The organism is Pseudoxanthomonas mexicana (assembly GCF_014397415.1).
GTDB classification, from domain to species: Bacteria; Pseudomonadota; Gammaproteobacteria; order Xanthomonadales; family Xanthomonadaceae; genus Pseudoxanthomonas_A; species Pseudoxanthomonas_A mexicana.
Map to the genome: position 1 here is coordinate 2,070,297 of NZ_CP060731.1, position 220,372 is coordinate 2,290,668.

227 protein-coding genes, 9 tRNA genes, 1 other RNA gene, 2 pseudogenes and 1 riboswitch (2 of these 240 only partly in view) are annotated in these 220,372 nt (G+C 68.0%); of the genes and pseudogenes, 133 read left to right on the forward strand and 106 right to left on the reverse strand.

Going from position 1 to position 220,372, the window contains the following annotated elements:
• From IAE60_RS09565 to IAE60_RS09575, 3 genes are all read left to right on the forward strand, one after another.
• On the forward strand, positions 1-732 hold the 3' portion of the coding sequence (locus IAE60_RS09565; protein WP_162109803.1) for an adenylosuccinate synthase. 561 nt of this gene lie to the left of the window's left edge; 732 of the gene's 1,293 nt are visible here — the last part of the coding sequence; the start codon falls outside the window, past its left edge; the stop codon is at positions 730-732.
• A gap of 176 nt (positions 733-908) precedes the next feature.
• On the forward strand, positions 909-1,229 hold the full coding sequence (locus tag IAE60_RS09570) for a hypothetical protein (protein ID WP_244966544.1): 321 nt from the start codon (positions 909-911) through the stop codon (positions 1,227-1,229).
• 210 nt (positions 1,230-1,439) lie between these two features.
• Complete coding sequence (locus IAE60_RS09575; protein WP_244966545.1) at positions 1,440-1,745, forward strand: hypothetical protein; 306 nt, start codon at positions 1,440-1,442, stop codon at positions 1,743-1,745.
• 93 nt (positions 1,746-1,838) lie between these two features.
• Here the strand turns inward: IAE60_RS09575 and IAE60_RS09580 are convergent, their stop codons facing one another.
• The 3 genes from IAE60_RS09580 to IAE60_RS09590 are packed head-to-tail and all read right to left on the reverse strand — an operon-like array spanning position 1,839 to position 5,165.
• Entirely contained in the window at positions 1,839-2,918 is a 1,080-nt protein-coding gene (locus IAE60_RS09580) for a GTP pyrophosphokinase (protein WP_187572079.1), read from the reverse strand.
• Between the two features lie 38 nt (positions 2,919-2,956).
• Positions 2,957-4,789 (reverse strand): DUF2075 domain-containing protein, encoded by a 1,833-nt coding sequence (locus IAE60_RS09585; RefSeq protein ID WP_187572080.1) that lies wholly within the window; start codon positions 4,787-4,789, stop codon positions 2,957-2,959.
• 25 nt (positions 4,790-4,814) lie between these two features.
• A complete protein-coding gene (locus IAE60_RS09590) occupies positions 4,815-5,165 on the reverse strand; it encodes a nucleotide pyrophosphohydrolase (RefSeq protein WP_187572081.1) in 351 nt (116 codons plus the stop codon).
• A 161-nt stretch (positions 5,166-5,326) separates the two neighbouring features.
• Between IAE60_RS09590 and IAE60_RS09595 the strand changes: the two genes are divergently transcribed.
• From IAE60_RS09595 to IAE60_RS09610, 4 genes are all read left to right on the forward strand, one after another.
• Positions 5,327-6,205: a GIY-YIG nuclease family protein gene (locus tag IAE60_RS09595; protein WP_187572082.1), complete on the forward strand. Its 879-nt coding sequence runs from the start codon at positions 5,327-5,329 to the stop codon at positions 6,203-6,205.
• A 495-nt stretch (positions 6,206-6,700) separates the two neighbouring features.
• Positions 6,701-7,183, forward strand: coding sequence for a hypothetical protein (locus IAE60_RS09600; RefSeq protein ID WP_187572083.1), 483 nt, complete (start codon positions 6,701-6,703; stop codon positions 7,181-7,183).
• A gap of 164 nt (positions 7,184-7,347) precedes the next feature.
• Entirely contained in the window at positions 7,348-8,739 is a 1,392-nt protein-coding gene (locus tag IAE60_RS19035) for a sensor histidine kinase (protein ID WP_187572084.1), read from the forward strand.
• Positions 8,736-9,104: a response regulator gene (locus IAE60_RS09610; protein WP_187572085.1), complete on the forward strand. Its 369-nt coding sequence runs from the start codon at positions 8,736-8,738 to the stop codon at positions 9,102-9,104. Before IAE60_RS19035 ends, IAE60_RS09610 begins: the two co-directional genes overlap by 4 nt.
• Before the next feature lie 23 nt (positions 9,105-9,127).
• Here the strand turns inward: IAE60_RS09610 and IAE60_RS09615 are convergent, their stop codons facing one another.
• Positions 9,128-9,352, reverse strand: coding sequence for a hypothetical protein (locus tag IAE60_RS09615; RefSeq protein ID WP_187572086.1), 225 nt, complete (start codon positions 9,350-9,352; stop codon positions 9,128-9,130).
• A 176-nt stretch (positions 9,353-9,528) separates the two neighbouring features.
• Here IAE60_RS09615 and IAE60_RS09620 point away from each other — a divergent pair, with 176 nt between their 5' ends.
• The 5 genes from IAE60_RS09620 to IAE60_RS09640 all read left to right on the forward strand — a co-directional run bounded on the left by IAE60_RS09620 (position 9,529) and on the right by IAE60_RS09640 (position 12,426).
• Positions 9,529-9,714 carry a hypothetical protein gene (locus IAE60_RS09620; protein ID WP_187572087.1) on the forward strand — a complete coding sequence of 62 codons (186 nt, stop codon included), beginning with the start codon at positions 9,529-9,531 and terminating at the stop codon, positions 9,712-9,714.
• A 9-nt stretch (positions 9,715-9,723) separates the two neighbouring features.
• Positions 9,724-9,918: a hypothetical protein gene (locus tag IAE60_RS09625; protein WP_162111329.1), complete on the forward strand. Its 195-nt coding sequence runs from the start codon at positions 9,724-9,726 to the stop codon at positions 9,916-9,918.
• A gap of 31 nt (positions 9,919-9,949) precedes the next feature.
• On the forward strand, positions 9,950-10,231 hold the full coding sequence (locus IAE60_RS09630; protein WP_187572088.1) for a hypothetical protein: 282 nt from the start codon (positions 9,950-9,952) through the stop codon (positions 10,229-10,231).
• A gap of 76 nt (positions 10,232-10,307) precedes the next feature.
• Positions 10,308-11,435: a sensor histidine kinase gene (locus tag IAE60_RS09635; protein WP_187572089.1), complete on the forward strand. Its 1,128-nt coding sequence runs from the start codon at positions 10,308-10,310 to the stop codon at positions 11,433-11,435.
• A 238-nt stretch (positions 11,436-11,673) separates the two neighbouring features.
• Complete coding sequence (locus IAE60_RS09640) at positions 11,674-12,426, forward strand: hypothetical protein (protein WP_185895610.1); 753 nt, start codon at positions 11,674-11,676, stop codon at positions 12,424-12,426.
• Between the two features lie 98 nt (positions 12,427-12,524).
• Here the strand turns inward: IAE60_RS09640 and IAE60_RS09645 are convergent, their stop codons facing one another.
• Both IAE60_RS09645 and IAE60_RS09650 read right to left on the reverse strand, forming a co-directional pair.
• Positions 12,525-12,701, reverse strand: a complete 177-nt coding sequence (locus IAE60_RS09645; protein WP_187572090.1) for a hypothetical protein — start codon at positions 12,699-12,701, stop codon at positions 12,525-12,527.
• Positions 12,702-12,812: 111 nt separating this feature from the next.
• Positions 12,813-13,172 (reverse strand): glycine zipper 2TM domain-containing protein, encoded by a 360-nt coding sequence (locus tag IAE60_RS09650; RefSeq protein WP_187572091.1) that lies wholly within the window; start codon positions 13,170-13,172, stop codon positions 12,813-12,815.
• Positions 13,173-13,382: 210 nt separating this feature from the next.
• Here IAE60_RS09650 and IAE60_RS09655 point away from each other — a divergent pair, with 210 nt between their 5' ends.
• The 3 genes from IAE60_RS09655 to IAE60_RS09665 all read left to right on the forward strand — a co-directional run bounded on the left by IAE60_RS09655 (position 13,383) and on the right by IAE60_RS09665 (position 14,556).
• Complete coding sequence (locus IAE60_RS09655; RefSeq protein WP_185895613.1) at positions 13,383-13,874, forward strand: pyridoxamine 5'-phosphate oxidase family protein; 492 nt, start codon at positions 13,383-13,385, stop codon at positions 13,872-13,874.
• 149 nt (positions 13,875-14,023) lie between these two features.
• Positions 14,024-14,344, forward strand: coding sequence for a hypothetical protein (locus IAE60_RS09660; protein WP_187572092.1), 321 nt, complete (start codon positions 14,024-14,026; stop codon positions 14,342-14,344).
• Positions 14,341-14,556, forward strand: a complete 216-nt coding sequence (locus tag IAE60_RS09665; protein ID WP_187572093.1) for a hypothetical protein — start codon at positions 14,341-14,343, stop codon at positions 14,554-14,556. The genes IAE60_RS09660 and IAE60_RS09665 overlap by 4 nt, the downstream gene beginning before the upstream one ends.
• Positions 14,557-15,500: 944 nt before the next feature.
• On the opposite strand, the gene IAE60_RS09670 is transcribed toward IAE60_RS09665, so the two are convergent.
• From IAE60_RS09670 to IAE60_RS09695, 6 genes are all read right to left on the reverse strand, one after another.
• A complete protein-coding gene (locus IAE60_RS09670; RefSeq protein ID WP_187572094.1) occupies positions 15,501-16,127 on the reverse strand; it encodes a hypothetical protein in 627 nt (208 codons plus the stop codon).
• A 12-nt stretch (positions 16,128-16,139) separates the two neighbouring features.
• A complete protein-coding gene (locus IAE60_RS09675) occupies positions 16,140-16,904 on the reverse strand; it encodes a DUF899 domain-containing protein (protein WP_187572095.1) in 765 nt (254 codons plus the stop codon).
• 111 nt (positions 16,905-17,015) lie between these two features.
• Positions 17,016-17,681, reverse strand: coding sequence for an NHL repeat-containing protein (locus IAE60_RS09680; protein ID WP_187572096.1), 666 nt, complete (start codon positions 17,679-17,681; stop codon positions 17,016-17,018).
• 31 nt (positions 17,682-17,712) lie between these two features.
• Entirely contained in the window at positions 17,713-18,933 is a 1,221-nt protein-coding gene (locus IAE60_RS09685) for a helix-turn-helix domain-containing protein (protein WP_187572097.1), read from the reverse strand.
• Between the two features lie 43 nt (positions 18,934-18,976).
• Positions 18,977-19,435 (reverse strand): hemerythrin domain-containing protein, encoded by a 459-nt coding sequence (locus IAE60_RS09690; protein ID WP_162109961.1) that lies wholly within the window; start codon positions 19,433-19,435, stop codon positions 18,977-18,979.
• Positions 19,436-19,474: 39 nt separating this feature from the next.
• Entirely contained in the window at positions 19,475-21,568 is a 2,094-nt protein-coding gene (locus tag IAE60_RS09695; RefSeq protein ID WP_187572098.1) for a catalase, read from the reverse strand.
• A 172-nt stretch (positions 21,569-21,740) separates the two neighbouring features.
• On the opposite strand from IAE60_RS09695, the gene IAE60_RS09700 reads away from it, so the two are divergent.
• The gene (locus IAE60_RS09700; protein WP_162109963.1) at positions 21,741-22,169 is read left to right on the forward strand and encodes a VOC family protein; all 429 of its coding nucleotides are present in this window, start codon (positions 21,741-21,743) and stop codon (positions 22,167-22,169) included.
• Between the two features lie 116 nt (positions 22,170-22,285).
• Here the strand turns inward: IAE60_RS09700 and IAE60_RS09705 are convergent, their stop codons facing one another.
• Both IAE60_RS09705 and gcvP read right to left on the reverse strand, forming a co-directional pair.
• The gene (locus IAE60_RS09705; RefSeq protein ID WP_187572099.1) at positions 22,286-23,590 is read right to left on the reverse strand and encodes an alpha/beta hydrolase family protein; all 1,305 of its coding nucleotides are present in this window, start codon (positions 23,588-23,590) and stop codon (positions 22,286-22,288) included.
• A 198-nt stretch (positions 23,591-23,788) separates the two neighbouring features.
• On the reverse strand, positions 23,789-26,692 hold the full coding sequence (gcvP, locus tag IAE60_RS09710; protein WP_187572100.1) for an aminomethyl-transferring glycine dehydrogenase: 2,904 nt from the start codon (positions 26,690-26,692) through the stop codon (positions 23,789-23,791).
• Positions 26,693-26,734: 42 nt separating this feature from the next.
• Positions 26,735-26,855, reverse strand: a riboswitch (glycine riboswitch).
• Positions 26,856-27,054: 199 nt separating this feature from the next.
• Between gcvP and IAE60_RS09715 the strand changes: the two genes are divergently transcribed.
• Together IAE60_RS09715 and IAE60_RS09720 are read left to right on the forward strand one after the other, a co-directional pair.
• The gene (locus IAE60_RS09715; RefSeq protein WP_162109966.1) at positions 27,055-28,308 is read left to right on the forward strand and encodes a multidrug effflux MFS transporter; all 1,254 of its coding nucleotides are present in this window, start codon (positions 27,055-27,057) and stop codon (positions 28,306-28,308) included.
• A 17-nt stretch (positions 28,309-28,325) separates the two neighbouring features.
• Positions 28,326-28,736 (forward strand): hypothetical protein, encoded by a 411-nt coding sequence (locus IAE60_RS09720; RefSeq protein ID WP_162109967.1) that lies wholly within the window; start codon positions 28,326-28,328, stop codon positions 28,734-28,736.
• Positions 28,737-28,835: 99 nt separating this feature from the next.
• Here the strand turns inward: IAE60_RS09720 and IAE60_RS09725 are convergent, their stop codons facing one another.
• The 8 genes from IAE60_RS09725 to IAE60_RS09760 all read right to left on the reverse strand — a co-directional run bounded on the left by IAE60_RS09725 (position 28,836) and on the right by IAE60_RS09760 (position 36,308).
• Entirely contained in the window at positions 28,836-29,399 is a 564-nt protein-coding gene (locus tag IAE60_RS09725) for a metal-dependent hydrolase (protein WP_162109968.1), read from the reverse strand.
• 124 nt (positions 29,400-29,523) lie between these two features.
• Complete coding sequence (locus IAE60_RS09730) at positions 29,524-31,083, reverse strand: trypsin-like serine peptidase (RefSeq protein WP_162109969.1); 1,560 nt, start codon at positions 31,081-31,083, stop codon at positions 29,524-29,526.
• Positions 31,084-31,154: 71 nt separating this feature from the next.
• Positions 31,155-33,131: a M2 family metallopeptidase gene (locus IAE60_RS09735; protein WP_187572101.1), complete on the reverse strand. Its 1,977-nt coding sequence runs from the start codon at positions 33,129-33,131 to the stop codon at positions 31,155-31,157.
• An 83-nt stretch (positions 33,132-33,214) separates the two neighbouring features.
• Positions 33,215-33,706 carry a hypothetical protein gene (locus IAE60_RS09740; RefSeq protein ID WP_187574721.1) on the reverse strand — a complete coding sequence of 164 codons (492 nt, stop codon included), beginning with the start codon at positions 33,704-33,706 and terminating at the stop codon, positions 33,215-33,217.
• 109 nt (positions 33,707-33,815) lie between these two features.
• A complete protein-coding gene (minE, locus tag IAE60_RS09745) occupies positions 33,816-34,070 on the reverse strand; it encodes a cell division topological specificity factor MinE (RefSeq protein ID WP_093296824.1) in 255 nt (84 codons plus the stop codon).
• Between the two features lie 2 nt (positions 34,071-34,072).
• The gene (minD, locus tag IAE60_RS09750; RefSeq protein WP_162109971.1) at positions 34,073-34,882 is read right to left on the reverse strand and encodes a septum site-determining protein MinD; all 810 of its coding nucleotides are present in this window, start codon (positions 34,880-34,882) and stop codon (positions 34,073-34,075) included.
• Between the two features lie 44 nt (positions 34,883-34,926).
• Positions 34,927-35,715: a septum site-determining protein MinC gene (gene minC / locus IAE60_RS09755; RefSeq protein WP_244966546.1), complete on the reverse strand. Its 789-nt coding sequence runs from the start codon at positions 35,713-35,715 to the stop codon at positions 34,927-34,929.
• Positions 35,712-36,308: a GNAT family N-acetyltransferase gene (locus IAE60_RS09760; RefSeq protein WP_187572102.1), complete on the reverse strand. Its 597-nt coding sequence runs from the start codon at positions 36,306-36,308 to the stop codon at positions 35,712-35,714. Before IAE60_RS09760 ends, minC begins: the two co-directional genes overlap by 4 nt.
• Positions 36,309-36,487: 179 nt before the next feature.
• On the opposite strand from IAE60_RS09760, the gene IAE60_RS09765 reads away from it, so the two are divergent.
• From IAE60_RS09765 to IAE60_RS09785, 5 genes are all read left to right on the forward strand, one after another.
• A complete protein-coding gene (locus IAE60_RS09765) occupies positions 36,488-37,723 on the forward strand; it encodes a sensor histidine kinase (protein ID WP_187572103.1) in 1,236 nt (411 codons plus the stop codon).
• Complete coding sequence (locus tag IAE60_RS09770) at positions 37,720-38,361, forward strand: response regulator (protein ID WP_162109974.1); 642 nt, start codon at positions 37,720-37,722, stop codon at positions 38,359-38,361. The genes IAE60_RS09765 and IAE60_RS09770 overlap by 4 nt, the downstream gene beginning before the upstream one ends.
• Positions 38,362-38,633: 272 nt before the next feature.
• Positions 38,634-39,794: a polyketide cyclase gene (locus IAE60_RS09775; RefSeq protein ID WP_185895633.1), complete on the forward strand. Its 1,161-nt coding sequence runs from the start codon at positions 38,634-38,636 to the stop codon at positions 39,792-39,794.
• A gap of 144 nt (positions 39,795-39,938) precedes the next feature.
• Entirely contained in the window at positions 39,939-40,307 is a 369-nt protein-coding gene (locus IAE60_RS09780) for a DUF423 domain-containing protein (RefSeq protein ID WP_185895634.1), read from the forward strand.
• A gap of 1 nt (position 40,308) precedes the next feature.
• A complete protein-coding gene (locus IAE60_RS09785; protein WP_187572104.1) occupies positions 40,309-40,983 on the forward strand; it encodes a DNA-3-methyladenine glycosylase family protein in 675 nt (224 codons plus the stop codon).
• Positions 40,984-40,998: 15 nt separating this feature from the next.
• On the opposite strand, the gene IAE60_RS09790 is transcribed toward IAE60_RS09785, so the two are convergent.
• From IAE60_RS09790 to IAE60_RS18930, 8 genes are read right to left on the reverse strand one after another with little or no spacing between them, the layout of a single operon-like run.
• The gene (locus IAE60_RS09790) at positions 40,999-41,721 is read right to left on the reverse strand and encodes a DUF4328 domain-containing protein (protein ID WP_187572105.1); all 723 of its coding nucleotides are present in this window, start codon (positions 41,719-41,721) and stop codon (positions 40,999-41,001) included.
• A 35-nt stretch (positions 41,722-41,756) separates the two neighbouring features.
• Positions 41,757-42,596 (reverse strand): M15 family metallopeptidase, encoded by an 840-nt coding sequence (locus tag IAE60_RS09795; protein WP_187572106.1) that lies wholly within the window; start codon positions 42,594-42,596, stop codon positions 41,757-41,759.
• 9 nt (positions 42,597-42,605) lie between these two features.
• Positions 42,606-43,151 (reverse strand): PH domain-containing protein, encoded by a 546-nt coding sequence (locus tag IAE60_RS09800; protein WP_187572107.1) that lies wholly within the window; start codon positions 43,149-43,151, stop codon positions 42,606-42,608.
• Between the two features lie 25 nt (positions 43,152-43,176).
• A complete protein-coding gene (locus IAE60_RS09805; protein WP_185895639.1) occupies positions 43,177-43,356 on the reverse strand; it encodes a DUF4177 domain-containing protein in 180 nt (59 codons plus the stop codon).
• On the reverse strand, positions 43,353-43,553 hold the full coding sequence (locus tag IAE60_RS09810; protein ID WP_187572108.1) for a type II toxin-antitoxin system antitoxin: 201 nt from the start codon (positions 43,551-43,553) through the stop codon (positions 43,353-43,355). The genes IAE60_RS09805 and IAE60_RS09810 overlap by 4 nt, the downstream gene beginning before the upstream one ends.
• The gene (locus tag IAE60_RS09815) at positions 43,550-43,825 is read right to left on the reverse strand and encodes a hypothetical protein (RefSeq protein WP_187572109.1); all 276 of its coding nucleotides are present in this window, start codon (positions 43,823-43,825) and stop codon (positions 43,550-43,552) included. Before IAE60_RS09815 ends, IAE60_RS09810 begins: the two co-directional genes overlap by 4 nt.
• A gap of 13 nt (positions 43,826-43,838) precedes the next feature.
• Positions 43,839-44,702 carry an SPFH domain-containing protein gene (locus IAE60_RS09820; RefSeq protein ID WP_187572110.1) on the reverse strand — a complete coding sequence of 288 codons (864 nt, stop codon included), beginning with the start codon at positions 44,700-44,702 and terminating at the stop codon, positions 43,839-43,841.
• Between the two features lie 21 nt (positions 44,703-44,723).
• A complete protein-coding gene (locus IAE60_RS18930; RefSeq protein ID WP_274382093.1) occupies positions 44,724-44,846 on the reverse strand; it encodes a hypothetical protein in 123 nt (40 codons plus the stop codon).
• Between the two features lie 123 nt (positions 44,847-44,969).
• On the opposite strand from IAE60_RS18930, the gene purT reads away from it, so the two are divergent.
• Both purT and IAE60_RS09830 read left to right on the forward strand, forming a co-directional pair.
• Positions 44,970-46,154 (forward strand): formate-dependent phosphoribosylglycinamide formyltransferase, encoded by a 1,185-nt coding sequence (purT, locus tag IAE60_RS09825; protein ID WP_185895643.1) that lies wholly within the window; start codon positions 44,970-44,972, stop codon positions 46,152-46,154.
• A 10-nt stretch (positions 46,155-46,164) separates the two neighbouring features.
• Positions 46,165-46,470 (forward strand): hypothetical protein, encoded by a 306-nt coding sequence (locus tag IAE60_RS09830; RefSeq protein WP_185895644.1) that lies wholly within the window; start codon positions 46,165-46,167, stop codon positions 46,468-46,470.
• Here IAE60_RS09830 and IAE60_RS09835 read toward each other — a convergent pair.
• The 3 genes from IAE60_RS09835 to IAE60_RS09845 are packed head-to-tail and all read right to left on the reverse strand — an operon-like array spanning position 46,460 to position 49,018.
• On the reverse strand, positions 46,460-47,665 hold the full coding sequence (locus tag IAE60_RS09835) for an endonuclease/exonuclease/phosphatase family protein (protein ID WP_187572111.1): 1,206 nt from the start codon (positions 47,663-47,665) through the stop codon (positions 46,460-46,462). The two genes, IAE60_RS09830 and IAE60_RS09835, sit on opposite strands and share 11 nt — an antisense overlap.
• A 46-nt stretch (positions 47,666-47,711) precedes the next feature.
• Positions 47,712-48,437 (reverse strand): arginyltransferase, encoded by a 726-nt coding sequence (locus tag IAE60_RS09840; RefSeq protein WP_187572112.1) that lies wholly within the window; start codon positions 48,435-48,437, stop codon positions 47,712-47,714.
• Positions 48,434-49,018 carry a phosphatase PAP2 family protein gene (locus IAE60_RS09845; protein ID WP_187572113.1) on the reverse strand — a complete coding sequence of 195 codons (585 nt, stop codon included), beginning with the start codon at positions 49,016-49,018 and terminating at the stop codon, positions 48,434-48,436. Before IAE60_RS09845 ends, IAE60_RS09840 begins: the two co-directional genes overlap by 4 nt.
• A 144-nt stretch (positions 49,019-49,162) precedes the next feature.
• On the opposite strand from IAE60_RS09845, the gene IAE60_RS09850 reads away from it, so the two are divergent.
• The gene (locus tag IAE60_RS09850; protein WP_187572114.1) at positions 49,163-49,885 is read left to right on the forward strand and encodes an EF-hand domain-containing protein; all 723 of its coding nucleotides are present in this window, start codon (positions 49,163-49,165) and stop codon (positions 49,883-49,885) included.
• Between the two features lie 47 nt (positions 49,886-49,932).
• Here the strand turns inward: IAE60_RS09850 and IAE60_RS18955 are convergent, their stop codons facing one another.
• The 5 genes from IAE60_RS18955 to IAE60_RS09875 form a co-directional block, all read right to left on the reverse strand.
• A complete protein-coding gene (locus IAE60_RS18955; protein ID WP_187572115.1) occupies positions 49,933-51,078 on the reverse strand; it encodes an RNA polymerase sigma factor in 1,146 nt (381 codons plus the stop codon).
• A 78-nt stretch (positions 51,079-51,156) separates the two neighbouring features.
• A complete protein-coding gene (locus IAE60_RS09860; RefSeq protein ID WP_187572116.1) occupies positions 51,157-52,371 on the reverse strand; it encodes an RNA polymerase sigma factor in 1,215 nt (404 codons plus the stop codon).
• Positions 52,372-52,449: 78 nt separating this feature from the next.
• The gene (locus IAE60_RS09865) at positions 52,450-52,947 is read right to left on the reverse strand and encodes a putative signal transducing protein (protein ID WP_187572117.1); all 498 of its coding nucleotides are present in this window, start codon (positions 52,945-52,947) and stop codon (positions 52,450-52,452) included.
• A 10-nt stretch (positions 52,948-52,957) separates the two neighbouring features.
• A complete protein-coding gene (gene tesB, locus IAE60_RS09870) occupies positions 52,958-53,872 on the reverse strand; it encodes an acyl-CoA thioesterase II (protein ID WP_187572118.1) in 915 nt (304 codons plus the stop codon).
• Between the two features lie 57 nt (positions 53,873-53,929).
• Complete coding sequence (locus tag IAE60_RS09875) at positions 53,930-54,502, reverse strand: N-acetylmuramoyl-L-alanine amidase (RefSeq protein WP_187572119.1); 573 nt, start codon at positions 54,500-54,502, stop codon at positions 53,930-53,932.
• A gap of 77 nt (positions 54,503-54,579) precedes the next feature.
• On the opposite strand from IAE60_RS09875, the gene IAE60_RS09880 reads away from it, so the two are divergent.
• Genes IAE60_RS09880 through rlmKL form a run of 3 tightly spaced genes read left to right on the forward strand, consistent with a single transcriptional unit; the run spans position 54,580 to position 57,782 of the window.
• Positions 54,580-55,071 carry an MOSC domain-containing protein gene (locus IAE60_RS09880; protein WP_187572120.1) on the forward strand — a complete coding sequence of 164 codons (492 nt, stop codon included), beginning with the start codon at positions 54,580-54,582 and terminating at the stop codon, positions 55,069-55,071.
• Entirely contained in the window at positions 55,068-55,595 is a 528-nt protein-coding gene (locus tag IAE60_RS09885; protein ID WP_187572121.1) for an alpha/beta hydrolase, read from the forward strand. Before IAE60_RS09880 ends, IAE60_RS09885 begins: the two co-directional genes overlap by 4 nt.
• Before the next feature lie 51 nt (positions 55,596-55,646).
• On the forward strand, positions 55,647-57,782 hold the full coding sequence (gene rlmKL, locus IAE60_RS09890) for a bifunctional 23S rRNA (guanine(2069)-N(7))-methyltransferase RlmK/23S rRNA (guanine(2445)-N(2))-methyltransferase RlmL (RefSeq protein ID WP_187572122.1): 2,136 nt from the start codon (positions 55,647-55,649) through the stop codon (positions 57,780-57,782).
• A gap of 10 nt (positions 57,783-57,792) precedes the next feature.
• On the opposite strand, the gene IAE60_RS09895 is transcribed toward rlmKL, so the two are convergent.
• The 6 genes from IAE60_RS09895 to aptA form a co-directional block, all read right to left on the reverse strand.
• A complete protein-coding gene (locus IAE60_RS09895) occupies positions 57,793-58,638 on the reverse strand; it encodes a cyclic di-GMP-binding domain-containing protein, MshE-related (RefSeq protein WP_187572123.1) in 846 nt (281 codons plus the stop codon).
• A 43-nt stretch (positions 58,639-58,681) separates the two neighbouring features.
• On the reverse strand, positions 58,682-59,050 hold the full coding sequence (locus tag IAE60_RS09900; protein ID WP_187572124.1) for a response regulator: 369 nt from the start codon (positions 59,048-59,050) through the stop codon (positions 58,682-58,684).
• A 103-nt stretch (positions 59,051-59,153) separates the two neighbouring features.
• A complete protein-coding gene (locus IAE60_RS09905; protein ID WP_222937107.1) occupies positions 59,154-60,371 on the reverse strand; it encodes a serine hydrolase domain-containing protein in 1,218 nt (405 codons plus the stop codon).
• A gap of 32 nt (positions 60,372-60,403) precedes the next feature.
• The gene (locus tag IAE60_RS09910) at positions 60,404-61,894 is read right to left on the reverse strand and encodes a CoA-acylating methylmalonate-semialdehyde dehydrogenase (RefSeq protein WP_187572125.1); all 1,491 of its coding nucleotides are present in this window, start codon (positions 61,892-61,894) and stop codon (positions 60,404-60,406) included.
• A gap of 218 nt (positions 61,895-62,112) precedes the next feature.
• Entirely contained in the window at positions 62,113-63,228 is a 1,116-nt protein-coding gene (gene ald / locus IAE60_RS09915; RefSeq protein WP_187572126.1) for an alanine dehydrogenase, read from the reverse strand.
• Between the two features lie 66 nt (positions 63,229-63,294).
• Positions 63,295-64,665, reverse strand: a complete 1,371-nt coding sequence (aptA, locus tag IAE60_RS09920; RefSeq protein ID WP_187572127.1) for an omega-aminotransferase AptA — start codon at positions 64,663-64,665, stop codon at positions 63,295-63,297.
• 209 nt (positions 64,666-64,874) lie between these two features.
• Between aptA and IAE60_RS09925 the strand changes: the two genes are divergently transcribed.
• From IAE60_RS09925 to IAE60_RS09935, 3 genes are all read left to right on the forward strand, one after another.
• Complete coding sequence (locus IAE60_RS09925) at positions 64,875-65,423, forward strand: cupin domain-containing protein (protein ID WP_185895661.1); 549 nt, start codon at positions 64,875-64,877, stop codon at positions 65,421-65,423.
• Positions 65,424-65,570: 147 nt separating this feature from the next.
• Complete coding sequence (locus tag IAE60_RS09930; protein ID WP_187572128.1) at positions 65,571-67,073, forward strand: aldehyde dehydrogenase; 1,503 nt, start codon at positions 65,571-65,573, stop codon at positions 67,071-67,073.
• Positions 67,074-67,295: 222 nt separating this feature from the next.
• Complete coding sequence (locus IAE60_RS09935) at positions 67,296-68,576, forward strand: MFS transporter (RefSeq protein WP_162110700.1); 1,281 nt, start codon at positions 67,296-67,298, stop codon at positions 68,574-68,576.
• 6 nt (positions 68,577-68,582) lie between these two features.
• Here the strand turns inward: IAE60_RS09935 and IAE60_RS09940 are convergent, their stop codons facing one another.
• The 4 genes from IAE60_RS09940 to IAE60_RS09955 form a co-directional block, all read right to left on the reverse strand.
• Entirely contained in the window at positions 68,583-69,044 is a 462-nt protein-coding gene (locus IAE60_RS09940) for a bacteriohemerythrin (protein ID WP_162110701.1), read from the reverse strand.
• 131 nt (positions 69,045-69,175) lie between these two features.
• Positions 69,176-70,480, reverse strand: coding sequence for a diguanylate cyclase (locus tag IAE60_RS09945; RefSeq protein WP_187572129.1), 1,305 nt, complete (start codon positions 70,478-70,480; stop codon positions 69,176-69,178).
• A 97-nt stretch (positions 70,481-70,577) separates the two neighbouring features.
• Complete coding sequence (locus IAE60_RS09950; protein ID WP_187572130.1) at positions 70,578-71,870, reverse strand: NAD(P)/FAD-dependent oxidoreductase; 1,293 nt, start codon at positions 71,868-71,870, stop codon at positions 70,578-70,580.
• A gap of 121 nt (positions 71,871-71,991) precedes the next feature.
• A complete protein-coding gene (locus IAE60_RS09955) occupies positions 71,992-73,374 on the reverse strand; it encodes a glutamine synthetase family protein (protein ID WP_187572131.1) in 1,383 nt (460 codons plus the stop codon).
• A gap of 209 nt (positions 73,375-73,583) precedes the next feature.
• On the opposite strand from IAE60_RS09955, the gene IAE60_RS09960 reads away from it, so the two are divergent.
• The 10 genes from IAE60_RS09960 (at position 73,584) to IAE60_RS10005 (ending at position 85,405) form a co-directional block, all read left to right on the forward strand.
• Entirely contained in the window at positions 73,584-74,339 is a 756-nt protein-coding gene (locus tag IAE60_RS09960) for a gamma-glutamyl-gamma-aminobutyrate hydrolase family protein (protein WP_187572132.1), read from the forward strand.
• Positions 74,340-74,438: 99 nt separating this feature from the next.
• On the forward strand, positions 74,439-75,833 hold the full coding sequence (locus tag IAE60_RS09965) for a glutamine synthetase family protein (protein ID WP_187572133.1): 1,395 nt from the start codon (positions 74,439-74,441) through the stop codon (positions 75,831-75,833).
• 154 nt (positions 75,834-75,987) lie between these two features.
• The gene (locus IAE60_RS09970) at positions 75,988-77,352 is read left to right on the forward strand and encodes an aspartate aminotransferase family protein (protein WP_187572134.1); all 1,365 of its coding nucleotides are present in this window, start codon (positions 75,988-75,990) and stop codon (positions 77,350-77,352) included.
• Positions 77,353-77,442: 90 nt separating this feature from the next.
• Positions 77,443-78,558 (forward strand): polyamine ABC transporter substrate-binding protein, encoded by a 1,116-nt coding sequence (locus IAE60_RS09975; RefSeq protein ID WP_187572135.1) that lies wholly within the window; start codon positions 77,443-77,445, stop codon positions 78,556-78,558.
• A gap of 202 nt (positions 78,559-78,760) precedes the next feature.
• Positions 78,761-79,888, forward strand: coding sequence for a polyamine ABC transporter substrate-binding protein (locus IAE60_RS09980; RefSeq protein WP_187572136.1), 1,128 nt, complete (start codon positions 78,761-78,763; stop codon positions 79,886-79,888).
• 100 nt (positions 79,889-79,988) lie between these two features.
• On the forward strand, positions 79,989-81,125 hold the full coding sequence (locus tag IAE60_RS09985) for an ABC transporter ATP-binding protein (RefSeq protein WP_162110710.1): 1,137 nt from the start codon (positions 79,989-79,991) through the stop codon (positions 81,123-81,125).
• Positions 81,122-82,036 (forward strand): ABC transporter permease subunit, encoded by a 915-nt coding sequence (locus IAE60_RS09990; RefSeq protein WP_187572137.1) that lies wholly within the window; start codon positions 81,122-81,124, stop codon positions 82,034-82,036. Before IAE60_RS09985 ends, IAE60_RS09990 begins: the two co-directional genes overlap by 4 nt.
• Positions 82,033-82,875, forward strand: coding sequence for an ABC transporter permease subunit (locus tag IAE60_RS09995; RefSeq protein WP_162110711.1), 843 nt, complete (start codon positions 82,033-82,035; stop codon positions 82,873-82,875). The genes IAE60_RS09990 and IAE60_RS09995 overlap by 4 nt, the downstream gene beginning before the upstream one ends.
• A gap of 177 nt (positions 82,876-83,052) precedes the next feature.
• Positions 83,053-84,414 (forward strand): NAD-dependent succinate-semialdehyde dehydrogenase, encoded by a 1,362-nt coding sequence (locus tag IAE60_RS10000; RefSeq protein WP_187572138.1) that lies wholly within the window; start codon positions 83,053-83,055, stop codon positions 84,412-84,414.
• Between the two features lie 130 nt (positions 84,415-84,544).
• A complete protein-coding gene (locus tag IAE60_RS10005) occupies positions 84,545-85,405 on the forward strand; it encodes a pirin family protein (protein ID WP_187572139.1) in 861 nt (286 codons plus the stop codon).
• Between the two features lie 37 nt (positions 85,406-85,442).
• Here the strand turns inward: IAE60_RS10005 and IAE60_RS10010 are convergent, their stop codons facing one another.
• From IAE60_RS10010 to IAE60_RS10030, 5 genes are all read right to left on the reverse strand, one after another.
• Entirely contained in the window at positions 85,443-85,901 is a 459-nt protein-coding gene (locus IAE60_RS10010; RefSeq protein WP_187572140.1) for a hypothetical protein, read from the reverse strand.
• Between the two features lie 237 nt (positions 85,902-86,138).
• Positions 86,139-86,864 (reverse strand): aquaporin Z, encoded by a 726-nt coding sequence (aqpZ, locus tag IAE60_RS10015; RefSeq protein WP_187572141.1) that lies wholly within the window; start codon positions 86,862-86,864, stop codon positions 86,139-86,141.
• Positions 86,865-87,010: 146 nt separating this feature from the next.
• Entirely contained in the window at positions 87,011-87,874 is an 864-nt protein-coding gene (locus IAE60_RS10020; RefSeq protein WP_185895675.1) for a pirin family protein, read from the reverse strand.
• Positions 87,875-87,984: 110 nt separating this feature from the next.
• Positions 87,985-88,650, reverse strand: coding sequence for a deoxyribonuclease V (gene nfi, locus IAE60_RS10025; protein WP_187572142.1), 666 nt, complete (start codon positions 88,648-88,650; stop codon positions 87,985-87,987).
• Positions 88,647-89,183, reverse strand: coding sequence for a SixA phosphatase family protein (locus tag IAE60_RS10030; protein ID WP_187572143.1), 537 nt, complete (start codon positions 89,181-89,183; stop codon positions 88,647-88,649). Before IAE60_RS10030 ends, nfi begins: the two co-directional genes overlap by 4 nt.
• Before the next feature lie 121 nt (positions 89,184-89,304).
• Here IAE60_RS10030 and IAE60_RS10035 point away from each other — a divergent pair, with 121 nt between their 5' ends.
• Entirely contained in the window at positions 89,305-90,855 is a 1,551-nt protein-coding gene (locus IAE60_RS10035; protein WP_187572144.1) for a phospholipase D family protein, read from the forward strand.
• 3 nt (positions 90,856-90,858) lie between these two features.
• On the opposite strand, the gene IAE60_RS10040 is transcribed toward IAE60_RS10035, so the two are convergent.
• The 6 genes from IAE60_RS10040 to IAE60_RS10065 all read right to left on the reverse strand — a co-directional run bounded on the left by IAE60_RS10040 (position 90,859) and on the right by IAE60_RS10065 (position 97,964).
• Positions 90,859-91,464, reverse strand: coding sequence for an HD-GYP domain-containing protein (locus IAE60_RS10040; RefSeq protein WP_244966547.1), 606 nt, complete (start codon positions 91,462-91,464; stop codon positions 90,859-90,861).
• A gap of 70 nt (positions 91,465-91,534) precedes the next feature.
• Positions 91,535-95,005, reverse strand: coding sequence for a transcription-repair coupling factor (mfd, locus tag IAE60_RS10045; protein ID WP_187572145.1), 3,471 nt, complete (start codon positions 95,003-95,005; stop codon positions 91,535-91,537).
• A 106-nt stretch (positions 95,006-95,111) separates the two neighbouring features.
• Positions 95,112-95,384 (reverse strand): DUF4242 domain-containing protein, encoded by a 273-nt coding sequence (locus tag IAE60_RS10050; RefSeq protein ID WP_187572146.1) that lies wholly within the window; start codon positions 95,382-95,384, stop codon positions 95,112-95,114.
• 90 nt (positions 95,385-95,474) lie between these two features.
• Entirely contained in the window at positions 95,475-96,023 is a 549-nt protein-coding gene (locus IAE60_RS10055) for a GNAT family N-acetyltransferase (RefSeq protein WP_162111152.1), read from the reverse strand.
• 55 nt (positions 96,024-96,078) lie between these two features.
• Entirely contained in the window at positions 96,079-97,029 is a 951-nt protein-coding gene (locus IAE60_RS10060) for a DUF808 domain-containing protein (protein WP_187572147.1), read from the reverse strand.
• Positions 97,030-97,106: 77 nt separating this feature from the next.
• Positions 97,107-97,964, reverse strand: a complete 858-nt coding sequence (locus tag IAE60_RS10065) for a 23S rRNA (adenine(2030)-N(6))-methyltransferase RlmJ (RefSeq protein WP_187572148.1) — start codon at positions 97,962-97,964, stop codon at positions 97,107-97,109.
• A 25-nt stretch (positions 97,965-97,989) separates the two neighbouring features.
• Between IAE60_RS10065 and creB the strand changes: the two genes are divergently transcribed.
• From creB to IAE60_RS10095, 6 genes are all read left to right on the forward strand, one after another.
• On the forward strand, positions 97,990-98,682 hold the full coding sequence (gene creB, locus IAE60_RS10070; RefSeq protein WP_185895683.1) for a two-component system response regulator CreB: 693 nt from the start codon (positions 97,990-97,992) through the stop codon (positions 98,680-98,682).
• A gap of 3 nt (positions 98,683-98,685) precedes the next feature.
• Positions 98,686-100,125, forward strand: a complete 1,440-nt coding sequence (gene creC, locus IAE60_RS10075; protein WP_187572149.1) for a two-component system sensor histidine kinase CreC — start codon at positions 98,686-98,688, stop codon at positions 100,123-100,125.
• Positions 100,126-100,215: 90 nt separating this feature from the next.
• The gene (gene creD, locus IAE60_RS10080; RefSeq protein ID WP_185895685.1) at positions 100,216-101,589 is read left to right on the forward strand and encodes a cell envelope integrity protein CreD; all 1,374 of its coding nucleotides are present in this window, start codon (positions 100,216-100,218) and stop codon (positions 101,587-101,589) included.
• 7 nt (positions 101,590-101,596) lie between these two features.
• Positions 101,597-102,022: a hypothetical protein gene (locus IAE60_RS10085; RefSeq protein ID WP_187572150.1), complete on the forward strand. Its 426-nt coding sequence runs from the start codon at positions 101,597-101,599 to the stop codon at positions 102,020-102,022.
• 58 nt (positions 102,023-102,080) lie between these two features.
• Positions 102,081-102,686 carry a GNAT family N-acetyltransferase gene (locus tag IAE60_RS10090; RefSeq protein WP_187572151.1) on the forward strand — a complete coding sequence of 202 codons (606 nt, stop codon included), beginning with the start codon at positions 102,081-102,083 and terminating at the stop codon, positions 102,684-102,686.
• Complete coding sequence (locus IAE60_RS10095) at positions 102,683-103,564, forward strand: carbon-nitrogen hydrolase family protein (protein ID WP_187572152.1); 882 nt, start codon at positions 102,683-102,685, stop codon at positions 103,562-103,564. The genes IAE60_RS10090 and IAE60_RS10095 overlap by 4 nt, the downstream gene beginning before the upstream one ends.
• A gap of 104 nt (positions 103,565-103,668) precedes the next feature.
• Here the strand turns inward: IAE60_RS10095 and IAE60_RS10100 are convergent, their stop codons facing one another.
• From IAE60_RS10100 to IAE60_RS10165, 14 genes are all read right to left on the reverse strand, one after another.
• Positions 103,669-104,220, reverse strand: coding sequence for a phosphatase PAP2 family protein (locus tag IAE60_RS10100; RefSeq protein WP_187572153.1), 552 nt, complete (start codon positions 104,218-104,220; stop codon positions 103,669-103,671).
• A complete protein-coding gene (locus IAE60_RS10105) occupies positions 104,198-105,343 on the reverse strand; it encodes a glycosyltransferase family 4 protein (protein ID WP_187572154.1) in 1,146 nt (381 codons plus the stop codon). The genes IAE60_RS10100 and IAE60_RS10105 overlap by 23 nt, the downstream gene beginning before the upstream one ends.
• 150 nt (positions 105,344-105,493) lie before the next feature.
• Positions 105,494-105,835, reverse strand: a complete 342-nt coding sequence (locus IAE60_RS10110; RefSeq protein ID WP_187572155.1) for an MmcQ/YjbR family DNA-binding protein — start codon at positions 105,833-105,835, stop codon at positions 105,494-105,496.
• Positions 105,836-105,870: 35 nt separating this feature from the next.
• Positions 105,871-106,293 carry a hypothetical protein gene (locus IAE60_RS10115; protein ID WP_187572156.1) on the reverse strand — a complete coding sequence of 141 codons (423 nt, stop codon included), beginning with the start codon at positions 106,291-106,293 and terminating at the stop codon, positions 105,871-105,873.
• Between the two features lie 105 nt (positions 106,294-106,398).
• Positions 106,399-106,830: a hypothetical protein gene (locus tag IAE60_RS10120; RefSeq protein WP_187572157.1), complete on the reverse strand. Its 432-nt coding sequence runs from the start codon at positions 106,828-106,830 to the stop codon at positions 106,399-106,401.
• A gap of 11 nt (positions 106,831-106,841) precedes the next feature.
• Positions 106,842-107,249 carry a YbjQ family protein gene (locus IAE60_RS10125; protein ID WP_187572158.1) on the reverse strand — a complete coding sequence of 136 codons (408 nt, stop codon included), beginning with the start codon at positions 107,247-107,249 and terminating at the stop codon, positions 106,842-106,844.
• Positions 107,250-107,289: 40 nt separating this feature from the next.
• Positions 107,290-107,655, reverse strand: a complete 366-nt coding sequence (locus tag IAE60_RS10130) for a cupin domain-containing protein (protein ID WP_187572159.1) — start codon at positions 107,653-107,655, stop codon at positions 107,290-107,292.
• 79 nt (positions 107,656-107,734) lie between these two features.
• A complete protein-coding gene (locus IAE60_RS10135; protein WP_187572160.1) occupies positions 107,735-108,703 on the reverse strand; it encodes an aldo/keto reductase in 969 nt (322 codons plus the stop codon).
• A 51-nt stretch (positions 108,704-108,754) separates the two neighbouring features.
• Positions 108,755-110,011 carry a sensor domain-containing phosphodiesterase gene (locus tag IAE60_RS10140; RefSeq protein WP_187572161.1) on the reverse strand — a complete coding sequence of 419 codons (1,257 nt, stop codon included), beginning with the start codon at positions 110,009-110,011 and terminating at the stop codon, positions 108,755-108,757.
• Positions 110,012-110,183: 172 nt separating this feature from the next.
• On the reverse strand, positions 110,184-111,704 hold the full coding sequence (ppx, locus tag IAE60_RS10145) for an exopolyphosphatase (RefSeq protein WP_187574725.1): 1,521 nt from the start codon (positions 111,702-111,704) through the stop codon (positions 110,184-110,186).
• A gap of 86 nt (positions 111,705-111,790) precedes the next feature.
• On the reverse strand, positions 111,791-113,878 hold the full coding sequence (gene ppk1, locus IAE60_RS10150) for a polyphosphate kinase 1 (protein ID WP_187572162.1): 2,088 nt from the start codon (positions 113,876-113,878) through the stop codon (positions 111,791-111,793).
• On the reverse strand, positions 113,875-115,212 hold the full coding sequence (gene phoR, locus IAE60_RS10155) for a phosphate regulon sensor histidine kinase PhoR (protein WP_187572163.1): 1,338 nt from the start codon (positions 115,210-115,212) through the stop codon (positions 113,875-113,877). The genes ppk1 and phoR overlap by 4 nt, the downstream gene beginning before the upstream one ends.
• A gap of 316 nt (positions 115,213-115,528) precedes the next feature.
• Entirely contained in the window at positions 115,529-116,218 is a 690-nt protein-coding gene (gene phoB / locus IAE60_RS10160; protein WP_185895703.1) for a phosphate regulon transcriptional regulator PhoB, read from the reverse strand.
• A 99-nt stretch (positions 116,219-116,317) separates the two neighbouring features.
• Entirely contained in the window at positions 116,318-117,958 is a 1,641-nt protein-coding gene (locus IAE60_RS10165) for a M48 family metalloprotease (RefSeq protein WP_187572164.1), read from the reverse strand.
• Positions 117,959-118,146: 188 nt separating this feature from the next.
• Here IAE60_RS10165 and grxC point away from each other — a divergent pair, with 188 nt between their 5' ends.
• The 4 genes from grxC (at position 118,147) to IAE60_RS10185 (ending at position 121,429) form a co-directional block, all read left to right on the forward strand.
• Positions 118,147-118,437, forward strand: a complete 291-nt coding sequence (grxC, locus tag IAE60_RS10170) for a glutaredoxin 3 (RefSeq protein WP_187572165.1) — start codon at positions 118,147-118,149, stop codon at positions 118,435-118,437.
• Complete coding sequence (locus IAE60_RS10175; protein ID WP_187572166.1) at positions 118,434-118,829, forward strand: carboxymuconolactone decarboxylase family protein; 396 nt, start codon at positions 118,434-118,436, stop codon at positions 118,827-118,829. Before grxC ends, IAE60_RS10175 begins: the two co-directional genes overlap by 4 nt.
• A 150-nt stretch (positions 118,830-118,979) precedes the next feature.
• Positions 118,980-119,987: an isocitrate dehydrogenase gene (locus IAE60_RS10180; RefSeq protein ID WP_187572167.1), complete on the forward strand. Its 1,008-nt coding sequence runs from the start codon at positions 118,980-118,982 to the stop codon at positions 119,985-119,987.
• Between the two features lie 134 nt (positions 119,988-120,121).
• Entirely contained in the window at positions 120,122-121,429 is a 1,308-nt protein-coding gene (locus IAE60_RS10185) for a Na+/H+ antiporter NhaC family protein (protein ID WP_187572168.1), read from the forward strand.
• A 70-nt stretch (positions 121,430-121,499) separates the two neighbouring features.
• Here IAE60_RS10185 and IAE60_RS10190 read toward each other — a convergent pair whose 3' ends face one another.
• Entirely contained in the window at positions 121,500-122,276 is a 777-nt protein-coding gene (locus IAE60_RS10190; RefSeq protein WP_276533394.1) for a Bax inhibitor-1/YccA family protein, read from the reverse strand.
• A 148-nt stretch (positions 122,277-122,424) separates the two neighbouring features.
• Between IAE60_RS10190 and IAE60_RS10195 the strand changes: the two genes are divergently transcribed.
• The 13 genes from IAE60_RS10195 to IAE60_RS10255 all read left to right on the forward strand — a co-directional run bounded on the left by IAE60_RS10195 (position 122,425) and on the right by IAE60_RS10255 (position 132,472).
• A tRNA-Pro gene (locus IAE60_RS10195) sits at positions 122,425-122,501 on the forward strand.
• Between the two features lie 58 nt (positions 122,502-122,559).
• Positions 122,560-122,636 (forward strand) — tRNA-Arg (locus tag IAE60_RS10200).
• Between the two features lie 35 nt (positions 122,637-122,671).
• A tRNA-His gene (locus IAE60_RS10205) sits at positions 122,672-122,748 on the forward strand.
• Between the two features lie 75 nt (positions 122,749-122,823).
• Positions 122,824-122,899 (forward strand) — tRNA-Lys (locus IAE60_RS10210).
• A gap of 132 nt (positions 122,900-123,031) precedes the next feature.
• Positions 123,032-123,117, forward strand: a tRNA-Leu gene (locus IAE60_RS10215).
• Positions 123,118-123,517: 400 nt separating this feature from the next.
• Positions 123,518-124,810 carry a trigger factor gene (gene tig, locus IAE60_RS10220; RefSeq protein WP_162111266.1) on the forward strand — a complete coding sequence of 431 codons (1,293 nt, stop codon included), beginning with the start codon at positions 123,518-123,520 and terminating at the stop codon, positions 124,808-124,810.
• 75 nt (positions 124,811-124,885) lie between these two features.
• Entirely contained in the window at positions 124,886-125,512 is a 627-nt protein-coding gene (gene clpP / locus IAE60_RS10225) for an ATP-dependent Clp endopeptidase proteolytic subunit ClpP (protein WP_162111267.1), read from the forward strand.
• 127 nt (positions 125,513-125,639) lie between these two features.
• Positions 125,640-126,923 carry an ATP-dependent Clp protease ATP-binding subunit ClpX gene (clpX, locus tag IAE60_RS10230; protein ID WP_162111268.1) on the forward strand — a complete coding sequence of 428 codons (1,284 nt, stop codon included), beginning with the start codon at positions 125,640-125,642 and terminating at the stop codon, positions 126,921-126,923.
• A 185-nt stretch (positions 126,924-127,108) separates the two neighbouring features.
• Positions 127,109-129,571: an endopeptidase La gene (gene lon / locus IAE60_RS10235; RefSeq protein WP_187572169.1), complete on the forward strand. Its 2,463-nt coding sequence runs from the start codon at positions 127,109-127,111 to the stop codon at positions 129,569-129,571.
• Between the two features lie 215 nt (positions 129,572-129,786).
• On the forward strand, positions 129,787-130,059 hold the full coding sequence (locus IAE60_RS10240) for an HU family DNA-binding protein (protein WP_055941990.1): 273 nt from the start codon (positions 129,787-129,789) through the stop codon (positions 130,057-130,059).
• Positions 130,060-130,093: 34 nt separating this feature from the next.
• Positions 130,094-130,168 (forward strand) — tRNA-Val (locus IAE60_RS10245).
• An 83-nt stretch (positions 130,169-130,251) separates the two neighbouring features.
• Positions 130,252-130,328, forward strand: a tRNA-Asp gene (locus tag IAE60_RS10250).
• A 167-nt stretch (positions 130,329-130,495) separates the two neighbouring features.
• Positions 130,496-132,472, forward strand: coding sequence for a SurA N-terminal domain-containing protein (locus IAE60_RS10255; RefSeq protein ID WP_187572170.1), 1,977 nt, complete (start codon positions 130,496-130,498; stop codon positions 132,470-132,472).
• An 81-nt stretch (positions 132,473-132,553) separates the two neighbouring features.
• Here IAE60_RS10255 and IAE60_RS10260 read toward each other — a convergent pair whose 3' ends face one another.
• Complete coding sequence (locus tag IAE60_RS10260) at positions 132,554-133,708, reverse strand: lytic transglycosylase domain-containing protein (protein WP_425504470.1); 1,155 nt, start codon at positions 133,706-133,708, stop codon at positions 132,554-132,556.
• A 14-nt stretch (positions 133,709-133,722) separates the two neighbouring features.
• Positions 133,723-134,502, reverse strand: coding sequence for a hydroxyacylglutathione hydrolase (gene gloB / locus IAE60_RS10265; RefSeq protein WP_185895711.1), 780 nt, complete (start codon positions 134,500-134,502; stop codon positions 133,723-133,725).
• Positions 134,503-134,560: 58 nt separating this feature from the next.
• On the opposite strand from gloB, the gene IAE60_RS10270 reads away from it, so the two are divergent.
• The 4 genes from IAE60_RS10270 to dnaQ are packed head-to-tail and all read left to right on the forward strand — an operon-like array spanning position 134,561 to position 136,977.
• Positions 134,561-135,223 (forward strand): class I SAM-dependent methyltransferase, encoded by a 663-nt coding sequence (locus IAE60_RS10270; protein ID WP_187572172.1) that lies wholly within the window; start codon positions 134,561-134,563, stop codon positions 135,221-135,223.
• Positions 135,224-135,242: 19 nt separating this feature from the next.
• The gene (gene rnhA, locus IAE60_RS10275) at positions 135,243-135,692 is read left to right on the forward strand and encodes a ribonuclease HI (protein ID WP_187572173.1); all 450 of its coding nucleotides are present in this window, start codon (positions 135,243-135,245) and stop codon (positions 135,690-135,692) included.
• Entirely contained in the window at positions 135,689-136,249 is a 561-nt protein-coding gene (locus IAE60_RS10280) for a GNAT family N-acetyltransferase (protein ID WP_244966548.1), read from the forward strand. The genes rnhA and IAE60_RS10280 overlap by 4 nt, the downstream gene beginning before the upstream one ends.
• Positions 136,249-136,977 (forward strand): DNA polymerase III subunit epsilon, encoded by a 729-nt coding sequence (dnaQ, locus tag IAE60_RS10285; RefSeq protein ID WP_187572174.1) that lies wholly within the window; start codon positions 136,249-136,251, stop codon positions 136,975-136,977. Before IAE60_RS10280 ends, dnaQ begins: the two co-directional genes overlap by 1 nt.
• Positions 136,978-136,983: 6 nt before the next feature.
• Here the strand turns inward: dnaQ and IAE60_RS10290 are convergent, their stop codons facing one another.
• Complete coding sequence (locus IAE60_RS10290; protein WP_055942014.1) at positions 136,984-137,688, reverse strand: PP2C family protein-serine/threonine phosphatase; 705 nt, start codon at positions 137,686-137,688, stop codon at positions 136,984-136,986.
• Positions 137,689-137,913: 225 nt separating this feature from the next.
• Between IAE60_RS10290 and IAE60_RS10295 the strand changes: the two genes are divergently transcribed.
• The 4 genes from IAE60_RS10295 to IAE60_RS10310 all read left to right on the forward strand — a co-directional run bounded on the left by IAE60_RS10295 (position 137,914) and on the right by IAE60_RS10310 (position 142,574).
• Positions 137,914-138,004: transfer RNA gene (locus tag IAE60_RS10295), tRNA-Ser, on the forward strand.
• Between the two features lie 272 nt (positions 138,005-138,276).
• Entirely contained in the window at positions 138,277-139,242 is a 966-nt protein-coding gene (locus tag IAE60_RS10300; protein WP_187572175.1) for an SOS response-associated peptidase family protein, read from the forward strand.
• Between the two features lie 16 nt (positions 139,243-139,258).
• A complete protein-coding gene (locus tag IAE60_RS10305; protein WP_187572176.1) occupies positions 139,259-140,617 on the forward strand; it encodes a hypothetical protein in 1,359 nt (452 codons plus the stop codon).
• A gap of 409 nt (positions 140,618-141,026) precedes the next feature.
• The gene (locus IAE60_RS10310; RefSeq protein WP_244966549.1) at positions 141,027-142,574 is read left to right on the forward strand and encodes a hypothetical protein; all 1,548 of its coding nucleotides are present in this window, start codon (positions 141,027-141,029) and stop codon (positions 142,572-142,574) included.
• A 568-nt stretch (positions 142,575-143,142) separates the two neighbouring features.
• On the opposite strand, the gene IAE60_RS10315 is transcribed toward IAE60_RS10310, so the two are convergent.
• The 5 genes from IAE60_RS10315 to IAE60_RS10335 form a co-directional block, all read right to left on the reverse strand.
• Positions 143,143-143,337, reverse strand: coding sequence for a hypothetical protein (locus IAE60_RS10315; protein WP_187572178.1), 195 nt, complete (start codon positions 143,335-143,337; stop codon positions 143,143-143,145).
• 26 nt (positions 143,338-143,363) lie between these two features.
• On the reverse strand, positions 143,364-143,780 hold the full coding sequence (locus IAE60_RS10320; RefSeq protein ID WP_187572179.1) for a hypothetical protein: 417 nt from the start codon (positions 143,778-143,780) through the stop codon (positions 143,364-143,366).
• Complete coding sequence (locus tag IAE60_RS10325) at positions 143,756-144,109, reverse strand: hypothetical protein (RefSeq protein WP_187572180.1); 354 nt, start codon at positions 144,107-144,109, stop codon at positions 143,756-143,758. Before IAE60_RS10325 ends, IAE60_RS10320 begins: the two co-directional genes overlap by 25 nt.
• Before the next feature lie 37 nt (positions 144,110-144,146).
• The gene (locus IAE60_RS10330; RefSeq protein ID WP_187572181.1) at positions 144,147-144,752 is read right to left on the reverse strand and encodes a hypothetical protein; all 606 of its coding nucleotides are present in this window, start codon (positions 144,750-144,752) and stop codon (positions 144,147-144,149) included.
• Positions 144,753-145,474: 722 nt separating this feature from the next.
• A complete protein-coding gene (locus IAE60_RS10335) occupies positions 145,475-146,701 on the reverse strand; it encodes a tyrosine-type recombinase/integrase (RefSeq protein ID WP_187572182.1) in 1,227 nt (408 codons plus the stop codon).
• 264 nt (positions 146,702-146,965) lie between these two features.
• Between IAE60_RS10335 and IAE60_RS10340 the strand changes: the two genes are divergently transcribed.
• A complete protein-coding gene (locus IAE60_RS10340; protein ID WP_185895715.1) occupies positions 146,966-147,373 on the forward strand; it encodes a DUF6165 family protein in 408 nt (135 codons plus the stop codon).
• A gap of 12 nt (positions 147,374-147,385) precedes the next feature.
• Here the strand turns inward: IAE60_RS10340 and IAE60_RS10345 are convergent, their stop codons facing one another.
• A complete protein-coding gene (locus IAE60_RS10345; RefSeq protein ID WP_187572183.1) occupies positions 147,386-148,432 on the reverse strand; it encodes a glycosyltransferase family 9 protein in 1,047 nt (348 codons plus the stop codon).
• Between the two features lie 19 nt (positions 148,433-148,451).
• Here IAE60_RS10345 and IAE60_RS10350 point away from each other — a divergent pair, with 19 nt between their 5' ends.
• Genes IAE60_RS10350 through IAE60_RS10380 form a run of 7 tightly spaced genes read left to right on the forward strand, consistent with a single transcriptional unit; the run spans position 148,452 to position 153,151 of the window.
• Complete coding sequence (locus IAE60_RS10350; protein WP_162109246.1) at positions 148,452-149,201, forward strand: 3-deoxy-D-manno-octulosonic acid kinase; 750 nt, start codon at positions 148,452-148,454, stop codon at positions 149,199-149,201.
• A 1-nt stretch (position 149,202) separates the two neighbouring features.
• On the forward strand, positions 149,203-149,955 hold the full coding sequence (locus IAE60_RS10355) for an MBL fold metallo-hydrolase (protein WP_187572184.1): 753 nt from the start codon (positions 149,203-149,205) through the stop codon (positions 149,953-149,955).
• Positions 149,952-150,965 carry a GTP 3',8-cyclase MoaA gene (moaA, locus tag IAE60_RS10360; protein WP_187572185.1) on the forward strand — a complete coding sequence of 338 codons (1,014 nt, stop codon included), beginning with the start codon at positions 149,952-149,954 and terminating at the stop codon, positions 150,963-150,965. The genes IAE60_RS10355 and moaA overlap by 4 nt, the downstream gene beginning before the upstream one ends.
• 16 nt (positions 150,966-150,981) lie before the next feature.
• Positions 150,982-151,464: a cyclic pyranopterin monophosphate synthase MoaC gene (moaC, locus tag IAE60_RS10365; protein ID WP_187572186.1), complete on the forward strand. Its 483-nt coding sequence runs from the start codon at positions 150,982-150,984 to the stop codon at positions 151,462-151,464.
• A complete protein-coding gene (gene moaD / locus IAE60_RS10370) occupies positions 151,461-151,706 on the forward strand; it encodes a molybdopterin converting factor subunit 1 (protein WP_162109250.1) in 246 nt (81 codons plus the stop codon). The genes moaC and moaD overlap by 4 nt, the downstream gene beginning before the upstream one ends.
• A gap of 3 nt (positions 151,707-151,709) precedes the next feature.
• Positions 151,710-152,138 carry a molybdenum cofactor biosynthesis protein MoaE gene (locus IAE60_RS10375; protein ID WP_187572187.1) on the forward strand — a complete coding sequence of 143 codons (429 nt, stop codon included), beginning with the start codon at positions 151,710-151,712 and terminating at the stop codon, positions 152,136-152,138.
• Positions 152,135-153,151 carry a beta-propeller fold lactonase family protein gene (locus IAE60_RS10380; RefSeq protein ID WP_244966550.1) on the forward strand — a complete coding sequence of 339 codons (1,017 nt, stop codon included), beginning with the start codon at positions 152,135-152,137 and terminating at the stop codon, positions 153,149-153,151. The genes IAE60_RS10375 and IAE60_RS10380 overlap by 4 nt, the downstream gene beginning before the upstream one ends.
• Positions 153,152-153,209: 58 nt before the next feature.
• Here IAE60_RS10380 and ffs read toward each other — a convergent pair.
• Together ffs and IAE60_RS10390 are read right to left on the reverse strand one after the other, a co-directional pair.
• Positions 153,210-153,306, reverse strand: an RNA gene (gene ffs, locus IAE60_RS10385) — signal recognition particle sRNA small type.
• Positions 153,307-153,377: 71 nt separating this feature from the next.
• A tRNA-Ser gene (locus tag IAE60_RS10390) sits at positions 153,378-153,470 on the reverse strand.
• 132 nt (positions 153,471-153,602) lie between these two features.
• Here IAE60_RS10390 and dnaX point away from each other — a divergent pair.
• The 4 genes from dnaX to IAE60_RS10410 all read left to right on the forward strand — a co-directional run bounded on the left by dnaX (position 153,603) and on the right by IAE60_RS10410 (position 156,749).
• A complete protein-coding gene (gene dnaX / locus IAE60_RS10395) occupies positions 153,603-155,363 on the forward strand; it encodes a DNA polymerase III subunit gamma/tau (protein WP_187572188.1) in 1,761 nt (586 codons plus the stop codon).
• Between the two features lie 7 nt (positions 155,364-155,370).
• The gene (locus IAE60_RS10400; RefSeq protein WP_162109253.1) at positions 155,371-155,691 is read left to right on the forward strand and encodes a YbaB/EbfC family nucleoid-associated protein; all 321 of its coding nucleotides are present in this window, start codon (positions 155,371-155,373) and stop codon (positions 155,689-155,691) included.
• Between the two features lie 85 nt (positions 155,692-155,776).
• A complete protein-coding gene (gene recR, locus IAE60_RS10405; RefSeq protein ID WP_185895760.1) occupies positions 155,777-156,370 on the forward strand; it encodes a recombination mediator RecR in 594 nt (197 codons plus the stop codon).
• A gap of 25 nt (positions 156,371-156,395) precedes the next feature.
• Positions 156,396-156,749, forward strand: coding sequence for a histidine triad nucleotide-binding protein (locus IAE60_RS10410; protein ID WP_187572189.1), 354 nt, complete (start codon positions 156,396-156,398; stop codon positions 156,747-156,749).
• A gap of 71 nt (positions 156,750-156,820) precedes the next feature.
• On the opposite strand, the gene IAE60_RS10415 is transcribed toward IAE60_RS10410, so the two are convergent.
• Genes IAE60_RS10415 through IAE60_RS10430 form a run of 4 tightly spaced genes read right to left on the reverse strand, consistent with a single transcriptional unit; the run spans position 156,821 to position 161,198 of the window.
• The gene (locus IAE60_RS10415) at positions 156,821-157,330 is read right to left on the reverse strand and encodes a Slp family lipoprotein (protein ID WP_162109269.1); all 510 of its coding nucleotides are present in this window, start codon (positions 157,328-157,330) and stop codon (positions 156,821-156,823) included.
• A gap of 16 nt (positions 157,331-157,346) precedes the next feature.
• Entirely contained in the window at positions 157,347-159,290 is a 1,944-nt protein-coding gene (locus IAE60_RS10420; protein WP_187574730.1) for a transglutaminase TgpA family protein, read from the reverse strand.
• Entirely contained in the window at positions 159,277-160,236 is a 960-nt protein-coding gene (locus IAE60_RS10425) for a DUF58 domain-containing protein (protein WP_187574729.1), read from the reverse strand. Before IAE60_RS10425 ends, IAE60_RS10420 begins: the two co-directional genes overlap by 14 nt.
• 8 nt (positions 160,237-160,244) lie before the next feature.
• Positions 160,245-161,198 carry an AAA family ATPase gene (locus IAE60_RS10430; protein ID WP_374501123.1) on the reverse strand — a complete coding sequence of 318 codons (954 nt, stop codon included), beginning with the start codon at positions 161,196-161,198 and terminating at the stop codon, positions 160,245-160,247.
• Between the two features lie 42 nt (positions 161,199-161,240).
• On the opposite strand from IAE60_RS10430, the gene IAE60_RS10435 reads away from it, so the two are divergent.
• Complete coding sequence (locus tag IAE60_RS10435; protein WP_187572190.1) at positions 161,241-163,082, forward strand: glycosyltransferase family 39 protein; 1,842 nt, start codon at positions 161,241-161,243, stop codon at positions 163,080-163,082.
• Positions 163,083-163,086: 4 nt separating this feature from the next.
• On the opposite strand, the gene IAE60_RS10440 is transcribed toward IAE60_RS10435, so the two are convergent.
• Complete coding sequence (locus tag IAE60_RS10440) at positions 163,087-163,656, reverse strand: Maf family protein (protein ID WP_185895765.1); 570 nt, start codon at positions 163,654-163,656, stop codon at positions 163,087-163,089.
• A gap of 122 nt (positions 163,657-163,778) precedes the next feature.
• Here IAE60_RS10440 and IAE60_RS10445 point away from each other — a divergent pair, with 122 nt between their 5' ends.
• The 15 genes from IAE60_RS10445 to ligD all read left to right on the forward strand — a co-directional run bounded on the left by IAE60_RS10445 (position 163,779) and on the right by ligD (position 178,238).
• Positions 163,779-164,285, forward strand: coding sequence for a YceD family protein (locus IAE60_RS10445; RefSeq protein ID WP_162110225.1), 507 nt, complete (start codon positions 163,779-163,781; stop codon positions 164,283-164,285).
• Positions 164,286-164,352: 67 nt separating this feature from the next.
• Positions 164,353-164,547 (forward strand): 50S ribosomal protein L32, encoded by a 195-nt coding sequence (rpmF, locus tag IAE60_RS10450; protein WP_056880637.1) that lies wholly within the window; start codon positions 164,353-164,355, stop codon positions 164,545-164,547.
• A gap of 92 nt (positions 164,548-164,639) precedes the next feature.
• Positions 164,640-165,635: a beta-ketoacyl-ACP synthase III gene (locus IAE60_RS10455; RefSeq protein WP_187572191.1), complete on the forward strand. Its 996-nt coding sequence runs from the start codon at positions 164,640-164,642 to the stop codon at positions 165,633-165,635.
• 206 nt (positions 165,636-165,841) lie between these two features.
• On the forward strand, positions 165,842-166,786 hold the full coding sequence (gene fabD / locus IAE60_RS10460; RefSeq protein WP_187572192.1) for an ACP S-malonyltransferase: 945 nt from the start codon (positions 165,842-165,844) through the stop codon (positions 166,784-166,786).
• A gap of 64 nt (positions 166,787-166,850) precedes the next feature.
• A complete protein-coding gene (gene fabG, locus IAE60_RS10465; RefSeq protein WP_187572193.1) occupies positions 166,851-167,594 on the forward strand; it encodes a 3-oxoacyl-ACP reductase FabG in 744 nt (247 codons plus the stop codon).
• Positions 167,595-167,736: 142 nt separating this feature from the next.
• The gene (gene acpP / locus IAE60_RS10470) at positions 167,737-167,976 is read left to right on the forward strand and encodes an acyl carrier protein (protein ID WP_014161144.1); all 240 of its coding nucleotides are present in this window, start codon (positions 167,737-167,739) and stop codon (positions 167,974-167,976) included.
• Between the two features lie 143 nt (positions 167,977-168,119).
• Positions 168,120-169,328 (forward strand): beta-ketoacyl-ACP synthase II, encoded by a 1,209-nt coding sequence (gene fabF / locus IAE60_RS10475; RefSeq protein WP_244966722.1) that lies wholly within the window; start codon positions 168,120-168,122, stop codon positions 169,326-169,328.
• A gap of 114 nt (positions 169,329-169,442) precedes the next feature.
• The gene (locus IAE60_RS10480) at positions 169,443-170,804 is read left to right on the forward strand and encodes an aminodeoxychorismate synthase component I (RefSeq protein ID WP_187572195.1); all 1,362 of its coding nucleotides are present in this window, start codon (positions 169,443-169,445) and stop codon (positions 170,802-170,804) included.
• 68 nt (positions 170,805-170,872) lie between these two features.
• The gene (mltG, locus tag IAE60_RS10485; RefSeq protein WP_187572196.1) at positions 170,873-171,940 is read left to right on the forward strand and encodes an endolytic transglycosylase MltG; all 1,068 of its coding nucleotides are present in this window, start codon (positions 170,873-170,875) and stop codon (positions 171,938-171,940) included.
• Positions 171,937-172,599 carry a dTMP kinase gene (tmk, locus tag IAE60_RS10490; RefSeq protein WP_162110218.1) on the forward strand — a complete coding sequence of 221 codons (663 nt, stop codon included), beginning with the start codon at positions 171,937-171,939 and terminating at the stop codon, positions 172,597-172,599. The genes mltG and tmk overlap by 4 nt, the downstream gene beginning before the upstream one ends.
• Positions 172,596-173,573 (forward strand): DNA polymerase III subunit delta', encoded by a 978-nt coding sequence (locus tag IAE60_RS10495; RefSeq protein ID WP_162110217.1) that lies wholly within the window; start codon positions 172,596-172,598, stop codon positions 173,571-173,573. The genes tmk and IAE60_RS10495 overlap by 4 nt, the downstream gene beginning before the upstream one ends.
• Before the next feature lie 22 nt (positions 173,574-173,595).
• Positions 173,596-173,949: a PilZ domain-containing protein gene (locus tag IAE60_RS10500; RefSeq protein WP_187572197.1), complete on the forward strand. Its 354-nt coding sequence runs from the start codon at positions 173,596-173,598 to the stop codon at positions 173,947-173,949.
• 94 nt (positions 173,950-174,043) lie between these two features.
• Positions 174,044-174,964 carry a non-homologous end joining protein Ku gene (ku, locus tag IAE60_RS10505; RefSeq protein ID WP_187572198.1) on the forward strand — a complete coding sequence of 307 codons (921 nt, stop codon included), beginning with the start codon at positions 174,044-174,046 and terminating at the stop codon, positions 174,962-174,964.
• A gap of 3 nt (positions 174,965-174,967) precedes the next feature.
• Positions 174,968-175,594: a GIY-YIG nuclease family protein gene (locus IAE60_RS10510; RefSeq protein ID WP_187572199.1), complete on the forward strand. Its 627-nt coding sequence runs from the start codon at positions 174,968-174,970 to the stop codon at positions 175,592-175,594.
• 76 nt (positions 175,595-175,670) lie between these two features.
• Complete coding sequence (ligD, locus tag IAE60_RS10515) at positions 175,671-178,238, forward strand: DNA ligase D (RefSeq protein WP_187572200.1); 2,568 nt, start codon at positions 175,671-175,673, stop codon at positions 178,236-178,238.
• On the opposite strand, the gene IAE60_RS10520 is transcribed toward ligD, so the two are convergent.
• Complete coding sequence (locus IAE60_RS10520) at positions 178,233-179,228, reverse strand: DNA topoisomerase IB (RefSeq protein WP_187572201.1); 996 nt, start codon at positions 179,226-179,228, stop codon at positions 178,233-178,235. The genes ligD and IAE60_RS10520 overlap by 6 nt on opposite strands.
• Before the next feature lie 6 nt (positions 179,229-179,234).
• Positions 179,235-179,522, reverse strand: coding sequence for a hypothetical protein (locus IAE60_RS10525; RefSeq protein WP_185895777.1), 288 nt, complete (start codon positions 179,520-179,522; stop codon positions 179,235-179,237).
• A 186-nt stretch (positions 179,523-179,708) separates the two neighbouring features.
• Here IAE60_RS10525 and IAE60_RS10530 point away from each other — a divergent pair, with 186 nt between their 5' ends.
• From IAE60_RS10530 to IAE60_RS10545, 4 genes are all read left to right on the forward strand, one after another.
• Positions 179,709-180,353 (forward strand): hypothetical protein, encoded by a 645-nt coding sequence (locus tag IAE60_RS10530; RefSeq protein WP_187572202.1) that lies wholly within the window; start codon positions 179,709-179,711, stop codon positions 180,351-180,353.
• Between the two features lie 309 nt (positions 180,354-180,662).
• Positions 180,663-180,938, forward strand: coding sequence for a hypothetical protein (locus tag IAE60_RS10535; protein ID WP_162110210.1), 276 nt, complete (start codon positions 180,663-180,665; stop codon positions 180,936-180,938).
• A 112-nt stretch (positions 180,939-181,050) separates the two neighbouring features.
• A complete protein-coding gene (locus IAE60_RS10540) occupies positions 181,051-181,776 on the forward strand; it encodes a hypothetical protein (RefSeq protein WP_425504471.1) in 726 nt (241 codons plus the stop codon).
• A 92-nt stretch (positions 181,777-181,868) separates the two neighbouring features.
• Complete coding sequence (locus IAE60_RS10545; protein WP_187572204.1) at positions 181,869-182,087, forward strand: polyprenyl synthetase; 219 nt, start codon at positions 181,869-181,871, stop codon at positions 182,085-182,087.
• A 29-nt stretch (positions 182,088-182,116) separates the two neighbouring features.
• Here the strand turns inward: IAE60_RS10545 and IAE60_RS10550 are convergent, their stop codons facing one another.
• Genes IAE60_RS10550 through IAE60_RS10560 form a run of 3 tightly spaced genes read right to left on the reverse strand, consistent with a single transcriptional unit; the run spans position 182,117 to position 183,242 of the window.
• Complete coding sequence (locus IAE60_RS10550; protein WP_187572205.1) at positions 182,117-182,353, reverse strand: hypothetical protein; 237 nt, start codon at positions 182,351-182,353, stop codon at positions 182,117-182,119.
• Complete coding sequence (locus tag IAE60_RS10555) at positions 182,350-182,769, reverse strand: VOC family protein (RefSeq protein WP_187572206.1); 420 nt, start codon at positions 182,767-182,769, stop codon at positions 182,350-182,352. Before IAE60_RS10555 ends, IAE60_RS10550 begins: the two co-directional genes overlap by 4 nt.
• Entirely contained in the window at positions 182,766-183,242 is a 477-nt protein-coding gene (locus IAE60_RS10560; RefSeq protein WP_187574731.1) for a helix-turn-helix transcriptional regulator, read from the reverse strand. Before IAE60_RS10560 ends, IAE60_RS10555 begins: the two co-directional genes overlap by 4 nt.
• A 111-nt stretch (positions 183,243-183,353) precedes the next feature.
• On the opposite strand from IAE60_RS10560, the gene IAE60_RS10565 reads away from it, so the two are divergent.
• On the forward strand, positions 183,354-184,247 hold the full coding sequence (locus IAE60_RS10565; protein WP_187572207.1) for an alpha/beta hydrolase: 894 nt from the start codon (positions 183,354-183,356) through the stop codon (positions 184,245-184,247).
• An 83-nt stretch (positions 184,248-184,330) separates the two neighbouring features.
• A complete protein-coding gene (locus IAE60_RS10570; protein WP_185895784.1) occupies positions 184,331-184,585 on the forward strand; it encodes a hypothetical protein in 255 nt (84 codons plus the stop codon).
• Positions 184,586-184,591: 6 nt separating this feature from the next.
• Here IAE60_RS10570 and IAE60_RS10575 read toward each other — a convergent pair whose 3' ends face one another.
• The gene (locus tag IAE60_RS10575) at positions 184,592-185,221 is read right to left on the reverse strand and encodes a hypothetical protein (RefSeq protein ID WP_187572208.1); all 630 of its coding nucleotides are present in this window, start codon (positions 185,219-185,221) and stop codon (positions 184,592-184,594) included.
• 122 nt (positions 185,222-185,343) lie between these two features.
• Here IAE60_RS10575 and IAE60_RS10580 point away from each other — a divergent pair, with 122 nt between their 5' ends.
• A complete protein-coding gene (locus tag IAE60_RS10580; RefSeq protein WP_162110203.1) occupies positions 185,344-185,871 on the forward strand; it encodes a GNAT family N-acetyltransferase in 528 nt (175 codons plus the stop codon).
• An 18-nt stretch (positions 185,872-185,889) separates the two neighbouring features.
• Here IAE60_RS10580 and IAE60_RS10585 read toward each other — a convergent pair whose 3' ends face one another.
• The gene (locus IAE60_RS10585; protein ID WP_187572209.1) at positions 185,890-186,288 is read right to left on the reverse strand and encodes a hypothetical protein; all 399 of its coding nucleotides are present in this window, start codon (positions 186,286-186,288) and stop codon (positions 185,890-185,892) included.
• A 15-nt stretch (positions 186,289-186,303) separates the two neighbouring features.
• Entirely contained in the window at positions 186,304-188,367 is a 2,064-nt protein-coding gene (locus IAE60_RS10590; protein ID WP_187572210.1) for a 3-hydroxyacyl-CoA dehydrogenase NAD-binding domain-containing protein, read from the reverse strand.
• 239 nt (positions 188,368-188,606) lie between these two features.
• Between IAE60_RS10590 and rpoE the strand changes: the two genes are divergently transcribed.
• From rpoE to recO, 9 genes are all read left to right on the forward strand, one after another.
• Positions 188,607-189,227 (forward strand): RNA polymerase sigma factor RpoE, encoded by a 621-nt coding sequence (rpoE, locus tag IAE60_RS10595; RefSeq protein WP_162110200.1) that lies wholly within the window; start codon positions 188,607-188,609, stop codon positions 189,225-189,227.
• Complete coding sequence (locus tag IAE60_RS10600) at positions 189,224-190,141, forward strand: sigma-E factor negative regulatory protein (RefSeq protein ID WP_187572211.1); 918 nt, start codon at positions 189,224-189,226, stop codon at positions 190,139-190,141. The genes rpoE and IAE60_RS10600 overlap by 4 nt, the downstream gene beginning before the upstream one ends.
• Before the next feature lie 72 nt (positions 190,142-190,213).
• The gene (locus tag IAE60_RS10605) at positions 190,214-191,719 is read left to right on the forward strand and encodes a DegQ family serine endoprotease (RefSeq protein WP_185895790.1); all 1,506 of its coding nucleotides are present in this window, start codon (positions 190,214-190,216) and stop codon (positions 191,717-191,719) included.
• 146 nt (positions 191,720-191,865) lie between these two features.
• Positions 191,866-193,674, forward strand: coding sequence for a translation elongation factor 4 (lepA, locus tag IAE60_RS10610; protein ID WP_238394956.1), 1,809 nt, complete (start codon positions 191,866-191,868; stop codon positions 193,672-193,674).
• Between the two features lie 75 nt (positions 193,675-193,749).
• Positions 193,750-194,550, forward strand: a complete 801-nt coding sequence (gene lepB / locus IAE60_RS10615) for a signal peptidase I (RefSeq protein WP_187572212.1) — start codon at positions 193,750-193,752, stop codon at positions 194,548-194,550.
• A 39-nt stretch (positions 194,551-194,589) separates the two neighbouring features.
• Complete coding sequence (locus IAE60_RS10620) at positions 194,590-194,967, forward strand: DUF4845 domain-containing protein (protein WP_187572213.1); 378 nt, start codon at positions 194,590-194,592, stop codon at positions 194,965-194,967.
• A 4-nt stretch (positions 194,968-194,971) separates the two neighbouring features.
• Positions 194,972-195,634: a ribonuclease III gene (gene rnc / locus IAE60_RS10625; RefSeq protein WP_187572214.1), complete on the forward strand. Its 663-nt coding sequence runs from the start codon at positions 194,972-194,974 to the stop codon at positions 195,632-195,634.
• Between the two features lie 10 nt (positions 195,635-195,644).
• Positions 195,645-196,583, forward strand: coding sequence for a GTPase Era (gene era, locus IAE60_RS10630; RefSeq protein ID WP_187572215.1), 939 nt, complete (start codon positions 195,645-195,647; stop codon positions 196,581-196,583).
• Positions 196,584-196,598: 15 nt separating this feature from the next.
• On the forward strand, positions 196,599-197,342 hold the full coding sequence (gene recO / locus IAE60_RS10635; RefSeq protein ID WP_187572216.1) for a DNA repair protein RecO: 744 nt from the start codon (positions 196,599-196,601) through the stop codon (positions 197,340-197,342).
• Positions 197,343-197,345: 3 nt separating this feature from the next.
• On the opposite strand, the gene IAE60_RS10640 is transcribed toward recO, so the two are convergent.
• On the reverse strand, positions 197,346-198,044 hold the full coding sequence (locus IAE60_RS10640) for a response regulator (RefSeq protein ID WP_187572217.1): 699 nt from the start codon (positions 198,042-198,044) through the stop codon (positions 197,346-197,348).
• Between the two features lie 100 nt (positions 198,045-198,144).
• Here IAE60_RS10640 and rlmD point away from each other — a divergent pair, with 100 nt between their 5' ends.
• From rlmD to IAE60_RS10695, 11 genes are all read left to right on the forward strand, one after another.
• Positions 198,145-199,488: a 23S rRNA (uracil(1939)-C(5))-methyltransferase RlmD gene (gene rlmD, locus IAE60_RS10645; RefSeq protein ID WP_187572218.1), complete on the forward strand. Its 1,344-nt coding sequence runs from the start codon at positions 198,145-198,147 to the stop codon at positions 199,486-199,488.
• Positions 199,488-199,979, forward strand: a complete 492-nt coding sequence (locus IAE60_RS10650) for a CYTH domain-containing protein (protein ID WP_187572219.1) — start codon at positions 199,488-199,490, stop codon at positions 199,977-199,979. The genes rlmD and IAE60_RS10650 overlap by 1 nt, the downstream gene beginning before the upstream one ends.
• A 72-nt stretch (positions 199,980-200,051) precedes the next feature.
• A complete protein-coding gene (locus tag IAE60_RS10655; RefSeq protein WP_187572220.1) occupies positions 200,052-200,195 on the forward strand; it encodes a DUF2256 domain-containing protein in 144 nt (47 codons plus the stop codon).
• Positions 200,192-201,757, forward strand: coding sequence for a cryptochrome/photolyase family protein (locus IAE60_RS10660; protein ID WP_187572221.1), 1,566 nt, complete (start codon positions 200,192-200,194; stop codon positions 201,755-201,757). The genes IAE60_RS10655 and IAE60_RS10660 overlap by 4 nt, the downstream gene beginning before the upstream one ends.
• Positions 201,758-201,866: 109 nt before the next feature.
• Positions 201,867-202,874 (forward strand): beta-N-acetylhexosaminidase, encoded by a 1,008-nt coding sequence (nagZ, locus tag IAE60_RS10665; RefSeq protein WP_187572222.1) that lies wholly within the window; start codon positions 201,867-201,869, stop codon positions 202,872-202,874.
• Complete coding sequence (locus tag IAE60_RS10670; RefSeq protein WP_187572223.1) at positions 202,874-203,443, forward strand: hypoxanthine-guanine phosphoribosyltransferase; 570 nt, start codon at positions 202,874-202,876, stop codon at positions 203,441-203,443. The genes nagZ and IAE60_RS10670 overlap by 1 nt, the downstream gene beginning before the upstream one ends.
• Before the next feature lie 3 nt (positions 203,444-203,446).
• The gene (locus IAE60_RS10675) at positions 203,447-204,193 is read left to right on the forward strand and encodes an S-methyl-5'-thioinosine phosphorylase (protein WP_187572224.1); all 747 of its coding nucleotides are present in this window, start codon (positions 203,447-203,449) and stop codon (positions 204,191-204,193) included.
• A 90-nt stretch (positions 204,194-204,283) separates the two neighbouring features.
• Complete coding sequence (locus IAE60_RS10680) at positions 204,284-204,490, forward strand: cold-shock protein (RefSeq protein ID WP_162110185.1); 207 nt, start codon at positions 204,284-204,286, stop codon at positions 204,488-204,490.
• A 92-nt stretch (positions 204,491-204,582) separates the two neighbouring features.
• On the forward strand, positions 204,583-205,830 hold the full coding sequence (locus IAE60_RS10685; RefSeq protein WP_244966551.1) for an FAD-dependent oxidoreductase: 1,248 nt from the start codon (positions 204,583-204,585) through the stop codon (positions 205,828-205,830).
• Positions 205,831-205,941: 111 nt separating this feature from the next.
• The gene (locus IAE60_RS10690; protein ID WP_187572225.1) at positions 205,942-207,567 is read left to right on the forward strand and encodes an acyl-CoA dehydrogenase family protein; all 1,626 of its coding nucleotides are present in this window, start codon (positions 205,942-205,944) and stop codon (positions 207,565-207,567) included.
• Positions 207,564-208,064 carry a L,D-transpeptidase family protein gene (locus IAE60_RS10695; RefSeq protein WP_185895804.1) on the forward strand — a complete coding sequence of 167 codons (501 nt, stop codon included), beginning with the start codon at positions 207,564-207,566 and terminating at the stop codon, positions 208,062-208,064. Before IAE60_RS10690 ends, IAE60_RS10695 begins: the two co-directional genes overlap by 4 nt.
• A 6-nt stretch (positions 208,065-208,070) precedes the next feature.
• Here the strand turns inward: IAE60_RS10695 and fabR are convergent, their stop codons facing one another.
• Positions 208,071-208,730: an HTH-type transcriptional repressor FabR gene (gene fabR / locus IAE60_RS10700; RefSeq protein ID WP_374501176.1), complete on the reverse strand. Its 660-nt coding sequence runs from the start codon at positions 208,728-208,730 to the stop codon at positions 208,071-208,073.
• Between the two features lie 99 nt (positions 208,731-208,829).
• Between fabR and IAE60_RS10705 the strand changes: the two genes are divergently transcribed.
• The 3 genes and pseudogenes from IAE60_RS10705 to IAE60_RS10710 form a co-directional block, all read left to right on the forward strand.
• Positions 208,830-209,933, forward strand: a complete 1,104-nt coding sequence (locus tag IAE60_RS10705; protein WP_187572226.1) for a ferredoxin reductase — start codon at positions 208,830-208,832, stop codon at positions 209,931-209,933.
• Positions 209,933-210,131 (forward strand): annotated as a pseudogene (locus tag IAE60_RS19040) (acyl-CoA desaturase); the annotation flags it as partial. The gene IAE60_RS10705 and the pseudogene IAE60_RS19040, both read left to right, overlap by 1 nt.
• Before the next feature lie 62 nt (positions 210,132-210,193).
• Positions 210,194-211,096 (forward strand): annotated as a pseudogene (locus IAE60_RS10710) (fatty acid desaturase family protein); the annotation flags it as partial.
• 19 nt (positions 211,097-211,115) lie between these two features.
• Here the strand turns inward: IAE60_RS10710 and IAE60_RS10715 are convergent.
• The 5 genes from IAE60_RS10715 to IAE60_RS10735 form a co-directional block, all read right to left on the reverse strand.
• Positions 211,116-211,493: a hypothetical protein gene (locus tag IAE60_RS10715; RefSeq protein WP_187572228.1), complete on the reverse strand. Its 378-nt coding sequence runs from the start codon at positions 211,491-211,493 to the stop codon at positions 211,116-211,118.
• 69 nt (positions 211,494-211,562) lie between these two features.
• Entirely contained in the window at positions 211,563-213,338 is a 1,776-nt protein-coding gene (locus IAE60_RS10720) for an ABC transporter transmembrane domain-containing protein (protein ID WP_187572229.1), read from the reverse strand.
• Between the two features lie 87 nt (positions 213,339-213,425).
• Positions 213,426-214,016, reverse strand: coding sequence for an IMPACT family protein (locus IAE60_RS10725; RefSeq protein WP_187572230.1), 591 nt, complete (start codon positions 214,014-214,016; stop codon positions 213,426-213,428).
• The gene (locus tag IAE60_RS10730; RefSeq protein ID WP_187572231.1) at positions 214,013-215,140 is read right to left on the reverse strand and encodes a hypothetical protein; all 1,128 of its coding nucleotides are present in this window, start codon (positions 215,138-215,140) and stop codon (positions 214,013-214,015) included. The genes IAE60_RS10725 and IAE60_RS10730 overlap by 4 nt, the downstream gene beginning before the upstream one ends.
• A complete protein-coding gene (locus IAE60_RS10735) occupies positions 215,137-215,655 on the reverse strand; it encodes an RNA polymerase sigma factor (protein ID WP_425504472.1) in 519 nt (172 codons plus the stop codon). The genes IAE60_RS10730 and IAE60_RS10735 overlap by 4 nt, the downstream gene beginning before the upstream one ends.
• A 285-nt stretch (positions 215,656-215,940) precedes the next feature.
• Between IAE60_RS10735 and IAE60_RS10740 the strand changes: the two genes are divergently transcribed.
• Positions 215,941-218,856, forward strand: a complete 2,916-nt coding sequence (locus IAE60_RS10740) for a bifunctional diguanylate cyclase/phosphodiesterase (RefSeq protein ID WP_187572233.1) — start codon at positions 215,941-215,943, stop codon at positions 218,854-218,856.
• A gap of 37 nt (positions 218,857-218,893) precedes the next feature.
• Here IAE60_RS10740 and IAE60_RS10745 read toward each other — a convergent pair whose 3' ends face one another.
• Positions 218,894-220,372: the 3' portion of a vWA domain-containing protein gene (locus IAE60_RS10745; RefSeq protein ID WP_187572234.1), read on the reverse strand. 279 nt of this gene lie beyond the right edge of the window; 1,479 of the gene's 1,758 nt are visible here — the last part of the coding sequence; its start codon lies beyond the right edge, outside the window; the stop codon is at positions 218,894-218,896.

Here is a 220,372-nt window from a genome sequence, read left to right on the forward strand (position 1 = left end):
TACGACGAAGCCCTGGCCTTCGGCGAATACGTGCAGCCCATGAAGTCCGACGTGGCCGGCATCCTGCACGACCTGCGCAAGCAGGGTAAGCGCGTGCTGTTCGAAGGCGCGCAGGGTGCGCTGCTGGACATCGACCACGGCACCTATCCCTACGTCACCAGCTCCAACACTACGGTCGGCGGCGCGTTCGCCGGCACCGGCGTGGGTGCGGACGCCATCGACTACGTGCTGGGCATCTGCAAGGCCTACGCCACGCGCGTGGGCGGCGGTCCGTTCCCGACCGAGCTGGACGATGAGGTGGGGCAGGGCATCCGCGACCGCGGCCAGGAATACGGCGCCTCTACCGGTCGTCCGCGCCGCTGCGGCTGGATGGACATCGTGGCGCTGAAGCGTGCGGTGGCCATCAACGGCATTTCCGGCCTGTGCATCACCAAGCTGGACGTGCTGGACGGCATGAAGACGCTGAAGATCTGCATCGCCTACGAGTACCGCGGCAAGCGCACCGAGTACGCGCCGCTGGATGCGGGCGGGTGGGAAGAGTGCACGCCTGTGTACCTGGAATTCCCGGGCTGGGACGAGAACACCCACGGCATCACCGAGTGGGACAAGCTGCCGCCGGCCGCGCGCGCCTACCTGCGCGCGCTGGAAGAGCTGTCCGGCTGCCCGCTGGCCATCGTCAGCACCGGCCCGGACCGCGACCACACCATGGTCCTGCAGGACCCGTTCGCGTAATCCGCCGTCATCCCGGCGAACGCCGGGACCCAGCGACTGAGAAAGCCCCGCCAATGCGGGGCTTTTTCATGGCCGACCCTCATTCCGGCACACGCCTTGCAGGGTCGTCGTCACCCTCAATAGCGGCCGTCCGTGGCCGTTAGAAGCACCGTGACACCGTACTGGTTGGAGCCTCCATGCACCGCAACGCCGCCCACGCTTCCGTCATCGCCGGCCCCTGGCAGCACCCCGCGCCCGCCGCGGCGGCGCCCCGCCGGCCCGAGCGCCGCAAGGCCGCGCCCGTGCACAGCGCCGATGCGTTGCGCGCCGGGCTGACGCCGGCGCAGCTGGTGACGCTGGAGGCGCTGGAAATCTTCCAGTGGCGCCTGGCCTTCGTGCGCCGTCCGCTGTTCCAGGCCCCCATCCCGGTACTGTTCGACCGCGACCACACGCGTCACGTGGTCATCCAGGAAGACGGCACCCTGGACGAAAGCCAGTCCCTCGTCCTGCGCGCCTGAGGCGCCGCTGTTCCTTCTCCCCGCGAGGCGGGGAGAAGGTGCCGAAGGCGGATGAGGGGTGAGCGCGATGCCAGCCGCTCGCCTGAACACATCCCCCACACCCCAACACCACCCTCACGTTTCCTTGAACCCGGCCGATACAAGGTAGGGCACCTGCCGTCATCGACGGTGGGCTGCTTTCGTTCCATGCCTTCAGGAGTCCCCCGCCGGATGACGGATCCGCACCGCCCGCGCGACACCCCCGGCCCGGACACGCCGGGCACCGCCCCCCGTACCCCCGAGCGCCGCAAGGGCGCGCCTAAGCTGGACGACGCCACGCTGTTGGCCGGCCTTACGCCGGAGCAGCAGGCCACCATCCACACCATGGAAACCTTCCACTGGCGCCTGAAGTTCGTCCGCCGCCCCCTCTTCAAGATCCCCATCCCCGTGCTGTTCAACCGCGAAGGCGACCGCTACGTGGTGGTCAACGAGGATGGGACGATCGATGAGAACCCGGTGTTGAAATTAAGGGATTAGATCGCTCAATCACCGCGGATCGGCGTGTGCATCGCAATTCGATGATGCGGCTTCCTATTTAGATCCAATGGGAAAACATGGGTTATTCAAAGGCTACGATCGCGTGACTGCATCCCGAATGGCCGAAACCGTACTTCCATCTGGATCGAAACTAGGGTTGTTCATGAGTTGGGCGAATATCTCCGCCAGCCGTTCGCCGCCGCCCTGTTCGAAAGCGCGCACCTGCCAAAGGTGGAATAGCGAAATTCCTCGCCTGATCATCTTTGATGATGGGCCGTCTTTTCCATCCATTCTCGACTTCCATTGGGTAAGAATGATCTGCCTAGACTCGTTCAGTGCTCTATCAAGCTCTTCGATCGAGCTAATCTTTGTCTCAAGTAGTGCTGAGGCTAGATTGGTGAACTTCTTATCTGATATGGCGCAGCCAATGTAGCTCGCCATCTCCTCGTCAAGATCATGGACGGCTCTATTCGTTTTAAGGAAGCTTGCGAGTGAAACGTCATCTAGCGCAACCGATGCGGGCTCAATCTCGATTTGTGTGGAAACATTGGACTCGTAAGCGGATAGATCATCTCGGAGACGTCGAAACTCATCGTCAGCTATCTCAAGAAGGCCGGCAAGACGAGAGAATCTCCTTCGAATGGTTTGCGGAATGGCAGAGCCGGCTTTGTATCCAAGGTCGTGTTCAATCTCCGCCCACGCGTGCTGAAGTATTGATCTTACTTGGATCTCAAATTTTAGTTCGCGAAATCGCCTATTCTCCGGCACGGAAGTTCTGGCATCGTTAAACTGACAAACGAAGTGCAGTGACAAGTATCCGAACCTATCCACATCTAAGGCCTGGCGCTTGTCTACCGAATTTGCTGCATCTACAGAGAATTCTCTAGAAATTATCTCGCCAACCTTATCCACTTCGTCTTCAATGTTTGTGATGACGCGAATTCCAACAATGTCTGTGATCTCGTCGATGGAATTGTAGCTATCCTTTTCGGCGCGGCCTATTTTCTCGATAAAGCTGTCTCTGGTTTTCGTTCTTGAGGTTACGGAGTGGACTTCAAGGCCCTCCAGCCTCAGTAGCTCCGTTATGGCATTGCTTGCCGATAGTCTGAAGTCGTTGTAAAGAGCTAGTCGACTCTCGAATTCCTCAATAAGTTTATTGACTCGGCTGTTCATGGCTGATCTCTAATAAAGCATTATGGGGCGGCTGCCGACTAAGAGCTTTGATGGATGTATACGTAACAACCTTTCAATCCGCGGGTCATAAGTGTTTTATAGGTGTTTCTAATGATCCTATCTACATGGTTCGCTGTTGATGCGTTGGCGGCAAGCCTGATCTTGTACCCGCGCACGGTTCGGTCTTGGCTGGATCGTTGTTTGACGTTCGATGTGAAGCGTCCATCGATCTGGACCAAGTCTGGTCCAACTATCACCCCGACATAGTCAAGTTCCAAACCCTGGCATGTATGGATGCAGCCAACTTGCTCAACTGAATCGGGGGCCATGATCCACAGGCTTCCGTCAATATCAAGATTCCATTGCGCTTGGTACCCGAACTCAGGCATCACGATGTCGTAGGCATCCGGATCCTTCTTGCTCTTCCAGTCCCAGCAATACCCCGCCACCACCCGTGACCGATTGTTGACCTTGTTCTTCTCCCGGATGAGGTCATGAAGCTCGACGGGTGAGTCCACGATCCTGAAGTCGAAACTGTCGCGATCGAAATCCGTGTTGGCGGTTTCGCGGATGCCCAGCCAGTTGTCCAGCCACGCGATGTAGCCATCGGATCCGCCGCAGCGGAACTGGGAACTCAGCTCCAGCGTAGTGATCTCCGCGCCGGCCGCATTCGCCCAGTGCATCAACTCCCGGGTATGCCCGATATCGGCGAGCGTCACGATCTGGTCGTCATCCACGAAGAAGATCGTGCACTTAGCACTGCGGATGAGTTCCATGACCTGGTTCTCACCGAGATTGCCGTAGAGCCCGCTCTTGGCATTCAAGCGATGTGCTTCATCGACGACAAGCGTGTCGAACACGTTGGGCTCCGCGTTATGGAAGCCGCCAGAGCCGGAGAACATGTTGCCCACTTCCGCTCTGCGTACCTGACCCGCCAGCTTCTTCGCATACACGGCGCGGGGCGCGGCGTTCTTGGAGACGTACTTGGTCACCTGTCCGCGTTTGGTCAGCGCCACCAGCAGATTGACCGCGACCACCGACTTTCCAGTGCCGGGGCCACCCTTGACGATGACCACCTGCTTGCGGGTTTCACTTGCCTGCTCGGCACGGGCCAGGCAGGTCTCGTAGACCACCTTCTGGTCGTCGACCAGGACGAACTCCTGATTGCCCTTGAGCATCTTGGCCAGACTGTCGGCCAGCATCTTGGAAGGGCGAATACGCCCGTTCTCCATCCTGTAGAGAAGTTCTCCCTTGTCCCCCTTCTTCACGTGCTTTTTGATGAAGTCGCGCAAGCGCTTCAGCTCGTCCTCGCCCTTCAGAAAGACCGGTGCCTTGTCCAGATAGGGGGTGTAACGCGCGTCGCGGATGATCCCGTCGTCCCGATAGTTGTGCAGGTAGGCACATGGCTGAAGGGCGGTGCCGGACTCGTAGACGGCTTCGTTGAAGCCGTTGAGCAGGGCGGCATAGGACCACGCCTGGTAGCTCGGGTGCGGGCCTTCGGTCTCTGTACGGCCGCCTCGGTTGGCGACAATCAGGCCGTCCCTGTCGCTGAGCTTGGCGGATGACCACTGCTTCAGCTCGACAATCACGACGTGGGGCGTACCGGTATCGTCCGTGCCCGAGAGGATGAAGTCGATGCGCTTGGCCGTCTGCGGGATGCCGAATTCGACGCCCACGCCGATATCGTCGGGAATCTGGGGGTCGCGCAGCACGCGCGACATCTCGCGCAGCGATGCAGCCCAAGACTTGAATTCTGAATCTGTCGCGTAACGGCCGGTCTTCTGCACGTAAGCCGCATTGATGACGTCTTCGATGTTCCTGTTGTCGTTGTCGTCCAGGAACTTGTGTTTCGTGGCTTGGTAAACGATCACGCGAGCCTTCCCCTTGGCGTCCCGATCAAAGTTCCGTGTATTTCTTGCTGCTGCCCCTGGCCTTGTCGACCGGGTACTTCTCGGCATTGATGGCCAGTTTGTTCTTGGCGGCGGCCACCGGGTCGATCTCGAGCTTGTCCGCCAACTGCAGCAAGTAGAGCAGGACATCCGCGATCTCAAGGGCTACTTTGTCCCGTTGCTCCGGCGACAGATTCTTGCTCTGTTCGTCGGTCAACCACTGGAAGTGCTCCAGAACTTCAGCAGCTTCAATGGACAGCGAAACAGCCAGATTCTTCGGGGTATGGAATTGCCCCCAATCGCGATCCTCAGCGAACCTCCTAAGAGACTCTCGTAGGACTTGCAGATCGTCACTCACCGCTTTCCCCTTCCTTCCCGCCCGACGAATGTGAGTATATGGTGTCGCGCCGGGGCCGTCTCGGCTGTCATGCAGTAGCGCGCTACGGGCTGGGAATGGGTGGGTGGTCGGCTTCTCTCGGTCGGGCGCCGGTTGGCCAAGGGTCAAGAGGTTTCTGTGTCATGTACGTACCCATCGAACTCAATGATGTGCTTTCCAAAGCAGGTATCGATCCCGGCGAAGTGTTGGTCATGCGTCATCGGCCCACCGAGCGGGAGCTCAGGAAGGTTCTGCCTTGGCTCGCAGCGGAGCGGCACAGCATCTTCAATGCTTATCAGCAGAGTCATGGACCCATCGTTGAGAAGGCGCTTTCGCGGGCGCGCTACTTGGCTTCCTTCATCGGCCATGAAGCGGGCAAAGCAGTATTCGTCGGGCTGTACCGCGTCGCTGGCGCCAGAACCCTAACGACGCGCGATTTCTGGAACATTCCCGAGAATACGGAGTTGCGTGAGCTCGGCAGCCGTGGCCCGAAGGACCGCGATCACTCGCTCTGGTTTGAGCTGCATCCGACAGAGGTGATGGCGCAATGGAAAGGGCGTCTTGTGGTTCAGTGGCCAGGAATAGAGCGTTCGTGGTGGCGATGGGCAGACCGGAATCGGATACCGCTGCATGCGGTCCATGAGGAGAGCTTGCTGGTCCCCGTCATGCCCGACTGGCAGTCCTTGGTTTTGGATTGGGGCCAGTTGCCTCTCCTGCCAGTTAGCTGGCGCGTAATGCTGTCGCAGTGGCGCGGCGTTTATCTGATATTCGATCGTTCGACGGGTAAGCGCTACGTAGGATCTGCGGCCGGAGGGGACAATTTGCTGGGCCGGTGGCAAAGCTATGCAGACTCCGGTCACGGCGGCAATCGCTTGCTTCGCGGGCTGGATCCCAACCATTTTTCTTTTAGCATCCTGCAGCGTCTGTCACCCGACTCGGAGTTGGCGGATGTGGTGGGGGTAGAGAACTCGTGGAAGGAGCGATTGCACACCCGTGCTCCTCATGGTCTCAACGACAATTGAGGAAGGCGCTGATGGGGATTGTGTTCCTCTCCCCTAAGAGCCAGTGCAGAACGTCCGACGCCAGAGGTGTCTGCCTAGCTCTTCTCGCGCAGTGCACGAAAGTCGGACTGCTTTTGATGTTTCTTCTCACACAAACATCCAACACTGGATGTTTTCCGGTGTTTCTTCTCACAGTAAGGTCCAACGTTTCCCCTTTTTGGTGAAACGTTCCAGGTTTTCCGGCCTCTCATCTCTCACTAACGCCCAACGTTTCCCCTTTTCGGTCTAGCGTTGGATGTTTTTCGGTGTTTCTTCTCACAGTAGCGGTCAGCGTTGGATGTTTTAGGTCCAACGCTGGGTGTTTTTCGGTATCGCACGGAGGTTTTCCGCCCAATCGCGCAGGCGAATGTGAGAAGTACTTCATTAGTGTGCGCAGGCGTCGCAACGCGGGTAGGGCGCAGTAGGCTGCGTGTGCCGGTCGGACCCGGCCGGCACAACCTGAAAGGACGCAAGCACATGACACAGAACCGCATCGCCATGACGTTCCAGCCTGACCGCCTGGAGCGCATTGACGGCTCATTGAACGCCCTCGAAGCCGACCTCGACCTGCTGATCGCCCTGACCGTCGAAGAACGCCAGGACCTGGTGAAGATGGGGCACAAATCGCGTGCCTTCTGCGCCACCGCGCTGAGCGTGGCCGAACAACACGCCGGCCTGATGCCGCGCGACTTCGACATCGACGCCTTCCGCCAGGACCACCTGGCCCTCGAACTGCTGCGCCCGCGCGCGGCGAGGCTGGCGCACCTGATGCAGCGCATGGCCGACACCGAACTCGCCCTCGGCAGCGACCTGATGGCCGCCGCACTGGAGGTGTACGGCGTGCTGAAAGTGGCGGGCAAGGACAAGGGCGTGGACGAAGCGCGCCGCGAACTGGCCTCGCGCTTCGCCCGCCGCAAGGCCACCGCCGAGCCCGTCGGCGAAGCCGTGGTCAACGCCTGAGCCCGCGCGCCGCACCACCCCAAGGCCCCGCAGCGCGGGGCCTTTTTTTATGGGCCCGCCTGAACGGAAGCCCCTGCGCAGGCCACCCCCCTGCCAAGTTTCACGGGTCGCCCACGCCGACGGGCGGTAGGGTGGGGGCGTCGCCATCAGAACACCCCACGTCCATGGACAGCGCCTCGATGGCAGGCGGTGCGCACGCCTCGGCGGAGCAGCGCCTCCGCCTGTACGAAACCCTCCTGCAGACCACGCCCGACCTGGTCTACATGTGGGACCTGCAGCACCGCTTCACCTACGCCAACGCCGCCCTGCTGGCCATGTGGGGCAAGACCTGGGACGAAGCCATCGGCAGGAACTGCCTGGAACTGGGCTACGAACCCTGGCACGCCGCCATGCATGACCGCGAGATCGAACAGGTCATCGCCACCCGCCAGCCCGTGCGCGGCGACGTGCCGTTCAACGGCACCAACGGCCGCCGCATCTACGACTACCTGCTGGTGCCCGTCATCGGCCCCGATGGCGAAGTGGAAGCCGTCGCCGGCACCACCCGCGACGTCACCGAACGCAAGCAGCACGAAGAAGCCCGCCGCCGCAGCGAAGAACGGCTGGCCGCCATGGTCGACGCCACCACCGACCTGGTTTACCGCACCAACGCGGACTGGAGCGAAGTGGACATCGTGGGCGGCAGCCTGCTGCTGGGCCGGCACGGCTCGCTCACCCCCGCCTGGCTGGAGGTGCTGGTGCACCCCGACGACCGCGACCTGGTGGCCGACGCCATCGCCCGCGCGCGCGCCAGCCAGAGCACCTTCAGCGCCGAACACCGCATCCGCAACGAAGCCGGCGGCTGGTCGTGGATCGCCTCGCGCGCCGTGCCCATCGGCCCCATCGGCGGCGAGGTGACCGAATGGTTCGGCGCCGCCACCGACATCACCGCGCGCCGCCAGCACGAAGAACACCAGCGCCTGCTGCTCAACGAACTCAACCACCGGGTCAAGAACACCCTGGCCATCGTCCAGTCCATCGCCCTGCAGACCCTGCGCCGCGCCGACGACATCGGCCTGGCCTGCGACCGCTTCGAAGCACGCCTGCACGCACTGGCGCAGGCGCACGACGTGCTGACCCGCCAGCAATGGGAACACGCCCCGCTGCACGACATCGTGCGCACCGCCATCGCCCCGTGCCTGCAAGGGGACGAGCAGCGCTTCGACATCCACGGCCCGCCGATGGAACTGGAACCGCAACGCGCGCTGGCCCTGTCGATGGCCCTGCACGAGCTGTGCACCAACGCGATGAAGTACGGCGCGCTGTCGGTGGCGCAGGGACGCGTGCGCATCCACTGGACCTCCGAGCCGCAGCAGGGCCGTCGCAGCCTGGTGCTGCACTGGCAGGAAATGGATGGCCCGCCGGTGGTGGCGCCGGCACACCGCGGCTACGGTTCGCGCCTGATCGAGCGCGGCCTGCGCCACGACCTGGGCGGCGACGTGGCCCTGGACTTCCAACCCGCGGGCGTGCACTGCCGCATCACCGCCCCCATGCCCGACCTAGGAGTGGCCGCATGACGACGACCGACCCCGCACCGCGTGTGTTCATCGTGGAAGACGAGTTCCTGCTGGTGATGCTGCTGGAAGACCTGCTGCCCACCTTGGGCTACACCGTGGCCGGCAGCGCCGGATCGGTGGAGCACGCGCTGGCCAAACTGGATACCGCCGACGTGGACCTGGCGGTGGTGGACGTGAACCTGGCCGGCGAACCGTCGTTCCCGGTGGCCGATGCGCTGCGCGCGCGCGGCGTGCCGTTTCTCTTCACCACCGGCTACGGCCAGCAGGGCCTGCCGGAACGCTTCGCCGATGCGGCAGTGCTGGCCAAGCCGTTCCGCCGCCAGGACATCCAGGACGCGCTGGCCGGCCTGCGCCCGGCGGCCTGATTCCTGCAAGACGGCGCGCCGCGTCAGTCGGCGGCGTCCGGCTCGCCGTGCACGTAGTTCACGCCCAGCTGCCGCGACAGCGCATGCAGGCGGCGCAGTACCGACGAACGCAGGTGCATGGGTGCGTGGTCGTATACCTGCACCCACAACCCGCGCAGGAACGCATGCGGGTCGCCGATATCGGCACCGGACATCACCAGCATTTCGGCATCGGAAAGACGCGCGTCGATACGTTCGTGGCACAACATGCGCTGAAGATTGCGGGTGCCTGCGTCAACGCGCCGTGCGCACGGCGTGCCCGCGTTCAGCCCGCAGTCGTACTGCGCGGTACAGCGTGACTGCCTGCTGAAAATCCACAGGCCACCATCACGTGTGGCCAACGTCTGCGTGGCGACGCTGGACGCCCGCAAGCGAGGAATCCGCCATGCATCGCACCCCCCGCGACGCCACACCGGCCGCGCCCAACCCGATCGAACGACAGCGCCGCCCCGAGGGCGACGTGGTGCCCGGCGAATCGCACGGCAAGCGTACCGACGACGCGCGCAACGACCCCGAAGCCGAACCCGGCGCGAAGGACGGACAACCGCGTCGCCATCCCCCGCAGATCTGAGGACACCGCATGACTCCCCTCGACAAACCGCTCCGACGCGAACTGATGCTGGGCGACCAAGCCTACACGCTGACGATCGATCCCACCGGACTGAAGCTGGTGGAGAAAGGTCGCCGCAACGGCGTGGAGATCCGCTGGGCCGACCTGGTCACCGGCGATGCCGCGCTGGCCGCCGCGCTACAGGCCTCCACGGAGCGCACCTAGGCGCGCCACACCGGCGCGCAGGAGGACCGACATGATGAACACCCACGGCATCACCGCGCACGGCACACCGAAGCCGAGCGAGCCCGGCACGCCGACACCGCCGGGCCGGCCCACGCCGCCCGGCACGCCGTCCGAACCGGGCAAGCCCAGCCCCCCTGGCACGCCGAGCGATCCACAGCGTCCGCCGCCGTCGGAACGGCCCCCGATGCCGCGCGATCCGGGCGACCCCGACGACGTGCCGGTCGGTCCCGATCCACCGGAAACGCAGGTGCACATCGACGACCCGCGCGATCCGCGCGGCCTCGCCAACTGACATGCGACTGCGCATTCCATCCCAAGGGGAAGACATCACCGATCACACGACGCAGAAGGAACAACAGGACGTGCTTATGCGACTACCGGATTTCATCCAGGCCAACATGCAGCGCATCCTCGACGATGCGGTGGACTTCGCCATCACCCAGGCGCCGGAAGGCGCGCAGTTGAACCACAAGCGCCTGCGCAACGACATCCCGCTGATCCTGCGCGACATCGTGGCCGACCTGCGCACGCCGCAGAGCGCCGCCGAGCAGCGCGACAAGGCGCAGGGCCGCACCGCGCACGCCACCAGCCCGGAATCGGCGGCCAGCAGCCACGGGCGCAGCCGCGCCGACGACGGCTTCGGGGTGAACCAGATGATCGCCGAGTACCGCGCCCTGCGCGCCTCGGTGCTGCGCCTGTGGGCGGCCGACCAGGCGCTGTCCGGCGATGCCATCGACGACATGATGCGCTTCAACGAAGCCATCGATCAGGCGGTGGCCGAATCGCTGCTGGAGTTCTCGCGCACGGTGGAATCGTGGCGCAACGTCTTCCTGGGCGCGCTGGGTCATGACCTGCGCGGCCCGCTGGCGGCCGTGGTGGGCACCGCCGAGCTGCTGGCGGACACCGCGCAGGGCACGCCGCACGCGCACCAGGCCGCGCGCATCCTCAGCGGCGGCCAACACTTGAGCCGGCTGGTGGATGGCCTGCTGGACTACAGCAAGAGCACGCTGGGCGCGGGCATGCCGCTGCACCGCATCGCCTGCGACCTGGGCGAGGCGGTGGCGGCCGAACTGGACCTGCTGCAGATCGCGCTGCCGGAGGCGCCGCTCCGCCTGCAGGTGCAGGGCGCCACGCACGGGTACTTCGACGATGCGCGCATCCGCGAGGCCGTGCACAACCTGGTGACCAATGCCGTGAAGTACGGCGAACGGGCCGCGCCGATCGACGTGGCCCTGACCGGCGATGCGCGCAGCGTACGTATCGCGGTGAGCAATATGGGCCAACCGCTGTCGTCCGACGCGCTGCATGCGCTGTTCGACCCGTTGCGGCGCGGCTCGCTGCCGGCGCACAAGGGCGAGCACGCCAGCCTGGGGCTGGGGCTGTTCCTCGTGCGCGAGATCGCCATCGCCCACGGCGGCGACGTGGCCGCGCACGTGGACGAGGGCGTCACCACGTTCGTGATCCACCTGCCGCGCGGTGACATCGCCGCCGCGTGAAGTGGTGCACGGTGTCCGCCGTCGTGAATGCGCATCGTGCGCGGCGGTTCACCTGCCGTTTCGCGAAATGCCGCCGTGCGCTCACGGCGCGATCATCAAGCTGAGCGCAGTGCACGCGGTGATCACCTGGAATGCGGAGTATCGGTGCCACTCCGCACGCGCGGCGATGCATCGCCGGCGAACGGAATGGGGCCGGGCAATGTCGCGCGGCTTCATCACTGCATAGAGGACTTTCCAGATGACACGCGATACTTCGCAACGTGACGCCAACCGCGACCCCATCACCGGCACGCCGGGCGCACACCCCGTGGGCGTGGGCGTGGGCGGCGTGGCCGGCGGACTGGCCGCCGGCGCGGCGGCCGGCACCGTGTTCGGACCCATCGGCACGCTGATCGGCGCGGCGGCCGGCACCGTGATTGGCGCGGCCGCGGGCAAGGGCGTGGCCGAGCGCATCGATCCCACCGGCGAGGTGGACTACTGGCGCGACGCGCACCGCACGCGCCCGTACTACTCGGACCAGTACGACTTCCAGCGCGACTACGCTGGCGTGTACCGTGCGGGCGCTGTGGCGCGCGGCGAATTCCCGGAGCAGTCGTGGGAAGAGACCGAACGCCGCCTGCAGGCGGACTGGGAGGCCGACAAGGGCGAGTCGCGCCTGGAGTGGGAGCACGCCCGGCCCGCCGCGCGCGATGCCTGGGAGCGCGCCGACCGCACCTACGGCGCGTATGCGTGGAGCGACGCCACCTATGCGCAGCACTTCCAGAAGGCGGCCTACCGCCAGGACGGCGATGCGTTCGACGACTATCGCCCGGCGTATCGCTATGGCACGTATGCGCGCGGCGAGTACGCCGACCGCGAATGGGACGACCGTCTGGCGGCCGACCTGGAGCGCGGCTGGGACCGCTTCAAGGGCGGCTCGAAGCTGACCTGGGAACGGGCCAAGCACGCGGTGGCCGATGCGTTCACGCTGGACCGCACGCGCCCGCATTGAGTAGCTCCCGTGCGCCTGCCGGCATCCGGCAGGCGCATCGGGTATCGATGGAAGGGGATGAGATCGCAGGCGCATCACGCGATGCGGCGCCGTGCGGCTCAGTGCGCCACGGTGTCCTGCGCATCGGGATAGTCGCGTTCCGGATCGGGCCTGCCTTCAGGGGTGGCATCCGGTGGCACGGGTTCTTTCCAGCGCGCCTTGTCGTTGCGGTACTTGTCCGGCGTGTCGGGCTTGGCGGCGTCGCTGTGCTCGTTGGGGCGGGGTCGGTTCGACATGGCAGTCCTCCTGCTGCGTCTGGCGGATGCGTGGCCGCCTTTGTCGGTGCGGCACGACGGGCGCCTGCCGCCTCGTCGCGGCAGGCGCCCATCGCAGGCGGTGCGTTGCGCTCAGCGGTAGACGCGTTCGCAGCGGCGTTCGACGATGCGGTCGCCCTTGGTTTCCTGCTGGTTGCCCTGCACCTTGCGGCCGATCGCGCCGCCGGCCACGGCGCCACCGACGGTGGCCACCTTCTTGCCGTTGCCGCTGCCCACCTGGTTGCCCAGCAGGCCGCCGATCACCGCACCGATCGCGGTGCCGGCTACGCGGTTGGGATCACGGCTGTTCTGCCGCACTTCCACGTTCTTGCAGACCACCCGGCTGCCGTCGTCGAAACGGCGGCCTTCGTCCTGCGGACCATACGTCTGCGCCGCCGCGGCCGACATCACCGACATCAGGCCGACGGACAGCAGATAGCGCGGGGTGTTCATGACGTTTCTCCTGTGGGGAATCGCAGGGGCAGGCTGCGCGCGCGCTCGCGAACGCGTGGTGAAAGCAGGGCGCCTGCATTCATGCGCCAGTACGGCCGTCGTGACGCCGGTACGACAAACATGACGCGGGACTGACGGCAACCGGCTGCATTGACGGCGGCGCGACGCCGCATCGCCTAGCGTGGTGGCATCCACGACGAGGAGCACGCCATGCATACGCCGGAAGAACTGGAAAAGAAGCTGTGGAAGGCGATCAAGTCCGATCGCACGCTGATGTTGGGCCTGGACGGCGCCGAAGACGGCCATACCCGGCCGATGACCGCGTTGCTGGAACACGAGGGCCGCGGCCCGCTGTGGATCTTCACCTCCACCGACAACGTGCTGGCCCAGCGCACCCAGGCGCCGCAGCGCGCCATCGCCACGTTCGCATCGATGGGCCATGACATTTTCGCCAGCCTGCAGGGCGCACTGGTGCGCGACGACGACCGCGCGGTGATCGAACGCCTGTGGAACCCCTTCGTCGCCGCCTGGTACGAAGGCGGCAAGGACGATCCCAAGCTCGCTCTGCTGCGCTTCGATGCCGAGCATGCGGAAATCTGGCTCAACGAGCAGAGCCTGCTGGCCGGGGTGAAGATGCTGCTCGGCGTGGACCCGAAAGAGGACTACCACGACAAGGTCGCTGAGGTGAACCTGCGCGGCTGAGCGCCGCGCACGTAGGCCGGAAGTCATGCGTTCCCCAACGGCGCCTGACTCCGGCCCGCCGCGGTGGCCGGCCTGCGCGCCGACCCGCGTGATCAGGGAAAGAACCGACGTGCCGGAACAGGGGCCAGGCCGCGGTGATCACGTACCGGATGCCACGCCCCATGCTGCTGTACTCGCAAACCCATCTGCACAACCTGCTGGACCGTCTGGAAACCAGCGACGCCCGCACCACCGGCCAGCTCGAAGCCCTCACCGTGTGGGTGGCGGCGCTGGTGCAGAGCCACCCCGACGGCGAACGCCTGCGCGCGACGGCGCAGGCGCTCTCTGCGCGCAATCCGTTCCGCGCGCTGTGCCAGTACCAGGAAGAAGTCGCCGCCTATGACGCGACGTTCTGCCAGCTGCAGTCGCTGGCCTCGCTGACCGACCCGCCCTTGCCCCGCGCACGCCTGGCGCCCCCGCCCAACGTATGAAGCGCGCGTCCCCGGATGCCGGCCGCCGCCGCGTCCTGCGCACGCGTCGCCACTGCGAAGGCAGCGTGCCCGGGCGTGCACCGCTGTCCACCGCCAGCCTGCTGGCCATGGCGGTGATGGCTTTGGGTCCCGTCACCGCACCGGACGCCACCCGCGTGGCGGTGCAGCCGCTGTCGGCGTTGCCCGGGCCGATGGACGAAGGCGACGCGTAAGGCGCGGCGACGGCGCGCACGCATGCGCGCGCGGCATCGTGCACCGCGCTCGCCCCTCATCTGGCTCTGTATCAGGTACGGGGCAGGCTCTTCGGCCACCTTCTCCCCGCCGCGCGGGGAGAAGGTGTATAGGCAAGCATCGCGTTCGCCGGCCCGGCCATGGATGCAGACGTCGTTATCGACGCAGACGCAACACCGTGCGCTGTGCTCCAAGCATCGCGCACTGTCTATATGCATCCCTCTCCCCGCATCGCGGGGAGAGGGTGCCAACGGCGGATCAGGGGCGACGGAGCCCGTGCGAGAGAGTGGAGGGAGTGTCGCCAACGCCGCGAACAGGAGGTGGTGCGGCTGCATGCATCGCGCTCGCCCCTCATCCGGCTTTCAGCCACCTTCTCCCCGCCAAGCGGGGAGAAGGAATCTCGGTACGCATCGCGCACTGTCTATATGCATCCCTCTCCCCGCATCGCGGGGAGAGGGTGCCAACGGCGGGTGAGGGGCGACGGAGCCCGTGCGAGAGAGTGGAGGGAGTATGGCCAACGCCGCGAATGGGAGGTGGGTGCGGCTGCATGCACCGCGCTCGCCCCTCATCCGGCCCCGAATCAGGTACGGGGCAGGCTCTTCGGCCACTTTCTCCCCGCGGCGCAGGGAGAAGGGCTTTATCGGGAGAGAGCGATTCGTCGCGAAGAGGGTACCGCGCCAGCGATCCTCGACGGGGACGCACTTGCAGCCAAGCTGGACGAAGCTAAGGCTTCGCACAACGGTACCCATGTGGTCGCCGTGGCTGTTCACCTGGATCCGGCAGGCCGCTGCTGCGGCACCGACCACGCGTGCAGTGTTCCGCAGTGCTCGCAAAGATCGCGTCAACGCGTGCGAGCGCATGCCGGCGAACTGCGCGCAGGGTCACAAGCTGGCATGAACATGCGCTGTCTTGCGTGGTGATCGGTTCAGCGCATGAGCCACAGCAAGGCGCCGGTGAGAGCGAGTGCCAGGGGCCATGCCGGACCGAGGGCGTAGGCGCCCCTCGATGCCGTGGCACGGCACAGCGCCTCGGCGACGATCTGCGTCGCCCACAGCATCGCCAGCAGGTGCAGGACGACGGCGGCCAGCATCAACGCGAGCGATCCGGTGGCGCTGATGGCGCGTGCGGGTCCGTCCGTCATGCACAGCGGCAACAGCGCTGGCAGCAGCATCAGGCCGCTGCCCTGCGCAGTGCCCATCAGACAGGACCAGGCGGCGAGTCCCGCGTGTGATCGAGGCGCGGCGTGGCGCGTGGCGATGCATCGGCGCGCGACGAGTCTCCATGCCGCGAAGGTCAGCAGGCCGCTCCCCGCCAGGGCGAGCAGGTGCTGCTGCGGCAGTCTTATGCCTTGCATCACCACCGCCACGACCAGCGCCACCGACAGGGCGTGCCCGAGGGCGATGGGCAGCAGGGCGCGCCGCACGTCGCGCGCATCGCCGGATCGCGCAGCCCGCGCTGCGGCGAACAGCCAGCCGTTGGCCGGGTTCAAGCCATGCAGCGCGCCGAGACCGGCGACGGCGAGCCATGGCCACCACGCATCCAGCAGTGGCATGACGACGCGGCCTCAGGGCCTGGCCACGCAGCACCCGCCGGCCGTGACGGGCGCTGCCGTGTCGTAGCGGTCGTGGTGGCGCACCCAGGCCATGGGATAGTCTAGGGCGTCTTCGTTGCGGCCGTAGGGGGTCAGATCGAGCAGGGCGTAGGTGTGCATCATCGCTTCCACGCCGCGGCCATAGCGCGAGTAGGTGTGGAAGACCTGACCGGCGTCGTCGCGCACGAACACGCTGATGCCGGGGGCTTCCTCGTGCGGGAACGGCTGCCGCGTGTAGTTGTAGTTCACCGCGCCGCGCGACATTTCCTCCTGGCTGAAGTTGACGCCGAAGTCGTGGTTGAACGAGGTGCCGAACGAAGACACCCACGGGAACGTCCAGCCCATGCGCCGGCGGAAGGCCTCGATATCGGCCAGCGGTGCGCGCGAGACAGCAACGAGGGTCAGGTCGCGTTCGGCGAGGTGGAACAGGGCACCCGCGTGATGGTCGGCCATGAACGAGCAGCTCTTGCAGCCCTGTTCCCAGCCGGGCGCGAACATGAAGTGCTGCACCATCAGCTGGCGACGGCCATCGAACAGTTCGGCCAGTGAGCGCGTGCCTTGCGGCGTGTCGAAGGTGTAGGGCGTGTCCACCCGTACCCAGGGCAGGGCACGACGTTCGCGGGCGATCTGGTCGTGCAGGCGGGTGAGTTCCTTTTCCCGTGCGAGCAGGGCGAGGCGGGCGGCGCGCCAGGCATCGCGGGAAACGAGGGTCGGGGTGTCGTGTGCAAGGGTGTCCATGGTTGGCTCCTGGTCGGGGGAGGTGGGGCGAACGCGGGCATGCGTCGCCCGTGCCGATGCCGTCGGGCATCGGAGATGCAAGGGATGGATGGAGTGCGAAGCGGCGGGCGATCAGGCCGCGCGCGCGGGCCGGCGCACGGCGCGCACCAGGCCGCTGCGGCCGCCACCGCAATAGAACAGGTCGCCGCCGTCGGATTCCAGGCCGCTGACGTGGACGCCGGCCGGCAGTTCCAGCCGTTCGAGCACGCGACCATCGTCCGGGTCGATGCGGCGCAGGTCGCTGTCGTCGCCTTCCCAGGTGCCATGCCACAGCTCACCGTCGACCCAGCTGACGCCGGTGACGAAACGGTCGGATTCGAGCGTGCGCAGCACCGCGCCGGTGGCCGGGTCGATCTGCACGATGCGGCGCTCGCGGTACTGGCCCACCCACAGGCTGCCGTCGGCCCAGGCCATGCCCGAATCGCAGCCCTGGCCCGGGGCGGGAATCGAAGCGAGGACGGCGCCGGTGGCGGGATCGATCTTGTCGATACGCGCTTCGGCCAACTGGTACAGGTGAGTGCCGTCGAAGGCGGTGCCGGCGTCGGCCGCACGCGGCAGGCTGCGCGCGATCTGTCCGCTGTCCGGATCGACGGCGATCAGCCGCTCGCCGGTGGCGGCCCAGATGTGGTGGCCGTCGTAGGTGACGCCGGCCACGCCTTCGCTAGTGTCGAAGGGGCCGTATTCGCGGGCGATTTCAACAGGGCTGACGTTGACTGCGTGGCGCGGTGTGTCGTTCATGGCGGGCTCCTGGATGGGCAACGGGGCCAATCTACGCAGACGACGGCAAGGCGGGGAGTAACAAGATCGTCGTGAATCCGGTGAGCGGCTGCGCTACCCAGCGCCGTGCGCGCGCACGCCCGATCGCGCGCACCTGGCCGGCGGCTTCCATGTCGGCGAGCGCGCGCTGCACCGAGCGCTGGCTGTCGCCGGTGGCCAGGGCCAGCGCGGAGGTGGACCAGGCCATGCCATCGGCCAGCAGCCCGTGCAGCACGCCCTGTTCGCCATCGACGGGGGGCGCCAGCACCACGACGTTGCGCCCGCCATGCGGCGACAACTGGAATCCGTGCGTGCTGGCGGTGAGGTCGGCGAACGGTGCCAGCAGGCGGCGCAGGCGTCCGATCTCCACGCGCAGGCGCGCGCGGTGCGTTTCGTCGGGATGGCGCGTGCGGAACACGCGCGCGATCAGCGTGCTGCGGTCGACATCGCCCGGCCACGCGGCGGCGAGCGCACGCAGCAGCGCGAACAGCACGGGCCGACGCGAGAGCGAGGTCGCGCCGTGCGCATCGCGCACCGCGTGGCGCAGGGCATCGACGACCAGCGTGCCGGAGGCGAGCAGGGCTTCGACCTCGTCCAGCGTGACGGGCTGTTCGTGGCCGGCGTGCAGGATGCGCGCGGCAGGACGCTGCAGGCTGGCCTGGACCTGTGCGATCTCGGCGGACAGCGCGGGAATGCCGGCCCTGGTGGCGGCAGCCCATGCGCGCTGCAGCGCCAGGCGCGCATCGTGCGTGCGCAGCGAGCGCAGGGCGATCTCGGTGGCGGCGAGTGCAGCCAGGGCGTGATGGGCGGCCGGCGCGCCTTCAAGGTCGAGGGCGTCCAGCGCGCTACGTGCGTTGTCCAGCCGGCCGAGCAACAAGTGCCGGCGCAGGGCGATCAACTGCGCGTGCCGGGCGTTGGCGCGGTCGCCACGTGCGGCCAGCGCCTGCGCGGCGTCTTCCAGCCGCTGCGGTGCGGGGGCGAAATCGCGCAGGGCCAGGGCCACTTCCGCTTCGGCCACCACGCAGCGGGCGCGGGCCAGCCGCTCGCGCGGGCCAAAACCGCGCGCGGCGCGCTTCAGCAGTTCACGCGCACGCGGATAGTCACCGAGCTGGGCCATGGCGATGCCGCGCAGCGCCAGCGCTGCCGGATCTTCGCGCCAACCCACATGCTTGAGCGCGCCCAGTACGTCGCCCGCAGTCAGGGCGCGTCCGGCGGCGGCGATCAGGGAGTCCATGCCGGCAGCCTACCGTGTGGCGCGGCCGCCGTCGCGGGCCGGATTACTGCGCTTCCAGTTCCCTGCGCATGCGGGCATGGTCGCGACGGTACTGGCGTGCGAGCTGGGTCTTCTTCGCCGCCGTCAGGATCCTACCGGAGACCTGGAAGAACTTCTTCTCCTCCTCGCGCAGATGGTGGTGCACCTTCTGCGAGAGTTCGCGCGCCTTCTTCTGCCAGGCGGCGTGGCGGGGATCGAGCGACTGCAGGTCTTCCACCAGTTCGTCGATCTGATGGTGCTCGTGCAGGGCGTGCCGCGAGGAGTTCAGCCCCCGGTCGTCCATGAGGATCGGGACGTAGAGGAAGCGTTCCTCGGCGGCCGCATGCGCCGCCAGCTCGATGCGCAGCGCGGTGAACAGGTCCAGCCGCTCGCGCGTGCCGGGCCTGGAGCGCAGCAGGCGGCGGCACAGCGAGCGCTGGGTTTCATGGCTTTCGCGCAGGGCGTCGTAGAGGGTCTCGGGCATGCGGTGGTTTCCTGGCGAAGGGCGGGGATGCGACATCGATCAGGGCAGGGTGCGCACCTTGGGTTCGCGCGCGAACTGGCGGGTGCGTGCGGTCTTGATGAAGGCGGCCGTTTCCGACGCCTTCACCACACCGGCATCCTTGCCGATACCGGCGGCCTGGATGACGGCGGACGCGCCGTCGTCGTGCGCGATGGCCTTCAGGTGGCCGAACGCATCGCGCACCCAGTCGACCGCGGCCGCCTCCGACGCCAGCGCCTTGCCGGCCGCGTCCGACAGCACCAGGGCCACCGCATCGAACACTACCGACGGCGTGCCCGCCAGCTGACCGTCCGCCGGCAGGCGCTTGCCGTTGCCCAGCTTCGCGCCGCCGATCTTCGGCGCGACGATCTTGACCTGCGCGCCCTCGGCTTCCGCCGCCTTGCGCAGCGCGGCGATCGCGGCGGCATCCGAGCCATCGTCGACCAGGATGCCCACGCAGCGGCCCTGCAGCGTGGGCTTCATCTTGCCGATGATCTGCAGCGCGGGCGACGGCGGCATGTCCTGGGGCTTCACCGTGGTCGGCGGTGCGGGCGGCAGTGCCTCCAGGCCCAGGCCATCGGCGACGCGCTTGGCCAGGTCCGCATCGATATGGCGCAGGTGGCCGACGATGGCTTCGCGCACGTGCGGGGTTTCCACCTTCGACAGTTCGAACACCAGCGCGCCCGCCATGTGCGCCTGCTCCGGCGCGGTCTGGCTGCGGAAGAACAGCCGTGCCTGGCTGTAGTGGTCGGCGAAGCTCGCCGGCCGCATGCGTCCCTTGCGGCCGTCGGCCTGCGTGGCATGGCTGCGGAAACCGGCGGGCGTCTCGCGCGGTGTGTCGGACTGCAGGCTGCTGGGCTCGTAGTTCACGCGGCCCTTGGGCACCTGCATCTGCATGTGGCCGTCGCGCTGCAGGTTGGCGAAGGGGCACTTCGGCGCGTTCACCGGGATCTGGTGGAAGTTGGGTCCACCCAGACGCGACAGCTGCGTGTCCAGGTAGGAGAACAGCCGGCCCTGCAGCAGCGGATCGTTGCTGAAGTCGATGCCGGGCACGATGTTGGCCGGGCAGTAGGCGACCTGTTCGGTTTCGGCGAAGAAATTGTCCGGCCAGCGGTCCAGCACCATGCGCCCGATCACCGTCAGCGGCACAAGCTCTTCGGGGATCAGCTTGGTGGGATCGAGGTGATCGAACGGGAAGGCGTCGGCCTGTTCTTCGGTGAACAGTTGCACCGCCAGCTCCCACTCGGGGAAATCGCCCTTCTGGATGGCCTCGAACAGGTCGCGGCGGTGGAAGTCGTTGTCGGCCGCCTGCAGTTTCACGGCTTCGTCCCACACGGTGGACTGGATGCCGAGCTTGGGCCGCCAGTGGAACTTGACGAAGGTGCTGTTGCCCTTGGCGCCCAGCAGCCGGAAGCTGTGCACGCCGAAGCCCTCCATCATCCGCAGCGAACGCGGGATCGTGCGGTCGCTCATCGCCCACATGATCATGTGCATCGATTCGGGCGTGAGCGAAATGAAGTCCCAGAACGTGTCGTGCGCGCTGGCAGCCTGCGGGAAGGCACGGTCCGGTTCCATCTTCACCGAATGCACCAGGTCCGGGAACTTCATCGCATCCTGGATGAAGAACACCGGGATGTTGTTGCCCACCAGGTCCCAGTTGCCCTCCTGCGTGTAGAACTTCACCGCGAACCCGCGCACGTCGCGCGGCGTGTCGACCGAGCCCGCGCCGCCGGCCACGGTGGAGAAGCGGCAGAACACCGGCGTGCGCACGCCGGTCTCGCTCAGCACGCGCGCGGTGGTGTACTTCTTCAGCGACCTGGTCAGCTCGAAGTAGCCGTGCGCACCGGTGCCGCGCGCATGCACGATACGCTCGGGAATGCGCTCGTGGTCGAAGTGGGTGATCTTCTCCCGCAGGATGAAGTCTTCCAGCAGCGTCGGCCCGCGGTCGTGCGCGCGTAGCGAATTCTGGTTGTCGCTGACCGGGATGCCCTGGTTGGTGGTCAGCGGCGGATGCTTGCCGCCGGCGCTGAAATGGAGTTCACCGCCGGCGCCGCGCGCTGCGTTGTCGGCACGGGGGCGGGGGGAGGATTTCGCGGGGGATTTGCGCGCAGCCATCGGGGGTCTCCTGGACGACGTGGGGCCACTCGGGGGTGGCTCGCTTCATCATCGGCATGGCCGCGTGGAGGCCGCGTTAGGAGACGTTGACGCCGGCCCGACGGGCGGTCGCGGACACTGGCTGTCCGCATCTGGTGGCACTACTGTCGCCTTGTCCTTGGGAGATGACGCAATGGAAACGAACGAACTGCACCGTGGCCGCCTGATCGACCACATCCAGCTGGTCGTGCGCGACCTGGAGGCCAGCAGGACCTTCTACCGCGCCGTGTTCGACGTACTGGGCGTGCCGATGGGTGGCGAGTCCGACGACTACTTCTGGGCCGACGAGTTGTTCGTCTCCACCGCCGACAGCCAAGCCGCGCACGGCGAGCTGACCGGTCGCCACCACCTGGCGTTCCAGGCGCAGGATCGCGCGATGGTGGACCGCTTCCATGCTGTCGCGCTGGCGCATGGCGGCAAGGACAACGGCGCGCCGGGACTGCGTCCCTACCACCCCGGCTACTACGGCGCGTTCGTGCTGGACCCGGATGGCAACAACATCGAGGCGGTGTACCACGGCGAGGCCAGGCGCAGTGCGCCTTCGGTGAAGGTGGAGTTCTGAAACATCCTTTCCCCGCTGACGCGGGGAAAGGGGAGCGGCGCTTGCGGACACTGACGTGCCGGGACATGCCGGCCGACGCCTCGACGCCTTTATCCGCCTGGGCGCCGCCCGTTGCCTCAGCGCCCAGGCTGCGCAACCACCTGGGCGCGCCCGTAAGGTGCATGCGGAAGCGTACCGGTGAGGATCCAGTCGACCTGCATGCGCTGGTAGCCGTCGGCGATACGGGTGTACGTGCGGGTGTCGTCGTCGCCGGTCTCGAATTCGCGGATCCCGTGGTCCGTGCCGGGGAACACCACGGTGGTGATCGGGTGGCCTGCTTCCCCCAACGCCACGAGACGCCGCAGGGTTTCCTCGGGAGGCGCTTCGCGATCCGCACCGGCCAGTATCCACAACTGCGGGATGCGCAGCGCCCGCAGTACCGGCATCGTGTCGTAATTCCACGTGGTGCCCTTGTCGTGCTGTGCGGCGGTGGCTTCGATCTGTTCCCGCGTATGCTGCAGCAACAGTCCACTGAACTCGCCCCTGATCGCCGGGTACCAGGGCTCGCCCCCGTAGCGGCGGCGAAGGACTTCCAGACGCTCCCAGTCGGCCTCGCGGCGCGAGGCCACGACGGCCGCGGTGGCTTCGGTGATCTCGCGCGCCTTGGCCATCACCTCCTCGCCGTACCCGGCGCGGCGCAGGTCCAGCATCACCTGGTCGCGGTCCTCGGCCAGCGGGCTGTCCGCCATGCCATAGCCCACCACCACGAAGGCGGCATGGTCGGTCTTGCTGGCCGCCAGCGGCGCGACCCAACCCGCCTGGCTGCCACCCAGGAAGCCGATGCGCGCCGCGCGCGGCCCCGCCAGGCGACGGGCTTCGTGCAGGGCAGCGACGGCATCGTCGGACAGCAGATGGAAGTGCTGCGTGTAGGTGCCGGTGGACTGCCCGGTGCCGCGTTTGTCGTAGACGAACACACCCACGCCCTGCGCAGGAAACATATGTTGCGCCGCGTACAAGTCGACGCCGGAGTAGTCCTCCGACCCGTGCACGATGACCGCGATCGGCACGGGGCGATCGCCTTGTGGCAGCACCAGCCGGCCACGCAACTGTTCGCCCTTGCCGGCGAAACGCGTTTCGGTGATGTCGAAGGCGATCTTCGAGCCTGCCTGCCCATCGAAGGTGATGCGGGCATCCGCGCACTCGCCGAAGCGCACGACCTTGCCGTCGGGCCGGCTGGTCCAGCCCGTCGTGCTGCGCCATGCACCGTCCGCGGGCGACAGCAGGCCGGTGGTGCCATCCACGCGCCGCCAGCGCAGTTGGGCAGGTTCGCTGAGGCGATCGATCCCCACCACGTTGCCATCGAGGAGGCGGTAGGCGCCGGCATGGCAGGCAGGTGCATCGGCCGAACGGGCTTCGCTCGGCAGCAGAACGGCAACGAGCATGGCGCAGGAAAAGAGGACAGGGCGCATGACGCATCCCGAGAGAAGACAGGAACGGCAGGCTAGCCGACGCGGCCGGCGGAACGGCAGGGTCGCAAGTCACTTCGAGTGCTGCCAGAAGTCACTTCTGGGCGCGGCGGGCAAGCTGCAAACGCAGAAGGCCCCGCAGTGCGGGGCCTTCTCCCGTGAAACCGTGGCGGCTTACGCCTCCACGTCTTCCTTGTACGCATCCACCGGGATGCAGGCGCACATGACGTTCTTGTCGCCGTAGACGTTGTCCACGCGCGCGACCGGCGGCCAGTACTTCTGCAGTTTCAGCGTGGCCAGCGGGAACGCGGCCAGTTCGCGCGGATAGGCGTGGGTCCACTCGCTGGCCATCACCATCGTGGCGGTGTGCGGCGCGTTCTTCAGCGGGTTGTCCTCGCGGTCCAGGCGGCCGTCCTCTACCGCGCGGATTTCTTCGCGGATCTCGATCATCGCGTCGATGAAGCGGTCCAGCTCGTGCAGCGATTCGCTTTCGGTCGGCTCGACCATCAGCGTGCCGGCCACCGGGAAGCTCAGCGTGGGCGCGTGGAAGCCGAAGTCGATCAGGCGCTTGGCCACGTCCTCGGCGCTGATGCCGGTACGGTCCTTGAGCGGGCGCAGATCGAGGATGCACTCATGCGCCACCAACCCGTTGCGGCCGGTGTAGAGCGTGTCGTAGTGCGGCTCCAGGCGCTTGGCGATGTAGTTGGCGTTGAGCAGCGCCACCTGGGTGGCCCGGCGCAGGCCGGTCGAGCCCATCAGGGTGATGTACATCCAGCTGATCGGCAGGATGCTGGCGCTGCCGAAGCTGGCGGCGCTGACCATGCCCACGCCGCCTTCGCCGCCGAAGGTCTTCGGCAGGTACGGGGCCAGGTGCGCCTTCACCGCGCACGGACCCACGCCAGGACCGCCGCCGCCGTGCGGGATGCAGAAGGTCTTGTGCAGGTTGAGGTGCGACACGTCCGACCCCCACTTGCCGGGCTTGGCCACCCCGACCAGGGCGTTCATGTTGGCGCCGTCGGTGTACACCTGGCCGCCGTGCTGGTGGACGATGTCGCAGATGGCCACCACGTCTTCCTCGAACACGCCATGCGTGGACGGGTAGGTGATCATGATCGCGGCCAGGCGATCGCTGTACTTCTCGGCGGCGCGGCGGATGTCCTCGACATCGACGTTGCCGTTGGCATCGCACTTGGTGACCACCACGGTCATGCCGCACATCTGCGCGCTGGCCGGGTTGGTGCCGTGCGCGGATTCGGGGATCAGGCAGATGTCGCGGTGGCCTTCGCCGCGTGCCCGGTGGTAGGCACGGATCGCCAGCAGGCCGGCGTACTCGCCCTGCGCGCCGGAGTTGGGCTGCAGGCTGACGGCGTCATAGCCGGTGCACTCCACCAGCATGGCTTCCAGTTCGTCGATGAGCTGACGGTAGCCGGCGGCCTGTTCGGCCGGTGCGAGCGGATGGAGGTTGCCGAATTCCGGCCACGTGACCGGGATCATCTCGGCGGTGGCGTTGAGCTTCATGGTGCAGCTGCCCAGCGGGATCATGGTGCGATCCATCGCCAGGTCCTTGTCGGCCAGCGCACGCATGTAGCGCAGCAGTTCGTGCTCGCTGTGGTGCGTGTTGAAGACCGGATGGGTCATGAAATCGCTGGTGCGGCGCAGAGCCTGCGGGATCAGCGACGGCGCGCTGGCGTCCAGCGCATCGACCGACGGCAGCGTCGCGCCTTCGCCGGCGAACACGCCCCACAGCGTTTCGATGTCGGCGCGGGTGGTGGTCTCGTCCAGCGAAATGCACAGCGAGCCGTTGCCGCGCACGCGCAGGTTGAGGCGGGCGGCGTGGGCGCGGGCCAGGATGGCGTCGCGGGCGTCGCCCGGTTCGATGCACAGGGTGTCGAACGCGCTGGCATGCACGGCCGGGTAGCCCAGCGTGCGCAGGCCCTCGGCCAGGATGGCGGTCAGGCGGGCGACGCGGCCGGCGATGCGCTTCAGCCCGTCCGGGCCGTGGTAGACGGCGTACATGCTGGCCATCACGGCCAGCAGCACCTGCGCGGTGCAGATGTTGGAGGTGGCCTTCTCGCGGCGGATGTGCTGTTCGCGCGTCTGCAGCGTTAGGCGGTAGGCGGCCTTGCCTTCGGCGTCGACCGACACGCCGATCAGGCGGCCGGGCATGCTGCGCTTGTAGGCGTCGCGGCAGGCCATGAAGGCGGCGTGCGGGCCGCCGAAACCGAACGGTACGCCGAAGCGCTGCGAGTTGCCGATCACGATGTCGGCGCCCATCTCGCCCGGCGGCTTCAGCAGGGTCAGCGCCAGCAGGTCGGTGGCGACGACGAACAGCGCGTTGTGCGCCTGGATGGTGTCGGCGTCCTTCGACCACTCTTCGACCCAGCCACTGGAGGCGGGGTACTGCACCAGCACGCCGAAGTAGTCGCCGGCGGCGAGCTTCTGGTGGAAGGCGTCGGTGGAGCGCACCACGTCGACGGTGATGCCCAGCGGCTCGGCGCGGGTGGCCAGCACTTCCAGCGTCTGCGGATGGGTGTCGCCGGCGACCAGGAAGGTGTTGGACTTCGACTTGGCCGAACGCTTGGCCAGCGTCATCGCCTCGGCGGCGGCGGTGGCTTCGTCCAGCAGCGAGGCGTTGGCGATCTCCATGCCGGTGAGGTCGGCCACCATGGTCTGGAAGTTGATCAGCGCTTCCATGCGGCCCTGCGAGATCTCCGCCTGATAGGGCGTGTAGGCCGTGTACCAGGCGGGGTTTTCCAGGATGTTGCGCAGGATGACCTTCGGCGTGTGGGTGCCGTAATAGCCCTGGCCGATGAAGCTGCGGAAGACCTGGTTGCGGTCGGCGACGGCGCGGATCTTGGCCAGTGCTTCTTCTTCGTTGATCGGGGCGGGCAGGGCCAGCGGCTGCGCGGACTTGATGCTGGCCGGCACGATGGCGTCCGTCATCGCGTCCAGCGAGTCGTGGCCGACGACGCGCAGCATGTGCGCGATCTCGGCGTCGTTGGGGCCGATGTGGCGTTCGAGGAACGCGCCGTGGTGCTCGAGCTCGCGCAGGGAGGGGGTGTTCGACATGGGAGGCATCCGGGAAGGGCAATGGAACCGGGCGCGCGGAAACCGCACGTGGGATGCCCCTCTGTCCTTTTGCCTGAGAGTTTGGAAGCGCGCCGACGAGGAGGTCGCGTGCTTCGTGCCCCTTCGGCGCCGGCGCTGCCGCGAGGCGGCCGGTCTCTCCAGAGTGTCGTTGCAGTGGTGGTATCGGGCCTGAGCGATTACGGGCGTTTGCGCCTTCGGCAGCCGGTCGCGGGCGACGGGCTTCTCCCACCGGTGTTGCCGGCGGATTATAGCCTGCGGGCGGGTCCGCCGGCGGTTTCGGCGTACCATGTGCCGCCCGGCGCGACCTGTTCATGGAGAACCGCCGCGCCCGTCCGGAGCGTCCCCCCGCAATGAGTGCCCCCCACGCCATCTCCAACCGCCGCCTGGCCCTGCTGCTGGGCGGGCTGGCGATGTTCGGTCCGTTCTCCATCGACACCATCTTCCCGGCCTTCCCGGCCATGGGCGCGCAGCTGGGCGCGGACAAGGTGGCGATGCAGCAGACCATCAGCGCCTACCTGTTGACCTACGCGTTGATGAGCCTGGTACACGGGCCGCTGTCGGACACGTTCGGCCGCCGGCGGGTGATCCTGGGCGGGCTGTTCGTGTTCCTGCTGGCGTCGGTGGGCTGCGCGCTGGCCACCGACATGGGCACGCTGCTGCTGTTCCGCGCCCTGCAGGGCCTGTCGGCGGGCGTGGGCTTTATCGTCGGCCGCGCGGTGATCCGCGATGCCCGCCACGGGGACGACGCGCAGCGGCTGATGAGCCAGGTATCGATGATCTTCGGCATTGCGCCGGCCATCGCCCCCATCGTCGGTGGCTGGATCCTGGGCTGGAGCGCTTGGCCGACCATCTTCTGGTTCCTGGCCGCGTTCTCGCTGCTGTTGCTGGTCGCGGTGGCCGTATGGCTGCCGGAGACGCATCCGGCCGAAGTGCGCCTGAAGGTGTCGCCGCGCCACCTGCTGCGCGACTACGTGGGCATCGTGCGCAACCGGCGCTTCCTGCGCCTGGCGCTGGCCGGTTCGCTGAGTTTCGGCGGGCTGTTCCTGTACATCGCGTCCGCGCCTGCGTTCGTGATGGACCTGCTGCACCTCAACGAGCAGCAGTTCGCGTGGCTGTTCCTGCCGACCATCGGCGGCATGGTGCTGGGCGCGTTCCTGTCGGGCCGCGCCGCCGGTCGCGTGGAAGGGGCGCGCCTGGTGAAGATCGGCTATGCCTGCATGGCGCTGGCGATGGTGGCGAACGTGGGCTACAACGCCTGGGCGGGCGCGGACATCCGGGTGCCCTGGGCGGTGCTGCCGATGATGCTGGCGGCGCTGGGCGTGGCGCTGGTGTTCCCGATCCTGACCCTGGCCATCCTGGACATGTATCCGCGCCAGCGCGGCGCGGCGTCTTCGCTGCAGGCCTTCAGCAACCTGATGGTGAACGCGCTCATCGCCGGCCTGCTGTCGCCGCTGCTGAGCCATCATGGCCTGCACCTGGCGCTGGGCATGGCCGGTTTCGTGCTGCTCGGTTGGCTGATGTGGCAATGGGAGGCGCTTGCCAGCCGCCGCCAGCCGGTCTGCCCCCGCGAACCCGTGGCGCTGCAACCCACCGATCAACTCTGACGCTTAGCGAGATTCCCATGTCCATCCAGTCCAAGGCTCGACGCGAAGCGAAGAAGCGCAAGGCGACGAAGGAGCGCAACGTGGCGCGCGCCAACGCACCGGCGATCGAGCCGCATGCCGAGCTGCGCAATCCGCAGGGCGACCTGCTGGCCGGCATCGTCCGCCAGGCGGGCGTGTGGGTGCTGGGCATGGACGGCCGCATCGCCGGCAGTTCCGACAGCGCGGCGGAAGTGCTGGCGATGATCAAGCAGGCCGCGGCCCTGCACGAGGCGCAGGGCAACCCCGTGCGCCTGGTGTACTCGGACGAACTGCGCGATACCGCCGTGATCGAGGCGGCCGCGCAGGGGCTGACGCTGGAGCAGTTCGAACAGCAGATGGCCGAGCAGATGAAGGCGAACAAGCCGGAACCTGCGCCGGACGTGAATTGACGCCATACACCTCTCTGTAGGAGCGACGTCAGTCGCGACCGCAGCCTGTCCGGGCTGGGAACAGGGGCGACTTGCAGCCTGGCGGTCGTCCTGCGTGCTTCAGCCCTTCTCGATCACTCCCGCCGCGCGGTCGCGACTGACGTCGCTCCTGCAACGGCGCCACGCCGCCATAGCGGCCAGCGAGAGTGTCGGCATCCATACCCAGCGCAGTTCCGACAGCAGCACCTCCACGCCGCGCGCGCTGAAGAAGCGGTTCGCGAACGGCGACACGTCGATCACCCGCCAGGGCGCGAAATGACGGGTGTCGGACCAGGGCCAGAGCAGCGCGACACCCAGGCCCCCGTCGGTCAGCATGTCCAGCACCGGGTGGGAGACGGCGGACAGGGCGACGAACAGTAGCGCGGTGAGGGGCGGCGCTTTCAGTATCCGCGCGAAACAGGCGGCCAGCAGACCGCACGCCAGCGCGAAGACCAGCGAATGGCTCGCGCCCCGATGACCGAAGGCATGCGCGTAGTCGATGCCCAGGGCGAACATCGCGACGTCGGCATCGGGCAGCATCGCGGCCGCCATGCCGGCGGCGACCAGGCGCGGCGGGACGCGCGAGCGCCCCAGCGCGATGCCGGCGGCGACGGGGAGCAGGGCGTGGGTCAGGACGGTGGGCATGGGGGAAACCTCGTGGGGCGGGTTTCCAGCGTCGGGTCGGCCGGTGTGGACCGGATGAAGTCTCCGTGGGGAAAGAAAAAGGCCGGCGTATGCCGGCCTTTCGCAGGAGGTCGTCTCACCGGGCTCAGCGTTCGCGCTGGGTCGTGCGGAGCGGTGCGGCCCTGCGCGGCGCAGCGGGGCGCGCAGGCGATGTGGCAGGGGTATCGGGTGTCGCAGCGACGCGCGCGCCCTGGGTCTGTACCGTGGCGCCTGCCGTAGCGCCTGCGTTGCGCACCAATGGTTGCGAGCTGTTCTCGCGGACGGGATCGGCGGCGATCCATTGCTTGATCTGGGGGAAGACCAGGTCAAGCCGCGAGTAATGGTCGCGGTTCGCGGTATTGGCGATGTTGCCCGTGTTGGCGCACGAGGCATTGCCGCCGTACAGACCGCCCCGCAGCCGGTAGCTGTTGTCGGCGTAGCGGGTGAACAGTCCCGAGCCGCTGCTGCCGCCTTCGGTTGTGCCTTCCAGCCAGCCGACCGTGAACTGTTCCGCGTAGGTGTCTGCGACGTGCTGCCCACGCGAGTATTTCTTCGCGTCGCCCGAAGGATGATGTATGGCGATCACATCCGCATTCGGCGCCAGCGTGCTGGCGTCCCAGCCCGCGAACGTCGCGCCGGCCGGCGCGGGGTTCTTCAGGCGCAGGAGCAACGCATCGACATTGGTGTCGACGAACAGGATATCGGCGCCGCCCGTCAGGGGATTCGTCTTGCGGGCGTCGCTGGTGGCGCAGCCGGTGTTCTCGTAACCCCAGTAGGTGTTGAGGGTATTGGCGACGGTCTGACTGTCGATGCAGTGCGCAGCGCTGTAGAAGTACGGCACCTGAGTGGACGCCGTGGTGTCGTTGAGCAGCGTTCCGGTGCAGATGTAGCTCTTGCCGCCGTCCACAAAGACCATATGGGCCACGGCGTTCTTCGCCTGGACATAGGCCGGCCCCAGCTGGTCGACGCGGCAGACCGCGTTGATGTTGCAGGCAGCCGATTCGCCGACCTTCTCCACGATCTTGAAATCGTTGCGGCTGTTGGCCAGCAGGTGCGACACCTGCGGCGCCTGCAGGCGTGCCTGTGTGACCGTCACGTGGGCCGGACGGTAGACCTCGATGACCTGCGTGGCGCCGTCGGTCGCCGGCGTCCAGTAAACGCCCCCCTCGTCGGCGAGCGCGAGCGCCTCGGCCGCCGTGATCTTGGCGACGACACGGGCAGGCTCGTCGGAGCCGGCGAAGCGGAGTTCGACGTGCGGGTGCAGGCGGTCGACCCGCAGACCCACGCGCAGGCCCATCGCATCGGGCGAGCCGACCTGCAGGCGCGCGACCGCCCCGCCGGATTTCAACGCCACCCAGCGCAGTGCAGGCGTGGCGCGTTCGATGCCTTCGTGGGCGAGGGTGCGCCCGACGCCGATCTGCGTGGCCTTGATGCGCTGGCTGGCATTGTGGTTCTCCAGTTCCGCCAGCCGCCGGATCGCCAGTTCCCGATAGCCTTGCCGGGTGATGTCGCGCGCCGGGAACTGCGCCAGCTTCCAGGCAGGTGCCGCCTGCGCCGGCGTGCGGCTGGGTTCGCCGGCAACCTGGGTCACCGCGGCGCTGGCCGCGAAGGGCGTAGCGACCAGCATCAGGCTGGCCAGGCATCGCAGGGTGTTCGATCGCATCATTCTTCAGACCTCCGTGTCGGAGCGTGGAGCGGGAACGGGCGGACCGACGACGGTCCGCCCGTGTACGGGGCTTACGGTTTGGCGGGCGCCGCGGCCGCCACGGGTGCGGCCGCCGGCCATCCGCAGGTCTGGCCTTCGTTCTGCTGCTTCAGCCAGTCCTGCAGCGGCGCGAAGTACTCCAGCACCGCGCCGGCATCCATCTTCTCGCCGCCGGTGAGCTCCTTCAGCGTGGCCTGCCACGGCTGGCTGGCGCCCTTCTCGAGCATCGCCCAGAACTTCTGGCCCGCCGCCTTGTTGCCGTAGAAGCTGCAGTTGTACAGCGGGCCCTTGTAGCCGGCCGCGTCGCAGAGGCCCTTGTAGAACTGGAACTGCAGCACATGCGAGAGGAAGTAGCGCGTGTACGGCGTGTTGCCCGGCACGTGGTACTTCGCGCCCGGATCGAAGAAGTCCTCGCCACGCGCGGTGGCCGGTGCCACGCCCTGGTACTTGGCCTTCAGCTCCCACCAGGCCTTGTTGTAGTCGGCCGGCTTGATGCTGCCGTCGAACACACCCCAGCGCCAGCGATCGATCATCAGGCCGAACGGCATGAACGACACCTTCGCCAGCGCCATGCGCATCTGCGCATTGATCAGCGCCTCGTTGCTCTGCTGCTGTTCGCCGACCATGCCGATCGACTTCAGGTAGTCCGGCGTCATCGCCAGCACCATCGTGTCGCCGATGGCCTCGTGGAAGCCATCGTGTGCGCCGGTCTGGAACAGCGGCGGCAGCTTGTTGTAGGCCAGGTAGTAATAGACGTGGCCCAGCTCGTGGTAGATGGTGGTGAAGTCTTCTTCGTTGGGCTTGATGCACATCTTGGTGCGCACGTCGCCGCTCATGTTCATGTCCCACGCGCTGGCGTGGCAGACCACGTCGCGGTCCATCGGCTTGATGAACTGGGTCTTGGTCCAGTAGCTCTCGGGTAGCTTGGGCATGCCCAGGCTGGTGTAGAAGTCCTGGGCGCGCTCGGTCATCTGCTTGGCGACCTGCAGCTGCGCTTCGCGCTCGGCCTGGAACAGCTTGTCCGTGCCCGGGCCCGGACCTGCCTTGGCCAGCGCCGCCTGGTAGTCGGCCTGGTACTGCTTCTCCAGCGCGCCGGTGATGTCCAGGCTGCCGGCGCCCTTGTACGGCTCCAGCATGTCCCACAGGTTGCCCCAGTCCTGCTGCCACATGTTGCCCATCAGGTGCGCAGGCAGCAGGCCGTTGACCTGGCCTTTTTCAACCCCGTAGGTGGCCTGCAGCTTGGTGCGGGTGTAGCAGTGCAGCTGCTCGTACAGCGGCTTGACCTGGCCCCACAGGCGGTCGGTCTCGGCGGCGATCTCGGCCGGGGTCATGTCGTAGCCGCTGCGCCACATCTCGCCGGTGTCGGCGAAGCCCATTTCCTTGGAGCCCTCGTTCACCAGCTCGACGAAGCGCGTGTAGTCCTTGCGCATCGGCTGGGCGATGGTGTGCCAGCCCTGCCACGCGTCCAGCTGCGCGTCGTAGTCGCGGCTGCTGCGCAGGACGTCTTCCAGTTCGCCCAGCTGGCGGCACTTCTTGGCGTCGCCTTCGCCGGTGCAGTAGGTGCCGGCACCGTAGGTGCCTTCCATCCGGGTGGCGATCTGGGTGAGTTCGGCCAGCTTGGCCGGATCCTTCGGCGCCGGCATCGCCGTGGCCAGCTTCAGCAGCTGGATGGCGCGCGCGGTCTCGGGCGACATCTGCTGGCCTTCGAATTTCTTGGCCTGCTCGATCCAGCTGTTGAGCTGGGTCAGGTAGCGCTCGTTGCCCTTGGCGGCCAGCAGCTGGCTGTCGTCGTTGATGTAGGTGCTGGACAGCCACTGCGCGGCGGTCATCTCCGGATACATCTTCTTAAACTCGTCGTTGACGCGCGCGATGAACTGGTCCGCGGTCTCGCCCTTGGGCGCGGCAGGCGTGACGGCCGAATCGGAGGCCGGTTCGTCCTTCTTGCAGGCGGCAAGGGTGACGAGGCCCGCGCCGATGGCGAGGGCGAGCAGGAGATGGCGATGCTTCACGGGACGTCCTTCAGGGTGCGGTGGGCGCAGGAACCTGAAGGGTAGTGAGGGGCGGCGGGGGCGGCAAGTGGGGGCGACCAGCCTCAGCGATGCGGCAGCCCGCGCTCCTTGAGGAAGGCGCGGGCGTCGTCCGCATCCTGCTCGAACCACGCCCGTGTCGATCCGAGCCTGTAGGTGTACCCCCAGGCATCCATGTCGCCCATCAGCCGGTGGCGACCCACGCCCGGCAGGTCGTCGGCCAGGATGATCTGCAGGCAGCAGGTGGCATCCTCTTCGATCACCGAGTCGGTGGCGTCGGTGTGCACCTGCGCGCGCCGTTCGGCCGGAAGCACGATCAGGTGGCAGGCTTCGTGCAGCATCGAATGCACCGGCGTATCGCCGCGGACGTAGACGTTGTGGGCGATCACGCCTGCTTCCGGTTCGCCCCAGAAGCTGCCGGGAATCGGGGCGGTATCGTCGACGAAATGGAGCTGCAGGCCATGGGATGCAAGCAGGGCATCAGCAGCGCCGGGCGGCAGGTCGCGTACCCGCAGCACGTCGGGCGGGGCGGCGTCGGCGTCGGAAGAGTCAGCCATCATGGGAAAACACCTGTAGGAGCGCCCCATGGGCGCGATGCTTCTGTTTTCCGCCACGCATCGAAAAGCATCGCGCCCATGGGGCGCTCCTACGAGCAGCCCGGTCCTGTCAGGTGTTGCCTTCCGGCAACGCGACGGAGATATCGAGCACGTCGTGGTCGCCGTCCTTGATCAGGTCGACCTTGACCGCATCGACATCGACGTTGACGTACTTCTTGATCACTTCCAGCAGTTCGCGACGCAGCAGCGGCAGATAGTCGGGCGCCCCCCGCGAACTGCGCTCCTGCGCGATGATGATCTGCAGGCGGTTCTTGGCGGTTTCGGCGGTGTTCTTCTTCGCCTTCAGGAAATCGAACAGGCCCATGCTCAACCTCCGAACAACTTGCTGAAGAAGCCCTTCTTCTCCAGGGTGGTGAAGCGCAGCGGGCGGTCCTCGCCCAGCAGGCGCGCGACGGTGTCGTCATAGGCCTGGCCGGCCGGCGACTCCAGGTCGAGGATGACCGGTTCGCCCTTGTTGGAGGCGTTCAGCACGTCGCCGGACTCGGGGATCACGCCGAGGGTCTTCAGGCCCAGCACTTCCTCCACGTCCTTGATGCTGAGCATCTCGCCGCCCTCCACGCGCGCCGGGTTGTAGCGGGTCAGCAGCAGGTTGGCCTTCAGCGATTCGCCGTTCTCGGCGCGGCGGGTCTTGGAGTCCAGCAGGCCGAGGATGCGGTCGGAGTCGCGTACCGAGGATACTTCCGGGTTCACCACCACGATGGCCTGGTCGGCGAAATACATGGCGAGGAAAGCGCCCTTCTCGATGCCGGCCGGCGAGTCGCACACGACGAAGTCGAAGCCGTCGTCGGACAGGTCCTTCAGCACCTTCTCCACGCCTTCCTTCGTCAGCGCGTCCTTGTCGCGCGTCTGCGAAGCGGCCAGCACGTACAACGTCTCGAATCGCTTGTCCTTGATCAGGGCCTGCTTCAGCGTGGCCTCGCCCTGGGTGACGTTGACGAAGTCGTACACCACGCGACGCTCGCAGCCCATGATGAGGTCGAGGTTGCGCAGGCCGACGTCGAAGTCGATGACCGCGACCTTCTTGCCGCGGCGGGCCAGCCCGCACGCGATGCTGGCGCTGGTGGTGGTCTTGCCCACGCCGCCCTTGCCGGACGTGACTACGATGATTTCAGCCAACGGTGTTCTCCTTGGTCGTTCTTATGTTCGGTCGGAGCCGCGCATCAGTCCTGCGCGGCGATCTTGAGTTGGTCCTGGTCCAGCCAGATCTGCACGGCCTTGCCGCGCAGTTCCTTGGGCACTTCCTCCATCACCTTGTAGTGGCCGGCGACGGCGACCAGTTCGGCATGGAATTCACGGCAGAAGATGCGCGCGTCGGCATTGCCGCGCGCACCGGCGAGGGCGCGGCCGCGCAGCGCGCCGTAGACGTGGATGGAACCGTCGGAAATGACCTCGGCGCCCGCACCGACGGTGCTGAGCACGGTCAGGTCGCGGTTCTCGGCGTAAAGCTGCTGGCCGGAGCGCACGGGTGTCTTCTGGACGAGGCCGGGCTTGATGTCGGCCGCCTTCGGCGCGGCGGGCGCCGGCGCCGCTTTCGCAGGCGCGGCATCGGACGCGACCGGGCGCGGGGCGGACGCGGTCGGGGCCGAAGCGCCTCCGACAGGTTCGTACTGGGCGCGGAACTTGGCCAGGAGAGGCAGGCCCAGCTGTTCGGCCAGGGTTTCGGTGTCGCGGGTGCCATACGCCAGCGCCACCGGGATGACCCCGGCGCCGCGCAGGCCGTCGATCAGCGCGCGCGCGGTGTCGGCATCGGGCAGGCGGCTCAGGCCACCGAAATCCACGATCACGGCGGCACGGCCGAACAGCTTGGGGGCGCGCTCGACCCGTTCGCGCATTTCGCGGATCAGCTGGTCCACGTCGAGGGTACGGATGCGGAGGTTGGCGATGCCGACCTGGCCGATCTTCAGTTCGCCGGCCTGTTCGTAGTCCATGGGGGCTCGCGTCACGCTCATGTACCGGTCGGCCGCTGGACGCCGGCATCGGCCTGCAGGCGGGTGCGGGCCCAGGCGACGTCGGGCAGGGCGTCGCCATAGGTGTCGTGCACCCAGGGGTAGCTGCACAGTTCCTTCATCAGCATGCTGGCGCGGACATTCGCTTCGGCCATCACGTGCTGGCCTACCTCGCGGAAGCCGAAGCTGCCATGGAACAGCAGCGCCGGATCGGCGCCGTGGTCGAGGAACACCTCGCACGCCAGCTGCGGGTAGCGCAGTTCGGCATAGCTCTGCACGTCGGCGTAGAAGGCGCGGCCCACGCCACCGCCGCGACGGCGGCTGGCCACCACGATGCGGTCGATGTAGAAGAACTGCGGGTAGCGCTCGCCGAACCAGGCGAAGTTGCTGCTGTCGTGGCCGGCCCCGGAACCGAAGCCGACCAGGAAGCCGGCCAGGTTGCCGTCGCGCTCGGCGACGCGGAAGTACTCGGCGGTCTCGTAGAAGCGGCGGACCTTGGCCGAATCCAGCGGCAGGATCGCCAGTCCGGCATTGTTGTTGAGGGCTAGGACGGAATCCAGCTCGTGCTCGCGCACGTCGCGGATGACAATCGACATTACCTGACTCCGAACGGGTCTTGCAGGGCGGCACGCAGCCAAGCCCGGATTATCGCATGCTGCCGCAGCACCGGACAGGCGCCGGGTGAGCCGCGGATGAACCCCGCGGTCGCGTGCGCCAGGCCCGGCATGACTTTAGTTGGGACATGGGCGCGGGCGATTCCGCCTAAGATGCCCGGATGTTGGGACGACTCAGCCACACCCGCCTGCTGCGCGCCGCCGGCCTCTACACCTGGGCCCTGGTGGGGATCCCCATCATCCTCAATGTCGTGGTGCCGCCGCCGAACGGTCAGCCCGTCAACATCCCGATGGCGGCGCTCAGCTACCTGAGCTTCGGCGGCTGCTACTGGCTGGCGACACGCGTGCTGGATGGCCGTCGGGACGGGCTTCCCCTGGCCTGGAACATCCCCCTGGCCATGGTGCTGACGGCCGCGGCCATCGGGGTGGGCGTCTACACCGAAACGGGCCTGGGCGCGGTCCTGCTGATGATCATGGCCGGTGTGCTGCCGTGGCTGCTCGACCTGCGCTATGCCATGGCCTGGCTGATCGCGGCCCACGTGGCCCTGGTGCCGGCCTTCATGACGATGACCCGGGACCAGTTCACGTTCTGGGAGGCCCTGTTCCAGTCCATGTTCTACGTGGGCTTTGCCGCCTTCGTGATGATCACCACCTACGTCGCGCGCCAGCAGGCCCAGGCCCGCGAGGAGCAGCGCCGTCTCAACGCCGAGTTGCGCGCCACCCGCGTGCTGCTGGCCGAAAGCGCCCGCGTGAACGAGCGCACGCGCATCTCCCGCGAACTCCACGACCTGCTGGGGCACCACCTGACCGCCCTCAGCCTGAACCTGGAAGTGGCCGGCCACATGACCGAGGGGAGGGCGCAGGAACACGTGCGCCAGGCGCATACCCTGGCCAGGCTGCTGCTGACCGACGTGCGCGAAGCCGTCAGCCAGCTGCGCGACAGTGGCGCGATCGACCTGGGTGCGGCACTGGTGCCGCTGGCCGAGAAGGTCCCCTCGCTCGCGATCCACATGGACATCGAGGAGCCGCTGACGCTGGAGGACCCGCATCGCGCCCATGTCCTGCTGCGCTGCACGCAGGAGATCATCACCAATGCCGTGCGCCATGCCGGCGCGCGCAACCTGTGGCTGCACTGCCGGCGCGACGGCGCGAGGATCCTGATCGATGCCCGCGACGATGGTGCCGGAAGCCCGCAGGTGGTGGCGGGCAACGGCCTGACCGGCATGCGTGAACGCCTGGCCCAGTACGGCGGCGCGCTGCGCATCGAAACGCGGCCCGGCCATGGCTTCTGCCTGCATATCGAGCTGCCCGTCAGCGAGGCCGCGCCGGCCTTCGCCCCTCTTCCCGTTTCCCCACCCGAACCCACACCCGAGCTCAGCTCCGGAGGAACCCCGTGATCCGTGTCTGTCTGGTCGACGATCAAACTCTGGTGCGCCAGGGCATCCGCTCCCTGCTGGCGCTGGACGACGGCATCGAGGTGGTGGCTGAGGCCGCCGACGGCAAGCAGGCCGTGGACCTGGTGCCGCAGGTGAAGCCGGATGTCGTGCTGATGGACATGCGCATGCCGGTGATGTCCGGCCTGGAGGCGCTCCAGGCCCTGGCCCGGGCGGGGCAGCTGCCGCCGACCATCATCCTGACCACGTTCGACGACGACCAGCTGGTGCTGGCCGGCCTGAAGGCGGGCGCCAAGGGCTATCTGCTTAAGGATGTCTCGCTGGAGCAGCTGGTCGGCGCGATCCGTACCGTGGCCGATGGCGGCTCGCTGGTGCAGCCCGCCGTCACCCAGCGCCTGCTCTCCGGCCTGGAGCATATGCGCAACGAATTCGTCAGCCTGGACCGCCCGGATCCGCTGACCGACCGCGAGACGGAGATCCTCCGGCTGATGGCCAGCGGCTTCTCCAACAAGGAGATCGCCAATTCACTGGGCGTGGCGGAGGGCACCATCAAGAACCACGTGTCCAACATCCTGTCCAAGCTGGGCGTGCGCGACCGTACCCGGGCGGTGTTGAAGGCCTTCGAACTGCAGCTCGTCTGAGCAGGGCGGCCGGGCCAGGCTCCGCCGTGCGGGGGGTTTGCGCCGTCCGCAGAACCGGGTGATGCACGCGGCGTGGCCTTCGTTTCACGCCAGGGCACGCCATCGCACGGGATTCGCAGCGGCACGCGGGTCGCGACCCGCAAGGGGTTCCATACGCCCCGGAATAGGGCGGCCAACCGGTGTCAGATGGGCTGCGCGAAGCCCGGCAACCCTGCTAGGATGCGCGGTGCATTTTTTTCACGGCCGAGGCACCGGCCCCCGGAGACTCCTGAATGACCCGTTTGATCGAGTTCGTGATTGCGTTGGCGCTGGTCCTGGCGCTGTTTCTGGTGATCGGCCTGATCCTGCCGTCCTCGCGCGAATTGCAGGAAAGCGTCGAGACCAACCGCCGCATGACCATCGTGTTCGACACGCTGAACAACGTGCGCCGACTGAAGGACTGGAACCCGCTGGTTCCGAGCGCGGCCAACGAACTCAGCTACTCCGGTGGCGAAGACAATACCGGCGTCGGCGCCAAGGTCGACTTCAACTCCGCCAACCCGGCCTGGGGCCAGGGCAGCTGGGAGATCGTCGAGAGCGAGCGTCCCGCCCCGACCGGCGGCCCGGGCAAGATCGTCTATGCGATCAACGACAAGCGCATGGGTACCGACAAGCGCAGCACCTTCGCGCTGGAGCCCACGGGCAAGAACAACCGCAACGTCAAGATTACCCAGTCCTATGAGGTCACCTACGGCTGGAACCTGATCGGGCGCTACGCCGGCATGTACGTCAGCCGCCACGTCGGCGATGCGGTCAAGGCCGGCCTGTCCAAGCTGACCAACATGCTGGCCACCGTGCCGAACTTCGACTACCGCACCGAAGGCAGCCCGTTGACCGACCTGAAGCTGGTCGAACTGCCTGCCGAGGACCTGCTGGTGGTGAACGCCGGCAACATCGACCGCACCAATGACGCCATCAAGGCCTCGATCAAGCAGAACCAGGAGTGGATCAAGCGCGTGATGGAGGCCAACGGCCTGGTGGCCGCCGGCCCGGTGCGCATCATCACCACCGACTACGGCGCCGAGAAGTACGCCTTCGACGTCGCCCAGCCGGTCCGCAAGGGCTCGGCCGCGCCGAAGACCGATGCCGCCGCCGAGGGCGAAGCCGCCCCGGCCGCCGCGCCGGCCCCGGTCGCTTCCGCCGGTGAGCTGAAGGTCACCATTCCGTCGGGCGCCCCGGTCGAGTACGTGCGCTCCGAGCCGCGCAAGCTCGCCTTCGCCAGCTACACCGGCTACATGGCCGAACTGGACAACCAGCGCAACGCGCTGCGCGCCTGGGCGGTCACCGCCGGGCACGAAGTGGTCGATCGTCCGTTCGAGTCCTGGAAGTCCGGCGTCGACGGCGCCTTCGAGGGCGACGGCAAGTTCGACATCTACTGGGCGGTCAAGCAGTAACACCGCCCGGCCCTGCATCTTCGATGACAGGTACGCCTCCAACGCGCCGCTTCATGCGGCGCGTTGCGTTTCCGGGCATCGGTTTTCCGCAATGCCTTCCGCCACTGGCAGGATGCCGGTCTCCCCGCGAGGTCCGCTGAATCCATGAACTACGACCGGCGTCAACGCAAACCCTCCTTCCTGGCCCTGTGCGGCGGCCTGCTGGCCGCTGCCGCGGTCGGGCTGTCGGCCTACGCATCGCACGGCGTCGGCGATGGGCAGGCGCAGTCGAACCTGCAGACGGCGGCACTGTTCGGCTTCGGGCATGGCCTGGCGCTGGCGGCGCTGGGCGCGGGGACCACGCGTCGCATGGGCAAGGCCGCCCTGTCCCTGCTGTTGCTGGGCACGCTGCTGTTCGCAGGCAGCCTGGTCGCCGGAGCCATGGTCGGAACCAGCACGCGACTGGCGCCGGCCGGCGGCATCATGCTGATGCTGGGCTGGGTGCTGTGGGCGATCGACGCCATCCGCCGCTGACATGCCCCGGCACGCGCGCGGCTTCGATACCGAACAGGCCTGGGACCACCTGAGCCGGCGCGATCGCAAGCTCGGCACGTGGATGAAGCGGATCGGTTACATCGAACCGCAACCGACCTGGCGCAAACCGTTCGATCCGGTGGATGCGCTGGCGCGCGCGATCCTCTACCAGCAGCTCAGCGGCAAGGCGGCGGCGACCATCGTCGGTCGCGTGGAAGCGGCCATCGGCAGCACGCGGCTGCACTTCGACACCCTGGGGCGCATCGATGACGCGGCCCTGCGGGCCTGCGGCGTCTCGGGCAACAAGACGCTGGCGTTGCGCGACCTGGCGGCGCGTGAGCAGCGGGGCGAGATCCCGACCCTCCGGCAGATGTCGGTGATGAGCGAAGACGACATCGTCGCCGCGCTGGTGCCCATCCGCGGCATCGGCCGCTGGACGGTGGAAATGATGCTGATGTTCCGCCTGGGCCGCCCGGACGTGCTGCCGATTGACGACCTGGGGGTGCGCAAGGGCGCGCAGTTCGTCGACCGGCAGGAGGTCATGCCCACGCCGAAGGAACTGCTGGCGCGCGGCGAGAAATGGGGGCCCTACCGCACCTACGCGGCGCAGTACCTGTGGCGCATCGCCGATTTCGGCACCGAAGCGAAGACGGCGACGAAGCGGTCGCAGGACTAGGTTCGAAACCCGGGGTCAGCCCGCGAGCGCCTGCAGGCGCTCGGTCTGGCGTTGCCACTGCATGCGGTGCACGCGCGTGATGATCAGCAAGAGAACGAAGCACAGAGGCACGTTGATCGCATCGCAGGTGATGGACGCGAGCGCGGCGTCCATTTCCGCCTCCGGCGTGTTGGCCTTCATGGAATTCCGGCCGGCGAAGTTGCTCGTGATGCTGAAGGCTAGCCAGAGGAACCACCAGAGCGGAAGCCAGCCGGGAACCTCGGCTTCGTCGACCTTGTCCGGGCGAGCACTGGCGCGCCAGATCTCCTTCATGGCCTGGTAGGGCTTCCACAGGTTGGCGATGGGGAGGAAGTACCAGCCGACCGACCAGCCCGGCGTGAAATCCAGCTGCCGGGCACCCGCGAAGACGCGTCCGTTCCATGCCGCGCGATAGATCCACATGCCGATGAATACGAACGACGCCATCATCGTCATGAACTGCAGGAGCGTGGCGGCGAGAAAGGTCAGGCCCGATTCCGCATAAACGTCATCCACCGTCCAACCATTGGCCGCGGCTTCCTCGAACAACGAATACTGTCGCGCCACCACAGCGATCATCAGTAACGAAACCAATGCGCCGGCGACCAGGCAGGCGCGGCAGACCCAGGTCAACCATGTGGGGTCCTTGAAGGCCCACGCCGTGTGCGTGGCAGGCGCCGCGATGACATCCGCCGCGGGCGTTTGGTACGGATTCTCCACGCGTTCCCCCTGATGGCCGGCGTTCGGCCCTGGCTTCAGCGGTCGGCACCGCCGTCACGGCCCAGATGGTACCAATGCCATGGCTCATACACGATGCCGTGCGGGTTGCCACGCGGGTAACTCATGACGAAGCCGAAATCGCTTGCGTGCCGGGTGAGCCAGGCGAAAGCGGTGGTGTGCTCGAAGGACTCCTCGGCGGGCGGTTCGCCCGGCGTACCGATGTCGAGCGCGCGGCCGCTATGGTGTTCGCTGTAGCCGGGCGCGGCGTTGACGTGGAGGATCTCCTCGACACTTTGTCCGCGCGCGCGCTTGCGTTCGAAGATGCCGAGTTGGTAGTCGTGGCTGCGATAGCCGGAGATGGCCTCCAGCACCACGCCATCGCGTGCGGCGGCGGCGCGCATCGCCTGCCATCCGCGCCCAGCGGAACGCGTCAGCCAGAGCGGGCGGCGGTAGCGATCGCGTCCTGCGAAGGCGAGGGCGGCCGGTTCGGCGACCAGGGGCAGGCCGGTGCGTTCGGCGTAGGCCGCATCGTCCAGTCCCAGGGCATGCAGGCGTTCCTGCAGGGCATGCAGCGGCAGCAGGCCCTGGGCATCGGCGTCGAAACCGCGGGTGGCCGATTCGAAGCGGTCCAGGGCGGCCCACGCCTCGTCCAGGCCGGGTTGGCGCGGCAGGCCGGTCGCCAGCGGATGCACGCCGCGCGCGGACACCGCCGCCAGGTAGCGGCCATTCTGCTTGCGACGCAGCACCGCGTACGCGCCTGCCAGCACGCGGGCATCGGCGTTGCTGCGTGCGCGCAGCAGGTCGGCCGGCCACAGTTCGATCCGCGACGTGTTGAGCAGGACCGACTTCAGGGGCAGGGCGGGCAGGCGGCGCATGCCCGCAGCTTAGCGGCGGGTCATTGGTGCCGCCAGCTCGCGCAGTCGCGCCAGCAGCTCGGCCGGGCGCTCAGGGCTGACCAGCACCAGGCTGCCGTCCCGCAACGGCAGCGCCAGCACGCGCGTGCGATCGGTGACCAGGCAGAAGGCCTTGCCGAGGTTGCGCAGGCGGAAATGCCCGGCCTTAAATCCGGGCAGGCTGAAGCCATTGGTCTTCAGGGTGGGCGAAAGCTCCGTGTGCTCTTCCAGACTCACCACGCGGGCCTTGTCCAGGTCGATCGCCTCGATGGCGAACCGCTTCGTATAGAACGTGGCGCGGACCTGCAGTTCGCGGTTGTCCAGAACGATCGCGCGCCGTCGCATCGCCATGGCCAGTACCCCGCCGACCAGCAGGACGAAGGGTAGGGTCAGCCAGGCCGCAAGCGGTGGCGGGGTATCCGATTCCAGCGTCATCGCGGCGGCAGCGGCGCCGATCGCGAGCACCAGCGGCAACCACAGCCACCCGTTCGCATGGGTCGGCACCGGTGCGACGGGGATGTCCTGCGGCTGCTGCATGAAAAGAACTCCGTGCGGTGGGGGATCAGGCGGGCTTTTTGAAGAACAGCCGCACCGAGACTTCGTGTTCGATGAAGAGCGTGCTGACCAGCTCCCAGCCCTGCGCGCTCATCTTGTCCAGCTCCTGCTGGATGCGGTCGGTCAGCTTGCCCGCGAACATCTTGTACGGGATTTCGATGACCTTGTGGCTCCATCGGGGGTTCATGGCGACTCCTTCTTGGGGGCGTCCGGCGCCGTGCCGGTCCTGGGCAGCCTGCCTGCCTTGCGCAGCGCGTCGCGCAACACGTATTCGATCTGTGCGTTGAGCGAACGCAGCTCGTCGTCCGCCCACCTTTGCGCCGCGCTCAGCACATCGGCGCTGATCCGCAGCGGGTAGGCCTTCTTGTCCTGTTTCTCGCTCACGGGCGCTTACCTCTGCGACGCAGCTGCAGCACCATCGAGACGATCAGCGCGTTGACCAGCACCACCATCGCGATCACGACACCCTGCGCCACGCGGTCGTCGCCTCCCGCCCAGTACACACCGACCGCGCCGGCCTGGATCGTCAGGCCGATCAGCACCCAGTGCAGCGCCATGCCGCGCGAACGCGGATCGCGTGCCCGGCTCACCCACGCGCCGATGAGCAGCGCGGGCAGGCCGGAGAGCGCGAGGACGAGGGGTGCGAGCGCATGCATGGCCTGGTGCCCGTCAGTAGATCGAACCGGTGTTGACGATCGGCTGGGTGCCGCGTTCGCCGCACAGCACCACCAGCAGGTTGCTGACCATCTGCGCCTTGCGCTCCTCGTCCAGCTTCACCACGTCGTTCTTCTGCAGTTCGGCCAGGGCCATCTCCACCATGCCCACCGCACCGGCGACGATGCGCGTGCGCGCGGCGATCACGGCATTGGCCTGCTGGCGCTGCAGCATGGCCTGGGCGATCTCGGGCGCATAGGCCAGGTGGCTGATGCGCGCTTCGATCACGTCCACGCCGGCCTTGCCCAGCCGCTCGGCGATCTGCTCCTGCAGGTGCTGCGAGATTTCCTGCGGATGGCTGCGCAGCGCGATCTGGCCTTCCTCGTGCTGGTCGTACGGATAGCTGGACGCCATGGCACGCAACGCGGCCTCGGACTGGATGTGCACGAAGCTCTCGTAGTCGTCCACGTTGAACACCGCTTCCGCCGAATCCACCACCTGCCACACGATCACCGCGGCGATCTCGATGGGGCTGCCATCCAGCTCGTTGACCTTCAGCCGGCTGCTTTCGAAGTTGCGGATGCGCAGCGAGACCTTGCGCTTGCTGAAGAAGGGGTTGTTCCAGCGCAGGCCGTTGTCCTTCACCGTCCCGACGTACTTGCCGAACAGGCTGAGCACGGCGGACTGGTTGGGCTCCAGCTTGTAGAGGCCCGCCATCAGGAACATCACGGCGAAGCCGAGCAGGGCGGCCACCACCATGGGCACAGGCTGCTTGTGGGCGGCGCCATTGAGGAACAGGGCGGCGACTCCCAGTGCCAGCACCAGCAGGCCCAGCAGGGTGGGAATTCCGGGCAGCGACGATTTGGCGTTCTCTTTCATGGTCTTGGTCTCGGGACAGGGTTACCGCAGCGACAGGCCGCTGCCCAGCGCAAGCAGGGCCACGGAGAGGAGAAGCAGGCCGCAGATGATCCGGGGCGCGTGGGCGGGCCAGCGACGCTGGATCTGCTTGATCACATGGAGCATGGTCGGTCCCCTGGATTGGCTTGGGTCTATCAGATATCAATTTGATATCAAATGTCAACGGTCCGGGCCGCCATCCGTCGGGCCGGCCGCTACACTGGCGCCCCCCTTTCCTGGAAGTCGCCCATGGTCACGCTCGGAACGCCGCTGTCTCCCCACGCCACCCGTGTCCTGCTGCTCGGGTCAGGCGAGCTGGGCAAGGAGGTGGCCATCGAGCTGCAGCGGCTGGGCGTGGAGGTGATCGCGGCCGACCGCTACGCCGACGCGCCGGCCATGCAGGTGGCGCACCGTTCGCATGTTCTGGACATGCTGGACCCGGCCGCGATCCGTGCCCTGATCGCCCGGGAGCAGCCGCATCTGGTCGTGCCCGAGATCGAGGCGATCCACACCGAGACGCTGGTCGCGCTGGAAGCGGAGGGCGCGGCCCGGGTGATCCCGACCGCACGTGCCGCGCGCCTGACGATGGACCGCGAAGGCATCCGCCGGCTCGCTGCCGAGACGCTGGGCCTGCCGACCTCGCCATACCGCTTCGTCGACACGCAGGCCGAATACCGCGAGGCGGTGCGCGCCATCGGTCTGCCGTGCGTGGTGAAGCCGGTGATGTCCTCTTCCGGCAAGGGCCAGAGCACGCTGCGCAGCGAGTCCGACATCGATCCGGCGTGGGACTACGCGCAGACCGGCGGCCGCGCCGGCGCCGGCCGCTGCATCGTGGAAGGCTTCATCGACTTCGATTACGAGATCACCCTGCTGACCGTGCGCCATGCCGGTGGCACCGCGTTCTGCGAACCCATCGGCCACTGGCAGAAGGATGGGGATTACCGCGAAAGCTGGCAGCCGCAACCGATGTCGCCGCGCGCGCTGGAACGGGCCCAGCAGATCGCCCGGGCGGTGACCGACGACCTGGGCGGCTGGGGGTTATTCGGCGTGGAGCTGTTCGTGAAGGGCGACGAGGTGTGGTTCAGCGAAGTCTCGCCGCGTCCGCACGATACCGGCCTGGTCACGCTCGCCTCGCAGGAACTGTCCGAGTTCGCGCTGCACGCGCGTGCCATCCTGGGTCTGCCCATTCCGGTGATCCGCCAGAGCGGCCCGTCGGCTTCGTGCGCGATGTTGGCGCACGGCCATGGCGTGCCGGTGTTCGGGAATGTGGAAGGCGCGCTGGAGGAGCCAGACACCGCGCTGCGCCTGTTCGGCAAGCCGCGCGTCGAAGGCCACCGTCGTGTCGGCGTGACGCTGGCGCGGGGCGAGGACGTCGACATCGCCCGCTCCAAGGCCCGCGCCGCCGCCGCGGCCATCACCATCGAACTGAAGTGAGGTGCGCGCGATGAATGGCCATGGAGGTTATGCCGTGTTCTTCTTCCCGCAGGCGCTCGAAGCCCTGGGCGAAGCGATCAAGCCCTACCTGACCAGCCAGCCCGACGGCCCGCACATCTTCTGCCGGGAGATCGACACCGGCGGCGCCTTCACCGAAATGACCCTGGTGGGCAAGGACGCCGAAGGCCACGATGTGCAGGTGGAACTGATGGTGCCCGGCAGCATGATCCGGATGATCGTGTCGGCGCAGAGCGAAGCCGTGTTCGGTTTCGGTCCGCGCGTCGCCCCCGCGCCCGCCTCGGTGCCTACAGCGTAAGGTCCACCCACACCAGGTGATGATCGCTGCCATCGGCGATGGCGGCGTCCGGATCGCTCTTCTTCGGCCAGAACACGCCGCTGCCCACGGGCGTCAGGCCCGTGGATGGCAGCACGTAGTCCAGCCGCAGGGCGCCGTTGCGGCGTCCGAAATCGCCGGTGACGTGCGCCGGCGCGCCACGGCGCTGCATGCCCTTGGCGGCATAGGCAAGCGCGGTCTCCTCGCCGCCCTCGCTGCGTGGAGTGGCCATGCGCAGCACGCGCGGATGTTCGAGCAGTTCGACGATGGCCTCATGCTGGCCGTCGCCGTCGGCGGGATCGTTGTTGAGGTCGCCGGCGATGACGAAGCGCGCATCGGCGGGCAGGCCCCCGCAGCGGCCCTGATCGTCGCACAGCCACGGCGCGTCGCCGGGCGTCAGGTACTCGCGCCACAGCCGGATCTCGTCCGCATTGCGCAGTCCGTTGCGGTTCTCCGGGCCATCGAACACCGGCGGCGTGGGATGGGACACCAGGAAATGCACCGTGCCGCCGGGTGTGCGCACCGGCACGTCCCAGTGCGACTTGGACGACAGCCGCAACTGCGTCCAGACGCGGTCGGTGTAGAACGGCTGCCGGGTGGTGGGATCGACCGGATTGGCGGCCCCGGGCAGCGTGCTCCAGCGCAACAGCTGGAAGGTGCGGACGCTGGATTCGTCTATCGGAAAGCGCGACAGCACCAGCATGCCATACTGGCCCGGGTGCAGGCCGTAGCCCCAGGCGTCGTTGCCGCGCTCGCGGCCCTGGGCGCCGACGCTGCCGTTGCGGTCCAGGTCCAGCCCGCTGGGCACCCCGGTGTTCACCGGCGCGAGATAGCGGTACGGATAACGCAGCGGTTCGCCGCCACCGGGTTGAGCGACGTCCAGATAGCGCTGCTGGAACAGGTCGGCCGCGCGATGCGCCGGGTCGTAGTCGAATTCGTTCAGCAGCACCAGGTCGGGCCGGATCTTCTGCAGCACGGCCGCGATCTTGCGCGCATGCGCATCGTCGCCTTCCAACTGGCGGATCAGGCCGCCGGCCTCGTCCGAGAACAGCGAGGTGTTGTAAGTGGCGACGCGCATCGGGGTCTCGTGTGGCGGGGTATCTCCGCGCTGCGGGGCGGCGCCGCTGCAGGCGGCCAGGGCGAGGATCATCGGAAACAGGGCGGCAGGGATTCGCATGCCGCCATGATGCCATGCACGGATGACATCCCCGCGTTGGCGCCACCTACCCGGCGCGGCGCCACTGGCGACCGTCGAAGTGCTCGAGCGGCCGGAAGCGCCGCTTGTAGTCCATCTTGCGATGACCGTCGATCCAGTAGCCGAGGTAGAGATGCGAATAGCCGTCGCGCTTTGCCCACTCGATCTGCCGCAGGATGGCCAGCGTGCCCAGGCTGCGCGCTTCCTGTGCGGGGTCGTAGAAGGTGTACACGGCCGACAGCGCGCCGGGAATCACGTCGGTCACCGCCACCGCCAGCAGTTCGCCCGCCTCGCGCAGTTCCACGAAGCGGCCACGCGACCAGCTGCCCACCAGGAACTGGTCGAACTCCACGGCGCCATGCTCGTCCATGCCACCCAGCGGATGCCGCGCGGCCAGGTAGCGCTGGTACAGCGCCAGGTGCTCGTCGCTCCGCAGCGCGGCGACGATGCGCGTTTCGACGCCGGCATTGCGCGCGGCGCAGCGCCGCTGGCTGCGGTCGGGCGCGAAATCCGCCACCGGAATGCGTACCGCCACGCAGGCGCGGCATTGCCGGCAGTGCGGGCGGTAGACGATGTCGCCCGAGCGGCGGAAACCCCACGACAGCGCATCGGGGTACAGCTGCGGAAGGCGGGGATCGCGCGGATCCAGCACCAGGTCGCGTGCCACCCGGTCCGGCCAGTAGCCGCACGGGTGTTCGCCGGTGTGGAACAGGCGCAGGTCGTCGATCGGTTGGGTGTTCTCGCCCACTGTCATGGCATCCAGCGCGCGGCGAGCGGCCAGAATGCGGCGCCCGCCAGCGTTCCCGCGATCGCACCGGCCACGAGGTCGCGCGGCTCGTGCCGGCGCAGCGCCAGGCGCGACCACGCGACCGCGACGGCGAACAGCATCGCTGCCAGCGTCCAGATGGTGCCGAGTTCGCGCAGCAGCCAGGCGGCGAACACCGCGAACGCCATGTGCAGCGACAGCTTGCACCAGCGTGCGCTGGCCATCGCGGCCAGGATCATCGCCGCCGACATTGCCATGCCCAGCGCGAACACCGGCTGCGTGCCGCGCCATGCCACCAGCGCCGCCCCGGCGGCCAGCGCCACGAACAGGAAGCGGTTCAGATGCCCCCGTTCGTGGCGCGCGCTGGCATCCACGTGCGCCCAGCGGCCGCGCCGCACCTGCCACGCCGAATAGCCCATGACGAGGGCGGCGAACGCGCCGAATCCCGCTGCCGACCAGACCGCGGTGACGCGCTCGCCACGTGCCAGCGCGAGCGTCACCACGGCCAGCGGCAGCACCAGCATCGGGTGGCCGAAGATCGACAGCGCGCGGGCGAGGGCGTGGGGCATGCCCGCAGCATACTGCGGTGCTCCCGTCGCGTGGGTCGCGACCGTCCGCCGGCTGAACGCGCCCGTCAGCGCGTCAACCCGGCGCGCAGGCAGGCGTTCTCCCTGCCAGTGGCGCATCTGGCGCCGCGTCTTCAGGAGAACACGATGAATCGCAAGACCCTGCTTTTCGTGGCCGTGCTGGCCGCCCTCGGCGCCGGTTCCGCACTGGCCGCCACCCAGGCAGGCGGTGCGCACAAGCCGACGCGCGCGAGCCTGGACGCGAACAACGATGGTGTGATCGACAAGGCCGAAGCCGCCGCGCATCCGCGCCTGGCCGAACGCTTCGCAGATCTGGACAAAAATGGTGACGGCAAGCTCAGCGCCGAGGAACGCCCGCAGCGCAAGGGCATGCGCGGTCCCGGCCGCCATGGCGGTGGCGAGCGTGGCGGAATCGCCTTCAGGAAGCTGGACGCGGATGGCGACGGCAAGGTCAGCCGTGCCGAGGCGGCAGCCGATCCGTCGTTCGCCCAACGCTTCGACACGCTGGATGCCAACAAGGATGGCGCGATCGATCGCGTCGACCGTGAACTGCGCGGCAAGCAGCATCGGGATGCGTGGTTCGCCAAGGCCGATGCCGACAAGGACGGCAAGCTGACGCGTGCCGAGATCGACCAGGCTCACGCTGCGCGCCGTGCCGAGGCCGGTCAGCGCAGGCAGGCCCGCATGGACGCGCGTTTCGCGACGGCGGATGCGAACAAGGATGGTCGCCTGTCGCGCAATGAGGTGAAGGACAGCCGCCTGGCCTCGCGCTTCGACGCCCTCGACGCCAACAAGGACGGTTCCCTGTCCAGGGACGAGCTGGCGGCAGGCAAGCCTGCCCACCGCTGAGCGGAACGGCGTGCACCCGGCCATCCGGGTGCACGCGCCATCGGGCTTCAGAACGCGAGGCGGCCGGACATCACCAACCCGGCGATCACGCCCGCACTTGCGAGTCCGATCGCGATCACCAGCCCCCACACGCGCCAGAAGCGCTGGCGTTCTATCTGCCGCCGCGTGCCTTCCGGGTCGCGTTGAAGGTCACGGGCCTGACGCCGCCGCAGGATGCGCGGCAGCCAGATCGCACTGGCCCAGCAGATGCCGCCCATGTAGACCAGGGTCAGTCCCAGGTGAGGCACCCAGCCGCGCACCTGCGTCAGTGCCATGATGCCGACGATGAAGCCGAGAATCAGCAGGGTGCAGAACGCGCCATAGAACACCAGGTCCCGCCGCTCGCGAGCGTCCAGCGGATCCTTCAACGGCTTGCGGATGCCGAACCACACCGCGCCGATGCCGACCAGCGTGCCGAACGCGGCCGCGCCCAACGTGCCCCCCACCAGTTTGAGCAGGCCCTTGCCGGCCGCTGCGCCGCCGGCACCCAGGACCACCGCACCCGCCGACGGTGGCGCCGCAATGGCGATCATGCCCAGGACGCCGCTGGCGAATGCCGCAGACGGCGCCGAAGCGCGCGCGAACTCGCCGAAGCGCGCCATCAGTTCTTCGCGCACGTACTGGCGCGCACGCGACAGCCGTTTGCGCACCGCGGCGTCGGTGATGCCGAGCAGCGAGGCGACCTGCTGCGAGCGCTGGCCTTCGCGGTAGTACAGCAACAGCACCTCGCGGCTGTCTTCCGGCAGGGCGGCGATGACCTCGCGCGCCGCGGCTTCCTGTTCCGTCTGCAGCAGCGCTTCTGCAGGCGTGGGCGCGGTATCGGCCGCCAGCGTGAGCGCGATCTCGGCGGTCTCGCCGGTCATCGGTCGCCGGCGCTGCGCGCGCAGGTGGTCGCGGGCCAGGTTGCGGGTGATCTCCCGCAGCCACGGCAGGAAACTGTCGGGATTCTTCAGCGTCGCCAGCTGGCGCCAGCTTTTCAGGAAGGCCTCCTGGGCGATGTCTTCGCTGGCGTGCACATCGCGGGTGATCGCCAGGGCGATGCCCGTGACGGCGTTCTGGCACAGCGCGACCACGCGGCCGTAGGCGGCCTGGTCGCCGCGCGCGGCGGCCGGCAGTGCATCACGCAGGGAAAGTTCGATCGTCAGGGTGTCCATCGGGTCTCCGCTCGTTCGGTTCGTGCAGGCACGACGACCGACGGCGCCGAGTGTGACCCGGGCGGCGCGATGCGGGAACTAGAAGGTCAGGCGTCCGCTGCCCACCAGCGCGTACAGGATCGCCGCCAGGGCGAGTACGCTGGTCAGCGCCACCGCCTTGCGGCCGATGATGTACTCGTAGCCCCGCCGGCGCCGGGCGTTGGCGGGATGGGCCAGGATCGGGTCCATGATGCGGGGCAGGGTGACCAGGTACTGGTAGTTGATCACGCACATCCCCGCCACGGTGACGGCGAGGATCGTCCGCCATCCCGGGGCCAGCAGGGTCGCCAGCATCAGGCCGACCATCCAGGCCGCGCCGGTGCTCGCGTTGAGCGCCATGAAGCGGCGCACCTGCAGGCGTTCCTGCGCGGTCTGGCAGAAGCGGGCCAGATACCACCAGGTGAAGGCGTACCCGATCAGGCCGCCGATCACGCCGCCCACCGCGCCGCCCAGAGCGGCGGGATGGTGGGTGACGTGTTCTAGGATGACGCCCAGCGAGCCGCCGGCCACCCCGCCGGTAACGCCGCCGGTGGTCAGGCCACCCGTGCCCAGCTTGCCCAGCAGGCCCGTGCCCAGCACCCCGGAGCCGATGACCGTCGCCGCGCTGGCCGCCGGCATTGCGCCGACCAGTCCACCCAGCACGATCATGGTGAAGGCCGCGGTCGGTGCCGTGGAACGCGCGAACTCGCCGAAGCGCTGCAGGAGTTCCTCGCGCACCAGGGCGCGGGCGCGCGAGAGGCGCTTGCGCACGGCGGCGTCGCTGAGGCCCAGCAGTTCGGCGACCTGCTGCGAACTCTGACCTTCGCGATAGAACAACAGCAGCGCTTCGCGGCTGTCTTCCGGCAGCGAGGAAATGATGTCGGCCGCCACCACTTCCTCTTCCGTCTGCAGCAGGCGTTCGGCGGGCGTCGGGTCGGGATCGGCCGCCATGCCGATCGCGATCTCGGCCACTTCGCCCGACATCGGGCGGCCGTGCTGCGCGCGCAGCCAGTCGCGGGCCAGGTTGCGGGTGATCTGGCGCAGCCACGGCAGGAAGCTGGCCGTGTTCTTCAGCCGGTCCAGCTGCTGCCATGCCTTGAGGAAGGCTTCCTGCGCGATGTCCTCGCTGGCCTGCACATCGCGGGTGATCGCCAGCGCGATGGCGGTGACGGTGTTCTGGCAGGCGTGGACGATGCGGCCATAGGCCTCCTGGCTGCCGCGCGTGGCGGCGGGCAGTTCGGTCTGCAGCATCAGGTCCAGGGCGAGGGCGTTCATGGCGTCAGGATCATCGGGTGGGCTGATGACCCTGACGGGTCGGGACGACGGATGTGACCGGATCCCACGGCCGGGCGGTCAGCCGCCGGTGGCAGGCTGGATGCGGATGCGGTCTTCCTCGGGCGCTTCGTCGGCCGGCGCCGGCTTCGGCTGCGCCGGTACGGGGATCGGAGCGGCAGGAGGAGGCGCCGGGCGCCGCATCCACATGATGGCGGCGGCCAGCGCGATAAGCGCCAGCAGCACCAGACGGATCCGCCAGGCCCAGGAGCGCTGCGGCGCGGCGGGTGTGTCCTGCGGGCTGCGGAAGGTCAGCGTAGGCCCCTGGCCCGGGCGCGTGGTCTCCAGCAGGCCGGCCTGCCGCAGCAGTTCGCGCGCGCGCGGCTGGTCCTCGGCGTGGCGCACCCACACGGCGGGCTGCAGCTGCGCCTTCACCGGCTCGGTATAGCTGAACTGTCCGCTGCGCTTGCTCTGGTAGGAGCGGCCGTTGCTGATATGCACGGCAATGCCCGCATCGGTCAGCAGCTTGGCCACGCCCTCGACGGTTTCGATGCGCTGGCTGGAAAAGACTTGTCGCATGCGGGACGCCTCAGTCCTTCGCCGGCACGGCCGAGGCCGCTTCGGCGTCCGGCACCACCCGGATCAGGCCTTCCTGCGCCGAGCTGGCCACCAGGCGACCCTGGCGGTCGAAGATCTGCCCTCGCGCCAGGCCGCGCGAACTGCTCGCGCTGGGACTGTCGATCGAATACAGCAGCCAGTCGTCCGCGCGGAACGGGCGGTGGAACCACAGCGCGTGGTCCAGCGAGGCCATCTGCACGTTGGGCTGGTAGTAGCTGATGCCGTGCGGGTACGTGGCGGTGCCCAGCAGCTGGAAATCCGAGGCATAGGCGAGCAGGGCGCGGTGCAGTTCCGGCGAATCGCCGACCGGCTCGCTGAGCCGGAACCAGACCTGCTGGAACGGCGGGCGCTTGGGCGGATTCAGTTCGTCGCGCGGATAGACGTGGCGGAACTCGAAGGGGCCGCGCCGCGACAGCCAGCGCTGCACTTTCGGCGGCAGCGTGCCCATGACCTCGGCGGGCACCGCCGGCGCCGGGGCGATGTCCTCCGGCTGCGGCACTTCCGGCATCGACAGCTGGTGCTCGGCGCCATCCTCTTCGGCCTGGAAGGACGCCGCGCAGAAGAAGATCACCCGGCCGTGCTGGATGGCGGTGACCCGGCGCACGGAGAAGCTGCCGCCATCGCGCGTGCGATCCACTTCGTAGACGATCGGCGCTTCGATGTTGCCGGCACGCAGGAAGTAGGCGTGCAGCGAATGCGCGCGGCGTTCCCCGTTGCTGCCGTCCACCGTCGCCTGTGCGGCCGACAGCGCCTGGCCCAGCACCTGGCCGCCGAACACGTACTTGGTGCCGATGTCGCGGCTCTGGCCGCGGAACAGGTTGTCTTCCAGCCGTTCCAGCGACAGCAGTTCGATCAGCTCGGAGACGACGGGTTCGGGTGCGGGCACGGCAGGGCCTGGGGTCTTGGCGGACGGCGATTATACCGGCCGCCCGTGCGTGGCCCGTCAGGGCACCAGCCTTTCCAGCGGCGTCGCACGCAGCACGGCATCCCACGGGAACAGCGGGCCCGGGTCCATCTTGCGCGGCACGGTGACGGTGGGATCGTCGCTGGCGGGCTCGCGCGCAGTATCCAGGTCCTCGTGGCCGGCGATGTAGCGCAGCGAGGGGAGTTCGCGCCGCAGTTCCGTCAGCAGCAGGGTCAGCGACGCGATCTGCGCCCCGGTGTAGGGCTCTTCCATCTTCTGGCTGTCACGCGCGAGCCAGTCGGGATACCGGCCGGTGTTCACCAGTTCGATCCCCACCGAACGCGGGTTGTAGCCACGCACGTGGTGGGCGATGCGGTCCGGCCGCACGTAGACATGCACGCTGCCGTCCCGGTCGATGTAGTAGTGGCCACTGTTGCCGGTGCCCGACGCATGCAGGATGCGTTCGCCATAGTGGCGCGCCATCCCCAGGTCGGGCAGTTCGGTGCAGTGGATCACCACCAGGTCGATCTGCCCCAGGGGGCGTGCATCGAGTCTGTCCTCGTAGGGCAGCGGGTCGACGGTGGGGGCACAAGGGGATGGCTCGGTGCTCATGCGCCGATGCTAGCAGGCGGGGCGGGCTGCAGCCCGCTCCGGTAAACTGGCGGCCTTCCTCGTCCGTCCGGTTCCCCATGCCGCTCAATCCCGACTCCCCGCTGGCCAGGCTGATGGCCACCCTGCCGCGTGCCGGCAAGGTGGAATGGATCGGCCTGCGACCGGCCCGCGACGAGGCCATGATCGCCACCGGGACCGTCGAGGCCATCGCCGGCGCCGGCCTGGTCGGCGACCGCTACAAGGGCGGCAGCGGCAAGCGCGGCATCACCCTGATCCAGGCCGAGCATCTGCCGGCCATCGCCGCGCTCGCGCAGCGTCCCGATCTGACGCCCGCGCTGCTGCGCCGGAACGTGGTGGTCTCCGGCATTCCGCTGATCGCGCTGAAGCAGCGACGCTTCCGTATCGGCACGGCGGTTTTCGAGGGCACGGAAGAGTGCGACCCCTGCTCACGCATGGAAGACGCGCTGGGTCCGGGCGGCTACAACGCCATGCGCGGTCACGGCGGCCTGTGCGCCAGGATCGTCGAAGGCGGCACGTTCGGTCTGGGCGATGCGCTGGAGGCGCTGTGATGCGCGGTCACTGCATCCTCTCGCACGGTTTCGAGAGCGGCCCCGATGCCACCAAGGTCACCGCGTTGGCCGACGTGGCCGAGCGCCTGGGCTGGACGCACGAGCGACCCGACTACACCGATCTCGACGCCCGCCGCGAGGTCAGCTCGCTGGGTGATGTCGTCGCGCGGCTGGATCGCCTGCGCTCGCTGGCGCAGGCGGCCGCTGCGCGCGGTCCGGTGGTGCTGGCCGGTTCCAGCCTGGGCGCTTATATCGCCGGCCGCATCTCGCTGGAGGTGCCGGTGCGCGGCCTGTTCCTGATGGCGCCGCCGATCACGATGGGCCCGTTGCCGCAACTCGACGCCGCCGCGGTGCCGGTGTCCATCATCCATGGGTGGGATGACGAACTGATTCCCGCCCAGGCCGTGACCGACTGGGCGCACGCGCGCCGTGCCCGCCTGTTGCTGGTCGATGACGGACATCGCCTGTCCGATCACGTCGTGGCTTCGGCGGAAGCGTTCGGGCAGCTGCTCGCCGCGCTTTGAAGACCGTCATCCCGGCCTGCGCCGGGGTGGCGTCCACCATGAGGTTCCACTTTGAAATTCTTCGTCTCCTGCGCCAAGGGCCTGGAATACCTGCTCGCCGATGAGCTGCTCGCCCTCGGCGTGCCCAAGGCCACCGCCACCATCGCCGGCGTGAATGCCGACGGCGAGCTGGTCGACGCCCAGCGCGCCGTGCTGTGGTCGCGCCTGGCCAGCCGCGTGCTGTGGCCGATCGCCGAGTTCGAATGCCTCAACGAACAGGCGCTGTACGACGGCGTGATGGCGATCGCGTGGGAAACGCACACACGCCCCGAACTGACGCTGGCGGTGGATGCGCACGTCTCCGGTGAGGCGATCACTCATGCGCGCTATGCGGCGCAGCGCGTCAAGGACGCCGTGGTCGACCGGCTGCGCCAGCAGGGCCTGGAGCGACCGTCGGTCGACGTCGAACAGCCCGATGTGCGCATCAACCTGTCGCTGCGCAGGAACCGCGCGACCATCTCGATCGACCTGGGTGGCGGCCCGATGCATCGCCGGGGCTGGCGGCAGGCGCAGAACGAGGCGCCCTTGAAGGAGAACCTGGCGGCGGCCGTGCTGATGCGCGGCGGCTGGCCGGCGCTGTACCACGAGGGCGGTGCGCTGCTCGACCCGATGTGTGGCAGCGGCACGCTGCTGATCGAAGGCGCACTGATGGCCGCCGACGTGGCCCCGGGCCTGCAGCGCCACGGCAATGCGCTGCCGACCCGCTGGTCCGGCTTCGATGCGGCAGCTTGGCGCACGCTGTTCGCCGACGCCGTGCAGCGCGAAGCGGACGGGCGCAAGGCGCTGCGGCCGGCGTTCTTCGGCAGTGACATCGACCTGGGCGCGATCCGCGCCGCGCGCGACAATGCGGTGCTCGCCGGTCTCGCCGGCCAGTTGCAGTTCGAGACGCGCGATGTCGCGCAGCTGCCCACGCGCGAGGAGCCGCGTGGGCTGGTGGTGTGCAATCCGCCGTACGACGAACGCCTCGCCGCCGACGCCGATCTCTACCGCGCGCTGGGCGATGCGCTGCAGCGCGCCGTGCCGCAGTGGCGCGCCAGCCTGCTGTGCGGCAACGCCGACCTCGGCTACGCCACCGGCTTGCGGGCGGCCAAGAAGTACCAGCTGTTCAACGGCGCCATCGAGTGCGCGCTGATCGTCTGCGATCCGGTCACCACGCCCGCGCGCGAACCGCGCGAGGCCAGGCCGCTGTCGGATGGGGCGCAGATGGTCGCCAACCGCCTGCGCAAGAACCTGAAGAAGTTAAAGGGCTGGCGCACGCGCGAGGGCGTGACCTGCTACCGCGCCTACGATGCCGACCTGCCCGAATACGCGGCGGCCATCGATGTCTACGAAGAAGAAGGCGGGCAGCGCCGCACCTTCCTGCACGTGCAGGAATACGCCGCCCCGGCGAGCATCCCCGAGCACGACGTGCGTCGCCGCTTCAGCGAACTGCTGGCCGCCACCCGCGAGGTGTTCGGCGTGCCGCAGGAGCAGATCGCGGTGAAGGCGCGCGAGCGCGGCAAGGGCGGGTCCAAGTACGGACGCATGCAGCAGCGGGACGAGTTCATCGTCGTGCGCGAGTCGGGCGCGCTGCTGCGGGTCAATCTGTTCGACTACCTGGACACCGGCCTGTTCCTCGATCACCGTCCGTTGCGCCGGCGCATGGCGCAGGAAGCGCGCGGCAAGCGCTTCCTCAACCTGTTCTGCTACACCGGCGTGGCCAGCGTGCAGGCGGCGGTGGCGGGTGCAGCGAGCACCACCAGCGTGGACCTGTCGGCGACCTACCTGCAGTGGTGCGCGGACAATCTGGCCGAGAACGGCCTGGGCGGCGCGAAGCACCGGCTGGTGCAGGCCGATGCCATGCGCTGGCTGGAGGCCGAGCAGGCCGAGTACGACCTGGTCTTCTGCGACCCGCCCACGTTTTCCAACTCCGCGCGCGCCGACGACTTCGACGTGCAGAAGGAGCACGTCCGCCTGCTGCGTGCCGCCGTCGCCCGCCTGGCACCGGGCGGCGTGCTGTATTTCAGCAACAACTTCCGCCGCTTCAGGCTGGACGAGGACGCGGTGGCGGAGTTCGCGCGCTGCGAAGACATCAGCGCCAGCACGATTCCGCCCGATTTCGAACGCAATGCCCGCATCCACCGCGCGTGGCGGCTGACGCGGGCCTGACGTCCGTCGATCAGCCGACGATCAGCACGAAGTCGCCGCGCTGGGACGCCATCGCCAGCGCCAGGGTGCGGCCGGTGGCGGCCAGGTCGGCCGCGGACAACTGGGTGGAGGGCGGCTGGGCGCAGTAAACCGCGTCGTCGGGCAAGGTATCGCGCACGACATAACCCATCAGTACGTTGACCAGTTCGCCCAGGGCGTCCACCGCCAGTTCGTCGTCGCATTGTTCCGGTGCGAGCGAGAGCAGGGCGCAGGCCATGGCGTGCATGGTGGCGCGGCTGCACCCCACGCCGACCAGCAGCGACTCCGATCCGGACGTGATGCGCACGTGCGCGGTGACTTCGCAGGCGTCGAGTGCGGCATCGTGGGCGATCCCGGCGGCCTGGCACTGGCTGCCGACCAGACGCGGGAACAGGCGGTTGCAGACGCGGATGGCACTGGTCACCACATCGGCCAGGGAATGGCCCGCGATGCCCAGTGCCAGGGCGTGGTTGGCTTCGTCCAGGTCGCGACGATGCGCGGCCAGTTCGGTTTCCAGTTGCTCGGCGGTCAGGACGCCCTGTTCGACCAGGATCTGGCCGAACAGCTTGCGGCCCTTCTTCTGCGCCGCGAGCAGGACGTCCAGCTGGCCTTCGCTCAGCCAGCCCATCTCCAGCGCGATGTCACCGAAACGCCGGTCTTCGGCGCGCTGGCGTTCGTTGATGCGGCGGGCCTGCAAGGCGTCGAGCATGCCGTGGTGGATGGCCAGCTCGCCGAGCAGGGGATTCGACGCACGCTGCGCATCGAGGGCGGCCAGGAGCTGTGCCGGGGTGAGGGTGCCGCGTTCCAGCAGGAACTGGCCCAGGAATTTCGCTGCCATGTCGGGTGGTCTCGTACGGAAGGTGGAAGGACGTGCGCGCCGGTCAGGCGACCGCCTCGTGCAGCACGCGATCCATCACTTCCGAATCGATGGGTTTCTGCAGGTAGGACCTGGCGCCCAGCTTCAGGCACTCCTCGATGTCGCTCTGCGCACCCAGCGAACTCAGGATCACCACGCGCGCAGCGGGATCCTGCGCCAGGATCCGCCCCAGGGCCTGCTTGCCGTCGCATTCGGGCATCACCAGGTCCATCAGCACCACGTCCGGCTTCAGCGCCTGGTACTGGCTGACCGCCTCATGGCCGTTGCCGGCCTCGCCCACCACGTGGAAGCCGCAATCGTCGAGCTGGCGGGCCGCCAGCATGCGCAGGGCGCGCGAGTCATCGCAAAGCAGAACCGTCGGACGTGACGTCATTTCAAGATCCCCCCGTGGATCGTATTGCCCGCGCGGCGGATGCGGCGCGGTTCGACATGTAGGCCGTATCGGCCGGTCCGGGGAGTTCTTGAGCGCAGGGCGGTCAGCGCGCCGTGCCGGCCGCCAGTGCTTCCTCGACGAGGCTGAACGCGGAATGCGCGCCGCCGCGCGAACCGCCCGCGTCGGTGGCGAAATAGACGACGCCCGTACCCGCCTTGCGGTCGATCCACAGGCCGGAACGGAGACCATAGGCATCGCCGGAATGGCCGACCCGCGCCACCCCGTCGTCGAACGGATCGTCACCGCATCCCTTCGTCGGAGTCGCCAGCGTCTGCACGGCCAGGCCGTAGCGGCAGAAGAAGGCCTGGTTCTGTCCGTTGCCGGTGTCTTCTTCGTGCGTCACGCCGTTGCCGCCATCGAAGGTCCACTGCGGCGCCACCATCGCATCGACGCTGGCGGGCTTGAGCAGGCGTATACCGTCGACCTCGCCGTGGTTCAGCAGCAGGCGACCGATCTTCGCCAGTCCGTTCGCGGAGATGCGCAGGCCGCCCTGTGGTGAGAACAGCGCGCCGTTCTCGCCGGCCTTCCAGCGGGCGAGGTCGCAGTCGGCACCGTCCTCGACGACCACGGCGCAGGCCGGCTTGCCCGTGCGGTTCTCGTCGCGTACCGGTGCGCGGTCGCGATACAGCACCACGGCACGCGTCGCCGTGCCTCCATCGCAGCTTTCCCAGTTGAAGCAGGCATCCAGCGTCAGCGGCTCCAGCACCAGCCGGCGCATCAGCAGGTCGAAGCGTTCGCCGGTGACGTTCTCCATCGCCATCGCCACCAGCGGGAAATTGAGGTTGGTGTAGCGGAAGTGCGTGCCGGGTGCGTGCGCATCGTCCCAGGCCTTCGGGCCGTCGAGGATCGTCTTCAGCGGTTGTCCCAGCGGCGTGGCATAGTAGCCGGCGGCATCGGTCAGGCTGGAGCGGTGCGACAGCAGCAGGCGCAGCGTGATCGGCGTGTCCGGGTGCCGTGGATGGCGCAGGGGCCAGCCCAGGTACGTCGAGACGTCGGCGTCGAGGTCGAGCTGGCCGGCTTCGACCAGCCGCATCACGCCGATCGACGTCACCAGCTTGGAGATCGAGGCGACGCGCACGGGATCGTCGGCGGTGACCTTGCGGCCGGTGGCGAGGTCGGCCATGCCTTCCGCGCGCGTACTGACCACGCCGTTGCGGTCGAAGGCGACGCGCACCTGCGCGACGGGCTCGGCGGCGGACGCCACCGCGGATGCCATCAGGCAGGCGAGGGAAAGCGGGATGCGGAGGGAACGCAGGGACATCGGCCAGCACCTCGAGGGAACCGGCCCCGACTTTACTTCATCGTCGGCATCACGAACTCGGCGGCGTGTGTGTCCGGCCAGCGGGCGGTGACGGTCTTCAGGCGCGTATAGAAACGCACGCCGTCCGGGCCATGCACATGCAGGGGGCCGAAGATCGAGCGCTTCCAGCCACCGAAGCTGTGGAAGGCCATCGGCACGGGGATGGGGACGTTGATGCCGACCATGCCGGCCTGGACGCGATGCGCGAACTCGCGCGCCGCGCCGCCGTCGCGGGTGAACACGGCGGTGCCGTTGCCGTATTCGTGCTCGTTGACCAGGCGCAGCGCGGCGTCGAGGTCGGGTACGCGCATCACGCACAGTACCGGCCCGAAGATCTCCTCGCGGTAGATCGTCATCTCCGGCGTGACGCGGTCGAACAGGCAGCCACCGAGGAAGAAGCCCTCCGCATGTCCATCGACGACATGGCCGCGGCCATCGACGACCAGGCTCGCGCCTTCCGCAACGCCGGCATCGACATAGCCGCGCACCTTGTCGCGGTGGGCGCCGGTGACCAGCGGCCCCATCTCCGGATCCAGGCAGCCCGGCCCGATCTTCAGCGCCGCCACTTTCGGCGCCAGCTTCGCCACCAGCGCATCGGCGGTGGCATCGCCCACGCAGACCGCCACCGAAATCGCCATGCAGCGTTCGCCGGCCGACCCATAGCCCGCACCGAGCAGGGCGGAGACCGCGCCGTCCAGGTCGGCATCGGGCAGCACGACCATGTGGTTCTTCGCCCCGCCCAGCGCCTGCACGCGCTTGCCGTTGGCGCTGCCGCGCGCGTAGATGTACTCGGCGATCGGGGTGGAGCCGACGAAGCTCAGCGCCTGCACGCGCGGCTCGTCGAGCAAGGCGTCCACCGCCACCTTGTCGCCGTGGACGACATTGAACACGCCATCCGGCAACCCGGCCTTCTTCAGCAGGTCGGCCATGAACAACGCCGCGGACGGGTCGCGCTCGGACGGTTTCAGTACGAAGGTATTGCCGCAGGCCAGCGCCACCGGGAACATCCACAGCGGCACCATCGCCGGGAAGTTGAACGGCGTGATGCCGGCGACGACGCCCAACGGCGCGTATTCGGTCCACGAGTCCACGTCGCGGCCGACGTTCATCGAATGCTCGCCCTTGAGCAGGTGCGGGATGCCGCAGGCGAACTCCACCACTTCCAGCCCGCGCGTCACTTCGCCGCGTGCGTCGGACAGCACCTTGCCGTGCTCCGAGGTGATGATCTTCGCCAGGTCGCCGGCATGCGCTTCCAGCAGTTCCTTGAAGCGGAACATCACCCGCGCGCGGTTCAGTGGGGTGGTGGCGGCCCACGCGGGGAAGGCGGCGGCTGCGGCGTCCACGGCATGCTTCACGTCAGCGGCCGAGGCCAGCGGCACGCGTGCGGTGACGCGGCCGGTGGCGGGATCGTAGACATCGCCGAAGCGGTCGCCCGTGCCGGCGGCCGTGTGTCCGTTGATGAAGTGGGAAATCGCTTCGGCCATGGCGGACTACCTGATGGAATCCCTCGCCCCGCGTGCGGGGAGAGGGTGCCCGGAGGGCGGGTGAGGGGCGACGGCGCCCGTGTGGAGAGTGCGATGCGATGTATCGAGTGTCCGGGCGTTCGAGTTCGGGTTGCCACGTGGAATGCGGTGGCTCCGCCGTGCCCCTCATCCGCCTTCGGCACCTTCTCCCCGCAAGCGGGGAGAAGGGAACAGCAGGGTCAGGCGAGCGCTTCGCGCGCCGGCACGTAGGCGTAGCCCAGGTCGTCGGCGACCGCCTTGTAGGTGATCTTGCCGGCATGCACGTTCAGGCCGTTGAGCAGGTGCTCGTCGTCCAGCAGTGCCTGCTTCGCGCCCTTGTTCGCCAGCTGCACCGCGAAGGGCAGGGTGGCGTTGGTCAGCGCGAAGGTGGACGTGCGGGCGACGCCGCCCGGCATGTTGGCCACGCAGTAATGGATGATGCCGTCCACTTCGTACGTCGGATTCTGGTGGGTGGTGGCCTTCGAGGTCTCGAAGCAGCCGCCCTGGTCGATCGCCACGTCGACCAGCACCGAGCCGGGACGCATCAGCTTCAGCTGATCACGCGAAACCAGCTTCGGCGCGGCGGCACCGGGAATCAGCACTGCACCGATCACCAGGTCGGTGTCGGGCAGGCGCTCTTCGATGGCGTCGCGGGTGGAGTAGATGGTGGTCAGCTGGTGGCCGTACAGCTCGTCCAGGTACTTCAGGCGGTCGAGCGAGCGGTCGAGGATGGTGACGTGCGCGTTCATGCCCATCGCCATGCGCGCGGCGTTGATGCCGACCACGCCGCCGCCGATCACCAGCACTTCGGCCGGCTTCACGCCGGGCACGCCGCCGAGCAGCACGCCGGAACCGCCCTGCGCTTTCTCCAGTGCGTGCGCGCCGGCCTGGATCGACATGCGGCCGGCCACTTCCGACATCGGCGCCAGCAGCGGCAGGCCGCCCTTGCGGTCGGTGACGGTCTCGTAGGCGATGCAGGTGGCGCCGGAGGCGACCAGCGCCTTGGTCTGTTCCGGATCGGGTGCAAGGTGCAGGTAGGTGTAGAGCACCTGGCCGGGGCGCAGCATGGCGCACTCGTTCGGCTGCGGCTCCTTGACCTTGATGATCATGTCGGCGCGGGCAAAGATCTCCTCGGCCGTGTCGACGACCTGCGCGCCGGCCTTGACGTACTGCTCGTCGGTCAGGCCGATGGCCTTGCCGCCGTCGCGCTGGACGATGACCTGGTGGCCGTTCGAAACCAGTTCGCGCGCACCGGATGGCGTAAGGCCGATGCGGTATTCGTGGTTCTTTATTTCCTTGGGGACGCCAATCAGCATGTTGCTCTCCAGTAGCGGGAATGGGGCTTCGCGCGTGGGGAGCGCTGGGGCCGTTGGTCCGTAATTTTACGCGGTTGCCCGTATGGTGTCCGCCAGGACATCCACGATCCGGTCGATGTGGTGCTTTTCCACGATCAGCGGGGGCGACAGGGCGATGACATCGCCGGTCACCCGGGTCAACAGGTGGCCCTCATGGAAGGCACGGGCGAACACGTCGTAGGCCCGGGTGCCCGGCGCTGCCGCGCGCGGGGCCATCTCGATGGCGCCGACCAGGCCGAAGTTGCGGATGTCGATCACGTTCGGCAGGCCCTTCAGCGAGTGCAGCGCCTCCTGCCAGTAGTCGCCCAGGCTGAGCGCCTTGTCGAACAGGTTCTCCTCCTCGTAGGTGTCCAGCGTGGCGAGCGCGGCGGCGCAGGCCAGCGGATGGCCGGAGTAGGTGTAGCCATGGAACATGTCGATGGCGTTGTCCGGGCCGCTCATGAAGGCGTCGAACATGCGGTCCGACACGAAGGTGGCACCCATCGGCACGCAGCCGTTGGTGATGCCCTTGGCGGCGGTGATCATGTCCGGCGTGACGCCGAAGCGCTGCGCGCCGAAGGCATGGCCGACGCGGCCGAAGCCGGTGATCACTTCGTCGAAGATCAGCAGGATGCCGTGCTTGTTGCAGATCTCGCGCAGGCGCTGCAGGTAGCCCTGCGGCGGGATGACCACGCCGGCCGAGCCGGAGATCGGTTCGACGATGACCGCGGCGACGGTGGAGGCGTCGTACAGCGCGATCTGCCGCTCCAGATCCTCGGCCAGCTCGATGCCGTGCGCCGGCAGGCCCTTCGAGAACGCATTGCGCGACACGTCCAGCGTGTGGCGGATATGCGAGACCGCCGGCAGGCCCGGGCCGAACCACTTGCGGTTGTTCGGCAGGCCGCCCACCGACATGCCGCCGAAGCCGACGCCGTGGTAGCCCTTCTCGCGGCCGATGAAACGGGTGCGCTGGCCTTCGCCGCGCACGCGGTGGTAGGCCAGGGCGATCTTCAGTGCGCTGTCCACGGCTTCCGAACCGGAGTTGCTGAAAAACACCTTGTTGAGATCGCCCGGCGCCAGTGCGGCCAGCCGTTCGGCCAGCTTGAACGGCAGCGGCGAACTCATCGAGAAGTTGGGCGCGAAATCCAGCGTGCCAATCTGCTGCTTCACCGCCTCGACGATGCGCGGGCGGGCGTGGCCAGCGTTGCAGCACCAGAGGCCGGCGGTGGCATCCAGCACCTCGTTGCCGTCGACGTCGCGGTAATGCATGCCGGACGCACTGGCCAGCAGCCGCGGCTTGGCCTTGAACTGCCTGTTGGCCGTGAACGGCATCCAGAAGTGATCGAGCGAGCCGGGTGCTTCCAGGTTCTGGCGTGCGTAGTGGTCGGCCAGGGCGGAGGAGGTGTCGTCGGCGCTCATCGCGGCTCCAGGGGACGGGACGGGTGCGCGCAGCTTAGCGCGTTGAAAAAACTTTACAACCGTGTCGAAAGTCGGATTCCCGCCGCAAGCGCGCGCCGGCCTTCCATCGTTCATCTCTCTGGCGGATCGCCCGAAAATCCCGGATTGACCGGCGTGCCCTGGGGTGTAAAGTATCCAGCAACACTTTCCGCTTTCCTGACAGGGTGGTGATGGACATCGGCGCACGCCTGCAGCTGGTCCGCAAATCCAAAGGCCTCAGCCAGCGCGAGCTGGCCAAGCGCGTGGGCGTCACCAACAGCACCATCTCGCTGATCGAGCAGAACAAGGTCAGCCCCTCGGTCAGTTCACTGAAAAAGGTGCTGGACGGCATCCCCATCTCGCTGGCCGATTTCTTCACCCTGGACCTGGAGAAGGGCCTGCCCGACAGCCCCTTCTATGTCGCCGACGAGCTGCCGGACGTGGGCAGCAACGGCATCCACTACTTCCTCGTCGGCCAGCACCGGCCGCAGCGCCAGATGTGCATCCTGCGCGAAGTGATGCCGCCGGGCAGCGACACCGGCGACAGCATGCTGGCGCACGACGGCGAGGAGGGCGGCGTGGTGATCGCCGGCGAAGTGGAAGTCACGGTGGGCGAGCAGGTGCGTGTGCTGAAGGCCGGCGAGGGCTACTACTTCGAAAGCCGCACGCCGCACCGCTTCCGCAATATCGGCGATGTGGACGCGGTGATCGTCAGCGCGAATACGCCGGCAACGTTTTGAAATCATGCTCTCTCCCAACGGGAGAGGGGTTGGGGTTAGGGGTGATGGCGTCCGGATGATTCGGACAACGCATCTCCGCTCGCCCCTCATCCGGCGCTTCGCGCCACCTTCTCCCGGTGGGAGAAGGGAAACCAGCCAGGAGCTTCCATGAGCAATCCCCGCACGCAACAGGACTGGCAGGCGATGGCCGGCACGCTGTCGATCCGCACGCAGGCCTTCATCGACGGCAAGTACGTCGGTGCCGCTTCCGGAAAGACGTTCGATTGCGTCAGCCCGATCGACGGGCGCGTGCTGGGCCAGGTGGCCGATGGTCAGGAAGATGACATCAACCGCGCCGTCGCCGCTGCGCGCCGCAGTTTCGACGCCGGCGCGTGGTCCAACGCGCGGCCGACCCACCGCAAGAAGGTGCTGCTGAAGCTCACCCAGCTGATCGAGCAGCATGCCGACGAACTGGCGCTGCTGGAGTCGCTGGACATGGGCAAACCGGTCAGCGACGCACGCAGCGTCGATCTGGCGGCCACCATCCGCTGCATGGGCTGGACTGCCGAGGCGCTGGACAAGGTGTATGGCGAAGTCGCGGCCACCGGTCAGGACGAGCTCGGCCTGGTGACGCGCGAACCGCTCGGCGTCATCGGCGCGATCGTGCCGTGGAATTTCCCGCTGCTGATGGCGACGTGGAAGCTGGCGCCGGCCCTGGCGATGGGCAATTCCATCGTGCTCAAGCCCTCGGAGAAGTCGCCGCTCACCGCGATCCGCCTGGCCGAACTGGCGATCGAGGCTGGCATTCCCGCGGGCGTGCTCAACGTGGTGCCGGGCTTCGGCAAGACCGCCGGTGAACCGCTGGCGCTGCACATGGACGTGGACGGGCTGGTGTTCACCGGTTCCACCGCGGTCGGCAAGCGCCTGCTGCAGTGCGCAGGCCTGTCGAACATGAAGCGCGCGTACATGGAATGCGGTGGCAAGAGTCCGAACATCGTGTTCGCCGATGCGCACGATCTGGAAGTGGCGGCGAAGGCTGCGGCCGGCGGCATCTTCTACAACCAGGGCGAAGTCTGCACCGCCGCCTCGCGCCTGCTGGTGGAGCGGTCGATCAAGGACGAGTTCGTCGCCCGCGTGGTCGAGGCCGGCAAGGCCATGCGCCCACGCCATCCGCTCGACCCCGGCGCCCCGATGGGCGCGATGGTCGACGAAGGCCAGACGCAGCGCGTGCTCGACTACATCGAGAAGGGCAAGGCCGAGGGCGCGCGCCTGGCGCTCGGCGGTCTGCGTGCCGAGGTGGTGAGCGGCGGCTGCTACATCGAGCCGACCGTGTTCGACGACGTGGCGCACGAGCACACGATCAGCCGCGAGGAGATCTTCGGGCCGGTCCTGTCGGTGATCGCGTTCGACAGCGAGGAAGAAGCGCTGCGGATGGCCAACGACAGCGAGTACGGGCTCGCGGCCGGCGTGTGGACGCGCGACATCAGCCGCGCGCACCGTGTGGCGCGCAGGCTGCGCGCGGGCAGCGTGTGGGTGAACTACTGGGACGGCGGCGACATGACCGCGCCGTTCGGCGGCTACAAGCAGTCCGGCAACGGCCGCGACAAATCGCTGCACGCCTTCGACAAGTACACCGAAATCAAGGCGACGTGGATCAACCTGGGCAGTTGAGCTGCGGTGTTCCTTCTCCCTGCTCGGCGGGGAGAAGGTGCCCGGAGGGCGGATGAGGGGCGAGCGCTGACGTTTGACCGGTGCGCAGGCATCGCATCTTCGTTCGCCCCTCACCCGCCCTCAGGACACCCTCTCCCCGCAGGCAGGGAGAGGGAGACTTCATTGAGCACCCAGGGTAGTGGTTCTGCCAGAATCGCCCACGTCCCACCGACCGGCCCGTCCATGACCGCTACCGCCACCGTTGCCCCCGCACCGGCCAATTCGCCCGGCCGCGTGCTGTTCGCCAGCCTAATCGGCACCACCATCGAGTTCTTCGATTTCTACATCTACGCCACGGCGGCGGTGATCGTCTTTCCGAAGCTGTTCTTCCCCCAGAGCGATCCCACCACGGCGACGCTGCAGTCCTTCGCCACCTTCGCGCTGGCGTTCATCGCGCGGCCGGTCGGCTCGGCGCTGTTCGGCCATTTCGGCGACCGCATCGGCCGCAAGGCGACGCTGGTGGCGGCCCTGCTGACGATGGGGATCTCGACGGTCGTCATCGGCCTGCTGCCCACCTACGCGCAGGTCGGCGTGGTGGCACCGGCGCTGCTGGCCCTGTGCCGGCTGGGGCAGGGCATCGGCCTGGGCGGCGAATGGGGCGGGGCCGTGCTCCTGGCCACCGAGAACGCACCGCCCGGCAGGCGCGCGTGGTACGGCATGTTCCCGCAGCTGGGCGCGCCGCTCGGGTTCCTGTGCTCGACCGGCATCTTCCTGCTGCTGACCGAGGTGATGACGGATGCGCAGTTCCTCGCATGGGGCTGGCGCATTCCGTTCGTCGCCAGCGCGGCGCTGGTGTTCGTCGGCCTGTGGGTGCGCCTGCGGATCACCGAGACGCCGGACTTCCAGAAGGCGCTGGACAGGGACGAACGGGTCAAGCTGCCGATGCTGACCGCGGTGCGGGAGCATCCGTTCGCCCTGGTCACCGGGACCTTCGCCCTGGTCGCGACCTTCGTGCTGTTCTACCTGATGACGGTTTTCGCGCTGAGCTGGGGCACGTCGAAGCTCGGCTACGCGCGCGAGCACTTCCTGATGCTGCAGATGGTGGGCGTGCTGTTCTTCGCGCTGACCATCCCGCTGTCGGCGCTGTACGCCGACCGCTTCGGCCGTCGCAACGCGATGATCGTGGCGACGGTGCTGATCATCGGTTTCGGTTTCGTGTTCGCCCCGTTGCTGGAATCGGGTAGCGACCTGGGCGTGCTCGCGTTCCTGGCGCTGGGGCTGGGCGCGATGGGGCTGACGTACGGGCCGTGCGGCACGATCCTAGCGGAGATGTTTCCCACGGCGGTGCGGTACACCGGCGCGTCGCTGGCGTTCAACCTGGCGGGCATCCTGGGAGCGTCGCCCGCGCCCTACATCGCCACGCGCCTGGGCGAGCGCTACGGGCTGGCGTCGGTGGGCGGGTACCTGGCCGGCATGGCCGCGCTCACGCTCGTTGCGCTGCTGGCGATGCCGCGCCGCAGGTAGCTGCGCTTATCCGAACAGCCGCTTCACGGTACGGCTCAGCCAGCCGCCCTGCTGGTGTTCCCTGACGAAGTGGTTGAGGTGCCGCTTCACCGAATCGGCATAGGCCTTGTCGTCGTTGCGGATGTGGTTGAACAGCCAGCGGGACAGCATGCTGCGCAGATCGTCCACGATGTCCTCGCCCGCTTCGAAACGCAGCCGGTACTCCGATACGCGCTTGGTGAAGACCTCGTGCACGCGCTTGTGGGCGGCGCTGAACGGGTAGCCCGCCTCCTCCATCAGCTCTTCCTCGAAGGCGAAGTGCGAGAGGGTGTAGTCGACCAGTTCGTCGATCACTTCGCCCACGGCGAAGCGTTCCATCGATTTCTGGGTGATGTGCAGATGGTTGATCATCTCTACGATGCGTCGGTGCTGGCCATCGATGATGTCGATGCCCGTGTCCATGTCGTCCTGCCAGATCAGCAGTGTCATGTGCGTATCCCCTGCCGGCGGATGCCGGAATGCAGCGGGAATCTAGGTGCGCGCGGACGTCGCGGCATTGATCGGAATCAATGCTGCGGCATTTCGTCGCAGGGGCAGGGCAGCGGGTGTGGGAGAGGTCGTCACCCGCTCGACACCACCCGGTTGCGCCCGCCGGCCTTGGCCAGATACAGGCGCCGGTCGGCTTCGCTGAGCAGGTGATTGAGCGTCTGTCCCGGGAAGCGCGTGCGGAACACGCCGATGCTGACCGTCATGCGCAGCGTCTGTCCGCCGACATCGACCTCCAGCGCCTCGATCTGCGCGCGCAGCGATTCGAAATATTCCACCGACTCGCTTTCGCCCAGGTAGGGCACCAGTGCGCAGAACTCCTCGCCGCCGAAGCGCGCCACCAGGTCCTGCGTGCCTGAATGGCGCGCGATGGCCTGGGCGACGGCCTTCAACGCCACATCGCCGGCCTCGTGGCCGTAGGTGTCGTTGATGTGCTTGAAGTGGTCGATATCGATGATGGCCGCCGTTACCGACTGCTGGCGGCCCAGGGTGTTGGGCAGCAGTGCGTGGCATTCGGCCAGGAAGTGCCGGCGATTGGGCAGGCCGGTCAGGAAGTCGCGCGTGGCCAGGTCCTGCAGCGTGCCGATCAGTTCCAGCTGGTCGATGTTCTGCGAGACCCGGCAGAAGAACTCCTCGCGCGAGAACGGCTTGTGCAGGAAGTCGTTGGCGCCGCTCTTCAGGAAACGCGGCACCAGGCTGCCGTCGGTGGTGCCGGAAATGCCGATGATGGCCAGGTGGTCGCGGGCGTGGCGCGCACGCAGGCGGCGGGTGAACTCGTGTCCCTTCATGCCGGGCATCTCCTGGTCGACGATGGCCAGGCGGATGTCCGGGTTCGCATCCAGCATCGCCAGGCCGGCCTCGCCGTCGGCCGCCTCGATCACCCGGAAGCCGTACATCGACAGCAGCGCCGCCGCATGCTGGCGGGCCGAGCGCGAATCGTCGACGACCAGTGCCGCGATCCGCCGGTTGCGCTCCAGCCGCTGCACCAACCACACCAGGTAGTCGATGCTGCCTGGCGTGTTCTTCAGCACATAGTCCACCACCTGCCGTCGCAGCACCTGTTCGCGCAGGCCGTCGTCGTAGACGCCGCTGACCACCACCGTCGGCAGCTGGCGCGACAGGAAGAACTCCACCACCTCGTCGTGGCTGCCGTCGGCCAGCACCAGGCTGGTGACCACCATGAACCAGTCCAGGTGCCGTTCCAGCGCCGTGCGGGCTTCCGCGAGCGTCGCTGCGTAGAGGACCGGCAGGTTGAGCTTCTGCTCGATCGCCTCGCCGATCAGGCGTGCATGCGTGCGAGAGTTATCCACCACCAGGATGCGCTGGGGCAGCAGGGACGGAGCGGTGGAAGTGGGCGAGGCGCGCAGGGGTGTCGGCATCGTCATCGGCGTTACGGAGGTTCCATCTACCCCATATCGGCCGGCCGGAGACGGACTTGAGAGCGCCGTCACGAAAATGAAGCGCGGCGCCGACGGCCTACCAGAGTGCGTCGCGCAGCTTGTACCAAGCCATGGCGGCCACCAGCAGCGGCGTGCGCAGGGCGCGTCCGCCGGGGAACGGGCGGTGATCGATTTTCGCGAACAGGTCCAGCCGCTCGGACTGGCCGCGGATGGCCTGGGCCAGCGTGGTGCCCGCCAGGCCTGCGGCGATCAGTCCATGTCCGGAGAACCCTTGGGCGAAATAGAGGTTCGGCGCCAGCCGGCCCCAGTGCGGGGCGCGGTTGAGCGAGATGTCGATCATGCCGCCCCACAGGTACTCGATGCCGACATCGCGCAGCTGCGGGAACACCCGGTGCATGCGCCGGGTCATCACGCCGCGCAGGTTGGGTGGGGGCAGGGTGGAATAGCTGGCACGGCCACCGAACAGCAGGCGATGGTCGCGGCCCAGGCGGAAGTAGTCCAGCGCCCAGTTGGTGTCGGCCACCGCCATGTCGTTGCGGATCAGGGCGCGCGCGCGTTCCTCGCCCAGCGGCGGGGTGGCGGCGATGTAGGTGCCCACCGGCATCATCCGCGACTCGAGTTCCGGCGCGATCCCGCGCAGCAGCGCGTTGCCGGCAAGAACGACGCTGTCGCAGACCACCTCGCCGGCCGCGGTCTTCAGCACAGGGCGCGCGCCGCGGACGAGCCGGGTGACGCGCGAGCCCTCGAAGATGCGCACGCCGGCCTCCAGCGCTGCGCGGCCCAGACCCAGGGCATACGCCAGCGGGTGCAGGTGGCCGCTGACCGGGTCGTACATCGCGCCGAGATAGCGGTCGCTGGCCAGTTCGCTGCGCAGGCGCTCGCGGTCCCACCATTGCACGGGGTGACGGTAGCGGGTGTTGAAGTCCTCGACGGCGTGTTCCACTTCGCGCTGCTGGCGTGGCTTGATCGGCACCGTGGCATGACCGTCGCGCCAGTCGCAGTCGATCCCGTGCCGGTCGATGCGTCCGCGCAGCCAGCGCAGGCCCTCCAGCGACAGGTCGAACATCTTCTTCGCGTCGTCGAAGCCGACCAGCGCCTCCAGCTTGGCTTCGCCGCAGCTGAAGCCCGCGATGGCCTGCCCGCCGTTGCGACCCGAGGCGCCCCAGCCGATGCGCTCGGCTTCCAGCACGACAACCCTGTAGCCGGCCTCGGCCAGTTCGAGCGCCGCCGACAGGCCGGTGTAGCCTGCGCCGAGGATGCAGACATCGGCGTCGATGCGTCCCTGCAGCACGGGTTGCGCGGGTAGCGGCGTGGCGCTGGCGGCGTACCAGCTGTCGGGGTAGCTGGCACTGGAAAGGTTGATGCTCATGGTGCGTCCCGACCGTCATCCCCGCGAAGGCGGGGACCCAGTGCCTTTGACTTCGGGATACGAAAGTCGCTGGGTTCCCGCTTTCGCGGGAATGACGAGAGCGGGGAGGCCATGCTCCCCATCACACCGACCGCAGGTACCACGCGTACTCCAGGTCGGTCACTTCCGTGTAGAAGCTGTGCATCTCCTTGAGCTTCTGCTGGCCGTAGATGTGCTGGAACGAGGTGCCGAACTGCTCGCGGATGAACTCGCTGCCCATGAAGGCGGCGATGGCTTCGCGCCAGAACGGGGTGCGGATCTCGGTCTGGTCGTAGGCATTGCCGGTGATCGGCGGGCCGGGGTCGAAGCCCTGCTCGATGCCGTGCAGCATGCCGGCCAGCACCGCGGCGGTGACCAGGTAGATGTTGGCATCGGCGCCGGCGATGCGGTGCTCGATGCGCGTGTTGGCCTCGTCGCTGTGCGGAATGCGCATGGCGACGGTGCGGTTGTTGTAGCCCCACACATCGTTGAGCGGCACGAAGGCGTTGAGCACGAAGCGCCGGTAGCTGTTGGCATGCGGCGCGAACAGCAGCAGGCAGTCCTGGTCGCTGCGCTGCAGGCCGCCGATGGCATGCTTCAGCGCATCGGCCGGCGCGGACTGCGGTGAGGCGAAGATGTTGCGGCCGTCGGCATCCAGCACGCTGGCGTGGATATGCATGCCGCTGCCGGCCTGCTGCGCGAACGGCTTGGCCATGAAGCTGGCCATCAGGCCCTGCTGCTGCGCCGCGGCCTTGATCGCGCGCTTCAGGTAGATCGCATCGTCGCAGGCGAGCAGGGCGTCGTCGCGGTGCTTGAGGTTGATCTCGAACTGGCCAGGTGCGTACTCGGCCACGGCGGTATCCGCCGGGATGCGCTGGGCGCGGCATGCGGCGGCGACCGCATCGGTGAAGCCGCGATAGTCGTTCAGGTCTTCCATGTAGTAGACCTGCGTGCTGGTGTTGCGCTGCCCGGTCGCCGGGTTGATCGACGTGCGCGGGCGGCCGGCATCGTCCATCCGCTGGTCGAACAGGTAGAACTCCAGTTCCACCGCCACCACCGGCTTCAGTCCGCGCGCGGCGTAACGCTCCAGCACCCGCTTGAGCACCTCGCGCGGGTTGGCTTCGAACATGCCGCCCTGCGCATCCTCCATGGTCAACAGCAGTTGCGCGGCCGGCCGTGGCGACCACGGCACCGGCCGCAGCGAGCCCGGCACCGGCCGGCAGATCCGGTCCTCGTCGCCGATGTCGTAGCCCAGTCCCGTTTCCTCCACGGTATTGCCGGTGATGTCGGTGGCGATCAGCGACATCGGCAGGCACACGCCGTCGCGGTAGACCTTGTCCAGCGCGTCGCGGGTGACGCGCTTGCCGCGCAGCAGCCCGTTCATGTCGGGCAGCAGCAGGTCGATCTGCTCGCAGTCGGGGATGGATGCCAGGGTGGCGGCATCATCGGCAGGCAGGTGGGGGGCGGCGTCGTGATCGGGGCGCATGCGGGCGTTCCTGGAGGCTGCGGCGCAGCTTAGCAGAGCAGCGGCAGCGTCAAGAATACTCAACGGCAAGTCTCGCCATGGGCAGGAAAACGCCCGGAATTGGTGCTGCTTCGCACCATTTCCGCGCCTGAAATGTCATTTGATGGCCTCGTGTTGTAAAAATAAAACGGCCGGGTTAACGTGCCGACGAGCCATTCCGGGCTGCCTGCATGACCCCGCTGCCGCGGGTCGGTCTGCCGACCGACCACAAGCAAATCGGTGCGCACCCCTTCCTCGCCGTCGGCGAGAAGTACGTGCGCGCGGTGGTCGATGGTGCGGGGTGCCTGCCGCTGCTGGTGCCCACGCTGGACCCGGTGCTGCCGCTGCGCGACGTGCTGGCCGGGCTGGATGGGCTGCTGCTGACCGGCGCCGTCAGCAACATCGAACCCCACCACTACAGCGACGAGTCCAGCTACGAAGGCAACCTGCTGGATCCGCGCCGCGACGCGACCAATCTGCCGCTGATCCCGCTCGCCATCGAGATGGGCGTGCCGGTGCTGGCGATCTGCCGCGGCTTCCAGGAAGTCAACGTCGCTTTTGGCGGCACGCTGTACCAGAAAGTGCACGAACAGCCCGGTTTCATGGATCACCGCGAGAACAAGGACGATCCGCTCGACGTGCAGTACGGTCCCGCACACGACATCGCGCTGGTGCCGGGCGGGCTGCTGGCCGGGTTGGCCGGCGACACGCGCGCCACCGTCAATTCGCTGCACGGCCAGGGCGTGCGACGCCTCGGCGAGGGGCTGGTGGTGGAAGCGCAGGCGCCGGACGGGCTGGTGGAAGCCTTCCGTCACGACGGCCCGGCTTTCATGCTGGCGGTGCAATGGCACCCGGAGTGGAAGGTAAGGGAAAACGCGTTCTACCTGGCGACATTCCGCGCGTTCGGCGACGCGTGCCGCGCCCGCGCGGCGCGGAGGCCTGCATGAAGCGGCGGCACCCGCCGCCATGGGAGAGCGGGCGCTGACGCGCCCGTGGCGAAGCCGCCGGCGCGCGCCGGTCCCTCCCTACCGAGAATCGTGTTCCCCATGACCCAGAAGCAAACCCAACGCAGGAAGAAGGCCGACGCCGCCGAGCTCTCCGAGAGTTCCCTGCGGCGCTGGCTGAAAGAGCGCCGCATCACCGAAGTGGAGTGCCTGGTGCCGGATATCACCGGCAACGCGCGCGGCAAGATCATCCCGGCCGACAAGTTCAGCCACGACTACGGCACGCGCCTGCCGGAGGGCATCTTCGCCACCACGGTCACCGGCGACTACCCCGACGATTATTACGAACTGACCTCGCCTTCGGATTCGGACATGTTCCTGCGGCCCGATCCGGATACGGTGCGGATGGTGCCGTGGGCAGCCGATCCGACCGCGCAAGTGATCCACGACTGCTACACCAAGGACGGCAAACCGCACGAGCTGGCGCCGCGCAACGTGCTGCGCCGCGTGCTGGCGGAGTACGAAAAGGAGGGCCTGCGGCCGGTGGTGGCGCCGGAACTGGAGTTCTTCCTGGTGCAGAAGAACACCGATCCCGATTTTCCGCTGCTGCCCCCCGCCGGGCGGTCGGGCCGCCCCGAGACCGCCCGGCAGTCGTACTCGATCGATGCGGTCAATGAGTTCGACCCCATCCTCGACCTGATGTACGACTACTGCGAGGCGATGGAACTGGACGTGGACACGCTGATCCACGAGTCCGGCGCGGCCCAGCTGGAGGTCAACTTCACCCACGACGACGCCCTGTCGCGCGCGGACCAGGTGTTCCTGTTCAAGCGCACGATGCGCGAAGCCGCGATGCGGCACGGCGTGTATGCCACCTTCCTGGCCAAGCCGATGGAGAACGAGCCCGGCAGCGCCATGCACATCCACCAGAGCCTGCTGGACGTGAAGACGGGCCGCAACGTGTTCACCGGCAAGACCGAAGGCAAGGGCAGCAAGCTGTTCGGCCACTACCTGGCCGGCCTGCAGAAGTACGTGCCGATGGCGATGGCGTTCTTCGGCCCCAACGTCAACTCCTACCGTCGGCTCGCGCTGGGCCAGGTGGCGCCGATCAACGTGCAGTGGGGTTACGACAACCGCACCTGCGGCCTGCGCGTGCCGATGGATACGCCGGAAAACATGCGCGTGGAGAGCCGCTTCGCCGGCTCCGACGCCAATCCCTACCTGGCCATGGCCGGCACCCTGGCCTGCGGCCTGATGGGCATCCGCGAGCAGCTCAAGCCGACCGAGCCGCTGGCCAGCAGCGCCCAGGACATCGGGTTCGAGCTGCCACGTTCGCTGGGCGAGGCGCTGGACGAACTGGAGGGCTGCAGGCCGCTGCGCGACCTGATGGGGGCGCGCTTCGTACGCGCCTACGTGTCGGTCAAGCGCAAGGAATACGAGACCTTCTTCCGCGTGATCAGTTCGTGGGAGCGGGAGTTCCTGTTGTTGAACGTCTGATTGAACGTTACGCCCTTCTCCCTTCGGGAGAAGGTGGCGCGCAGCGCCGGATGAGGGGCGAACGGAGTCATGACGCTTGAATGGTCTGGACTCCATCGCCCCTCACCCCAACCCCTCTCCCGGTGGGAGAGGGGCTCGACATCACGGAGCCCTTATGACCCAACTCGACACCCTCACCCTGCAGAAGCTCGATGCCGAGCACCACCTGCATCCGTTCAACGACAACGCCGCACTGGCGAAGAAGGGCACGCGCATCCTCACCAAGGGCGAGGGCTGCTATGTCTGGGATGCCGAGGGCAACAAGCTGCTCGATGCCTTCGCCGGCCTGTGGTGCGTCAACATCGGCTACGGCCGCAAGGAGCTGGGCGAGGTGGCGTCGAAGCAGATGACGCAGCTGGCCTACTACAACAGCTTCTTCCAGTGCACCACCGAGCCGACCATCGAACTGGCGGCCAAGCTGGCCGAACTGGCGCCGGGCGACCTCAACCATTCCTTCTTCGTCAATTCCGGCTCCGAGGCCAACGACACCATCCTGCGCCTGGTGCGCCATTTCTGGGCGGTGCAGGACAAGCCGCAGAAGAACATCTTCATCGGCCGCCACGATGGCTACCACGGCACCACCATGGCCGGTGCCAGCCTGGGCGGCATGAAGGGCATGCACAAGCAGGGCGGTCTGCCGATCCCCGACATCCACCACATCGATCCGCCGTTCTGGTTCGCCGACGGCGGCGACCTGTCCGAGGAGGAATACGGCCTGGTCGCGGCGCGCCGGCTGGAGCAGAAGATCTTGGAACTGGGGCCGGAGCGCGTGGCGGCCTTCATCGGCGAGCCCATCATGGGCGCCATCGGCGTGTACATCCCGCCGATGACCTACTGGCCCGAGATCGAGCGCATCTGCCGCCAGTACGACGTGCTGCTGATCGCCGACGAGGTGATCTGCGGCTTCGGCCGTACCGGCGAATGGTTCGGTTCGCAGTATTTCGGTTTCCAACCGGACATCATGCCGGTGGCCAAGGGCATCACCTCCGGCTACATCCCGCTGGGCGCCGCGATGTTCAACGATCGCGTCTCGAAGGTGCTGAAGGAGCAGGGCGGCGAACTGGCGCATGGCGCAACGTACTCCGGGCACCCGGTCTGTGCGGCGGTGGCGCTGGAGAACATCCGCATCCTGCAGGACGAGAAGATCGTCGAGCGCGCGAAAGCCGAGGTCGCCCCCTATCTGGCCCAGCGCTGGGCCGAGCTGGGCGAGCACCGGTTGGTGGGGCAAGCCCGTATCGCCGGCATGGTCGGGGCGCTGGAACTGGTGCCGGACAAGAAGAAGCGGGCATTCTTCCCCGAACGCGGCACGGTGGGTCCCCGTTGCCGCGACCACGCGCTGAAGCACGGACTGATCCTGCGCGCCACCTGGGACGCCATGCTGCTGTCGCCGCCGCTGATCATCACGCGCGCGCAGGTGGACGAACTGTTCGACAAGACGTGGAAAGCGCTCAACGACACCGCGGCGGATCTGGGTATGTGATGTCATGGCGCGGTTCGTGCGCTGCGTCACAGCGCCGCGGCCCGGGCGTATGATGTTTCCATCCCCCGATCCTGTTCCATGGAGACCCCGATGAAGCTCAAGACCCTCACCGTCATGCTGGCCGCCGCCGCCCTGGCCGCCTGTGGCGGCAAGGACGAGAAGGCCGCCACAGGTGCGCCCTCCAAGACGCTCAACGTCTACAACTGGTCCGACTACATCGCCGAGGACACCATCCCCGAGTTCGAGAAGGCCACCGGCATCGCGGTGACCTACGACGTGTTCGACAGCGACGAGATGGTCGAGACCAAGTTGCTGGCCGGCAGCAGCGGCTACGACGTGGTGGTCCCCTCGCTGAGCTTCCTCGGCCGGCAGATCCAGGCCGGCGTGTTCCTGCCGCTGGACAAGAGCAAGATCCCCAACCTGAAGAACCTCGACCCGGCCATGCTCAAGCGCATCGAGCAGCAGGACCCGGGCAACCAGTACGCCGTACCTTATCTCTGGGGCACCAGCGGCATCGGCTACAACGTCGACAAGATAAAGGCGGTCTTCGGCGACACCGCCGTCACCGGCAGCTGGGACGTGGTGTTCAAGCCGGAAAACGCCGCCAAGCTGAAGGACTGCGGCATCACCGTGCTGGACACGCCGTCGGAGCTGATCCCGATCGCGCTGAACTATCTGGGCGAGGATCCGCACAGCTTCGATCCGGCCGTGATCGACAAGGCCGCCGCGCTGCTGAAGTCGATCCGTCCCTACATCCGCAACTTCCACTCGTCCTCGTACATCAACGACCTGGCCAACGGCGATGTCTGCCTGGTGGTCGGCTGGTCGGGCGACATCATCCAGGCGCGCGACCGCGCTGCCGAAGCGGGCAACGGCGTCAACGTCGCCTATTCCATCCCGAAGGAAGGCGCGCCGCAGTGGTTCGACATGCTGGCCATCCCGAAGGATGCCAAGAACGTCGACAACGCCTACGCCTTCATCAACTATCTGCTCGACCCGAAGGTCGCGGCGGCCAACACGAACTACGTGACCTATCCGAATCCGGTCCCGGCGTCGAAGCCGATGGTGGATCAGGCCATCGCCGAAGACCCGACGATCTACCCGCCGGCCGAGGTGGACGCGAAGCTCTTCACCTTCGCGGTCCTGCCGCCGGAGGTCGACCGGCAATACACGCGGATCTGGACGGAACTGAAGACCGGACGCTGAAAATCACGAGGGCGCGTGCCATGACGGACGCGCCCTCTGTCATCGTGCCGCCACGACATTACCGGCGGCACAAGGGGAGAGGGGAGACGGGGAGCACGACGGCACGGAACCGGCCATTGCAACGACAGCACGCCCGCGCCGGCCTGGTGGCGATGCGGGAACCACATCAAGCCGCCCTCGCGGGCCGAATGGAGAGAGATTGATGAAACTGCGCGTACTGGCAACCACCCTGGCCCTGTGTACCCTTGCGGCGTGCGGGAAGTCGGGCAGCGAAGGCGATACCGGGGCTCCCGCCGCGGGCGGCGCAAAGCAGGTCAACGTCTACAACTGGTCCGACTACATCGCCGAAGACACCATCCCCAATTTCGAGAAGCAGTCCGGCATCAGGGTCACCTACGACGTGTTCGACAGCAACGAGGTGCTGGAGACCAAGCTGCTGGCCGGCAGCAGCGGCTACGACGTGGTCGTGCCGACGATGAACTTCCTGGGCCGGCAGATCCAGGCGGGGGTGTTCCTGCCGCTGGACAAGAGCAAGATCCCCAACTACGCCAACCTGGACCCGGCCATCATGAAGCGCCTGGAGAACCAGGACCCGGGCAACCAGCACGCGATCCCCTACATGTGGGGCACCACCGGCATCGGCTACAACGTGGACAAGGTGAAGGCCGCATTCGGCAACACCGACCTCGCCAGCAGCCTGGACATCGTGTTCAAACCGGAGAACATCAGCAAGCTGAAGGACTGTGGCGTGACCTTCCTCGATACGCCGTCGGAGATCATACCGATCGCGCTGAACTATCTGGGCGAGGATCCCAACAGCCACGATCCGGCCGTGATCGACAAGGCGGCCGCGCTGCTGAAGACCATCCGCCCCTACATCACCAACTTCCATTCCTCGCAGTACATCGACGCCATGGCCAACGGCGACACCTGCCTGGTGGTGGGCTGGTCCGGCGACATCATCCAGGCGCGCGACCGTGCCGTGGAGGCCAAGAACGGCGTCAACATCGCCTATGCCATTCCCAAGGAAGGTGCGCCGCAGTGGTTCGACATGCTGGCCATCCCCAAGGACGCCAAGCACGTGGATGAAGCCTATGCCTTCATCAACTATCTGCTCGACCCGCAGGTGATGGCCAACAATTCAAACTTCATCAGCTATCCCAACGCCATTCCCAAGGCGAAGGAACTGATGGACAAGGCCATCACCGGTGATCCGACCATCTATCCCACGCCCGAGGTGGAGGCCAAGCTGTTCACCTTCGCCATCATCCCGCCGGAAGTGGATCGCCAGTACACGCGCATCTGGACGGAACTGAAGACGGGCAAGTAAGCGCCGCCGCCGGGGCGGATGGCCTCCGTCCCGGGTCCGGTGGATCCACGCGATACATCACGGCCGGCGCCGGCATGGCGCCGGCGACCAGGGGAGTTCCATGGCGGCAGAACAGGGCAATGGCGCGGCACCGAATGGCAAGGCGAGCGCGCAGGAGTATCTGCGCATCGTCGACGTACGCAAGGAATTCGACGGCTTCGTCGCCGTGGACGACACCAACCTGACCATCCGCAAGGGCGAGATCTTCGCGCTGCTGGGCGGCTCGGGCAGCGGCAAGTCGACGCTGCTGCGCTGCCTGGCGGGCTTCGAGAAACCGACGTCCGGCAAGATCTACCTCGATGGCCAGCTGCTCAACGACCTGCCGCCGTACGAGCGGCCGCTCAACATGATGTTCCAGTCGTATGCGCTGTTTCCGCACATGACGGTGGAACAGAACATCGCCTTCGGCCTGAAGCAGGACGGCCTTTCGAAGGAGGCCATCAGGAAGCGCGTCGAGGAGATGCTGGCGCTGGTGCAGCTGGGCAAGCTGGCCAAGCGCAAGCCGCACCAGCTGTCCGGCGGCCAGCAACAGCGCGTCGCGCTGGCTCGGTCGCTGGCCAAGGGTCCGAAGCTGCTACTGCTGGACGAGCCGATGGGCGCGCTGGACAAGAAGCTGCGCTCGCAGATGCAGCTGGAACTGGTCAGCATCATCGAGAAATCCGGCGTGACCTGCGTGATGGTCACCCACGACCAGGAAGAGGCCATGACCATGGCCACCCGCATCGCGCTGATGGACCAGGGCTGGATCCGCCAGGTGGGCACGCCCGACGAGATCTACGAGCAGCCCACCAGCCGCTTCGCCGCCGAGTTCATCGGCTCGGTCAACCTGATCGAGGGCGTGGTGGAGGAGGACGAGGCCGACTACGTCACGATCCGCTCGCCGCAGCTGCCGGACCCCATTTACATCGGCCACGGCATCTCCGGCTTCGAAGGGCAGGAGGTCGGCTTCGCGGTGCGGCCGGAGAAGCTGGGCATCGGCAAGCAGGAGCCCGAACAGCCCCATAACAAGGCCAAGGGCGTGATCGAGGACATCGCCTACTTCGGCAGTCACTCGGTCTACCACGTGCGCCTGCCCAGCGGATACAAGTTCATGGCCAACTTCGCCAACGTGCAGCGCTGGGCCAGCGAGGGCCTCACCTGGAACGACGAGGTCTGGGTGTGGTGGGGCGACAACGACGGCGTGGTGCTGACCTCATGAACATCCTCCGCTCCCTGGGCAAGCGTCTGCCGGGGCCGCGCTGGGGCGTCATTTCGGTGCCCTATGTGTGGCTGCTGCTGTTCTTCGCCATCCCGTTCCTGATCGTGCTGAAGATCTCGTTCGCCAAGCTGGCGATCGCGATGCCGCCGTACACGCCCATCCTGGAGTACATCGACGAGGCGCTGACGCTCAAGCTCAACCTGGGCAACTACACGGCGCTGTTCACGGATTCGCAGTACATCCAGGCCTATCTCAGTTCCATCAAGATCGCGGCCATCTCCACCTTCCTGGCCCTGCTGGTCGCATACCCGATCGCCTACGTCATCGCGCGGCTGCCCCCCTCGACGCGCAACATCGCGATGATGCTGGTGGTGTTGCCGTCGTGGACGTCGTTCCTGATCCGCGTTTACGCCTGGATCGGCATCCTCAAGAACAACGGTCTGCTCAACAACCTGCTGATGAAGATCGGCATCATCGACGAGCCGCTGCAGATCCTGTACACGCCCATGGCCGCGTACATCGGCGTCGTCTACTGCTACCTGCCGTTCATGGTGCTGCCGCTGTACACCAACCTGGTGAAACACGACCACCGCCTGCTGGAAGCCGCCTACGACCTGGGCGCGAAGCCTTGGAAGGCGTTCTTCACCATCACCCTGCCGCTGTCCAAGGCCGGCATCATCGCCGGCTGCATGCTGGTGATGATTCCGGCGGTGGGCGAGTTCGTCATTCCGGAGCTGCTCGGCGGCCCGGATACACTGATGATCGGTCGTGTGCTGTGGGGCGAGTTCTTCAACAACCGCGACTGGCCCGCGGCATCGGCGGTGGCCATCGTGATGCTGATCCTGTTGCTGATTCCCATCCTGATCTTCAACCGCGTGCAGCAGCGCGAGCTAGAAGGGAGGCTGACATGAGTCGTGTCGGACAACGCGCCGTCAACTGGACGGTGCTGGGGCTGGGCTTCGCCTTCCTGTACGTGCCGGTGTTCATCCTGATGGTGTACTCCTTCAACGAGTCGCGCCTGGCCACGGTCTGGTCCGGCTTTTCGTTCAAGTGGTACGGCGAGCTGTTCCGCGACGACAAGATGCTGCGCGCGGCGTGGATCAGCATCAAGGTGGCGTTCTGGACGGCGACCGCCGCGGTGGTGCTGGGCACCATGGCGGCGCTGGTGATGACGCGCATGCGCCGCTTTCCGGGCAAGACGCTGTTCGGGGCGCTGATCACCGCGCCGCTGGTGATGCCGGAAGTGATCATCGGCCTATCGATCCTGCTGATGTTCGTGTCGCTGGGCGAGTTCGTCGGCTTCAAACCCGGCGGCATCCTGTCCATCTGGATCGCGCACGTCACCTTCACCCTTGCGTTCGTCACCGTGGTGGTGTCTTCGCGTCTGTCCGAACTGGACAAGTCGCTGGAGGAGGCCGCGATGGACCTGGGGGCGAACCGGATCAAGGTGTTCTTCCTGATCACGCTGCCGATCATCGCGCCGGCGCTGGTCTCGGGCTGGCTGCTGGCCTTCACGCTGTCGCTGGACGACGTGGTGATCGCCAGTTTCGTCGCCGGACCCAGTTCCACCACGCTGCCGATCGAGGTGTTCTCGTCGGTGCGACGAGGGCTCAGCCCCAAGATCAACGCGCTGGCCACGCTGATGATCCTGGTGGTGAGCGTGGCCGCGTTCCTGGGGTGGTGGTTCATGTATCGCGAGGAGAAGCGTCGCCAGCGCGACGTGCAACTGGCGTTGCAGGAGAACGGGTAGGGCGAGGGCGGCCTCGCATGCGCCGCATCCCGATCCCCGTGTAGGAGCGCCCCGTAGGCGCGATGCTCTTCGTTCGGGCGTGGGAAAAGCGTCGCGCCCATGGGGCGCTCCTACAGAGCAACCACGATCCGATAACACACGCTGTCCGAAGATGTCGGCCAGGCAAGAGAACTTCCCATGACCGTCGAAACCATCAATCCCGCGACCGGCAAGGTCGAGTATCGCCACGAACTGATGACGGCCGCGCAGGTCGATGCCACGCTTGCGGCCGCGCAGCAGGCCTTTCCCGCATGGGCGGCGCTGTCGCTGGCCGAGCGCGGCAAGGTCCTGCGCGCGGTCGGCGTCGAGCTGCGCCGCCGCCGCGAAGACATCCAGCGCATCATGACGGCGGAGATGGGCAAGCTGCGCAAGGAAGCCCTGGCCGAGGTCGACAAGTGCGCAGGTGCCTGCGACTACTACGCCGACCACGCGGCCGACTACCTGCACGACCAGCCCGTGTCCACGGACGGGCAGCGCAGCTACGTGCGTTACGAGCCGATCGGCTGCGTGCTGGCGGTGATGCCGTGGAACTTCCCGATCTGGCAGGTGTTCCGTTTCCTTGCGCCGGCGCTGATGGCGGGCAACGTGGCGGTGCTCAAGCACGCCAGCAACGTCCCGCGCTGTGCCGACGTGATCGCGGAGGTACTGGCGGCGGCAGGGCTGCCGGCCGGGGTGTTCGGCGTGCTGCATATCGACAACGACCAGGCGGCCGAGGTGATCCGCGACGCGCGCGTCGCCGCCGTGACGTTGACCGGTAGCGAGCGCGCGGGGCGCTCCGTCGCCGCCAATGCCGGTAGCCAGTTGAAGAAGAGCGTGATGGAGCTGGGCGGCAGCGATGCCTTCATCGTGCTGGACGATGCCGATCTCGACAAGACCGTCGCGGGCGCCGTGGCCTCGCGCTTCGGCAATGCCGGCCAGACCTGCATCGCGGCCAAGCGCTTCATCGTGCAGGAAGGCATCGCGGATGAATTCGTGAAGCGCTTCGTGGAGGCGGCAGCCAAGCTGCGACTGGGCGATCCGCAGGACGACGCCACCACGCTGGCGCCGATGGCGCGGCAGGACCTGCGCGACGAGCTGCACAAACAGGTGCAGGCGAGCGTGGCCAAGGGCGCGAAGGTGCTGCTCGGCGGCGAACCCGATGCGTCGCACGCCGGTTATCCGGCGTCGATCCTCGATGCGGTCGCGCCCGGCATGCCCGCCTACGAAGAGGAACTGTTCGGCCCGGTCGCGAGCATCCTGCGCGTGAAGGACGATGCCGAAGCCGTGCGGGTCGCCAACGACACCACCTTCGGTCTGGGCGGCAGCGTGTGGACCCGCGACGTGGACCGTGGCGACCGGATCGCGCGCCAGCTGCAGGTGGGTGCGGCCTTCGTCAATGCCATCGTGCGCAGCGACGTGCGATTGCCGTTCGGCGGCACCAAGCGCTCCGGCTTCGGTCGCGAACTGGCGGAGCACGGCATCCACGAGTTCATGAACATCAAGTCGGTCTACATCGCCTGATTGATCCGCGGGAGAGCCCGGGGGCGCCCCGCAATGATTGTCCGCTTCGATGGAACGGATGGTTACGTCGGCCGCCGTTCCTAAGCCGCCATGCCGGTGCCATCTTGTCGGCAGTTGAACTGGAGGCGCCATGAGCACCCTGACCGATACCACCCCCGCCCGCGTGATCCGTACCGTACGCGGCCGACCCACGTCCGATGGCGCGGGCGTCAAGCTCACGCGCGTGATCGGCGGTCCCGACCTGCCCGACCTGGATCCGTTCCTGCTGCTGGACGAGTTCGGCACGGACAAGGCCGAGGACTACATCGCCGGCTTCCCGGAACATCCGCATCGCGGCTTCGAAACCGTCACCTACATGCTCGATGGCCGCATGCGCCATCGCGACAACCATGGCAACGAAGGCCTGCTGACGCCGGGCGCCGTGCAGTGGATGACGGCCGGGCGCGGACTGGTGCATTCGGAGATGCCGGAACAGGAATCCGGGCGCATGCGCGGGTTCCAGCTGTGGGTGAACCTGCCCGCGCGCGAGAAGATGACGGCGCCGAAGTACCAGGAGTTCGCTCCGGATCGCATTCCTGTCGCCAAGCCGGCGGCAGGCGTGGAGGTGAAGGTGATCGCAGGCCGTGTCGGTGACGTGCAGGGTCCGATTTCGCAGCCTGCCACCGATCCGGTGTATCTCGATATCGCGCTCGATGCGGGCAAGGCATGGGAGTACGCATTGCCGGCCGGGCACAATGCGTTTGCCTACGTGTTCGAAGGCGCGCTCACGGTGGGTGAGGGTGACGAAGCGCGGCCGCTGGATACCCACGAAATGGGCGTGCTCGGTGGCGGCGAAGTGCTGCAGGTGCGGGCAGGCAGTCGTCCTGTGCGTGTGATCGTGGTGGCGGGCCGTCCGCTGCGCGAACCGGTGATGCGCCACGGCCCGTTCGTCATGAATACGCGGCAGGAACTGATGCAGGCCTTCGTGGATTTCCAGGAAGGCCGCTTCTGAAAGAGGGAGCGGGCCGGGATACCCCCGGCCCGCGCCATCAGTTGCCCGCGGAAAGCTGCGCGCTGGTGGCGCGCACGTCGAGCTGCTCGGTCAACGCGATCAGCGTGCCCAGTTCCTCGGGCGATTCGGCGTTGATCCAGACCTGTGCATAGCGGTCGTTGTCGAGTTCGACCACGGTGATGCGGCGGGACTGCATGTCGGGCATGTCGCGCCCTCCCAGGTCCGGCCGGTACCAGTACACGTCCTCGCCGGAGAAGGTGCCTTCCTCTTCGCGCAGCCGACGTTCCAGGCTGATCCTGGGATCGCGCGAGGTCAGCATCACGTTGAGCACCTGGCGCCCGTCGGCGGTGACCGCCTTGCAGGCGATGAAGGTGGCGTCCACGCGCTGTTCCCACTGCAGGCCCGCACTGGCGGGCAGGGTGGGGCAGGGCGGCGCTTCCTGCGACCACACGGACGTGGAGGCCAGCAGGAGGCAGGCGGCGATCAAGGTCTTCATGCGGTGTCCCCTTGGTTGGTCGCCCGGAAGGCGTGCTTCGGATCTTCCGAACACCGCGACGGGCCTGCGGCCCTGTTCCATCCCTTGCTGTCCCCGGCGTCGGTTGCCGTGTTCCCCCGGCAATGGTCCGACCTTAGCCCATGCTGCGCCGCAGAACAACGCTGCCCGGTCCCGGAAGCGCGCATGCGAGGCAGGGAAAACGCGTTGCCCGGCAGGGCCGGGCAACGTCGGCAGGCTTCAGCTGCGTTCCCTTCCCAGCCAGCCGTACAGCAGCATGCCGCCGATCAGGCCGCCCAGCACAGGCGCCAGCCAGAACAGCCACAGCTGGCCGATGGCGGCGGGCCCGGCGAACACCGCCACGGCGGTGGAGCGTGCGGGGTTCACGGACGTGTTGGTGACCGGGATGCTGATCAGGTGGATCAGGGTCAGGGCCAGGCCGATGGCGATGGGGGCGAAGCCCGCCGGCGCGCGCCCGTGGGTGGACCCCATGATGACGATCAGGAAGAACGCGGTGAGCACCACTTCGGTCAGGAAGGCGGCGGCGACGGAATAGCCGCCGGGCGACATCGCCCCGTACCCGTTGCTGGCGAACGCGCCGGCGGCGTTGGGGTCCACCGCGAACGCCGGCTGTCCGCTGGCGATCTGCCACAGGATGAAGCCCGCCGCGATGCCACCGGCGACCTGCGCCACCACGTAGGGCAGCAGTTCTTTCGCGGAGAAACGGCCACCGGCCCACAGGCCCACGCTGACCGCCGGGTTGAAGTGTCCGCCCGAGATGTGGCCGAACGCGTAGGCGCCGGTCAGCACGGTCAGGCCGAACGCGAGCGCCACGCCCAGGAAGCCGATGCCCAGCGGATTGCCGTCACCGCCGAAATGCGCGGCCAGTACGGCGCTGCCGCAGCCGCCCAGGACCAGCCAGAACGTCCCCAGGAATTCCGCCGCGAGTTTCTTCGTCAGACTCATGCCAGCCCCCAATGCGTGCGTGCCCCGTCACATGACGGTGGGCGCACGATAGCGGAACCGGAACGGCACAGGTGTTTGCTTTGCGTTAGCCGCCCATGCTTCAAACGCGACTGAAGTAAAACTCACATTTCGCGTGCCGGCGCGGCTCAGCGCTCCGGCAGCGGAATGAACTCGGTCTCGCCCGGCACCTGGCCGAAGCGGCCGTCCAGCCAGTCCTGCTTGGCCTGGTCGATCCGCTCCTGCGAACTGGACACGAAGTTCCACCACATGTGGCGCGGTGCATCCAAGGGCTCGCCGCCCATCAGCAGGCCCTTCACCGGCGTCTTCGCCCGCAGCACCGGACGGCTGCCGCGGTCGAACACCACCAGATGCTTCTCCGGGATGTCGGCGCCATCGACCTGTGCGTCGCCTTCCAGCACGTACAGCGCCCGCTCGACATGGCCTGCGTCGATCTCCAGTTCGGCATCGGGTTGCAGGTCCACGGCCACATTGAAGGTGCCGCTGAAGACCTTCACCGGCGATTCCTCGCCGTAGGCGCGGCCGGCGATGACGCGCAGGCGCGCGCCGGCGCGCTCGACCACCGGCAGGGTGGCGGCCGCGTGGTGGTGGAACTCCGGTGCGACCTCCTCGTACGACTTCGGCAGCGCCACCCAGGTCTGCATGCCATGCACGTCGTGGCGGCCGGTGCGCACATCGGCAGGCGTGCGCTCGGAATGGGCGATGCCGCGGCCGGCGGTCATCCAGTTGACGTCGCCGGGCGCAATCACCTGTTCCGAGCCCAGCGTGTCGCGATGATGGATGGCGCCACTCCAGAGGAAGGTCACCGTCGCCAGGCCGATGTGCGGATGCGGGCGCACGTCGATGCCGCGCCCCGGCTCGAACACGGCCGGCCCCATGTGGTCGACGAACACGAACGGCCCCACGCTGCGGGCCTGCAGGCTGGGAACGGCGCGGCGGACGTTGAAGCCGCCGCCCAGGTCGTGCACGCGCGGCGCGATGATCGTGGTCATGTCATGTCCTCGTTGGATGGCCCGCAGCATCGCATGGGCCGATGCCGGACCCGACGACGATACGGAAACGGTCCGTTGCGGGTCATCCCCCATCCGGGCAGGTAAGGCGGTCAGTCGCGGCGCGAGGCCAGGCGATCCGCCAGACGGGTGGGTTCGGGCAGGCGGTAGCCGCGCAGCGTGCGCAGGACGGCGTCCAGCGCGCCCTGCATGGACACGCGATGACCCGGCGAGACGAACAGCGGGTTGCAGCGCACCTTGCTGCGCAGGGCCCAGCCGATCTGTTCGCCGCGATGGAGCAGCGGCACATGTTCGCCGGCCAGTGCACCCAGCGGATCGTGCCGTCCGCACAGCACGTTCTTGGCCACGCCGATGCTGGGCAGGCCGGTGACCACGCCGAAATGCGCGGCAATGCCCAGTCGCCGCGGATGCGCGATGCCGTGGCCATCCACGAACACCAGGTCCGGCGTGTGCGGCAGGCGCTCGAGCGCGGCGACCAGGGCCGGAAGTTCGCGAAAGCTCAACAGCCCCGGGACATACGGCATCGAAGTGGGAACGCGCACGATCTCGGTCGCGACCGGCTGCAGCGTATCGGCGGCCAGCAGCACGGCGGCGGCGCGGGTGATGGCACCGGCGTCCTCGAACCCGACATCGAATCCGCCCAGCCAGCGCGGTGCTTCAGGCGCGTCGTCGCGCAGCATCACCTCCGCGGCCAGGCGTTGCTGCACCCGGCGTGCATCGGCGGCACTGCCGTCCCAGTCGCCGAACAGGCCGCTCATGGCCGCGACGAGGCGCCGTACCGCTGCACTTCCAGCGACGCGCGGCCGTCCGCAGCGAAGCGCACGATGGACATGCGGTCGTACTCGGTGTCGTCCATCGGCACAGTGGCACAGGCACACAGCGCCGCCACCAGGTCCGGCACGGTGTTGCTGTGGGCGACGACCAGCACGGTGCCCGCATCGTGCGCCTGGCGCCACTGCGCGGCGACCTCGGCCGCGGGACCACGCGCGAAGTACGCCTGCACCGGCACGCCGTGCAGCGCGGCGGCCGGCTGCGCGGTCTGCTGGGTGCGGCGGAACTCGGTGGCATAGGCGGCCATCAGTGGCGCGTCGCGCAGGCGTTCGGCCAATGCGGTGGCGCGTGCCCGTCCTGCGGCGGACAGTCCGGGATTCTCCGGATCGTCGGTCGCCTTCTCGGCGTGGCGCACCACCACGAAGGTCAGCGGCGCGGTATCCCGCGGCACCGTGGTGCCGCATGCGACCAACAGGTGTACCAGCAGCAGGGCGAGGAGAACGCGGAACCGTCGCGGCATACGCAGGGGATCCTGGGACAAGGGTGGGTGCCGAGCGTGCAATGCGGGCAGGACCGGTGCAAGCGGCATCGTCACGGGTTGGCCGCTACGATAGGGCCAGGTCCGTGAAGAAGGGGAGACCATGCGCAAGTGGCTGCGCCGGCTGGGCATTGCGGTGGTGCTGATGGCGGTGGCGTCGGCGACGGCGTTGTACAGCTACGGACGCTTCGCCGAGGCGGCACGGGGGCCGGCCTCGCATGCGCTGCCGACCGCGGCCGATGCCACCGCGCTCGACCGCGCCGTCGCGCCCCTGTTGCGCGCGCATCCCGGGCGCAGCGGCATGGCGCTGCTGGCCGACAACCTGGATGCCTTCACCGTGCGTGCCGCCAGCGCTCGTGCTGCGGGGCGCAGCCTGGACCTGCAGTACTACATCTGGAACCACGACTTCACCGGGAACCTGCTGGGCTACGAGGTGCTGCGCGCGGCCGACCGCGGCGTGCGCGTGCGCCTGCTGCTGGACGACATGACCGCGCACGGCAAGGATTCTCACCTGGCCGCGCTGGATGCGCACCCCAATATCGAAGTGCGCCTGTTCAATCCCTCGCGCAGCCGCGCCGGCGTGCTGGGGCGGGCCAGCGAAATGCTGCTGCGCCCGGTGGCGATGAATCGCCGCATGCACAACAAGGCCTGGATTGTCGACGGCCGGGTGGCGGTGGTGGGCGGACGCAACGTGGGCGACGAGTATTTCGATGCCGCCGCGCAGACCAACTTCCTCGACCTGGACGCGGTACTGGTGGGGCCGGCGGTGCGGCAGACGTCGGCGATCTTCGACGACTTCTGGAACAGCGCCTCGGTCATTCCGCTCGCCGCGCTGTCCGGGGCAGAAGAGGGCGCGCTGGCGCGACTGCGTGCGCATGGCGACGCCGGCTATCGTTCCACGCGCGCCGCCGACTATGTCGCGCGCCTGCGAAGCAGCCCGGGATTGCCGGCGCTGGTGGGTGGAAACGCGCTTCACTGGCTGGATGAGGTGGGCGTGTACTCGGATCCCGCTGCCAAAGGACAGGGCGAAGGGAAGGCGCAATGGCTGGTCCACCGGCTGGGCAGGGCGATGGGCCTGGCGAAGCGCGAGTTGCGGGTGATCTCGCCGTACTTCGTGCCTGGCGAGGAGGGCACGCGCTGGCTGGTGGGCAAACGCGCGCAGGGCGTCGACGTGAGCGTGCTGACCAATTCGCTGGCGGCCAACGACGTGATGGCCGTGCACGGCGGCTACGCGCCGTACCGGGTTCCGCTGCTGGAGGGCGGCGTGACGCTGTACGAGCTGATGCCGCACGGACGGCAGGACAGCAGCCTGTTCGGGTCCAGCGGCGCCAGCCTGCATACCAAGGCGTTCGCGGTGGATGCGGAGCGCGGCTTCATCGGGTCGTTCAACCTCGACCCACGGTCGGTCAACCTCAACACCGAGATGGGCATCCTGTTCCGCGACCGCGCCGCCACCGCGGCGCTGCTGCGCAGCTACGAGGCCAAGATCGCGCCGGACAAGAGCTATCGCGTGCGCCTGCTCGACGGCGAGCTGCGTTGGGACGATGCATCCGTTGCGCCGCCGCGTACCTGGGATCGCGAGCCGGAAGCCAGTGCATGGCGCCGCTGGACCGCCCGCGCCGTGGGCTGGCTGCCGATCGAGTCGCAGCTGTAGCGCTCAGGCCTCGCGCAGGTCGGCGTTGCGCATCAGCTGTTCGAACACGCGGAAGACCTCGGGATCGATCTTCTGGTGCTGCTCGGCATGCAGGATGCGCATGGCCGTTTCGTGGCTGCGGGCTTCGGCATACGTGCGGCGCGTGGTCATCGCATCGTAGCTGTCGGCCACGCGCAGCAGGCGCGCGCCCAGCGGGATGGCGTCGCCGGCCAGTCCGTCGGGATAGCCGCTGCCGTCCATGGCTTCGTGATGGTGGCGGATCAGCGTGGCGACCTCCGAGGCATGCGCATGGCCGCTGGCCAGGAAGATGCGCTCGCCCAGTTCGCTGTGCGCGCGGATGGCCGGCCAGTCGTCGTCGGGCACCGTGCCCGGATGCAGCAACACGCGGTCGGGCACGCCGATCTTGCCCACGTCGTGGAAGTGCGCCGCCAGCTCCAGCTGCTCCAGCTGGGCCGGCTCCAGGTCGAAGCACTGGCCCAGCGCCCGTGCGATGCGACCGGTGCGGTCGCAGTGCCCGCGCGTATAGGCGTCGCGCACCTCGATCGCCAGTGCCAGCGACTCCATCGAGCAGGCGATGTCGCCGAAGTCGGGGGAGGGATCGAAGCTCACGGCGTAGCGACCTGGGACGGGACGTGGCACAGGGTGGCGGAAACTCGGAAGCCAGGCAAGGCGGTCGTCCTCATGGGGACAGCGTCGCCAGCAGCGCTTTCGCCGCATTGAAGCGGTCAGGGGCGTCGGGCAGCGGGACCTTGATGCGCAGCTTGTCCGGCCCGTCCATGGCATAGAGCCTGGGCTGTTTCTGGATCAGCTGGATCACCGCCATCGGATCGATGTTCGGCTTGCTCTCGAACACGATGCGACCACCGTGCTCGCCGAGCTCCAGCTTGCGGATGCCCAGCGCATTGGCCGCCAGCTTCAGTTCGGCCGTGGCGAACAGGTACTTCGCCGGATCGGGCAGCAGGCCGAAGCGGTCGATCATCTCCACCTGCAGATCGCGCAGGTCCTCCTTGTCCGGCGCGCTGCTGATGCGCTTGTACAGGGTCAGGCGCGTGTGCACGTCGGGCAGGTAGTCTTCGGGGATCAACGCCGGCACGTTGAGTTCGACGTCGGCGCCGCGTCGCTCCTGGCCCACGTCCACGTCGGGCAGGTGGCCGGCCTTGATGGAGCGCACGGCGCGTTCCAGCAGCTCGGTGTACAGGCTGAAGCCGACTTCGGCCATCTGCCCGCTCTGGTCCTCGCCCAGCAGCTCGCCGGCACCACGGATCTCCAGGTCGTGCGTGGCCAGGGTGAACCCCGCACCCAGCTCGTCCATCGAGGCGATGGCCTCCAGCCGGCGCTGCGCGTCGGCGGTGATGCTGCGCTTGTCGGGCACCACCAGGTACGCGTAGCTGCGGTGGTGCGAACGACCCACGCGTCCGCGCAGCTGATGCAGCTGCGCCAGGCCGAACTTGTCGGCGCGGTTCATGATGATGGTGTTGGCGTTGGGGATGTCGATGCCCGACTCGATGATCGTCGTGCACAGCAGCACATTGAAGCGCTGCTTCTGGAAATCCAGCATCACCTGTTCCAGCTCGCGCTCGGGCATCTGCCCGTGCGCCACGCCGATGCGCGCCTCCGGCACCAGTTCCTGCAGTTCGCGCTGCATGCGGCCGATGCTCTCCACGTCGTTGTGCAGGAAGTACACCTGGCCGCCGCGCGACAGTTCGCGCTGGAAAGCTTCCCTCAGCAGCGCGTCGTCCCAGGGCGTGACGAAGGTCTGCACCGCCATGCGGTTGGCCGGGGGCGTGGCGATGATGGACAGGTCGCGCAGACCGGCCATCGCCATGTTGAGCGTGCGCGGGATCGGGGTGGCGGTCAGCGTCAGCAGGTGGACGTTGGCGCGCAGCGCCTTCAGCGCTTCCTTCTGGCGCACGCCGAAGCGCTGCTCTTCATCCACGATTACCAGGCCCAGGTCCTTGAACTTCACGTCCGGCTGCAGCAGGCGATGGGTGCCGACGATGACGTCGAGCTTGCCTTCGGCGAGCTTCTCCAGTTCCGCCTTGATCTCCTTGGCGGTCTTGAAGCGGGACAGCACCTCGACCTTCAACGGCCAGTCGGCGAAGCGGTCGCGGAAGTTGCGGTAGTGCTGTTCGGCCAGCAGCGTCGTCGGCACCAGCACGGCGACCTGCTTGCCGGCGCTGGCGGCGGCGAAAGCCGCGCGCACCGCGACTTCCGTCTTGCCGAAACCCACGTCGCCGCAGACCACCCGATCCATCGGCTGGCTGGACTGCAGGTCGCGCAGCACCGCTTCGATGGCCGCGCGCTGGTCGGGCGTCTCCTCGAACGGGAAGCCGGCGGCGAACGGTTCATATATCGGCCGGTCAACGTGCAGTGACAGGCCCGCACGCGCCTGCCGGCGTGCCTGGATCTCCAGCAGTTCCGCCGCCACGTCGCGGACCTTCTCTGCCGCCTTCTTCTTCGCCTTCGCCCAGGCTTCACCGCCGAGGGAATGCAGCGGGGCGGTTTCCGGCGAGGCACCGGAGTAGCGGCTGATCAGGTGCAGCTGCGCGACCGGCACGTACAGGCGGTCGCCCTTGGCGTATTCGATCTCCAGGAACTCGCCCGGCATGCCGCCCACGTCCATCGCGATCAGGCCGCGGTAGCGGCCCACGCCGTGGTCCTCGTGGACGATGGGCGCGCCCTCGGTCAGCTCGCCGAGGTCACGGATGATGGCTTCGGGTTCGCGGCCGGTGCGCCTGCGGCGATGCGCCTGGGTGGCGCGCTCGGGGAACAGCTGCCGTTCGGTGAGTACCGCGATGCGCGGGTCGTCGAGCGCGAAGCCGTCTTCCAGCGGTGCCACGGTGATGGCGAACCGGTCGCGTCCGGTACGGAACGCGGTGAAGTCCGCCAGGACGTCGGGGACGAGCGCGGCGGCCTGCAGCACCTCCAGCAGCGCCTCGCGCCGCCCCGGGGAATCGGAGGCGATCAGGATGCGGCCGGGATAGTGGCCGAGGAACGACTTCAGCGCTTCGCCGGCGGGCGCATCCTTCGCCGCCACCGGCAGGGGCGGCAGCGGCTGGTCGCCCAGCGGCAGCGCATCCCCATGGCGGCTGTGGTGCGGACCGCAGACCTCCACGCGCTGGCGCTGGTTGAGGCGCTCGCGCAGGCTGTCCGGCGACAGGTAAAGCTCGTCCGGCGGCAGCAGCGGACGCTCGATGTCGTGGCGGCGCTGGTCGTAGCGGTTGCGCGTCTGCGCCCAGAACGCTTCCGCCGCTTCGCCGAAGCCGTCGGTCAGTACCGGCAGCGCGTCGGCGTGCAGGTAATCGAACAGCGTGGAGGTGGCATCGAAGAACAGCGGCAGGTAGTACTCCACGCCCGCCGGTGCCAGACCCGATTTCAGGTCCTGATACAGCGCGCTGCGGCGCGTGTCCACGTCGAAGCGGTCGCGCAGCAGGGTCATCGCGCGTTCGACCGAGCGCTCGTCCAGCGGCACCTCGCGGCCCGGCAGCAGCTGCACCGATTCCACCCGGTCCAGCGAACGCTGGCTTTCCGGGTCGAAGTGGCGGAGCGAATCGATGGTGTCGTCCAGCAGTTCGATGCGCAGCGGCGCGTCGGCGCCCATCGGGTAGACATCCAGCAGCCCGCCGCGCACGGCGAAGTCGCCGGGGTCGAGCACCTGCGGCACGTGCCGGTAGCTGGCGGCCTCGAGGCGGCGCTTCTCGGAATCGAAGTCCAGCCGCTGGCCCATGCGGTAGTCGAAGCTGCCGCCGGCGATGTGCTTCAGCGGCGAGAGGCGCTGCATCAGCGTCTGCACCGGCACCACCACGATGCCCTTCTCCAGCGTGGGCAGGCGATGCAGGGCCGAGAGCCGTTGGGAGACGATGTCCGGATGCGGACTGAACTGGTCGTAGGGCAGGGTTTCCCAATCCGGGAATGCCACCACCGGCAGGTCTCCGGCGATGCCGAGCAGCGTGTGCAGGTCGGCTTCCAGCTGATGCGCCTCGTGGTTGTCGCGGGCGACTACCAGCAGCGGGCCTTCGTGCGCGCGCGCAGCCGAGGCGATCGACCATGCCAGCGCCGTAGGCGAGGCGGGTGCACGCCACCAGGCGCGGGACTGGCTGCCGCGGGGCAGCGGGGGAACGGGGAGGGCGGGATTCTTGGGTTCGGTCATGGGTACACGGAACAACGGCAGCGCCGGACACCATGGGGTGCCCAGCGCGAAGGGATGCGCAGTTTACCAAGCAGGCCCGCAAGGGCCGCTCACGCGTCGGAACGGATCATTCCGCGGTCAGCGGGTCGATCACCTGGGCGACGACGGAAATGCGGTCGACGGGGAACCCGCCACGGCGCGCGTGTTCCAGGACGATGTCCTCGTTGGGTGCGCGATAGACGCAATAGATCCTGTCGTCGGTGACGTAGCTGTGCTCCCACTGGATCTGCGGACCCAGGTCGTCCAGTACGCGGCAGGAGGTCCGCGAGACGGATCTGAGCTCGGCGGGCGTCATAAGGCCGGCGCCCTGGATGTCGCGTTCGATCAGGTAACGGGGCATGACGACCTCCCGGAACGGTGGCGGGGGCCACGTCCTCATCCGCTGACACGCGGTGAGCGGCTGGCGCGGGCCGACCGCCTGTCGGCGGCGTCAGGGCTCTTCGTTGAGGTCCAGCACCACCCGGACCAGGCCCGAGCCGTCGCCCTCGCGCACCCGCTTGAAGCCCAGCGACTGCGCCAGCGCAAGCATCGGCAGGTTGGTGTCCAGCACGTCGCCGTACAGACGGTCCAGTTTCTTCGAGCGGGCCCACTTGGCCAGCTTGCGCATCAGATGGCGGCCCAGGCCCTGGCCGGCGATGAAGTGGCTCACCAGGATGGCGAACTCGGCGTCGCGCGTGCGCGGCACCAGCGCCGCGCGCGCGACCGCGCCGACCAGCGCTTCGCCGGGGGGCAGTGGCTCGGCGGCGACCAGGGCGAACTCGGTGTTGGGGTCGGGATGGGTCAGGCGCTGCGCCATTTCCGGCGACAGCTCCTTCAGGGCGTACAGGAACCGGTGGCGGATCTCTTCCGGTCCCAGCAGGCCGAAGGCGCCCTGGATGGGGCCGGCATCTTCCGGACGGATCGGGCGGATCAGCAGTTCGCGCCCGCTGGGCAGGCGGAAGTGTTCATGCCACGGAGGCAGGCGTTTCGGCGCGGTCATGGGGCGATGCTCGCATGAAATCCTGAAGGGCGGCGAGGGTCGAAGGGCACACGGTTCAGGCAGCGTGGCGTTTGCCGCGCAGGCGCTGGACCGCGGTCACCACCGCCAGGATGACGGCGCCCGCCACCACGCCCACGCCCGCGTTGAACAGGTTTTCCCACAGCACGCCCCATCCGCCGTGGGTGTAGGGCTGGATAAGGTGGTGAAGCGCCGGGATGCTGTGGACCAGGATGCCGCCGCCCACCAGGAACATCGCCGCGGTGCCGGCGATGGAGAGGAATTTCATCAGGTAGGGCGCGCTGTACAGGATGCCCCGCCCGAAGGCCCGCTTGAAGCGCGCCCAGCCGCTGTCGCGCGTGTCGGCGGTCAGCGCCAGACCGGCGTCGTCCAGCTTCACGATGCCGCCCACCAGGCCGTATACGCCCACGGTCATGATCGCCGCGATGGCGACCAGCGTCATGACCTGCTCGATGAAAGTGCGCCCGCCCAAGGTGCCCAGCGAGATCACGATGATCTCGGCCGACAGGATGAAGTCCGTGCGGATGGCGCCGCGGATCTTGTCCTTCTCGAACGCCACCATGTCGACTTTGGCATCCTGCACCGCGGCCAGCCGCTGGGCATGCGCCTGTTCGTCCTCGCCCTTGTGCAGGAACTTGTGGGCCAGCTTCTCCACGCCCTCGAAACAGAGGAAAGCGCCGCCGATCATCATCAGCGGCGTCACCAGCGGAATGTTGTACCCGCGTCCGTGCAGCCAGGTCTCCAGGGCGCTGATGGCCAGCGCGGCCGGCACCAGGATGGCCTTGTTGACCATCGAGCCCTTGGCCACCGCCCACACCACCGGCAGCTCGCGGTCGGCCTTCACGCCGGTTACCTGCTGCGCATTGAGCGCCAGGTCGTCGCCCAGCACGCCTGCGGTCTTCTTCGCGGCCACCTTCGTCATCACGGACACGTCGTCCAGCAGGGTGGCGATGTCGTCGATCAGGGCGAACAGGCTGGATCCGGCCATGGAAGAAGGGTCGTCGGCAGATAAGGGAGGGAATTCTCGCACAGCACCCTGACGGCGCCGTGTGACGCGGAGACCCGTCAGGTGGGTGGGCGCAGCCACTCCAGCCGCTGGCTGGCGCCGGCTTCGCTCAGGGCGGTGGCCAGCACCGGCAATACCGGCGCCAGCGCCTGGTCCAGCTGCCAGGGAGGGTTGAGGACCAGCATGCCGCTGCCGGTCAGGCGCAGGGGCGAGTCGTCGGGCCGCACCTGCAGTTCCGCCACGAACGCACCCCTGGACGGCAGCGCCGCCGCCTTGCGGAAGAAGGGCTGCAGGGTGCGCCGCTGCTTGATCGGATACCAGACCGCATAGGTCGCCGCCGGCCAGCGTTCCAGCGCATCCCGCAGTGCGGAGATGATCTGCGGGTATTCGGCGTCCTGTGCCTCGTAGGGCGGATCGATCAGCACCAGCCCGCGGGCGATGCGCTGCGTGCCGGCGCGCGGGGGCAGCAATGCCTTCATCGCACCGTAGCCGTCGCGCGCATGCACGGCCACGCGCGGGTCATGGGCGAACAGGTCCTTCAGTGCGGCGGCTTCCTCGGGCTGCAGTTCGCAGGCGGCCAGCCGGTCCTGGTCGCGCATCGCCTGCGCGACCAGCAGCGGTGAGCCGGGATAGGCCACCAGCGCGCCGACGGGGTTATTCGCCTGCACCGCGCGCAGGTAGGCCTCGGCCAGTGCCGGCAGGCGGGGCGCATCGAGCAGGCGGAAGACCCCTTCGTCCGCCTCGGACGTCTTGCGGCTCTCCGCCCCGCCCAGCAGGTAGCGACCACGGCCGGCATGCGTGTCCAACACGAAGAACGGCGTGTCCTTGCGCTTCAGCGCGTCGACCAGGGCCAGCAGCACGATGTGCTTGAGAACGTCGGCGTGGTTGCCTGCATGGAAGGCGTGGCGGTAATTCATGGCGTGCAGCATATATGCTTGCGCCATGCCCCGCGTACTGATTGCCGAAGACGAAGCCGCCATCGCCGACGCCGTGCTGTATGCGCTGCGCAGTGAAGGCATCGAAGCCGATCACTGCCTGCTCGCACGCGAGGTGGCGCCGCGCGTGCGCGCCGGCGGCGTTGACGTGGTGGTGCTGGACGTGGGCCTGCCCGATGGCAGCGGGTTCGACGTGTGCCGCGAACTGCGCGGCTTCAGCGACGTGCCGGTGATCTTCCTGACCGCCCGCAACGACGAGATCGACCGCGTGCTGGGGCTGGAGCTGGGCGCCGACGACTATGTCACCAAGCCCTTTTCCCCCCGCGAACTGGTGGCCCGCGTGCGTGCGCGCCTGCGCCGCGCGGGGGCGGTACCTGCCGCATCCCCGGCGTCCGCCGACCCGTGGGTCATGCGCGGCGCGTTCGCCATCGACCGCGAAGGCCACCGCATCCGCTACCGGCAGCAGCTGCTCGACCTGACCCGCTACGAGTACGCCGTGCTGGACGCGCTGCTGCAGCGCCCGGGCGCCATCCTCAGCCGCGCGCAGCTGATGGACCGCGGCTGGGACAGCGATGCCGACAGCGCCGACCGCACCGTCGACACCCACGTGAAGACCCTGCGCGCCAAGCTGCGCGCGGCCGGGGCCGATCCCGACCCGATCCGCACCCATCGCGGACTGGGTTACGCCGTCGAGGCCTGACGCATGCGCCTGGGGCTGAAGCTCGTGCTCGGCTTCTTCCTGATCGTCGGCATCGCCGCGTTCTTCGTCATGCGCGTGTTCGTCAACGAAGTGAAACCCGGTGTGCGCCAGGCGATGGAGTCCACCCTGGTGGACGCGGCCAACCTGCTGGCGGAAGTGGCCGCCGAAGACCTGAAGGCCGGTCGCATCGCCGACGGCGGGTTCGCGCGCCACGTCGCGCTGGCCCAGCAGCGCGACCCGAAGGCCTGGGTATGGCGGTTCCAGAAGCGCTCGGTCGATTACCGGGTAACGGTCACCGATGCGCGTGGCACGGTGGTGTTCGACTCGCAGGGGCGCGACGTCGGCCGCGACAACTCGCGCTGGAACGATGTCTACCGCACGCTGCGCGGCGAGTACGGCGCTCGCTCCAGTCCGGAAACCCCTGGCGATACCGCGCATACCGTGATGCACGTGGCCGCGCCCATCTACGACCCGGGCGACCGCCGCACGCTGCTGGGCGTGCTGACGCTGTCGCAGCCCAACCGCAGCATCGAGCCCTTCATCATCGCCAGCCAGCGCAGCATCCTGCTGCGCGGCGCCTGGCTGATCGGCATCTCGGCGCTGATCGGCGTGCTGATGACGTGGTGGCTGGTGCGCGGCATCGGTGGGCTGAACCGTTATGCGCAGGCCGTCAGTGCCGGCGAGCCGGTGCCGCCGCCGCGGCCGCGTGCCGACGAGATCGGCGACCTCGGGCGCGCGCTGGAGACCATGCGCCGCAAGCTGGCCGGCAAGGCCTACGTGGAGCAGTACGTGCAGTCGCTGACCCACGAGATGAAATCGCCGCTGGCCGCGATCCGCGGTGCGGCCGAGCTGCTGCAGGAGCCGCTGCCGGAGGCGGACCGCCAGCGTTTCGCGCGCCATATCCAGGCGCAGGAGCAGCGGCTCACCGAGACCATCGACAAGCTGCTCGCGCTGGCGGAAGTGGAACAGCACGGCTGGCTGCAGCGGCGCGAGCGCATCGATGCCGGCGCGCTGGTGGAGCAGGTGGTGCAGGCCGTCGACGCCAGGCTCACCCCGCATGGCGTGCGGATCCACCGCGCGCCGCCCGCGGGTGCCTGGGCGGTGGAGGGCGACGCCTTCCTGCTGCGCCGTGCCCTGGGCAATCTGCTGGACAACGCGCTTGCGTTCTCGCCGCCGGACGGTTCGGTGGAACTGGTCGTCGAACAGGCGGACGGGCAGGTACGCTTCATCGTGCGCGACCGCGGTCCGGGGATTCCGGAATACGCGCACGAACGCGTGTTCGAACGTTTCTATTCGCTGCCGCGCCCGGACAGCGGCCAGCGCAGCTCCGGACTGGGCCTGCCGTTCGTGCGCGAGGTCATGCGCCTGCACGGCGGCGAAGCCTCGCTGCGCAACCGGCCCGAGGGCGGTGCAGAAGCCGTGCTGTCGTTGCCGGCGGTCTGACACGAGACTTCACACAGCCTTCAAACACGCTTCCTGCCGGTTGCACCCGGCCACCTGACGATGCTCCCCGTATCCAACCGGGGCATCGACATGAAGTCACTGAAATTGCTGTTGCGTTTCCTCACCGTGGGCGGGCTGGTCCTGCTGCTGCTCATTCCGTTGCTGATGATCCGCGGCGTCATCCAGGACCGCGAGCGTTACCGCGCGATGGCCGAGGTGCGCGTTTCCCAGAGCATGGCCGGGGCGCAGCAGGTCGTGGGCCCGCTGCGTGTCGTGCCGTGGCGCGAGGAGCGCTTGGTCAATGCGCTGAACGAGGACGGCAAGCCCGAAGTGCGCCGGGACGTGAAGGAGGGCTATCTGCTGCAGAGCCCCGCGACCCTGGCGGTGGACGGGCATCTGCAGCCGGGCGAGCGGCGCATCGGCCTGTACACGGTGAACGTGTACGAGTGGAAGGCGGCGATGAAAGCGGGCTTCGCGCCGCTGCAGCTGCCGCAGGCTGATGGACGCATCTACGGCCAGCCCTACGTGGTGGTCGGCATGGCGGACGTGCGCGGGCTGGTCGGCACCCCCTCACTGCTGGTCGATGGCGTGCCGCGCACGCTGGCCGCCGGCACGGGCGCGATGGCCTCGCGGATGGAGGGCGTCCACGCGCTGCTGGATGCGCCGGGCGGGGCCTTGCCCGCCAGCAACGTGCACCTGGAGATGGCGCTGGCGGGCACGCAGACCCTCGGCATCGCGCCCATCGCCGACAGCAACGACATCGCGATCCGTTCGTCGTGGCGGCAACCGCTGTTCGGCGGCCGGTTCCTGCCGAACGCGAAGACGCTGGACCAGAGCGGCTTCACCGCGCGCTGGCAGGTGTCGTCGCTGGCCAGTGCGGCGCAGAGCCAGCTGGAGTCGGCATCCGGCAAACTGACCCAGGCGCCCTCGCTGCGCGTCTCGCCGGAGGGCTTCGAAGGCGATGCCGGCGGCGACACCGCCATCGACAGCGCGGTGGTCAGCCTGGTGGATACGGTGGACGTTTACACGCAGGTGGATCGGGCCAGCAAGTACGGCATCCTGTTCGTGGTGCTGACCTTCGTGGGTTTTGCCCTGTTCGAACTGATCAAGCGCCTGCCGATCCACCCGCTGCAGTACCTGCTGGTCGGCCTGGCGCTGGCGGTCTTCTTCCTGCTGCTGCTCAGTCTGTCCGAGCACATCGCCTTCTGGCAGGCCTACCTGGTGTCCGCTGCCGCGTGCATCGGATTGCAGTTCTTCTACCTGTCCGGCGTGCTGAAGAGCTGGCTGCGCGCGGCCGGCTTCGCGACCCTGCTGACGGCGCTGTACGGCGTGCTCTACCTCCTGCTGAAGTCGGAGAACAACGCGCTGCTGATGGGTTCGCTGCTGCTGTTCGGCATCCTGGCCGCGATCATGTGGGTCACCCGCAAGGTGGACTGGTATGCGCTGGGCACGGAACTGCGCTGAGGCCGCCATGATCGATCCCGCCACCCTGCATCGGCGTGCACGGCGCGTGCTGCCCGAGAAAATCGGGACCGATGCGGTCATCGTCGAGGCCATGGACGACGCCACGCTGACCATGCTGCTGTTCCCGCTCGCGCATCGGCGCAGGGGATGCCTGCTTTTCAGGCTTTCGTCGCAGACGATAGCGGCTCTGGTAGCGCGCACGGCCGGTTATCTGCAGGACGCACGCCAGGCCAGGGAGGGTCTGGGGCGCTGGACGCGTCCCCTGACGTACACCGCATGGCGGAGCCAAGGTCAGGGCGCATCGCAGCGGTTCGACGCGCGCAGCGACGACGGCCGCGCGGCGTTGTGCCTGCTGCCTGCCGCGGCCTGCGCGGTGTACGTCTGGGACGATCGCGGACTGCAACACACCGACTTGTTCCCCGCACCCCGCTAACGACGGGACATCGTGCGGTTGACTCGCCCCGACTGGTGGCGTGCGCTAGAGTTCAGGGATGAACTCTGCACACACCATCGGTCTCTTCCGTGGGCCGGAAATCACGCCCTGGCTGGACGATGTCGCGCGCCTGCGCCTGGCCGTGTTCCGAGACTGGCCCTATCTCTACGAAGGCGATGCCGATTACGAACGCGATTACCTGGGCGCCTACGCACGCTCGGCCGAAAGCGTGTTCGTGCTGGCGATGGAGAAGGGGGAAGTGATCGGCGCCTCCACCGGCCTGCCGCTGGCTGACGATACCGAAGCCTTCCGCCAACCGTTCGTCGACGGTGCCATCGATCCGGAGGACGTCTTCTACTTCGGCGAATCCGTACTGTTGCCGGCGTACCGCGGATGCGGGATAGGCCACGCGTTCTTCGATCATCGCGAAGCGCATGCGCGTGCGCTGGGCCGTTTCGCCTGGACCGCGTTCTGCGCGGTGGATCGGGCCGATGACGATCCGCGCAGGCCGGCGGATCATCGCGGCAACGAGGTGTTCTGGCGCAAGCGCGGTTATGAGCGGCGCCCCGGCATGACGATGCGTCTGCCATGGAACGAGATCGGCCAGGGGGAAGTCGACCATGCGCTGACGTTCTGGTTGCGCCCGCTGGAGACCGCGCGATGAAGGTCGCCGTCGCGAAATATCCGATCCAGGCGCCCGCGGATTTTGCTGCGTTCGCCGAACGCCAGGCCGCCGTGCTGGGCGCGGCCGCCGCGCAGGGCGCGCGCGTCGCCGTGTTGCCGGAATACCTGTCGCTGGAACTGGCCGCCACCCTCGACGCCGGCACCCAGGCCGACCTGCATGCCTCGCTGGCCGCGATCCAGCGCTACCGCGAGGACTGGCTGGCATTGTATGCGCGGCTGGCGGCGTCGCTGGACATGTATGTCGTGGCCGGCACTTTCCTGCTGGCGCACGGTGATGGCCGCTATCGCAACCGCTGCGATGTGTTCACGCCGCAGGGCGCGCACCTCTGGCAGGACAAGCTGCAGCTCACCGGATTCGAAAAAAGCCTCGGCGTGATCGAGGGCGGCGATGCGCTGAAGGTGTTCGACCTGGATGGCGTGCGCACTGGCGTGGCCGTCTGCTACGACAGCGAATTCCCGCTGCCCGTGCGTGCGCAGGCCGAAGCAGGCGCGCGCCTGCTGCTGGTACCCAGTTGCACCGACACCGATGCCGGCGTGACCCGCGTGCGCGTGGGGTGCTTGGCCCGTGCGCTGGAAAATCGCCTGTTCGTTGCGCAGTCGGTGACGGCGGGCGAGGCGCCCTGGAGCCCCGCGCTGGACATCAACACCGGCGAGGCCGCGGTCTTTGCGCCGATGGATCGCGGCTTTCCTGCCGATGGGGTGGTGGCGCAAACAGCAGGCGACCAGGCGTGGGCGATCGCCGACCTGGACCTCGATGCGCTCGACCGTAGCCGGGCCGACGCGCAGGTGGCCAATGATCGCGACTGGATGGGCCAGCTGAAGCCCGCCCTCGCACGCGCCAAGCTTCAAGCGTTGTAGCAGCGATCTCGGGGCGATGCTTTCGGGCGACGCCAGCGCCTCATCGGAGGGTACTGCTCGCGCCGCCTGCGCGGTTTCCAGGCGGCCTAGCAGTGCCGCTCGCCTTATCCCAGCAGGCTGACGCCGGGCACGAGCCAGATCGACAGCCCGGCCAGGGCCGAGCCGATGACGGTCGCTGCCAGTACATCGCTGGGGTAGTGCAGGCCCAGCACCACGCGCGACGCGGCCACGCAGGCAGCAAAGGGAATCAGCAGCGGTGCCAGTCCGGGGTAGTGCGCCAGCGCCACCAGGGTGAAGGCCACCGCATGCAGCGTGTGCCCGGATGGGAAGCTGAATTCGTCCAGCGGTGCGATCCAGGCTCGGATGCGCACGTCGGAGGCGAACGGGCGCGGCCGGCGCGTCCAGCGCTTCAGCCCCTTGTACAGCGTCAGCGCGATCACTCCGGTGGCGGCCAGGTGCGCGGAGGCGGCGAGGCCGTCCAAGCCGTCCACGACGATCAGTGCTGCCATCAGCACATACCAGAACACGCCGTCGCCCAACCGGCTGACGACCGCGAAAAAGTGGCGCACGCCGCGCCATTCGCCCCAGCGGTTGGCGCGCAGGCACCAGCCGGCATCCTGGCCGATGAAGGCATTACGCGGTGGCGATGGACGCATGGTGGCTTCTCCGGGTCAGGGCGAGGTCGGTCAGCAGGGCATCGAAATCGGCCGCGACCTGCTCGGGACGCAGGGCGCGCATCGCGGCGACGGCGGCTTCGCCCATCGCGCGGCGGACTGCTGGGTCGGCGGCCAATCGCAGGGCAGCCGCCATGAATGCATCGTCGTCCTCCACCGCCGCGCCGTGCACGCCATCGACCAAGTGCTCGCGTGCGGCGCCGTAGTTGAAGGCCACCGTCGGCACGCCGCTGGCCATGGCCTCCAGGGTGACGTTGCCGAAGGTTTCGCTGTGGCTGGAAAACAGGAACAGATCGCCGCTGGCGAAGTGGCGTGCCAGCGCTTCGCCGCGCTGCACGCCGCAGAACACGAAGTCCCGATGTTCCTGCGCCAGCCGCTCGCGCACCGGCCCGTCGCCGACCCACACGAACTTCGCCGTCGGATGCTGCTGCCGGATGGCGTCGAAGGCTCGGATCGACAGGTCCAGGTTCTTCTCTGCCGCGATGCGGCCCACGTAGATCACCGCCAGGTCGTCCCGGCCCAGGCCCCACTGCGCGCGCAGCGCCTCGTCGCGGCGTGACGGGCTGAAGTGCTGCGCATCCACCGCGCGCGCCAGGCGCACGGGGTGATGGAAGCCCTGCGCCTGCAGGAAGTCCGCCAGTTCGCGCGTCGGCACCAGCGTGGCCTGCGCGCTGTTGTGGAAGCGGCGCATCCAGCGCAGCGCGGTGTGCTGCAGGAAGCGCACGCCATAGTCGCGCATGTATTCGTCGAAGCGCGTGTGGAAGCCGGTGGCCACCGGAATGCCCAGGCGGCGCGCCGCGCGCACGGCCGACCAACCCAAAGGGCCTTCCGTGGCCACGTAAATCGCATCCGGCGGGGAGTCCTTCCACAGCGCGAGCAGGCGCCGGGTGGCCGGCAAGCCGAATTTCAGGCCGGGATAGCGCGGCGGGCGGGCGCCACGCACCAGCAGGGTGTCATCGGCCGCCTCCGATTCGATCGCCTGTCGCGGCCGCACCAGCGAGACGGCGTGCCCGCGCTGGCGCAGGCCGGTTTGCAGCCCCTGCACGGTGAGGGCGACACCGTTGACTTCCGGCGGGTACGTCTCGGTGACGATGGCAAAGCGCATGCGCGGCTCCACGTTTTGCGCATGCTGGAGGGGGTAGGTGTCGCAGGTGTTGCGGTTTGGTGACCGCAGGATGACGGCATGTGCGACGAGACCTTCACCCGATGCCCTCGGGCCGCGTCCGTCGCCGATTTCGTCCGCGTCTCGGAGCGCTCAGCGTGCCGAGCGCTTGCGGGGAGGTTCTGCATCCTTGCGTACACGGGTCTCGTAGGCCTTCACGACCAGCACCTTGACGACCGCAGGCGTGGCACGGGCCAGGTCCACCCGCAACCCCAGCACCTTGCTACCCCAGAACAGCTTCTCGACGCATGCCGGATGCATCGCCAGTGCCTGTTCGCGGTCTTCTTCGCCGATGAACACGTGCAAGTGCGTTTCCTCCGGCGGTATCGTCACGAAGATCTTGCCGCGCACGCGGAACGACGAATAGGTGTGGTGCGGTTCCTCGGTGACGGCGTCCAGCGACAACGCATGCCTGCGGACATCGGCGATCTGCATGGTGCTCCCGGCGTGCGGCGAAGGGTGTCGTGATCTCAGGCCGGTGGCTGCCCACGCGCTGCCAGCCGGTGCCCCAGCCAGGCCATCGGCAGGTAGGCGAATCCCAGGTCCACCGCGGTGAACCACAGCGGCGAAGGCAGCATGGCGACGGCGGCGATGCCGCCGATCAGGAAGAAGGCGCCCACCACCCAGGCCGGGCCGCAGGTCCGCCCAGGGGTGGCCAGCGTGGCGATGAAGGCGCCGACGAGCGTGCCGACCGCATGCGCCAGGAACGGGAACAGGAAGTGCTTCGGCTCGAACAGCGGCATCGCCGCCTTCAGGCCCTCGGTGGTGGCGGTGTCGACGCCGGCCGGGGGCGGAATGACGTGTGCGCTGAGCATCACCAGCGCCATGTTGACGAGACTACCGACGACCAGCCCGGCGATGACCGCCAGGATCAAGCGGAACACACGCTTCATGACAACCTCCGGCAGGTGCGCGAGGGATTGCCGGTCGGCGTGGGGCCGGCCGTGTTCGAGCGACTATAGCGGAGCCTCAGTGCCCGTTGGCACCGGGCAGCTTCCTCACCACGCAAACCCCTCTTTCCAGTCGCCCGGTGGTAACCACGTGGTCTGGTCCGGCGAAGGGGCGTCGATCCGGCCCATCGCCACGCTGTGGGCCACCATCGGTTCGATGTCCGAGAAGTGGGCGGCGCGCGAGCCGATGCCGGCGCCGATCAGGTTGTTGTGGATGTCCATGGCGTTGGAGCGTCTGCCGCGCCGCTCCATCACGCCGTTGACCAGATCGATGGCGCGCGCGTCGAACGTATAGGCCACGACGGCGCTGGCGAGCGTGTGCCGATAGGCATCCAACGGGCCGTGTCGGCCGCCCGGGAGCGGGCTTTGCAGGACATGGGACCAGGTGTAGGTCAGGACGAAGGTGGGATAGGTCGCCAGGACCAGCGCAAGCAGCGCGAGCCTGCGCAGCCAAGGGCGCGTGCGTTTCGACGGCATCATGTGGCTCAGGATCAATGGTCGGTGGGTTCGACCACCACCGCCGTGCCGTAGCACAGCACCTCGGTCAGGCCGGCCATCACGTCGGTGGCGTCGTAGCGCACGGCGATGATCGCGTTGGCGCCCAGGTGACGGGCATGCTGGAGCATGTCGCGATAGGTCTCGTCACGCGCCTGCTCGCACAGTTCGGTGTAGATGGTGATGTTGCCGCCGAACAACGACTGCAGGCCGCCCAGGAAGTTGCCCACGATCGATCGCGACCGCACGGTGATGCCGCGCACCATGCCCAGGTTGCGGCGGATACGGTAGCCGGGAAGCTCCAGTGCGGTCGTCACCATCGCGTCGTCCAGGGGGCGCATCCGTGTGCCGGACGACGCCGGGATGGGTGCGTGAGCGGGAGATGAGTTGTAGGGATCGGTCATGGTGCATCCGGCAGGTGACTTGGGGACGGTGAGTGGAGCATCAGATCCAGACATCGTTGGGGGCGGTGTAGGCACCACCGGCGTCGCCGGTATTGATCACGCCACGGGGCTCGACCAGCATGATGCTGCATTCTTCGCGGGCGACGGGCCGGTGCTCGACGCCCCGGGGTACCACGTACATCTCGCCAGCGGCCAGCGGCACGGCCCTGTCCCGGAACTCGAGCGTCATCTCGCCCGACAGCACGATGAAGACTTCGTCCGTCTCTTCATGCGCATGCCACACGAATTCGCCCAGGATCTTGGCAAGCTTGAACTGATAGTCGTTCATCTCGGCCACGACCCGGGGAGACCAATGCTGCGACAAGCCGCTCAGCTTGGCCTGGAGGTTGATGGCGGTATCCGGCATGGAAAACTCCTGCAAAGAGGGGGACAGCCATGATGGCGAGCAGACATGACATCGCGCCCGTGCCACCGGTCATCGCTTTCTACGGCACGCGCCCGCCGCGCGCCGCGGTGAACAGCGCATACCATTCCTCGCGCGAGAGCTGCACCTCGTCTGCCGCGCAGCAGGCCGCAAGCCGCACGGGGTCGGTGGTGCCGACGATGGGCTGCAGACCGGCGGGATGGCGCAGCAGCCAGGCCAGCTGGATCGCTTCGGGGGTCACGCGGTGCGCTTCGGCTAGTTGCCGCAACAAGGTCGAGGTTTCGCGGACCACGGGGTCCGCGAACTCAGAGGGGGTGCTCAGCTTGCCGCCGGCCAGCGGCGACCAGGCCTGCAGGCGGATGTCGTGCAGGCGTGCGTGGTCCAGCGTGCCGGCGGCGGATGCGTAGGCGTGGCCGGTGGTGTTGGCGACCACGCCGTCATCGATCAGTGGCAGATGCAGCAGGCTGATCTCCACCTGGTGGGCCACCAGCGGCTGGCGCACGTGCCGGCGCAGCAGGTCGATCTGCCCGGGCGTGTGATTGCTGACGCCGAAGTGCCGCACCTTGCCGCTGGCGTGCAGCGCATCGAACGCGCGCGCCACTTCATCCGGCTCCACCAGCGGATCGGGGCGGTGCAGCAGCAGGACATCCAGATGGTCCACGCCCAGGCGCGCCAGGCTGCCTTCGACCGAGGCCACGATATGCGCGTGACTGAAGTCGTAGCGCTGCGGTGCGCCCGGCGGATCGTCGGCGAAGCGGATGCCGCACTTCGACTGCAGGACCATCTTCGCGCGGAGCCCGGGCGAGGCGCGCAGCACATCGCCGAACACCTGTTCGGACTTGCCGCGCGCGTAGATGTCGGCGTGGTCGAACAGGGTGATCCCGTGGGCCAGCGCCGTTTCGACCAGCCGCTGCGCGTTGCGGCGTTCCTCCGTCGTGATCGGAGAGGCATCCCAGGCACGGCTCAGATGCATGCAGCCGTAGCCGATGCGGGAGGTGGCGGGTCCATCGGCCAAGGGATAGGTCTTCATCGTCGGCACGCGCAGGACGGGACAGGCATCATGGCAGAGGGCTGAGGTGCATCAGGACCGCGATCCTTCGCCGGCGAGCATCCGCGCCAGGGCATCGGCTTCCAGCGGACGGGCTAGGTGGTACCCCTGCACGTCGTCCACCCCGAGCGCCTGCAGGGCCGCCAGTTCCGAGGCCGTTTCCACACCCTCGGCGACCACCTGCGACTGGGTCTGCCGGGCGAACTCGATCAGCGCGGCGGCCAACGCCCTGCGCGGCGAGTCGGTATCGATACCGCGGGTCAGGCTGAGGTCCAGCTTGATGATGTCGGGATGGATCGCCAGCACGTGCCGCATGCTCGCGTAACCTGCGCCTGCGTCGTCGACGGCCACGCGCACGCCGGCCTCGCGAAGGGGCGCAAGGCGCCTGTTGAGCAGACCGTAGTCGTCGACCAGCGAATGCTCGGTGATCTCCAGCACCACGCGGTGCGGCTCCAGGTCGTCGATGTACCCGTCGACGCCGCCGCTGATGAGCGTCTGTGGCGACACGTTGAGGCCCACATGGAAATCTCCGGCGACGCCACGCAGGCCATCGAGCGCGGTCAGGATGGCATTGAGTTCCAGGCGCACACCCAGGCCGATCTCGCGCGCTTCGGCGAACCATACGTCGGGCGTTCGCTGCGGCTCCAGCCTGAAGCGCGAGAGGCACTCCACCCCGACGATGCGGCGTTCGCTGCTGCGGAAGATCGGTTGGTACACGATATGCGGCTGGCCCAGCTCGAGCACCGCGGTGACGCGGGCGACCTTTTCCTCGTGCGCCTTCATGGCGTCCAGGTCGCCATCGATCTGGTAGGCCAGCAGGTCGGCGAAGGCGCGCATCATATGCAGGTCGCGCTGGCCGAGCGACATGTTGGATGCCAGGCTGAAGCAGCAGAAGGTGCCGTACACGCGGCCATCGCGCAGCAGGATGGGCACGCTGATATGGGCCCCGATGGGCAGCGTCCGGGTCTCGGGAATATCGTGCAACACGGGAATCGCGCCCGTGTCGGGAATCAGCTGCGGGATCTGCCCCTCGACCACGCGCATGCAGTAGCCCTCTTCCAGCGGGCTCGAATCGCCCGGCCGGATGGGGGCAGGATCCAGCCTGCAGGCGACATGGCGGAAGACGCGGTCGCGGCCGTTGAACTCGGACACGAAGGCCACGTCCATGTCGAGATGGCGGCGCACCGCATCCAGCATGCGGTCCACGTTGCGGCCGATGGCCGCGGCGCCGGGACCGCCTTCGAGCCAGGCGTCGGACAGCAGTGCGTCGTGGATGCTTCGATCGATCAAGGCTTCCTCCTGAAGACAGGCGTGCGACGAAGTTGGACGGCCGTCGGGCCTGCCCCCGCTGCAAGGGCGGTCGGGGAGGATGGCGTGGGGACACCAGGTCGCAGGCCACGCCGCGGACCTCTCGGCAGGCCCGAGTGTACCTTCATGTCACATGATGGGAAGTGCCGGCCGGTCAGGCCACGAACGGCTTGAACGCCACGCCCAGGCCCTGCATGTCCTCCGGCTCGCCGACCAGGTCGGAGCGAAGCAGCGGGCGGGCATCGATCCACTTCTTGCTGACCACCAGGTCCAGGCGATCGCCGCTGGCGGTCAGGTCCAGGCGGGGAATGGCCTCGTTGTCGTGCGAACGGTGCAGCAGCACGGCCAGGCGCAGCAGCGCGGCCTTGCGTTTGGCGCTGAGCAGCAGACGGTCGGGCAGGGCGTCGAACGCGTTCTTCGGCACGCCGCGGCGGTGCGTGCGCACCAGCGCCGACAGGACCTGCTGTTCCTGGCGGGAAAAGCCTTCGATGTCGGAGTGCTCCAACAGATAGGCACCGTGCACGTGGTACTGGCTGTGCGCGATGGCCAGGCCGATCTCGTGCAGGCGCGCGGCCCAGCCCAGCATGCGCGCATCGTCGTCGTCCAGCCCCCAGTCCTGCTCCACCTGTTCGAACAGGCGCATCGCGGTGGCCTCCACCCGCGCGGCCTGGAACTCGTCGATGCCGTAGCGCTGCATCAGCGCCGCCGTGGACAGGTCGCGCGGGTCGTTGTCGCTGCCACGGCCCAGCATGTCGAACAGGATGCCTTCGCGCATCGCCGCCTTGCTGACCATCAGGCGCTGCAGCTCCAGCGCTTCGAACGCGGCCTCCAGCACCAGCACACCGCCGGCGATGATCGGGCGGCGGTCGCTGGACAGGCCGGGCAGGTCGATGTCCTCGATGCGATCGGCCTGCAGCAGCTTGTCGCGCACCTGCGGCAGCGCCTCGGCGGTGACCGCGCCCTTGGTGAGCTTCATCGCCGCGCAGATCTCGCCGATGGCCTTGTTGGTGCCGGACGAGCCGATGGCTTCCTGCCACCCCAGGCTGCGGTACAGGCCGGCGAACTGCTGGAACTCGGCCCCGATTTCGGTGAGGGCTTCCTTCCAGCGCTTGCGCGACAGCTTGCCGCCAGGGAAGAAACGGCGCGTGCTGGCGATGCAGCCGGCCTGCAGGCTTTCGCGTTCCAGCGTCTCGAAGCCTCGGCCGATGATGAATTCCGTCGAGCCGCCGCCGATGTCGATCACCAGGCGACGCTGGCCCGCTTTGGGCGGCTGCGCATGCGCTACGCCCAGATAGATCAGGCGTGCTTCCTCGCGTCCGGAGACCACTTCGATCGGTTTGCCCAGAGCGGCTTCGGCCGCGGCCAGGAATTCCTGCGGCTCGCGCAACTGGCGCACCGTATTGGTGGCCAGGGCGCGCACGCGGGCGGCGGGGATGTCGCGGATGCGCTGGCCGAAGCGGGACAGACAGTCCAGTGCGCGCTGGCGGGCGGCGGCGGACAGGCCGCCCTTGCCGTCCAGGCCGTCGGCCATGCGCACGGTTTCGCGCAGGCGGTCGACCACGCGCAACTGTCCCAGCATCGAACGCGCCACGACCATGTGGAAGCTGTTGGAACCCAGATCGATCGCGGCCAGCAGGTCCCCGTCCTGGAGTGGAGGGGATGTGGGGGAAGTCAGGGGCGCCATGCGGTCAGTTTAGCCAATGGCGTGGCGCAATGGTGCAGTGCGATGCCCGGCGGCGATGGATGCGTCGATCGGTCGCATCACACTTTGGCCAGCAGCGTGCCCTGCGCCGAATGCGGCGGGTCGTCGCCGGGCCTGAGCTTGACGTAGTGGCCGTCGGCCTGCAGTTCCCAGGCGTTGCAGTTGTCGTCCAGGTAGTTCTGCAGGCCTTCCTTGAACACGCGCGCCGCCAAATCCTTGTCGAGGATGGGGAAGCAGGTCTCCACGCGATGCAGCAGGTTGCGTTCCAGCCAGTCGGCGCTGGCGCAGTACAGTTCCGGCGCGCCGTCGTTGCCGAACCAGTAAAGGCGGCTGTGCTCGAGGAAGCGGCCCACGATGGAGCGCACGCGGATGTTGTCGGAAATGCCGGGCACGCCGGGGCGCAGGGCGCAGGCGCCGCGCACGATCAGGTCGATCCGCACGCCCGCCTGCGAGGCGGCGTAGAGCGCGCGGATGATGCGCGGCTCGTTGATCGCATTGATCTTGGCGATGATGCGCGCCGGCTTGCCCGCCTTCGCCAGCCTGGCCTCGCGTTCGATCTTCTTGATCAGGCCGGGATGCAGGGTGAAGGGCGACTGCAGCAGGCGCTTGAGCTTGGTGGTGGGCGCCAGTCCCGACAACTGCTGGAACAGCAGGTGCACGTCGTTGCCGATGTCCGGGTCGGCGGTGATCAGGCCGATGTCGGTGTACGCGCGGGCGGTGCCGCTGTGGTAGTTGCCGGTGCCCAGGTGCACGTAGCGGCGCAGCTTGCGGCCTTCGCGGCGCACGATCAGCAGCATCTTGGCATGGGTCTTGTAGCCCACCACGCCGTAGACCACCTGCGCGCCGGCTTCTTGCAGGCGGTCGGCCACGCCCAGGTTGGCGTCCTCATCGAAGCGCGCGCGCAGTTCCACCACCACGGTGACGTCCTTGCCGTTGCGCGCGGCCTGCACCAGCGCGTCGACGATGACCGAATCCTTGCCGGTACGGTAAAGGGTCTGCTTGATCGCCAGCACCTCCGGATCGACCGCGGCCTGCTTGATCAGTTCGTGCACCGGCGCGAATGAATCGAACGGGTGGTGCAGCAGTACGTCGCCGTCGGCCACTTTCTCGAAGATCGCGTCGCTGTCGCGCAGCGCGCGCGGCGTGAAGGCGGGATACTTCAGTTCCGGACGCTGCACCAGGTCGTAGACCTGGATGACGCGGTTGAGGTTGACCGGCCCGTTGATCGGGTACACCGCGTTGTCGGGCAGGGCGAAGTTCTGCAGCAGCGTGCGCACGATGGGCTTGGGGCAGTCGTGTGCGATCTCCAGCCGCACGGCGGGCCGGTAGCCGCGCCCGACCAGTTCGTCGCGCAGCGCCAGCGCCAGGTTCTCCACTTCCTCTTCGTCCACGACGACCTCGGAGTTGCGGGTCACGCGGAACTGGTAGGAGCCCTTGACCTCCATGCCGGGGAACAGCTCGTCCACGAACACCGACAGCACCGAGGACAGCAGCACGAAGTCGTTCTCGCCGCCGGACACGCGCTGGGGCATGTGGATGATGCGCGGCAGCGAGCGCGGCGCTCGCACGATGGCGAGGTGGCCGGCGCGGCCGAACGCGTCCTTGCCCTTCAGTACCACCACGATGTTGAGCGACTTGTTGAGGATCTTCGGGAACGGATGCGCCGGGTCCAGGCCCAGCGGCGACAGCACCGGCATGATCTCGTTGCGGAAGTACGCGCGCAGCCAGCGGGTCTGTCGCGCGTTCCAGCTGTCGCGGCCGAACACGCGCACGCCCGCCTCGGCCAGGCCGGGGCGCAGCACCTCGTTCCAGCACTTGTATTGCGCATCCACCAGCTCGGCGGCGCGGTCGTGGATCCGGTTGAGCACGGTCGCCGGGCTCATGCCGTCCGCGCCCGGCGGCAGGCCGAAATCCAGCGCGTGGCGCACGGTGGCGGCGCGGATCTCGAAGAACTCGTCCAGGTTGGTGCAGGAGATGCACAGGAAGCGCAGCCGCTCCAGCAGCGGCACGGACGGATCCTGCGCCTGGGCCAGCACGCGGAAATTGAAGTCCAGCTGCGACAGTTCGCGGTTCAGGTACAGCGCGGGGTCCCGCAGCACGTCGTCGGTGGTGGGAGCGGCGGGTGGCGTGTCGGGGGCGGCGTTCATGCGGTCTGATCCGTCAGGACGGGTAGGGAAGCGTCCAGGCGCGGTTCCACGCGCTCGGGACCGAAATGCACGGAGAAGGTGCTGCCCTGGCCCACCTCGCTTTCGATGTCCAGCCGGGCCTGGTGCAGGTTGAGTACGTGTTTGACGATGGACAGCCCCAGGCCGGTGCCACCGCTCTCTCGCGAGCGGCTGGTGGAGACGCGGTAGAAGCGCTCGGTGATGCGCGGCAGGTGCGAGGACGGGATGCCGTAGCCGGTGTCGCGGACGCTCAGTACCGCGCCGTCGCCCTCACGCGCGAAACGGACGGTGATGGTGCCGCCCACGGGCGTGTAGCGCACGGCGTTGCTCACCAGGTTGGAGAATGCGCTGTGCAGCTCCTTGTTCGAGCCGGCCAGGTCCACGCCGGCCTCGTCCTGCACGACGATGGTGTGGCGGCGCTGGCTCAGCGCCTCGGCTTCGCGGCGCAGGGTCGCCAGCATCGGGGCCATGGCGACGTTCTCGTCGGGCAGGCTTTCCTGCGCCTCGAGGCGCGAGAGCGTCAGCAGGTCCTCGACCAGCTGGGTCATGCGCTGGGACTGCTTCTGCATTTCCGCCAGCATCGGCGCCCAGTCGGGATGCTCGCTGGGCTCCAGCATGTCCAGGTAGCCATGCACCACGGTCAGCGGCGTGCGCAACTCGTGCGAGACGTTGGCGACGAAGTCGCGACGCATCTGTTCCAGCCGCAGCATCTTGCTGACGTCGCGGGCGACCAGCAGCCAGTACTGGTCGGAATAGGGGATCAGGCGCAGGTTGAGGCGCAGGTCGGGGTCGACCGGCGACGCGGCATCCAGCATCGGTTCCGCGTTGCGGCCCGCGGCCAGCCAGTGCGACATCGGCAACGGCTGCAGGCGGTCGCCCACCGGCGCACCGATGTCGGCCGGGTACTGCAGGCCCAGCAGGCTGCTGGCGGCCTTGTTGAACCACTGCACGCGCTGGCTGTTGCGTTCCACCACCACCACCGCGTCGGGCAGGGCGGCCGCGGCGGCGCGGTAGGCGCGCAGCATGTCCAGCAGCCGGCGCTTGCGCGTGCGCATCTCGGCCTGGCCGCGGAACAGCAGGCGGTCCAGTTCGTTCCACACGCCCCGGCCCTGCGCCGGCTCCAGGCGCTGGCGTGCGGTCAGCCGCAGCAGCACCTTGCGCAGGCGCCAGTAGTGCCATGCCACCACGCCCAGCGCCGCCACGGTCACGACCGGCCATACCTGGCCGACCAGCAGGCCAACGACCACGGCCAGCGCCAGGATCAGCGCCAGCTGGCCGAGCGTCTTGAACCAGGCGGAACGGATGTCATGGGGCATGGGGCGATTGTAGGCAGATGTCTATGACAGCAGGGATGGGAAAACGCAGGTCGCGCGACGGGTATCGGGATACGAAGATGGTCAGCGGGGGCGCAGCGCGGCCGACGCGGTCTTCTCCGCTGTCATCCCGGCGAGGGTTGGGATCCCTGTGGCGCGTGGCCCGGCTTGAGGAGGTCCCGCGCAGGCACAACGGCACGTGCCGCATGGGTACCGGCCTTCGCCGGGGCGACGGAAGTGAGGCGGCAGGTCTTTTCCGCATCCCCGCATGGGTGGGGAGAAGTGCGTTCACGTCGGATGTCCGGACGTGCCGGCATCCTCACATCGCAGCCGAGAAGCGGTAGCCCGAGCCGCGCACCGTCTGCACCATGTTCTCCAGCCCGTGCGGTTCCAGCGTCTTGCGCAGGCGGCGGATGTGCACGTCCACGGTGCGTTCCTCCACGTACACGCTGCCGCCCCACACGTGGTCCAGCAGCTGGGTGCGCGAGTAGACGCGCTCGGGGTGGGTCATGAAGAAATGCAGCAATCGGTACTCGGTGGGACCGATCGGCACGGGCGTGTCGCCGGCGAACACCCGGTGCGCGGCACCGTCGATGCGCAGGCTGCCCACCGCCACGCTGCCGTCCTCGTCGTCGTCGCGTGAGCGGCGCATCACGGCGCGGATGCGGGCCAGCAGTTCGCGAGCCGAGAAGGGCTTGACCACGTAGTCGTCCACGCCGGCTTCAAGGCCGCCGACGCGGTCGTTCTCCTCGCCCCGGGCGGTCAGCATGATGATCGGCACGTCGCGGGTCATGGCGTCCTTGCGCCAGCGCCGGGCCAGTTCCAGGCCGCTGGTGCCGGGCAGCATCCAGTCCAGCAGGATCAGGTCCGGCACGCGGTCGGCTATCGCGTTCTGGGCTTCGCGGGCGTCGCCGGCGTGGATCGGTTCGTATTCGCCCTTGCGCAGGGCGAACGCCACCATGTCGCGGATGGCGGGCTCGTCGTCGACGATCAGGATGTGCTTCTGCACGCAGGATCCGGAGGCGTGGGGGACCGTGTCAGTAGACGACAATTTTATGACGTTTACATGACATGCCGCCGGGCTGTCACACGCAGGTCGGGCACGTGCTCAGCGGCGCTCCACGTCGGGGTCGCGGATGCCCTGGCGCCGCAGCTCCAGTACCTCCGGCGTGATGGCGGCGATGCGGGCGTCGATCCGAGCACGCGCGTAGAAGTCCAGGTCGTCCCGCTTCTTGAGGTTCTGCAGCTGGATCAGGGCCTGCTCGGGCCTGCCGTTCAGGTAGGCGGCCTCGGCGTAGGCCTCGCCGGCGCGGGCGACGTCCCCGGCCAACTCGTTGGCACGGGCGAACTGCTGCTGGAACACGGGGTCGTCGCCGGCGCGTCCCATCAGCGGGCGCAGGACGGCCTGCGCCCGTTGGCCGGCCTGTCGGCCGCCCTGCTCGTTGAGGACGCGGGCGTAGGTCAGGCTGACGGCCCGGTTCTCGGGGTGGCGCTGCATCAGCGCGTCGAAGCGGCGGTTGGCCCCTTCCGCATTGCCCGTGCGCGATTCGGCCTCGCCCAGCGCCAGGGCCACCCACAGGTTGTCGGGGACCTCATCGGCCAGCGCCCGCAGCTCCGCCAGCGCCGTCCGCGTGTCGCCTCCCTGGAGGTGGGCGACCGCGACGCCGTAACGCTGGGGGCCGGTCAGCGGCCTGCCGGCCTGGCGCCGCAGCGTCTCGTATTCGCGCACCGCGGCCGAGGGCGTGCTGGCGCTGAGCGCGCGCAGGCGTTCGCGGGCCCAGTCGAACTGCCCGGTCTCACCCCGCTGGAAGACCTGCGCGGGCAGGGTCACCGGGACGGGCAGCAGCGGGTTGTCGCTGCGCGTCTCCGGCAGGGTGATGCCGGAGCGCTCGAAGCGTTCGACGCGTTCGCCGCCTGGCACGCTGGTGACGGCTGTGACCTGTGTGCCCCGCAACTGGTCCGCGCGCTGGCGGGCCTCGCTGATGCGGGTGGTGGTCACCGGGTGGGTCTGCAGGTAGTCGGGGACGGCCTCGCGTCCGCTGCCGCGCGCGACCCGGGTGGCCTGCTGCAGCTTGGCGAAGAAGCCCGCCATGGCGTCGATGTCGTAACCGGCGCGGGAGAGGGTACGGATGCCCACGCGGTCGGCCTCGGATTCGTTGGACCGGGTGTAGTCGATCTGCCGTTGCTGCATCAGCCCCATCGCCGAAGCGATGGCGGCCTGCGAGGCGTCGCCGCTGGAACTGCCGCCGGCCGCCTGCGCCAGCACGATGGCGCCCAGCATGCCCAGCAGGATCGGGATCTGGTCGCGCTGCGCCCGCTCCACGCCGCGCAGCACGTGTTGCTGGGTGACATGCGCGATTTCGTGCGACAGGACGGCGGCCACCTCATCCTCGCGGTCCGCGGTCAGCACCAGGCCGGCATTCATGCCGATGTAGCCGCCCAGGGTGGCGAAGGCATTGATCTGCCGGTCGCGCATCATGAAGAACGTGTAGGCCTGCTGCGGGTTGTCGCTGTCGGCGCCCAGGCGGTTGCCCACGGTCTGCAGCCAGTCGGTGACCAGCGGGTCTTCCAGCAGATAGCCGTAGTTGCGCAGCTCGCGCAGCATCATGCCGCCGTACTGGGCCTGGCGAGCCGGGGTGAGCAGCTCGCCGGCGGACGAGCCGATGTCGGGAAGCCGGCTGTCCTGCGACGCGGCCAGCGGGGCGGCAAGGGCCAGGGTCAGGGCGGTGGCGAGCAGCAATGGGCGCAAATGGAGGCTCCGTGGCGGATAATGACGCCGTCATCAGGATGACCGGTCGCTGATCCAGGCGAGTGAATACGTGGTTAACCGGGCCAGTACCGGTCCGCACTGTTCCATGTCGCCGGCTGGAAGCGGGCCCGGTCGGCCCGATATCGGTTGCGATCCCCCTTACGTTCCTTTCGTTCCGGAGAACTCCCTTGAGCGACACCCCGCAAGGCGCCACCGCGCCGGAAGTCATCCTCTACAGCACGGCGATCTGTCCTTACTGCGTGGCCGCCAAGAACTTCCTGAAGAGCAAGGGCCGGGACTGGACCGAGGTGCGCATCGACCTGGATCCGGCCGAACGCGAGAAGATGATCGCCCGTGCCAAGCGCACCAGCGTGCCGCAGATCTTCGTGGGCGAGGTCCATGTGGGCGGCTACGACGACATGATCGCGCTGCATCGTGCGGGCAAGCTCGACGCGCTGCTGGCGGGAGAGACCGCATGAGCGCCGGCGACGACAGCCAGGACCGCGTGAAGGCGTTCACCGAGTTCCGCCAGCGCATGAACAAGCGCATCCTGGATGAACCCAACCAGGTCGTGCGCCGCTTCTTCGCCCTGGATACGCAGACCTATCAGGCAGGCGTGCTGGACGTGAAGACCAAGGAACTGCTGGGCCTGGTCGCGTCGATGGTGCTGCGCTGCGACGACTGCATCAGCTATCACGTCGCCCAGTGCAAGGAAGCCGGCGTGACCCGCGAGGAGTTCTTCGAGACCTTCTCGGTGGGCCTGGTGGTGGGTGGTTCCATCGTCATTCCGCACCTGCGCCGGGCGGTGGATTTCCTCGACCAGCTGGAAGGTGGCGACGCCACCGCACCCGCGGCCCACGACCACGGCTGAGCCGCTCCGCCCGGCCTCTGCGCCGGGCCTGCGACCATCGTCGATTTGGGGCCGCGAGGGGCGCTCGGGCATAATGGCGGGCACAGACCTTCCCCTTCGCGCCCGCTCCGGCCCAGGCCCGCGCGCGCCCCTGTTCGGAAACCCCATTCAATGACCCAGACGATTACGGTCATCCGCGGCGACGGTATTGGCCCGGAGATCATGGACGCCACCCTGCACGTGCTCGACGCCCTCAAGGTCGGCCTGACCTATGAAGACGCCGATGCCGGCCTCGTCGCGCTGGAAAAGCACGGCGACCTGCTGCCCCAGGCCACGCTGGATTCCATCCGCAGGAACGGTGTGGCCCTGAAGAGCCCGCTGACCACGCCGGTGGGCGAGGGCTTCAGTTCGATCAACGTGGCCCTGCGCCGCCATTTCGACCTGTACGCCAACGTGCGTCCGGCCAAGTCGTTCCCGAACACCAAGTCGCGCTTCCCGACGGGCGTGGACCTGATCACTGTGCGCGAGAACACCGAGGGCGCGTACATCGGTGAAGGCCAGTCGATCTCGGAAGACGGCGAAACCGCGCTGCTTACGCAGAAGATCACCCGCAAGGGCTCCGAGCGCATCGTGCGCTACGCCTTCGACCTGGCCCGCAAGACCGGCCGCAAGAAGGTCACCGTGGTGCACAAGGCCAATATCCTGAAGAGTACGTCCGGCCTGTTCCTGAAGGTGGCGCGCGAAGTGGCCGCGCAGTATCCCGACATCCAGTGCAACGAGATGATCGTGGACAACACCTGCATGCAGCTGGTGATGCGTCCGGAGCAGTTCGACATCATCGTCACCACCAACCTGTTCGGCGACATCATCTCGGACCTGTGCGCGGGCCTGGTCGGCGGCCTGGGCCTGGCGCCGGGCGCCAACATCGGCACCGATGCGGCGATCTTCGAAGCCGTGCACGGCTCGGCGCCGGACATCGCGGGCAAGGGCATCGCCAACCCCTGCGCGCTGCTGCTGGGCGCGGCCCAGATGCTGGACCACCTGAGCCAGCCGGAGAAGGCCGAGCGCCTGCGCGCGGCCATCATCGCCACGCTGGAAGCCAAGGATTCGCTGACCCCGGACCTGGGCGGCGAGGGCACCACGATGTCGTTCGCCAAGGCGATTGCCAGCCGCGTGTAAAGGCAGGCCCGTACGGTGGCATGCACGAACGGGACGCTCAGCGTCCCGTTTTTGTTGGCGTGTGTCCCATCCATGGGCTTTGACGCTAGGCTGGCGGCACGCACAATCCGCGGCCCCACGCAGAAGGCCCTGCCATGTCCGTCCGCCCCAGTGCGCTTGCACTGACTCCGCTGCTGCTGTTCCTGGCGCTGTTCTTCGGTGCCGGGCTGTACTACACGGCGCAGGGCGAGGCCATGGGGTTCTATCAGCTGCGGGCGCCGGTGGCGATCCTGCCGGCCCTGGCGCTGGGCGTCTGGCTGGCGCGCAGGCGCGGCGTTCCCGCGCAGCAGACCCTGCTGCAGGGCATGGGCGACGGCAACGTCATGCTGATGTGCCTGATCTTCCTGCTGGCGGGGGCGTTCGCCACGGTGTCGAAGGCCATCGGTGCCGTCGATGCGGTGGTCGCGCTGGGGCTGGGCGCCTTGCCGGCCGGCCTGATCCTGCCAGGCCTGTTCGTGGTGGCCGCGTTCGTGTCGCTGTCCATCGGCACGTCGATGGGGACGCTGGCGGCGGTGGTGCCGATCGCGCTGGGGGTGGCCGATGCCGCGGGCCTGGACCGGGTGCTGGTGACGTCCGCCGTGCTGGGCGGCGCCATGTTCGGCGACAACCTGTCGATCATCTCCGATACCACCATTGCGGCCACCCGCAGCCAGGGTGCGGAGATGCGCGACAAGTTCCGCGAGAACTTCCGGATCGCGCTGCCCGCTGCCATCGCCACGATCGTCCTGCTCGCCACCTTGGGCGATGCCGCACCGGTGGAAGCCCTCGACGCCGCTTCCCCTTGGTTGGTGCTGCCTTACGTGGTGGTGCTCGGCCTGGCGCTGGCCGGTCTGGACGTGGTGCTGGTGCTGGGCATCGGCCTGGTCGTTTCCGGCGTGTTCGGCTTCGTGCTGGCGCAGGAGTACGACGTGGTCTCGTTCGCCAGCGACATCTACCTGGGGTTCGAGAGCATGGTGGAGATCACGCTACTGTCGATCCTCATCGGCGGCCTAGCGGCGCTGATCAAGGCTACCGGTGGTCTGGCATGGCTGGCGCAGGTCATCGCGAAGTTCGCGCGAGGTCATACCGGGCGCAGGTCGGGTGAACTCAGCATCGCCGCACTGGCGGCCGGCTCAGACGCCCTGACGGCGAACAACACCGTCGCCATCCTGGTGACCGGCAGCCTGGCGAAGGACATCGCGCAACGCCACGGCATCAGCCCACGGCGCGCGGCCAGCGTGCTCGACATCTTCGCGTGCGTGGTGCAGGGCGTACTGCCGTACGGCGCGCAGATCCTGCTGGCGGCATCGCTGGCGGCAGTGTCGCCGCTGGCACTGGCGGGCAGCGTGTACTACTGCTGGCTGCTGGCGCTGTCCGCCATCGGATTCATGCTGTGGCCCCGCCGCGCGGCCGCACCGCGCTAGCGCCAGCCGATGGCCGAAATGGAACGGGGCGCCATGGGCGCCCCGTCCTGTTTCAGTAACCCGCGCGCGCTCAGTCGCGCGATTGCAGCTTGGCCAGCAGGCGCAGGAATTCGATGTACAGCCACACCAGCGTGACCATCAGGCCGAACGCGCCGTACCACTCCATGTACTTCGGTGCGCCGGCTTCCACGCCGGACTCGATGAAGTCGAAATCCAGCACCAGGTTCAGCGCCGCGATCACCACCACGAACAGACTGAAGCCGATGCCGACCAGGCCGGATTCGTGGATCAGCGGGATGTCCTTGCCGAACAGGCGCAGGCCCATCGACACCAGGTAGACCAGGGCGATGCCACCGGTCGCCGCCACCACGCCCAGCTTGAAGTTTTCGGTGGCGCGGATCAGGCCGCTGCGGTAGGCCGCCAGCAGGGCGCCCAGCGTACCGAAGGTCAGCACCACGGCCTGGAACACGATGCCGGGGTACTTGAGTTCGAACACGGCCGAGATCGCGCCCAGGAAGAAGCCTTCGACCAGCGCATACAGCGGCGCGGTGACGGGCGACCAGGTCTTCTTGAACACCGTGACCATGGCGAGGATGAAGCCACCGATGGCGCCACCCAACGCATAAATCGTGACCCCTGGCGCCACCATGGCCGTGCCGTCCGGGCCGGTGACCACCGATTGCGTCCACGCGAAGGCGGCCGTCAGGACCGACAGCAGCAACAGGATGCCGGTCTTGTTGACGGTGCCGTTCAGCGTCATCGCCCCGGCGTCGCGCGAGACGACGGTGCCGCTGCCCAGGTCGAGGAAAGTCGATTCCTTCAGTGCCGGATTGCCGCTGCGTATCATGGTGCCCTCATCTGGTTGCCGGACGTCTGTCCCCAGTGGATGAGCATAGCGTACGCGGTGGTCGCTCACGTTTCGTTTGACAGGCGGGCCGCAGGTTCCGACAATGTGCGACCTCGTTGGCGTCCAGACGCCACGCCGGGACCCTCGTCGGGGTATAGCGCAGTCTGGTAGCGCATCTGCTTTGGGAGCAGAGGGTCGGGGGTTCGAATCCCTCTACCCCGACCAGTCTGATGTACTGCCCGGGTGTGTGTCGGCAGGGCGGGGATGCGACAATCCGGTCCGGGCGCCCGTAGCTCAACCGGATAGAGCACCGGCCTTCTAAGCCGGCGGTTACAGGTTCGAGTCCTGTCGGGCGCGCCACTTCCGGCGCAACCGGGAGGAAGCAGGTTTCAGTGGTGGCTGTAGCTCAGTTGGTTAGAGTACTGGATTGTGATTCCAGATGTCGGGGGTTCGAGTCCCCTCAGCCACCCCACTGATTCCAGGATCTCCGCGTCGCGGGGGTTCACAGAAAAAAGCGATGCGGTTACACTACGCGTCTGATGTTTCGGGGCCGTTAGCTCAGTTGGTAGAGCAGTTGACTCTTAATCAATAGGTCCAAGGTTCGAATCCTTGACGGCCCACCAATCCCGAAAACGCCCGGCCCCGCCGGGCGTTTTTCTTTTCTATCGGAACTCAGGCGTCCTGGCGCGCTGCGGCGCGTTCCGGGATCGTGGTGGCCGAGGGCAGGTCGAGGCGCGGTACAATCGCCGGGCCCTGCGAAAGTGGCGGAATTGGTAGACGCACTGGATTTAGGTTCCAGCGGGTAACCCCCGTGAGGGTTCGAGTCCCTCCTTTCGCACCACGCCCCGCGAACGCCGGATGGCATGGTCATGATGCGCATCGGCGAAGCCCGGCGGGCGATCGCGGGCCATGCGCGCCGCCTTGGGAGGGTGGGACGCGGCAGGGCTGAGCGGCGCTCGCCCGCTAATGACCGTTTTGATGTCCGCAAAGGGTAGGGAGCTCCTGCGTCGTGGTCCCCGTCGCCTTCGAGCAGGCGCGGCGTCCGGCGGAGGCTCCCCTGCGGCAAGGTCGGCAGCCCGTACCGGGGCTGGGGAGGCCGCCCATTGCCTTCCTGCTGGCAGCCCGCCGCGGAATCGGCGAAACTAGCAAGTTCCGTCGGGAGGGGCGCTGCGCCCTGGTCCCGGACGTCCCGGATTATCAACAGTGCCCCGGTCATGCCGTGGCCGCAGGAGTCAGTGAGTATGCAAGTTTCGGTCGAATCGGTCGGCAACCTCGAGCGCCGCATGAGCTTCAGCCTGCCGGCTGAGCGCCTGGACACCCACATCGGCGGCCGCCTGCGCGAACTGTCGCGCACCGCGCGCATCAAGGGGTTCCGTCCCGGCAAGGTGCCGGCCAAGGTCATCGAGCAGCGCTACGGCGACCAGGTGCGCGCCGAGGCCCTGGACGGCCTGCTGCGCGAGACCTTCAACAACGCCGTGCGCGAACAGGACCTTCAGCTGGCCGGCAACCCGCGCATCGAGAAGCAGGGCGAAGGCGAGCTGGATTTCGTGGCCACGTTCGAGGTGGTGCCGGACTTCGGCGACATCGATGTCGCCAAGCTCAATGTCGTCCGCCATACCGCGGAAGTGACCGACGCGGACATCGACCAGATGGTCGACAACCTGCGCATGCAGCGCCGCACCTTCCAGGTGGTCGAGCGCGGCGCCCAGGTGGGCGATCGTGTGGCGCTGGAGACCTGGTCGCAGGCGGGCGAGGAGCGCATGCCGGCCGAGGGCATCGAGAAGGGCGCCACCCTGATCGGTTCGGGCGTGATGTTCGGTGAGATCGAGCAGGCCCTGGTGGGCCTGGCCAAGGGTGACGAGAAGACCGTGTCGGTGACGTTCCCGGCCGACTGGCGCGTGCCGCAGCTGGCGGGCAGGCAGGTCGACGTGCACGTGAAGGTCACCGAGGTGGCCGAGTCGGTGGTGCCCGAGGTCGACCGCGACTTCATCCGCAGCTTCGGCGTGAAGAGCGGCGATGCCGAGCAGTTCCGCGCCGATATCCGCAGCAACCTGGAGCGCGAGCTGAAGGGGGCGCTGATGACCCGCCTGCGCCGCGAAGTGGGCGAGCAGCTGATCGCCGCCTACGCCCATGTCGAGATGCCGCCGCGCCTGGTCGAGAACGAGGCCCGCGTGATGGTCCAGCAGGCGGCCGAGCAGGCCCGCCGTCAGGGCCAGCAGGTGCAGATCCCCGACAACGCCCACGAAGGCTTCATGGACGCAGCCCGGAAGCGCGTCCTGGTGGGCCTGCTGGTGGGCGAGGTGGCCCGCCGCAACCAGCTGCGCCTGGACCCCAAGCGCCTGAACGAGACCCTGCGCCTGATCGCCTCGACCTACGAAGAGCCGGAGCAGGTCATTGAGTTGTACCGCAACGACCCCCAGTTGATGAACAGTCTGCAGGGCCGCGTGATGGAAGAGCAGGTGATCGACTGGATCGCCGAGCGCGCCCAGCACACCGAGCAGACGCTTTCCTTCCAGGAAGCCATCCGCAACTGAGCCGGGCGCCCGCCCGGGCAGAAGGTCCGGCTATCCTAGGCCGGACCTTTTCACGAACGACAGGCGCGAGAACCGATGAGTATTGAAACCAAAGCCCTCAACCTGGTGCCGATGGTGGTCGAGCAGACCAGCCGCGGCGAGCGCGCCTACGACATCTATTCCCGCCTGCTGAAGGAACGCGTGATCTTCCTGGTCGGCGGCGTGGACGACCACGTGGCCAATGTCATCGTGGCGCAGATGCTGTTCCTCGAGGCGGAGAACCCGGAGAAGGACATCAGCCTGTACATCAACTCGCCCGGTGGCGTGGTGACGGCGGGCATGGCCATCTACGACACCATGCAGTACATCAAGCCGGACGTGAGCACGATCTGCGTCGGGCAGGCGGCCAGCATGGGCGCGCTGCTGCTGGCGGCAGGCGCCAAGGGCAAGCGTTATGCCCTGCCGAATTCGCGCGTGATGATCCATCAGCCGCTGGGTGGCTTCCAGGGCCAGGCCACGGACATCGACATCCACGCCCGCGAGATCCTCACGCTGCGCGCCAAGCTGAACGCCATCCTGTCCCACCACACCGGGCAGTCGCTGGAAACCATCGAGCGTGATACCGAGCGCGACAACTTCAAGAGTGCGGCCGATTCGCAGGCGTATGGCCTGGTCGACCAGGTGCTCGAACGGCGCCCGGACGAGTCGATCCAGCCGGCCTGATCGCCTGCATTGACCGGTTTTCCGGCCCAAATCCCCCTGTTCACGGACCCGGCTGACAGGCCGGGGCCGTGTGCTATTCTCCGACCGAAAGCCCCCGGGGCAGGTTGAGCGACCGAGTAATACCAGCATGAGCGAAGATCGTCAGGGCCGTACCGGCGACAGCACCAAAATCCTGTACTGCTCGTTCTGCGGCAAGAGCCAGCACGAAGTCCGCAAGCTCATTGCGGGCCCCAGCGTGTTCATCTGCGATGAATGCGTCGAGCTGTGCAACGACATCATCCGCGAAGAGCTGGAGGAGAAGGCCCAGTCGGCCCGCAGCCACCTGCCCAAGCCGCGCGAGATCCTCGAGGTCCTGGACCAGTACGTGATCGGCCAGAACCGCGCCAAGCGCACGCTGGCGGTCGCGGTGTACAACCACTACAAGCGCATCGAGAGCCGCAGCAAGAACGACGAGGTCGAACTGGCCAAGTCCAACATCCTGCTGGCCGGCCCGACCGGTTCGGGCAAGACGCTGCTGGCCGAAACGCTGGCGCGCCTGCTCAACGTGCCGTTCACCATCGCCGACGCCACCACGCTGACCGAAGCCGGTTACGTGGGCGAGGACGTGGAGAACATCATCCAGAAGCTGCTGCAGAAGTGCGACTACGACGTCGACAAGGCGCAGCAGGGCATCGTCTACATCGACGAGATCGACAAGATCTCGCGCAAGAGCGAGAACCCCTCGATCACCCGCGACGTGTCCGGCGAAGGCGTCCAGCAGGCCCTGCTGAAGCTGATCGAAGGCACCGTGGCCAGCGTGCCCCCGCAGGGTGGCCGCAAGCACCCGCAGCAGGAATTCCTGCAGGTGGACACGAAGAACATCCTGTTCATCTGCGGTGGCGCGTTCGCCGGCCTGGACAAGATCATCCAGCAGCGCAGCACCGAGGCCAGCGGCATCGGCTTCGGCGCCAAAGTGAAGAGCGCCGAGCGCAAGACCGAGACCGGCAAGCTGCTGACCGACGTCGAGCCGGAAGACCTGATCAAGTTCGGCCTGATCCCCGAGTTCGTCGGCCGCCTGCCGGTGGTCGCCACGCTGGAGGAGCTGGACGAGGCCGCTCTGGTGAAGATCCTCACCGAGCCCAAGAACGCCATCACCAAGCAGTTCAAGAAGCTGTTCGAGATGGAAGGCGTCGAACTGGAATTCCGCCCCGACGCGCTGTCGGCGATCGCCCGCAAGGCGCTGAAGCGCAAGACCGGCGCGCGCGGCCTGCGCACCATCGTCGAGTCCGTCCTGCTGGATACCATGTACGAACTGCCGTCGCTGGAAAACGTCAGCAAGGTGGTGGTGGACGAGTCGGTGATCGAGCACAAGTCCGAGCCGTACCTGATCTACCAGAACCCGCCCGCCCCGAAGGTGGCGGCGGCCGAGTGACCGGCCCCGCAGGCGGTTCTCCGACAGGCGCCCTCGTGGCGCCTGTTCATTTTTCGGGGCGCGCGTGCAACAGCCTGGTTTTGCTGCGGTTTCCATCGCGCTATTGCATCCCTGTGCCGATGGCCCCATAACGGCCCCATCGGCGCCCCGACGCCCACTGATTCCGCACTCTGCTGGAGCCCCCCATGCCCCGCCGTTCCCAGACTGAAATCCTCGACCTGCCGGTCCTGCCGCTACGCGACGTGGTGGTGTTCCCGCACATGGTCATCCCGCTGTTCGTCGGCCGGGACAAATCCATGCGTGCGCTCGAACAGGCGATGGAAGCCGACAAGCGCATCATCCTGCTCGCACAGAAGTCCGCCGAGACCGACGACCCGGCTGCCGCCGACCTGTACACGGTCGGCACGCTGGCGCAGGTGCTGCAACTGCTCAAGCTTCCCGACGGCACCATCAAGGTGCTGGTGGAGGGCACGGCGCGCATCGGCGTGTCCAACGTGGTGGAACGCGACGGCTCGCTGTACGGACAGGGCGAGGAGATCGATTCCACCGACGCCCGTGAGCCCCGAGAAATCGAAGCGGTGGCGCGCTCACTGATGGGCCTGTTCGAACAGTACGTGAAGACCAACCGCAAGCTGCCGCCGGAACTGCTGCAGACGCTGGCCGGCATCGACGAACCCAGCCGGTTGGCCGACACCATCGCCGCGCACCTTGGCGTGCGTCTGAGCGACAAGCAGCGCCTGCTGGAGACCATCGAGGTCGGCGAACGGCTGGAACTACTCGTCGGCTTCGTCGACGGCGAGATCGACGTGCAGCAGCTGGAGAAGCGCATCCGCGGCCGCGTGAAGTCGCAGATGGAGAAGAGCCAGCGCGAGTACTACCTCAACGAGCAGATGAAGGCCATCCAGAAGGAGCTGGGCGAGCTGGACGAGGCGCCCAACGAACTGGAGGAACTCGCGCGCAAGATCGCCGCCGCCGGCATGCCCAAGCCCGTGGAGACGAAGGCGCGCAATGAACTGAACAAGCTCAAGCAGATGTCGCCCATGTCGGCCGAGGCGGCCGTCGTGCGCAACTACCTGGACTGGCTGCTGGGCGTGCCGTGGAACAAGCGCACCAAGGTGCGCAAGGACCTCAAGGTCGCCCAGGACACCCTGGACGCAGACCACTACGGCCTGGACAAGGTCAAGGAGCGCATCCTCGAGTACCTCGCCGTGCAGTCGCGGGTGAAAAAGCTTCGCGGTCCCATCCTGTGCCTGGTCGGTCCGCCGGGCGTGGGCAAGACCTCGCTGGGGCAGAGCATCGCCAAGGCGACCAACCGCAAGTTCGTGCGCATGTCGCTGGGCGGCGTGCGCGACGAGGCGGAGATCCGCGGCCATCGTCGTACCTATGTGGGTTCGATGCCGGGCCGCATCGTGCAGAACCTCAACAAGACCGGCAGCAAGAACCCGCTGTTCGTGCTGGACGAGATCGACAAGATGTCGATGGACTTCCGCGGCGATCCCTCGTCGGCATTGCTGGAAGTGCTGGACCCCGAGCAGAACAGCGCCTTCAACGACCACTACCTCGAAGTGGACCTGGACCTGTCCGAAGTGATGTTCGTCGCCACCTCGAACTCGCTGAACATCCCGGGTCCGCTGCTGGATCGCATGGAGGTCATCCGCATTCCCGGGTACACCGAGGACGAGAAGGTCAACATCGCGCAGCGCTACCTGGTGCCCAAGCAGCTGAAGGCCAACGGCCTGAGGGCGGACGAACTCAAGATTGCCGAGAGCGCGATCCGCGACCTGGTGCGCTATTACACGCGCGAATCCGGCGTGCGCAACCTCGAACGCGAAGTCGCCAAGATCTGCCGCAAGGTGGTGAAGGAGATCGCACTGGGCGGCGCCAAGGCGCTGGCCAGGAAGAAGGCCGCGAAGGCCGCCGCGATGCAGGTCACCTCAAAGAACCTGGAGAAGTACGCCGGCGTGCGCCGCTACGACTTCGGGCGTGCCGAGGAGCAGAACGAGGTCGGCCTGGTCACAGGGCTGGCGTGGACCGAAGTTGGCGGCGACCTGCTTCAGATCGAGGTGGCGCTGGTGCCCGGCAAGGGCGGCATGCTGCTGACCGGGCAGTTGGGCGACGTGATGAAGGAGTCCGGCTCGGCCGCCCTGTCGGTGGTGCGTGCCCGCGCCACCAGCCTGGGCGTCGACGCCGAATTCCTGCAGAAGCACGATGTGCACCTGCACGTGCCCGACGGTGCCACGCCGAAGGACGGCCCCAGCGCCGGTATCGCCATGGCCACCGCGCTGGTGTCGGCGCTGACGAAGAATCCGGTGCGCGCCGACGTCGCCATGACCGGCGAGATCACGCTGCGGGGACGCGTCACCGCCATCGGCGGCCTGAAGGAGAAGCTGCTGGCCGCGCTGCGCGGCGGCATCACCACTGTGATCATTCCGGAAGAGAACAAGAAGGATCTGGCCGACATTCCCGCCAATGTCACCGAAGGGCTGAAGATCGTGCCGGTGAAATGGATCGACGAAGTGCTGGACCTGGCGCTCGAGCGACCCTTGGCCCCCGTGCCGGCCGATGGCGGTGGCGGTGGACAGCGTGCCGTGCCGACCACCGAAAAGGATGGCGACAAGGTGACGCAGCCGCTTGGCGTAAAGCATTGACGAAGGAATGGATTGACCCTGCAATCGCCCGGAAACCCGCGTCATTGCTGGGTTTTCGGGTTGCGTGGCATTTTTCGCACTGGTATAACGAGTCACCTGCGCGCGCGGGGTAAGGCCTTGTTGCGCGCGGAGACAAACGGTCGGACCCGCAAGGCAACCCTTGCCCGAGGTGCCGGCTACTCATTCCGCGGGTTTACCGCAAAGGGAGTTACTCAATGAACAAAACCGAATTGATCGATGCCGTCGCCGACGAAGCCGAAGTGTCCAAGGCGGAAGCCGGCCGTGCTGTCGACGCCGTCATCTCCAGCATCACCAAGGCTCTCAAGAAGGGCGACAGCGTGACGCTGGTCGGCTTCGGCACCTTCCAGGTCCGCAAGCGCGCGGCGCGTACGGGCCGCAACCCGAAGACCGGCGACACGATCAAGATCAAGGCGTCCAAGAACCCCGCGTTCAAGGCTGGCAAAGCCCTGAAGGATGCCGTAAACTAATCAACTCGCTGCCGATGGCAGGGTGCTTGCACCCGGGTGCTTAGCTCAGCGGTAGAGCGTCTCCCTTACACGGAGAGGGTCGGGGGTTCGAAACCCTCAGCACCCACCACATCGGGGCGATGCAAGGTAAAAAAATTGTCGGATGGGCTGGCGCAAAGCGCTTAAATCGTCTTACAATGTTCGTCTCAACGCGGAGTGGTAGTTCAGTCGGTTAGAATGCTGGCCTGTCACGCCGGAGGTCGCGGGTTCGAGTCCCGTCCACTCCGCCACTTGATCCCAAAAAGCCCGCGAAAGCGGGCTTTTTGCTGTCTGACTGCGGGTCGGACACGTCGCCGCGGATCTGCCTGCGCACCGCAACGTGCCCGCCGGGCGGCGAGACGCCGCCGCGCCGGCACGCTAAACTGCGCGGCTGAACGAATCCGGGTCCCGTGCTCACATGCTGCAGAAACTCCGCGACAAAACTTCCGGCTGGATCGCCAGCCTGATCCTGGGTCTGCTGATCATTCCGTTCGCCTTCGTCGGCGTGAACGAATACATGACCGGCGGCACGGCAAGCGACGTGGCCCTGGTCGAGGCGCCGCCCACCTGGTGGGAGTCCGCGCCGCAGTGGTGGCCGGTGTCCACGCTGTGGCAGCGCGAGGAAGTCACCCTGGACGAGTTCCGCACGGCATTCGAGCAGGCGCGGCAGCAGCAGCGCCAGGCGCTGGGCGATGCATTCGATCCGCGCGAGTTCGAGAGTGCCGACAACAAGCGCAAGGTGCTGGAACAGCTGATCGACCAGAAGGTGTTGGCGCTGGGTGCCCAGCGTGCGGGCATCGTCGTTGGCGATGCGGCCGTGCAGAAGATGATCATGAGCGAACCCGCCTTCCAGGTGGACGGCAAGTTCAGCCCCGAGCAGTACCAGATGCTGCTGTCCTCGCAGGTGCCGGCGATCTCGCCGCTGCAGTTCCAGGAGCAGCAGCGCGATCGCCTGCGCATGATGCTGGTGCCGCAGGCCATCAGTGAGTCGGACTTCGTCACCGAGGGTGAACAGGCCCGCATGTGGAAGGTGCTGGGCGAAACCCGCGACATCGGCATCGCCCTGCTGCCGCCGGTCGCCGAAGACGCCGCGCCGGTCACCGATGCCGAGATCAAGGCCTGGTACGACGGCCACAAGGACGACTTCAAGCAGGCCGAGCAGGTGTCGCTGGAGTATCTGGAGATCAACGGCGCCACGCTGCCCGTCGCCGCAACGGCCGACGAGGCCGCGCTGCGCAAACGCTACGAGGCGGAGAAATCGCGCTTCGTCTCGCCGGAGCAGCGCGTGGTGGCCCACATCCTGATCGCGGCGGATGCGGGTGCCGATGCCGTCACGCTGAAGAAGGCCGAGGACAAGGCGGCGGCGCTGGCCAAGCAGGCGCGTGAAGGCGCCGACTTCGCTGCGCTGGCGCGCGCCAATTCCGAAGATCCGGGCTCCAAGGACCAGGGCGGCGAGCTGCCGCCGTTCGCGAAGGACGGGTCGATGGTCAAACCGTTCGAGGATGCCGCCTTTGCCATGCAGGTGGGCGAGATCCGTGGGCCGGTGAAGAGCGATTTCGGCTACCACGTCCTGCAGCTGAAGCAGGTCACCGGCGGCACCGGCCGCAGTTTCGAGGAAGTGCGCGACGAACTGGCGGCAGAAGAGACCAATGCCGAGCGCGAGCGCGCGTTCAACGACCTCGCAGGCCGCGTGGTCAACGAGACGCTGAAGAATCCGACCGCGCTGGCTCCGGCCGCCCAGGCCACCGGCCTGCCGCTGCAGAAGGTCGGTCCGTTCTCGCGCAACGATCCGCAGGGCATCGCGACCGTGCCGGCGGTGCTGCGTGCCGCGTTCTCCGACACCCTGGTGCAGGACGGCACCATCAGCGATCCGATCGAGATCGCGCCCAACCACAGTGTGGTCATCCGCGTGACCCAGCACACGCCGGAACAGGCGCTGCCGTTGGACAAGGCGCGCGATGCGGTGGTGCTGGCCATCCGCGCCGACCGGCGCGAGAAGGCGGCCCAGGCCGCGGCGGACGCCCTGGTCGCACGCCTGCAGAAGGGCGAGTCGCTGGCGACCATCGCCGCCGCCGAAGGCCTGCGCTACAACGCACTGCCGGGGCTGCGTCGTGGCATGCCCATGCCGACCGCTGAAGCCAACGAGGCGATCTTCGCTGCCGGGCGCCCTGCGCACGGCAAGATCACCGCCGGCAAGGTCGCGCTGGGCAACGGCGCCTATGCCGTGTTCACCGTCGACAAGGTGACCGAGGGTGATATCGCGCAGATGCCGGCCGAAGAGCGCGAGGGCATGCGCCAGCAGATGGCCCAGCTCAACGGCGGCATCGCGACGCAGGCCTACGTCGATGCGCTGCGCAAGCGTTTCAAGGTCAAGGTGTTCGAAGAGCGCCTCTGAGGCGCCGCCTTCGCGTCCGACCGGAATCCCGCCGCAAGGCGGGATTTCCTTTTCTGCGTCGAAAATGCCGGCGCGTGGAGTTCAACCGGCCGCGTCGTCCAGCTTCAGCACCATGCCCGGGCGAAGGACGGCATCGGTCTTCAGGCCATTGAGTCGCAGCAGCCGTGCCGGCGCAATGCCGTAACGGCGACCGATGCTCCAGGCGGATTCGCCGCGCTGGACGGTGTGCGTGCGCGCCGGGGTGGTGGACGGAGGGGCGAAATCGGAGGCGGCATCGAGTGCCGGGATGCTCCCTTGCGGGGCCGGCTCCGTGCCGGTACCCGTCGGCGCAAGCAGGCGCAGCGGTTTGCTGCCGCGGGTGAAACGGCCTGCCAGCGCCGGATTGAGTCGTGCGAGCAGTGCGGCGGACTGTTGCCGGTCGCGGGCCCAGGACGCGAGGGTCGCATCGCCGGGCAGTTCGTGCGCCGCCAGCCGTGGCACCGGACGATCGAGCTGTCTGAGCCACGCGTCGCGGTCGTCGGCCTGCTGGAAGATGCAGGCGAGCGCATGCAGCTTTTCCACGTAGGCGTAGGTGATGCCGGACAGTCCGGGCAGTTCCGCCGGACGGGCATTGCGCGCATTCATGCCGGCGCGGCGCATCGATTGCAGTACCCGGTACTCGCCGGCGTTGTAGGCCATGACGGCCAGCCGCCAGTCGCCGCCGAACATGCCGTGCAGCGTCTTCAGGTACCGCACCGCGGCCTGGGTGGAGTCCACCGGCGAGAGCCGGCCGTCGTAACCGGCGCGCATCGGCACGCCATGGTTGCGTGCGGTGATGCCGATGAACTGCCACAGGCCGGCCGGCCCATTGGGATTGCGCGCGCCGGGTTTGTAGCCGCTCTCCACGAACGGGATCAGCGCGAATTCCGTGGGCAGTTGCGCCTCGCGCAGGGCGTCCACCACGTAACCGAACAGGGGCAGCACGTCGTCCTCCGCCCGTGCCAGCTGCCTGGGCGCGTGGCCGAAGTGCTTCTTCCAACGCCCGCTCGTCGCCTGGCTGTCGCATTCGGGGTCGGCCAGGCCCTCGCGGAAGCGCTGGTAGATGTCCAAGCCGCTGCGTTGGTGACTGGCGGAAATGCCAGTGGCATCGGGCGCGGCGACGGAGGCCTCCGATGGTGCCTCCGCCGACGCGGGTGGCTCCGCCAGGGCGGCGGACGCCGACAAGCTCCAAGTCGATGCCAGCAGGGCAAGACGCAGCGCGTGGCGGCCGTTCATGCGCGGAAATCGTTCTTCCACTGCCGCAGCGTAGCGAACGTCTCCACCCGATCGGCCGGCGCACGTCCCAGGCGATGGGTGACCGCGGTGATGAGGGCGTCCTCGTCCACCCGCAGGAAGGGGTTGGTCGTCGCCTCGCCGGCCAGCGTCACGGGGAGGGTGGGTCGGCCGGTCTGGCGCATGGTGCGGGCGTCCTCGATGCGTCGGCGCAGGGCCGGGTTGTGCGGATCCACGGTGGTGGCGAAGGCGGCATTGGACAGGGTGTATTCGTGACCGCAACAGACCAGCGACGCGGGCGGCAGCGCCGCCAGCCGGTCGAGCGAGGCGAGCATCTGCGCGGGCGTACCTTCGAACAGGCGGCCACAGCCGAGGCTGAACAAGGTGTCCCCGCAGAAGAGATGCGGAGCGGTGCCGGGGCTGCCTCCGTGGAAGGCGATATGGCTGCGCGTGTGCCCCGGCACCTCCAGCACGGACAGGCGCCAGTGTTTCACCTGCACCACATCGCCTTCGCCAACGCGGTCCGATGCTTCGGGAATGCGATCGTCGCGCGGGGCGAATACCGGCAGCGTCGGCCAGCGCGCACGCAGGGCGGCGATGCCGCCGGCGTGGTCGGGGTGGTGGTGCGTGACCAGGACGGCGGCAGGCCACAGACCGTTGCCGGTGGCGGCGAGCACGGGCGCGGCATCGCCGGGATCGATCACCAGCGCATCGCCTTCGTCGTCGACCAATGCCCAGATGTAGTTGTCCTCGAAGGCGGGCAGGGCGAGCAGGCGCATCGGGGGCGGACTCCGGACGGGACGGACGCCCGGGGGCGGCGTCCTCTACAATCCGAACATGCCTGCCTTCGCGTTTACCCGTCAACCCGATGCCCTGGCGTGGTTCGGGACGGGCCGCGGGGGGCCGGTCCTGGCCTCGGAACAGGCCCGGGTCAGCCAGGCGCTCACCAGCAGGACCCCGGGGCCGTGGCTCTGGGTCTCGCCGGATGGCGTGGAGCCTGCGCCTGCCGGGGACATCCCCCCCATGCGTGGCCTGCGGCTGCATGCCAGGTCGGGCGCCCAGCGACTGACCGGACAGGTGCGTTGCGGCCTGCCGCTGCCGCTTCCCACCGAGGCGATCGCCGTGATCGTGCTGCAGCACGTGCTGGATGCGGGCGACCCGCAGCCGCTGCTGCAGGAGTGCGCCCGCGTGCTCGAGCCCGGCGGACGGCTGTGGCTGTTCGTGTTGAACCCGTGGAGCCCGTATCGGCTGCGCTGGCGCAGCACCGGCCTGGCTGCCCGGGCCTTGAGCCAGTGGCACCTGCAGCTGGCCGCGGCGGGTCTCACGACGGCCGAACACGTCCTTCACTACGGCCCTGTCTGGCGTGGCGTCCCCGACGCCCCCGGCCACGGCCCCGCGTCCCTGCGTGCGGCCCGCCTGCTTGTCGCGGAAAAGCGCGTGGCGGGCATGATTCCCCCGGCTCCCGTGGCGCGCGCCTGGCGCGCCGCACCGGCGGCCTGACCTTATTGCACGAGGACACATGAAGCACGTCAGCATCCATACCGATGGCTCCTGCCTGGGCAATCCCGGCCCCGGCGGCTGGGCCGCGCTCCTGCGCTATGGGGAGAAGGAGCGTGAACTGGTCGGGGGCGAGGCGCAGACCACCAACAACCGCATGGAGCTGATGGCGGCCATCGCCGCGCTGGAGGTGCTGACGGAGGGCTGCCGGGTGACGCTGCACATCGATTCGCAGTACGTGCGCCAGGGCATCACCGAATGGATGCCGGGCTGGGTACGACGCGGCTGGAGGACGGCCGGCGGCGACCCGGTGAAGAACCGCGACCTGTGGGAGCGTCTGCATGCCGCCACCCGCCGGCACACGATCGAATGGAAGTGGGTCAAGGGCCACAATGGCGATCCGGACAACGAGCGCGTCGACGTGCTGGCGCGCAACGCGGCGGTGCGGTTCCGCAACGGGGCGGTGGCATGACGATGGCGGTGATGCCCGGCCAGGTCGTCGCCGAGACGCCGCGCCTGTGCCTGCATGCCATGTCCGATCGCAATGACGACGACGCGGCGCTGATGCTCGCGCTGCTCAACGACCCGGGCTTCATCCGCCATATCGCCGACCGCGGCGTGCGCACGCTGGACCAGGCGCGTGCCTACCTGCGTGACGGCGCGCTGCGGAGCTATGCGGAGCATGGCTTCGGCATGTACGCGGTACGGCGCAAGGACACCGGTGCGCTGATCGGCAACTGCGGCCTGGTCCGACGCGAGGGGCTGGACGGCCCCGACCTGGGCTACGCACTGTTGCCCATGCATGCCGGCCGGGGCTTCGCCCACGAGGCTGCGCAGGCGGTCATCGCCGACGCTGCCACGCGGCTGCGGCTTGGCCGCCTGCAGGCCATCGTCAATCCCGACAACGTCGCTTCGATCGGCTTGTTGCAGAAGCTGGGATTCGAATTCGACAAAATGATCGTGTTGCCGCACATCGAGCATGCGCTCGACCTGTTCCACCTGCCCCTGCCCAAGGAAGCCTCCGCCTGATGCGCCAGATCGTCCTCGACACCGAAACCACCGGCCTGGAGTGGAAGAAGGGCAACCGCGTGGTCGAAATCGGCTGCGTGGAGCTGATCGAGCGCCGGCCGACCGGACGGACCTACCACCAGTACATCAATCCGCAGCGCGAGTTCGAGCAGGGGGCGGCCGAGGTCACCGGCCTCAGCCTGGAGTTCCTGTCGGACAAGCCCGTGTTCGCGGCGATCGCCGACGAGTTCCTGGCCTTCATCGACGGCGCCGAGCTGGTGATCCACAACGCCGCCTTCGACGTGGGGTTCCTGGACTACGAGCTGTCGCTGCTGGGGGAGGCCTACGGTCGCCTGGGCGACCGCGTGACGGTCGAGGATTCGCTGCTGCTGGCCCGGCAGCGGTTCCCGGGGCAGCGCAATTCGCTGGACGCGCTGTGCAAGCGGTTGGGCGTGGACAACACGCACCGGCAGCTGCATGGCGCGCTGCTCGACGCCCAGTTGCTGTGCGATGTCTACCTGAACCTGACGGCAGGGCAGCGCGAGATCGGGTTCGGTGGCGCGGAGGAGGCGGCGCCGGGCGCGGCGGCGGCAGTGGTCCGCCATTTCGATCCCGCGGTCGCGGGCGCTCGTCCGCGCGTGACGGTGTCGGCGGACGAACTGGCCGCGCACGAGGCGCGCCTGGCGACCCTGCGCAAGAAGGCGGGAGGGCGCTGCCTGTGGGATCCGCCGGCGCTCGAAGCCGGCTGAAACGGATCAGTGGCAGCGCACCAGGATCGCGGTGACGTTGTCCGAGCCGCCGCCGTCCAGCGCGGCGGCGATCAGCGTATCCACGCATTCCTGCGCACTGCAGTCGTCGTGTTTCAGCGTGGCGGCGATGCTGGGGTCGTCGACTTCCTCGGTCAGGCCGTCGCTGCACAGCAGCAGCTGCATGCCGGGGCGCAGTTCGCCCGTCATCGTCTCCACGTTGAGGTGGTTCGGATCGGTGACGCCGAGGGCCTGGGTGACGACGTTGCGGTGCGGATGCGTGCGTGCCTGCTCGCTGGTCAGCGCGCCCTGGGCGATCAGTTCCTGCACGTAGCTGTGGTCCTGGCTCAGCTGCGCCAGTTGGCCTTCCCGCCACAGGTAGGCGCGGCTGTCGCCGACCCAGGCCACCTCGAAGCGGTTGCCCTGGATGCGCGCGGCCACCACGGTGGTGCCCATGGGCAGGGTGTCGTTGCGGCGGCGGGAGGTGCGGATGATCTCTTCGTCGGCGATCCGGATCGCCTGCGCCAGCGGCGTGCCGTCGCGGATCTCGCGCACGATGGTCTCGCGCGCCAGTGCGCTGGCCACTTCGCCGCAGGCATGCCCGCCCATGCCGTCGGCCACCAGCCACAGGCCCAGCTCGCTGTCGCCGTAGTACGTGTCCTCGTTCAGCTCGCGCCGGAGGCCCACGTGGGAGATATGGCCGAATTCGATCATGGTGCCCTGTCTGTGCGGACGGCGTTCGCCTATCCCGTCATACGCAATGATCCGGGTGGACAGGACATCGGGCAAGGCGGGCGAGCCGGGAGATGTGGCCGGAGTTCACGCACGTGCAGGCGAAATGAGGCACGGAGACGGCAGGCGCACCAGGGGGCGCGGTTTCGGCTTGTCCGGACGCGGCCTGCCACGTATCATTCACGCCCCGGCAAGCGCCGGGCCACCGGAGAGGTGGCAGAGTGGTTGAATGTACCTGACTCGAAATCAGGCATACGTTAATAGCGTATCGAGGGTTCGAATCCCTCCCTCTCCGCCAGATGACGCCCGAAAGCCCGCAGAAATGCGGGCTTTTGTGCTTTTGGGCATAAATCGGTCTACACATTGGGATACGCGGCCATCCCTGCTGACAGGCCGAACCCGGGATCGCCTACCACCGCGCCCATCGGGCAGTCGGCTTGCCCGTCCCGTGGCCTGCTCAGCCGGCCTGCTGTGGCTAGGTCTGCCCCGATGTGACCGGGTCTTAGCAGGCTCAGCACATGAGACGCGTCCGCGTATATTTGGCCGTATACCCGGTTGCCGGACTGCCCCATGTGCTACTCCGCGATGATTCAGGCGGACTACCAAAAGTTCGTTCGCCACCACGGCGCAATCATGAGCTTGGAAGACTTCGCCCGGAACGTATGGGCAGCGCCTGATCGGGCTAGGAAGCGCAGGCGCCCCAAGGCCATGGAGGACTGGTTGCGCCTGTCCGATGAACCCCGGGCTCAGCAAATCTGGGGAGAAATACTGCGGCAGCGCGCGGAGCGCGAGCTTGAGCTACAGGAAGAACTCTTCAAACAGAAGCGCAGGCTGGCGGACGCAGAACGCGCGCTGCTGACGAAGACGACGAAGAAGGCCGAAGAAGATCGCCGCATATCCACCGACAAGATTGGGAAGCTCAAGATCGACCTTGATGACCTGCAACGGGTTGAACCGAAGGTGCGCGACGCACGATTCTTTCCCGGCAACTACGCGCCAGTGATCGTCATCGAAGACGGGCGCAGGGTGGTCAAGCCAATGCGCTATCAGTGCAGGCTGCCGGGATGGACAGAAGCCGTGGAACGAAAGTACCCGAGAACCTACAACGCGCGCCGCGACAGCCTTGGCAAGGCATGGCGCGAGTTATTCGGCGTTCGCCACGGAATCATTGTCCTCACGTCCTTCTACGAAAATGTAGAGAAGCACAATCTGGAACACCGTGATTTGGCGGCGGGCGAAGAGTCGCAGAACGTAGTTCTCGAGTTTAGGCCCGAGCCCGTACACGACATGCTTGTGGCCTGTTTGTGGAACGCTTCCCCTGAAGGCGATGAGGAATTGCTTTCTTTCGCGGTGATTACGGATGAGCCGACGCCAGAAATCGCCGCAGCGGGTCATGACCGAGCGATTATCGAACTGTCTGCGCGAAACATTGATGCGTGGCTGACTCCAGAACATCGTACCCATGTGGAGCTCGGGGAGATTCTGGATGAGCGGCCGGAGGTCGCGTATCAGCACAAGGTTGCGGCTGCTGCCTAGAATGGAATGAGGTGCCATGGGTCCAATAACGCTTTACGACAAGTCGTTCCTTGAGGCGCTGAACTTAGATGAAGCGGTGATGTTCGACTACTTCTTCTACCCGCTGACGTGTCCAGTGTTCTATGTGGAAACACTCGCCAATCTGGCAAAGGCGAAGAAAGGGCGATCTCCAGACGAGCTGGTCGGCGCCATCGCAAAGAAGTTTCCGCAAATTCACGGTGGTCCCAACGTGCACCACCGCACGCTCGCCGTGCACAGTCTGTGCGGAGGTGATGTGCCAATGCGCGGTCAGATTGTTGTAGCTGGCGGAATCCCAGTCGATACGGATGGTAAGAACAATATTGTGTTCAAGCAGTCGCCCGAGGCGTCCTCCTTCGCGCGCTGGCAACACGGAGAGTTTGAAGAGCTTGAGCGCGAGTTCGCTCAGGGCTGGCGCAACGAGCTCGCGAATCTTGACCTTGATCTTCTTGCGCAGCGCGCGCGGAACTATGGCATTGATCTTGGCGGCTGCAAGCAAATCGAAGACTGTCGTGATGTCGCCATTTCGCTAGTGGATAAGCTTCAGCCAAGCCTACAGTTGGCCTTTTCATGCGAGCTGCTGAACATGTCTGCGGACGAAAAGGCATTTGCCACAGAGGCATGGGGAGCGGCGGGTCGACCAACATTGCGGGAGTTTGCGCCATACGCGCATTACGTAACACTAATTCAGGTCTTCTTCGATATTGCGCTTGCCACCGGAAAGATCTCTAAGGACAGGCCATCGAACTTCAATGACATGGCGTACCTCTACTACATGCCGTTCTGTAGTGTTTTTGTATCCAGCGACAAGCTTCATCGCAGGTGCGCGCCCCTGTTCATGCGCGACGGGCAGCAGTTTGTCTGGGGCGAAGAGCTCAAGGCGGACCTGCGGATTCACAACGAAGCACTATTGGCTCTTCCGAAAGACGTGCGCGACCGAGGGCTGATTCGGATGGCTCCAAAGCCGATTCCAGGAAGCATGATCGCGGATATTCACCAGCGTGCGTTCGCTCGTGCCGGGAGAGGAATTGGCCCAGTCACGAGTGGTTCGGTCGCGCGCGCTAGCAGTACTGGCGCCGCCGCGTTGCAGGATACTTTGGCGAATTTGGCTGAGGGTGCGCGCGGAGGCGACGGGGGCGCAAGGCTTGAAAAGCCTGTCGCTTCGCGATCAGCACCAGCTTTAAATGAGCAACAGCGTGATGAAATTCATGATCGCATGCGGCGCATCATGGCAGGTGCGGAGAAGTCGCAAGGAATTCCGCCGTTTGATTCGCGGTCAACTGATTCCGTAACCATTGAGCGGCTAGTGGACGGTGAGCGCGGGTCTTGGGTCCAAATTTCACGTGATATGCGTTAGATGCTGCCGGCCGGATGAGTTGAAGGATTTTTTCGCAATTTCTAGTCTTTTGTGTTGCGCTGGCCGACGTGCTTGTGGATATCGTCACGCCACTTCCATGCCCAAGCGGCAATGTATCGACGGCCACCTTCTTCTGACGCCATGTCACGATGTCGTGGGATGAGCTCGCGTACATGTGTTGTTACCCGGGTGAACGAATGAAATTTCGTCAGATGTGCAAGTCTGTGGCCGCTGTACGACAAGGATTGCCCCGAGTCATTCCACGCGAATCCTTCAGGGAGGTCTGGGAGAAGCATCGGCGAATGATCGGCCATCCCCTTCTCCAAATTGGAGACTGCGCATGCGAAGGATAGAGCGGTGTAACTGCGGAAGCGGGCTTCGATTCAAGCACTGTCATGGGAGACTCGCGGTGAGCAATGACGTTCCGGCGTCAAGTCAGCTAGCGCGGCGACGTGCGGAGGCATTGGAGCACCAGCGCATCAAGCAGCAGGGAAAGGGGCGGCCAATAATTTCTCACGAAGTAGAGGGCGTACGCTTTGTCACCGTGGGTGACCGGGTTGCCTATGGTCCATGGCAGGGTTTTCAGGATTTCCTCTTCAGACACCTTAGGTTTCTGTTTGGGCTGGAAGAGGACATCATTCATAACGTTCAGTACGAAGAAGTCCCTTTGTACGCATGGTTGCGCGCACTTCATGCGATCAAAGATCGGCATGCGGCGGAACCGTCAAAGGGCACCGACTGGCTTCCTGCGTATGGTGCAGCTCGTGCCGTATACGGTCTTGCCTATGACCTTTACCTGATCGAGCACAACGCCAGCCGTCCAGAAGACAAAGCGGCATTCGCAAAGCTTGTCGCCAAGCTGCGAAGTAGGCATGAGTTTTACGGCGCGCGGCATGAGGCAAGGGTTGCCGGAATTTTCATCAGGGCTGGATTCGACATCGAATGGGAAGATGATGGACAAGGTTTGCCCGGTGGGCACGCGGAGTTTTTTGCAACCTATCCGGATACGAAGCGGAGATTTTGGGTGGAGTGCAAGATGCGTCAGCCTGAGGATGATGATGCCGATCCGCGAGTGTCGCACCTTGTCGCCAATGCGCTGAACAAGAAGACTAGTCTTGAGCGACTTGTGTTCGTAGAGCTGAACCTAAAGAGCCCGAAGTTCGATGACGTCTCCGGGGGCTGGGCAAGCCAGTTCATCAACAAGCTTCGCCGTCTTGAGCAGCAGCCCAGTTCCAGCAGCTTGCCGGCAGCCTTAGTTGTGTTCATGAATCATCCGGAGTATCGATTTCTGGATAGTGCGGATCGCTGCATGGGTGCGCTTATGGAAGGCTTCAATACAGGCGATGCGTATCGAACCGGCGTTCCGACCGATCTTTTAGACGCGGTGGGCCGCCGTAGGCGGGACAAAGAGATCGAAGTTTTATGGGAATCCGTGATGGAGAACGCGGCACCGCCCCTTACTTTTGATGGGACGATTCCGTGGCTTGACGACTCGACAAGGCTGCTAATCGGAGAGAGATACGTACTCGATGATGATGTGTCCGGAATACTTGAGAGTGGAGTCGTCATGGAGGAGTGGAAGGCAGCTTTCTGCACGTTCGTGACGGAAGAAGGGCGCTCCCACTACAACGTCGACCTAACAGAAGATGAGCTCTACGCCTTCAAGCTTCACCCGAATACATTCTTCGGTGTCGTACAGGATAATCAGGGTTCTGAGTCTTCCGATGCGTTGGCACTACACGAGTTTTTTGTCGAAGGATCTCGCGCACTCGGGCGCGACGAGCTGCTGGCAAGGCTCAGTGACGAAAGTGACGCGATTGAGTTGATGGCGAAATCTGAAGCGGAGCTTCGTGATATCTACGCCTACCGTATGGTGGCAAGCGCGAACGAGAGGAACCCGTTTCCGGGCGGTCCTGATTGGCACAAACGTCTCCGCGGGCGCCGCGCGCGAAGGTAGCGCAGATTCGCTATGGCTGGGAGCGCCCTGGCTTGTGTGCGGCGGGAAAGAGCGCGCGCCAGTCCGAAGCGCCCGAAGGTCCGTGTCCGCGCGCGATTTCTTCGATTTTCTCGCTTCCCGCCTGTAGCAGCCCAACCCGGCGGGGTGGAAGTCGCTGGTGGGGTTGGATGCGAAGGCTGCGCGAACTTGCGCCCAAGAGGCTTACACAAGAGCGCCAATGAGCGGCCGCGTCGCGGCTCCGCTTCATGCGCACCATGTTCTCAAACGCGTCCCGCTCTTCAACGAGTAGGCGAAGGTGCCTTCGCATGTGTGGGATGTCTGAGGGCTGCATATGTCCAGAGGGTAGAGCACCGAACTCCGAACTCCACAGGTCGGCCTCGCGGGCACTCAGGCCTTGGGGTGGGGACAGCGGATTCACGGCCGAGGGCCGCGTGGTGGTTGTCCTTCGACTCGAAAAGGTTTCCATGCGGTTCTCGAATTGTTGGCGGTCGGTAGAAAGCCGCGATGGGCGCCGGTTGGCAGCCGACGCCGTGCTTTTCAACTGCCCCCCCCCGGGGGGGAGTCCTGACTAGGGCAAAGGCGCAGGCCGATCTGGAGCGTGCGGCCCTTCATAGAACGTCAGCCACGATTCGATCAGGCGCTGCTTCAGGGCAAGGCTCGAGGCCCGACTAAAGTTCATGTCGTGCTCCGCCCAAGTCGCGATTGCCGTGACCAACACGGCAATACTGTCGGGTACGGGTGGAACTTTCTTATTGATGTTCATTTCGTTGCGGGTTCCTTTGGTATGGATTAGTCATTGGGCGTGTGGGCAGTGGCGTGGCGCCGAGTTCTACCGTGGATCTCTCTGGCCGCATCGGCCATCAAGTTGGCAACCTGATGCCTTAGGTCGGCGATAGCGTGTTCACGTTCGGCAAGGCTTGCATGGGCACTGGCTACGTCGCGCAGCACGTCCCCAATGAGATCCAGCGGGTCGCGAAGTAGTTGGATAGGTTCTGCATCCGGGGGAAGCGGCGGAGGCGAAGGCGAAGCCTTGAATTCCGCATCTATTTCCATGTCCCTCAGGATTCGCTGCTGCATGGATCGAGGAAGTGCACCAAAGAGAGGGGCATTGACAAACAATTTTCCATCGGCGCCACGATTGATGACTGGTATAGCGTCTTGCGGTCGGTCGTGCATTGTCTTCAATCCAGATTGGGTGCCGTCCATGCTGGTCCGGCTTTGGGTTTGTGTTGCGCGTTGCGCGCGAGGCTCCGGGCGATGGCGTGAGCCTCGACGAGCCGCCGGTGGTCGACTGCATACTCCTCCTCCAAACGACTGACACGAGCGTCGATCTGTTGGATTGCCGATCTGAGCGTACGCACACTTACTTCCAATGGCTCGATAGATTCTGAGCGTCGAAGAAGCTTGTTGATATTTCCGTCGATCTTCTCATCGCGTACTGACAGCGCATCCTTCAGTCCTTCGGCTGCGCCTTCGAGCGCTGATTTCACAAATTGCTTCATCCGGGCGACGGTGCAGGGTGATTCGTCTTCCATTTCATCTTCTCCGTTGATTGCGGGCTCTGGGTTCGATCTATTCGCTCGTGGTGCACGCACCCGCTGCTTCATCTAGGGCTTGCGTGATGGGACCATGGGGTATTACAGGTTCGGTCGTGCTTGTAGGTGACGACTTCAAGCGCATTCGTTGTTGGAGATCTGATCGCCGCTCTTCCTCGCTGAGTTCTACGAAAGGACGGCCATCTGCGGCCGTGTGTTGGGTACGGCTAGTGTTACTTGCGGTGAAGAATTGGTCGGTAGAAGCAGATATATAGAAGCTAGAGTCAGAAGCAAAGACAGGAATTTTTGGGTGCATAGGTCTTCCCGGGGCCCGAGGTGAATCTTTGTGCAGAGGCATTTCTTGGGCTCCATTGTTTTCGCTGGCTTCCCCGGTTGAATCAGCTTCTGCCGCGAAGAGAATATTGATGGCTGCAATGCTCGACGCGTTGCTTTCCAATGGAACAAACCCGGGTTCCTGCGGAATGCGTTCGTCGATTGGCGGTGGCGGGCAAGTGCTTTTGGCTTCCTTGGGATGCACGTTGTGCAACTGGGCGTAAGCGGGAAACCAGATCCAGCCTCGGGCCTTCACCCGATAGACGACGATCAGATCCGCACGCGCCAGTTCAAGAAGTAGAGGCTTCATGGACACGTCTGGCCAGTAGGCGAAGATTGCGTGCTTGAAGTGGTCAGGGTCCCAATAGACACGGCCCTGTGAATCTCCCATGCTGTAAAGGCCAAGCAGCAAGCGAAATGATTGGTGTGAAAGGCGGGCCCATGGCGGCCTGTGGAAGAACGCGGGTCTGAGGTTTCTACTCTTCATCTGCGTGGTCCCGCTCCGTAGTCAGCTCGACGGGAAGCGTCCTTGGACGTCCCGGTCCGCGGCCGGGCGGCCCTTCATGCGCACCCGCAAATCGCCGGCGTTTGTGGTTGGGTAGCGCTAGTGGCAGTTGGGTGCGGAACTGATGAATCCACGATTCCCACCATCCGACGCGGTTCGCAGAAATGCGCACGGCGGGCGGAAATCTGCCGCTGGCGACTCCGGCAATCCAAGTCGATTTGGAAACCGGAACGAGAGGTGTGATTGATTTGCTCGCGTCTCCGACGATATCGGTGACGGTCAGGATGCGCTCGTTCGGACTGGGCGGTGGGTAGACGACCGCGCTGGGTGCATTCTGTTGCTGGTGACTCACGCCTGTTCTCCATTTGATGGGGAACAGTATTTAAGTACAGCATTCGATGCGATGCGACCTGGGAATAGCTAAACGTTGACTCTAGAACTTCCCATCACTATCTATCGGCAGATGAGCTTTGCATCGCTCGAGGGGTCGGTCCGACGAGCGGTAGGTTCTGACTGCACTTCCGGAGTCACGCGACAGATTTCAGAGTCGGTCGGGAGGGTGGAGTGTCGCAGTGTTCCCACCAATCGCGCAGCAGAGCTTCGCGCTTGGCGAGAAGTGTTCCCCGTCTGTAAGCCTTTTCAGTCTTGTCGGCGATAGCATGGCCTTGCGCCATCTTTATCGTCTTGTCATCGTGAGAGGTGGCCTCGCTTGCCCAGTCGCGGAAAGCGCTGCGGAATCCATGGGTGGTTACTTCGTACTCTGGGACCAACTTGCGCAATACCTTTAGAACCGCTTCGGTTGAGAGGGTGGGGTGTTTGCCATGACCCGGGAACAAGAATTCGCCCGTGCGCGGTATGCGCTCCACATGGTTGCGCAGCGGGCCAACCAGCGGGATCTCCAGCGCGCGACCCTTCTTAGTGCGGTCGGCGGGAATCGTCCAGATACCTTCCTCGAAATTGAACTCCTTCCAGCGGGACCCCACGACTTCGGAAATTCGTGTCGCCGTCATGATCGCCAGTTGAAGGGCGCGTGATGCGTCCGAGTCCCTTGCCTTCACCCGCTGCATGCACGTGAACATTTGTTGCCAAGGCATGGCCGGGTGGTTCCTGACTACCTTGACCTTTGACGGCTTCGCCAAAAGGGAATCCAAGTGTCCACGCCAACGCGCCGGGTTCTCGCCCGTGAATCGCTCACGTGCCTTTGCCCACGCAATGACAGCTTCGATGCGCTCGCGCAGCCGGCTGGCAGTCTCTGTCTTTGTGTCCCAAATCGGTTTCAGGACGGCCAGAACGTCATCGGTCGTGACAGATTCGACGGGGCGTTCGAACAGGTGGCCGGCGTAAGTCTGGAGGGTGGACTGCCACTGACCCTCTGACTTGCTGCCTGCTTTCCAGCCTGCCGCCTTCGACGCGATTGTTTCGGCGACGCATTCGCCAAACGTCAGGCGAGTGGCACCAGCCATCCTCGCCCGGGCGCGTTCTGCACGCTCATCGTCGATCAGCCTCACCCCCGCCCTGAGCTCAGTCTGGCATTGCCGGGCGAGTTCCCGTGCCCGGGGCAGGGTGACAAGGCGCACGGGCCCCAGCCCCTTGTTCCGGTCTCGTCCCGTCACTCTGTCCCTGAACCGGAACACCCAGCTTTGGGCGCCTGTGGGGCTGACCTTCAAATACAGTCCGTCACCGTCGGGATATCGACCCGGTGCGGTAAGACTTCTGACGTCGGTGGCTTTCAAGCGGTGATACAGGCGGGCCATGTCCGTTGTAGGTATACGCAGCGGTATACACATTGTAGTTGGAGCTGGCTGATTTTTGTTGGATCTCCCTGCCCGAAGAATGTAGACAAAAACAAGTTAAATCAGTCGCTTGTAAGGCCTGATTGGGTTGCATTGGGTCTGCTTGGGGGGTAGTTGGGAGGACTCCCTCTCCGCCAGTTTCAAGAAAGCCCCCGCAAGGGGGCTTTTGCGTTCCGGGGCGCGCGCCGGTGCCTAGAATGTCCTCCCCAGCCGCGGAAGTCCCCCATGTCCGAGATCCTCGTCCCCGTGTCCTTCGGCGAACTGCTGGACAAGATCGCGATCCTGCAGATCAAGTCCGAACGCATGAGCGATCCGGCCAAACTGGCCCATGTGCGCGATGAACTGGCCGCGCTGGAAAAGACCTGGCTGGCGCATCCCGTCGCCGGACACGACATCGCCGAACTCCGCGCCAGGCTGAAGGCCGTCAACGAACGGCTATGGGTGATCGAGGACGACGTGCGGCTGAAGGAGAAAGCGCAGGCGTTCGACGACGACTTCGTTCGCCTGGCACGCAGCGTCTACATCGAGAACGACGAACGCGCGCGGATCAAGAAGGCCATCAACCTGGCCCTGGGCTCGAGCTACGTCGAAGAGAAGTCCTACCAGGACTACCGGGTGGCCGGCACGCCCTGAGCGCGGAGGTGCTCACGCCGCCAGGTCGGCGCGGCGGCGTTCGAACGCGGCGATGGCGTCGTCCACGGTGATCAGTGCCATCACGCCATCGTGTTCGATCTTGGCGCCCCATTTCAGCTCCGATGCCGGCTTGCCCCTGTAGCGGCGCGCGGCATCGTCGTAGCGGTCCACGCAGTAGCGCACGCTGGAGTACGGGCCGCTGCGGAGCGGGTTGCTGGCGGCATGCAGGCCCAGCACGGCGGTCCCCATCGCATTGGCGATGTGCATGGGGCCGGAATCGGGCGTCATCACCAGGTCCGCGCGCGCCAGTAGGGCCGGCAACTGCTTCAGGGTGTCCTTGCCCACCAGGTCCAGCGCGGGCGCCCGCATGGCGCCGATGATGGCATCCGCAGTCCGGCGTTCCAGGTCGCTGCGTCCGCCGCAGAGCACGATGCGCCATCCCTGGGCGGCGGCATGGTCGGCCACCGCCGCGTAGCGGTCGGCGTACCAGTTGCGGCGTTCGTGGCTGGAGCAGGGCGAAATGACCAGCGTGCGCATCGCGTCCGTGGGCCACTGCGCGCGCGCCCAGGCATGTGCGTCGGCGGGGACGGGCAGGTCCCAGGTGACGCCGGTCTGTTTCAGGCCCAGCGGTTCGCAGAAGCTGCCGATGGCATCCAGCACGTGGATGCCGGGACGGTCCGGGATCCGCTCATTGATGACCAGGCCGTGCAGGTCCTTGGAGCGGCTGCGGTCGTAGCCGATGCGCCTGCGCGCGCGGATGAAGGCCGACAGCAGGTTGGCGCGCAGGGCCACCTGCATCTGCAGCAGCGCATCGAAACCTTCGGCCGGCAGTTCCGCCCGCAACGCCCGCATGCCCGCCAGGCCCGTCTTCTTGTCGTAGGTGTGGAAGGTGACGCCTTCCAGGCCCTCCAGCAGCTTGAAGCCTCCCTTGTCGATCACCCAGTGCAGGCGCGCCTGGGGCCAGTGGCGCTGCAGCGTGCGCACCAGCGGCACCACGTGGGTGACGTCGCCCAACGCGGACAGGCGGAGCAGGCAGAGCGATTGAGGAATCGTGGACAAGTGTTGTTAGACTCGCTGGATGGTCGGTTTTGACGCCTCGGAATCCCTGACGCCGTTCCGCGAAGGCCGCGGATACGGTGCGATTCTGTTCGACCGCAAACACCTGCGGCAAGCCAGCCCGGACTGGTTCTCGCCGGAAAAGTGGGGCGAACGCGCCCGGCCGGTCGACAGCGGGGGCCGCGGCGGCGCCTGGTTCATCGATGCCCCTTCCAGCCAGTGCGTGTTGCGGCACTACCGGCGCGGGGGCCTGGCGGCGCGATTCAGCCGCGACCGCTATCTGTGGCATGGGCCCGACAAGACGCGCAGTTTCGCCGAATTCCGTCTCACCCGTGCCCTGTTGGCGCGCGGATTGCCCGTGCCGCGCCCGGTGGCGGCGAGCTACGTGCGCGACGGCATGTTCTACCGCGCCTCCATCCTGCTGGAACGATTGATGGACGTGCGCACGCTCGCCGACCTTGCCGCGAAGACGGAAGGGCAGGCGCCGTGGGAAAGCACGGGCCGCCTGGTGGCGCGTTTCCACCGCGCCGGCCTGGACCATGCGGACCTCAATGCCCACAACATCCTGTTCGACGGGGATGGCCACGGTTGGCTGATCGACTTCGATCGCGGACGCCTGCGTATCCCCGCCACCGCCTGGCGCGAACAGAACCTCGCGCGCTTGAGGCGCTCGCTCCTGAAGCTGCGGGGCGAGCGCAGCGCGGACGACGTGGGTCTGGCCTTCGCCCATCTGCGGCGCGCCTACGATCACGCTTGGTCGCGGGGGTACTGAGGTGGAATGGGTGCTGCGCTTCCACGGCGTCGGTAACGCCAGCGCGGTCGAGCTGGGCTCGGCGATGGCCACGCTCGAACGCGAGGGCGTGCCATGGTTGACCATCGATTGCGGGGGCGAAGGCCTGACCGCCTTCCAGGCACGCTACGGCGACATGCCGCGGGCGGTCTTCATCACCCACCTGCACCTGGACCACGTGGCGGGGATGGAACGGCTGTTCGTGGCCAGCTATTTCGATCCTGCGCGGCGCGGCCAGGTGCGCCTGTACGTGCCGGCGCCGCTGGTACCGCTGCTGCACCAGCGTATCGCCAGCTATCCGAACGTACTGGCCGAGGGTGGCGCGAACTTCTGGGATGCGTTCCAGCTGGTGCCGGTGGGCGAGGCCTTCTGGCACGACGGTCAGCGGCTGGAGGTCTTCCCGGTGCGGCATCACTGGCCCGAGACGGCGTTCGGCCTGCGCCTGCGCGGCAGCGTGGTCTGGACCGGCGATACGCGGCCCATTCCGGAAATGCTGGCGCGCCATGCCGATGCCGGCGAACTGATCGCGCACGACTGCGGGCTGCACGGCAATCCCTCGCACAGCGGTATCGACGACCTCGAACGCGAGTACCCGCCCGCGCTGCTGGCCCGCTGCGTGCTTTACCACTACGCCAGTGCCGAGGACGGTGAAGCCCTGCGCGCGCGCGGGCATCGGGTCGCGACCCCCGGCGAGGGCGCGGCGCTGTCGCCGCCCCGGCAGGTCGAACTGCCGTGAGCGACAGCCATCTGCCGTACGACCTGCTGGGACGTCCGCTGCACGACCTGCGCCTGTCGGTCATCGACGCCTGCAACTTCCGCTGCGGCTACTGCATGCCGGCGGACCGTGTGCCCGAGGACTACGGCACGGATGCTTCGCAGCGCCTGTCCTTCGACGAGATCGAGACCCTGGTGCGCGCCTTCGTGCGACTGGGCGTGCGTAAGCTCCGGCTGACGGGCGGTGAGCCCCTGCTGCGCAAGCGCCTGCCCGACCTGGTGCGCCGGTTGGCCGTCATCCCGGGTTTGGAGGACATCGCGCTGACCACCAACGGCGTGCTGCTCGCCCAGCAAGCGCAGGCCCTGCACGACGCCGGCCTGCGGCGCATCACCGTCAGCCTGGACGCGCTGGATCCGGAGGTGTTCGCCGAGATGTCCGGAAGGCGCGGTCAGGTCGGCGAGGTGCTGGCCGGCATCGACGCCGCGGTGGCGGCCGGCTTCAAGCGGTTGAAGATCAATGCCGTCGTGCAGCGCGGCGTCAACGAGAGCCAGGTGGTGCCGCTGCTGGAGCGCTTCCGTGGCACCGGGCATGTCGTGCGCTTCATCGAGTTCATGGACGTGGGCGACAGCAACGACTGGCGACTGGAACGGATGGTGCCGTCGTCGGTGCTGCGCGACCGCATCGCCGCGCGCTGGCCGCTGCATCCCGTGCAGGCGGAGTACCGGGGAGAAGTGGCCGAGCGCTACGGATTCGATGATGGCGGGGGCGAAGTCGGTTTCGTCAGTTCCGTCAGCACGCCGTTCTGCGGCGACTGCCATCGTGCGCGCGTGTCCGCGGATGGCCGCTTGTTCACCTGCCTGTTCGCGTCCGCGGGCGCCGACCTGCGCGCGGTCCTGGCGCAGGGCGAAGACGCCTTGGTCGCGCATGTGGCCGGCCTGTGGTCGGCGCGCGGCGACCGCTACAGCGAGCTGCGCGGCCGGCCGGAAGTGCGGGACCGGCGCCGTGTCGAGATGTATCTTATCGGCGGCTGATTTCCCCAGGACCTGCATGCCCCGCACCGCACTGACCCATCTGGATGCCGCCGGTCGACCCGCGATGGTCGACGTTTCCGGCAAGGCCGTCACCGCGCGGGAGGCACGGGCGACCTGCCGGGTACGCTTTCCCGCCGACATCGCACGACAGCTGAAGCGAAACGGCCTGCGCAGCGCGAAGGGCGGCATCGTCGATACCGCCATCATCGCCGGCACGATGGCGGTGAAGCGCACGCACGAACTGATCCCGTTCTGCCATCCACTCCCCATCGATGGGTGCCGGTTGGCCATCGACTGGGACGGAGAGAGTGCACTGCTGATCGAATGCCAGGTCCGCACCGTGCACCGCACCGGGGTGGAGATGGAAGCGTTGACCGGGGCCACCGTGGCCGCGTTGACGGTGTACGACATGTGCAAGGCGCTGTCGCATGCCATCGTGCTGGGACCGGCGAAGCTGGTGGGCAAACGCGGCGGCAAGCGCGATGTGGGGGCAGCATGAGCGTCACCCTGACCCTGCTGTATTTCGCCAGTCTGCGCGAGCGCGCGGGGGTGCCCAGTGAGTCGCTCAGCACCGAGGCGGCCGATCTGGCCGGACTTTATGAGGAGATCCAAGCCCGCCACGGCATCGCCTGGCCGCGCGAACACCTGCGCGTCGCCGTGGATGGCGAATTCGCGCGCTGGCAGGAACCGCTGCGGGCAGGCAGCGAGGTCGCCTTCATCCCGCCCGTGAGCGGAGGCTGAGCGATGCCGCGTTTCCTACTGTCGGCGGAGCCGCTGGACGTCGCCGCGTTGGGGGCCGGCCTGCGTGATCCCCGCGCGGGCGGCTTCGCGACGTTCGAGGGCTGGGTCCGCGACCACCACGCCGGTCGCGCGGTGGATGGCCTGGACTATGAAGCCTATGGCGCCCTGGCCGAACGCGAAGGCGAACGGATCGTGGCCGAGGCGATGGCGCGTTTCGACGTGCTGGCAACCTGCTGCGCGCACCGTGTCGGCGCTCTCGCGATCGGCGATCTGGCCGTGTGGGTCGGGGTGAGCGCAGCGCATCGTGGCGCCGCCTTCGACGCCTGCCGCTACATCATCGATGAAGTGAAGCAGCGCGTGCCGATCTGGAAGCGCGAACACTACCGCGAAGGCGACGCGGACTGGCTGCATCCCGTGGCGGACGGCCCGTGAGCGCGGTTCGGGCGGTCGCACTCGGCATCGGCATCGCCCTGGCATGCCTGGGTGCACGTGCGACGCATGCGGCCGAACTGCTGGCGGGTAACAAGTCCGCGGACACCGTGTGGCGGCTGTCGCTGCGCGACGGACGCAGGACGGGCGAGTACAGGACGGGCGAGGCACCGCACGAAATCGCGGTGGCGCCGGACGGCCGCACGGCCGTGGTGACGAACTATGGAGGCTCGCGGTCCGGCAACACGCTGTCGGTCCTGGACCTGGTGGGGGGCAAGCCCACGCGCACGATCGACCTGGGGCAGCACAGCGCCCCGCATGGCATCCGCTTCCTCCCCGACGGTCGCCGGGTGCTGGTCACCACGGAAGCCACCGCCAGCCTGGTGGTGGTGGACGTTGCGTCGGGCGACATCGAGCGGACGCTCGACGTGGGCGCCGGCACCGGCCACATGGTGGCGTTGTCGCCGGACGGGCAGGTGGCCTACCTGACCAAGATCCAGGCCGGCACGGTCAGCCGGATCGACCTGGCCACCGGTGCGCGCGTGGAACGCGCCGCGGGCAAGGGCGCCGAAGGTGTCGCGGCGCGACCGGACGGGGCCGAAGTCTGGGTGACCAACCGCGAGGACGGCACCCTCACCGTGCACGATCCACGCACGCTGGCCATCAGGCGCCGCATGAGCAGCAAGGGCTTCCCGATCCGCGTGACCTTCTCTGCCGACGGCACGTTCGCCTTCGTCACCAATGCGCGCGCCGCGACGCTGGCCGTGTTCAACGCGCGCACCAAGGTCCCGTTGGCCACGGTCCCGCTGTCGCGCGAGGACATGACTTACCAACCCACGATGCTCGGCCATGCGGCGCTTCCCATCGGCGTGGTGGTGGCGCCGGACCGTCCGCGCGCCTACGTGGCGATCAGTGGGGGCGATCGCATCGCCGTGATCGACACGCAGCGCTGGCAGGTCATCGACTACTGGGTGACCGGACGTGAACCCGACGCCCTCGCCTTCATTCCTGACTGATCAGCCGGCGTGACGGGAAGAATGAGGTCGCGCCCAGTGATTAGCTGAAAAGGCGGTGACCCCGCCGGCTGACCTCGGCGCCCGCGTCGATCGATACCGTTGCTGCCTTCCGGCCCTGGCGGGATTTTCGACCTAGCGTCGCGAGGGGCCGACGGGGCCACCATAGAAACGAAACCGCGCCTTGGCGCGGTCCGTCGTCACCCGCCATGGCGGGTTGCGATGAATCTGGCGGAGAGAGGGGGATTCGAACCCCCGAAGCGCGGTTTAGACGCTTACACACTTTCCAGGCGTGCTCCTTCAACCACTCGGACACCTCTCCGGGACCTGAACGCGGCTTGCGGCCGCTTTCAGGGGCGTGAATTCTAGCCCCCGCAGGGGGGGCGCCACAAGCGAAACCGGCAAGCGGTCCCCGGCGGGAGGACGGACTTGCGCAGCGTGGCACAATGGCGGCATGTCCTATCTCGTCCTCGCCCGCAAGTGGCGTCCCAAGCGATTCGCAGAGCTGGTCGGCCAGGAACACGTGGTCCGCGCGCTCACCAATGCGCTGGACAGCGGCCGCGTTCACCATGCCTTCCTGTTCACGGGTACGCGCGGCGTGGGCAAGACCACCATCGCCCGCATCTTCGCCAAATCGCTGAACTGCGAGAAGGGCACCAGTGCCGATCCCTGCGGCCAGTGCGCGGCCTGCCTGGACATCGATGCCGGCCGCTATATCGACCTGCTGGAGATCGACGCCGCCTCGAACACCGGCGTGGACGATGTGCGCGAAGTGATCGAGAACGCGCAGTACATGCCCTCGCGCGGCAAGTACAAGGTCTATCTGATCGACGAAGTGCACATGCTGTCGAAAGCGGCGTTCAACGCGCTGCTGAAGACGCTGGAGGAGCCGCCGGAACACGTCAAGTTCCTGCTCGCCACCACCGACCCGCAGAAGCTGCCGGTCACCGTGCTGTCGCGCTGCCTGCAGTTCAACCTCAAGCGCCTGGACGAGGAACAGATCCGCGGCCAGATGACGAAGATCCTGGGTGCGGAAGCCATCGAGGCCGATGCGACCGCCATCGCCCAGCTCGCGCGCGCCGCCGACGGCTCGCTGCGCGACGGCCTGTCGCTGCTCGACCAGGCCATCGCCTACGCCGGTGGAGCGCTGCGGGAGGAGGGCGTGCGCACCATGCTGGGCACGGTGGACCGTACGCAGGTCAGCGCCATGCTGGCGGCCCTGGTGCAGGGCGATGGCGAGGCCCTGCTGCAGGTGGTGGCACGGCTGGCGGAGTTCTCGCCCGACTGGGCAGGCGTCCTCGATGCGGTGGCCGAAGCGCTGCATCGCATCCAGGTGCGCCAGCTGGTGCCGTCGGCCAGCGTGGAAGCGGAGGGCGTCGATGTCGATGCGTTCGCCGGCCAGCTGCGGCCCGAGGTCGTCCAGCTGTGGTATCAGATGGCGATCAATGGGCGTCGCGACCTGCACCTGGCGCCGAGTGGGCGCGCCGGCTTCGAGATGAGCCTGCTGCGGATGCTCGCGTTCCGTCCCGCCCAGGCCGGCGAGATGCGCGGCGACGCGCGCACGTCTTCCGCCAGCGTCACGCCGGCATCCGCGCCAGTGGCGTCGGCACCGGCTTCCAGCGCTTCCGCGCCTGTGCAGGCGAGGGTGACCGCCACAGCGGAGCCGGTCATGCCGCCGCAACAGATGGCGCGCGAAGAGATGCCGGCGCCGGCACGCGTTGCCGTCTACGACATGCCGCCATGGCCTCCGGCCGAACCGGCGAAGGTTGGCGCATCTGCACCTGCGCCTGTATCTGCAGCGTCGACGACGATGCCGGCCGACATCGGCATCACCGATGCCGAAACCTGGCTGCATTTCGCCGGGACCTGCGGCCTGAAGGGTGTGGGCAAGCAACTGGTCGACAACGTGGCCTTCGCCGGTTATGCGAACGGAACGCTCACCCTGGCGCTGGACAGCGGCTTCGACTACCTCCGCTCCGAACGCACCCTGGGCGAGCTGCGCGATGCGATCGCCAGCCGCTATGGCGTGGCGCCCCGGCTGGCCTTCGCCACCGCGGCTGAGGGCGAGACGCTCAAGCAGCGCAGTCACCGCCAGCGCGACGAGCAGCAGAACGTCGCCGAGGAAACCTTCATGAACCATCCGGACGTGCGGCAGCTGATGCAGCAGCATGGCGCCAGGCTCGTCCCGGATTCCATCCGACCTTACGAAGAGTGATCACGACATGCGTGGAAACATCGCCCAACTGATGCAGCAGGCGCAGAAGATGCAGGAGAATCTGCAGCGCGCCCAGGAAGAACTGGCCAAGCTGGAGGTCACCGGCAACGCGGGCGGCGGCATGGTCAGCGTGACGCTGACCGGCGCCAAGGAATGCCGCAAGGTCCGCATCGACCCCTCGCTGCTGTCCGATGCCGAGATGCTGGAAGACCTGATCGCGGCGGCCTTCAACGACGCCTCCAACAAGGTCGATGCCGAATCCAAGGCACGCATGGGCGCGGCCACGGCCGGGATGCCGATCCCGCCGGGCATGAAGCTGCCGTTCTGAGCGTCGTGGCGGGCAGGTGGAGGGCAAGCCGTCGTGGCGGTCAACCCGTCTGCACGCTCCCGCATAGCCGCGTCCAACCGCATCCGTGTCCACACTTCTCGAGCAACTGATCGAGTCGTTGCGCGTCCTGCCCGGTGTCGGGCAGAAGACCGCGCAGCGCATGGCCTACCACCTGCTCGACCGCGAGCGGGACGGCGGCAAGCGCCTGGCCGGCGTGCTGGCGGAGGCGCTGGACCATATCGGCCATTGCGCGCAGTGCCGCGACTTCACCGAAAGCGAGATCTGCGCTTTGTGCGCCAGCGGCAGCCGCGACCGTCATCAGCTGTGCGTGGTGGAGTCGCCGTCGGACCGGCTGGCGATCGAACAGGCGACCGGTTACCGCGGCCTCTATTTCGTCCTCCATGGACGGCTGTCGCCGCTGGATGGCATCGGTCCGCGCGAACTGGGGCTGGACGCACTGTCCGCGCGCCTGGCGCAGGGCGAGGTGACCGAACTGATCATCGCCACCAATCCCACCGTCGAAGGTGAGGCGACCGCGCACTATCTGGCGCAACTGGCGCGCCAGCAGGGCGTGCGGCCGAGCAGGCTCGCCCACGGCGTACCGCTGGGGGGCGAACTGGAATACGTGGACCGCGGCACGCTGGCGCACGCGTTCGGTGGCCGCAGCGAAATGAGTTGACCGTACCCGCACGAGGACGCGCCCCATGACCGACACCATCTTCGCCAAGATCATCCGCCGCGAAATTCCCGCCACCATCGTCTACGAGGACGAGGAGGTGCTGGGCTTCAAGGACATCGCGCCGCAGGCGCCCGTGCACGTGCTCTTCATCCCGAAGAACGAAGCCATCCCCACGCTGGACGACGTGCGCCAGGACCAGGCGCACCTGATCGGCAAGCTGGCGCTGGCGGCAGCCGAATACGCGCGCCGAGAAGGCTTCGCCCAGGACGGTTACCGCATCGTCATGAACTGCCGTGAGCATGCGGGCCAGACCGTGTTCCACATCCACCTGCACCTGCTCGCCTGTGCACCGCTGGGGCGCTTCGGGACCTCCGCCTGAGCGATGCGATGCAGGCCCATGAAAAAAGCCGCTCATTGAGCGGCTTTTTCCATACCTGCGCGGCTAGCCGGTCACCACCAGCCCCAGTAACCCCAGCGCGGGCCCCAGAAGGGGTCGTAGTACGGATAGGGGCGGACTTCCACTTCGCGCACTTCCGGCCACAGGTACACCACGTCGGCGGCGACGCGCGGCAGCTGGTAGTCGTATTCGCCGATGCGTGCCGTTTCGTAGCCCTCGATCTTGCCGATGAAGGTCACCTCGCGGCCTTCGGCGAACACGGCAGGGTCGTAGAAGCCGGCGCGGCACGCGATGAAGCGGCCGTCGGTGGCATCCGGTGCGGACGAAAGCGGTCGGCCGGTGGCGCCCAGCGGGCGCGACACCAGTTGGAAGCATGTCGAGTTGGGTCCCGGCGTGGTGCTGATGATCCGGCCGCCCCAGCGGACCGGCGCACCTACCTGGGGCGTGGCCACCGCGTCGCGCGGATTGACCTGGGTGAAGCTGCCCTGCAGCGGCTTGGGCGCCGTTGCGCAGGCGGAAAGCAGCGCGGCGGCTGCGACGAGGACAGCGAAGCGAAGGTTCATGGCCAGTCTCCAGCGGTTATGGGCGGTGCCGGCGCAGGTCTTCGATAAGAGCCCGCTGGTCCCCCTCACCCGGAGCGTAGCGCGCAGCGGCGAAACGGCGGCTGAGCGAAAACAGCAGATTGGCGCCTTGTGGACGGCGTGCCGCCACGCGTCGCGCCCAGTCGCCCGCGGTTTCATGCGGTTCGCGGCCCAGGCCCAGGCGGGCATAGCGGGCATCCAGGCGATGCCAGGCCCGCAGCAGCGGATCGCGTTCGCGCTCGCCCCGCGCCAGGAACCACGCCATCCAGGCCAGGGTCGTCACCGCGCACAGGCCGAACAGCAGCGCCAGTCCGCGGGACCCCAGGCCGTTCCCGCCCAGCCGCTCCAGCAGGCGCGCCTGCCGCTGCGCATCGAAGCCCAGCACCAGATCGTTCCAGCCGCGGCGCAGCCAGTCGCTGACGCTGCCGAAACCCTCCAGCGTCAGGCGGCCGGCCTCCACACCTTCGCCGAGGCGGTCGTCCAAGGTGTCGTAGATACGCTCGGGCGCGACCGCCGCGGTCGGGTCCACGCGCACCCAGCCGCGCCCCGGCAACCAGACCTCGGCCCACGCATGCGCATCCATCTGCCGGACCACCCAGTAACCGCCGAGGCGGTTGTACACCCCGCCCGTGTATCCGGTGACCACGCGTGCCGGCACGCCCGCCGCGCGCATCAACACGACGAAGGCGGAACTGAAATGTTCGCAATAGCCCTGCTTGCGATCGAACAGGAACTCGTCGACCGCATTGCGGCCGGGCAGCGGGGTTTCCAGCGTGTAGGCGAATTCGGCCCGGATCCAGTCCAGGGCGCGCCGGACCAGGGCGGCATCGTCCGCGCCGGCTTCGCGCCGCCACTGCGCGGCCAGGGCGCGCGTGCGCGGGTCGAAGCCGGCGGGCAACTGCAGGGCCTGCTGGCGCAGCAGGTGCGGCAACGCGACTTCGAAGCTCGCAGGCGTGGACGCGCGCATGCGCCACCGGGTCAGCGCGCTGAGCGGCGAGCGCACCGTCATGCCGTAATCGTTGGCCAGATGCGCACCCTCGGGCGCGGCGACCGCCAGGTCGAGCGCGACCAGCTGGCGGCGGTCGGTGGGCTCGACCTCAAGCTGGTAGTCCCATTGCCGCTCGCCGTGCTGGACGCGTGCAGGCGGCAGGCCGCGCAGCCACGGGGCCTGGGTCCAGGTGCGGCCGTCGTAGTGCCACATGACCGGGCCACGCCAGTACATCTGCTCGGGTGGCGGGGTCGCGCCGAAGAACTGGGCACGCAGAGCAGGATCCTCATCCGCCATCAGGTCCAGCCAACCGCCGGGCGACATCTCGTCGCCCAGGCCCGGCTTGGACAGGGCGCGTTCGGGCACGCCCCACAGCGGGGTGGCGAAACGCGGGAACAACCAGAACGCCGCCAGCACCAGCGGCAAGCCGATCAGCACCAGTCGACCCACCAGCGCCATGCGGGGCACCACGTCCGGTCCCGTGGCCACGCTGCGCGCCTCCACGTCGGCCAGCCTGTGCAGCGCGACCAGCGCACTGCCGATGCCCAGGGCCCCCAGCACCATGGTCAGGGGGCCCTGGTCGAGCAGGAACGCCGCGAACGGCGCGAACAGGGCGAAGCCCAGCAGGCTGCGGTTGTCGCGCAGGCTGCGGGTCTCACCGGGCTTGATCGCCAGCATCGCGGCCAGCAGCGCGCAGCCGGTATCGCGACCGAAGCGGAACCCCGTTACCGACAGCACGGCCGCCAGCATCGCCAGCGCCAGCAGGATGCGCACGAATGCCGGAAGCGGCCGCCGCCACGATGCGGCGGTCAGTACCAGTCCGGTCGCGCCGAGGCCGAGGGCGAGCGCGGTCGGCAATTGCACCAGCAGCGCCAGCAGGCACAGCGCGGCGCTGGCCAGCGTCCACAGGCGGCTGTCGCGATCGGGGATGAGGGCGACGTCAGCGTGCGGCATCGGCATGCGGCATCAGCGCGAGGGCGCGCAGGCAGAGGTGGCGATGGGCGGGGCCGTGGGAGGGCCCGAGGGCCGGCTGGCCGGGCAGGGTGAGGCGGTAGCGGCGATCCGTGCGCTCGGCCTGTTCCACCCAATGCGCGAGGCGCCGGATGCGCTGCTCGTAAGGCAGCGCGCCCAGTGCGTCCCATGCGAGCGACACCTCGACGCCCACCGGCTGCTCGTATTCGCGCACCAGCAGGGTGTCCCGGCGGGCCGACGGTTTCCATGCGATCGTGCGCGGCGCATCGCCGGGACGATAACCGCGCAGGTGGTGGACATCGTCGCCGGCCGGATTCAGGCGGGCGTGCTGGCCGGTGTTGCCGCCTTCGGGCAGCGGCGGTCCCTGTACTTCGGGGGCCGGATACACCAGCAGCGGCGACGGCCAGACCCACGACCACGCGCGCGCCAATCCCAGCGGCTGCGTGGTCGACACCCGCAGGCGGCCGATGTCGTGCCAGCCGCGCTGGCGCGTATCCAGCAGGAGTTCAGCGACCGCACTTCCTTCGGGCGGCAATGGCGGCACGAACGTGCTGGCATCCAGCGCATCCAGCCGCAGGCCGTCCCGTCGGCGTGCATCGCGCGCGGACAGCGCCACATGCACCTGCAGGCGCTCACCCGCGAACACGGGATCGGCCGACACGGCGTCCACGCGCAAACCGGACAGCTGCAGGTGGGCGAAGATCAGGCTGGCCATCGCCGTGGCGCCGAGCAGCAGGGCCAGCAGCAGGGCCGGGTTGTTGTTGTAGTTCAGTGCGCCCAGCGCCATCGTGAAAACGAGGGCGGCGTAGAACAGCCCGAACCGCGTGGGCAGCACGTAGACACGGCGACGGTCCAGCCGGACCGGCAGCGCCTCCACCGCGCGCGGCCGCGCCCACTGGGCCAGCCACCGGGCCGCCGATGCCTGCATCGCCACCTTCAGTCCACCGGTACCGCGTGCAGGATGGCCTTGGCCAGCACGGAGGCGGACGCCGCTTCCGCTTCCGGCACCAGCCGGTGCGCGGCCACCGCGGCGAACAGGGCCTGCACATCCTCGGGCAGCACGTGGCTGCGTCCCAGCAACAGTGCATAGGCGCGCGCTGCGCGCAGCAGGGCGATGCCGGCGCGCGGCGACAGGCCCACCCGCACGCCCGGGTGCTGCCGGCTGCGCGACAGCAGCGCCTGCACGTAATCGATCAGCGCATCGCTGGCGTGGACATCGTTCACGGCAGCGCGCAGCGCCAGCACGTCCTCGGCGGACAACAGCGGCAGGGCCTGTGCGATCAGCGTGCGCCGATCGCTGCCGGCCAGGAGTTCGCGTTCGGACGCCGGATTGGGGTAGCCCAGTGCCAGCCGCAGCAGGAACCGGTCCAGTTGCGAGTCGGGCAGGGGATACGTGCCCGACAGGTCTACCGGGTTCTGCGTGGCGATCACGAAGAACGGCGTCGGCAGCGCGTGGGTGGCGCCATCCAGGGTGACCTGGTGTTCGGCCATCGCTTCCAGCAGGGCGCTCTGGGTGCGGGGCGGCGCACGATTGATTTCATCCGCCAGCAGCACGTTGGTGAAGACCGGTCCGGGATGGAAAGTGAAGGCGCGCGCCTGCGCGTCGTACACCGACACGCCCAGCACGTCGGCGGGCAACAGGTCGGAGGTGAACTGCACGCGCTGGAAGCCCAGGCCGAGGGTCGCCGCCAGCGCGTGCGCCAAGGTGGTCTTGCCCAGTCCCGGCAGGTCTTCGATCAGCAGGTGGCCATCGGACAGCAGCGCGACGAAGGCCAGCCGCACTTCGTGCGTCTTGCCCAGTACCAGCGCATTGACCTGCGCCTGCGCCCGTTTGAGGGCGTCGGCGAGGCCTTCGGATAGCATAGGGCGGGTGCTGGGAATGGCGGACATCGCGCTCTCGGTTCCGATCGTGGTCCGGAGAAGTGTAGCGAGATGGACGAAGAACAACGCGCGCGCCGATGGTTCCTTGCCGTGTGGGCAATCGTGACGATGGTCAAGGTCGCGATCGCCGCGCGCCTGCCCCTGTTCGTCGATGAGGCGTTCTACTGGCAGGAGGGCCAGCACCTGGCGGCGGCGTATTCCGACCTGCCGGGGTTGACCGCGTGGCTGACGCGGCTGGGCGTGGAACTCGGCGGGCATCACGTGCTCGCGGTGCGCGCGCCGTTCCTGCTGATCGCGGCGGTGCTGCCCTGGCTGGTGGCGCGCAGCGCCGCGCACTGGTTCGGCGCCGTCGTGGGCTGGCAGGCGGCGTTGCTGACGGTGCTGATGCCGCTGTCGGGCACGCTGGGCCTGCTGGCGCTGCCCGACGTGCCGATGGCGCTGGCGACCGTGCTGTGCGCCGATGCCGGGGCGCGCATGCTGCGCGGCGTCGATGCGATGTCGGCCACCGAACTGGCGCTGGGCCTCATGCTGGGCGCGCTGAGCCACTACCGTTTCGTCGGCGTGATCGGTGTGGGCCTGATCGCGCTGCTGTGGCTGCCGCAAGGGCGCGGCGTGCTGCGCGATGCGCGGGTCTGGGTTGCCCTGGCGGCGGGCCTGCTGGCGTGGGCCCCCCTGCTGGCCTGGAATCTGGAGTACGCCGATGCGGGCCTGCGCTTCCAGTTGCTCGACCGTCATCCGTGGCGCTTCCATGGCGACGGCGCGCGCTTCCTGCTGGTGCAGGCAGCACTGGCCACGCCCCTGCTGTTCTGGGCGATGCTGGTGGTCAGCGTGCGCGGCATCCGCGGCGAGGGCGGCACCGGGTCCGAATGGCGCTATTTCGCGCTGCTGGGCGCGGTGTCCACCTTCGGGTTTTTCCTGCTGGGCTTCTTCGCCGACAACGAGCGCGTCAGTTTCCACTGGACGCTGCCGGGCTATCTGGCGCTGCTGCCCGTCGTGCCGCTGCTGCTGCGCGAATGGCCCCGCAAGAGGCGTCTGGCGACGTGGGGGCTGGCGGTCGCCGGTACAGTGCTGATGCTGGGTTACTACGTGGCGGTGTCGGTGCCCGGCCTGCGCCTGCAGGCGGCCGGCAGCAAGTACTACCCGGAGAATTTCGCCGGCTGGGACCGGCTGGCGATGGAAGTGGAACAGGCGCGGGCGCGCATGCCGGAAGAAACAGCGTTGCTTGCGGACAGTTTCAAGACCGGCGCCGAGCTCGGTTTCGCGCTCGCGGACGCGCGCATCCCCGTGCTCGACCATCCGCTCAACCGCAAGCACGGCCGTGCCCCGCAGCTGCAGCTGTGGGGCCTGCAGCACGAGGGTCGCGTGAATGCACCCACCCTGCTGGTGGTGGGTGCGACGGACGTGAAGTTCAGCGCGCTGCTCGCCCACTACCAGCAGCTGTGCTCCGCGGTCGGCCCGTTGCCGCCGCCGCAGGCCGTGAACATCGACCATGGCGCGCGCCGCTTCCTGCTGCTCGCGCTGCCTGCTGCCCGCCACAGCGGCGCCTGCATTTCGCCGGCCGTCGCCCATATCGATGTGCCGCAGGCCGGCGCCCGCGTGGCGCGCCGCTTCAGCGTGGGCGGATGGGCGGTGAAGGACGGTGTGGGGGTGACCCAGGTGGAGGTGTTGCTGGATGGCCGGGTGGTTGCCACTGCGACGGACTTCACCGACAACACCTGGCTGCAGCAGTTCCTCAAGGGCGGATCGCGCGACCCGCGCATGCCGCGCGTGCAGTTCGAGGCGCAGGTGGACGCCAGTGGCCTGCCCCCGGGTCGCCATTGGCTGGGCCTGCGGCTGACCGGCGGCGACGGCAGCGTGGAGACGTGGGCCGAACAGCCGGTGGTGCTGCGCTAGCGGATCAGGGCAGGTCGAAGCCTGCTTCGCGCAACATCCTCGCCACGGCGATCAGGGGCAGCCCCACCAGGGCTGTGGGGTCGGAGGACTCGATGGCATCGAACAGGGCGATCCCCAGTCCTTCCGACTTGAAGCTCCCGGCGCAGTCGAACGGCTGCTCCGCGTCCACGTAGCGTTCGATCTCGGCCGGAGCCAGAGCGCGGAAGCGCACGGTGGTGACATCGGCCGCTTCCAGCACGCGCCCGTCCCGGACCATGCACACGGCGGTGTGGAACCTGACCCGGCGACCGGACATCGCGCCCAACTGGGTGAGCGCCGCCTCGCGGTGGCCAGGCTTGCCCAGCGGCGCGCCATCCAGCTCGGCAGCCTGGTCCGAGCCGATGATCCACGTGCCGGGGTGCTGCGCGGCGATCGCCTCAGCCTTGGCGCGGGCCAGGCGTGCCGCCATGGCCGGGACGGCCTCACCGGGCAGGGGCGATTCGTCCACCTCCGGCCGCGCGATATGGAACGGCAGGCGCAGCCGTTCCAGCAGCTCGCGCCGGTAGCGGGACGTGGAAGCGAGCATCAACGGCATGGGAGGGGCATCGGCAGGACGGGCGGGGGAGTCTGCCCGTGGGCGCGGCGGGCGGCAAGCCAATCCTCGGCGGGTGGGGTGGTTTGACAGTTCAGGGTTTGATCCTTAACATTCAGCGGCTTATGTCCGCGAATACGCCCGAGCTGCTGGATGCGTGGCGCATGGTCGCGAACCGGCGCAGCTTCGAAGGCCGCCTGCCGTTGTCTGCCATGACCCGCCTGCAGGGCCTTCTGGCCGATACCGAAGGCGACGTGCGCTACACGGTGGAGTTCGACCACGATGCGTTGCGGGTCCCGTACCTGGAACTGCACATCGAGGCCGGCCTGCCGTTGGTGTGCCAGCGCAGCCTGCGGCGTTTCGTGCTGCCGGTGGTACTGACGCAGCGGTTGGGTCTGGTGCGCAGCGAGGAGGAAGAAGCCGCGCTGCCGCCCGACTACGAGGCATTGCTGGTGCCGGAAGACGGCATGCTGCGCCCTGCCGACCTGGTGGAGGACGAACTGGTCCTCGCCGTGCCGGTGGTGGCGGTGGACCCGGCGTCCGACGCGGTGGAACGCGAATGGGCGGCGGACGAAGAAGAGGTGGCGAAGACCAGTCCGTTCGCGGCACTGGCCTCGCTGAAGAAGAACTAGCCGCTACGGCGGTCTGGCAACACGAACCGCAAGGTTCACCAACAGATACGAGAGCTGGAGCAATCCCATGGCTGTGCAGAAATCCCGCGTCACCCCGTCCCGTCGTGGCCAGCGTCGTTCGCACGACGCGCTGACCGCCAAGCAGCTGTCCACCGACCCGACCACGGGCGAGACGCACCTGCGCCACCACGTGACCGCCGACGGTTACTACCGCGGCAAGAAGGTCATCGCCACCAAGACCTCGGCGGTCGAGGAAGATTGATCCATGCAGCGCGCCCGCCCACTGGCCGGGCGCGCCTTCCGCATGATCGATGACAACCTGGGCCCGCGGTCGGGCCGGCAATGGGAGCGTGCATGAGCGAGCCGGGCAACAAGGGGCGCATTTACGCGCGCATCGCCGGAACGGGCAGCTATCTGCCTGACAAGGTGCTGACCAACGAAGACTTGGCCAAGCTGGTCGATACCAGCGACGAATGGATCCAGTCCCGTACCGGCATCCGCGAACGCCACATCGCCGCCGAAGGCCAGACCGCTGGTGACCTGGGTTACCAGGCCGCGCTGCGCGCGCTCGAAGCCGCAGGCGTGGATGCCTCCGATATCGACCTGATCGTCGTCGGCACCACCACCCCCGATCTGATCTTTCCGTCCACCGCCTGCCTTATCCAGGCGCGCCTCGGTGCGACCGGCTGCGCTGCGATGGACGTCAACGCCGCCTGCTCGGGCTTCATCTACGCGCTGAGCGTGGCGGAGAAGTTCATCCGCTGCGGCGACGCCAAGACCGCGCTGGTCATCGGTACCGAAACCCTCAGCCGCATCGTCGACTGGACCGAGCGCACCACCTGCGTGCTGTTCGGCGACGGCGCCGGCGCTGCCGTGCTCAAGGCCGACACCGAGACGGGCGTGCTCAGCACGCACCTGCACGCCGACGGCAGCAAGAAGGAACTGCTGTGGAACCCGGTGGGCGTGTCGGCCGGCTTCAGCAAGGACGAGCCGAACAACGGCATCCGCATCCACATGAAGGGCAACGACGTCTTCAAGTACGCCGTGAAGGCCCTGGATGGCGTGGTCGACGAGACGCTCCAGGCCAATGGTCTGGACAAGCACGACCTGGACTGGCTGATCCCGCACCAGGCCAACCTGCGCATCATCGAGGCCACGGCCAAGCGCCTGGACATGTCGATGGACCAGGTGATCGTGACGGTCGACAAGCACGGCAACACGTCGTCCGGTTCGGTGCCGCTGGCGCTGGATACGGCGATCCGCTCCGGGCGTGTCGAGCGCGGCCAGTTGCTGCTGCTGGAAGCGTTCGGCGGCGGCTTCACCTGGGGTTCCGTGCTGCTGCGTTACTGAGCCGCGCGCACGCACCTCCTGCCTGAGGAAAGGCGACGCTTCGCAGCGTCGCCTTTCGCGTTTCCGGCAACCTCATCGTGCGTTCGCGCTGTGCATGTCATGGCGTGCGACGCCTTGCCGCAGGCGGGTGCGCAATACGCCCCGGTACAGACAATCCGGCAGGTTCGCCCGTATCATCGCGGCCTGTTTTCACGCAGGGTGTCCGAGTGACTTCCACGCATCTCGCTTTCGTGTTTCCGGGCCAGGGTTCGCAGTCCGTCGGCATGTTGGCCGAACTGTCCGAGCTGCATCCGATCGTGCGCGAGACGTTCGCCGAAGCCTCCGACGGCGCGGGTGTGGACTTGTGGGCGCTGTCGCAGGGCGGCCCCGAGGAAATGCTCAACCGCACCGAATACACCCAGCCTGCGCTGCTGGCCGCCGGCATCGCCGTTTGGCGTGCATGGCAGCAGCAGGGCGGACCCGCGCCGGCGCTGCTGGCCGGGCACAGCCTGGGCGAGTACACCGCACTGGTCGCCGCGGGTGCGCTCTCGCTGAAGGATGGCGCGCACCTGGTGCGCCTGCGCGGGCAGCTGATGCAGGACGCCGCACCGACGGGCGTCGGCGCGATGGCGGCCGTGCTGGGCGCCGAGGATGCGCTGGTGACCGAGGTGTGCACCCTGGCCTCCGACAGCAAGGTGGTCGTACCGGCAAACTACAACTCGCCCGGCCAGATCGTGATCGGCGGCGACAGCGAAGCGGTCGAGCGCGCCATCGCACTGCTCACCGAGCGTGGCATCCGCAAGGTGGTGAAACTGGCCGTCAGCGTGCCGTCGCATACGCCGCTGATGCGGGAAGCGGCGAATCGACTCGCCGAGGTGATGGCGGGCCTGTCATGGCAGGCGCCGTCGCTGCCTGTGGTGCAGAACGTCGATGCGAAGGTGCACGATGGCGTGGACGCGATCCGCGACGCGCTGGTGCGCCAGCTGTACCTGCCGGTGCGCTGGACCGAATGCGTACAGGTGCTGGCCTCGCACGGTGCCACGCGTATCGCCGAATGCGGCCCCGGCAAGGTGCTCGCGGGTCTGGTCAAGCGCATCGACAAGGGCCTGGATGCGCGAGCCATCGGCGGCGTCGGCGACTTCCAGGGCGCACTTGCCGACTGGCAGGCCTGACGTACGCCGCGTCCGCTTCCCTTATCCCGAGCCGCCACGCGCGGAACATTCCGAGGTCATCATCATGAGCAAGCCCCTGCAGGGTGAAATCGCGCTGGTCACCGGCGCCAGCCGCGGCATCGGCGCCGCCATCGCCGATGAGCTGGCGGCACAGGGTGCAACCGTCATCGGCACCGCGACCACGGCGTCCGGTGCGCAGGCCATCGGCGAACGCATGGCGGGCATGGGCGGCCATGGCCGCCAGCTCGACGTGACCGACGCGGCCGCGGTGGATGCGCTGATCGACGCCATCGCCAAGGAATTCGGCGCCATCTCCATCCTGGTCAACAATGCGGGCATCACCCGCGACAACCTGCTGATGCGCATGAAGGACGAGGACTGGCAGGCCATCCTCGACACCAACCTCACCAGCGTCTACCGTACGTCCAAGGCGGTGATGCGCGGCATGATGAAGGCGCGCAAGGGCCGCATCATCAACATCGCCTCGGTTATCGGCGTGACCGGCAACGCGGGCCAGGCGAACTACGCCGCGGCCAAGGCCGGTATCATCGCGTTCTCCAAGTCGCTGGCCAAGGAAATCGGCAGCCGCGGCGTGACCGTCAACGTGGTCGCTCCCGGCTTCATCGCCACCGACATGACCAAGGACCTGCCGGAAGAGACCAAGAAGGCGCTCGGCGAGCAGATCGCGCTGGGCCGCCTCGGCGAGCCTTCCGACATCGCCCACGCGGTAGCCTTCCTTGCGGGTCCGGCGGCCGGCTACATCACCGGCGAGACCCTGCACGTCAACGGCGGCATGTACATGCCGTAAGAATTAGCTGTAAGTGGTTGATTGGGCGGCGTTTGGCGATACCTGCCCGGCGTCCCCGGTTTCCACTACACTATCCCCGGTTTGCCTTCGCCCGGCGTCGGCAGAATCCAACAAGTCACCCATCTCCGTCTGGAGCGAATCCATGAGCAGCATCGAAGAACGCGTCAAGAAAATCGTCGTCGAACAACTCGGCGTGAAGGAAGAGGAAGTCACCACCAGCGCATCGTTCGTCGATGATCTGGGCGCCGACTCGCTGGACACCGTTGAACTGGTGATGGCGCTGGAAGAAGAGTTCGAATGCGAAATTCCGGACGAGGAAGCCGAGAAGATCACTTCGGTGCAGCAGGCCATCGACTACGTCAAGGCGCACGTCAAGGCGTAAGTCCGGCGTCTGCAGCAAACCGTGTCGGGGCCGCGCATGCGGCCCCGCGCGTATCCGGCCCCCATGCGCCCGCGTAGGGCGCGGCCGCCAAGAGTCATGAGGAATCCGATATGAGCCAGCGTCGTCGCGTCGTCATCACCGGCATGGGCCTGGTGTCCCCCCTGGGCAATGACATGGCCACCAGCTGGGACGGCATCGTCAACGGGCGTTCGGGCCTGGGCCCGATCACCACCTTCGACACCGAGGGCTACAGCACGAAGATCGCGGGCGAGATCCGCGCTTTCGACCCGACCGCCTTTGTGCCGCCGAAGGACGTGAAGAAGATGGACTCCTTCATCCATTACGGCCTGGCCGCGTCGCTGATGGCGATGGAAGACGCCGGGCTGGAGGTGACGGAGGCCAATGCCGAGCGCATCGGCGCCATCATCGGCGCGGGCATCGGTGGCATCCTCGGCATCGAGGAAACCGCGGTGAAGCTGCACGAAGGAGGCCCGCGCAAGATTTCCCCGTTCTACATCCCCAGCACCATCATCAACATGCTGCCGGGCCACCTGAGCATCATGAAGGGCCTGAAAGGTCCCGGTTATTCGGCGGTCTCGGCGTGCGCCACGTCGAACCACTCCATCGGCATCGCCATGCGCACCATCCAGTACGGCGATGCCGACGTGATGGTCGCCGGCGGTGCCGAGCGCGGTTCGTCGCCGACCTCGGTGGGCGGTTTCTGCGCGATGAAGGCCATGTCCACCCGCAACGACGATCCTGCACGCGCGTCGCGTCCGTGGGACAAGGACCGCGACGGCTTCGTGCTGGGCGACGGCGCCGGCATCCTGGTGCTGGAGGAATACGAACACGCCAAGGCGCGTGGCGCCCGCATCTATTGCGAGCTGGCGGGCTTCGGCGCCTCGCAGGACGCCTTCCACATGACCGCGCCCAGCGAAAACGGCGAAGGCCCGTCGCGCTGCATGCTGTCGGCGCTGAAGGACGCCGGCCTGAATGTCGACCAGGTGGAATACCTCAACGCGCACGGCACCTCCACGCCGCTGGGCGACCTGGCCGAAACGCTGGCCATGAAGCGCGCGCTGGGCGACCACGCGTATAAGATCATGGTCAGCTCCACCAAGTCGATGACCGGCCACCTGCTGGGTGCGGCGGGCGGCGCGGAAGCCATCTTCTCCGTGCTGGCCATCCACCACGGCATCATCCCGCCGACCATCAACCTGGACGAGCCGGGCGAAGGCTGCGACCTGGACTACGTGCCGCATACGGCGCGCGAGAAGAAGATCGACGTGGCGATGTCGAACGGTTTCGGCTTCGGCGGCACCAACGGCACGCTGGTGTTCAGGCGGATCTGAAGCGGTGCCGGAAAAATCGACGACGTCACCCCGGCGAAAGCCGCGGCCCAGCGTCTTACGCTTCAACCGCAGGACAAGGCACTGGGTCCCGGCTTTCGCCGGGATGACGAAGCCATGATCGAAACGCGCGCTCTTCCGTCGGACACCGACCTGCTGGACCTGCATCGCCTCGATCCGCAGCGCTATCCGGTGCTGCTGGAATCGGTCGCGTCGGGCACCGCCCAGGGCCGTTGGGACTTCCTGCTGGTGGCCGATGGCACAGGGCTGCGGCTGGATGCTGACGGCATCACGCGCGATCTGCAGGGCAACGCGGAGACCGGCGACTTCCTTGCCGCGCTCGATCGGCACTGGCTGGCCGAGCGCACGCCGCGCGAGGAGCCACGCTGGCCGTTCCGAGGCGGCTGGGCCTTGCTGCTGGCGTATGAGCTGGCGCAGCAGGTGGAGCCGGTGCTGCAATTGCCCCGTGGTGCCGCGGCGCACCCCGTCGCCCTCGCACTGCGCTGTCCCGCCGCCGTACTGCGCGATCGCAGCACCGGCGATTGCGTGATCGTGGCGGAAGCGGGGCAGGGCGACCTGATCGCACGCACGGTGGCCGACGTGGCAGTAGCGACGCGACAGCCGGACCTCCCCATGTGGCAGCCGCCGTCACGCATCGACGAGGACGCGCCGGAGCGCTTCACCGAAGGTGTGCAGCGCATCCTCGATTACCTCCGTGCCGGCGACATCTTCCAGGTCAATCTCTCGCGCGCCTGGCATGCGCGCTTCGAGGCGGAACTGGATCCGGCCGCGCTGTACGCCCGCCTGCGCACCGCCAATCCCGCGCCGTTCGCAGGCCTGTTCGCCACGCCGGGCTGGACGGTGGTGAGTTCATCGCCCGAGAGGCTGGTCTCGGTGCGTGGCGAGGTGGTGGAGACGCGCCCGATCGCCGGCACCCGCCCGCGCTTCGAGGGCGACGACGACGCGGCACGCATCCGCGAACTCGTCGGCCACCCGAAGGAACGCGCCGAACACGTCATGCTGATCGACCTGGAACGCAACGACCTGGGCCGCGTCTGCACCCCGGGCAGCGTGCAGGTGGACGAGCTGATGACGGTGGAGAGCTACGCGCACGTGCACCACATCGTCAGCAACGTGCGCGGTCACCTGCGTGCGGATGCGACGGCCGGCGACGTGATCCGTGCCACCTTCCCCGGGGGCACCATCACCGGCTGCCCGAAGGTGCGCTGCATGCAGATCATCGCGGAACTGGAACAGGTCCCACGCGGCGCCTACACCGGCGCGTTCGGCTGGCTCAACCGCGACGGCGATCTGGACCTGAACATCCTGATCCGCAGTGCCGAAGTCCTCGCCGAGGGAACCGGCAGCGTGGCCCGCTTCCGCACCGGGGCCGGCATCGTCGCCGATTCGGTCCCGGAAAAGGAGCTGGACGAGACCCGCGCCAAGGCCCGTGGCGTGCTGAAGGCGCTGGAAGGCTGACCCCGCGCCTACAGCCTGAGACGGCGACCGGGTATCCTGCACAGCCCGCTTCAAGCACCGAGGACTACGTGGCGTCAGCTCTCAAGCGCGGTTGCCGCTTCATCGTCATCCTGTTCGCCCTGCTGCTGGCCGTGGCGGTGGGTGCCGGCCTCTGGCTGTGGCAGGGGCATCGGGGTTTCGCGGATGCGCCTATCGGCGGCACGACGGCCGGTGCGACGGTGGAAGTGGCCTCGGGCGATGCCTTCCCCACGGTCCTGCGCAAGCTGCGCGAGAGTGGGGTGTCGCATGGCACCGACCTGCAGTGGCGCCTGCTGGCGCGCCAGACGAACACCGCCAGCCAGCTGAAGGTCGGCGAGTACGCCCTGGCGCCCATGCTGACCCCGCGCGAACTGCTGCAGCGCATGCGGGAGGGCCGCACGCTCCAGTACCGGTTCACGCTGGTGGAGGGCTGGAACATCCGCCAGGTCCGCGCGGCGCTGCGCAACGCCTCGCCCCTGCAGCAGAAGACCGCGCAGATGAGCGATGCCGAACTGATGGCCGCGCTGGGCCATCCCGGCCAGCATCCGGAGGGACGCTTCCTGCCCGAGACCTACGTCTATACGCGCAGCGAGTCCGACCTGGACGTGCTCAAGCGTGCCTACGCCGCCATGGAGAAGGCACTGGCCGCGGCCTGGGAAGCGCGAGCGCCCGGCATCCCGCTGCAGTCGGCGGAGGAGGCGCTGATCCTCGCCTCGATCATCGAGAAGGAAACCGGCATCGCCGAGGAACGTCCCGCCATCGCCGGCGTGTTCGCGCGCCGGCTGAAGATCGGTATGCCGCTGCAGACCGATCCCACCGTCATCTACGGCATCGGCAGCGGCTACGACGGCAACATCCGCCGCCGCGACCTGACCACCGACACGCCTTACAACACGTATACCCGCAAGGGGCTGACGCCCACGCCGATCGCCATGCCCGGCGCGGATGCGCTGCGGGCGGCAGTGAATCCGGCCGACGGCGATGCGCTGTATTTCGTCGCCGTCGGCGACGGCAGCGGCCGGCACATCTTTTCGGCCACGCTCGCCGAGCACAACGCCGCCGTCGCGCGCTACCTGGTCACCCGCCGCGAGACCCTGCGCAAGGCGGAAGCGCCATGAGCGAGGCCGTGCTGACCCAGCCGCGCCTGGTCACGCTGGAAGGCGGCGAGGGCGCCGGCAAGACCAGCGCCATCGCGGCCATCCGCGACCGCCTGCAGGCGGCCGGCCACGAGGTGGTGCTGACGCGCGAACCCGGCGGCACGCCGCTGGCCGAGCGCATCCGCGAGTTGCTGCTCAATCCGCAGGACGAAGCGCTGGCGCCGGAGACCGAGCTGCTGCTGATGTTCGCCTCGCGCGCGCAGCACGTGCGCGAAGTGGTGCGCCCTGCGCTGCGTCGCGGCGCGTTCGTCGTCAGCGACCGTTTCACCGATTCCAGCTATGCCTACCAGGGCGCGGGCCGCGGCCTGGACCCCGAGTGGATCGCCGCCCTCGAGCGCCGCGCCGTGGGCGTGAAGCCGGGGCTGACCCTGCTGCTCGACCTGGACGTGCGCGAAGGCCGAGCGCGCACCGCCGGCCGCGACCTGTGGCCGGACCGGATCGAGAGCGAGCAGGACGACTTCTTCGAGCGCGTGCGCGCCGGCTTCCGCGCGCGCGCCGCTGCCGAGCCGCAACGCTTCCGCGTGATCGATGCGGCGCAGCCGCCGGCAGGCGTCGCGGCCGCGGTGGAAGCGGCCATCACCGCCTATCTGCGTACGCTGACGGACAGCGACCTGGCATGAGCACGGCGTTCTCCCCCTGGCAGCAGCGTGCGTACGATCATGCGGTCGCGGCGCTGGAGGCCGGCCGCCTCGGCCACGGCCTGCTGGTCTGTGGCCCTGCGGGGTTGGGCAAGCGCGCGGTGGTGGACCGCCTGGCGCGCCGCGTGCTGGCGCAGCAGCGCGATGCACGGGGCGAACCCGCGCCGAACGACCGCAGTGCGCACCTGATCGAGGCCGGCACCCATCCCGACCTGCAGGTGGTGTCGTTCGCGCCCACCAAGGACGGCAGCAAGCTGCGCACTGAGATCGTCATCGACCAGGTGCGCGAGGTCGCGCAGAAGCTGGCGCTGACACCGCAATACGGCCAGGCGCAGGTGGCGATCCTCGATCCCGCCGACGCCATCAACCGAGCGGCCTGCAACGCACTGCTGAAGACGCTCGAGGAGCCTGCCCCGGGCCGCTACCTGTGGCTGGTCAGCGCGCAACCCGCACGCCTGCCGGCGACGATCCGCAGCCGCTGCCAGCGCATCGAGTTCCGCCTGCCCCCGCACGATGAGGCCCTCGCCTGGCTGCGGGCGCAGGGCCATGCCGAAGCCGACGCCCAGCGCGCCCTGGACGCCGCGCGCGGCCATCCCGGCCTGGCGGACGACTGGCTGCGCCACGATGGCCTGGCCCTGCGCGAAGCCGTCGCGCGGGACCTCAAGCGGCTGGAGCAGGGCGAGATCGGCGTGGTGGAGACCGCGCAGCGCTGGGCCAACGATGAACTGGCCGATGCGCGCCTGCGCCATGCCGCCGATCTCGCGCTGGAGCAGGCGGGCCGCATCGGCTTGACCGATCCGGCGCGATTGAACAAGCTGGCCACCTGGTTCGACGCCGCCAATCGCACCCGCGACCTGTTGCGGACCACGGTGCGCGCCGACCTGGCCATGGTGGAACTGCTGCTGGCGTGGGCCGGCAGCGACCGCGGGCGCGCCGTCGGCGCGCGGCGCGGCTGACCGACACGCACGGAGACGGGGAATGAATGCAGCAGGTGGACGGCAGGGCATCCTGTCACTGGCAGTGAAGGACAAGGCCGCGCTGTACAACGCCTACATGCCGTTCGTGAAGGGCGGCGGCATCTTCGTGCCCACGCCCAAGCGCTACTTCCTCGGCGACGAGGTCTTCCTGCTGCTCACGCTGCCCGAGTCCAGCGACCGCCTGCCGGTGGCCGGCAAGGTGGTCTGGGTGACGCCTGCGGGTGCCCAGGGCAACCGCGCGGCCGGCATCGGCGTGCAGTTCGCCGAGACCAGCGAAGGCGAAGCGATCAAGAACCGCATCGAGACCCTGCTGGCCGGCAGCCTCAGCGGCGAGAAGCCCACGCACACCATGTGAGGCGCGTCCGCGTCGCGCGCGGACACCCGCTTTCACGCAGGCTTTCGTCCTGGCTGGCCAGCATGCAGGCCTCGTTCCCCGTGGCAGGCATTCCATGGCGCGCCCCATCTGGACCGGTACCCTGTCGTTCGGTCTGCTCAACATCCCCGTGTCGCTGATGTCCGGCGAGCGCAAGGTCGACATCAGCTTCCGCATGCTGGACTCGCGGGACAGGAAGCCCATCCGCTTCGAACGCGTGAACGCCGAGACCGGCGAGGAAGTCCCTTGGAAGGACATCGTCAAGGCGTTCGAGTACGACAAGGGCAGTTACGTGGTGGTGGAGAAAGACGACATTGCGTCGGCCGCCCCGCAGACGCACGAGTCGGTGGAGGTGGAGGCCTTCGTCGACCGCGACGACATCGGCATCCGCTTCTACGAAAAGCCCTACATCCTGGTGCCCGGCAAGAAGGCCGAGAAGGGCTATGTGCTGCTGCGCGACACCCTGGCCAGCACCGGCAAGGTGGGCGTGGCGCGGGTAGTGATCCGCACCCGCGAATACCTGTGCGCGGTGGTCCCAGAGGGTGATGCACTGGTCCTGATGATGCTGCGCTATCCGCAGGAACTGGTGGAACCGGACGAATACAAGTTGCCCGCCGGCAAGGCGTCGGACTACCGCATCAACGCCAAGGAGCGCGAGATGGCCGAGAGCCTGATCGGCTCGATGTCGGCCAAGTGGGCGCCGGACGACTATCACGACGAGTTCCGCCAGCGGCTGGAAGCCATCATCAAGAAACGCATCAAGGCCCGCGGCGCCACCACGAAGATCACGGACGACGACGCGCCCGAGCGCGAGGACGCCGCCACCAACGTGGTCGATTTCATGGCGCTGCTGCAGAAGAGCCTGGACACCAAGAAGCGCACGCCGGCGAAGACGCCTGCGAAGAAGACGCCCGCGAAGAAGGCGCCGCGCAAGGCGGCCAAGGCCGCGAAGAAGGCCCCCGCGAAGAAGGCGGCGCGCAAGGCCGCGTCGCGCTGAGGCATGGCGGGCGGGCGCCGCGTCGTGCCGGTGGAAGGCGTCGGCACCGGCGCCAGCGGACGCGCCTTCCTGTACGTGCTGCCCTGCGCCTACGAAGACCACGCCAAGCTGGGCATCGCCACCGATCCGCTGCGGCGCATGCAGGCGTTCTCGCCGCGCTACTACGCGTTCTTCGACCTCGACCGCGGCTGGCTGGCCGAGGCAGCCAGCGTGCGCGAGGCCCGCAGCTGGGAGACGCGTCTGAAGCGCGATCTGCGCCTGCACGCCGCGCCGCCGCCGCTCATCGTGCCCGCGCGTGCGGCGGGCCGGACCGAATGGTTCCGGGGCGCGGAAACCGCCTTGCGCGCCGCACGCACTGCCCTCGAGGACGCGGGTTTCGCCGTCCATCCGCTGCGGGGCTGGGTGGCGGAGCGGCTGGCCGCGCAAAGCGAGCACTTGGGCGCGGGCGAGCAGGCCGCCATCGCCCGCTACGGTCCCGTGGACGGCTGGCCGCTCGCACGGTCGGGGACGCCCTGGGCCGTGCTGCGCGACGCGCTCGATGCCTACCGGGTGCTCGACGTGCCGCTGGACGATGCCGTTTCGCCGGCCCTGCGTGCGTGGCATGCACGCAACAGCTTGTCGCCCGGCTGACCCCGCGCGCGGCCCAGCCGCTACTTGCACGCGCTGTTGACGGCCGTGACGTCATAACGGGGGGTGAGGAGCCTCCATGAGCCTGCAGGAATACCGACGCAAGCGCCGTTTCGACCGCACCCCAGAGCCGGACGCGGACGTACCGCGCGGGCGCGGCAAGCGCCCCATCTTCGTCGTACAGCTGCACCACGCCAGCCGGCGCCATTACGACTTCCGCCTGCAGGTGGGCGACACGCTCAAGAGCTGGGCGGTGCCGAAGGGCCCCAGCTTCGATCCCGACGTGAAACGTCTGGCCGCCGAAGTCGAGGACCACCCCATCGACTACGCCCAGTTTGAAGGCGAGATACCGAAAGGGCAGTACGGCGGCGGTCACGTCGCGACCTTCGACCGCGGCCTGTGGAGCACCGATGGCGATGCCGAGGCGCAGCTGGCGAAGGGGCACCTGCGCTTCCGCATGTTCGGCGACAAGCTCAAGGGCGGCTGGCACCTGGTGCGCACGCATGCGCCAGCGCGCCAGCCGCAGTGGTTGCTGTTCAAGGAGCGCGACGCTTTCGCCGGCCCGCGCGAGGCCGACGATCTGCTCGAAGACGTCACCCCGCCACCGGGCATGCGTCCCGCTCGGCGCAGGCGCGCAGCGGCGAAAGCCGGTGCACGTGCAGCATCCCGCGCCAAGCAGACCGCCGCGCCCCGTGAGCGCTGGGCGCATCGCGCCGCCCGGCTCGATGGCGCGCGCGCCACGTCGAAGCAGCCGGGATTCCGCGCCCCGCAACTGGCGAAGCTCCAGCAGGAGGTGCCTGCCGGCGACGACTGGCTGCACGAAGCGAAATGGGACGGCTACCGCCTGATCGCCGAAATCCGGCGCGGCCGCGTGCGCCTGTGGTCGCGCAACGAACGCGAATGGACCAGCCAGGCGCCGGAGATCGTCAGTGCGCTCGAAGCGCTCGATCTGGACGAGGCGGTGCTCGACGGCGAACTGGTCGCCGGCGCGGGACGGCAGGAGGACTTCGGCCTGTTGCAGGCCACGCTGGCGGGCGAGAAGAACGCCACGCTGTCCTATGTTCTGTTCGACATCCTGCAGGTCGATGGCGTGGATCTGTCTGGCAGCCCGCAGTACCAGCGCAAGGCGCTGCTGGCGGAAATCCTGAAGTCGCCGCCGGACCGCCTGGTCTACAGCTCGCACATCGTCGGCCGTGGCGAGGAGGCATTGAAGATGGCGATCGAGAGGGGGCTGGAGGGCATCATCTCCAAGCGCGCCGACGCGCCCTATCATGCCGGCCGCGGCGATGCCTGGCGGAAGATCAAGCAACGCGATGCCGACGAGTTCGCCGTGGTGGGCTTCACCGCGCCGAAGGGTCGGCGCGCCGGGCTCGGTGCACTGCTGCTGGCCGCACCCGACGGCGCCCGCGGCTGGCGTTATGCCGGGCGCGTCGGCACGGGCATGAGCGATGCGCTGCTCGATTCCTTGGCCAAGCAGCTGGCCAAGGGCGCGCGCGCTACGCCCACCGCCCAGGTGGACGTGGACGATCCCGAACTGCGCCGCGCGCGCTGGGTCGTGCCGCGCCTGGTCGCCGAGGTGTTCCATCACGGCCGCGGCAATCAGGGTCTGCTGCGCCAGCCCGCGCTGAAGACCCTCCGCCATGACAAGCGGCCGGCGGACCTGCGTGAAGCACGTCCCTCTGCCGGAGATACCGCCATGCCTGCCACGCGCACGCACGCCCCCAACGCCACGATCGAACTGACCCATCCCGGGCGCGTGGTCTTTCCGGATAGCGGCATCACCAAGCAGCAGGTGTTCGACTACTACCGTGCGATGGCACGCTGGCTGCTGCCCGAGTTGGACGGGCGCCCGCTCTCGGTGGTGCGATGTCCGCAGGGCGCAGGGCGGCCGTGCTTCTTCCAGAAGCATCACACGGCCGGCATGGATCGGGTGGAGGCGGTGCCGCTGGAAGAGGAGGGCGGCACGCGTGCGGATTACCTGGTGGTGCGCGATGAGGCCGGTCTGCTCGAACTGGTGCAGTTCAACGCGCTGGAATTCCATCCCTGGGGTGCGCGGGCCGACGCCCCGGACCTGGCGGACCGCATCGTCTTCGATCTCGACCCGGGCCCCGAGGTGGCGTGGCCGCGCGTGGTGGAGGCCGCGCGCCTGGTGCGCAAACGCCTGCGTGCGCTGGGACTCACGTCGTTCGTCCGCACCTCGGGCGGCAAGGGCCTGCACTTGGTGGTACCGCTGAAGCCCCCGTGCCCGTGGCTGCAGGTGAAGGCGTTCGCACACGCCTTCGCCGACGCGATGGCCGCCTCCGATCCGCTGGCCTATGTGGCCACCGCGACCAAGAAGTTCCGCAAGGGCAGGATCTTCATCGACTACCTGCGCAATGGGCGCGGTGCCACCAGCGTGGCGTCCTTTTCGCTGCGGGCGCGCGAAGGCGCACCGGTCGCCATGCCGTTGCGCTGGGAAGAACTGGGGCGCATCAAGGGTGGCGATGCCTATACGTTGACCAGCACGCCGCGCCGCATGGGCCGGCTGCGGGCGCATCCGTGGGGCGACTATGGCCGGCGCAGGCAGGACCTGGCATCGGTCAGCGAGGCGCTCTCCGCACTGGAGGAGCAACCCGTGCCAGAAAAGCGGCGTCGCAAGCACTCATGATCCGCGGCGCGTGCGCTTGAGGAAGCGGGTCGCCGCCTGTTCCCATTGCCGGGGGCCACGCGCATTCGCCGCCACGCGCTGCAAGCGGCCGTCTTCCCAGCCTTCGAACACGCGCGGGTCCACGTAGCAGCGCTCGCAGATGCGCGGGGTGTTGCCGAGGATGGCGGCGGTGTCGCGCAGGACCTGCATGCGGACCTGCCGACGGGCCGCTTCCGCCTCGGGCACCTCCATCGTCGCCAGTGTGCGGAAGGCGAACAGCGTGGCACCCCAGGTACGGAAATCCTTCGCGGTGAACGGGCCGCCCAACACCTCCTGCAGGTAGGCGTTGACGTCACCGGAGCCGATGCGTTGCACGGTGTCGCCATCGCGGTACTGGAACAGCGCCTGGCCGGGCAGTTGCCGGCAGCGGCGCACCAGCCGCACCAGGCGTGCATCGTCGACGCGCGCTTCCAGCGTCTTGCCGCCCTTGCCGCGGAAGGCGAAGCGCACTTCGCTGCCTGCGATGAAGCGCGCATGCACGTTGCGCAGCGTGGTGATGCCGTAGGAGCCGTTGGCCTTCTGGTAGCTGGCGTTACCCACGCGCAGCAGGGTCTGTCCCAGCAGGGCCACCACCAGCGCCACGACCTTGCCGCGCGGAAACCCTGGCAGTGCCAGGTCGGCGCGGACGCGTCGGCGCAGGCGGGGCAGGGCGTCGGCGAAGGCGAGCAGGCGGTCGTACTTGCGTGCGCCGCGTTCGGCATGCCAGTCGCGATGGTAGCGGTACTGCTTGCGGCCGCGCGCGTCGCGGCCGGTGGCCTGCAGGTGTCCGTTGGCCTGCGCGCAGATCCACACGTCGGTATAGGCCGGCGGAATGGCCAGGCGACGGATGCGCGCCAGCGTGGCCGGCGCGCGCACGGGGCGCCCACGCGCGTCCAGGTACACGAAACCGCGCCCGCGTCGCTGCCGTCGCAGGCCGGGCATCGCATCCGAGGTATGCAGCAGCCCGGCCATCGCGCCTCAGAAGTCGTCCACGAATTCCAGTACCAGGCCGTACTGGCCTGCGATGTCGGCGGCGGCCTCGCGGACCCGGTCCGCGTGCGGCGACAGCACTTCGATCTCCAGGGCGCGCACGTCGCCGCCGCGGTCGTCCATCAGGCCGGCGGAACTGGAATCCTCATCGTCCATGTGCGGCATGAGGTCGGCCAGTTCCTCGGCCCGCTCCACGCCCTCCATGCCGTGCAGGTCGGCCAGCAGGGCATCGAATCCGGTACGCGGACCGGTGGCCCGCAGTCTGATCATGGTCATGGTGTTCCTCTGCGCGTGGCGCGTATGTGTCCGCCCCGAACTTAGGCGTGGCCGGGTCACGCTTTCGTGAAGCCGATGCCGCCGCGTCCGATGGTGTTCAGGCACGGCATGGCGTCCGACATCGTCGCGCATCGCGCTACCATCCGAACCGGCTACTGCTTCTTGTGGGGAACAAGGATGAAGGGGATGCACGGAATCGCACGATGGCAGCTGAGTGTCCTGCTGTGCCTGATGTTGCTGTGCGTGTCGTTGCGGGCACACACGCAGGCGCTGGTCGGCCTGCGTGTACTGCCGCATGCGGGCGCCGACACATCGTTCTCGGGGTGGCGGCATGAAGGGCCGGTGCCACCGCTGATGACGGTCCCGCTGGAGCTGGGCGACGAGGTGTATGGCGCCACCCTGCAATTGCAGCCCGCGCAGCCGGGTGAAACCTGGCGCGTGCGCGTGCAGTACGAAACCAGCCTGGGCCTGAGCGCGGAAGGGCCGCACCTGGACCTGACCGGCTGGAAGCACTGCGTCTCCGGCTGGGAAGCGGCGGAGGCGGTGGATGCGGTCTCGTTCGTCCTGCCGACGCCGTCGGCCGAGCAGCGCGCATGCTTTCCGCCCTACACCCAGGCGGAGCTGGAGCAGGCGGTACGCGCGCACGCCACCGCTCAGGGCGACCCGTCGCAGGCAGATGACTGGATTCCACGCATCGGCCAGGGCGATGCGCTGGGCACGGTGCTCCCGTTCGTGGCGATCAGCACGGTGCGGGTGCGGGTGGAGGTGCTGCGGAAGGGCAGATGGGTGGTGGTATCGACGGTATCGTTCCTGCCGCCGATGGGGTGTTGAGACACGTTCGCGCGCTCGACGCCGCCTGCGCCCGCTTCCACAAGAAAAGAACACGCCGCATAGGGCCGTCACGCGATCTCGGCTTTCGTGTCGCAATCTCCTGCACGCACGCAAGGATTGTGAGGCGCAGCCTGGCGCGACTGCGAACGGGTTCAACAAAACGATGGATTCTTCCGAACAAGCGCCGCGAGGCTCGCCGCTGCGATCTTCACGGCGTGTCTACGTACTCCAACCTAAGCTGAAGTGGACTTGCGGCTACCGCTGAAAAGGCCGCTATATTCCGGGGCCCCAAGACGAAGGAGGATTGGAATGTTTACGACCAACAAGAAGAAACACCTGGCGATGGCGCGTGTGCTCGGCGTGGCGATCGTCGCGGGCGTGGGCCTTGCCGGCTGCGCCACCTACGACGACGAGTTCGCCACCATCAACTCGCGCCTCGACCAGCTCGACACCAAGGTGCAGGGCGCTGCGCAGAGTGCCGAATCCGCCAACCAGTCCGCGCAGCAGGCCAACCAGCGTCTGGACCAGATGGAAAGCCGCGTCCGGCAGCTCGAGGAAGCACCGCGCCGCGTGCCGCGCGGTTGATCGGTCTCGCCACGTTGTGACGAACGGTTTCAACCCGGGATCCGGTGACCTCTTGTGGTCACCGGTTTCTCTGCTTTGCCCACTTTTCGTTTCGAGGAACCGTCCCATCCGCATGTTCATGCACTCTGCGATCCGGAGCGCCTGTGGCGCACTGCTGCTGGCGCTGGCTTTCGCGAGCAGCGATGTGGTGCGCGCCGAAGAGAGCACCGCATCCTCCGTCGCGTCAGTCGACCTGCTTCCGCCCGAACAGGACGTGTCCGAGACGGTGATCGAGCTCGCCGGTTGGGTGGTCGCCGCCAAGGACAGCGAAGGTTTCCCGTTCGCGGTCATCGACAAGGCCGCTGCGCAGATCCTGGTGTTCGGCGGCGATGGACGCCTCCGCGGTGCGGCGCCCGGTCTCTTCGGCTCGGCGATCGGCGATCACACGGCCCCGGGCATCAGCGGCCTCGCGCTTCGCGAGATTCCGGGCCGGGATCGGACGACGCCTGCCGGTCGCTTCGTGGGCGGTTATGGCCCGTCGATCGATGCGGGTCGCGTGCTGTGGGTGGATTACGATTCCGCAGTCTCCATCCACCCGACGGCGACCGGCGTCCCGGCCGAGAGGCGCGTCGAGCGTCTGGCCTCGCCTTCGCCGGACGACAACCGCGTCACCCACGGCTGCATCAACGTCGCCCCCGAGTTCTACGAGCAGGTCATCCGCCCGACGTTCGAGCGGGGCGGGGTGTTCTACATCCTGCCGGACAAGGACTCATTGGCGGACACCTTCCCGGAGTTCGTGCGCAGTCGCGCCACCGCGCAGAGCAGCAAGGGAAGACGCGCACGGTCCGCGCGCCGCTGAAGAGCGCGTCGGCGTAACGCCTTTGGCGGTAAATTCACCTGATCCGGCCGTCGGGGCGCACAATGCGCTCCCTCATTCGACCTGGATCACACATGGATACCGAAGCCATCCTCAGCGCCGCCCTGCGGGAAGCGGGTTACGGGCCTGACGCCATCGGCTCGGCCTTGCCGAGGATCCTGCGCATCCTGGAAGCTGAGGACGTACGCATCGAAATCGGGCGCCCGCTGTCGCGCAAGGAACGGGAGTACGTGCGCCTGCAGCTCGAACTCGGGCTCGGGGTGTCCGAGATCGTGGCCGCCATGAAGAAATGAGCGGCGGCGCGACCTGCGGACGGGGAGCCTTATGAAGCCTGTCGCCGATCCGCGCCGGTGGCATCCCGCTGCCGCAGGTAAGGCAGGGCGAACAGGTACAGGCCGGTGAACAGCTGCAGGAACAGCGGTGGCAGCGGCGCGTACGTTACCCACGCCGGCGGCTCGTCGTGTGCGGCCGCGCGCCAGGCGAAGTTCAGCGCGACCGTCAGCGTGAACACGATCGAGAGCCCGCGGTGGCTCTGCCGGGAGAAGCGCGCGAGGCTCATGCCGTCTCCTTGCGCTGGCGTTCGATCATCTTCCAGCCGTTGCCGGACGGGTCACGGAAGCCGGCGTCGACCTGGCCATAGCGGCTGATGGGTTCCTGGACGAATTCCACGCCCTTCGCGCTCAGCGACTCGTACGCCGCACGACAGTCCTTCACCTGCAGCACCAGGGGTGGCATGGCGCCCTTCGCCACCAGTCCGTGCAAGGCATCGGCGGTGGCGGCGTCGTGCACCGGCGGGCCGGGCCGGAACAGGCCCAGCTGCAGGGTCGGTTGTTCCGGATGCTGCACCGTCAGCCAGCGATAGTCGCCGTTGCGCACGTCCGCATGGACGCGGAAGCCCAGCCTGTCCACGTAGAACGCCAGCGCCTCGTCCTGGTCGCGCACATAGATGCCTATTACCTCGATGCCTTCGCTCATGGAGCCTCCTCGGTCGGGGCAGCCACCTTAGTCGCGCCCGCCCGCCGACGCTTCTCCAGAACTGCGCTCTTCAGGTCCGGACGTTCCACCGCGCGCACCACGCACTCGGGCATGCCTCCGCGGGTGTCCAGGGCGTTGCGCGCACGCAGGCGGCATTCGCCCGGGCTTTCGCCGGTGATGTCGAGGAAGATGCGGCCGAAGGTGCCGATGCTGCGCCAGCCGGTCTGCAGCGCGATGTCGATGACGGGCGCATCGGTGTCGCGCAGCAGGGCGGTGGCGCGCTCGATGCGTCGCGTCAGCAGGTAGCGGTGCGGTGGCAGTCCGAAGGCCTGCTTGAAGCCGCGGGCGAAATGCGCCGGCGAAACCGCGCTGAGCTCGGCCAGCCGCGGAATGGGCCAGTCCTGGTCGGGAGCGGCATCCATGCGGTCCTTCGCGCGCAGCAGCCGGCGCAGCAGGTCAGGGCGGGGTTTCACCGTGGAGGACGCTTCGCGGGTACGGGCGGCCATTGTGCCGCGTCCGCCCCGCCGACCCAGGATGGCGATAATGGCCGGGCCCGCCGGCCCGGCATCGATGAGGTATTCGGCATGATCCTTCGCACGAGGTTTCTCCTGGTGTGGCTGCTGGCCGTCGTGATGCCGGCGGCGTGGGCGGCGCCGCCCGTGCCTGCCGTCTCGGACGGTGCGGGCGTGCAGGGCCCGCTGGCGCACCTGCCAGCGCTGAAGGGCGACTATTTCCCGCTGACGGACCGCGGTTCTGGGCGCGTGCACCACATCTTCGTGCGCTACCCCGAGGGCTACGACGCCGCCGCGCCGACGCGCTACCCGGTGGTGTACGTCCTGGACGGGGACAGCCTGTTCCCGCTGCTGGCGCCGACGCACCTGTTCCTGCATTACGACGAGCAGTTGCCCGAAGCGATCATCGTCGGCATCGCCTACGGCGGCTTCGACCCGGCCGTCAACCGGCGCAATACCGACTTCACTGCGCCCGGGCCGGACGCCACTCCGGAGCAGGGTGGAGCGCCGGGCTTCCTGGCCTTCCTGCGCGACCGGCTGGTGCCCGAAGTGGAGCGCCGCTACGCCGCCGAACCCGCACGGCGCATCCTGCTGGGGCAGTCGCGTGGCGGTTACTTCGTGCTGTGGTCGGCGCGCGAGGCGCCGGACCTGTTCTGGGGACGCATCGCCAGCAATCCGGCGCAGGGCCCGGCGCGGGAGCAGCTGTTCGCGCCGGCCTCGGCCCATGCCCGCCAGGACCTGCGGGTGGCGGTGGTCAGCGGCACCCGCGATACCGCCGCGCGCCGGCGGATCGCACGCGAGTGGGCCAGTGCCTGGTCCGCGCAGCCGCCGGCGCCCTGGCAGGTGGCGCTGATCGAGATCGAAGGCGGCACGCACGCCGCCACCATCGGCGAGGCCTACCGGCGTGCGATGCGCTGGCTGTTCGAACTGGCTGGCGTGACGCCGCGCGGAAAGCCGGGACCGTAACCGCGTTCACGGTTTGGCGCCGATCGTCGGACGGTCGGGCCTCGTGTAACACAACCGGCATGCACGGCCCTTACCCTGCGCGCATGGACACGTTGGCCGACATCCGGGCCGTACTGGCCGCCGCCGGGGAGCGCATCGAACGCGGAGCGCTGCGCGAGGAGCCGCGTGTGTTCATGGACCGGCTGTGGCGGCAGGTGTACGACACCGCTCCCGACGACCTGCAGCCCTATGTGTGGGCGCGGCTGGCGGATTTCTCCGCGCAGCTGGGGCTGGTGGGCGAGCTGTCCGCGCATCGCAGCCCGGTACGCGCGCCGCCCGAGGTGTTCGCGCGGCGCTGACCTGTACTACGGTGTCGGCGGGTCCCACAGGCGCTCGTCCACCGGGGCTTCCGACAAGCCCCGCAGCAGCGTCATCACCATCTCGTTCTCGCTGACGCCGTTCTGCCGGGCCAGTTGCTTGAACACGTCCTCGCTCATGGTGGTCAGCGGGATGAGGTTGAAACGCCAGCCGCCCGGTTCGCGCTCGAACTCGAAATCGACCGGCAGCTCGGTGGCGCCGATCTTCAGCCGCGCCGCCGCGCGGTCGCCGTCCACCTGCACGGTGCCCAGCTCGCTGCGCTCCACGCCTTCGCGGCCGATCCAGCCACGATCCACCGCATGGGTGAACACCCGGCGTCCGTCCATCGCGCGCAGATCGGCGGCAGGTACGCGGGCACGGATGATCAGCACCTGCAGGCGCTCGGTCATGGGCAACGCTTCCAGCGCGGCACGCGGCGCAGAGAGGGCCAGTTCGCGGTAGCGCGCGTACTCGCGCAGCGTACCGGTGGTGACGTTGTCGGCGGCGCGCTCGCCCTGCTGCGCCAGCACGGCCGCCTTGTACGCCGCGAAGGTGGCGCGCACGGCGGCTTCGTCGCCGGCCGCGCGCGCATCGAAAAGCGGAATGAGCAGCAGGCTCAGGATCAGCCAGCGGAGCATGGGTACATCCGGAACAAAGGGGGGCCATGGTAGGCGATGGGCGCCCGCAAGACTCACATTGGCCTCATCCGCACGGTCTCCGCGTTCTTTCACGGCATGGAAGCACGTACCATGCACGGTGCATGAAAACCGAAATCCGACCCGCGCGGCTGTCCGAAGCCGCTGAACTGTCCGCGATGATGCGGCGAACCTTCCTGGCCGCCAACGGCCATTGCAGCACACCCGAGAACGTCGCGGCGTTCGTTGCGCAGGCCTATACGCCCGAGCGACAGGCGCAGGAGATCCGCGACCCGGACACGCTCACGTTGATCGTGGAGCAGGACGGTGTGTGGGCGGGCTTCGCGCAACTGCGCTGGGGCACGCTGCCGCCGACCGACGTGGGCCTGCAACCCACGGTGGAACTGGCGCGCATCTATCTGGACGAAGCCTTCCATGGTCGTGGCATCGCGGCGGTGCTGGTCTCGCACCTGCTGGCCGCCGCACGCCTGCGCGGCTCGCGCTCGGTGTGGCTGACGGTGTGGCAGGAGTCGTCGCAGGCGATCCGCTTCTGGCGCAAGCACGGCTTCCAGATCGTCGGCCGGTCGATCTTCCACGTGGGCGACGACCCGAAGGAAGACTGGGTGATGGCGCAGGTGCTGCCGGAGGGCTGAGCCGCCGCGCGGTGGTCGTCAGGACTCCGCGCGCCTGAGCTGCAGGGTGTAGTCGCCGGGCGGCAGGCCTTCGATGTGCAGGCGCAGGTTGACCGGGCGGATGCAGGCGGGAACGGGGCGGCCGGGTTCGGTTTCCGCAACGTGTACGTTCACCGTCGCACTGAGCGTGGTGCCCTCGCGCGCGACCTGGAGGACGTTGATCGGGTCGAGGGACTCGCGCGAGGACAACCAGATGTCCTGCTCGAAGGTCGTGCGCGAGCCTTCCACATGCGTGCGTAGGCCGGTGTCGGCCTCGCCGCCGCAGCCGCCCGCACGCTCATGGACCTCCAGCACGCCGGACAGCACGGCGGCATCCGGCGCGGCCGCGGCGGGCGCCGCCCAGAGCGCCAGGGCCAGCAGCACGTCGGCGAAGGCCATGGTGCTCGCCTCCGGTCAGACCGTGGCCGTGCGCAGCGCCGGATTGTCCCAGCCCGGGCGCGGCGCGAAACGGTCGCCGTGGCGGGCCTGCAGCGCCTTGAGCTTTTCCAGCAGCGCGTCGGGCCCCACCGCCTTCACATGCTCGATCGGGCCGCCGCGGAACGGGGCGAAGCCGGTGCCGAAGATCACGCCGGCATCGAGCAGGTCGCTGTCGGCGACCACGCCGTCGTGCAGGCAGGCGACGGCCTCGTTGAGCAGCGGCAGGATCAGGCGGTCTTCCAGGTCGTCCGGCGTCTTGTAGTCCTGCGGGACCGGCGGTTTCACGGCTTTGCCGTTCTCCCACCTGTACAGGCCCTGGCCGTCCTTCTTGCCGCGCTTGCCGGGCTCCACCGTCGCCAGCGCCGCGGGCAGTTGCAGGCCGAGGAAGGGCGACAATTCCGCGCCCACGCCCTGCGCCACGTCCAGGCCGACGGTGTCGATCAGTTCGATCGGGCCCATTGGCATGCCGAACTTCACCGCGGCCTTGTCGATGACCGGACCGGGAATGCCTTCGGCGTAGGCGGTGGCGGCTTCCAGCATGTACGGGAACAGCACGCGGTTGACCAGGAAGCCCGGCGTGCCGGCGACCGGCACCGGGAACTTGTCCAGCGCCTTGCAGAATGCGGCCAGGCGCCTGACGTTGGCTTCGTCGAGCGCGTCGTGCTGGACGATTTCCACCAGCGGCATCAGCGCCACCGGATTGAAGTAGTGCAGGCCGGCGAACTGCGCCGGACGCTGGATGTGTTCGCGCAGTTCGGTCAGCGGGATCGACGAGGTGTTGGTGGTCAGCAGCGCATCGGCCTTCAGGCGCGGCTCGACGGTCTGGTAGAGATCGCGCTTGGCCTCGGGGTTCTCGATGATCGCCTCGATCACGAGGTCGGCCTGCGGCACACCGTCGCCGGCCAGGTCGCCCTTCAGGCGCGCGGCCACGGCGGGGCGCTTGCTCTCGTCCTTCACCTTCTTGGCGAACAATTCCTGCGCACGCGAGAGCGCGCCATCGATGAAGCGCTGCTCACGGTCCTGCAGGGTGACGTTGAAGCCCTTGTAGGCGGACCACGCCGCGATGTCGCCACCCATCACGCCGGCGCCGACGACGTGCACGTTCGCGATGCCGTGGTCTTTCCCGCCAAGGCCCTTCAAGCGTTCGGTCAGGAAGAAGATGCGGATCAGGTTGCGCGCGGTCGGCGTGCCCGCCAGTTTCACCACCGCCCTGCGCTCGGCATCCAGGCGCGCCTGGATGCCCTTGCCACCGGCGGTCTTCCACACGTTGATCAGCGCGTACGGCGCCGGGTAATGCGCCTTCGGCGCCTTGCGCGCGACCTGCTTGGTCATCTGAGGCGCCAGCAGTTGGCGCGCCAGCCAGCTGTTGCTGATCCAGCCGGTGAAACGCTGCTTGAACGGGCGCTGTGGGCGCGAGCCGATCAGCGCGACCGCGGCGTCCACCAGCACCGCCGGCTCGGCAATCCTGTCGATCAGGCCCATGGCCTTGGCCGAACTCGCCGACAGCGTGCGGCCGGTGAGCATCATGTCCATCGCCTTCGGTGCGCCCACCAGGCGCGGCAGGCGGGCGCTGCCACCCCAGCCGGGGAAGATGCCCAGCTTCACTTCGGGCAGGCCGATGCGGGTGGACGGATCGCTGCTGGCCACGCGGTAGTCGCAGGCCAGCGAGATCTCGGTGCCGCCTCCCATGCAGAAGCCGTGGATCGCGGCCACGGTGGGGCAGGGCAGCTCGGCCAGTTTCTGGAACACGGCCTGGCCGCGGCGGATCGCATCGTTGACGGTGCCCTTGCGGTCGAACTCCTGGAATTCCTTCAGATCCGCGCCGGCGATGAAGCCGCTGGCCTTGGCCGAGCGCAGCACCACGCCCTTGGGCGGATCGATGGTCAGGCGTTCCAGGATGTCGGCCAGTTCGATCAGCACATCCTGCGAGAACGCATTGACGCTGGCGCCGTGGCGGTCGAAAGCCAGCACGACGATGCCGTCGGCGCGCAGCTCCGTCTGCCAGTGACTGAATCGCAGCCCATCGAAGTTCGCGGCCATGCAGGGACCATCCGTTCACGTATGGATAAGGCCGCTATCATCCCGAGGTTGTTTCATCCCCGTCAAATCCACATATCAACGAGAACGTCGCCACGGGCGTGACCGGCGGCAGGGGGATGTTCCCGCTGCTCCGGTTAAATTCTTGATAGGGCAACGGTTTGGACAAGGCGTTGAACTTTCCTCCGCTAGCGCGGTCACAGGGCACGGCCACCGCCGAGCCGACAGGAGTGCGGCCCGGCATGGCCGAAACAGATCCAACCCAGGAGCTGGACCTCGAGCTGGTCAGGCGCGTGCAACGCGGCGACAGCGCGGCCTTCGACCTGCTGGTGCGCAAGTACCAGCATCGCGTGGTGGCGCTGATCGGGCGTTACATCCATGACTGGAGCGAGTGCCAGGACGTGGCCCAGGAGACGTTCCTGCGCGCTTACCGCGCGCTGGGCAATTTCCGGGGCGATTCCCAGTTCTATACGTGGCTGCACCGTATCGCCGTGAACACCGCCAAGAACCACCTGGTCGCGCACAACCGACGTCCTCCGACGGCGGACGTGGATGCCGCCGACGCCGAGCAGTACGACATCGGCGCCCGGCTGCGCGACACCGACACCCCCGAGCGCGAACTGATGCGCCAGGAGATGGAGGCCACGGTGATGAAGGCGGTGGACGGGCTGCCGGAAGAACTGCGCACCGCGATCACCCTGCGCGAGGTGGAAGGCCTCAGCTACGAGGAGATCGCGCAGAAGATGGATTGCCCGATCGGCACGGTGCGCTCGCGCATCTTCCGGGCGCGCGAGGCCATCGACGAACAACTGCGTCCCCTGCTCGACACCGACAGTGCAACCCGGGAGCGTGCCCGCTCATGACTGCCCGCAACGAGACACCCACCATCGACAAGCTCGACATCCATCATCGCCAGCAGCTGTCCGCCCTGATGGACGGCGAGTTGCTGGCCGACGAAGCCCGCTTCCTGCTGCGCCGCCTCCAGCACGACCGCGACCTGGCCGGCTGCTGGGAGCGCTGGCAGCTGTGCGGCGACGCGCTGCGTGGCCGCGCCCAGGCGCCGGCACCGGCCGGATTCGCCGAGCGCGTGGCGCTGGCGATCGCCGGCGACGCGGCCGCATCCAATGCAGCGCAGGCCGCACCGTCGGCTCCGGCCGCGCGTCCGCGCAACCTGCTGGCCCGCTGGGGCGGGGGGGCGCTGGCGGCTTCGGTGGCGCTGGTCGCCCTGTTCATGGCCCGCCAGCAGTCCCCGCAGGACGTGCCGGTCGGCGATGGCGCCCAGGTCGCTTCCACCCAGACCACCACACCGGCGACGGCGCCGGCATCGCCGGCCGATCCCGCTCCCGATGCCGAAGCCTACGCGGCGGCGGCCGTCGCCGTGGCCGCCACGGTGCCGCGGCGCCAGGACGCCACGCGCCGCAGTGCGACGCGCAGCCAGCAGGCGGCGCGCAACGCCCAGCGCGTGGCACGTGCCGATGCGCCGGTGCGCGCGACCGGCAACGTCAGCGCACAGCGCGCGCCGCTGGACGCGATGGCGGCGCTGTCGGCCGCAACCGCGCTGCCAGCGGCCAGCGATCCGTTCTCGCATCGCGCGCAGGACGCCGTCGTCGCCTCGCGTCCCTGGCCGCGCTCCGCCCTGTCGGGCTATCCGTCGGCCACGGGTGCGCTGACCACCGGGTACAGCGCGGAGACGGCAGCGCGGACGTTCTATCCGTTCGAACCGCGTCCCCACTCCGCCCCGTCGGTGGCGGTACCCGCCGACGCGCCGCGCGAATGACCTTCCGGCACCCGGTCGCACGCCGGGTGCCCTCTGAACCCTGTTTCCCCTTTCTATCGAGGCATGCATTCGATGACTCCTCACGCCCGTAACGGCCTGCTGGCCGTGTTGATGCTGACCACGCCACTGGCCGCCTGCGCGCAGCAGGCCGAGGCGCCTGCCCCCGTGGCCGCCTCCGCGCCCGCGGTGGCGCAATCGGCCGCCCCGCAGCTGGTGACCGGTCTGCCGGACTTCACCCAACTGGTGGAACAGGTCGGGCCGGGCGTGGTGAACGTGGAGGCCACCGTCGGGTCGCGCCGCAGCGCGCAGGCCAGCGAGGAGGAAGCGGACATCCCCGAGATCTTCCGGCGCATGCTGCCGCCCGGCTTCCAGATGCCCGGCCCGGGCCAGCAGGGGCCCCAGCGACGCGGCACCTCGATGGGCTCGGGCTTCATCATCTCCGCCGATGGCTACGTGCTGACCAACCATCATGTGGTCGACGGTGCCGACGAAGTGAAGGTGACGCTGCCCGACCGCCGCGAGCTGACGGCCAAGGTGGTCGGCAGCGACCAGCAGTACGACGTGGCCCTGCTGAAGGTCGAGGCCAAGGGCCTGCCGACGGTGCGCATCGGCAATTCCGCCGCGCTCAAGCCCGGCCAGTGGGTCGTCGCCATCGGCTCGCCGCTGGGACTGGACCATTCGGTGACCGCGGGCATCGTGAGTGCCGTGGGGCGTAGTGCATCGCCCGAGCAGCGCTACGTGCCCTTCATCCAGACCGACGTGGCGATCAATCAGGGCAATTCGGGCGGTCCGCTACTCAATACGCGCGGTGAGGTGGTCGGCATCAACTCACAGATCTTCTCGGTCTCCGGCGGGTACATGGGCATCAGCTTCGCTATCCCGATCGATCTGGCGATGGGCGCGGTGGAGCAACTCAAGTCCACCGGTCGCGTGAGCCGTGGCCAGCTGGGTGTGCAGGTGGGCGCGGTCACGTCGGACGCGGTGAAGGGCTTCGGCCTTCCCGACAACCGCGGCGCGCTGGTCAACGACGTGGTCAGCGGCAGTCCGGCGGAGAAGGCCGGCATTGGCCCGGGCGATGTCATCCGGTCCGTGAACGGCCGGCCGATCAACGATTCAAGCGAACTTCCGCCCGTCATCGGCGCGATGGCGCCCGGCACCAAGGTGACCTTGGGTCTGCTGCGGGACGGGAAGTCGCGCGATGTCGCCGTCACCCTGAGCGAACTGGACGAAGGCGAGACCGCTGCGCGCGCCCTGCCGGCCGCACCCGATACCCCCGCCGCGCCCGCCGGCCGCAACGTGCTGGGCATCCAGACGCAGCCGCTGGACGCCGACAGCCGCAAGCGCCTGGGCCTGGAGTCCGGCGACGGCGTGCTGGTCAGCCGGGTGGAAAGCGCCGCCGCGCGCGAGGCCGGCCTGTCGCCCGGCATGGTCATCCTGCAGGTGGGTCGGAACAAGGTGAACAGCCCGGCGGCACTGGACCGCGAACTGGCGGCCGCCAAGCCCGGCGACACCGTCATGCTGCTGGTGCGCAGCCGCGGCGTGACCCGCTTCGTGGCGGTGACGGTCGAAAAGGACTGACCCGCCCCGACATCCGCGCATTGCCCCGCGCCAGCGGGGCAATGCCGTTGGGGCCCGGGCCCATCCCATCCACGGGTGAGACAGGCCGCGGCCCGGCCGTGCGATAATGTCGCGTTCTCCTGACGACGGCACAGGCCGCCGCCCCCATGTCTTCTGATTCCATGCGGAATATCCGCAACTTCTCCATCATCGCGCACGTTGACCACGGCAAGTCGACCCTGGCCGACCGCATCATCCAGCTCTGTGGCGGCCTCGAGGCCCGCGAGATGGAAGCGCAGGTGCTCGACTCCAATCCCATCGAGCGCGAGCGCGGCATCACCATCAAGGCCCAGTCCGTGTCCCTGCCGTACAAGGCCAAGGACGGACAGGTCTACCAGCTCAACTTCATCGACACCCCCGGCCACGTCGACTTCAGCTACGAAGTCAGCCGCTCGCTGGCCGCCTGCGAAGGCGCGCTGCTGGTGGTGGACGCCGCCCAGGGCGTGGAAGCGCAGTCCGTCGCCAACTGCTACACCGCGGTGGAGCAGGGCCTGGAAGTGGTGCCGGTGCTCAACAAGATCGACCTGCCGACGGCCGACATCGAGCGCGCCAAGGCCGAGATCGAGGCCGTCATCGGCATCGACGCCGACGACGCCGTCGCCGTCAGCGCCAAGACGGGCCTCAATGTCGACCTGGTGCTGGAAGCCATCGTCCAGCGCATCCCGCCGCCGACGCCGCGCGACACCGACAAGCTGCAGGCGCTGATCATCGACTCCTGGTTCGACAACTACCTGGGCGTGGTCTCGCTGGTGCGTGTGATGCAGGGCGAGATCGGCCCGAAGAGCAAGATCCTGGTGATGTCCACCGGCCGCACCCACGAGGTGGACAAGGTCGGCGTGTTCACCCCCAAGCGCAAGGAGCTGAAGAAGCTCGGCGCGGGCGAGGTGGGCTGGATCACCGCCTCGATCAAGGACGTGCACGGCGCCCCGGTGGGCGACACCCTGACCCTGGCCGGCGATCCGGCGCCGGGCCCGCTGCCCGGCTTCCAGGAAATGCAGCCGCGCGTGTTCGCCGGCCTGTTCCCGGTCAACGCCGAGGACTACCCGGCCCTGCGCGAGGCACTGGAGAAGCTGCGCCTGAACGACGCCGCGCTGCGGTTCGAACCGGAAAGTTCGGAGGCCATGGGCTTCGGCTTCCGCTGCGGCTTCCTCGGCATGCTGCACATGGAGATCGTGCAGGAGCGTCTGGAGCGCGAGTACGACCTGGACCTGATCACCACTGCGCCTACCGTCGTGTATGAAGTCCTCAAGACCGATGGCACGGTACTTTCGCTGGACAACCCGGCCAAACTGCCGCAGTCCAACCTGATCGACGAGGTGCGAGAGCCCATCATCCGCGCGAACATCCTGACGCCCGAGACCTACATCGGCGCCATCATCAAGCTTTGCGAGGAAAAGCGCGGCGTGCAGATCGGCATCCAGTACCTGGCCAGCCAGGTGCAGATCAGTTACGAGCTGCCGATGGCCGAGGTGGTGCTGGACTTCTTCGACAAGCTGAAGTCGGTCAGCCGCGGCTACGCGTCGCTGGACTATTCGTTCCTGCGCTTCCAGCCCGGCCCGTTCGTGCGCCTGGACACGCTGATCAACGGCGACAAGGTCGATGCGCTCAGCCTGATCGTGCACCGCAGCCACGCCGACCGGCGCGGCCGCGAGCTGTGCGAGAAGATGAAGGACCTGATCCCGCGGCAGATGTTCGACGTGGCCATCCAGGCCGCCGTGGGCTCGCAGATCATCGCGCGCAGCACGGTCAAGGCCATGCGCAAGAACGTGCTGGCCAAATGCTATGGTGGCGACATCACCCGCAAGAAGAAGCTCCTCGAGAAGCAGAAAGAGGGCAAGAAGCGGATGAAGCAGGTGGGCCGCGTGGAGATTCCGCAGGAAGCCTTCCTGGCGGTGCTGCAGGTGGACAGCAAGTAATCCGGTGCAGGGACCGGCGGCGGCAGCGCCGTCGCCGGCCGGCACGTGCAATCCAAAGGACGCTCGATGAGTTTGATGACCTGGTTCGAAACGTTGCTGGTGGTGGCCACGCTGGGCAGCGGCGCGGTGTGGCTGCTGGATGCCCTGTTCTTCGCCAAGCGCCGCAAGGCCAAGGGCGGGCTGCTGGACGAGGAACCGGTGCTGGTCGACTACTCGCGCGCCTTCTTCCCGGTGCTGGCGGTGGTCCTGGTGCTGCGCAGCTTCATCGCCGAGCCGTACAAGATCCCGTCCAGCTCGATGATGCCCAACCTGCTGATCGGCGACTTCATCCTGGTCAACAAGTTCTCCTACGGCCTGCGCCTGCCGATCACCAACCAGAAGTTCGTGGCCATCGGCGAACCGGCGCGCGGCGACGTGGTGGTGTTCAAGCCGCCGCACGACCCCGAGAACAACTGGATCAAGCGGGTGATCGGCCTGCCCGGCGACAAGGTGGGCTTCCATGGCGACACCGTCTACCTGAACGGCCAGCCGCTGAAGTACGAGACCCTGGGCGAGTACGGCGGCGCCGACGGGCGGGCCGAGGCGTTCGGCGCCACCCTGCTGCGCGAGGACCTGCCCGGTCGGCCGCACACCATCCTGGAAAGCGTGGGCTTGCCCCCGCCGGGAGGCGGCGAGGGGGACTGGGTGGTCCCGCCGGGCCACTATTTCGTGATGGGCGACAACCGCGACAACAGCCTGGACGGCCGTTTCTGGGACTACCATTTCCTGCCGGAGCAGAACCTGCGCGGCAAGGCGTTCCTGGTCTGGCTGAACTGCCAGGGCTGGTTCTGCAAGAATGGCTTCGATGCCTCGCGCATCGGCAACGGCATCGAGTAAGCGGTCCAACATCCACGGGGCAAGCACGGGGGAAGCACGATGAAGCGAAACCAGAGTGGCATGACGTTGTTGGGATTCCTGCTGGTACTGGTGGTGGTGGGCTTTGCCGCCTTCATCGCCATGCGGCTGTTCCCGATGTACCAGGAGTTCTACGCGGTCAAATCCTCGCTCAAGGGCGTGGCGGCCGAACCCGGCGTGTCCGACATGGACCCGGCCAAGATCCAGGACCTGTTCTTCCGCCGGCTGTACATCAACTATTCCGAGAGCGTGAAGCCTTCCCACGTGAAGATCGAGCGCATGGACGGTGGCTGGAAGATGAGCGTCAGCTACGAAGTGCGTCGTCCGCTGGTGGGCAACCTGGACGTGATCGGCAAGTTCGACGCGTCCGAGCCGCTGACGCGGCGCGCGCCGGAATAAGGAGTTGGCGGTTGACCGCATCGGCCATGCCTTCGTCGACCAGGGCTTGCTTGCGCAGGCCCTGACGCATCGCAGCGCGGGTGCGCCGCACAACGAGCGGCTGGAGTTCCTGGGCGACGGCGTGGTCAATCTGCTGATCGCCGAGGCGCTGTTCCAGCGCTGGCCCAAGGCGGACGAAGGTGCCCTGACCCGGGCACGGGCCGAACTGGTCCGCGAGGCGTCGTTGGCCACCATCGCGCGCACGCTGCAGTTGGGCGAGCGCCTGACGATGGGTCCGGGCGAAATGAAATCCGGTGGCCATCGCCGCGATTCCATCCTGGCCGATGCGCTGGAAGCGGTGGTCGCGGCCATCTACCTGGACAGCGGCTATGAGGCCTGCCGGGCCGTGGTGCTGCCGTGGTTCGAGACCGCGCTGGCGGCGCTGCCGGTCGGACGGCCCGAAAAGGACGCCAAGACCCGGCTGCAGGAATGGCTGCAGGGACGCCAGCGTCCTTTGCCCGTCTACGAACTGGTGCTGGAAAGCGGCGACGACCACGCCAAGCAGTTCCTCGCCCGGTGCACTACGCTGGACCCCCCGCTGACGGCGGACGGTGAAGGCACTTCCCGTCGCAACGCCGAACAGGCCGCCGCCGCGGCGCTGCTCGAGAAGCTCGACATTTCCAGATGAGTACCCTCCGGTGAGCGATTCCCCTTCCCACCGCAGCGGCAGCGTTGCCGTGATCGGTCGCCCCAACGTGGGCAAGTCCACCCTGACCAACGCCCTGGTGGGCGCCAAGGTCAGCATCACTTCCAACCGGCCGCAGACCACCCGGCACCGCCTGCTCGGCATCGCCACGTTCGCCGCCGGCAAGGACCGGCCGGCGGGGCAGATCGTGCTGGTCGACACCCCCGGCCTGCACAAGCAGCAGGGCAAGTTCTCGGCATCGGCCATGAGCCGGGTGATGAACCGGGCCGCGCGCGGTGCGCTGGAAGAGGTCGATGCCGCGCTGATGGTGGTCGAAGCCGGCCGCTGGGACGAAGAAGACACCCTGGCCTACAACGTGCTGCGCGACGCCGGCATCCCGGTGGTGCTGGTGGTCAACAAGGTCGACCGGCTGAAGGACAAGGCCGCGCTGCTGCCGTTCCTGGCCCAGGTGGGCCAGGAACGCGAATTCGCCGCCGTGCATCCGGTATCGGCGCTCAAGCGCAATGGCCTGGAGGCCCTGGTGAAGGATGTGCTGGGCCTGTTGCCGGAAGCGCCGCCAGCGTTCGGCGAGGACGAAATCACCGACCGCAGCGAGCGCTTCCTCGCCGCCGAATTGGTGCGCGAGCAGCTGATGCGCCAGCTCGGTGCGGAACTGCCGTACGCCACCACGGTCGAGATCGAGCACTTCACCACCGAGGAATCGCCCAAGGGCGAACTGGCCCGTATCGGTGCGGTGATCTGGGTGGAGCGCGAGAGCCAGAAGGCCATCGTGATCGGCAAGGGCGGCGCACGCCTGAAGGACATCGGCAGCAAGGCGCGCCAGCAGATGGAACACCTGTTCGGCCGCAAGGTCTTCCTGGAGACCTGGGTGCGCGTGCGCGAAGGCTGGTCGGACGACGAAACCGCGTTGAAGGCCTTCGGCTACGAATAAGGTGTCGCACCCCTGATGCGCATCACGGGCGAGACCGCCTTCGTCCTGCACACGCGCCCCTGGCGCGAGACCAGCCTGCTGGTCGAAGTGCTGGGCAACGACCACGGGCGCATCGGTCTGGTCGCACGCGGGGTGCAGGGCCCGAAGCGGCATGTGCTGCGTGCCGCGCTGCAGCCCCTGCAGTGCATCCGGCTGGACATCGATCTGCGTGGCGAGCTGGGCCGGCTGGTCGCCGCCGAGGCGCTGGACGCAGCGCCACAGCCGGCCGGGGACGCGATGCTGGCGGCGTTCTACCTCAACGAACTGGTGCTGCGCCTGGCGCCACGGCACGACCCGCTTCCCGCCCTGTTCGAAGCCTATGCGGACGCGCGCGAGGGCCTGCGGCAGCGCGAAGGCCTGGCGTGGACCCTGCGACGCTTCGAGCGCGACCTGCTGGAGGCGCTGGGCGTGGGCTTTGCGCTTGACGAGGACGCCGAGGGCGATCCCATCGATCCTGCGGCACGTTACCGGCTCGATCCCGAGCAGGGGCCGCGCCGCCTGCTCAGCGACCGCGGGCACGACGAGCGGAGTCGGGCCGCGACCGGTCGGGCGTTGCTCGCGCTGGCCCGTGATGTGCGGCCGTCGGCGGACGACCTGGCCAGCCTGCGCCTGCCGCTGCGGTCCGTGCTGGCGCACCACCTGGGCCCGCGCGGGCTGAAGTCGTGGGAAATGATCGGCGACCTGGGCCGGCTGAAGCGCGCGGGCCCGTCGGCCCGGTAGGGCTCAGGACGCGGGCGCGAGCAGGCGTGCGCAGGCCGCAGCGAAGGCCGCGCGAAGGTCCCGATCCGCCGGCGCGGCGTGCCAGCGCGAGGCGATCGCCGCCAACGCGGTTGCACCCGCGAAACCGCAGCTGGCCTGCAGCCGATGCAACTGGGCGCGCAGCGCGGCAGGGTCGCTGCGGTCGAAGGCCGCCAGGCAGGCGCTGCGGGTGGTGGGCAGTTCGGACAGGAACAGCTGCCGCACGCTCGTCACGTGCTCCGCGTTGCCGGCCAGCGCCGTCAGCGCCGCACGATCATCCCAGTCGGCAGCGTCGTGGGGCTCGTCACTCCCGCCACGCAGGGCAGCGCGCAGCGCATCAACCAGCGCCTGTGTCGACAGCGGTTTGACCAGGACTTCGGCGAAGCCCGCCCGCAGTAGCGCGTCGCGCGTGGCCGCCGTGGCGTCGGCGGTGTGCGCCAGTGCGCTGGCGGCCGCACCGGTCTCACGCAGGTGCTGCAGCAGCCAGGTGCCGCTGCCATCCGGCAGGTTGGCGTCGATCAGCCAGGCGTCGAACGGTCCGCTCGCCGCCAGCGCCTGTGCGCAGTCCTCCGCGACATGCACCCGTGCCGGCAGTGTCGCCAGCGCGGCCGACAGGAAGGCCGCACTGATGCGATCGTCTTCCACCAACAGGATCGAGGGCATCGTGCCGGGAGCGGAGTTCATGGCGGGGCTTCCTGCGGATCGGGGCCATTCTAGCCTCGGAGTGCCATTCGGCCGCCATGCGACAATACGGCCCCTTCCGACTCACGCAGCCTGACGCCACGTGGCACGCACCCGTTCCCCCCGCATCGACAAGACCCCCTTCGAAGCCATCATCACCGACCTGACCCACGACGGCCGCGGCGTCGCCCGCCGCGATGGCAAGGCGGTGTTCGTGTCGGGGGCGCTGCCGGGCGAGCGCGTGATGGCCGAGCAGACCGCGAAGAACCGCCACTTCGACGAGGCCAGGACGCTGGACGTGCTGGAGGCCTCGCCCGACCGCGTCGCGCCGCGCTGCCCGCATTTCGGCACCTGCGGCGGTTGCGTCCTGCAGCACATGGACGAGACGCGGCAGATCGAAGCCAAGCAGCGCGTGCTGATGGAGAACCTGGAGCGCATCGGCCATGTGTCGCCGACGTCCGTGCTGCCGCCGCTGACCGGCGCCAGCTGGGGCTATCGTCGGAAGGGGCGTTTCTCGGTGCGCCGGGTCAACAAGAAGGACAGGACCCTAGTCGGTTTCCGTGAACAGGACCCGCGCTTCGTCGCCGACCTGTCCGAATGCCACACGGTCATTCCGGAGATCGGCGGCAAGGTGGCGCAGCTGGCCGCCCTGGTCGAAAGCCTGGACGCGCGCGAGCACATCCCGCAGATCGAATTCATCGCCGGCGACGCGGGCGAAGATTTCAGCGGCGTCGCGCTGGTGTTCCGCCACCTGCAGCCGCTGAGCGACGGTGACCGCGCCAGGCTGGCCGCATTCGGCCAGGCCAGCGCTTTCGCCATTTTCCTGCAGCCGGGTGGCGTGGAAAGCGTCCACGCGCTGTGGCCCGATGCACCGCAACTGGCGTTCGCACTGGCGCCCTGGGACGTGTCGCTGGCGTTCCGGCCGCTGGATTTCATCCAGGTCAACGCCGCGCTCAACGAGAAGATGATCGCGCGCACGTTCGAGCTGCTCGATCCGCAACCACAAGACCGTGTGCTGGACCTGTTCTGCGGCCTGGGCAACTTCACCCTGCCGATGGCGCGCCTGGTGGGCGAGGTGGTCGGCGTGGAGGGCGAGGCCGGGCTGGTGGCGCGCGCCCGCGAGAACGCGCAGCGCAACGGCCTGTCGAACGCGCAGTTCCATGCCGCGGACCTGACCCAGGACCAGCGCGGCACGGCGTGGATGCGTCAGGGCTTCGACAAGCTGCTGCTGGATCCGCCGCGCTCGGGCGCCATCGAAGTGCTGCAGCAGCTGCCGCTGAAACAGTTCGACCGCATCGTGTACGTCAGCTGCCACCCCGGCTCGCTGGCGCGCGATGCCGGCTACCTGGTCAACGAGCAGGGATACGTGCTGGTGTCGGCGGGCGTGATGGACATGTTCCCGCATACGGCGCACGTGGAGTCCATTGCCCTGTTCGAGAGGCGCTGATGGGCATCGAAATCGAGCGCAAGTTCCTGGTTGCCGGCGACGGCTGGCGCGCGGCCGCGCACGCGGTCGTGCCCATGGCGCAGGGGTACATCAACGACATGGGCGCGATGGACCGCGGCGAGCAGAAGGCCTCGGTGCGGATACGCATCCAGGGCGACGAAGCATTCCTCAACCTGAAGTCGCGCGAGCTGGGCCACACCCGCCAGGAATTCGACTACCGCATTCCGGTGGACGATGCGCGCGCGTTGCTGGCGCTGTGCGTGGGTGGGTTGGTGGACAAGCGGCGGCATCTGGTCCGGCACGGCGGCCACCTGTGGGAAGTGGATGAGTTCCTGGGCGACAACACCGGCCTGGTGGTCGCCGAGATCGAACTGGACCATGCCGACGCGGCATTCGAGCGGCCGGACTGGCTGGGAAGCGAAGTGACCGACGATCCGCGCTACTACAACCTGGCGCTGGCCAGCCATCCGTACACGCGCTGGGCCAGGTGATCGCGTATCGCACGGGCGCATCCGTGCGGGAGGGTGGTGCGTAGGAGGCGGTAAACCGCTGCCACACCCGCCATGCGCCGCAAGTCCGACCTGCCCAGCAAGCCCTGCCGCACCTGCGGTCGCCCGTTCACCTGGCGCCGCAAGTGGCGCGATATCTGGGATGAGGTGGCGCATTGTTCGGAACGCTGCCGACGGCAGCGGAGCCAGCGGAAGTGACGCCCTCGGAACACGGGCGGAGCGCGCCGCCCGCCCATACGCTCCGCCTGATCCTCGGCGACCAGCTGGACCCGCAGCATCCCTGGTTCGCTCGGGTGGATCCCGGCGTCCTGCACGTGATGATGGAGATGCGGCAGGAAACCGACTACGTGCTGCACCACGCACAGAAGATCCTGGCGATCTTCGCGGCCATGCGTGCCTTCGCCGCCCGCCTGCGCGCGCAGGGTCACCGGGTCCGCTATGTCGCCATCGACGACCCCAGCAACCGCCAACGGCTGACGGAGAACCTGGACGCGCTGCTCACGCTCCACGGCGCCTCGACGTTCGCCTACCAGCCCGCCGACGAGTGGCGACTGGACACGCAATTGCGCGACTGGACGGTCACGCTTCCCATCGCGGTGGAACGCGCGGCGGACGCGCACTTCCTTGCCGCGCGCGACGAGGCGGGTCGGCTGTTCGGTGCACGCCGGCAATGGCGCATGGAAACCTTCTACCGCCACATGCGACGCCGGCTGGGCGTGTTGCTGGAACCCGACGGGACGCCGGCCGGCGGACGCTGGAACTTCGACCAGGACAACCGTGCGGCTTGGCCCGGCACGCCGCCTGCGCCCGCGGACTGGCGCAGGCCACACGATCACCGCGCCCTGTGGCGCACCATCGAAGGCGCGGGCGTGGCCAGCTTCGGCGCTCCGCAGGCCGATGCGCTGCGCTGGCCGCTGGACCGCGACGAGGCGCTGGCCGATCTGGACGCCTTCGTCGAACAGGCATTGCCCTGGTTCGGCCAGTACCAGGATGCGATGAGCACCCAGGCGCCGCGCCTGTTCCATTCGCTGCTCTCGTTCGCCCTGAACACCAAGATGCTGCATCCGGCCGAGGTGATCGCGCGCGCCGAGGCGGCATGGCGTGCGGGACATGCGCCACTGCCCGCGGTGGAGGGCTTCATCCGCCAGATCCTGGGGTGGCGCGAATACGTCCGCGGCGTGTACTGGGCGCAGATGCCCGGCTACGTGGCGCTCAATCACTTCGGCCACGACACGCCCTTGCCGGACTGGTTCTGGACCGGCCGCGTGCGCATGCGCTGCCTGGCCGATGCCATCGGACAGTCGTTGGCGCAGGCGCATGCGCACCACATCCAGCGCCTGATGGTGATCGGCAATTTCTCGCTGCTGGCCGGCCTGGATCCGCAGGCGCTGCATCGCTGGTACCTGGGCGTGTACATCGATGCGTTCGAGTGGGTCGAGCTGCCCAACACGCTGGGAATGAGCCAGTTCGCCGATGGCGGACGGCTGGCCAGCAAGCCCTACGTCAGTGGCAGCGCCTATCTGCATCGCATGAGCGACTACTGCAACGGTTGTCCTTACGACCGCCGGCAGCGCACGGGCGCGCGCGCCTGTCCGTTCAATGCCCTGTACTGGGACTTCCTGGACCGGCACCGGGTCGTCCTGCAAAGCAATCCCCGCATGGCGCTGGCCTACCGCCAGCTGGCGCGGATGGACGGCGCCGCGCGCGAGGCGCTGTCGGCGCAGGCTCGGCAGGTCCGCGGCATGCTGGAAGACCTGTGAGGCCGCACGCCGGCGCTGGCGCGTGAACGCCCGCATCTGACGGCTGCGCGGGCTTCTGCGACAATGCCGGCTCCGCGCCCCTTGGCGCCGCTTCGAGGCTTTCCCCGCAATGCTCGTCATCGGCATCGCCGGCACCGAACTCACCGCGCAGGAGCGCGACTGGCTGCAGCACGACGCTGTGGCCGGCGTCATCCTGTTCACCCGCAACTTCGCCTCGCGTAGCCAGGTGGCCGAGCTGTCGCAGGCCATCCGCGCTGCCGCGCCGCGCCCGCAGCTGGTCTGCGTGGACCAGGAAGGCGGGCGCGTGCAGCGCTTCCGCGACGGCTACAGCGATCTGCCCGCCCTGGAGAGCTTCGGCAAGCTGTATGCGCAGGATCCGACGCTGGCCCTGCAGCGTGCCGAAGAGCACGCCTGGCTGATGGCCAGCGAGATCATCGCCAGCGGCGTGGACCTGAGCTTCGCCCCGGTCGTGGACCTGGCCCGCGGTAACCGCGCGATCGGTAACCGTGCGTTCGACGCCGATCCGCACGTGGTCGCTGACTTCACGCGCGCCTACGTGCGCGGCATGCACAGCGCCGGCATGGCGGCGACGCTGAAGCATTTCCCCGGCCACGGCACCGTGCTGGAAGACACCCATTTCGACGATGCCGTCGATCCGCGCCCGCTCGACGTGTTGCGTGCCGAGGACCTGGTGCCGTTCGTGGCGGGCATCGAGGCCAAGGCCGACGCCGTGATGATGGGGCACGTGAAATACCCCGCCATCGCCCCGGAGCCGGCCGGCTATTCGCCGTTCTGGATCCAGAAGATCCTGCGCGAGGAAATGGGTTTCCGCGGCGTGGTGTTCTCCGACGACATCGGCATGGCCGCGGCGTTCTCCGCCGGTGGCGTGAAGCAGCGCATCCACGACCATCTGGATGCGGGCTGTGATGTGGTGCTGGTCTGCTCGCCCAAGCTGGTCGAGGAATCGCTGAAGGCGGTGGAAGGCCGCGCGTTGAACACGGCCGCCGTGCTGGGCGTGCTGGGACGGGGCGCGCTGGGATGGGATGGGTTGATCGCGGATGCGCGCTACGGCCAGACGCAGTCGCGCGTGATCGAAAGTCTGAAAGGAGTGGCTTGATGGAATCGCTGGGCAATCCGCGGCCGAAGCTGGCCGATGCGCTGGCCAACGCCGACCTGATGGTCGATCGCGCGACGATCGACCGTACCATCGCGCAGATGGCCGCGCCCATCGCGCGCGACTACGCCGGTGAGGTGCCGGTCTACCTGACCATCATGCACGGTGCGCTGCCGTTCGCCGGCCAGCTGGCGCTGGAACTGGGCGCGCGCGGCCTGGACCTGGAGTTCGACTACCTGCACGCCACCCGTTACCGCGGCGAGACCACCGGCGGCGAACTGGTGTGGAAGCACCGACCGGCGACCGCGCTGTACGGCCGCCGCGTGCTGCTGGTGGACGACATCCTGGATGAAGGCCATACGCTGCTGGCGGTGAAGCAGTGGTGCCTGGAGCAGGGCGCCACCGACGTGCGGATCGCTGCGCTGACCACCAAGCAGCACGACCGCTGCGTGGAGGGCATCAGTGCCGATTACGTGGGCATGCAGGTCCCCGACCGCTATGTGTTCGGTTTCGGCATGGACTACCACGAGCAGGGACGCAACCTGCCGGGCATCTACGCGCTGAAGGACTGAGCCATGGCCGACATCGCGCTTGCCGTCATCGGCGGCACCGGCGTCTACCGGCTGGCCGACCTGCAGGACGTGGAGACGCGGGTGCTGGACACGCGCTTCGGCGCGCCTTCCGGACCGGTCCGCATCGGCACGCTCGAAGGCCGGCGCGTGGCGTTCCTGGCCCGTCATGGCGAGGGGCATTCGGTACCCCCGCACCAGGTCAACTACCGCGCCAACCTGCAGGTCCTGAAGGACATCGGCGCCACCCGCGTGCTGGCGCTCAACACCGTGGGCGGCATCACCGATGCCTACGGCCCGCGCGTGCTGGCCTGTCCCGACCAGCTGATCGACTACACCTGGGGCCGTATCTCGACGATCTGCGAAGAACCGGGCAGCGACGTTCTGCATGTCGATTTCGGTGATCCCTACACGCATTTACTTCGCCGGCACGTGGTGGACGCGGCGCGCGCCTGCGGCGTGGAACTGGTCGATGGCGGCTGCTATGGCGCCACCCAGGGGCCGCGGCTGGAGACGCGTGCGGAGATCCGCCGGATGCGACGCGACGGCTGCGATCTGGTCGGCATGACAGGCATGCCGGAGGCGGGCCTGGCCCGCGAAATGGGCCTGGAATACGCATGCCTGGCCATCGTCGCCAACTGGGCGGCGGGCTGCGGAGCGGACGAGGAGATCACCATGGATGAGGTGCTGGCGAACGTCGCTGCGGCCTCGGCCGGTATCCCGGCCTTGATCGCCACGGTGGCGCGAGGGTGATTGTCAACGCGCGCCAGCCTTTGCATACTCGGCCGGTGTGACCTCCCGTCACACACACCACCCGCATCCAGAAAAGGAAATACAAGCGCTATGCCGTACGGTACCGTGAAATGGTTCAACGATGCCAAGGGCTTCGGATTCATCGCGCCAGAAGATGGCAGCGCCGATGTCTTTGCGCACCACACCGCCATCAATGCCAAGGGCTTCCGCAGCCTGCAGGAAGGCCAGCGCGTCAGCTACGAGCTGACCCAGGGCCCGAAGGGCGCACAGGCGTCCAACATCACGCCGGCCGCCTGATCCAAGACGATTTTCTTGAACCCCGCTCCGGCGGGGTTTTTTAACGCCTGCATTCCGGACCCCTGCGCCGGCGCTACAGAGAAGTCGCCTGAGTGAAACCGCTGCACATCGCCATCGTCGGTTACGGCACCGCCGGCCAGGCCGCCGCGCTGCTGCTCGCGCGCGACGGACACCGGGTGGAGGTCTTCGAACGTGCGCCGGAACCGGGTCCGGTCGGCGCGGGTTTCCTGCTGCAGCCGACCGGCCTGCAGGTGCTGTGGGAACTGGGCCTGTTGCCCGACGTGCTGGCGCATGGCCGACGGGTCAATCGCCTGTACGGCGAAACGCCGTGCGGTCGCGCCGTGATGGACATGCGGTACAGCGGTCTGGATGCGCGCCTGTTCGGCCTGGGCATGCAGCGTGGCGCGTTGTTCACGCTGCTGGCGGATGCGTGGGCGGGGCAGGGTGTGCTCCACCCCGGCCACGCGATCGACGCCATCAGCGACGACACCCGCCTCATCCGCGATCCGCACGGCCGCTGGCACGGTCCGTTCGACCTGGTGGTCGCAGCGGACGGATCGGCCTCGCGCCTGCGCGGCGCCACCGGCGCGGTGAAGCGCGAGGCGATGTATCCCTGGGGCGCGCTTTGGCGTCTGGTGCCGCAGGGCGACTGGGCTTGGGACGACGAACTGCGGCAACGCTACGTCGCCGCGCGCAAGATGATCGGCCTGCTGCCGGTAGGTACGCGCCCCGGCGACGACACGCCGCGTCTGAGCTTCTTCTGGAGTCTGCCCGTTGCCGACTTCGATGGCTGGCGTGCGCGCGGACTGCCGGCATGGCGCGACGAGATCGCCCGCCTGTGGCCCGAGGCGGATGCCCGTCTGGCCGATACGGTCGACCCGGACCAGTTGGCGCGCGCCAGCTATCGCGACGTCACCCTGCGTCACTGGCATCGCGATCGTCTGGTCGTGCTGGGCGACGCCGCGCATGGCATGAGCCCGCAGCTGGGGCAGGGCGTCAACATGGCGCTGATGGATGCGATGGCCCTGCGCGACGCACTGCGCCTGCAGGCCGATGTCGCTTCGGCCCTGCAGGCCTACCAGCGACAACGCCAGGCCCATGTCGGCGTCTACCAGTTCTGGAGCCGCTGGCTGACACCGATCTTCCAGTCCGATCTCGACTGGGTCGCGCATGGGCGCGATGTCGCCTTCCTGCCTGCGGGCCGTCTGCCCGGCGGGCGCGGCCACATGCTGCGCGTGCTCAGCGGCACCCAGCACGGTTTCCTCGGCACGCTGGCGCTGAAGCCGGACTTCATGCGGGCGCTCGACGGCATCCGCGCTCCCGCATCGGGAAAGATGTAACCCGCGGCGCGAGAAGCGCTCACGTTCGCCAAGGGGATCGCGGTGCGGGTGCCGGCCGCAGGCGCCGCGGAATTGCGCGAGAATCGGCCGGACGCGCAGCGGGAGCCGGTGATGGACGACCTACCTTCTTTCGAAACCCATCGGGTCGACAACCAGCCGCCTCCGTTCGAGCCGCGCGACCTGTGGGCGGACGACCTGGCGCTGCGCGAGGCGGTCGCGGGCGAGGGCGTTTCCGCCTTCGCATCGCGGCTCGCGGCTTACGGTGCACTGGCCGGCGATGAACTCTATCGGCTGGGCTTCGATGCCAATCGCGACCGGCCGCGCCTGCGCACCCACGACCGCCATGGCCGGCGCATCGACACGGTCGAATTCCATCCCGCTTACCATCGCCTGATGGAGGCCGCGAAGGCGCATGGGGTGGCGGGGCTGCCGTGGCACGAACCCGGACCTGGCGCGCACGTCGCGCGCGCGGCGCTGAGCTACCTGCATCACCAGGCCGAAGCCGGCACCAGTTGCCCCCTGACGATGACGCATGCCGCGGTGCCGGTCCTGCAGCGCGAGCCGCGTCTGGCCCACTGGGCGGCAAAGGCCGCCGCACCGCACTACGATCCGCGCGACATCCCCATCGCCGACAAGGCCGGCATCACCCTGGGCATGGGCATGACCGAGAAGCAGGGCGGGTCCGACGTGCGCGCCAACACCACCACGGCCACGCCGCGTGGCGATGCCTATGCATTGGTCGGGCACAAGTGGTTCTTCTCCGCGCCGATGTGCGACGGTTTCCTGGTGCTGGCGCAGGCGCCGGCTGGGCTGAGCTGCTTCCTGATGCCCCGGCGCCTGGACGATGGGGACCGGAACGCATTCCGGCTGATGCGGCTGAAGGACAAGCTGGGCGACGGGTCGAACGCCTCCAGCGAGGTCGAGTTCACCGGTGCGCATGCCTGGCGCGTCGGCGAGGAGGGCCGGGGCGTGGCGACCATCATCGAGATGGTCATGCTGACGCGCCTGGACTGCATGCTGGGCTCGGCGGCGGAGATGCGCATGGCGCTGGCGCAGGCATTGCACCATGCGCACCATCGCCGCGCGTTCGGCAAGCCCTTGGTCGCGCATGCCCTGATGCGCAACGTGCTGGCGGACCTGGCGCTGGAGGCGGAGGCGGCGCTGGTGTTCGCGCTGCGCGTGGCGCGCGCGGTGGACGCGGCCCCGCATGACGCGGGCGAGGCGGCATTCGCCCGCATCGCCACCGCCGCCGGCAAGTACTGGATCTGCAAGCGCGCCCCGGCCTTCGTCAACGAGGCGCAGGAATGCTTGGGCGGCGCGGGGTACGTGGAGGAATCCATCCTGCCGCGGCTGTACCGGCAGGCGCCGCTCAATTCGATCTGGGAAGGCAGCGGCAACATCCAGTGCCTCGATGTGCTGCGCACGCTGGCGCGCGAACCCGGCGTGCTCGGTGTGGTCGACCGCGAACTCGCGTCCGCGGCGGGGACGGACGCGGCTTACGATGCCTTTGTCGACAGGCTGCGTGCGGCGTTGGCAGCCACCGGAGAGGCCGGCGCACGCCGGCTGGTCGAGCGCCTGGCATTGGCGCTGCAGGCCGCGGTGCTGCTACGCGCGGGCAGCCCCGTGGCACCGTTGTTCGTGCGCAGCCGGCTGGCGGGCGAACATGGCCTGGCGTTCGGGACGCTGCCGGAAGACGCGGACGTGGAGCCTGTGCTTGCACGGGCATGGCCGGCATGAGGCGCTGGCTGCCCATCCTGCTGACCACCTTGGGCATCACGGCGCAGGCGCAAGCGCCCCGCGAGCCACCGCCTCCATTGCTGCCTGCCGCCCAGCAGGCGGATGCGATCCATGTGTACAAGGCGCAGCGCCGCATGGACCTGCTGCGCGGCGACCAGGTGATCGCCACCTACCGCATCGTGCTGGGCGGCGCCCCGATCGGGCACAAGCGCGAGCAGGGCGACCAGCGTACCCCGGAGGGCGATTACCGCATCACCTACCGCAATGCACGCAGCCGCTTCCACCTGTCGCTGCGCATTTCCTACCCCAACGACACCGACCGCCGGCAGGCGCTGGCGCGCGGCGTCGATCCGGGCGGCGACATCATGATCCACGGCGCCACGCCGCCCGGTTCGCGCGTCGACTGGACGGAAGGCTGCATCGCGGTGACCAACGACGAGATGGACGCGATCTGGCAACGGGTTCCTGTCGGAACGCCGATCCGCATCGCGCCCTGAGAGCGTTCAGCGCGGCGCGGAGCGGGAGGCGAGGGCGCGCGAGCCGGTGATGATCAGGCGGACCATTTCCGACAGCTGGTCGATCAGTTCGGGATCCTTCGCCCGCGGCAGGTCCATGGCGGTGGCGCCCATCGCGAACACCAGCCGGGTGATCGCCTTGGAGACGATCGCGGGCTCGTGGAGCGGGGCGTTGTCGCGTGCGGCCAGCCGCACCAGATCCAGGCACAGCTCCTCTTCGAAGAACTGCAGCTCGCGTTCCACCGCGTGCTTGAACGCGTCCGAGCCCACGTTGCCTTCCCGCAGCAGCACGTGGAGCAGCTTGTCGTCGGCGCGCAGCTGTTCGATGAAGGCTTCCACCGAACCGCGCACCACGCTGCGGTCGGTGCTGGCGGCGCGATGGCGCGCCTCGCCGATGATCTTGCGCAATGAACGGCCCGCCAGGTCGATCAGGGCCACCGCAAGTTCGTCCATGTCGCGGAACTGGCGATAGAAGCTGTTCGGCGCGATGCCGGCTTCGCGGGCGACCTCGCGCAGGCTGAGCGTGGAAACGCTGCGATGGGGGCCGACCAGTTTCAGGGCGGCCGCCAGCAGGTCCTCGCGGGAAATCGAGGCCTTGCGGCCAGGGCCGTGGTCGTCGGGGTGCAGCGGTTGCGGGGATGAGGTCACGCGTGCGGGCCCGACATACGGAGTGGTAGGGCCATCATAGCCCCGTAAATTAATATACAAGTGTATACACATGCGTCTTCCCGCAGGTATAGTGGGGCCATGAATGCCCAGATCCGACCGCCGGCCCGCCGGCCCGGCCCCCTGAAACGCCTGATCCGGCCGCTGATCAAGCCGGATGTGTTCGATTTCTGGGCCTCGCGCCTGCATCGCACCTGGACCTGGGAGCGCCCGCTGGCGCGGCTGGTGGCGCGCGAAGCCGCCTCGGCCGACGCGGTGACCCTGCTGTTCAAGCCCAACCGCCACTGGGCCGGCCACCGCGCCGGCCAGCATGTGAACCTGGGTATCGAGATCGACGGCGTGCGGCTGACCCGCAGCTACAGTCTGACCGCGCCGCCGCGTGCCGACGGCCTGCTGCCGATCACCGTCAAGGCGATCGAAGGCGGCAAGGTGAGCCGTCACCTGTGCCATGACGCCCGCATGGGCGACATCGTCGACCTGGGCCAGGCGTTCGGTGAAATGACGCTGCCCGCGTCGCCGCGTGGCGCCTTCCTCCTGCTGGCCGCCGGCAGCGGGATCACCCCGTTGATGGCGCTGGTGCGCGACCTGGCCGGCCAGGGCATGCCGGCCGACACGACGCTGCTGTACTGGGTGCGCCGGCGCGGGGAAGCCTGCTTCGTGGACGAACTGCGCGCGCTCTCCACCGCCCATCCCCGCTTCCGTTTCCGCCTGCTGCTCACGCGCGAGGCCGCGCAGGCCGCGGACGAGGCCGAAGGCCGCATCGACGACGTGCTGCTGGATACGCATGTCGGCGACCTGTCCGCACGGCAGGCGATGGCCTGTGGTCCGGGCGGGTTCGTCGAAACCGCGCGCAGCCTGCTGGCGCCGCGCGTGGCGACGTTCCAGGCCGAGGCCTTCACCGCGCCGCCGGTGCTGGTGGTGGACGAAGGCGAAGTCGACATCCGCCTGCAACGCAGCGGGCGCACGCTGCGGGTGCCGCGCGGCGAATCCCTGCTGGTGGCGCTGGAGCAGCAGGGCCTGAAACCGCCGTCCGGCTGTCGCATGGGCATCTGCAACACCTGCGCCTGCGGCAAGTCGTCCGGCAGCACGCGCCACCTGCCCAGCGGCGAACTCCTCCACGAACCCACCCAGGCGCTGAAGCTGTGCATCCACAGCGCCGCCACCGACCTCGAGCTGGATCTGTAATGGCCACCCCTGCGATTTCCTCCCGCAACCGCGCGCTGAGCGCGGAAGAATTGGACCGCTTCGGCGCTGAACTCGACGCGTTGCGCGCCCGCACGCTGGCGACCCTCGGCGCGCGCGATGCACGCTACATCCGCAACGTGGTGAAGGCGGTGCGCTACAGCAACCTGATCGGGCGCGCGCTGCTGTTCGCGGCCGCGATCGCCGGCGGCCTGTGGCTGGCCGACAGCGCGGTCGGCTGGCTGTTCTGGGTGCTGTGGGCGCTGGGCGCGCTGTCGCTCGGCCTGGGCAAGATCCTGGAGAACATGGAGCTGGGCCACAACGTCATCCACGGCCAGTACGACTGGCTGGGCGATCCGCAGCTCAACGGCAAGAGCTACGACTGGGACATCGTCGGCACCGCCGACAACTGGCGGTACACGCACAATTTCCGCCACCACACCTACACCAACGTGCGCGGGCTGGACGACGACATCGGCTACGGCCTGCTGCGCATCTTCCCCGAGCAGAAGTGGAAGCCCTTCTACTTGGCGCAGCCCGTCATCGCGGTGGTGTTCGCGCTTCTGTTCCAGTGGGGCATCGCCATCCAGAACCTCAAGCTGGGCCGCTGGTGGCACGGCAAGATGAGCAGCCGGCAACTGCGCGTCACATCGGCGCCGGTGGTGCGCAAGATGGGCAGGCAACTGGCCAAGGACTACGTGATCTACCCCGCGCTGGCCGGCCCGTTCTTCCTGCCCGTGCTGCTGGGCAACCTGGTCGCCAACGGCCTGCGCAACGTGTGGACCTACGTGATCATCTTCTGCGGGCACTTCACCGCCAACGCCGAGACGTTCCCGAAGGAATGCGTCAAGAACGAATCGCGCGGCCACTGGTACCTGCGCCAGCTGCGCGGTTCGTCCAACCTGCGCGGCGGCTTCCTGATGAACGTGATGTCGGGCAACCTGAGCCACCAGATCGAACACCACTTCTTCCCGGACGTGCCGGCCAACCGCTACGCGGAAATGGCCAAGGAAGTGCGTGCCATCTGTGCGCGCTACGGCCAGCATTACAACACCGGCACGCTGCTCACCCAGTTCGGTCAGGTGTGCTGGCGGATCGTGCGGCACGCCTTCCCCAGCCGGCCGCCGAAGTTCGCCCCGCTGCGGCACGCCGACGCCACTGCGTGAGGCGCGCAGGCGCGCGCGCCTAGCCGTCCGGCGACACCGCGCGTGCTGCGCGGGCAATGCTGCGCTTGAGCTGCCATTCGGCGAAGAACGAGGCCGCGATCAGGCCGGTGCCCAGCAGGCCCAGCCACTGGAACCAGGGGTTTTCGAAGACCTCGTCGGCCAGGTCGTTGTCCTGCAGTTGCAGGCGCAGCAGCCTGAGTTCGATGGCGAGCGCGTCCGTGTCCGCGCGGCCCTGCTGAAGCGATCGTTCCGCCTTCAGCGCAATACGGGCGAGGTGCGCCTGCTCGGCACGCTCAGCGTTGTCGCGACGCTCCACGGTCACGACCAGCGCGCTGGTCAGCAGGATCAGCAGCGTGCCCAGGCCGCGCAGCAGCGGCGGCAACGGTTCGGGGATCATGCGCGGTCTCCTGCGGGCAACACGGCATCCTAGACCCGTGCGCAGGCGGCCGTCATCGCCGCCGGCGGATCAGTCGAGGAACTGCAGGCGCGCCAGTTCCGCGTACAGGCCGTCCTGGGCGAGCAATTCCGCATGCGTGCCCTGGGCGACGATGCGGCCGCGATCCATCACCACGATGCGGTCCGCCTTGAGCACCGTGGCCAGCCGGTGCGCGATGACCAGCGTCGTGCGCCCGGCCATCAGCCGCTCGAGTGCATGCTGCACGGCGCGCTCGCTTTGGGCGTCCAGTGCGCTGGTCGCTTCGTCCAGCAGCAGGATGGGGGCGTCCTTCAGCAGGGCGCGGGCGATGGCGATGCGCTGCTGCTGGCCGCCGGACAGGCGCGCGCCGCGTTCGCCGAGCTGGCTGTCGAAGCCTCCCGGCAGTTCGCGGATGAAGTCGTCCGCTTCGGCGGCCTCGGCGGCCGCCTGCAGCTCGGCATCCGTGGCGTCGAGCTTGCCGTAGCGGATGTTCTCCGCGGCGCTGGCGGCGAAGATGGTGGGCTGCTGCGGCACCAGGGCGATGTGTTCGCGCAGGTGGGCCGGGTCGAGGTCGCGCAGGTCCACGCCGTCGATGCGCACGCTGCCGGACTGTGCATCGTGGAAGCGCAGCAGCATGGAGAACACGGTGCTCTTGCCGGCGCCGGACGGGCCTACCAGGGCGACGGTTTCGCCCGGGTTGACGGTCAGGTTGAAATCGTCGAGCGCGGGCAGGTCGGGCCGCGAGGGGTAGTGGAACGAGACGTTGTCGAAGCGGATCTCGCCCTTCACCGGGGCAGGCAGGCGACGCGGTGCCGCGGGCGCGCGGATCGTCGGCGTTTCGTTGAGCAGTTCGGCGATCCGGCCCATGCCGCCGGCGGCGCGCTGCAGTTCGTTCCAGACTTCGGCCAGGGCGCCCACCGATCCGCCGCCTATCAGGGCATAGAAGACGAACTGGCCGAGTTCGCCCGTCGTCATGCGTCCGCCGATCACGTCGTGCGCACCCGACCAGAGCACCAGCACCACCGCGCCGAACACCAGTGTGATGACCGTGGCGGTGACCAGCGACTGCGCGCGGATGCGCTTGCGCGCGGTTTCCACGGCGACCGATACCGCATCGCCGAAGCGCTTGAGTTCATACGGCTCGCGCGCGTGCGCCTGCACGGTGCGCACGGCGCCCAGGGTTTCGCTGGCGAGCGTATTGGCATCGGCCACGCGGTCCTGGCTCGCGCGCGAGGCTTTCTCCAGCCGGCGGGCGCCCAGCACGATGGGCAGCACCGCGAGCGGGATGCCGACCAGCGCGTAGGCCGCCAGCTTCGGGCTGGTGACGAACAGCATCACGATGCTGCCGATCACCGTAATGCTGCTGCGCAGGGCCACCGACATGCTGCTGCCCACGACGCTGCGCAGCAGTTCGCTGTCGGCGGAAAGGCGCGAGACCAGTTCGCCGCTGCGGGTGCGGTCATGGAACTCGGCATCCAGCCCGACCAGGTGCCCATACAGCTGCCTGCGCAGGTCGGCCACGACGCGCTCGCCGAGCAGCGAGACGAAATAGAAGCGGGCTGCGCTGGCGATCGCGAGCACCAGTACGACGATGAAGACGCCCAGGAACACCCGATCGATGTTCCCGCCGCTGTGGAAGCCGCCGTCGATCATCTGCTTGAACGCGACCGGGAAGCTCAGCGTCGCCGCCGACGCCAGCGCCAGCGCACACAGCCAGGCGGCGAACAAGCCCGCATGCTGGCGCACGAAGGGCCACAGCGCGCGCAGCGTGCCGAGCTTGGCCTTTGATTTGGAAGGGTCCGGGGTATCGGTGGCGCTGTCGGTCATCGGGGAGATCGGATCAAGGCGACTGTGGGAGGCGTTGCGGTCCGTCGGGATCCCGCAGCGCCTCCCGCATCCGCCTCGCGCAGCGCGTCAGGCCGTGGCCGGCATCACGCGCACACGGTTACGGGTGGCGTCGCGCAGCTGGGTTTTCAAGGCGTCCGCGTGATCGGCGGGCAGTTCGATCACGAGCCGGGCACCGGATTCGTCGAATGATTCGTCCTGTTTCACCGCCAGATGGGTGGCCAGTGCGCCATGCACGATGCCCAGATCGTCGAACGGACAGGCGAGGACCAGGGACGTCATCGCCACCACGGGCAGGCGCGGCGCCTGCCGCAGGCACTCGGCCGCCGCCCCGCCGTAAGCGCGCACCAGGCCGCCGGCCCCCAGCTTGATGCCGCCATACCAGCGGGTGACCACCACCATCACCCGGTCGAAGCCCTGGCCATCGATCGCAGCCAGGATCGGACGACCTGCCGTGCCGGCGGGCTCGCCGTCGTCGCTGGAACGGTACTCGCCTCCGATCCGGTAGGCCCAGCAGTTGTGCGTGGCATCCGGTACGGCGATCTCGCGCAGGAATGCCAGCGCGTCGTCCGGGGTGGCGACCGGCGCGGCCTGGGCGAGGAAACGGCTGTGCTTCACCTCCAGCAGATGGGAGGCGCGCCCGGCAAGCGTGTCGGTCACGGGGTTCCCAGCAGGGGGCGCAGATCGTCCGGGACGCGCTGGAACGGATGCGCCTGGACGAACAGCTGCAGGCTGCGCAACGCATTCGCGCTGTCACCGAGGTCGCGCCGCAGGCGGATGCGTTCCAGCCATTCGTCCGGCGGGAGCCGTGTGTCCTCGTCCACGGGGACCTGCAGGTCGGTGCGGCGCAGCGCGGTGCGGGCGGCGCTGGGCTGGCTGCTGCCGGCGCTGGCGGCCGGAGGCGGCGGTGCGGGCGGCGAGGGCGGCGTCACGTCAGTGGGCGCCGGCACGGCGTCCTGAACGCGGGTAGGCGTCCCCCGGTTCTGGATGCGGCTTCCGGTCACGGTGATCGAATCCAGCGCACGGGCGTCGGTGGCCCGGGCCTTCTCCTGCCGCGCCTCTTCGTAGCGGACCCGTTGTTCCTGCTGCTGTGCGGCCGCGCGTTCGCGCGCCTGTGCCGCAGCCGCAGTGTCCTGCATCTCCATCGCTTCGTCCGCCACCACCGGGGCGGGCGCAGACGCGGGTGCCGGCGCGCTGGCGGCCTCGGCCGGGAAGGCCTGGGGCGCGGAACGCGTGATCCGCGGCGCTTCAGGTGCGGACAGGCCGGGCACTGCGGGAATCAGTCCCAGCGGACCCCGCTTGGGTGTCGCCTCCTGTCGCGCGGCGGCTTCCGCATTCTTGCGCGCGGGGCCTGACGCCGCGGCGTCGGCGGGGGCCGCGGGCGGCAGCGCCGGGGCAGGCGCTTCCTGTACGGCGACGGGGGCGGCGCTGGCGGCGGCCGGATCGATGTCGGCCTCGGCGCTGTCGATCACCCCGGCGGGCGCGCGGACAGGCGCCGCGGCCGGTACCTCGCTGGCCACCGGGACCTCGTAGGCAGGGCGCAGTTGCCAGGCGACGCCGGCGGCAAGCAAGACCGAGGCGGCCACACCCAGGCCCAGGGGCCAGCGGCGACGCGGCGGCGGTACCTGCCCACCCGGCGCGGGCGCATCCTGCACGGCTGCGCGGGCGGCCGCCAGGATGCGCGTGTCCAGTCCGGGCGAGGGACCGCCGTGCGGACCCAGCCGGGACAGCGACTGCGCCAGCGTGCGTTCTTCGGGCGTCAGGGGCTCGTGGGGGGTCTTCATTCGTTCAATCTCGTCCGCAACCGGTCCATCGCATACCGCAACCTCGATTTCACGGTTTCCCGGCCCACGCCGGTGATCTCGCCGATCTCCTCCAGGGTCAGTTCCTGTTCCAGCCGCAGCAGCAGCACTTCGCGCTGCTCCGGCGGCAGTTCGTCCATGGCCAGCTGCAGGCGCCGCCGCTGTTCGAACTGCGACAGCTGGCGCTCCGGCGTGTCCGGGTCCGGCACGCGCTCGGTGCGGGCCTCGGCGTCCTCGGGTGCGGGCGGTCGGTGCTTGAGTGCGCGCCAGTGGTCGTTGAGCCGATTGTGCGCGATCCGGTACAGCCAGGTCCCGAACGCGGCTTCCGGTTTCCAGGCCTGGCGCGCCGCGATCACGCGCTGCCAGGTGTCCTGGAAGAACTCGTCCGCCAGCGCGGCGTCGCGCAGGTGCCGCAGCAGGAACCGGTACAGCGGCCCGCGATGGCGTGCGTAAAGCTGTTCGAAGGCCGACGCGTCGCCGCTGGCGTAGGCCAGCATCAGGGTTTCGTCGGCAGGCTCGGCAAGGTCGTTCACCGGCACCAGCGTAAGCGGTCCGCGCGTGCGCGTGAAGCTGGGACACGCGGGAGCAGCCGGTACGAGCCGCGCGCGGCAGGCCGACCGGAGGGCGGATCTGGCGGGAGCAGGGAAAGGGCGCACCTGTTCCGGAACGGCCCGGAACGTGCGGCGGGGTTGCGGTGGTCGTTTCCGTTCAGGGCCCGGCTGGCGGTATGCTCGCCGTGGGGGATATCCAGATTCACGCACCGTCTCTGTCGGGACACGGTCATGCCTACGCCATCGGTCAGCGCAGACAATCCGGCCAGCACGCCCGCGTCGCCCGCAGAGCGGATCGCGGCGACCCTGTGTGGCCTGCTGCCGCCGGGCGCGGAGCTGGCGGTGTGCTGGCGTGACTGGGCGCTGGGCGGTGCCAGCGCGGCCACGCCGGGGGCATCGGCGGCGCTGCGGCGGCGTGCGGACCAGGCGCTGGCCGACGCGGCCGAGCACGACGATCCGGACCTCTGCGTGCACGCCTGGGACAATGCCGACGGCAACGCCCGCATGGCGCTGGCGGTAGCCGGCGCGCACGCCCGGCCGGCCGAGCATGAAGCGGCATGGCTGGCGCTGGCGCGTACCCTGGTGGAGACCACGCTGGACGCCTCGCGCGCGCAGGCGCGCATCGTGTCCCTTGAGAAGTCCAAGCGGCTGCAGCAGGCCCTCTACGAGATCGCCGATCTGGCCGGTGCCGACCTGGAGATGCCCGAGATGCTCCGCCGCATCCATGCGGTGGTGAACTCGCTGATGTATGCGGAGAACTGCTACATCGTCCTCTACGACGACCAGCGCCGCACGGTCCGCTTCCTGTACTTCGCGGACCAGCGCGATCCGTACGTGGCCGAGCCGGAGCGCGAGTTCGGCGAGGAGGAAATGGCCAACAGCATGACGTTCGCGCTGCTGCGCCACGGCCAGCCCCTGCGGGGACCGTCGGCGGTGATCCGGCAGAAGCTGGGCGTGATCCGCGACCCGTCGCACGGGCCGGACAGCCTGGACTGGCTGGGCGTGCCCATGCGCCGCGACGACCGCGTCTGCGGCGCCATCGTCGTGCAGAGCTACGACACGCCCGCCAGCTATGCCGACGAGGACCGCGCGCTGCTGGGCTACGTGGCCCAGCACATCCTGACCGCGCTGGACCGCAAGCATGCGCACGTGGAGCTGGAGCATCGCGTGGCGGTACGCACGCACGAGCTGCAGCGCGCCAACCGCGAGCTGCAGGCCGAGATCATGGAGCGCAAGCGTGCCGAGAAGCTGCAGCGCGCGCTGTTTCGCATCACCGAGCTCGCCATCACCTCCGAGACCCTCGAGCGTTTCTATGCCGACGTCCATGTGGTGGTGGACGAACTGATCGACGCGCGGAACTTCTACATCGCCCTGGTCTCGGACGACGGTGAGCAACTCAGCTTCCCTTACTCGATCGACGAGCGCGACCCGATGCGCAAGTCGCGGCGCATGACCAATGGCCTGACCGAGTACGTGATCGCCACGGGCAGGCCGCTGCTGGCCGACCGCCCCGTGATCGCCCAGCTGGCAGAACAGGGCAAGCTGCAGCAGCACGGGCCGCCGGCGTACAGCTGGCTGGGCGTGCCGCTGTTCCGCGGCGAGGACGTGGTCGGCACGGTGGTGGTGCAGAGCTACACCGAAGAAGTGAAGTTCACCTCGCACGACCAGAACCTGCTGACGTTCGTGGCCCACCACATCGGCAACGGACTGGACCGGCAGCGGACGCATGAACGCCTGCGCAGCGCGCACGCCGAGCTGGAGCGCAGGGTGGACGAACGCACCCGCGAACTGGCCGAGGCCAACCACCAGCTGCGCGCACAGATCGGCGAGCGCCTGCGTGCCGAGCAGCAGCTCACCTACCAGGCGACCCACGATGCGCTGACGGGTCTGCCCAACCGTCCGCACCTGCTGGACCGGCTGTCGGCCGCCATCGAGCGCGCACGGCATGGCGACGGCCAGGCTTTCGCCGTGCTGTTCCTCGACCTGGACCGCTTCAAGCTGGTCAACGACAGCATGGGCCACGCCGCCGGCGACGAACTGCTGGTGGAGGTGGCGCGGCGCATCACCATGAGCGTGCGCGAGGACGACGTGGTCTCGCGTCTGGGCGGCGACGAGTTCGCCCTGCTGGTGGAATACACGGACGGCGTGGAGAACGTGCGGGACTTCGCCCAGCGCCTGCTGGCGGTACTGGGGCGGCCGATGTGGGTGGCCGGCCGCGAGCTGTTTCCCTCCGCCAGCCTGGGCATCGCCGTGTGGCACCCGCGCTATCGCAATGGCGAAGAGCTGCTGCGCGATGCCGATGCGGCGATGTACCGCGCCAAGGAACAGGGGCGCGACCGCTGCGCCATGTTCGACGAAGCCATGCGCGAAGCGGCGATGCAGAGCCTGGATCTGGAGGCCGACCTGCGCCGCGCGATCAACCATCGCGATTTCCTGCCGTTCTACCAGCCCATCCGCCGCATGGACGACGGGCGGGTGATCGGCCACGAGGCGCTGCTGCGCTGGCAGCACGAGCGCCGTGGCCTGCTGCTGCCGGCCGAGTTCATCGGCCTGGGCGAGGACAGCGGCCTGATCGAACAGGTCGACTGGCTGCTGTACGAGCAGGTGGTGCGGCAGATCGCGCGGGGCGTGGACGGCTACATCTCGGTGAACGTGTCGCCGCGGCATTTCCGTTCGCCCGACTTCGGCGATCGCCTGCTGGCGATGTTCGAGGCCCATGGCGCCGATCCGGCCAGGTTGCGGCTGGAGATCACCGAAGTCGCGCTGCTCGACGACGCCCCGCGCACGCTGCGCATCCTGCGCACGCTGCGCCAGCACGGCATCCTGGCGCAGCTGGACGACTTCGGCACCGGCTTCTCGGCGCTGTCGTACCTGCACCGGTTCCCGATCTCCGTGTTGAAGATCGACCGCAGCTTCGTATCGGGACTGGGCGCCGAAGCGCGGCCGGAGAGCCTGGCGCTGGTGCGCGCGATCCTGGCGCTGGCCGGCACGCTGGGCATCGAGACCATCGCCGAAGGCGTGGAAACCGAGGAGCAGCGCAGCGCGCTGATCGAGCTGGGCTGCCATCTGGGCCAGGGCTACCTGCTGGGACGGCCGATGGCGAGCCTGGAGCAGGTCGGCGTAGCAGACACGGTACAGGCCGGATAAAGCGGGAGGGCGGCGTCGATGCCGCCCTCCTTGCGACTCACTCGCCGGCGATGGCGGGCGCATCGTCCGGTACCGCGACCAGCCTCCGTGCCTGGTCGACCAGCTCGATGAACTCCGCCTTCAGCCCGTGCGGGTCGCGGCCGCCGGCCTGTCGTGCCGTGCGGGCCACATCGCGCCAATCCCATGCATCGATGCGCTGGCCGCCACGCAACAGATCGGCGTAGGCCGCCACCGCGCTGGCGAACCGGAACGCGTCGCTGGGCTGCGTGGTCAGCGACGTGCGTGCGACCGGTGCCTCTATCAGGCGGCTGCTGTCCTGCCCCGGCAGCTTGTAGCGCAGGCGCACGTGCGCGACCTCGTCGGTCGGGGCCCCGGCGGCCACCTGCCTGTCGCCATAGCGCAGCGCGGGCAGGCGGTCGGCGCCGCTACCGACCGGCGTGATTTCGTACAGCGCGGTGACCTCGTGGCCCGCGCCGATGTCGCCCGCATCTACCTTGTCGTTGGCGAAATCCTCGTTGGCCAGCACGCGGTTCTCGTAGCCGATCAGGCGATACTCGGACACGACCGCGGGGTTGAACTCCACCTGGATCTTCACGTCGCGGGCGATGGTCAGCAGGGTGGACTGCATCTCGTCCACCAGCACCTTGCGGCCTTCCTGCAGCGTGTCGATGTAGGCATGGTTACCGTCGCCCACATCGGCCAGCTTCTCGGCCAGTGCATCGTTGTAGTTGCCGGTGCCGAAGCCGAGCGTGGTCAGCGCGATGCCCGACCTGCGCTGGTCGGCCACCATCGTTTCCAGCGCATCCTGGCTGACGGTGCCGACGTTGAAGTCGCCATCGGTGGCCAGGATCACGCGGTTCACGCCTTCCTTGACGAAGGCCTGCTTGGCCATCGCGTACGCCAGCCGTATGCCGTCGCCGCCGTTGGTGCTGCCCCCGGCCTGCAGCCGGTCCAGCGCGGCGAGGATCTCCTCATGGCGGTCGCCCGGTGTGGGCGGCAGCACCAGTCCGGCCGAGCCCGCATAGACCACGATGCTGACGCGGTCCTGACGGCGCAGCTGCGGCACCAGTTGGGCGAAGGACTGCTTCAGCAGCGGCAGCTTGTCGGGCGACTCCATCGAACCCGACGTGTCCAGCAGGAACACCAGGTTGGCCGGCGGCAGCGTTGCCTTGGGTACGTCGTAGCCCTTGATGCCGACCATCAGCAGCTGGCGCTTGGCGTTCCAGGGCGCAGGGGCGAGTTCGGTGGTGACGTTGAACGGACGGCTGCGGTCTGTCGGTGCGGCATGACCGTAGCGGAAGTAGTTGATGAATTCCTCCGCGCGCACGGCGTCGGCCGGCGGACGCTGGCCCTCGCGCAGCATGCGTCGCACATTGCTGTAGCTGCCGGTGTCGACGTCGACGGAGAACGTGGAGACGGGTTCGTCGAGCGTGCGCTTGACCGGATTGTCGTCGCGTTCGGCGTACTTCTCGGTGTTGGCCGGCGGGGCGAGCGGCGCGTGGGCGACGCGGTATTC

What these genes read in the sequence shown, in the direction of transcription:
- IAE60_RS09570 (WP_244966544.1), top strand. Translation starts at nt 909, where the DNA reads ATGCACCGCAACGCCGCCCACGCTTCCGTCATCGCCGGCCCCTGGCAG.
- IAE60_RS09575 (WP_244966545.1), top strand. Translation starts at nt 1,440, where the DNA reads ATGACGGATCCGCACCGCCCGCGCGACACCCCCGGCCCGGACACGCCG.
- IAE60_RS09580 (WP_187572079.1), bottom strand. Translation starts at nt 2,918, where the DNA reads ATGAACAGCCGAGTCAATAAACTTATTGAGGAATTCGAGAGTCGACTA.
- IAE60_RS09595 (WP_187572082.1), top strand. Translation starts at nt 5,327, where the DNA reads ATGTACGTACCCATCGAACTCAATGATGTGCTTTCCAAAGCAGGTATC.
- IAE60_RS09600 (WP_187572083.1), top strand. Translation starts at nt 6,701, where the DNA reads ATGACACAGAACCGCATCGCCATGACGTTCCAGCCTGACCGCCTGGAG.
- IAE60_RS19035 (WP_187572084.1), top strand. Translation starts at nt 7,348, where the DNA reads ATGGACAGCGCCTCGATGGCAGGCGGTGCGCACGCCTCGGCGGAGCAG.
- IAE60_RS09610 (WP_187572085.1), top strand. Translation starts at nt 8,736, where the DNA reads ATGACGACGACCGACCCCGCACCGCGTGTGTTCATCGTGGAAGACGAG.
- IAE60_RS09615 (WP_187572086.1), bottom strand. Translation starts at nt 9,352, where the DNA reads ATGTTGTGCCACGAACGTATCGACGCGCGTCTTTCCGATGCCGAAATG.
- IAE60_RS09620 (WP_187572087.1), top strand. Translation starts at nt 9,529, where the DNA reads ATGCATCGCACCCCCCGCGACGCCACACCGGCCGCGCCCAACCCGATC.
- IAE60_RS09625 (WP_162111329.1), top strand. Translation starts at nt 9,724, where the DNA reads ATGACTCCCCTCGACAAACCGCTCCGACGCGAACTGATGCTGGGCGAC.
- IAE60_RS09630 (WP_187572088.1), top strand. Translation starts at nt 9,950, where the DNA reads ATGATGAACACCCACGGCATCACCGCGCACGGCACACCGAAGCCGAGC.
- IAE60_RS09635 (WP_187572089.1), top strand. Translation starts at nt 10,308, where the DNA reads ATGCGACTACCGGATTTCATCCAGGCCAACATGCAGCGCATCCTCGAC.
- IAE60_RS09640 (WP_185895610.1), top strand. Translation starts at nt 11,674, where the DNA reads ATGACACGCGATACTTCGCAACGTGACGCCAACCGCGACCCCATCACC.
- IAE60_RS09645 (WP_187572090.1), bottom strand. Translation starts at nt 12,701, where the DNA reads ATGTCGAACCGACCCCGCCCCAACGAGCACAGCGACGCCGCCAAGCCC.
- IAE60_RS09650 (WP_187572091.1), bottom strand. Translation starts at nt 13,172, where the DNA reads ATGAACACCCCGCGCTATCTGCTGTCCGTCGGCCTGATGTCGGTGATG.
- IAE60_RS09655 (WP_185895613.1), top strand. Translation starts at nt 13,383, where the DNA reads ATGCATACGCCGGAAGAACTGGAAAAGAAGCTGTGGAAGGCGATCAAG.
- IAE60_RS09660 (WP_187572092.1), top strand. Translation starts at nt 14,024, where the DNA reads ATGCCACGCCCCATGCTGCTGTACTCGCAAACCCATCTGCACAACCTG.
- IAE60_RS09665 (WP_187572093.1), top strand. Translation starts at nt 14,341, where the DNA reads ATGAAGCGCGCGTCCCCGGATGCCGGCCGCCGCCGCGTCCTGCGCACG.
- IAE60_RS09670 (WP_187572094.1), bottom strand. Translation starts at nt 16,127, where the DNA reads ATGCCACTGCTGGATGCGTGGTGGCCATGGCTCGCCGTCGCCGGTCTC.
- IAE60_RS09675 (WP_187572095.1), bottom strand. Translation starts at nt 16,904, where the DNA reads ATGGACACCCTTGCACACGACACCCCGACCCTCGTTTCCCGCGATGCC.
- IAE60_RS09680 (WP_187572096.1), bottom strand. Translation starts at nt 17,681, where the DNA reads ATGAACGACACACCGCGCCACGCAGTCAACGTCAGCCCTGTTGAAATC.
- IAE60_RS09685 (WP_187572097.1), bottom strand. Translation starts at nt 18,933, where the DNA reads ATGGACTCCCTGATCGCCGCCGCCGGACGCGCCCTGACTGCGGGCGAC.
- IAE60_RS09690 (WP_162109961.1), bottom strand. Translation starts at nt 19,435, where the DNA reads ATGCCCGAGACCCTCTACGACGCCCTGCGCGAAAGCCATGAAACCCAG.
- IAE60_RS09695 (WP_187572098.1), bottom strand. Translation starts at nt 21,568, where the DNA reads ATGGCTGCGCGCAAATCCCCCGCGAAATCCTCCCCCCGCCCCCGTGCC.
- IAE60_RS09700 (WP_162109963.1), top strand. Translation starts at nt 21,741, where the DNA reads ATGGAAACGAACGAACTGCACCGTGGCCGCCTGATCGACCACATCCAG.
- IAE60_RS09705 (WP_187572099.1), bottom strand. Translation starts at nt 23,590, where the DNA reads ATGCTCGTTGCCGTTCTGCTGCCGAGCGAAGCCCGTTCGGCCGATGCA.
- gcvP (WP_187572100.1), bottom strand. Translation starts at nt 26,692, where the DNA reads ATGCCTCCCATGTCGAACACCCCCTCCCTGCGCGAGCTCGAGCACCAC.
- IAE60_RS09715 (WP_162109966.1), top strand. Translation starts at nt 27,055, where the DNA reads ATGAGTGCCCCCCACGCCATCTCCAACCGCCGCCTGGCCCTGCTGCTG.
- IAE60_RS09720 (WP_162109967.1), top strand. Translation starts at nt 28,326, where the DNA reads ATGTCCATCCAGTCCAAGGCTCGACGCGAAGCGAAGAAGCGCAAGGCG.
- IAE60_RS09725 (WP_162109968.1), bottom strand. Translation starts at nt 29,399, where the DNA reads ATGCCCACCGTCCTGACCCACGCCCTGCTCCCCGTCGCCGCCGGCATC.
- IAE60_RS09730 (WP_162109969.1), bottom strand. Translation starts at nt 31,083, where the DNA reads ATGATGCGATCGAACACCCTGCGATGCCTGGCCAGCCTGATGCTGGTC.
- IAE60_RS09740 (WP_187574721.1), bottom strand. Translation starts at nt 33,706, where the DNA reads ATGGCTGACTCTTCCGACGCCGACGCCGCCCCGCCCGACGTGCTGCGG.
- minE (WP_093296824.1), bottom strand. Translation starts at nt 34,070, where the DNA reads ATGGGCCTGTTCGATTTCCTGAAGGCGAAGAAGAACACCGCCGAAACC.
- minC (WP_244966546.1), bottom strand. Translation starts at nt 35,715, where the DNA reads ATGAGCGTGACGCGAGCCCCCATGGACTACGAACAGGCCGGCGAACTG.
- IAE60_RS09760 (WP_187572102.1), bottom strand. Translation starts at nt 36,308, where the DNA reads ATGTCGATTGTCATCCGCGACGTGCGCGAGCACGAGCTGGATTCCGTC.
- IAE60_RS09765 (WP_187572103.1), top strand. Translation starts at nt 36,488, where the DNA reads ATGTTGGGACGACTCAGCCACACCCGCCTGCTGCGCGCCGCCGGCCTC.
- IAE60_RS09775 (WP_185895633.1), top strand. Translation starts at nt 38,634, where the DNA reads ATGACCCGTTTGATCGAGTTCGTGATTGCGTTGGCGCTGGTCCTGGCG.
- IAE60_RS09780 (WP_185895634.1), top strand. Translation starts at nt 39,939, where the DNA reads ATGAACTACGACCGGCGTCAACGCAAACCCTCCTTCCTGGCCCTGTGC.
- IAE60_RS09785 (WP_187572104.1), top strand. Translation starts at nt 40,309, where the DNA reads ATGCCCCGGCACGCGCGCGGCTTCGATACCGAACAGGCCTGGGACCAC.
- IAE60_RS09795 (WP_187572106.1), bottom strand. Translation starts at nt 42,596, where the DNA reads ATGCGCCGCCTGCCCGCCCTGCCCCTGAAGTCGGTCCTGCTCAACACG.
- IAE60_RS09800 (WP_187572107.1), bottom strand. Translation starts at nt 43,151, where the DNA reads ATGCAGCAGCCGCAGGACATCCCCGTCGCACCGGTGCCGACCCATGCG.
- IAE60_RS09805 (WP_185895639.1), bottom strand. Translation starts at nt 43,356, where the DNA reads ATGAACCCCCGATGGAGCCACAAGGTCATCGAAATCCCGTACAAGATG.
- IAE60_RS09815 (WP_187572109.1), bottom strand. Translation starts at nt 43,825, where the DNA reads ATGCATGCGCTCGCACCCCTCGTCCTCGCGCTCTCCGGCCTGCCCGCG.
- IAE60_RS09820 (WP_187572110.1), bottom strand. Translation starts at nt 44,702, where the DNA reads ATGAAAGAGAACGCCAAATCGTCGCTGCCCGGAATTCCCACCCTGCTG.
- IAE60_RS18930 (WP_274382093.1), bottom strand. Translation starts at nt 44,846, where the DNA reads ATGCTCCATGTGATCAAGCAGATCCAGCGTCGCTGGCCCGCCCACGCG.
- purT (WP_185895643.1), top strand. Translation starts at nt 44,970, where the DNA reads ATGGTCACGCTCGGAACGCCGCTGTCTCCCCACGCCACCCGTGTCCTG.
- IAE60_RS09830 (WP_185895644.1), top strand. Translation starts at nt 46,165, where the DNA reads ATGAATGGCCATGGAGGTTATGCCGTGTTCTTCTTCCCGCAGGCGCTC.
- IAE60_RS09835 (WP_187572111.1), bottom strand. Translation starts at nt 47,665, where the DNA reads ATGCGAATCCCTGCCGCCCTGTTTCCGATGATCCTCGCCCTGGCCGCC.
- IAE60_RS09840 (WP_187572112.1), bottom strand. Translation starts at nt 48,437, where the DNA reads ATGACAGTGGGCGAGAACACCCAACCGATCGACGACCTGCGCCTGTTC.
- IAE60_RS09845 (WP_187572113.1), bottom strand. Translation starts at nt 49,018, where the DNA reads ATGCCCCACGCCCTCGCCCGCGCGCTGTCGATCTTCGGCCACCCGATG.
- IAE60_RS09850 (WP_187572114.1), top strand. Translation starts at nt 49,163, where the DNA reads ATGAATCGCAAGACCCTGCTTTTCGTGGCCGTGCTGGCCGCCCTCGGC.
- IAE60_RS18955 (WP_187572115.1), bottom strand. Translation starts at nt 51,078, where the DNA reads ATGGACACCCTGACGATCGAACTTTCCCTGCGTGATGCACTGCCGGCC.
- IAE60_RS09860 (WP_187572116.1), bottom strand. Translation starts at nt 52,371, where the DNA reads ATGAACGCCCTCGCCCTGGACCTGATGCTGCAGACCGAACTGCCCGCC.
- IAE60_RS09865 (WP_187572117.1), bottom strand. Translation starts at nt 52,947, where the DNA reads ATGCGACAAGTCTTTTCCAGCCAGCGCATCGAAACCGTCGAGGGCGTG.
- IAE60_RS09875 (WP_187572119.1), bottom strand. Translation starts at nt 54,502, where the DNA reads ATGAGCACCGAGCCATCCCCTTGTGCCCCCACCGTCGACCCGCTGCCC.
- IAE60_RS09880 (WP_187572120.1), top strand. Translation starts at nt 54,580, where the DNA reads ATGCCGCTCAATCCCGACTCCCCGCTGGCCAGGCTGATGGCCACCCTG.
- IAE60_RS09895 (WP_187572123.1), bottom strand. Translation starts at nt 58,638, where the DNA reads ATGGCAGCGAAATTCCTGGGCCAGTTCCTGCTGGAACGCGGCACCCTC.
- IAE60_RS09900 (WP_187572124.1), bottom strand. Translation starts at nt 59,050, where the DNA reads ATGACGTCACGTCCGACGGTTCTGCTTTGCGATGACTCGCGCGCCCTG.
- IAE60_RS09905 (WP_222937107.1), bottom strand. Translation starts at nt 60,371, where the DNA reads ATGTCCCTGCGTTCCCTCCGCATCCCGCTTTCCCTCGCCTGCCTGATG.
- IAE60_RS09910 (WP_187572125.1), bottom strand. Translation starts at nt 61,894, where the DNA reads ATGGCCGAAGCGATTTCCCACTTCATCAACGGACACACGGCCGCCGGC.
- ald (WP_187572126.1), bottom strand. Translation starts at nt 63,228, where the DNA reads ATGCTGATTGGCGTCCCCAAGGAAATAAAGAACCACGAATACCGCATC.
- aptA (WP_187572127.1), bottom strand. Translation starts at nt 64,665, where the DNA reads ATGAGCGCCGACGACACCTCCTCCGCCCTGGCCGACCACTACGCACGC.
- IAE60_RS09925 (WP_185895661.1), top strand. Translation starts at nt 64,875, where the DNA reads ATGGACATCGGCGCACGCCTGCAGCTGGTCCGCAAATCCAAAGGCCTC.
- IAE60_RS09930 (WP_187572128.1), top strand. Translation starts at nt 65,571, where the DNA reads ATGAGCAATCCCCGCACGCAACAGGACTGGCAGGCGATGGCCGGCACG.
- IAE60_RS09935 (WP_162110700.1), top strand. Translation starts at nt 67,296, where the DNA reads ATGACCGCTACCGCCACCGTTGCCCCCGCACCGGCCAATTCGCCCGGC.
- IAE60_RS09940 (WP_162110701.1), bottom strand. Translation starts at nt 69,044, where the DNA reads ATGACACTGCTGATCTGGCAGGACGACATGGACACGGGCATCGACATC.
- IAE60_RS09945 (WP_187572129.1), bottom strand. Translation starts at nt 70,480, where the DNA reads ATGCCGACACCCCTGCGCGCCTCGCCCACTTCCACCGCTCCGTCCCTG.
- IAE60_RS09950 (WP_187572130.1), bottom strand. Translation starts at nt 71,870, where the DNA reads ATGAGCATCAACCTTTCCAGTGCCAGCTACCCCGACAGCTGGTACGCC.
- IAE60_RS09955 (WP_187572131.1), bottom strand. Translation starts at nt 73,374, where the DNA reads ATGCGCCCCGATCACGACGCCGCCCCCCACCTGCCTGCCGATGATGCC.
- IAE60_RS09960 (WP_187572132.1), top strand. Translation starts at nt 73,584, where the DNA reads ATGACCCCGCTGCCGCGGGTCGGTCTGCCGACCGACCACAAGCAAATC.
- IAE60_RS09965 (WP_187572133.1), top strand. Translation starts at nt 74,439, where the DNA reads ATGACCCAGAAGCAAACCCAACGCAGGAAGAAGGCCGACGCCGCCGAG.
- IAE60_RS09970 (WP_187572134.1), top strand. Translation starts at nt 75,988, where the DNA reads ATGACCCAACTCGACACCCTCACCCTGCAGAAGCTCGATGCCGAGCAC.
- IAE60_RS09975 (WP_187572135.1), top strand. Translation starts at nt 77,443, where the DNA reads ATGAAGCTCAAGACCCTCACCGTCATGCTGGCCGCCGCCGCCCTGGCC.
- IAE60_RS09980 (WP_187572136.1), top strand. Translation starts at nt 78,761, where the DNA reads ATGAAACTGCGCGTACTGGCAACCACCCTGGCCCTGTGTACCCTTGCG.
- IAE60_RS09985 (WP_162110710.1), top strand. Translation starts at nt 79,989, where the DNA reads ATGGCGGCAGAACAGGGCAATGGCGCGGCACCGAATGGCAAGGCGAGC.
- IAE60_RS09990 (WP_187572137.1), top strand. Translation starts at nt 81,122, where the DNA reads ATGAACATCCTCCGCTCCCTGGGCAAGCGTCTGCCGGGGCCGCGCTGG.
- IAE60_RS09995 (WP_162110711.1), top strand. Translation starts at nt 82,033, where the DNA reads ATGAGTCGTGTCGGACAACGCGCCGTCAACTGGACGGTGCTGGGGCTG.
- IAE60_RS10000 (WP_187572138.1), top strand. Translation starts at nt 83,053, where the DNA reads ATGACCGTCGAAACCATCAATCCCGCGACCGGCAAGGTCGAGTATCGC.
- IAE60_RS10005 (WP_187572139.1), top strand. Translation starts at nt 84,545, where the DNA reads ATGAGCACCCTGACCGATACCACCCCCGCCCGCGTGATCCGTACCGTA.
- IAE60_RS10010 (WP_187572140.1), bottom strand. Translation starts at nt 85,901, where the DNA reads ATGAAGACCTTGATCGCCGCCTGCCTCCTGCTGGCCTCCACGTCCGTG.
- aqpZ (WP_187572141.1), bottom strand. Translation starts at nt 86,864, where the DNA reads ATGAGTCTGACGAAGAAACTCGCGGCGGAATTCCTGGGGACGTTCTGG.
- IAE60_RS10020 (WP_185895675.1), bottom strand. Translation starts at nt 87,874, where the DNA reads ATGACCACGATCATCGCGCCGCGCGTGCACGACCTGGGCGGCGGCTTC.
- nfi (WP_187572142.1), bottom strand. Translation starts at nt 88,650, where the DNA reads ATGAGCGGCCTGTTCGGCGACTGGGACGGCAGTGCCGCCGATGCACGC.
- IAE60_RS10030 (WP_187572143.1), bottom strand. Translation starts at nt 89,183, where the DNA reads ATGCCGCGACGGTTCCGCGTTCTCCTCGCCCTGCTGCTGGTACACCTG.
- IAE60_RS10035 (WP_187572144.1), top strand. Translation starts at nt 89,305, where the DNA reads ATGCGCAAGTGGCTGCGCCGGCTGGGCATTGCGGTGGTGCTGATGGCG.
- mfd (WP_187572145.1), bottom strand. Translation starts at nt 95,005, where the DNA reads ATGACCGAACCCAAGAATCCCGCCCTCCCCGTTCCCCCGCTGCCCCGC.
- IAE60_RS10050 (WP_187572146.1), bottom strand. Translation starts at nt 95,384, where the DNA reads ATGCCCCGTTACCTGATCGAACGCGACATCCAGGGCGCCGGCCTTATG.
- IAE60_RS10055 (WP_162111152.1), bottom strand. Translation starts at nt 96,023, where the DNA reads ATGACCGCGCCGAAACGCCTGCCTCCGTGGCATGAACACTTCCGCCTG.
- IAE60_RS10060 (WP_187572147.1), bottom strand. Translation starts at nt 97,029, where the DNA reads ATGGCCGGATCCAGCCTGTTCGCCCTGATCGACGACATCGCCACCCTG.
- IAE60_RS10065 (WP_187572148.1), bottom strand. Translation starts at nt 97,964, where the DNA reads ATGAATTACCGCCACGCCTTCCATGCAGGCAACCACGCCGACGTTCTC.
- creB (WP_185895683.1), top strand. Translation starts at nt 97,990, where the DNA reads ATGCCCCGCGTACTGATTGCCGAAGACGAAGCCGCCATCGCCGACGCC.
- creC (WP_187572149.1), top strand. Translation starts at nt 98,686, where the DNA reads ATGCGCCTGGGGCTGAAGCTCGTGCTCGGCTTCTTCCTGATCGTCGGC.
- creD (WP_185895685.1), top strand. Translation starts at nt 100,216, where the DNA reads ATGAAGTCACTGAAATTGCTGTTGCGTTTCCTCACCGTGGGCGGGCTG.
- IAE60_RS10085 (WP_187572150.1), top strand. Translation starts at nt 101,597, where the DNA reads ATGATCGATCCCGCCACCCTGCATCGGCGTGCACGGCGCGTGCTGCCC.
- IAE60_RS10090 (WP_187572151.1), top strand. Translation starts at nt 102,081, where the DNA reads ATGAACTCTGCACACACCATCGGTCTCTTCCGTGGGCCGGAAATCACG.
- IAE60_RS10095 (WP_187572152.1), top strand. Translation starts at nt 102,683, where the DNA reads ATGAAGGTCGCCGTCGCGAAATATCCGATCCAGGCGCCCGCGGATTTT.
- IAE60_RS10100 (WP_187572153.1), bottom strand. Translation starts at nt 104,220, where the DNA reads ATGCGTCCATCGCCACCGCGTAATGCCTTCATCGGCCAGGATGCCGGC.
- IAE60_RS10105 (WP_187572154.1), bottom strand. Translation starts at nt 105,343, where the DNA reads ATGCGCTTTGCCATCGTCACCGAGACGTACCCGCCGGAAGTCAACGGT.
- IAE60_RS10110 (WP_187572155.1), bottom strand. Translation starts at nt 105,835, where the DNA reads ATGCAGATCGCCGATGTCCGCAGGCATGCGTTGTCGCTGGACGCCGTC.
- IAE60_RS10115 (WP_187572156.1), bottom strand. Translation starts at nt 106,293, where the DNA reads ATGAAGCGTGTGTTCCGCTTGATCCTGGCGGTCATCGCCGGGCTGGTC.
- IAE60_RS10120 (WP_187572157.1), bottom strand. Translation starts at nt 106,830, where the DNA reads ATGATGCCGTCGAAACGCACGCGCCCTTGGCTGCGCAGGCTCGCGCTG.
- IAE60_RS10125 (WP_187572158.1), bottom strand. Translation starts at nt 107,249, where the DNA reads ATGACCGATCCCTACAACTCATCTCCCGCTCACGCACCCATCCCGGCG.
- IAE60_RS10130 (WP_187572159.1), bottom strand. Translation starts at nt 107,655, where the DNA reads ATGCCGGATACCGCCATCAACCTCCAGGCCAAGCTGAGCGGCTTGTCG.
- IAE60_RS10135 (WP_187572160.1), bottom strand. Translation starts at nt 108,703, where the DNA reads ATGAAGACCTATCCCTTGGCCGATGGACCCGCCACCTCCCGCATCGGC.
- ppk1 (WP_187572162.1), bottom strand. Translation starts at nt 113,878, where the DNA reads ATGAACGCCGCCCCCGACACGCCACCCGCCGCTCCCACCACCGACGAC.
- phoR (WP_187572163.1), bottom strand. Translation starts at nt 115,212, where the DNA reads ATGCCCCATGACATCCGTTCCGCCTGGTTCAAGACGCTCGGCCAGCTG.
- IAE60_RS10175 (WP_187572166.1), top strand. Translation starts at nt 118,434, where the DNA reads ATGAGCGCCGGCGACGACAGCCAGGACCGCGTGAAGGCGTTCACCGAG.
- IAE60_RS10180 (WP_187572167.1), top strand. Translation starts at nt 118,980, where the DNA reads ATGACCCAGACGATTACGGTCATCCGCGGCGACGGTATTGGCCCGGAG.
- IAE60_RS10185 (WP_187572168.1), top strand. Translation starts at nt 120,122, where the DNA reads ATGTCCGTCCGCCCCAGTGCGCTTGCACTGACTCCGCTGCTGCTGTTC.
- IAE60_RS10190 (WP_276533394.1), bottom strand. Translation starts at nt 122,276, where the DNA reads ATGATACGCAGCGGCAATCCGGCACTGAAGGAATCGACTTTCCTCGAC.
- tig (WP_162111266.1), top strand. Translation starts at nt 123,518, where the DNA reads ATGCAAGTTTCGGTCGAATCGGTCGGCAACCTCGAGCGCCGCATGAGC.
- clpP (WP_162111267.1), top strand. Translation starts at nt 124,886, where the DNA reads ATGAGTATTGAAACCAAAGCCCTCAACCTGGTGCCGATGGTGGTCGAG.
- clpX (WP_162111268.1), top strand. Translation starts at nt 125,640, where the DNA reads ATGAGCGAAGATCGTCAGGGCCGTACCGGCGACAGCACCAAAATCCTG.
- lon (WP_187572169.1), top strand. Translation starts at nt 127,109, where the DNA reads ATGCCCCGCCGTTCCCAGACTGAAATCCTCGACCTGCCGGTCCTGCCG.
- IAE60_RS10240 (WP_055941990.1), top strand. Translation starts at nt 129,787, where the DNA reads ATGAACAAAACCGAATTGATCGATGCCGTCGCCGACGAAGCCGAAGTG.
- IAE60_RS10255 (WP_187572170.1), top strand. Translation starts at nt 130,496, where the DNA reads ATGCTGCAGAAACTCCGCGACAAAACTTCCGGCTGGATCGCCAGCCTG.
- gloB (WP_185895711.1), bottom strand. Translation starts at nt 134,502, where the DNA reads ATGCGCCTGCTCGCCCTGCCCGCCTTCGAGGACAACTACATCTGGGCA.
- IAE60_RS10270 (WP_187572172.1), top strand. Translation starts at nt 134,561, where the DNA reads ATGCCTGCCTTCGCGTTTACCCGTCAACCCGATGCCCTGGCGTGGTTC.
- rnhA (WP_187572173.1), top strand. Translation starts at nt 135,243, where the DNA reads ATGAAGCACGTCAGCATCCATACCGATGGCTCCTGCCTGGGCAATCCC.
- IAE60_RS10280 (WP_244966548.1), top strand. Translation starts at nt 135,689, where the DNA reads ATGACGATGGCGGTGATGCCCGGCCAGGTCGTCGCCGAGACGCCGCGC.
- dnaQ (WP_187572174.1), top strand. Translation starts at nt 136,249, where the DNA reads ATGCGCCAGATCGTCCTCGACACCGAAACCACCGGCCTGGAGTGGAAG.
- IAE60_RS10290 (WP_055942014.1), bottom strand. Translation starts at nt 137,688, where the DNA reads ATGATCGAATTCGGCCATATCTCCCACGTGGGCCTCCGGCGCGAGCTG.
- IAE60_RS10300 (WP_187572175.1), top strand. Translation starts at nt 138,277, where the DNA reads ATGTGCTACTCCGCGATGATTCAGGCGGACTACCAAAAGTTCGTTCGC.
- IAE60_RS10305 (WP_187572176.1), top strand. Translation starts at nt 139,259, where the DNA reads ATGGGTCCAATAACGCTTTACGACAAGTCGTTCCTTGAGGCGCTGAAC.
- IAE60_RS10315 (WP_187572178.1), bottom strand. Translation starts at nt 143,337, where the DNA reads ATGAACATCAATAAGAAAGTTCCACCCGTACCCGACAGTATTGCCGTG.
- IAE60_RS10320 (WP_187572179.1), bottom strand. Translation starts at nt 143,780, where the DNA reads ATGGACGGCACCCAATCTGGATTGAAGACAATGCACGACCGACCGCAA.
- IAE60_RS10325 (WP_187572180.1), bottom strand. Translation starts at nt 144,109, where the DNA reads ATGGAAGACGAATCACCCTGCACCGTCGCCCGGATGAAGCAATTTGTG.
- IAE60_RS10330 (WP_187572181.1), bottom strand. Translation starts at nt 144,752, where the DNA reads ATGAAGCCTCTACTTCTTGAACTGGCGCGTGCGGATCTGATCGTCGTC.
- IAE60_RS10335 (WP_187572182.1), bottom strand. Translation starts at nt 146,701, where the DNA reads ATGGCCCGCCTGTATCACCGCTTGAAAGCCACCGACGTCAGAAGTCTT.
- IAE60_RS10340 (WP_185895715.1), top strand. Translation starts at nt 146,966, where the DNA reads ATGTCCGAGATCCTCGTCCCCGTGTCCTTCGGCGAACTGCTGGACAAG.
- IAE60_RS10350 (WP_162109246.1), top strand. Translation starts at nt 148,452, where the DNA reads ATGGTCGGTTTTGACGCCTCGGAATCCCTGACGCCGTTCCGCGAAGGC.
- moaC (WP_187572186.1), top strand. Translation starts at nt 150,982, where the DNA reads ATGCCCCGCACCGCACTGACCCATCTGGATGCCGCCGGTCGACCCGCG.
- moaD (WP_162109250.1), top strand. Translation starts at nt 151,461, where the DNA reads ATGAGCGTCACCCTGACCCTGCTGTATTTCGCCAGTCTGCGCGAGCGC.
- IAE60_RS10375 (WP_187572187.1), top strand. Translation starts at nt 151,710, where the DNA reads ATGCCGCGTTTCCTACTGTCGGCGGAGCCGCTGGACGTCGCCGCGTTG.
- dnaX (WP_187572188.1), top strand. Translation starts at nt 153,603, where the DNA reads ATGTCCTATCTCGTCCTCGCCCGCAAGTGGCGTCCCAAGCGATTCGCA.
- IAE60_RS10400 (WP_162109253.1), top strand. Translation starts at nt 155,371, where the DNA reads ATGCGTGGAAACATCGCCCAACTGATGCAGCAGGCGCAGAAGATGCAG.
- IAE60_RS10410 (WP_187572189.1), top strand. Translation starts at nt 156,396, where the DNA reads ATGACCGACACCATCTTCGCCAAGATCATCCGCCGCGAAATTCCCGCC.
- IAE60_RS10415 (WP_162109269.1), bottom strand. Translation starts at nt 157,330, where the DNA reads ATGAACCTTCGCTTCGCTGTCCTCGTCGCAGCCGCCGCGCTGCTTTCC.
- IAE60_RS10420 (WP_187574730.1), bottom strand. Translation starts at nt 159,290, where the DNA reads ATGCCGCACGCTGACGTCGCCCTCATCCCCGATCGCGACAGCCGCCTG.
- IAE60_RS10425 (WP_187574729.1), bottom strand. Translation starts at nt 160,236, where the DNA reads ATGCAGGCATCGGCGGCCCGGTGGCTGGCCCAGTGGGCGCGGCCGCGC.
- IAE60_RS10430 (WP_374501123.1), bottom strand. Translation starts at nt 161,198, where the DNA reads ATGTCCGCCATTCCCAGCACCCGCCCTATGCTATCCGAAGGCCTCGCC.
- IAE60_RS10435 (WP_187572190.1), top strand. Translation starts at nt 161,241, where the DNA reads ATGGACGAAGAACAACGCGCGCGCCGATGGTTCCTTGCCGTGTGGGCA.
- IAE60_RS10440 (WP_185895765.1), bottom strand. Translation starts at nt 163,656, where the DNA reads ATGCCGTTGATGCTCGCTTCCACGTCCCGCTACCGGCGCGAGCTGCTG.
- IAE60_RS10445 (WP_162110225.1), top strand. Translation starts at nt 163,779, where the DNA reads ATGTCCGCGAATACGCCCGAGCTGCTGGATGCGTGGCGCATGGTCGCG.
- rpmF (WP_056880637.1), top strand. Translation starts at nt 164,353, where the DNA reads ATGGCTGTGCAGAAATCCCGCGTCACCCCGTCCCGTCGTGGCCAGCGT.
- IAE60_RS10455 (WP_187572191.1), top strand. Translation starts at nt 164,640, where the DNA reads ATGAGCGAGCCGGGCAACAAGGGGCGCATTTACGCGCGCATCGCCGGA.
- fabG (WP_187572193.1), top strand. Translation starts at nt 166,851, where the DNA reads ATGAGCAAGCCCCTGCAGGGTGAAATCGCGCTGGTCACCGGCGCCAGC.
- acpP (WP_014161144.1), top strand. Translation starts at nt 167,737, where the DNA reads ATGAGCAGCATCGAAGAACGCGTCAAGAAAATCGTCGTCGAACAACTC.
- fabF (WP_244966722.1), top strand. Translation starts at nt 168,120, where the DNA reads ATGGGCCTGGTGTCCCCCCTGGGCAATGACATGGCCACCAGCTGGGAC.
- IAE60_RS10480 (WP_187572195.1), top strand. Translation starts at nt 169,443, where the DNA reads ATGATCGAAACGCGCGCTCTTCCGTCGGACACCGACCTGCTGGACCTG.
- tmk (WP_162110218.1), top strand. Translation starts at nt 171,937, where the DNA reads ATGAGCGAGGCCGTGCTGACCCAGCCGCGCCTGGTCACGCTGGAAGGC.
- IAE60_RS10495 (WP_162110217.1), top strand. Translation starts at nt 172,596, where the DNA reads ATGAGCACGGCGTTCTCCCCCTGGCAGCAGCGTGCGTACGATCATGCG.
- IAE60_RS10500 (WP_187572197.1), top strand. Translation starts at nt 173,596, where the DNA reads ATGAATGCAGCAGGTGGACGGCAGGGCATCCTGTCACTGGCAGTGAAG.
- ku (WP_187572198.1), top strand. Translation starts at nt 174,044, where the DNA reads ATGGCGCGCCCCATCTGGACCGGTACCCTGTCGTTCGGTCTGCTCAAC.
- IAE60_RS10510 (WP_187572199.1), top strand. Translation starts at nt 174,968, where the DNA reads ATGGCGGGCGGGCGCCGCGTCGTGCCGGTGGAAGGCGTCGGCACCGGC.
- ligD (WP_187572200.1), top strand. Translation starts at nt 175,671, where the DNA reads ATGAGCCTGCAGGAATACCGACGCAAGCGCCGTTTCGACCGCACCCCA.
- IAE60_RS10520 (WP_187572201.1), bottom strand. Translation starts at nt 179,228, where the DNA reads ATGGCCGGGCTGCTGCATACCTCGGATGCGATGCCCGGCCTGCGACGG.
- IAE60_RS10525 (WP_185895777.1), bottom strand. Translation starts at nt 179,522, where the DNA reads ATGACCATGATCAGACTGCGGGCCACCGGTCCGCGTACCGGATTCGAT.
- IAE60_RS10530 (WP_187572202.1), top strand. Translation starts at nt 179,709, where the DNA reads ATGCACGGAATCGCACGATGGCAGCTGAGTGTCCTGCTGTGCCTGATG.
- IAE60_RS10535 (WP_162110210.1), top strand. Translation starts at nt 180,663, where the DNA reads ATGTTTACGACCAACAAGAAGAAACACCTGGCGATGGCGCGTGTGCTC.
- IAE60_RS10540 (WP_425504471.1), top strand. Translation starts at nt 181,051, where the DNA reads ATGTTCATGCACTCTGCGATCCGGAGCGCCTGTGGCGCACTGCTGCTG.
- IAE60_RS10545 (WP_187572204.1), top strand. Translation starts at nt 181,869, where the DNA reads ATGGATACCGAAGCCATCCTCAGCGCCGCCCTGCGGGAAGCGGGTTAC.
- IAE60_RS10550 (WP_187572205.1), bottom strand. Translation starts at nt 182,353, where the DNA reads ATGAGCCTCGCGCGCTTCTCCCGGCAGAGCCACCGCGGGCTCTCGATC.
- IAE60_RS10555 (WP_187572206.1), bottom strand. Translation starts at nt 182,769, where the DNA reads ATGAGCGAAGGCATCGAGGTAATAGGCATCTATGTGCGCGACCAGGAC.
- IAE60_RS10565 (WP_187572207.1), top strand. Translation starts at nt 183,354, where the DNA reads ATGATCCTTCGCACGAGGTTTCTCCTGGTGTGGCTGCTGGCCGTCGTG.
- IAE60_RS10570 (WP_185895784.1), top strand. Translation starts at nt 184,331, where the DNA reads ATGGACACGTTGGCCGACATCCGGGCCGTACTGGCCGCCGCCGGGGAG.
- IAE60_RS10575 (WP_187572208.1), bottom strand. Translation starts at nt 185,221, where the DNA reads ATGCTCCGCTGGCTGATCCTGAGCCTGCTGCTCATTCCGCTTTTCGAT.
- IAE60_RS10580 (WP_162110203.1), top strand. Translation starts at nt 185,344, where the DNA reads ATGAAAACCGAAATCCGACCCGCGCGGCTGTCCGAAGCCGCTGAACTG.
- IAE60_RS10585 (WP_187572209.1), bottom strand. Translation starts at nt 186,288, where the DNA reads ATGGCCTTCGCCGACGTGCTGCTGGCCCTGGCGCTCTGGGCGGCGCCC.
- IAE60_RS10590 (WP_187572210.1), bottom strand. Translation starts at nt 188,367, where the DNA reads ATGGCCGCGAACTTCGATGGGCTGCGATTCAGTCACTGGCAGACGGAG.
- rpoE (WP_162110200.1), top strand. Translation starts at nt 188,607, where the DNA reads ATGGCCGAAACAGATCCAACCCAGGAGCTGGACCTCGAGCTGGTCAGG.
- IAE60_RS10600 (WP_187572211.1), top strand. Translation starts at nt 189,224, where the DNA reads ATGACTGCCCGCAACGAGACACCCACCATCGACAAGCTCGACATCCAT.
- IAE60_RS10605 (WP_185895790.1), top strand. Translation starts at nt 190,214, where the DNA reads ATGACTCCTCACGCCCGTAACGGCCTGCTGGCCGTGTTGATGCTGACC.
- lepA (WP_238394956.1), top strand. Translation starts at nt 191,866, where the DNA reads ATGTCTTCTGATTCCATGCGGAATATCCGCAACTTCTCCATCATCGCG.
- lepB (WP_187572212.1), top strand. Translation starts at nt 193,750, where the DNA reads ATGACCTGGTTCGAAACGTTGCTGGTGGTGGCCACGCTGGGCAGCGGC.
- IAE60_RS10620 (WP_187572213.1), top strand. Translation starts at nt 194,590, where the DNA reads ATGAAGCGAAACCAGAGTGGCATGACGTTGTTGGGATTCCTGCTGGTA.
- recO (WP_187572216.1), top strand. Translation starts at nt 196,599, where the DNA reads ATGCGCATCACGGGCGAGACCGCCTTCGTCCTGCACACGCGCCCCTGG.
- IAE60_RS10640 (WP_187572217.1), bottom strand. Translation starts at nt 198,044, where the DNA reads ATGAACTCCGCTCCCGGCACGATGCCCTCGATCCTGTTGGTGGAAGAC.
- IAE60_RS10650 (WP_187572219.1), top strand. Translation starts at nt 199,488, where the DNA reads ATGGGCATCGAAATCGAGCGCAAGTTCCTGGTTGCCGGCGACGGCTGG.
- IAE60_RS10655 (WP_187572220.1), top strand. Translation starts at nt 200,052, where the DNA reads ATGCGCCGCAAGTCCGACCTGCCCAGCAAGCCCTGCCGCACCTGCGGT.
- nagZ (WP_187572222.1), top strand. Translation starts at nt 201,867, where the DNA reads ATGCTCGTCATCGGCATCGCCGGCACCGAACTCACCGCGCAGGAGCGC.
- IAE60_RS10670 (WP_187572223.1), top strand. Translation starts at nt 202,874, where the DNA reads ATGGAATCGCTGGGCAATCCGCGGCCGAAGCTGGCCGATGCGCTGGCC.
- IAE60_RS10675 (WP_187572224.1), top strand. Translation starts at nt 203,447, where the DNA reads ATGGCCGACATCGCGCTTGCCGTCATCGGCGGCACCGGCGTCTACCGG.
- IAE60_RS10680 (WP_162110185.1), top strand. Translation starts at nt 204,284, where the DNA reads ATGCCGTACGGTACCGTGAAATGGTTCAACGATGCCAAGGGCTTCGGA.
- IAE60_RS10690 (WP_187572225.1), top strand. Translation starts at nt 205,942, where the DNA reads ATGGACGACCTACCTTCTTTCGAAACCCATCGGGTCGACAACCAGCCG.
- IAE60_RS10695 (WP_185895804.1), top strand. Translation starts at nt 207,564, where the DNA reads ATGAGGCGCTGGCTGCCCATCCTGCTGACCACCTTGGGCATCACGGCG.
- IAE60_RS10705 (WP_187572226.1), top strand. Translation starts at nt 208,830, where the DNA reads ATGAATGCCCAGATCCGACCGCCGGCCCGCCGGCCCGGCCCCCTGAAA.
- IAE60_RS10715 (WP_187572228.1), bottom strand. Translation starts at nt 211,493, where the DNA reads ATGATCCCCGAACCGTTGCCGCCGCTGCTGCGCGGCCTGGGCACGCTG.
- IAE60_RS10720 (WP_187572229.1), bottom strand. Translation starts at nt 213,338, where the DNA reads ATGACCGACAGCGCCACCGATACCCCGGACCCTTCCAAATCAAAGGCC.
- IAE60_RS10730 (WP_187572231.1), bottom strand. Translation starts at nt 215,140, where the DNA reads ATGAAGACCCCCCACGAGCCCCTGACGCCCGAAGAACGCACGCTGGCG.
- IAE60_RS10735 (WP_425504472.1), bottom strand. Translation starts at nt 215,655, where the DNA reads ATGCTGGCCTACGCCAGCGGCGACGCGTCGGCCTTCGAACAGCTTTAC.
- IAE60_RS10740 (WP_187572233.1), top strand. Translation starts at nt 215,941, where the DNA reads ATGCCTACGCCATCGGTCAGCGCAGACAATCCGGCCAGCACGCCCGCG.